This is a genomic window from Thalassospira sp., assembly GCF_040218635.1.
Classification (GTDB): domain Bacteria; phylum Pseudomonadota; class Alphaproteobacteria; order Rhodospirillales; family Thalassospiraceae; genus Thalassospira.
Map to the genome: position 1 here is coordinate 115,343 of NZ_JAVJRB010000011.1, position 230,686 is coordinate 346,028.

186 protein-coding genes and 1 tRNA gene (2 of these 187 cut by a window edge) are annotated in these 230,686 nt (G+C 53.1%); 94 read left to right on the top strand and 93 right to left on the bottom strand.

The window, feature by feature from the left end:
- The 10 genes from RIC05_RS11865 to RIC05_RS11910 all read left to right on the top strand — a co-directional run.
- Positions 1 to 827: the 3' portion of an XdhC family protein gene (locus RIC05_RS11865; RefSeq protein ID WP_350048684.1), read on the top strand. The gene continues 169 nt to the left of window position 1, outside the view; 827 of the gene's 996 nt are visible here — the last part of the coding sequence; the start codon falls outside the window, past its left edge; its stop codon occupies positions 825 to 827.
- A gap of 13 nt (positions 828 to 840) precedes the next feature.
- Entirely contained in the window at positions 841 to 1,449 is a 609-nt protein-coding gene (locus RIC05_RS11870) for a nucleotidyltransferase family protein (RefSeq protein ID WP_350048682.1), read from the top strand.
- 91 nt (positions 1,450 to 1,540) lie between these two features.
- Positions 1,541 to 2,221: a response regulator transcription factor gene (locus tag RIC05_RS11875; protein ID WP_350048680.1), complete on the top strand. Its 681-nt coding sequence runs from the start codon at positions 1,541 to 1,543 to the stop codon at positions 2,219 to 2,221.
- A gap of 2 nt (positions 2,222 to 2,223) precedes the next feature.
- A complete protein-coding gene (locus RIC05_RS11880) occupies positions 2,224 to 3,561 on the top strand; it encodes a sensor histidine kinase (RefSeq protein ID WP_350048678.1) in 1,338 nt (445 codons plus the stop codon).
- 71 nt (positions 3,562 to 3,632) lie between these two features.
- The gene (locus tag RIC05_RS11885) at positions 3,633 to 4,541 is read left to right on the top strand and encodes a LysR family transcriptional regulator (protein ID WP_350044137.1); all 909 of its coding nucleotides are present in this window, start codon (positions 3,633 to 3,635) and stop codon (positions 4,539 to 4,541) included.
- A 162-nt stretch (positions 4,542 to 4,703) separates the two neighbouring features.
- Complete coding sequence (locus RIC05_RS11890; protein WP_350048676.1) at positions 4,704 to 5,864, top strand: ABC transporter substrate-binding protein; 1,161 nt, start codon at positions 4,704 to 4,706, stop codon at positions 5,862 to 5,864.
- Positions 5,865 to 6,119: 255 nt separating this feature from the next.
- Positions 6,120 to 7,109, top strand: a complete 990-nt coding sequence (locus RIC05_RS11895) for an ABC transporter ATP-binding protein (RefSeq protein WP_350048674.1) — start codon at positions 6,120 to 6,122, stop codon at positions 7,107 to 7,109.
- The gene (locus tag RIC05_RS11900; protein ID WP_350044140.1) at positions 7,106 to 8,077 is read left to right on the top strand and encodes an ABC transporter permease; all 972 of its coding nucleotides are present in this window, start codon (positions 7,106 to 7,108) and stop codon (positions 8,075 to 8,077) included. The genes RIC05_RS11895 and RIC05_RS11900 overlap by 4 nt, the downstream gene beginning before the upstream one ends.
- Positions 8,067 to 8,882: an ABC transporter permease gene (locus tag RIC05_RS11905; RefSeq protein WP_350048672.1), complete on the top strand. Its 816-nt coding sequence runs from the start codon at positions 8,067 to 8,069 to the stop codon at positions 8,880 to 8,882. Before RIC05_RS11900 ends, RIC05_RS11905 begins: the two co-directional genes overlap by 11 nt.
- Positions 8,883 to 8,919: 37 nt before the next feature.
- Positions 8,920 to 10,347 (top strand): gamma-aminobutyraldehyde dehydrogenase, encoded by a 1,428-nt coding sequence (locus tag RIC05_RS11910; protein WP_350048670.1) that lies wholly within the window; start codon positions 8,920 to 8,922, stop codon positions 10,345 to 10,347.
- 84 nt (positions 10,348 to 10,431) lie between these two features.
- On the opposite strand, the gene RIC05_RS11915 is transcribed toward RIC05_RS11910, so the two are convergent.
- The 4 genes from RIC05_RS11915 to RIC05_RS11930 all read right to left on the bottom strand — a co-directional run bounded on the left by RIC05_RS11915 (position 10,432) and on the right by RIC05_RS11930 (position 16,376).
- The gene (locus RIC05_RS11915; RefSeq protein ID WP_350048668.1) at positions 10,432 to 11,652 is read right to left on the bottom strand and encodes an amidohydrolase family protein; all 1,221 of its coding nucleotides are present in this window, start codon (positions 11,650 to 11,652) and stop codon (positions 10,432 to 10,434) included.
- The gene (locus RIC05_RS11920; protein WP_350048666.1) at positions 11,645 to 14,200 is read right to left on the bottom strand and encodes a branched-chain amino acid ABC transporter ATP-binding protein/permease; all 2,556 of its coding nucleotides are present in this window, start codon (positions 14,198 to 14,200) and stop codon (positions 11,645 to 11,647) included. The genes RIC05_RS11915 and RIC05_RS11920 overlap by 8 nt, the downstream gene beginning before the upstream one ends.
- 8 nt (positions 14,201 to 14,208) lie before the next feature.
- Positions 14,209 to 15,084, bottom strand: a complete 876-nt coding sequence (locus RIC05_RS11925; protein WP_350044145.1) for a branched-chain amino acid ABC transporter permease — start codon at positions 15,082 to 15,084, stop codon at positions 14,209 to 14,211.
- 104 nt (positions 15,085 to 15,188) lie between these two features.
- Entirely contained in the window at positions 15,189 to 16,376 is a 1,188-nt protein-coding gene (locus tag RIC05_RS11930) for an ABC transporter substrate-binding protein (protein ID WP_350044146.1), read from the bottom strand.
- Positions 16,377 to 16,646: 270 nt separating this feature from the next.
- Here RIC05_RS11930 and RIC05_RS11935 point away from each other — a divergent pair, with 270 nt between their 5' ends.
- Positions 16,647 to 17,072 (top strand): nuclear transport factor 2 family protein, encoded by a 426-nt coding sequence (locus RIC05_RS11935; RefSeq protein WP_350044147.1) that lies wholly within the window; start codon positions 16,647 to 16,649, stop codon positions 17,070 to 17,072.
- A 113-nt stretch (positions 17,073 to 17,185) separates the two neighbouring features.
- On the opposite strand, the gene RIC05_RS11940 is transcribed toward RIC05_RS11935, so the two are convergent.
- Positions 17,186 to 17,899 (bottom strand): GntR family transcriptional regulator, encoded by a 714-nt coding sequence (locus tag RIC05_RS11940; RefSeq protein ID WP_350044148.1) that lies wholly within the window; start codon positions 17,897 to 17,899, stop codon positions 17,186 to 17,188.
- Positions 17,900 to 18,042: 143 nt separating this feature from the next.
- On the opposite strand from RIC05_RS11940, the gene RIC05_RS11945 reads away from it, so the two are divergent.
- Positions 18,043 to 19,635: a gamma-glutamyltransferase family protein gene (locus RIC05_RS11945; RefSeq protein ID WP_350048664.1), complete on the top strand. Its 1,593-nt coding sequence runs from the start codon at positions 18,043 to 18,045 to the stop codon at positions 19,633 to 19,635.
- 10 nt (positions 19,636 to 19,645) lie between these two features.
- Here the strand turns inward: RIC05_RS11945 and RIC05_RS11950 are convergent, their stop codons facing one another.
- From RIC05_RS11950 to hppD, 3 genes are all read right to left on the bottom strand, one after another.
- Positions 19,646 to 20,680, bottom strand: coding sequence for a fumarylacetoacetate hydrolase family protein (locus RIC05_RS11950; RefSeq protein ID WP_350048662.1), 1,035 nt, complete (start codon positions 20,678 to 20,680; stop codon positions 19,646 to 19,648).
- Between the two features lie 15 nt (positions 20,681 to 20,695).
- Positions 20,696 to 22,066 (bottom strand): homogentisate 1,2-dioxygenase, encoded by a 1,371-nt coding sequence (hmgA, locus tag RIC05_RS11955; RefSeq protein WP_350048660.1) that lies wholly within the window; start codon positions 22,064 to 22,066, stop codon positions 20,696 to 20,698.
- Between the two features lie 101 nt (positions 22,067 to 22,167).
- Complete coding sequence (hppD, locus tag RIC05_RS11960; RefSeq protein ID WP_350048658.1) at positions 22,168 to 23,280, bottom strand: 4-hydroxyphenylpyruvate dioxygenase; 1,113 nt, start codon at positions 23,278 to 23,280, stop codon at positions 22,168 to 22,170.
- A gap of 154 nt (positions 23,281 to 23,434) precedes the next feature.
- Between hppD and RIC05_RS11965 the strand changes: the two genes are divergently transcribed.
- The gene (locus RIC05_RS11965) at positions 23,435 to 23,902 is read left to right on the top strand and encodes an Lrp/AsnC family transcriptional regulator (RefSeq protein ID WP_350048656.1); all 468 of its coding nucleotides are present in this window, start codon (positions 23,435 to 23,437) and stop codon (positions 23,900 to 23,902) included.
- 132 nt (positions 23,903 to 24,034) lie between these two features.
- Here RIC05_RS11965 and RIC05_RS11970 read toward each other — a convergent pair whose 3' ends face one another.
- From RIC05_RS11970 to RIC05_RS11990, 5 genes are all read right to left on the bottom strand, one after another.
- A complete protein-coding gene (locus RIC05_RS11970; RefSeq protein ID WP_350041756.1) occupies positions 24,035 to 24,787 on the bottom strand; it encodes an ABC transporter ATP-binding protein in 753 nt (250 codons plus the stop codon).
- Positions 24,784 to 25,548 carry an ABC transporter ATP-binding protein gene (locus RIC05_RS11975; RefSeq protein WP_350041755.1) on the bottom strand — a complete coding sequence of 255 codons (765 nt, stop codon included), beginning with the start codon at positions 25,546 to 25,548 and terminating at the stop codon, positions 24,784 to 24,786. Before RIC05_RS11975 ends, RIC05_RS11970 begins: the two co-directional genes overlap by 4 nt.
- A gap of 3 nt (positions 25,549 to 25,551) precedes the next feature.
- Positions 25,552 to 26,721 carry a branched-chain amino acid ABC transporter permease gene (locus RIC05_RS11980; RefSeq protein ID WP_350041754.1) on the bottom strand — a complete coding sequence of 390 codons (1,170 nt, stop codon included), beginning with the start codon at positions 26,719 to 26,721 and terminating at the stop codon, positions 25,552 to 25,554.
- Position 26,722: 1 nt separating this feature from the next.
- Positions 26,723 to 27,739 (bottom strand): branched-chain amino acid ABC transporter permease, encoded by a 1,017-nt coding sequence (locus RIC05_RS11985; RefSeq protein ID WP_350041753.1) that lies wholly within the window; start codon positions 27,737 to 27,739, stop codon positions 26,723 to 26,725.
- Positions 27,740 to 27,857: 118 nt separating this feature from the next.
- A complete protein-coding gene (locus RIC05_RS11990) occupies positions 27,858 to 29,219 on the bottom strand; it encodes an ABC transporter substrate-binding protein (RefSeq protein ID WP_350041752.1) in 1,362 nt (453 codons plus the stop codon).
- Positions 29,220 to 29,421: 202 nt separating this feature from the next.
- Between RIC05_RS11990 and RIC05_RS11995 the strand changes: the two genes are divergently transcribed.
- From RIC05_RS11995 to RIC05_RS12010, 4 genes are all read left to right on the top strand, one after another.
- Entirely contained in the window at positions 29,422 to 30,999 is a 1,578-nt protein-coding gene (locus RIC05_RS11995; protein ID WP_350048654.1) for a helix-turn-helix domain-containing protein, read from the top strand.
- A 132-nt stretch (positions 31,000 to 31,131) separates the two neighbouring features.
- The gene (locus tag RIC05_RS12000) at positions 31,132 to 31,515 is read left to right on the top strand and encodes a response regulator transcription factor (protein WP_350048652.1); all 384 of its coding nucleotides are present in this window, start codon (positions 31,132 to 31,134) and stop codon (positions 31,513 to 31,515) included.
- Positions 31,516 to 31,548: 33 nt separating this feature from the next.
- Positions 31,549 to 31,773 carry a hypothetical protein gene (locus RIC05_RS12005; RefSeq protein WP_350041749.1) on the top strand — a complete coding sequence of 75 codons (225 nt, stop codon included), beginning with the start codon at positions 31,549 to 31,551 and terminating at the stop codon, positions 31,771 to 31,773.
- Positions 31,774 to 34,533 carry an ATP-binding protein gene (locus RIC05_RS12010; protein ID WP_350041748.1) on the top strand — a complete coding sequence of 920 codons (2,760 nt, stop codon included), beginning with the start codon at positions 31,774 to 31,776 and terminating at the stop codon, positions 34,531 to 34,533.
- 4 nt (positions 34,534 to 34,537) lie between these two features.
- On the opposite strand, the gene RIC05_RS12015 is transcribed toward RIC05_RS12010, so the two are convergent.
- The 3 genes from RIC05_RS12015 to RIC05_RS12025 form a co-directional block, all read right to left on the bottom strand.
- Positions 34,538 to 35,719: a CmpA/NrtA family ABC transporter substrate-binding protein gene (locus RIC05_RS12015; protein WP_350048650.1), complete on the bottom strand. Its 1,182-nt coding sequence runs from the start codon at positions 35,717 to 35,719 to the stop codon at positions 34,538 to 34,540.
- A gap of 3 nt (positions 35,720 to 35,722) precedes the next feature.
- A complete protein-coding gene (locus tag RIC05_RS12020) occupies positions 35,723 to 36,313 on the bottom strand; it encodes an ANTAR domain-containing response regulator (protein WP_350041746.1) in 591 nt (196 codons plus the stop codon).
- A 137-nt stretch (positions 36,314 to 36,450) separates the two neighbouring features.
- Positions 36,451 to 37,902 (bottom strand): NarK family nitrate/nitrite MFS transporter, encoded by a 1,452-nt coding sequence (locus RIC05_RS12025; protein WP_350048648.1) that lies wholly within the window; start codon positions 37,900 to 37,902, stop codon positions 36,451 to 36,453.
- 630 nt (positions 37,903 to 38,532) lie between these two features.
- Here RIC05_RS12025 and nirB point away from each other — a divergent pair.
- The 4 genes from nirB to RIC05_RS12045 are packed head-to-tail and all read left to right on the top strand — an operon-like array spanning position 38,533 to position 45,040.
- Complete coding sequence (nirB, locus tag RIC05_RS12030; RefSeq protein WP_350048646.1) at positions 38,533 to 41,004, top strand: nitrite reductase large subunit NirB; 2,472 nt, start codon at positions 38,533 to 38,535, stop codon at positions 41,002 to 41,004.
- Between the two features lie 5 nt (positions 41,005 to 41,009).
- Entirely contained in the window at positions 41,010 to 41,360 is a 351-nt protein-coding gene (gene nirD / locus RIC05_RS12035) for a nitrite reductase small subunit NirD (RefSeq protein WP_350048644.1), read from the top strand.
- Entirely contained in the window at positions 41,350 to 44,058 is a 2,709-nt protein-coding gene (locus RIC05_RS12040) for a molybdopterin-dependent oxidoreductase (RefSeq protein ID WP_350048642.1), read from the top strand. Before nirD ends, RIC05_RS12040 begins: the two co-directional genes overlap by 11 nt.
- Complete coding sequence (locus RIC05_RS12045) at positions 44,030 to 45,040, top strand: NAD(P)-dependent oxidoreductase (protein ID WP_350048640.1); 1,011 nt, start codon at positions 44,030 to 44,032, stop codon at positions 45,038 to 45,040. Before RIC05_RS12040 ends, RIC05_RS12045 begins: the two co-directional genes overlap by 29 nt.
- A gap of 106 nt (positions 45,041 to 45,146) precedes the next feature.
- Here the strand turns inward: RIC05_RS12045 and RIC05_RS12050 are convergent, their stop codons facing one another.
- Positions 45,147 to 46,646 (bottom strand): CoA-acylating methylmalonate-semialdehyde dehydrogenase, encoded by a 1,500-nt coding sequence (locus tag RIC05_RS12050; RefSeq protein WP_350048638.1) that lies wholly within the window; start codon positions 46,644 to 46,646, stop codon positions 45,147 to 45,149.
- Between the two features lie 153 nt (positions 46,647 to 46,799).
- Here RIC05_RS12050 and RIC05_RS12055 point away from each other — a divergent pair, with 153 nt between their 5' ends.
- Positions 46,800 to 47,687, top strand: a complete 888-nt coding sequence (locus tag RIC05_RS12055) for a LysR family transcriptional regulator (protein WP_350048636.1) — start codon at positions 46,800 to 46,802, stop codon at positions 47,685 to 47,687.
- A 170-nt stretch (positions 47,688 to 47,857) separates the two neighbouring features.
- Here RIC05_RS12055 and RIC05_RS12060 read toward each other — a convergent pair whose 3' ends face one another.
- A complete protein-coding gene (locus RIC05_RS12060) occupies positions 47,858 to 48,373 on the bottom strand; it encodes a DUF2218 domain-containing protein (RefSeq protein ID WP_350048634.1) in 516 nt (171 codons plus the stop codon).
- A gap of 224 nt (positions 48,374 to 48,597) precedes the next feature.
- Positions 48,598 to 49,440 carry a fumarylacetoacetate hydrolase family protein gene (locus tag RIC05_RS12065; RefSeq protein ID WP_350048843.1) on the bottom strand — a complete coding sequence of 281 codons (843 nt, stop codon included), beginning with the start codon at positions 49,438 to 49,440 and terminating at the stop codon, positions 48,598 to 48,600.
- A 308-nt stretch (positions 49,441 to 49,748) separates the two neighbouring features.
- Between RIC05_RS12065 and RIC05_RS12070 the strand changes: the two genes are divergently transcribed.
- The 3 genes from RIC05_RS12070 (at position 49,749) to RIC05_RS12080 (ending at position 71,838) form a co-directional block, all read left to right on the top strand.
- The gene (locus tag RIC05_RS12070; RefSeq protein WP_350048632.1) at positions 49,749 to 50,702 is read left to right on the top strand and encodes a D-2-hydroxyacid dehydrogenase family protein; all 954 of its coding nucleotides are present in this window, start codon (positions 49,749 to 49,751) and stop codon (positions 50,700 to 50,702) included.
- 278 nt (positions 50,703 to 50,980) lie between these two features.
- Positions 50,981 to 68,326, top strand: coding sequence for a non-ribosomal peptide synthetase/type I polyketide synthase (locus RIC05_RS12075; RefSeq protein WP_350048630.1), 17,346 nt, complete (start codon positions 50,981 to 50,983; stop codon positions 68,324 to 68,326).
- A complete protein-coding gene (locus RIC05_RS12080) occupies positions 68,326 to 71,838 on the top strand; it encodes an AMP-binding protein (protein ID WP_350048628.1) in 3,513 nt (1,170 codons plus the stop codon). Before RIC05_RS12075 ends, RIC05_RS12080 begins: the two co-directional genes overlap by 1 nt.
- Before the next feature lie 57 nt (positions 71,839 to 71,895).
- Here the strand turns inward: RIC05_RS12080 and RIC05_RS12085 are convergent, their stop codons facing one another.
- From RIC05_RS12085 to RIC05_RS12105, 5 genes are all read right to left on the bottom strand, one after another.
- Positions 71,896 to 72,636, bottom strand: coding sequence for a 4'-phosphopantetheinyl transferase family protein (locus RIC05_RS12085; protein ID WP_350048626.1), 741 nt, complete (start codon positions 72,634 to 72,636; stop codon positions 71,896 to 71,898).
- A 154-nt stretch (positions 72,637 to 72,790) separates the two neighbouring features.
- Positions 72,791 to 73,354 carry a YcjF family protein gene (locus RIC05_RS12090; protein ID WP_350048624.1) on the bottom strand — a complete coding sequence of 188 codons (564 nt, stop codon included), beginning with the start codon at positions 73,352 to 73,354 and terminating at the stop codon, positions 72,791 to 72,793.
- Positions 73,355 to 73,459: 105 nt separating this feature from the next.
- Positions 73,460 to 74,803 carry a prohibitin family protein gene (locus tag RIC05_RS12095; RefSeq protein ID WP_350048622.1) on the bottom strand — a complete coding sequence of 448 codons (1,344 nt, stop codon included), beginning with the start codon at positions 74,801 to 74,803 and terminating at the stop codon, positions 73,460 to 73,462.
- Positions 74,804 to 74,850: 47 nt separating this feature from the next.
- Positions 74,851 to 75,048, bottom strand: coding sequence for a hypothetical protein (locus tag RIC05_RS12100; RefSeq protein WP_350048620.1), 198 nt, complete (start codon positions 75,046 to 75,048; stop codon positions 74,851 to 74,853).
- Positions 75,049 to 75,089: 41 nt separating this feature from the next.
- Entirely contained in the window at positions 75,090 to 75,581 is a 492-nt protein-coding gene (locus RIC05_RS12105; RefSeq protein ID WP_350048618.1) for a YcjF family protein, read from the bottom strand.
- Positions 75,582 to 75,786: 205 nt separating this feature from the next.
- Between RIC05_RS12105 and RIC05_RS12110 the strand changes: the two genes are divergently transcribed.
- From RIC05_RS12110 to RIC05_RS12125, 4 genes are read left to right on the top strand one after another with little or no spacing between them, the layout of a single operon-like run.
- A complete protein-coding gene (locus RIC05_RS12110; protein WP_350048616.1) occupies positions 75,787 to 76,557 on the top strand; it encodes a hypothetical protein in 771 nt (256 codons plus the stop codon).
- A complete protein-coding gene (locus tag RIC05_RS12115) occupies positions 76,554 to 78,572 on the top strand; it encodes an MFS transporter (protein WP_350048614.1) in 2,019 nt (672 codons plus the stop codon). The genes RIC05_RS12110 and RIC05_RS12115 overlap by 4 nt, the downstream gene beginning before the upstream one ends.
- On the top strand, positions 78,569 to 79,588 hold the full coding sequence (locus tag RIC05_RS12120) for an ABC transporter substrate-binding protein (protein ID WP_350048612.1): 1,020 nt from the start codon (positions 78,569 to 78,571) through the stop codon (positions 79,586 to 79,588). The genes RIC05_RS12115 and RIC05_RS12120 overlap by 4 nt, the downstream gene beginning before the upstream one ends.
- On the top strand, positions 79,585 to 80,250 hold the full coding sequence (locus RIC05_RS12125; protein ID WP_350048610.1) for a hypothetical protein: 666 nt from the start codon (positions 79,585 to 79,587) through the stop codon (positions 80,248 to 80,250). The genes RIC05_RS12120 and RIC05_RS12125 overlap by 4 nt, the downstream gene beginning before the upstream one ends.
- Here the strand turns inward: RIC05_RS12125 and RIC05_RS12130 are convergent.
- Positions 80,238 to 81,512 (bottom strand): TAXI family TRAP transporter solute-binding subunit, encoded by a 1,275-nt coding sequence (locus RIC05_RS12130; RefSeq protein WP_350048608.1) that lies wholly within the window; start codon positions 81,510 to 81,512, stop codon positions 80,238 to 80,240. The two genes, RIC05_RS12125 and RIC05_RS12130, sit on opposite strands and share 13 nt — an antisense overlap.
- A gap of 234 nt (positions 81,513 to 81,746) precedes the next feature.
- Here RIC05_RS12130 and RIC05_RS12135 point away from each other — a divergent pair, with 234 nt between their 5' ends.
- The 3 genes from RIC05_RS12135 (at position 81,747) to RIC05_RS12145 (ending at position 86,215) form a co-directional block, all read left to right on the top strand.
- Positions 81,747 to 82,820 carry a pyridoxal-phosphate dependent enzyme gene (locus tag RIC05_RS12135; RefSeq protein WP_350044460.1) on the top strand — a complete coding sequence of 358 codons (1,074 nt, stop codon included), beginning with the start codon at positions 81,747 to 81,749 and terminating at the stop codon, positions 82,818 to 82,820.
- 103 nt (positions 82,821 to 82,923) lie between these two features.
- Positions 82,924 to 84,573 carry a cyclic peptide export ABC transporter gene (locus RIC05_RS12140; protein WP_350048606.1) on the top strand — a complete coding sequence of 550 codons (1,650 nt, stop codon included), beginning with the start codon at positions 82,924 to 82,926 and terminating at the stop codon, positions 84,571 to 84,573.
- A gap of 1 nt (position 84,574) precedes the next feature.
- Positions 84,575 to 86,215: a cyclic peptide export ABC transporter gene (locus RIC05_RS12145; protein ID WP_350048604.1), complete on the top strand. Its 1,641-nt coding sequence runs from the start codon at positions 84,575 to 84,577 to the stop codon at positions 86,213 to 86,215.
- Between the two features lie 3 nt (positions 86,216 to 86,218).
- On the opposite strand, the gene RIC05_RS12150 is transcribed toward RIC05_RS12145, so the two are convergent.
- The 6 genes from RIC05_RS12150 to RIC05_RS12175 form a co-directional block, all read right to left on the bottom strand.
- On the bottom strand, positions 86,219 to 86,965 hold the full coding sequence (locus RIC05_RS12150; protein ID WP_350048602.1) for a thioesterase II family protein: 747 nt from the start codon (positions 86,963 to 86,965) through the stop codon (positions 86,219 to 86,221).
- 145 nt (positions 86,966 to 87,110) lie between these two features.
- Positions 87,111 to 88,886 (bottom strand): allophanate hydrolase, encoded by a 1,776-nt coding sequence (gene atzF / locus RIC05_RS12155; RefSeq protein WP_350048600.1) that lies wholly within the window; start codon positions 88,884 to 88,886, stop codon positions 87,111 to 87,113.
- A 50-nt stretch (positions 88,887 to 88,936) separates the two neighbouring features.
- On the bottom strand, positions 88,937 to 90,565 hold the full coding sequence (locus RIC05_RS12160) for a dipeptide ABC transporter ATP-binding protein (protein ID WP_350048598.1): 1,629 nt from the start codon (positions 90,563 to 90,565) through the stop codon (positions 88,937 to 88,939).
- A gap of 2 nt (positions 90,566 to 90,567) precedes the next feature.
- Positions 90,568 to 91,497, bottom strand: a complete 930-nt coding sequence (locus tag RIC05_RS12165; RefSeq protein ID WP_350048596.1) for an ABC transporter permease — start codon at positions 91,495 to 91,497, stop codon at positions 90,568 to 90,570.
- Positions 91,494 to 92,519, bottom strand: coding sequence for an ABC transporter permease (locus tag RIC05_RS12170; RefSeq protein ID WP_350048594.1), 1,026 nt, complete (start codon positions 92,517 to 92,519; stop codon positions 91,494 to 91,496). Before RIC05_RS12170 ends, RIC05_RS12165 begins: the two co-directional genes overlap by 4 nt.
- A gap of 4 nt (positions 92,520 to 92,523) precedes the next feature.
- Positions 92,524 to 94,128: an ABC transporter substrate-binding protein gene (locus RIC05_RS12175; protein ID WP_350048592.1), complete on the bottom strand. Its 1,605-nt coding sequence runs from the start codon at positions 94,126 to 94,128 to the stop codon at positions 92,524 to 92,526.
- 130 nt (positions 94,129 to 94,258) lie between these two features.
- Here RIC05_RS12175 and RIC05_RS12180 point away from each other — a divergent pair, with 130 nt between their 5' ends.
- Together RIC05_RS12180 and yghX are read left to right on the top strand one after the other, a co-directional pair.
- Entirely contained in the window at positions 94,259 to 95,176 is a 918-nt protein-coding gene (locus RIC05_RS12180; protein WP_350048590.1) for a LysR family transcriptional regulator, read from the top strand.
- Positions 95,177 to 95,407: 231 nt separating this feature from the next.
- A complete protein-coding gene (gene yghX, locus RIC05_RS12185; RefSeq protein ID WP_350048588.1) occupies positions 95,408 to 96,295 on the top strand; it encodes a YghX family hydrolase in 888 nt (295 codons plus the stop codon).
- Between the two features lie 105 nt (positions 96,296 to 96,400).
- Here yghX and RIC05_RS12190 read toward each other — a convergent pair whose 3' ends face one another.
- The 16 genes from RIC05_RS12190 to RIC05_RS12265 all read right to left on the bottom strand — a co-directional run bounded on the left by RIC05_RS12190 (position 96,401) and on the right by RIC05_RS12265 (position 115,647).
- Positions 96,401 to 98,005: a GMC family oxidoreductase gene (locus tag RIC05_RS12190; RefSeq protein WP_350048586.1), complete on the bottom strand. Its 1,605-nt coding sequence runs from the start codon at positions 98,003 to 98,005 to the stop codon at positions 96,401 to 96,403.
- 129 nt (positions 98,006 to 98,134) lie between these two features.
- On the bottom strand, positions 98,135 to 99,655 hold the full coding sequence (locus RIC05_RS12195; RefSeq protein WP_350048584.1) for an FGGY-family carbohydrate kinase: 1,521 nt from the start codon (positions 99,653 to 99,655) through the stop codon (positions 98,135 to 98,137).
- 5 nt (positions 99,656 to 99,660) lie between these two features.
- A complete protein-coding gene (locus RIC05_RS12200; RefSeq protein WP_350048582.1) occupies positions 99,661 to 100,509 on the bottom strand; it encodes a class I fructose-bisphosphate aldolase in 849 nt (282 codons plus the stop codon).
- Positions 100,510 to 100,546: 37 nt separating this feature from the next.
- A complete protein-coding gene (locus RIC05_RS12205) occupies positions 100,547 to 102,241 on the bottom strand; it encodes a glycerol-3-phosphate dehydrogenase/oxidase (RefSeq protein ID WP_350048580.1) in 1,695 nt (564 codons plus the stop codon).
- 11 nt (positions 102,242 to 102,252) lie between these two features.
- Positions 102,253 to 103,248, bottom strand: coding sequence for an aldo/keto reductase (locus RIC05_RS12210; RefSeq protein WP_350048578.1), 996 nt, complete (start codon positions 103,246 to 103,248; stop codon positions 102,253 to 102,255).
- Entirely contained in the window at positions 103,248 to 104,210 is a 963-nt protein-coding gene (locus RIC05_RS12215) for a sugar-binding transcriptional regulator (protein WP_350048576.1), read from the bottom strand. Before RIC05_RS12215 ends, RIC05_RS12210 begins: the two co-directional genes overlap by 1 nt.
- Positions 104,211 to 104,225: 15 nt before the next feature.
- Positions 104,226 to 105,185: an ABC transporter permease gene (locus RIC05_RS12220; protein WP_350048574.1), complete on the bottom strand. Its 960-nt coding sequence runs from the start codon at positions 105,183 to 105,185 to the stop codon at positions 104,226 to 104,228.
- A 92-nt stretch (positions 105,186 to 105,277) separates the two neighbouring features.
- Positions 105,278 to 106,810: a sugar ABC transporter ATP-binding protein gene (locus RIC05_RS12225; RefSeq protein ID WP_350048572.1), complete on the bottom strand. Its 1,533-nt coding sequence runs from the start codon at positions 106,808 to 106,810 to the stop codon at positions 105,278 to 105,280.
- Between the two features lie 121 nt (positions 106,811 to 106,931).
- The gene (locus tag RIC05_RS12230) at positions 106,932 to 107,969 is read right to left on the bottom strand and encodes a substrate-binding domain-containing protein (RefSeq protein ID WP_350048570.1); all 1,038 of its coding nucleotides are present in this window, start codon (positions 107,967 to 107,969) and stop codon (positions 106,932 to 106,934) included.
- Between the two features lie 454 nt (positions 107,970 to 108,423).
- A complete protein-coding gene (locus RIC05_RS12235; RefSeq protein WP_350048568.1) occupies positions 108,424 to 110,046 on the bottom strand; it encodes a dihydroxyacetone kinase subunit DhaK in 1,623 nt (540 codons plus the stop codon).
- 11 nt (positions 110,047 to 110,057) lie between these two features.
- Entirely contained in the window at positions 110,058 to 111,053 is a 996-nt protein-coding gene (locus tag RIC05_RS12240; RefSeq protein WP_350048566.1) for an ABC transporter ATP-binding protein, read from the bottom strand.
- Complete coding sequence (locus RIC05_RS12245; protein ID WP_350048564.1) at positions 111,046 to 112,143, bottom strand: ABC transporter ATP-binding protein; 1,098 nt, start codon at positions 112,141 to 112,143, stop codon at positions 111,046 to 111,048. The genes RIC05_RS12240 and RIC05_RS12245 overlap by 8 nt, the downstream gene beginning before the upstream one ends.
- A 3-nt stretch (positions 112,144 to 112,146) precedes the next feature.
- Positions 112,147 to 112,335, bottom strand: coding sequence for a hypothetical protein (locus RIC05_RS12250; protein WP_350043558.1), 189 nt, complete (start codon positions 112,333 to 112,335; stop codon positions 112,147 to 112,149).
- A complete protein-coding gene (locus RIC05_RS12255; RefSeq protein WP_350048562.1) occupies positions 112,332 to 113,270 on the bottom strand; it encodes a carbohydrate ABC transporter permease in 939 nt (312 codons plus the stop codon). The genes RIC05_RS12250 and RIC05_RS12255 overlap by 4 nt, the downstream gene beginning before the upstream one ends.
- Entirely contained in the window at positions 113,267 to 114,214 is a 948-nt protein-coding gene (locus RIC05_RS12260) for a carbohydrate ABC transporter permease (RefSeq protein WP_350043556.1), read from the bottom strand. Before RIC05_RS12260 ends, RIC05_RS12255 begins: the two co-directional genes overlap by 4 nt.
- A 119-nt stretch (positions 114,215 to 114,333) precedes the next feature.
- Positions 114,334 to 115,647: an ABC transporter substrate-binding protein gene (locus RIC05_RS12265; RefSeq protein ID WP_350048560.1), complete on the bottom strand. Its 1,314-nt coding sequence runs from the start codon at positions 115,645 to 115,647 to the stop codon at positions 114,334 to 114,336.
- A 195-nt stretch (positions 115,648 to 115,842) separates the two neighbouring features.
- On the opposite strand from RIC05_RS12265, the gene RIC05_RS12270 reads away from it, so the two are divergent.
- Both RIC05_RS12270 and RIC05_RS12275 read left to right on the top strand, forming a co-directional pair.
- Positions 115,843 to 116,865: a LacI family DNA-binding transcriptional regulator gene (locus RIC05_RS12270; RefSeq protein WP_350048558.1), complete on the top strand. Its 1,023-nt coding sequence runs from the start codon at positions 115,843 to 115,845 to the stop codon at positions 116,863 to 116,865.
- 289 nt (positions 116,866 to 117,154) lie between these two features.
- Positions 117,155 to 117,997: an intradiol ring-cleavage dioxygenase gene (locus tag RIC05_RS12275; RefSeq protein WP_350048556.1), complete on the top strand. Its 843-nt coding sequence runs from the start codon at positions 117,155 to 117,157 to the stop codon at positions 117,995 to 117,997.
- Between the two features lie 403 nt (positions 117,998 to 118,400).
- On the opposite strand, the gene hutC is transcribed toward RIC05_RS12275, so the two are convergent.
- Both hutC and RIC05_RS12285 read right to left on the bottom strand, forming a co-directional pair.
- Entirely contained in the window at positions 118,401 to 119,102 is a 702-nt protein-coding gene (hutC, locus tag RIC05_RS12280; RefSeq protein ID WP_350043533.1) for a histidine utilization transcriptional repressor HutC, read from the bottom strand.
- Entirely contained in the window at positions 119,099 to 120,472 is a 1,374-nt protein-coding gene (locus RIC05_RS12285; RefSeq protein WP_350048554.1) for a formimidoylglutamate deiminase, read from the bottom strand. Before RIC05_RS12285 ends, hutC begins: the two co-directional genes overlap by 4 nt.
- 82 nt (positions 120,473 to 120,554) lie before the next feature.
- Here RIC05_RS12285 and hutI point away from each other — a divergent pair, with 82 nt between their 5' ends.
- The 7 genes from hutI (at position 120,555) to RIC05_RS12320 (ending at position 129,135) form a co-directional block, all read left to right on the top strand.
- Complete coding sequence (hutI, locus tag RIC05_RS12290) at positions 120,555 to 121,757, top strand: imidazolonepropionase (protein WP_350048552.1); 1,203 nt, start codon at positions 120,555 to 120,557, stop codon at positions 121,755 to 121,757.
- Between the two features lie 44 nt (positions 121,758 to 121,801).
- Positions 121,802 to 123,343 carry a histidine ammonia-lyase gene (hutH, locus tag RIC05_RS12295; RefSeq protein ID WP_350048550.1) on the top strand — a complete coding sequence of 514 codons (1,542 nt, stop codon included), beginning with the start codon at positions 121,802 to 121,804 and terminating at the stop codon, positions 123,341 to 123,343.
- A gap of 2 nt (positions 123,344 to 123,345) precedes the next feature.
- Positions 123,346 to 124,149 carry an N-formylglutamate deformylase gene (hutG, locus tag RIC05_RS12300; RefSeq protein WP_350048548.1) on the top strand — a complete coding sequence of 268 codons (804 nt, stop codon included), beginning with the start codon at positions 123,346 to 123,348 and terminating at the stop codon, positions 124,147 to 124,149.
- Positions 124,146 to 125,831 (top strand): urocanate hydratase, encoded by a 1,686-nt coding sequence (gene hutU / locus RIC05_RS12305; RefSeq protein WP_350048546.1) that lies wholly within the window; start codon positions 124,146 to 124,148, stop codon positions 125,829 to 125,831. The genes hutG and hutU overlap by 4 nt, the downstream gene beginning before the upstream one ends.
- 74 nt (positions 125,832 to 125,905) lie before the next feature.
- Complete coding sequence (locus RIC05_RS12310; protein WP_350048544.1) at positions 125,906 to 127,000, top strand: TRAP transporter substrate-binding protein; 1,095 nt, start codon at positions 125,906 to 125,908, stop codon at positions 126,998 to 127,000.
- A gap of 63 nt (positions 127,001 to 127,063) precedes the next feature.
- A complete protein-coding gene (locus RIC05_RS12315) occupies positions 127,064 to 127,585 on the top strand; it encodes a TRAP transporter small permease subunit (RefSeq protein WP_350043526.1) in 522 nt (173 codons plus the stop codon).
- Between the two features lie 2 nt (positions 127,586 to 127,587).
- Positions 127,588 to 129,135: a TRAP transporter large permease gene (locus RIC05_RS12320; RefSeq protein WP_350048841.1), complete on the top strand. Its 1,548-nt coding sequence runs from the start codon at positions 127,588 to 127,590 to the stop codon at positions 129,133 to 129,135.
- A 109-nt stretch (positions 129,136 to 129,244) separates the two neighbouring features.
- Here the strand turns inward: RIC05_RS12320 and RIC05_RS12325 are convergent, their stop codons facing one another.
- The 6 genes from RIC05_RS12325 to RIC05_RS12350 all read right to left on the bottom strand — a co-directional run bounded on the left by RIC05_RS12325 (position 129,245) and on the right by RIC05_RS12350 (position 135,903).
- A complete protein-coding gene (locus tag RIC05_RS12325) occupies positions 129,245 to 130,093 on the bottom strand; it encodes a fumarylacetoacetate hydrolase family protein (protein WP_350048542.1) in 849 nt (282 codons plus the stop codon).
- 38 nt (positions 130,094 to 130,131) lie between these two features.
- Positions 130,132 to 131,739 (bottom strand): GMC family oxidoreductase, encoded by a 1,608-nt coding sequence (locus RIC05_RS12330; RefSeq protein ID WP_350048540.1) that lies wholly within the window; start codon positions 131,737 to 131,739, stop codon positions 130,132 to 130,134.
- 23 nt (positions 131,740 to 131,762) lie between these two features.
- Positions 131,763 to 133,091, bottom strand: a complete 1,329-nt coding sequence (locus RIC05_RS12335; protein ID WP_350048538.1) for a TRAP transporter large permease — start codon at positions 133,089 to 133,091, stop codon at positions 131,763 to 131,765.
- The gene (locus tag RIC05_RS12340; RefSeq protein ID WP_350048536.1) at positions 133,084 to 133,683 is read right to left on the bottom strand and encodes a TRAP transporter small permease subunit; all 600 of its coding nucleotides are present in this window, start codon (positions 133,681 to 133,683) and stop codon (positions 133,084 to 133,086) included. The genes RIC05_RS12335 and RIC05_RS12340 overlap by 8 nt, the downstream gene beginning before the upstream one ends.
- A gap of 76 nt (positions 133,684 to 133,759) precedes the next feature.
- Positions 133,760 to 134,776 (bottom strand): TRAP transporter substrate-binding protein, encoded by a 1,017-nt coding sequence (locus RIC05_RS12345; protein ID WP_350048534.1) that lies wholly within the window; start codon positions 134,774 to 134,776, stop codon positions 133,760 to 133,762.
- 89 nt (positions 134,777 to 134,865) lie between these two features.
- Positions 134,866 to 135,903: a C-terminal binding protein gene (locus tag RIC05_RS12350; protein WP_350048532.1), complete on the bottom strand. Its 1,038-nt coding sequence runs from the start codon at positions 135,901 to 135,903 to the stop codon at positions 134,866 to 134,868.
- A gap of 177 nt (positions 135,904 to 136,080) precedes the next feature.
- Here RIC05_RS12350 and RIC05_RS12355 point away from each other — a divergent pair, with 177 nt between their 5' ends.
- From RIC05_RS12355 to RIC05_RS12410, 12 genes are all read left to right on the top strand, one after another.
- Entirely contained in the window at positions 136,081 to 136,776 is a 696-nt protein-coding gene (locus RIC05_RS12355) for a GntR family transcriptional regulator (RefSeq protein ID WP_350048530.1), read from the top strand.
- Between the two features lie 659 nt (positions 136,777 to 137,435).
- Entirely contained in the window at positions 137,436 to 139,151 is a 1,716-nt protein-coding gene (locus RIC05_RS12360; protein WP_350048528.1) for a sensor histidine kinase, read from the top strand.
- Positions 139,117 to 140,496 carry a sigma-54-dependent transcriptional regulator gene (locus RIC05_RS12365; RefSeq protein ID WP_350048526.1) on the top strand — a complete coding sequence of 460 codons (1,380 nt, stop codon included), beginning with the start codon at positions 139,117 to 139,119 and terminating at the stop codon, positions 140,494 to 140,496. Before RIC05_RS12360 ends, RIC05_RS12365 begins: the two co-directional genes overlap by 35 nt.
- A 242-nt stretch (positions 140,497 to 140,738) precedes the next feature.
- The gene (locus tag RIC05_RS12370) at positions 140,739 to 142,076 is read left to right on the top strand and encodes an ABC transporter substrate-binding protein (RefSeq protein ID WP_350048524.1); all 1,338 of its coding nucleotides are present in this window, start codon (positions 140,739 to 140,741) and stop codon (positions 142,074 to 142,076) included.
- 21 nt (positions 142,077 to 142,097) lie between these two features.
- The gene (locus tag RIC05_RS12375) at positions 142,098 to 143,411 is read left to right on the top strand and encodes an ABC transporter substrate-binding protein (RefSeq protein WP_350048522.1); all 1,314 of its coding nucleotides are present in this window, start codon (positions 142,098 to 142,100) and stop codon (positions 143,409 to 143,411) included.
- Between the two features lie 75 nt (positions 143,412 to 143,486).
- Positions 143,487 to 144,386, top strand: a complete 900-nt coding sequence (locus RIC05_RS12380; protein ID WP_350043541.1) for a branched-chain amino acid ABC transporter permease — start codon at positions 143,487 to 143,489, stop codon at positions 144,384 to 144,386.
- A 1-nt stretch (position 144,387) separates the two neighbouring features.
- The gene (locus tag RIC05_RS12385) at positions 144,388 to 145,335 is read left to right on the top strand and encodes a branched-chain amino acid ABC transporter permease (protein WP_350048520.1); all 948 of its coding nucleotides are present in this window, start codon (positions 144,388 to 144,390) and stop codon (positions 145,333 to 145,335) included.
- Positions 145,332 to 146,108: an ABC transporter ATP-binding protein gene (locus RIC05_RS12390; RefSeq protein WP_350043539.1), complete on the top strand. Its 777-nt coding sequence runs from the start codon at positions 145,332 to 145,334 to the stop codon at positions 146,106 to 146,108. The genes RIC05_RS12385 and RIC05_RS12390 overlap by 4 nt, the downstream gene beginning before the upstream one ends.
- Positions 146,105 to 146,767: an ATP-binding cassette domain-containing protein gene (locus RIC05_RS12395; RefSeq protein WP_350048518.1), complete on the top strand. Its 663-nt coding sequence runs from the start codon at positions 146,105 to 146,107 to the stop codon at positions 146,765 to 146,767. Before RIC05_RS12390 ends, RIC05_RS12395 begins: the two co-directional genes overlap by 4 nt.
- 27 nt (positions 146,768 to 146,794) lie before the next feature.
- The gene (locus RIC05_RS12400; protein WP_350048516.1) at positions 146,795 to 147,949 is read left to right on the top strand and encodes an iron-containing alcohol dehydrogenase; all 1,155 of its coding nucleotides are present in this window, start codon (positions 146,795 to 146,797) and stop codon (positions 147,947 to 147,949) included.
- A 15-nt stretch (positions 147,950 to 147,964) separates the two neighbouring features.
- The gene (locus RIC05_RS12405) at positions 147,965 to 149,437 is read left to right on the top strand and encodes an NAD-dependent succinate-semialdehyde dehydrogenase (protein ID WP_350048514.1); all 1,473 of its coding nucleotides are present in this window, start codon (positions 147,965 to 147,967) and stop codon (positions 149,435 to 149,437) included.
- Positions 149,438 to 149,459: 22 nt separating this feature from the next.
- Positions 149,460 to 150,614 carry an iron-containing alcohol dehydrogenase gene (locus tag RIC05_RS12410; RefSeq protein WP_350048512.1) on the top strand — a complete coding sequence of 385 codons (1,155 nt, stop codon included), beginning with the start codon at positions 149,460 to 149,462 and terminating at the stop codon, positions 150,612 to 150,614.
- Positions 150,615 to 151,068: 454 nt separating this feature from the next.
- Here RIC05_RS12410 and RIC05_RS12415 read toward each other — a convergent pair whose 3' ends face one another.
- A complete protein-coding gene (locus RIC05_RS12415; RefSeq protein ID WP_350048510.1) occupies positions 151,069 to 152,607 on the bottom strand; it encodes a Fic family protein in 1,539 nt (512 codons plus the stop codon).
- A gap of 1,310 nt (positions 152,608 to 153,917) precedes the next feature.
- Between RIC05_RS12415 and RIC05_RS12420 the strand changes: the two genes are divergently transcribed.
- Entirely contained in the window at positions 153,918 to 154,334 is a 417-nt protein-coding gene (locus RIC05_RS12420) for a hypothetical protein (RefSeq protein ID WP_350048508.1), read from the top strand.
- Entirely contained in the window at positions 154,331 to 155,674 is a 1,344-nt protein-coding gene (locus RIC05_RS12425) for a relaxase/mobilization nuclease domain-containing protein (protein ID WP_350048506.1), read from the top strand. Before RIC05_RS12420 ends, RIC05_RS12425 begins: the two co-directional genes overlap by 4 nt.
- 12 nt (positions 155,675 to 155,686) lie before the next feature.
- On the opposite strand, the gene RIC05_RS12430 is transcribed toward RIC05_RS12425, so the two are convergent.
- Together RIC05_RS12430 and RIC05_RS12435 are read right to left on the bottom strand one after the other, a co-directional pair.
- Entirely contained in the window at positions 155,687 to 156,157 is a 471-nt protein-coding gene (locus tag RIC05_RS12430) for a hypothetical protein (RefSeq protein ID WP_350048504.1), read from the bottom strand.
- A gap of 271 nt (positions 156,158 to 156,428) precedes the next feature.
- Entirely contained in the window at positions 156,429 to 156,818 is a 390-nt protein-coding gene (locus tag RIC05_RS12435; protein ID WP_350048502.1) for a hypothetical protein, read from the bottom strand.
- Between the two features lie 169 nt (positions 156,819 to 156,987).
- Between RIC05_RS12435 and RIC05_RS12440 the strand changes: the two genes are divergently transcribed.
- The 7 genes from RIC05_RS12440 to RIC05_RS12470 all read left to right on the top strand — a co-directional run bounded on the left by RIC05_RS12440 (position 156,988) and on the right by RIC05_RS12470 (position 167,099).
- Positions 156,988 to 157,605: a restriction endonuclease subunit S gene (locus RIC05_RS12440; RefSeq protein WP_350048500.1), complete on the top strand. Its 618-nt coding sequence runs from the start codon at positions 156,988 to 156,990 to the stop codon at positions 157,603 to 157,605.
- On the top strand, positions 157,595 to 159,109 hold the full coding sequence (locus RIC05_RS12445) for a type I restriction-modification system subunit M (RefSeq protein ID WP_350048498.1): 1,515 nt from the start codon (positions 157,595 to 157,597) through the stop codon (positions 159,107 to 159,109). Before RIC05_RS12440 ends, RIC05_RS12445 begins: the two co-directional genes overlap by 11 nt.
- Positions 159,099 to 160,325 carry a restriction endonuclease subunit S gene (locus RIC05_RS12450; RefSeq protein WP_350048496.1) on the top strand — a complete coding sequence of 409 codons (1,227 nt, stop codon included), beginning with the start codon at positions 159,099 to 159,101 and terminating at the stop codon, positions 160,323 to 160,325. The genes RIC05_RS12445 and RIC05_RS12450 overlap by 11 nt, the downstream gene beginning before the upstream one ends.
- Complete coding sequence (locus RIC05_RS12455; RefSeq protein ID WP_350048494.1) at positions 160,322 to 161,971, top strand: DUF6119 family protein; 1,650 nt, start codon at positions 160,322 to 160,324, stop codon at positions 161,969 to 161,971. Before RIC05_RS12450 ends, RIC05_RS12455 begins: the two co-directional genes overlap by 4 nt.
- 142 nt (positions 161,972 to 162,113) lie before the next feature.
- Positions 162,114 to 163,103, top strand: coding sequence for a DUF4917 family protein (locus RIC05_RS12460; protein ID WP_350048492.1), 990 nt, complete (start codon positions 162,114 to 162,116; stop codon positions 163,101 to 163,103).
- A complete protein-coding gene (locus RIC05_RS12465; RefSeq protein WP_350048490.1) occupies positions 163,096 to 166,374 on the top strand; it encodes a type I restriction endonuclease subunit R in 3,279 nt (1,092 codons plus the stop codon). Before RIC05_RS12460 ends, RIC05_RS12465 begins: the two co-directional genes overlap by 8 nt.
- Complete coding sequence (locus tag RIC05_RS12470; RefSeq protein ID WP_350048488.1) at positions 166,374 to 167,099, top strand: M48 family metallopeptidase; 726 nt, start codon at positions 166,374 to 166,376, stop codon at positions 167,097 to 167,099. Before RIC05_RS12465 ends, RIC05_RS12470 begins: the two co-directional genes overlap by 1 nt.
- Before the next feature lie 508 nt (positions 167,100 to 167,607).
- On the opposite strand, the gene RIC05_RS12475 is transcribed toward RIC05_RS12470, so the two are convergent.
- Complete coding sequence (locus RIC05_RS12475) at positions 167,608 to 167,823, bottom strand: hypothetical protein (RefSeq protein ID WP_350048486.1); 216 nt, start codon at positions 167,821 to 167,823, stop codon at positions 167,608 to 167,610.
- 525 nt (positions 167,824 to 168,348) lie between these two features.
- Positions 168,349 to 168,951, bottom strand: a complete 603-nt coding sequence (locus RIC05_RS12480) for a recombinase family protein (protein ID WP_350048485.1) — start codon at positions 168,949 to 168,951, stop codon at positions 168,349 to 168,351.
- Positions 168,952 to 169,286: 335 nt separating this feature from the next.
- Here RIC05_RS12480 and RIC05_RS12485 point away from each other — a divergent pair, with 335 nt between their 5' ends.
- A complete protein-coding gene (locus RIC05_RS12485; protein WP_350048483.1) occupies positions 169,287 to 169,814 on the top strand; it encodes a hypothetical protein in 528 nt (175 codons plus the stop codon).
- A gap of 3 nt (positions 169,815 to 169,817) precedes the next feature.
- Here RIC05_RS12485 and RIC05_RS12490 read toward each other — a convergent pair whose 3' ends face one another.
- Positions 169,818 to 170,849: a hypothetical protein gene (locus tag RIC05_RS12490; RefSeq protein WP_350048481.1), complete on the bottom strand. Its 1,032-nt coding sequence runs from the start codon at positions 170,847 to 170,849 to the stop codon at positions 169,818 to 169,820.
- 330 nt (positions 170,850 to 171,179) lie between these two features.
- On the opposite strand from RIC05_RS12490, the gene RIC05_RS12495 reads away from it, so the two are divergent.
- Positions 171,180 to 171,761 (top strand): hypothetical protein, encoded by a 582-nt coding sequence (locus tag RIC05_RS12495; RefSeq protein ID WP_350048479.1) that lies wholly within the window; start codon positions 171,180 to 171,182, stop codon positions 171,759 to 171,761.
- Between the two features lie 33 nt (positions 171,762 to 171,794).
- Here the strand turns inward: RIC05_RS12495 and RIC05_RS12500 are convergent, their stop codons facing one another.
- Positions 171,795 to 172,472, bottom strand: coding sequence for a hypothetical protein (locus RIC05_RS12500; protein WP_350048477.1), 678 nt, complete (start codon positions 172,470 to 172,472; stop codon positions 171,795 to 171,797).
- Positions 172,473 to 172,744: 272 nt separating this feature from the next.
- On the opposite strand from RIC05_RS12500, the gene RIC05_RS12505 reads away from it, so the two are divergent.
- The 7 genes from RIC05_RS12505 to RIC05_RS12535 all read left to right on the top strand — a co-directional run bounded on the left by RIC05_RS12505 (position 172,745) and on the right by RIC05_RS12535 (position 177,651).
- Positions 172,745 to 172,954: a hypothetical protein gene (locus RIC05_RS12505; RefSeq protein ID WP_350048475.1), complete on the top strand. Its 210-nt coding sequence runs from the start codon at positions 172,745 to 172,747 to the stop codon at positions 172,952 to 172,954.
- A 70-nt stretch (positions 172,955 to 173,024) separates the two neighbouring features.
- Positions 173,025 to 173,348: a hypothetical protein gene (locus RIC05_RS12510; protein ID WP_350048473.1), complete on the top strand. Its 324-nt coding sequence runs from the start codon at positions 173,025 to 173,027 to the stop codon at positions 173,346 to 173,348.
- A gap of 3 nt (positions 173,349 to 173,351) precedes the next feature.
- The gene (locus RIC05_RS12515; protein WP_350048471.1) at positions 173,352 to 174,959 is read left to right on the top strand and encodes a type IV secretory system conjugative DNA transfer family protein; all 1,608 of its coding nucleotides are present in this window, start codon (positions 173,352 to 173,354) and stop codon (positions 174,957 to 174,959) included.
- Positions 174,956 to 175,258, top strand: a complete 303-nt coding sequence (locus RIC05_RS12520) for a hypothetical protein (RefSeq protein ID WP_350048469.1) — start codon at positions 174,956 to 174,958, stop codon at positions 175,256 to 175,258. Before RIC05_RS12515 ends, RIC05_RS12520 begins: the two co-directional genes overlap by 4 nt.
- A 16-nt stretch (positions 175,259 to 175,274) precedes the next feature.
- Positions 175,275 to 175,586 carry a hypothetical protein gene (locus tag RIC05_RS12525; RefSeq protein WP_350048467.1) on the top strand — a complete coding sequence of 104 codons (312 nt, stop codon included), beginning with the start codon at positions 175,275 to 175,277 and terminating at the stop codon, positions 175,584 to 175,586.
- A gap of 129 nt (positions 175,587 to 175,715) precedes the next feature.
- Positions 175,716 to 176,096 carry a hypothetical protein gene (locus RIC05_RS12530; RefSeq protein ID WP_350048465.1) on the top strand — a complete coding sequence of 127 codons (381 nt, stop codon included), beginning with the start codon at positions 175,716 to 175,718 and terminating at the stop codon, positions 176,094 to 176,096.
- Positions 176,089 to 177,651, top strand: a complete 1,563-nt coding sequence (locus RIC05_RS12535; protein ID WP_350048463.1) for a recombinase family protein — start codon at positions 176,089 to 176,091, stop codon at positions 177,649 to 177,651. Before RIC05_RS12530 ends, RIC05_RS12535 begins: the two co-directional genes overlap by 8 nt.
- Here the strand turns inward: RIC05_RS12535 and RIC05_RS12540 are convergent.
- Positions 177,611 to 177,696 (bottom strand) — tRNA-Leu (locus RIC05_RS12540). The two genes, RIC05_RS12535 and RIC05_RS12540, sit on opposite strands and share 41 nt — an antisense overlap.
- Before the next feature lie 215 nt (positions 177,697 to 177,911).
- Here RIC05_RS12540 and RIC05_RS12545 point away from each other — a divergent pair.
- The 4 genes from RIC05_RS12545 (at position 177,912) to RIC05_RS12560 (ending at position 182,525) form a co-directional block, all read left to right on the top strand.
- On the top strand, positions 177,912 to 178,499 hold the full coding sequence (locus tag RIC05_RS12545) for a YqaA family protein (protein ID WP_350042881.1): 588 nt from the start codon (positions 177,912 to 177,914) through the stop codon (positions 178,497 to 178,499).
- A 43-nt stretch (positions 178,500 to 178,542) separates the two neighbouring features.
- Entirely contained in the window at positions 178,543 to 179,055 is a 513-nt protein-coding gene (locus RIC05_RS12550) for a disulfide bond formation protein B (RefSeq protein WP_350048461.1), read from the top strand.
- Positions 179,056 to 179,311: 256 nt separating this feature from the next.
- Positions 179,312 to 180,199, top strand: a complete 888-nt coding sequence (locus tag RIC05_RS12555) for a helix-turn-helix domain-containing protein (RefSeq protein ID WP_350048459.1) — start codon at positions 179,312 to 179,314, stop codon at positions 180,197 to 180,199.
- A gap of 148 nt (positions 180,200 to 180,347) precedes the next feature.
- On the top strand, positions 180,348 to 182,525 hold the full coding sequence (locus RIC05_RS12560) for a TonB-dependent siderophore receptor (RefSeq protein WP_350048457.1): 2,178 nt from the start codon (positions 180,348 to 180,350) through the stop codon (positions 182,523 to 182,525).
- 79 nt (positions 182,526 to 182,604) lie between these two features.
- Here the strand turns inward: RIC05_RS12560 and RIC05_RS12565 are convergent, their stop codons facing one another.
- Both RIC05_RS12565 and rpmB read right to left on the bottom strand, forming a co-directional pair.
- The gene (locus RIC05_RS12565; RefSeq protein ID WP_350048455.1) at positions 182,605 to 183,171 is read right to left on the bottom strand and encodes an HNH endonuclease; all 567 of its coding nucleotides are present in this window, start codon (positions 183,169 to 183,171) and stop codon (positions 182,605 to 182,607) included.
- A gap of 374 nt (positions 183,172 to 183,545) precedes the next feature.
- Positions 183,546 to 183,839, bottom strand: coding sequence for a 50S ribosomal protein L28 (gene rpmB / locus RIC05_RS12570; protein WP_350042876.1), 294 nt, complete (start codon positions 183,837 to 183,839; stop codon positions 183,546 to 183,548).
- A gap of 484 nt (positions 183,840 to 184,323) precedes the next feature.
- Between rpmB and RIC05_RS12575 the strand changes: the two genes are divergently transcribed.
- Positions 184,324 to 184,512 carry a hypothetical protein gene (locus RIC05_RS12575; protein WP_350042875.1) on the top strand — a complete coding sequence of 63 codons (189 nt, stop codon included), beginning with the start codon at positions 184,324 to 184,326 and terminating at the stop codon, positions 184,510 to 184,512.
- A gap of 122 nt (positions 184,513 to 184,634) precedes the next feature.
- Here the strand turns inward: RIC05_RS12575 and gstA are convergent, their stop codons facing one another.
- Positions 184,635 to 185,243 carry a glutathione transferase GstA gene (gene gstA / locus RIC05_RS12580; protein WP_350048453.1) on the bottom strand — a complete coding sequence of 203 codons (609 nt, stop codon included), beginning with the start codon at positions 185,241 to 185,243 and terminating at the stop codon, positions 184,635 to 184,637.
- Positions 185,244 to 185,280: 37 nt separating this feature from the next.
- Entirely contained in the window at positions 185,281 to 186,366 is a 1,086-nt protein-coding gene (locus tag RIC05_RS12585) for an NAD(P)H-dependent flavin oxidoreductase (RefSeq protein ID WP_350048451.1), read from the bottom strand.
- Between the two features lie 194 nt (positions 186,367 to 186,560).
- Here RIC05_RS12585 and RIC05_RS12590 point away from each other — a divergent pair, with 194 nt between their 5' ends.
- A complete protein-coding gene (locus RIC05_RS12590) occupies positions 186,561 to 186,887 on the top strand; it encodes a winged helix-turn-helix transcriptional regulator (RefSeq protein ID WP_350048449.1) in 327 nt (108 codons plus the stop codon).
- Between the two features lie 15 nt (positions 186,888 to 186,902).
- On the opposite strand, the gene RIC05_RS12595 is transcribed toward RIC05_RS12590, so the two are convergent.
- Both RIC05_RS12595 and RIC05_RS12600 read right to left on the bottom strand, forming a co-directional pair.
- Positions 186,903 to 188,993 (bottom strand): putative bifunctional diguanylate cyclase/phosphodiesterase, encoded by a 2,091-nt coding sequence (locus RIC05_RS12595; RefSeq protein ID WP_350048839.1) that lies wholly within the window; start codon positions 188,991 to 188,993, stop codon positions 186,903 to 186,905.
- A 30-nt stretch (positions 188,994 to 189,023) separates the two neighbouring features.
- Entirely contained in the window at positions 189,024 to 189,185 is a 162-nt protein-coding gene (locus RIC05_RS12600) for a hypothetical protein (RefSeq protein ID WP_350048447.1), read from the bottom strand.
- Positions 189,186 to 189,254: 69 nt separating this feature from the next.
- Between RIC05_RS12600 and RIC05_RS12605 the strand changes: the two genes are divergently transcribed.
- Positions 189,255 to 190,034 (top strand): substrate-binding periplasmic protein, encoded by a 780-nt coding sequence (locus RIC05_RS12605; protein ID WP_350048445.1) that lies wholly within the window; start codon positions 189,255 to 189,257, stop codon positions 190,032 to 190,034.
- A gap of 57 nt (positions 190,035 to 190,091) precedes the next feature.
- Here RIC05_RS12605 and RIC05_RS12610 read toward each other — a convergent pair whose 3' ends face one another.
- Positions 190,092 to 190,691, bottom strand: a complete 600-nt coding sequence (locus tag RIC05_RS12610; RefSeq protein ID WP_350048443.1) for a short chain dehydrogenase — start codon at positions 190,689 to 190,691, stop codon at positions 190,092 to 190,094.
- Positions 190,692 to 190,793: 102 nt separating this feature from the next.
- Between RIC05_RS12610 and RIC05_RS12615 the strand changes: the two genes are divergently transcribed.
- Entirely contained in the window at positions 190,794 to 191,729 is a 936-nt protein-coding gene (locus RIC05_RS12615; RefSeq protein WP_350048441.1) for a LysR family transcriptional regulator, read from the top strand.
- Here RIC05_RS12615 and gluQRS read toward each other — a convergent pair.
- From gluQRS to RIC05_RS12635, 4 genes are all read right to left on the bottom strand, one after another.
- Complete coding sequence (gluQRS, locus tag RIC05_RS12620; protein WP_350048439.1) at positions 191,726 to 192,565, bottom strand: tRNA glutamyl-Q(34) synthetase GluQRS; 840 nt, start codon at positions 192,563 to 192,565, stop codon at positions 191,726 to 191,728. The two genes, RIC05_RS12615 and gluQRS, sit on opposite strands and share 4 nt — an antisense overlap.
- An 18-nt stretch (positions 192,566 to 192,583) precedes the next feature.
- Positions 192,584 to 194,509, bottom strand: a complete 1,926-nt coding sequence (cobT, locus tag RIC05_RS12625; protein ID WP_502989551.1) for a cobaltochelatase subunit CobT — start codon at positions 194,507 to 194,509, stop codon at positions 192,584 to 192,586.
- A gap of 51 nt (positions 194,510 to 194,560) precedes the next feature.
- On the bottom strand, positions 194,561 to 195,568 hold the full coding sequence (gene cobS / locus RIC05_RS12630) for a cobaltochelatase subunit CobS (RefSeq protein WP_350048435.1): 1,008 nt from the start codon (positions 195,566 to 195,568) through the stop codon (positions 194,561 to 194,563).
- Positions 195,569 to 195,768: 200 nt separating this feature from the next.
- On the bottom strand, positions 195,769 to 196,419 hold the full coding sequence (locus tag RIC05_RS12635) for a J domain-containing protein (protein WP_350041427.1): 651 nt from the start codon (positions 196,417 to 196,419) through the stop codon (positions 195,769 to 195,771).
- 160 nt (positions 196,420 to 196,579) lie between these two features.
- On the opposite strand from RIC05_RS12635, the gene RIC05_RS12640 reads away from it, so the two are divergent.
- The 3 genes from RIC05_RS12640 (at position 196,580) to RIC05_RS12650 (ending at position 198,885) form a co-directional block, all read left to right on the top strand.
- Positions 196,580 to 196,867, top strand: a complete 288-nt coding sequence (locus tag RIC05_RS12640) for a BolA family protein (protein ID WP_350048433.1) — start codon at positions 196,580 to 196,582, stop codon at positions 196,865 to 196,867.
- A gap of 150 nt (positions 196,868 to 197,017) precedes the next feature.
- Positions 197,018 to 198,271 (top strand): PQQ-dependent sugar dehydrogenase, encoded by a 1,254-nt coding sequence (locus tag RIC05_RS12645; RefSeq protein WP_350048431.1) that lies wholly within the window; start codon positions 197,018 to 197,020, stop codon positions 198,269 to 198,271.
- The gene (locus RIC05_RS12650) at positions 198,271 to 198,885 is read left to right on the top strand and encodes a c-type cytochrome (RefSeq protein ID WP_350048429.1); all 615 of its coding nucleotides are present in this window, start codon (positions 198,271 to 198,273) and stop codon (positions 198,883 to 198,885) included. Before RIC05_RS12645 ends, RIC05_RS12650 begins: the two co-directional genes overlap by 1 nt.
- Before the next feature lie 14 nt (positions 198,886 to 198,899).
- Here the strand turns inward: RIC05_RS12650 and RIC05_RS12655 are convergent, their stop codons facing one another.
- The 6 genes from RIC05_RS12655 to RIC05_RS12680 all read right to left on the bottom strand — a co-directional run bounded on the left by RIC05_RS12655 (position 198,900) and on the right by RIC05_RS12680 (position 204,984).
- On the bottom strand, positions 198,900 to 200,201 hold the full coding sequence (locus tag RIC05_RS12655; RefSeq protein ID WP_350048427.1) for a transporter substrate-binding domain-containing protein: 1,302 nt from the start codon (positions 200,199 to 200,201) through the stop codon (positions 198,900 to 198,902).
- 185 nt (positions 200,202 to 200,386) lie between these two features.
- A complete protein-coding gene (locus RIC05_RS12660; protein ID WP_350048425.1) occupies positions 200,387 to 200,968 on the bottom strand; it encodes a DUF2889 domain-containing protein in 582 nt (193 codons plus the stop codon).
- A 176-nt stretch (positions 200,969 to 201,144) separates the two neighbouring features.
- Positions 201,145 to 201,594 carry a CBS domain-containing protein gene (locus RIC05_RS12665; RefSeq protein ID WP_350048423.1) on the bottom strand — a complete coding sequence of 150 codons (450 nt, stop codon included), beginning with the start codon at positions 201,592 to 201,594 and terminating at the stop codon, positions 201,145 to 201,147.
- 233 nt (positions 201,595 to 201,827) lie between these two features.
- Positions 201,828 to 203,102: an HlyC/CorC family transporter gene (locus RIC05_RS12670; protein WP_350041420.1), complete on the bottom strand. Its 1,275-nt coding sequence runs from the start codon at positions 203,100 to 203,102 to the stop codon at positions 201,828 to 201,830.
- A gap of 150 nt (positions 203,103 to 203,252) precedes the next feature.
- Complete coding sequence (gene aroB / locus RIC05_RS12675; RefSeq protein WP_350048421.1) at positions 203,253 to 204,368, bottom strand: 3-dehydroquinate synthase; 1,116 nt, start codon at positions 204,366 to 204,368, stop codon at positions 203,253 to 203,255.
- A gap of 4 nt (positions 204,369 to 204,372) precedes the next feature.
- Positions 204,373 to 204,984 carry a shikimate kinase gene (locus tag RIC05_RS12680; protein WP_350048419.1) on the bottom strand — a complete coding sequence of 204 codons (612 nt, stop codon included), beginning with the start codon at positions 204,982 to 204,984 and terminating at the stop codon, positions 204,373 to 204,375.
- A gap of 431 nt (positions 204,985 to 205,415) precedes the next feature.
- On the opposite strand from RIC05_RS12680, the gene RIC05_RS12685 reads away from it, so the two are divergent.
- From RIC05_RS12685 to RIC05_RS12705, 5 genes are all read left to right on the top strand, one after another.
- Positions 205,416 to 205,553: a hypothetical protein gene (locus RIC05_RS12685; protein ID WP_350041417.1), complete on the top strand. Its 138-nt coding sequence runs from the start codon at positions 205,416 to 205,418 to the stop codon at positions 205,551 to 205,553.
- Between the two features lies 1 nt (position 205,554).
- Positions 205,555 to 207,549: an antifreeze glycopeptide gene (locus RIC05_RS12690; RefSeq protein WP_350048417.1), complete on the top strand. Its 1,995-nt coding sequence runs from the start codon at positions 205,555 to 205,557 to the stop codon at positions 207,547 to 207,549.
- Between the two features lie 12 nt (positions 207,550 to 207,561).
- Positions 207,562 to 208,512: a site-specific tyrosine recombinase XerD gene (gene xerD, locus RIC05_RS12695; RefSeq protein ID WP_350048415.1), complete on the top strand. Its 951-nt coding sequence runs from the start codon at positions 207,562 to 207,564 to the stop codon at positions 208,510 to 208,512.
- Between the two features lie 213 nt (positions 208,513 to 208,725).
- Positions 208,726 to 210,564, top strand: coding sequence for a GGDEF domain-containing protein (locus RIC05_RS12700; protein ID WP_350048413.1), 1,839 nt, complete (start codon positions 208,726 to 208,728; stop codon positions 210,562 to 210,564).
- A 145-nt stretch (positions 210,565 to 210,709) separates the two neighbouring features.
- Positions 210,710 to 211,057: a hypothetical protein gene (locus RIC05_RS12705; RefSeq protein WP_350048411.1), complete on the top strand. Its 348-nt coding sequence runs from the start codon at positions 210,710 to 210,712 to the stop codon at positions 211,055 to 211,057.
- A 35-nt stretch (positions 211,058 to 211,092) separates the two neighbouring features.
- Here the strand turns inward: RIC05_RS12705 and RIC05_RS12710 are convergent, their stop codons facing one another.
- Genes RIC05_RS12710 through RIC05_RS12730 form a run of 5 tightly spaced genes read right to left on the bottom strand, consistent with a single transcriptional unit; the run spans position 211,093 to position 214,657 of the window.
- A complete protein-coding gene (locus RIC05_RS12710; RefSeq protein ID WP_350041412.1) occupies positions 211,093 to 211,737 on the bottom strand; it encodes a GDSL-type esterase/lipase family protein in 645 nt (214 codons plus the stop codon).
- Complete coding sequence (locus tag RIC05_RS12715) at positions 211,734 to 213,068, bottom strand: CCA tRNA nucleotidyltransferase (RefSeq protein WP_350048409.1); 1,335 nt, start codon at positions 213,066 to 213,068, stop codon at positions 211,734 to 211,736. Before RIC05_RS12715 ends, RIC05_RS12710 begins: the two co-directional genes overlap by 4 nt.
- 54 nt (positions 213,069 to 213,122) lie before the next feature.
- On the bottom strand, positions 213,123 to 213,410 hold the full coding sequence (locus RIC05_RS12720) for a hypothetical protein (protein WP_114097137.1): 288 nt from the start codon (positions 213,408 to 213,410) through the stop codon (positions 213,123 to 213,125).
- 24 nt (positions 213,411 to 213,434) lie between these two features.
- On the bottom strand, positions 213,435 to 214,079 hold the full coding sequence (locus RIC05_RS12725; RefSeq protein ID WP_350041410.1) for a CoA pyrophosphatase: 645 nt from the start codon (positions 214,077 to 214,079) through the stop codon (positions 213,435 to 213,437).
- Positions 214,076 to 214,657, bottom strand: coding sequence for a DUF1285 domain-containing protein (locus tag RIC05_RS12730; RefSeq protein WP_350048407.1), 582 nt, complete (start codon positions 214,655 to 214,657; stop codon positions 214,076 to 214,078). The genes RIC05_RS12725 and RIC05_RS12730 overlap by 4 nt, the downstream gene beginning before the upstream one ends.
- A gap of 114 nt (positions 214,658 to 214,771) precedes the next feature.
- Here RIC05_RS12730 and RIC05_RS12735 point away from each other — a divergent pair, with 114 nt between their 5' ends.
- Genes RIC05_RS12735 through RIC05_RS12750 form a run of 4 tightly spaced genes read left to right on the top strand, consistent with a single transcriptional unit; the run spans position 214,772 to position 221,549 of the window.
- Entirely contained in the window at positions 214,772 to 215,809 is a 1,038-nt protein-coding gene (locus RIC05_RS12735) for an AAA family ATPase (RefSeq protein ID WP_350048405.1), read from the top strand.
- A 9-nt stretch (positions 215,810 to 215,818) separates the two neighbouring features.
- Positions 215,819 to 216,766, top strand: coding sequence for a DUF58 domain-containing protein (locus RIC05_RS12740; protein ID WP_350048403.1), 948 nt, complete (start codon positions 215,819 to 215,821; stop codon positions 216,764 to 216,766).
- Positions 216,763 to 219,477, top strand: coding sequence for a DUF4159 domain-containing protein (locus tag RIC05_RS12745; protein WP_350048401.1), 2,715 nt, complete (start codon positions 216,763 to 216,765; stop codon positions 219,475 to 219,477). Before RIC05_RS12740 ends, RIC05_RS12745 begins: the two co-directional genes overlap by 4 nt.
- Complete coding sequence (locus RIC05_RS12750; RefSeq protein ID WP_350048399.1) at positions 219,474 to 221,549, top strand: hypothetical protein; 2,076 nt, start codon at positions 219,474 to 219,476, stop codon at positions 221,547 to 221,549. The genes RIC05_RS12745 and RIC05_RS12750 overlap by 4 nt, the downstream gene beginning before the upstream one ends.
- Before the next feature lie 22 nt (positions 221,550 to 221,571).
- Here the strand turns inward: RIC05_RS12750 and RIC05_RS12755 are convergent, their stop codons facing one another.
- On the bottom strand, positions 221,572 to 222,537 hold the full coding sequence (locus tag RIC05_RS12755; protein WP_350041404.1) for a LysR family transcriptional regulator: 966 nt from the start codon (positions 222,535 to 222,537) through the stop codon (positions 221,572 to 221,574).
- A 168-nt stretch (positions 222,538 to 222,705) separates the two neighbouring features.
- Between RIC05_RS12755 and RIC05_RS12760 the strand changes: the two genes are divergently transcribed.
- Positions 222,706 to 223,668, top strand: a complete 963-nt coding sequence (locus RIC05_RS12760; RefSeq protein WP_350048397.1) for a glutathione S-transferase family protein — start codon at positions 222,706 to 222,708, stop codon at positions 223,666 to 223,668.
- A gap of 107 nt (positions 223,669 to 223,775) precedes the next feature.
- Here the strand turns inward: RIC05_RS12760 and RIC05_RS12765 are convergent, their stop codons facing one another.
- The 7 genes from RIC05_RS12765 to smc all read right to left on the bottom strand — a co-directional run.
- A complete protein-coding gene (locus RIC05_RS12765) occupies positions 223,776 to 224,279 on the bottom strand; it encodes a F0F1 ATP synthase subunit B family protein (protein ID WP_350041402.1) in 504 nt (167 codons plus the stop codon).
- Between the two features lie 4 nt (positions 224,280 to 224,283).
- On the bottom strand, positions 224,284 to 224,769 hold the full coding sequence (locus tag RIC05_RS12770; protein WP_350041401.1) for a F0F1 ATP synthase subunit B family protein: 486 nt from the start codon (positions 224,767 to 224,769) through the stop codon (positions 224,284 to 224,286).
- A 74-nt stretch (positions 224,770 to 224,843) separates the two neighbouring features.
- Positions 224,844 to 225,068 carry an ATP synthase subunit C family protein gene (locus RIC05_RS12775; RefSeq protein ID WP_033068123.1) on the bottom strand — a complete coding sequence of 75 codons (225 nt, stop codon included), beginning with the start codon at positions 225,066 to 225,068 and terminating at the stop codon, positions 224,844 to 224,846.
- A gap of 60 nt (positions 225,069 to 225,128) precedes the next feature.
- The gene (locus RIC05_RS12780; RefSeq protein WP_350048395.1) at positions 225,129 to 225,851 is read right to left on the bottom strand and encodes a F0F1 ATP synthase subunit A; all 723 of its coding nucleotides are present in this window, start codon (positions 225,849 to 225,851) and stop codon (positions 225,129 to 225,131) included.
- Positions 225,852 to 225,872: 21 nt separating this feature from the next.
- On the bottom strand, positions 225,873 to 226,238 hold the full coding sequence (locus RIC05_RS12785; RefSeq protein ID WP_350048393.1) for an AtpZ/AtpI family protein: 366 nt from the start codon (positions 226,236 to 226,238) through the stop codon (positions 225,873 to 225,875).
- A gap of 436 nt (positions 226,239 to 226,674) precedes the next feature.
- On the bottom strand, positions 226,675 to 228,006 hold the full coding sequence (locus RIC05_RS12790) for a class I SAM-dependent methyltransferase (protein ID WP_350048391.1): 1,332 nt from the start codon (positions 228,004 to 228,006) through the stop codon (positions 226,675 to 226,677).
- 65 nt (positions 228,007 to 228,071) lie between these two features.
- Positions 228,072 to 230,686, bottom strand: partial view of a chromosome segregation protein SMC gene (gene smc, locus RIC05_RS12795; protein WP_350048389.1) — the 3' portion only. It continues 919 nt past the right edge of the window; the window shows 2,615 of its 3,534 coding nt (coding positions 920-3,534); its start codon lies beyond the right edge, outside the window — the gene reads right to left on this strand; the stop codon is at positions 228,072 to 228,074.

Below are 230,686 nucleotides of genomic sequence, written 5' to 3' on the forward strand. Positions count from 1 at the left end.
GTCTGGAAGCGGACATCATCCGCAATGCGCGTAAGGCCATGCATACCGGCAAAACCGTCATGCTGACCTATGACGGCAATGACGAAGATGATTTGTCCTTCAAGCTTGGTGTGGGCTGTGGCGGCACGGTTTACATCATGCTGCAGCCATTAAATGCGCAAAACGACCTTGGGCTGTCGGATCTGTATGCCGCTTTGCGCAAACGCCAAAGCGGGCTGTATTTCCAAAAGATCAATGCTGTCGAGGGTTATTTTGAACGGGGCGCCATCGACGGCCATCCGCCTGCCCATATCGAAAAGCGGAGCGATGGCGACTGGCTCGTTACCCCGATCCAGCCTGAACCGCATGTTCTGGTGGTTGGGGGCGGCATGGATGCCCGGCCGGTCATTGACATTGCCCACACCATGGGATGGATCACGACGCTTGTCGATCCGCGCCCGGCCAATGCCCGCAAGGAACATTTCGCGCGTGCCAACACCATCCTGCGCAAGATCGACCGCGAACTGGCGGCATATGTCAGTTATCACCGGGTGGATGCGGTCATCCTGATGGCCCATAGCATCCAGATCGATGCAAGTGCGCTTAAAAACCTGCGCAACGCGCCGATCAAACATCTTTCGGCTCTTGGTCCTCGACACCGTTTTAACGAGGTTCTCGATCAGGCGGGATTGTCTTACGGTGATCTGGCTTTTGATATTTCAAGCCCGGCCGGCCTTGATATCGGTGGTCAATTGCCCGAAAGCATCGCACTGTCCATGCTCTCAGGCATTCACACGGCCCTGTTTAAACAACGTGCGGCACCGGCAATGGCACAGGCTGCGGAATGAGTATCAAAACGCCATGAGCCCCGCTGTTCCAAGCCCTGAAAAACGATTGGCTGTCCTGATACTCGCCGCCGGTGAAAGTGCGCGGTTTGGCGGGCGCAAGCAATTGGCGTTGATCAATGGCAAAGCCATGATCCGCCATACGCTTGATACGGTGAACGCCATTTTAGGCCTGCAAAGCTTTGTCGTTTTGGGGGCCTTTTCCGATGACATCGCCCCGGTGATTGGATCATCTGCAAACGTCATTCATAACGAAGACTGGTCGCGTGGCATGGGAAGTTCCATTGCGTGTGGCATGGCGGCCATTGCCCATCACGGCCAGTTTGAGGGTGTTTTGATTGCCCTTTGCGATCAGGTGAAACTGACAAGTGCCGATTATACCAAACTGATCGCGGGATTTGATGGACACCACATTATCGCCACCCGTCATGCCGATGGCGATGGTGTTCCGGCGATTTTTCCAAGCCATATGTTTGAAACGCTTCAATCCCTGTCCGGGGCATCTGGTGCGCGGAAAATCCTGAATGGGGCAAACCATGACGTCATCGGGATTGATCTGCCAAATGCCGCCATTGATATCGATACAATTGATGATCTGAAAGCCCTGCAAAGCCAGATGGCTTAACAATGAACCCCGCAGCATTTTGAATGTTTCAAGCTGACCTTGGATTGAAATTGCGCCATGCTAAGATGTCGCAGATAAAGAGATAACGTGAATGAAATCCACCGCCAACATCATGGTCCTTCTGGTCGAGGACAATATGGACCTTGCCGCAACCGTCAGTGACTATCTGACGATTGAAGGGGTCGAGTGCGACCATGCCTATGATGGTGAAACCGCCTATCAAATGGCGCTGACCGGCGAATTTGACGTCATTTTGCTTGATATCATGTTGCCGTTCCGCGACGGCATCAGCATCTGTCGCGCATTGCGCGACGAGGGGGTCGATACCCCCATCCTGATGTTGACGGCGCGTGACACGCTTGAAGACAAGGTCGAAGGTTTCCACGCCGGTGCCGATGATTATCTGGTCAAACCGTTTGAGCTGGAAGAACTTCTGCTGCGTACCCGTGTCCTGTCACGCAGGCGCAGTGGCGAGGTAAAGCGTTTTGCCCTGCAAGACCTTATGATTGATTTTGAAAACAGATCCGTGGTGCGCAGTGGCGAGAAAATAAGTGTCTCCCCAACCGGATGGACGATTTTGGAAGTTCTTGCCCAAAACAGCCCACGCGTTGTCACCCGGTCGCGCCTGTCGATGGCGCTGTGGCAGGGCGACCCGCCCGATACCAATGCGCTGAAAACGCATCTTTACAAATTGCGCAATCGGATCGACAAACCGTTTGAGCAAAATCTGATTCACACCATTCCGGGCCAGGGCGTGGCCCTTCGCGAGTAGTCATGAACACCTGTTGTGCCCCAAAAACCAAATCCTTCTCACGCTTTGTACGTAATTACGTGCTGCTGGGTCTGGTGATCACGCTGGTTCTGTATACTGCTGTACTGAACTTCTACATGCTCTATGGCAAATGGATGGTCGCGGCCTTTCAGCTTCAGCTGATTGCCGAACAATATGACGATCAGCTTGCCCGCGACCCCAACGCCCCCTTGCCCAAGGGTTTCAATATTGAATCCTTTGAACGTTTTAACGAGTTGCCCGCAGAATTGCGTGCGCATGCACGCCCAAATGACCTCGAACTTGGCGAGCTTTTCTACATCAATACCGATCAATATACCGATCAGAAAGACCCGGAAAATCCGATCTTTCTGGTGTTTCCGCACCGCTTGGCCGATGGGCGTGAAATCCTGATTTTGCAGACCTATCATGTCGGTGACGGCGAAAGCGTGTTTTTTGAACGGCTGCATAATCTGGCGTGGTTGTCCGTTCCCTTTGCCCTGATCGTGATCGGGATATTCGCATGGTTCCTGTGGATCATCGGCAAACGCCTGACGCAACCATCCGAGCATCTACAAAGCTGGGCCAACAACTTAACGGCAGACCGTCTGAATGACCCCATTCCCGATTTCGGGTTTGAAGAATTGAACGACGTTGCCCATGAACTGCATCGATCCGTTGATGAGATTGACCGGTTTGTTGCCCGTGAACGTGAATTCCTGCGCCAGGCCAGCCATGAATTGCGCACCCCGGTCACCATTGTTTCGGGCAATATCGAACTTCTTGAAAAAAGCCCGCTCAACCAGACGCAGGCGCGCGTCATGGCCCGGATTAAACGTGCCAACCGCAACATGCAGCAATTGCTTGAAACCTTGTTGTGGCTGGGCCGTGACAACATGCCCGCCGGTGCCACCGAAACCCTTAATTTCCCGGCCTTCATCGAACAGGAAATCAGCGACCTTTCCTATCTGATGGAAGGAAAGCATGTCGCATGCACCTTCACACCGGATCACACCGACACGCTCATTACGGTGTCGCGCCCGGCCTTGATGATTGTGATATCCAACCTGATCCGCAACGCGTTCCAGCACACCCCGAAAGGCCAGGTCACCATCACGCTTACCGGCAGTGAAATCCGGGTGGAAAACACCATTTCGACCTGCAACGGTGAATGCACCACCCCGCAGGGCGAAGGCATCGGCCTGCAACTTGTCCGCCGGATTTGTCAGCGCCTTGATTGGACCTGCACCCCGACACATCTTGCCAATGGCGGCATGTCGGTCACCTTTGATCCCGGTGCAGACAAGCTGGTTCAATCTGTTGTGGAACTGGCTGGCGAATAATTCCGTGATCGCGGCTTTGGTATCGAAAAAACCGCGACAAGTATTCCGCCATCGCCTATCGTCATGGAATCATGGCATTTACAATTCGACAGCTTCAATATTTCGTTGCCGTCGCCGAACAGGGAACTGTTTCGGGGGCTGCTCATATTCTGTCAATTTCACAATCTGCCGTGACCGAGGCGATCAAAGAACTTGAAGCCGATCTTGGCGTTGCCCTGTTTGACCGCCATTCGCGCGGGCTTAACATCACCCATAACGGCCATCAGTTCCTGCGTCATGCCACGACCATTCTTGCCAATGTGTCCGATGCCAAACAGGCATTTGAAGACACCGCCAAGGCCGAACAGGGTGAGTTACATCTTGGCGTGACATCATTGGTTGCGGGGTATGTCCTTTCTGACATTCTTGCACGCTATCGCCGGGCTTATCCGCATGTCACGGTCAGCGCGATTGAAGATAATGGCGATTACCTTGAACATCTTCTCATCGGTGGTGAAATTGATGTCGCGGTAATGGTGATTTCCAATCTGCGCGACCGGTTGGCCTTGCAATCGGAAATTCTCGAAGTCTCCCCCTATCGCCTGTGGCTTCCGCTTGGACATCGCCTTGCAACGGCGCAAAGCATCTCGTTGGATGACGTCACTTCCGAACCGCTGATCATGTTAACGGTCGATGAGATCGAAGAAGCCACCAGCAAGCTGTTAGGCGCCCTTGGAACGCGTCCCCGCGTTGCGTTCCGAACCCGTTCGGTCGAAGCCGTGCGAAGCCTTGTTGCCACCGGGGCTGGCTTGTCGCTTTTGCCTGATCTGGTCTACCGCCCTTGGTCGCTTGAAGGGGATCGGATTGAAAGCCGCGATGTGTCGGGCACCTTGCCGATGGTTCAGGTCGGGGTAGTCTGGCGAAAAGGATCGCCATTGTCACAAGCCGCCCGCGATTTCATCGGTTTGGCACAGGCCCACCGCGCCACACGCCTGCGTTAAAGCGACCGCAAACTGTTTCCAACCTTACGTTACCGAAGGTATCGGAAAAACCGATAATGTATTTCTGTTAAATGAAATTGTGAATGCTCCAGATCGGCGTACCCTTGGCTGCGGGAAATAAAAGTCACGTGAACTGACGCCCTGCAACTGGGAGACATCACAATGAAATCGCTACTGAAATCGGGCACGTCCGTAATGGTCATGCTTGCCTTTGCGGCCAGTCACGCCGCTGCTGCTGATATGATGACTGAACTGGGAACACCCGAAGGCCAAGTTAATATCGTTGCCTGGCCGGGCTATATCGAACGTGGTGAAACCGATGCCAATTTTGACTGGGTTACCTCGTTTGAAAAAGAAACCGGATGTCAGGTAAATGTAAAAACCGCCAACACATCCGATGAAATGGTCGCCCTGATGAATGAAGGCGGCTTTGACCTTGTTACCGCATCGGGTGATGCGTCGCTGCGCATGATTGCCGGCAAACGTGTTCAACCGGTCAATACCGACCTGATCCCAAGCTGGAACACCGTTGATGACCGTCTGAAAAGCTCGCCTTGGCACACGGTCAATGGCGTGCATTACGGAACCCCTTATCAGTGGGGACCGAACGTTTTGCTCTACAACACCGAAGCCTTTAGCGAAGCCCCGAAAAGCTGGGACGTTGTTTTCAAGGAAATGACCCTTGCTGATGGCAAATCGAACAAAGGCCGTGTTCAGGCCTATGACGGACCGATCCATATTGCCGATGCTGCCCAATATCTGATGGCACATAATCCTGAGCTTGGCATCAAAAGCCCGTATGAGCTGAATGCCGATCAATATGCCGCGGCGCTTGATCTTTTGCGCGGACAACGTGAACTGGTTTCGCGGTATTGGCATGATGCCTTCATCCAGATGGATGATTTCAAAAACGAAGGCGTGATTGCATCAGGCTCCTGGCCGTTTCAGGTTAACCTTCTTAAGGGCGAAGGCCTTCCGGTTGCCTCAACCATTCCAGAAGAAGGTGTGACCGGCTGGGCTGATACCACAATGCTTCATGCCGAAGCTGAAAACCCGAACTGTGCCTATCTTTGGATGGAACATTCCCTGTCACCGAAAGTACAGGGCGACCTTGCCGCATGGTTTGGTTCCAACCCGGCAGTTCCGGCAGCATGTAAGGGCAATGCCCTTCTTGGTGATGAAGGCTGCGCAACCAATGGCTTTGATGATTTCGAACGGGTCAGCTTCTGGCAGACCCCGGTATCGAAATGCGAAAGTCAGGGTGAATGCGTTCCGTATTATCGCTGGGTTTCGGATTATATCGGCGTGATTGGTGGTCGTTAAGGCACGGCATCGGTCATCTTTGTCTGCACCCTGCGAAGACGATTGATTTTGGGCCTGCGCATTTGATGTTTCGTACACCCGGCAACACATGCGCAACCGCCGCGATGATGAGGAACGGTCTTATCCCGCACGGATAAAGACCGTCCTCATCACCGGCCACCTGTTTGCCGTTTGGCACCACAGTTACCCGTCACATTTCCTTGCATACCCGAAATCCGCCCTTTCGCGGGCGGGCTTCAAACAACTGGTTTTTCAATGACGACTGCAGTTTCCTTTTCCAAGGTATCCCGACATTTCGGCACCGTACGCGCCGTGGATGACGTGGACCTGTCGATTGCCGAGGGTGAATTTTTCGCCATGCTTGGCCCATCTGGTTCGGGCAAAACAACCTGCCTGCGCCTGATTGCCGGGTTTGAACAACCCACCGCCGGTCATATCGAGATTTTTGGCACCAAGGTCGAAAATGTGCCGCCCTATCGGCGTAACGTAAACACGGTATTTCAGGACTATGCCCTGTTTCCGCATATGAACATTATCGACAATGTCGCCTATGGTCTGATGATACAGGGTATGGGCAAAACTGAACGCCATGCTGCGGCGAACGAGGCGCTCGAACTTGTCGCCCTTCCGGGCTATGGCGACCGTCGTCCGGGGCAACTTTCCGGCGGACAACGCCAACGTGTTGCCCTTGCCCGCGCATTGGTCAACAAGCCCAAGGTTCTTTTGCTTGATGAGCCGCTTGGCGCACTTGATCTGAAACTGCGCGAACAGATGCAGGAAGAACTTAAAACCCTGCAACGCAAACTGGGCATCACTTTTGTGTTCGTCACCCACGATCAGGGCGAAGCATTATCCATGGCCGACCGGGTCGCAGTGTTTAATGACGGTAAAATTCAGCAAATCGGAAGCCCGCAGGATATCTATCAACGCCCGCAAAGCCGCTTTGTCGCCGATTTTGTCGGATCATCGAACGTGCTTGAACCGGGTTTTGTCAAACAGCTGACCGGCACAGAAAGCTATGCCAGCCTCCGCCCCGAAGCCATCCGCATCGGCCCGTCTGATGGCCATACTGCCACAGTAATTGGCAGCAGCTATCTGGGTGGCACCACCCGTGTTGGGCTCGCACTTGGCGATATGCGCATCAATGCCCTGATCCCGGCTGATCAAGATGTGCCCGAAAACGGCGCCACGGTTCAGATCAGTTGGCAGGCAGATGAGCTTCATTTGATGGGGGGCACATCATGACGGCCGCCTCCCCCGTCAGCGCAGCAAACCAAACCAGTGCCGTTCTGCCCGGTCAGGGCGGATGGGCGGGATCGTTGTCTGATAAATTCTGGCGCAATCCGAAGCTGCTTTTGATTCTGATGCTGACGCCGCCTGCACTTTGGCTGGGCATCATTTATCTCGGATCGCTGTTTGCCCTTCTGGCGCAAAGCTTCTTTGCCATCGATGAATTTTCGGGAATGGTTCAATACGAACTGACCCTGAAAACCTATGGCGAACTGTTCCGCCCGGCCAATCTTGACATCATCATTCGCACGGTTTCGATGGCCGCCATCGTCACCCTTGGTGCGGCCTGCGTGGCTTTTCCTATTGCCTATTTCGCTGCGCGATATGCGCGGGGAAAATGGAAGGCGCTGTTTTACATCGGCGTGATGCTCCCCCTTTGGTCAAGCTATCTGGTCAAGGTTTATGCCTGGAAACTGATCCTTGCCAAGGAAGGCATTCTGACGTGGATTTTTGCCAAGCTGCATCTGACATGGCTGCTTGAAGCATGGCTTTCGATCCCGATTATTGGCGGGTATTCGTTATCGGTCAGCTACACCGGAACGTTTCTTGTGTTTCTATATGTCTGGTTGCCTTTCATGGTCTTACCGGTTCAGGCTGCCCTTGAACGTGTGCCGGGAAGCTATCTTGAAGCATCGGGGGATTTGGGTGCGACACCATCGCAAACTTTCCGCCATGTGATTTTCCCGCTGGCTTTGCCGGGGATTGTTGCCGGGTCGATTTTCACCTTCTCCTTGACCCTTGGCGATTACATCATTCCGCAAATCATCGGATCATCGCGACTGTTTATCGGTCAGGCTGTCTATGCCCAACAGGGGACTGCTGGCAACATCCCGCTCGCTGCGGCCTTTACGGTCGTGCCAATTGTCATCATGGGATTCTATCTTTGGGGTGCTAAACGCATGGGGGCTTTCGATGCGATCTGATGGAAAAACCCGCGCACCCTTTACCTTAAAAGCCGCCGCCGGACTTGGCCTTGCTTTCATGCATTTGCCAATTGCGCTGATCTTTGTCTATGCCTTTACGACGGAAGACAAATCCTATCAATGGCCGCCCCCCGGATTTACCTTGAAATGGCTGGAAGTAACGTGGAACCGCCCGGATGTGTGGGACGCCCTGAAACTGTCCCTCCAAACCGCGACGATTTCGACCCTGATTGCCATGGTGCTTGGAACCCTGTGTGCGGCGGCGGTTTCGCGAACCAAGTTTTTTGGCCGTGAAACCATATCGCTGTTGGTGATCCTGCCGATAGCTTTGCCGGGCATCATTACCGGGATTGCGCTGCGATCCGCCTTTAGCATCGCGGACATTCCGTTCTCGATCTGGACGATCATCCTGGGGCACGCAACGTTCTGCGTTGTCGTTGTTTACAACAATGCGGTTGCACGGTTCAGGAGAACGTCGGGGCCACTGGTCGAAGCATCGATGGATTTGGGCGCGAACAGTTTCCAGACATTCCGCCATGTCATTTTGCCCAATATCGGCACTGCCCTTTTGGCAGGTGGCATGCTGGCCTTTGCCCTGTCCTTTGACGAGGTGATCGTCACAACCTTTACCGCCGGACAGCAATCGACATTGCCGATCTGGATGCTGGAAGAACTTGTCCGGCCGCGCCAACGACCGGTCACCAATGTGGTGGCAATGGTTGTGGTTCTGGTCACGATCCTGCCGATCCTTGCCGCCTATTACCTGACGCGGGATGGCGATCAGGTGGCCGGATCCGGGAAATAAAAGCAACGCTATAACGATACGAACGGGAGAGCATATTATGGATACCAAGATGCTGATCGGCAGCAGCCTTGAAATGGGTGTCGAAGCCGAAGAAAATGTCATCAATCCAAAAACCGGCGAAACCATCATGATGCTGCCCGAAGCATCGATGGAACAGATCGACCGGGCGGTAAATGCCGCCGAACAGGCGTTCAAATCATGGTCACGCACCACCCCGGCTGAACGATCCAAATACCTTTTGAAAATTGCCGATCGGATCGAAGCCGAGGCCGAAGAATTCGTCAAACTTGAATCGCTTAATTGCGGCAAACCGATCAATGCCGTGCGCGATGATGAAATTCCCGCCATTGTTGATTGCTATCGTTTCTTTGCCGGTGCCGTGCGCTGTATGCAGGGATCGCTTGCCGGTGAATATATGGAAGGCCACACATCCATGATCCGCCGTGATCCGATTGGCGTGGTCGGATCCATCGCACCTTGGAACTATCCCATGATGATGATGGCCTGGAAACTGGCCCCGGCGATTGCCGGTGGTAACACGGTTGTTTTCAAGCCATCCGAACAAACGCCGCTTACCGCCCTTAAACTGGCAACAATCTTTGCCGACATCCTGCCCGAAGGTGTTGTTAACGTCATTCTGGGACGCGGTGCAACCGTGGGGAATGCGCTGATCAATCATCCCAAGGTCGATATGATTTCGATCACGGGGGACGTCGCGACGGGTAAAAAGGTTCTTCAGGCTGCGGCCAAATCGGTTAAACGCACCCATCTTGAACTCGGTGGCAAAGCACCGGTTATTGTCTTTGATGATGCCGATCTTGATGCTGTCGTTAACGGACTTCGGGCGTTTAGCTATTACAATGCAGGGCAGGATTGCACCGCGGCGTGCCGCATTTATGCCGGTCCGAAAATCTATGACAAACTGGTCGCTGATTTATCATCCGCTGTTTCAAGCATTGCCTTTGCCCGTACCGATGATGCTGAAAACGAAATCGGCCCGCTGATTTCCGAACGTCAGCGCGATCGTGTGGCAAGTTTCGTTGCCCGCGCATCGGAACAAAAACATATGGAAATCACCACCGGCGGCAAACTGCACGATGGTCCGGGCTTTTTCTATCAGCCGACGGTGATTGCCGGTGCCTTGCAAAGTGATGAAATTGTCCGTCGCGAAGTCTTTGGCCCGGTCGCATCGATCACGCGTTTCACCGATGTCGACGAAGCCGTCACATGGGCCAATGATTCCGATTACGGCCTGGCATCATCAATCTGGACCAAGGATATCTCGCGCGCCATGCAAACAAGTGCGCGCCTGCGCTATGGCTGTACCTGGATCAATACCCACTTCATGCTGGTTAATGAAATGCCCCATGGCGGTCTGAAGCAATCAGGCTATGGCAAGGATATGTCGCATTACGCGCTGGAAGATTACACCGCCGCCCGACACATCATGATCGCGCACGGTTAATCCGCCTGAAAACCTGATCATCAGACTCTACCATCAGACTACAGGGGCAGCCTTTTGGCTGCCCCGTTTCTTTTGCATAAGGATTTAGGGTCGGTGCAGTCGGGCGGCGGGATGATCGAACGTCACCCGACCATCTTTCATGCCCCAAACCGGGCGACTGATTTCCGATACCACCTGGGCCCGGCTTTGCGCCGGCAGGACGATGAAGCTTGCGGCTTCGCCGACTGCGATTTTGCTGGATCGGCCCAGCAATTTGGCAGGCGCATCCGCGACCATGGCAAAGCAGTTTTCAAGTTCTGCTTCGGTCGAAAGCTGACTGACATTGGCATAAAGGTTCGCCATGCGTGACAGCGAACAATCGCCGTAAGGCGTAAACGGGTTGAGCACATTATTCGTCGCAATCGTGCAGCATACACCATGTGCGGCCAGTTTATGTGCCGGGGCCACGCCCCGCGGAACCGAATGATCGTGATCGCGCCCGGTCAGGAAAAGATCAGTTGCCGGTAAGACCGTCAGGCCAATGCCGGCATCGCGCATGATGGCAATCGTGTCTTCCAATTCCGGCTTTGGCAAAACCGACAGCTTGGTCACATGACCAATCATCACCCGGCCTTGCCAGCCAAAAGCGATTGATTGTTTGGCCACTTCATCAAGATGCCGCCAACTGCCATCCAGATCGAAATCAAGATGGAAATCCAGATCGACATCGTAGTCGCGCGCCATTTCGAACAAGCGCAAAATCTGCCCGTTCGGATCGGTATCCATATACGGACAGCCGCCGAGCAAATCCGCACCATTATCCAAGGCGTCGCGCAGCAATTCTTCGGTCCCGGGATAATTAAACAGCCCTTCCTGCGGGAAGACGCAAATTTCAATATCCATCGCCCATGCATAATCGGCCTTCAAACGCTTGATGGCGTTAAAGCCGGTCAACCCGATGCCCGGATCGATTTCAACATGGGTGCGCACAGCGTTAGTGCCTTCGGTGATTGCCTTTTCGATCACGCGCGCGCCACGGACGTAAATGTCATCTTCGGTAAAACCGCTTTTGGCATTGGCCACCGCACGGATCGCCCCGGCAAGGGTGCCGGTTTCATTTTTCGCCCGATCGAGAATACAGGCTTTGTCCAGATGCAGATGGCTTTCGACAAAGCCGCAATTGATCAACTGACCTTCGGCATCAAAGCTTGGGGCTTCACCGGCAATCGATTGGGCAATTTCGACAATTTTTCCGTCCCGTATGGCAAGATCGACAAGCGCGTTCTCACCAGGCAGGCAGGCGTTCCTCACCAGATAATCAAGCATTTTCACATGCCACCTTTTTTTGGTTCGTATCGTCCTTCTCGCTGCCGCCCAGATAGGCGGCAATCAAACGTTCATCCTTACGCAGGTCAGCGGCCTTGCCTTCGGCAACGACCTGTCCCTGTTCAAGGACATAGGCGTAATCAGCCACCGACAGCGCCATGGTCGCCATCTGATCAACCAGAAGGATCGTCACCCCGTCATCGCGAAGCTCGCCCAGAATGGCGTAAAGTTCTTCGACCATTGCCGGTGCCAAACCAAGGGAGGGTTCATCAAGCAGCAATGCTTTTGGCTTTGCCACCAGACCACGGGCAATCGCCATCATCTGCTGTTCGCCGCCCGACAACAGCCCAGCCGGGCTGTTGATCCGGTCGCGCAAACGCGGGAAACGGTTCAGAAGGGTTTCCAGTTCGTCGGAACTCACCGGTTTTGGTTGCTTATAGGCACCCAGTTCGATGTTTTCGCGCACGGTCAGTTCCGGGAAGACCTGACGTCCTTCGGGCACAAGGATCAATCCCTGCTGGACGATCTGATGCGGGGCAAGGGCATGGATATATTCGTTATTCAAAACGATGCTGCCCTTTACCGGGCGTAGCAATCCGGCAAGTGCGGTCAGGAAGGTTGATTTGCCCGCCCCATTCGCCCCAAGCAACGCCACCATTTCACCTTGGCGGACCCGGATATCGACCGATTGCAAGACCGGTGCGGCACCATATCCCGCGGTCAGGCGCAAGGTTTCAATTACCGGTGATGCCCCGGCTTCGAACGGCACCGGACGTGGTCGGGCTTTCATTTCGCCATCGCCAAGATAGGCGGCAATCACCCGCGCATCTTTTTGCACATCCTGCGGTGCGCCAAAGATAATCGGCGTTCCGGCATCGACAGCCAAAATCTGATCGGAAATTCCCATGACCATTTCCATGTCATGTTCGACCAGAACCACCGTAATCCCGGCATCGGCCAATTGACGCAGAAGTTTTGCCAGAGACACCTTATCGGCATGCATCAAACCGGCAGCCGGTTCGTCAAGCAACAACACGCCCGGTTTGGTCGCCAACGACCTTGCGATTTCAACCAATCGCCGATCCACATGCGGAAGGTCGCCCGCCCGGGCATCAATGTCACCGTGATAGCCGCAAAAAGCCAAAAGGCCTGCTGCATGATTACGGTTTGCACTTGAGGCAATCGCACTGAACGGTTTGCCAAAACGGCCGACCGGGAAACCGGCAATCACGTTATCGATCACGGACATGTTTTCAAACAGACGGGTCGCCTGATAGGTCCGCGAAATGCCATTCCGGGCGGCAAAGTCCGTCGGCTTACCGGCAATATCCTGTCCGTCAATCCGAACAGCACCGGCAGTTGGTTTGTAAAAACCACTGATGATGTTCAACAACGTGGTTTTGCCCGCACCGTTCGGGCCAATGATCGAGGTAACCTCGCCCGGTTTGGCGGTGAAGGATACGTTGTTGACGGCCTTCACCCCGCCAAAGGCAATCGAAATATCCTCGGCACTCAGGCCATCAGACTTGGCATAGGCTTTTAACCCGGCCTCGATCTCGTCAGCGGGAATTGCAATTACACCGCGTTTTTTAAGCGGGATGAACCGTTCAACCACACCGACAATTCCGCGCGGTGCAATCAACAAAACACCGATCAGAAGTGCGCCAAAGATCAACAGACGATATTCGGCAAAATCAGCCAGCATTTCGGGCAAAAGAACCGAAACAGACGCCCCGACAAGCGGGCCAAGCACAGTCCCGGCCCCACCCAGAATGACAGCAAACAGATAGAGGATCGATTGGCTGATCGGGAAGTTCGATGGCGCAATAAACATCATCAAGGGGGCATAGAGCGCACCGGCAAGTCCCGCCATGGCCGCGGCAATGGCAAAGCCACTGGCCTTGACCGCAAAGGCATTATAGCCAAGCGAACTGGCGGCAATTTCGGCATCGCGCATGCTGGTCATGGCCATGCCCCAGCCACTGGTCGCCAACCGGCGGAAGGCAAGCAGTGCCACCCCGCCCAGAATGACGCACAGCATCACCAGATCGCTTTCGCTAAACATATAGCCAAACAGATCCGGCATCGGGAAACCCATCAAGCCGTTCTGCCCGCCGGTCAAAGCCCGCCATTCAATGGCACCATGTTCGACGATAAAGGCAAAGGCAATCGTCACCATCGCCAAAAACGGTCCGGCCATGCGCACAGCAGACAATGCAAGAACACAGCCCGTGACCCCGGCGATCAGTGTTGCCGCGATCAGGGATAACCAGAAATTCACCCCGGCCAGTGTCAGGATGGCACTGGCATAAGCGCCGATGGCAAAGAAGCCAACCTGACCAAGTGAGACCAGCCCAGTCAAACCATACAGAACGTTCAGGCCGACACATAAAACAGTCGAGATCGCGACAAGACCGATAATGAACTGGGTATAACCGCCCGTGATCGGAACACCGATCAATCCGCCAAGCACGGCGAGTAGGATCACGCTATCAAGGGCGATGGATTTGTTCATTTCGGGAATGGGATTTTTAAATTCGAATTTCATTTTCATCATCAAACCTTTTTGATCGCCGTGCGCCCAAAAAGCCCACTTGGTTTGATGGTCAGAACCGCGATCACGAGCGCGAACACGACGATAAAGGTATAGGACGAGCCGAGATAGGTGGTCACACCGGCTTCCACCAGTCCATAGATGAACCCGGCTAACATCACGCTATAGGCCGATGTCATGCCGCCCAGAATGGCCACCGCAAAGGCCTTAAGGCCAAACAGCGTTCCCATATCCGAATGCACGGAAAACAAAGGTGCGATCAAAAGCCCGGCACAACCGGCCAGCATCGATGAGATTGCAAATGAACCGGTCACCATAACTGTGGTGTTGATCCCCATCAGCTTGGCCGCCTGAAGGTTTTGCACGACGGCCAAAAGTGCGCGTCCCTGACGGGTGCGGCGGAACAAGGCATGCAGGGTCAGTGCGACACCAATGGCGGCAATCGGGATCAGGATTTGTTGCGGATAGACACCGGTACCAAACACATTCCAGCTTTCCCCGACAAGGGCGGATGGCAAGGTGCGTGGTTCATTGCCAAAGGTGAACAAAACTGCGTTATCAAGCAAAATACCGCCCGCAACCGTTGCCATAAGCCAGGCTTCCGAATTGCGCACAGCAAATGGACGGACAAGGAAAAACTCGACCAGAATACCGGCAATACCACAGCACAAAATCGCCAATGGATATCCGACAATGACCGGGAAACCGTATCTTTCACAAAAGACAAAACCCAGTACGGCCCCCAGCATGACCATGGACCCTTGGGCGAAATTGACCTTTGAGGATACCGAATAGGTTATCTGAAATCCGAGCGCGATCAGCCCGTACATACTCCCCAGACCGATACCGGTAATCAGGGCCGCGATTAATAATGTCATTGCCAGTCGCCTGCTTATGGATTGCACAAAAGTGCATCATTCAAGAAATGGATAAAGCCCGTGTGGCGCGCGATGGGCCGCGCCACACGGGTTGAAAAGATGGCTTATTTGATCGGAATGATCTGGCCTTCGACGAAATGCGCGAAGGTGTAATCTTCCGGACCAAGCGCGTCCTGATCGTCCGGGGTGAACGGCGTGTCATAGGTTTTGATCATGCCTTTGACACCGCTGATTTCGTACATTGCTGCGCGAATGGCCGGGCCATCGGTTGAACCGGCCTTATCAATCGCCGCTGCAATCAGAAGGGTCGCATCATAGGCATTGGCAATACCGGTTGCCGGGGTGACGTCAGCCAGTGTTTTGATTTCAGGATATTTTTCCTGAAGTTTGGCAAACATCGGATCAGCCACATCGGTAAACAGATAGGTCTGGATGAAGTGGACCTTCTCACCTGATTTGCCGGCAAGTTCGGTGAAGCGACCACCGGACGGGCCCCAATGCGATGAAATCGGAACATCCCAACCCATACGATCAAGCGACTTGATCACCTGTGCGGTCGGGGCAACGTTGGCAACAACAAACAGGGAATCCGCGCCGTTTTCTTTAAGACGGGTCAGTTGCGGGACAACGTCAACGTCGTTGGATTCAAACTTTTCGATCCCGGCATGGGCCATGCCACGTTTATCAAGTGCCTTGAGCAAGCCTTTTTCGTTGGACTCACCCCACGGGTTGTTGATCAGGATCATGCCCGGTTTTTTGGCACCGTAATTTGCGATCAGATATTCGGTAATCGCTTCGTCGACATATTCATCAACGGCTGAAACACGGAAGACATAGTTTTCTTCAGCACCGTTTTTGGTGATCCCGGTTCCTGCAGCCCACGGGCCGATGAACGGGACTTTCTGCTGATTGACGAAAGGTACAATAGCAAAGGAAACCGGCGTATCAAGACCCCCGATGATCGCAGCAACACCTTCGCGCTGTACCAGTTCACGTGCAGCAACCAGACCTTTGCCCGGGTTGCTTTCATCATCACGCGAGACAAGTTCAAGCGACTTGCCAAGAACGCCGCCTTCGGCATTGATCTTGTCAATCGCAAGCATGATACCACGCGTAATCGCCTCACCCGATTTGGCCGACTGACCACTCAGCGCAGCAACAAGGCCGAGCTTTACGGTTTCATCAGCACGGGCGTTATGGGCAGGCAAGGTGGCAGCAAACATCATTGCAGCCGCAGCACCCAGAAGGGCGGCACGGCGCGTCAGTTTCGGGATAGGCGAAGAAATAGGCATGTGAGACTCCCTGATTATATGACTTTCGCATTCAGTCGTCGCAGTTTCACGGTGCGCGCCAAATAGCCATCGCACTGCAGCAAAGAGCGTGCCAAGAATCTAAATCCCCGAAAATCAAGGGCTTGGATGATTTTCCACCAAACCTCAAAAGCCATTTGCCTTATGTATACGCAAATTGCATGCAATTATTGCATAAAATTAGTGCATGCAAATTTTTTGCCCGCGTATTATGCTGGCGACAGATCAAATGCAGTAAATGAGGATTTCCAAATGACCGAGCAGACCGCGGTAAATGTGCTTGATACGCTGCCGCCAGAAGCCCAGACCGTGCGCAATTTTCTTGATGCGTCGATGAAGCCTGACCCGGAACTGGCCGCGACTTTCATGTCTGATGATGTCGTGATCACCTTTACCGATGGTCAGAAATACGACCACCCGTCGGGCACGACCGCCTTTAACGCGGCACGTTATAAATGGGTGAAAAAGAAGTTTGGTCAGTTTGACGTTGCCAATACCGATGGCCAGACCGTGGTTTACAGCACAGGATGGCTTTATGGCGAATGGCCGGATGGCACCCCGTTTGAGGGCAACCGCTATGTTGATCGGTTTGTGATCAAAAACGGCAAAATCGTCAAAATGGATGTCTGGAATGAAAGTGCCGAACGCATCTTGGTGCGCAAAGGTATCAAGGCATAATTCCGCCCGATATGAATGACGCTGCATCAAACCTTTTTGGTCATTTAATGCACCAGACACCAAATCGCCTGCTCTTGCGGACAGGCGGTTATGTGCGCGGCGGCACTGTTGCTTTATGCCCCGCCGTCGCGCACTTTTTTGGCATAGGGTTCAAGCGCGTCCAGATACAAAAGCGGCCCACCTTCGTCGGTGGTGAACAATGCCCTGTCGGCAACGGCGGTCAGATGATGGCGCATCAATTGGCGCGCCGTATCTTCATCCCCGGTCGCCAGTGCTTCGATAATCTGGCGATGTTCCTGAATACCGCAATCGGTCGAGTGTGGTCTGGCATAGAGCGACAGCGTCAAGCCACAGCGATAGCCGATTTCTTCGACATAGCGCAGCAAAACCGGGCTTCCGGCAAGCTTGGCCAGCAAAATATGGAATTCGGTCGCAAGCCGGATCGATTTTGGCTCGGAGGCATGTTCGGCTTCGACTTCCTTGGCAAGATGGCCTTCAAGTTCGGCCAGAACCGCCGGGTTCATGTTCTTGATCACCCGGCTGATCACAAGGTCTTCGATCTGGGTGCGCAATTCAAACAGATCGCGGGCTTCTTCCAGACTGGGCTTGGCAACCATCGCCCCCTTGTTGCGGCGAAGTTCGATCAGACCTTCGGCAGCAAGACGTTCAAGCGATTGACGAATAAGAGTCCGGCTCACCCCGAAACGTTCGCCAAGGGAATCTTCGGGCAATTTCATCCCGGGCATCAACACACGTTCGAGAATCGCCGACCGCAAGGCCGAACTGATCATGTCCGTGCGATGCTTAACCTTGTCAGATGCCTTCATGCCTATCCGTCACGTTTCATGCTGCATACAATTAACCGATTCAGTTTGTATAGTTGATTGCATACAATTGCGCCACACCCGATCACATCCATGCCCGATCAATCCGTCCAGCCAACCGCCCATCGCAGAAAGAAGAACCCGCAATGACCAATCGCACACCATCATCATTACCCCGCGCCATGGTCACCAGCCCGAGCACAGAAGCCAGCCAAGCCGGGGCGGATGTCCTGAAAAATGGCGGCACTGCGATTGAGGCGGTTGTCGCAACTGCGGCGATGTTAGCGGTAACATACCCGCATTTCTGCGGCATTGGCGGTGATGCGGTCTGGATGGTCTCGGACGCATCGGGCAAAGTACAATCGTTCATGGGCATCGGTCAGGCAGTCGAGAATGCGGGTGATAGCATCACGCCAAACAAACCGATCCCGGTGCGCGGGGTTGGCTCGACCCTGACCACGGCCTGCACGGTTGATTCATGGCAACATGCGCTTGATCATTCCGCGCGGAACTGGGGCGGGAAACAAAACCTGTCTGATCTGATTGCGCCTGCGATTGATCTTGCTGAGAACGGCTTTCCGATCAGTGCGTCGCAATGTTTCTGGCTTGATTTCCGCAAAGAGGAAATTGGCACTTGGCCGGGCTTCACCAATATCTTTGCCCCCAATGGCAAAATGCCGGTCGCGGGTCAGCATTTTTACCAACCGCAATTGGCCGATAGCCTGAAACGCATCGCGCAACATGGCGCGCGGGACTTTTACGAAGGCAGCCTGGCGGACCGGATTGTGGATGGCCTGTCCAAGCTCGGATCGCCGATTACCAAGGCCGACCTTGCCAAAACCCGCACAAGAACAGTGGATGCCGTGTCACTTGACTATGGCGACGTCACATTGTTTGCCCCGCCTGCCCCGACCCAAGGATTGGCAACCTTGATGACCATGGGGGTTTTGCGTGAACTCGGTACCAAAAACTGGGCCGAAGGCACCGCAGATCATTACCATCTGGTGGTCGAAGCAATTAAACGCGCCTTCTTAAAGCGCGATCAGATTGCCGATCCTGATTTTACCTTGGATGACTTCGCGGCAATGCTTGGCACTGAAAGCCTTTCTTCTGCCGCAGCCGACATATCCCAGGACAAAGCAATGGATTGGCCCCATCCATTCCGCCACGGCGATACCGTCTTTCTGGCGGCGAAGGACGCGCAAGGCAATTGCGCCAGTGTCCTGCAAAGTACGTATTTTGACTGGGGCAGCGGGGTTGTTGCCGGGGATACCGGCATTGTCTGGCAAAATCGTGGGGCAGCCTTTAGCACCAAGGAAAACCACCCCAATGCCATCAAACCCGGCAAGCGACCGTTCTATACATTGAACCCGGGCATCGCGCTTAAGAACGGTAAGCCGCATTTGCTGTATGGTACTCAAGGTGCCGATGGACAGCCACAAACCTTGGCGATGCTGCTGACCCGGTTGCTTGATTTTGGATTGTCACCGCGTGAGGCATTGGCCAAGCCACGCTTCTTGCTGGGCAAGACATTTTCCGATGCCAATGACAGCCTGAAACTTGAAGTCGATGCGGGTGATGATGTGTTTGATACACTGGCCGCGCGTGGGCATATCTTACGCGCCATCGAAGCCCAAAACGCCCTTGCCGGTCAGGCCGGGATCATTCGTATTGATGACGATGGGTTCGTTGACGGCGCACATGATCCGCGCAGTGACGGGATGGCGATTGGCGTTTGATCAACCAGCATTAATCGACATCGCTCGTTGGTGAATACGGGCGGACGGTCTGGTCAATCGCGCCAAAGATCGATGCGCCGTCTGCACCAAACATCTCGATCCTGACCTGATCGCCAAATTGCAGGAACGGTGTTTTTGCGGTGCCGTTTTCAATGGTTTCGATCATGCGGATTTCGGCAATACAGGAATACCCAGCACCACCTTTGGCAACCGGTTTTCCCGGTTTGCCATCTAGTTTGTTTGAAACTGTGCCTGACCCAATGATTGTTCCGGCGACAAGTGGACGAGTCCGCGCGGCATGGGCAATCAGTTGGGCAAAATCGAACGTCATATCAATCCCGGCATTGGCCCGGCCAAACGGTTTGCCATTCAGATCGACATGCAGGGGCAAATGAAGTTTGCCACCATCCCACGCAGGACCCAATTCATCCGGGGTCACGGCCACGGGGGAGAAGGCCGAAGATGGTTTGGACTGGAAAAAGCCAAATCCCTTGGCCAGCTCACCGGGGATCAAACCGCGCAGTGACACATCATTGACCAGCATGACCAACCGAATGGCACCGCGTGCCTGATCAAGGCTGGCGCCCATCGGCACATCATCGGTGATGACGGCAATCTCGCCTTCCATATCAATGCCCCAGGCGGGATCAGCCATAACGATATCATCACGCGGGCCCAGAAAGCTGTCAGACCCGCCCTGATACATCAGGGGATCGGTCCAGAAGCTTTGCGGCATTTCGGCCCCGCGGGCCTTGCGGACCAATTCGACGTGATTGACATAGGCCGATCCATCCGCCCACTGATAGGCACGCGGCAGGGGCGCATGAAGGTGTTGTGTATCAAGTTTGATCCGTTTGGCGATGGTTGATCCGGCATCAATCTCGTCGGCCAGTTCCTGCAATCGCGGGGCAAAGACCGCCCAGTTATCAAGGGCGGCTTGCAAGGTTGGCGCAATCGCGCTGGCATCGACATAAAATGCCAGATCACGGGTGACCAGAACCAGTTTCCCGTCGCGGGTGCCGTTTTTAAGCGTCGCCAGTTTCATCTTGTTCTTCCGCCTTTATTTACGGCCTTCCGGCGTGCCATCGAATTTGCGTTCCAACCCCGACCAACACTCAAGATAGTCGTCCTGAAGCGTTTCAAGTTCGGCAGCGAATTTGGTCAGTTGCTGCGGATATCGGGTTTCAAACATGAAGGCCATGGTTCCTTCAAGCTTCTGCGGACCCAGGTCGGCATTCGATGCCTTTTCAAAGCCAAATGCATCCGGACCATGGGCCAGCATCATGTTGTGCAAACTCATCCCGCCCGGAACAAATCCCTTTTCCTTGGCATCATAGTGCCCGCAAATCAGCCCCATGAATTCGGACATGATGTTGCGGTGATACCAAGGCGGGCGGAAGGTATGTTCGGCCACCATCCAGCGCGGCGGGAAAATCACGAAATCGACATTAGCGGTTCCGGCCTCGTCCGAGGGCGCGGTCAGAACGGTAAAGATCGACGGATCCGGGTGATCAAACGCAATGGCGCCGACGGGTGAAAAGGTCCGAAGGTCATATTTGAACGGCGTGTAATTGCCGTGCCAGGCCACCACGTCAAGCGGTGAATGGCCAATGTCGGTCACGTGGAACTGACCACACCATTTCACCAGAACCCGACAGGGGGTTTCTTTATCCTCATAGGCCGCCACAGGTGTTTTGAAATCACGCGGATTGGCAAGGCAGTTCGCGCCAATTGGTCCCCGGTCCGGCAAAGTAAATTTCGCACCATAGTTTTCGCAAACATAACCGCGTGCGCCGCCTTCCGGGCCAGCTTGAAGGATGCTGATCTTAAACATCATGCCACGCGGGATCAGGGCGATTTCAAGCGGGGCCACATCCATCATGCCAAGTTCGGTAAAGACACGAAGCGTGCCAGTTTCGGGCACGATCAGAAGTTCGCCGTCCGCATTGAAGAAATAGTCATCGACCATATCGGCATTACAGACATAGACATGGCTTGCCATCCCGGTCTGGGACAGCGCATCGCCTGCGGTCGTGATGGTGCGCATACCGGCAACGAAATCGACCGCGTCTTTTGGCATCGGCACCGGATCCCAGCGCAATTGGCCAAGGGCCAAGCTGTGATCATTCAAACAGGGTGCGGTTTTCCAGTGCGGTCGATCAAGGGCGGCAAACCGGCCGTTATGACGCACACTGGGGCGAATGCGATACAGCCAGGACCGTTCATTGGTGCCACGTGGTGCGGTAAAGGGCGACCCGGAAAGCTGTTCGGCATACAGGCCATAGGCGCATTTTTGCGGGCTGTTTTGCCCTTGCGGCAAGGCACAGGCAAGGCTTTCGGTTTCAAAATCATTGCCGAAACCAGACATATAGCGCAGATCCGTTTGATCAGATGCAGCCGTCGCCTGATCGCGGGTTGGTTTATCAAGCATGGCGGAATTTCCCAATGGCAGCCAAGTGCAAAAACAACAAACCGTCAGGACCCATTATATTGATCAAAACGGGTCCTGATTAGGATATGGGGGTGTTGATGCTATTCCGCAGCATCGACTTTCAAAACACCGCGGCGGATCTGGTCTTCTTCGATGCTTTCAAACAGGGCGCGGAAGTTGCCTTCGCCAAAACCTTCGTCGCCTTTGCGCTGAATGAACTCAAAGAAGATCGGCCCGATCACGGTTTTCGAGAAGATTTGCAGCAGGATTTTGGTCATGCCGCCATCAATCACCCCTTCGCCGTCAATCAGGATGCCATGTTTTTTCATCCGTTCAATCGGCTCGTCATGGCCATGGACGCGGTCATGGGATTTTTCGTAATAGGTTTCCGGCGGGCCGGGCATGAATTTCAAGTCATTCGCGGCAAGCTTGTCGGTGGCATCGTAAATACCATCTGATCCCACCGCGATATGCTGAATGCCTTCGCCTTTGTATTTGCGCAGATATTCTTCGATCTGGCTTTTATCATCGGTCGATTCATTGAGCGGGATTCGGATTTTCCCGCAAGGTGAGGTGATCGCGCGGCTGACCAAGCCGGTGATTTTACCGGCAATGTCAAAGAAGTGGATTTGCTTGAAGCCAAACAGATCGCGATAAAAGTCCCACCATTTATCCATATTGCCGCGATAAACGTTATGGGTCAGATGATCGAGATAATAGAACCCGACACCTTCGGGTTTCGGATCACGTTCCCCGATCCAGTCGAATTCTGCGTCATAGGCCGAACCGGTATCGCCATATGTATCGATGAAATACAAAAGCGACCCACCGATGCCGACAATGGCCGGAACATCCAATGTTTTATCATTGCCGGTATAGGGTTCCGCCCCCTTGGCAATCGCATGATCAAAGGCATGTTTGGCATCAACCACCCGCCATGCCATTGACGGCGCACACGGACCATGCATCCCGACAAATTTCATCGCATGACTGTCGGGTTCGGCATTGAGGATATAGTTGATGTCGCCCTGACGCCAAACCGTGATGTTTTTGGTTTTGTGTCTGGCAACCGGGGTGTAGCCCATGCGGGTAAACAGGGTTTCAAGTTTGTCGGCGTCTTCATGGGCAAATTCAACAAACTCGAAACCGTCGGTCCCGGCGGGGTTTTCATCAGAAATGGTGGCGCGAGGGGCGTCATGCGGGAACGGTCCCATCGGAAGTCTCCTATGATTGAAACATTCGAATTCTTCGAACTTTTGTTATGTTCCAATCGTGCGCCAAACCGCCTGCAACGTGCGTGCATTCATGGTTGATTTTTCCAATAAAATGCACACATCATGCATGATTACTCATAATGGCACGTGAAACATGCAACTTGATCGACTGGACCTTAAACTGCTTGCAGAACTGCAAAAGGACGGGCGTCTGACCAATAATGATTTGTCAGAACGCATTGGCCTTTCAGCATCGCAATGTTCACGCCGACGCGCGCGACTTGAAGAGGACAAGGTCATTCGCGGCTATCGTGCCGATATTGACCGTCAGAAAATGGGGTTGGGATTGCTGGTGGTGATTTCGGTGACCCTTGCCACCCATAACCGCGACAATGCCAAACGGTTTGCCCGTTTGCTGGCCGACTTGCCCGAAGTGCTCGAAGCCTTTTCCCTGACCGGGGAGATGGACTATCACCTTAAAGTCGCCACCAAGGATCTGGCGGCCCTGTCGCATTTCGTCAATGAGGTGCTTTTGCCGCATGATTCTGTGCAGCATGTCAAAACGTCAATTGTTCTGAACGTGTTGAAGGATTTTGAAGGTCTGGCGGTTAACCCGGATTGATCAAGGTCGCATCGATCAATCGATCAATTTTGGGCCATAAAACGGCAAAGACCGCGCCCAAAGGCACGGTCTTCCCTGTCCCGAAACTCCCCTTACCACGAAGCTTCGAAGACTCCCCCCACTACAGTGGACCTAGATAGCCAGGTATTGGTCGCGAAGCTCGGCATCATCAAGAACAGCTTGTGCTGTGCCGTCAAAGACGATTTCGCCGCTATCCATAATGATTGCCCGATCTGCAAGCTTGAGTGCCGCGATGGCATTCTGCTCGACGATGATCGTGGTGATGCCAAGTTTCTTGACGTTTTGAAGCGTCTTTTCGATTTCCTGAACAATCACCGGCGCCAAGCCTTCATACGGTTCATCAAGCAGCAAAAGCTTGATGTCACGTGCCAAGGCACGGCCGATTGCCAGCATCTGTTGTTCGCCACCTGAAAGGGTGGTGCCTTCTTGCTCTGCCCGTTCGCCAAGGCGCGGGAAAAGCTCGTAGATGCGTTCAACGGACCAGCCAACCGGTTCGGCAATCTGGGCAAGTTCAAGATTTTGCTGAACGGTCATGCCCGGAATGATGCGACGATCTTCTGGCACAAGCTGCACCCCGAGACGGGCAGCCTGCCAGGCTTTCATGGTGTGCAATGGCTGATGATCAAGCCAGATTTCACCATGTTTAAGTTCCGGGTTCGACATGCGGGCCAAAGCCCGCAACGTCGATGTTTTCCCTGCACCGTTACGGCCCAGCAACGCCAGAATTTCGCCTTCGCGAATGTCAAAGGAGACACCCTGAACGATATAGCTTTCGCCGTAATAGGCATGAATATCATGGACCGAGAAAAAGGCCGGATCACCGCCCTGATTGCGGACAGGTTCCTGTTTTGGCAGTGAGGTCATGCTACTGCTTCCCCTCCGAGATAGGCTTCTTTAACGCGTGGGTCATTGCGTACTTCTTCCGGGGTGCCTTCACAAATGATGGCCCCCTGAGCCAGAACACTGATGCGATCCGCCAGACTGAACACAACATGCATGTCATGTTCAATGATGACTTTGGTCATGCCGCGTTCCTTGATCCGCTGAAGCAGCTCAATCGTGCGGTTGGTGTCATGACGCGACATACCGGCTGTCGGCTCATCAAGAAGAAACAATTTAGGGTGTTGCCCCAAGCACATCGCAAGTTCCAAACGGCGTTTGTCACCGCGCGACATTGCACTGGCAATATTGTCCTTCTGCGCAATCAATCCAACATCTTCAAGAAGATGCTCGGCCTGTTCGATGATTTCTTTTTCGGCAAACAGGCTTTTGAGGAAGCTTAGCTTGAACTCGCCATCACGTTTGGCAAGTGCCGGAACCATCACGTTTTGCAAAAGCGAGAGTTCCGGAAAGATTTCCGGCGTCTGGAAAACACGCGCCACGCCAAGCTGATTAATTTCGTGGGGCTGCTTGCCCGTCAGAACTTCATCACCCAGCAATACCCGGCCACGGTTGGGCGCAAGACGCCCGACAATGACATTGAGCAACGTGGATTTACCGGCACCGTTCGGGCCGATAATCGCATGAACCGTGCCTTCCTTAACCCGAAGGTTAATGTCAGATAGCGCACGCAAGCCGCCAAAATTCTTATCCACATCAGTGACATCAAGAATGTATTCGGACATCGATCAGACCTCCCCCGCCGAGTGTTGTTCTTTTTCTTTGCCCTCAGCCGAAGAAGCTGAAGACGCGCGGTTGGACACGAGACGCCACAGGCGATTGATCCCTTCCATGATGCCACCTGGCAGGAAGATCACGATCAGCATGAAGACCAGACCAAGGGTCAGATGCCAGCCTTCGCCAACAAACAGACCAAGGATCGTTGCGACCCCATGTGCGAGCCAATCGGGAAGGAAGGAAAACGCATTGAGAAGAACCGTCTCGTTAAAGGCCGAGAAGATATTTTCAAAATACTTGATAACCCCGGCCCCAAGAAGCGGACCAATCAGGGTTCCGACACCGCCAAGAATGGTGATCAGAACGATCTCACCCGATGCTGTCCACTGCATGCGCTCAGCCCCTGCAAGCGGATCGGTCACCGCCAGAAGCGACCCGGCAAGACCGGCATACATGCCCGAGATGACAAAGGCCGTCATCAGATAGGGCCGTGTATTGTAGCCGGTATAGCCCATGCGGCTCTGGTTCGATTTAATCGCACGCAGCTTGAGCCCGAACGGGGAGCGGAAGATGCGCAGATAGATGAAGAACGAGACCAGCATAAGGGCCGCACAGATATAGAAGCCGGAATAGCCGATGCCTTCGATACCAAACAGGTTCGGTGTTGGAAGCGATGCGTCTGCTTCAATCCCGGACATGCGATCAAGAACACGCGGGTCCCCCTGCGTCAGCTGCAGACCGGTTTCACCATTGGTGATCGGGGTCAGAACCGAATAGGCAAGGTTATAGGACATCTGTGCAAAGGCCAGCGTCAGGATCGAGAAATAAATCCCCGAACGACGCAACGAGACATACCCGATGGCCAAGGCAAACAGACCGGAAAGAAGCGTTCCGAAAATCATCGCCGGGATGACATTCATCGAAAGTAACTTGAACGACCAGACCGCGGTGTAGGATCCCACACCCAGGAAGGCCGCGTGACCGAATGAAAGATAGCCGGTCAAACCAAACAGAATGTTATAGCCGATGGCAAAGATGCCAAAGATCATGAATTTCTGCATCAGGTCAGGATAGGCCGCCCCGAAAGGCTGGAGCCAGATCGGCATGGTCAGGACCACGACCGACAGAATGACCATGTAAAGGATATCCTGCTTTGGCGAGACGATTTTTGTGTTTGTCATTTTAGCTCTCCATCACGCCCCGACGACCCATCAGACCGCGCGGGCGGGTCAGCAGAATAACGACGGCAACAAGATAAATGATGATCTGGTCAATGCCCGGGATGATTTCTTTCACCTCGGTCATGGACGAGAAGGATTGCAGAATACCCAGCAGGAAGCCTGCCAGAACTGCACCGGGTAGAGAGCCCATACCCCCAACGACCACCACAACAAATGACAGCACAAGGAAGTCCATTCCCAAATGATAATCCGGGGGAAGTACCGGGGTGTACATCACGCCTGCAAGGCCCGCGACAACCGCGGCCATACCAAACACAATTGTAAAGCGACGTTCAATATTGATGCCAAGAAGCTCGACCGTTTCACGGTCTGCCATGCCTGCACGCACCACCATACCGTAGGTCGTGAAATGCAGGAACGAGAAGACAAGGCCAATAATTGTCAATGAGAACGCCAGATAAATCAGACGCCACCAAGGATAAACAACGGCTTCACCCAGGCCGAACACGGCACCGATTGCGGCAGAACCGGAAACGATATCGGGTGCACCTTGCGGAATCGGGTTGGCGCCAAAGGCAGCCTTGACCAATTCCTGAATAACAATCGCCAGACCAAAGGTCACAAGGATCTGTTCTGCATGGGAGCGTTTATAGAAATGCCGGATCAGGCTGCGTTCCATCACGATGCCGATTGCCAGCATCACGGGTATCGCAAGAATGATCGAGAGCGGCACGGACCAATCAATGATGGCTGTCCCGGTTTCGCCAAACCAGACTTCCAGATATGGCGTTTCCTTATAGGCATCAAAGAATGTCACGGATTCGTCCTTGACCTTAACGGACAAGGTCAGGAGCTTTTCCAAGCTCACCGCACAAAAGGCGCCGATCATGAAGATGGCGCCGTGGGCAAAGTTCACCACACCAAGTGTGCCGAACACCAAGGTCAGACCAAGAGCAATCAGCGCGTAAGCGCCGCCCTTGTCCAGACCGTTGAGAATTTGAAGAAATATAGAGTCCATCAGTTATCCGCCGCGTATTCGTAATGGGCTTAATGAAAAGACCGTTGGGACAAGAGTGCGGGGCAAATGGGCCGACCACTGGGAAATGGTCGGCCCTGCTTGCATCAATTTAGCCGTATCAGACTTTGTACGGGCCCAGTTCACCACCGAACATGTCGGCAGGGTACTCAACCTGTGCACGCGGCACTTCTTTAACAACTTCAAGAAGGTCAAAGTTGGAAGAAGGCTCTTGTTTACCGCGCACAACCAGAACGTCTTTGAAGCACTGGTGATCTTCTGCACGGTACAGGGTCGGGCCATTGCCGGCGCCATCGAACTCGAAACCTTCGAGCTGTTTGATGACTTCCCAAGGTGCAAACGTACCAGCCATTTCGCAGGCGTTTGCATAAAGCAGCGTCTGTACATAGCAAGTATGCGCAGCCTGGGACGGCGGGAAGCCGTATTCCTGACCAAAGGATTTAACAAAGGCCTGCGACCCTGCATCCTGCAGCGACCAGTGCCAGTTGGTGGTACCCAGGATGCCTTTTGCAGCATCGCCAGCACCCTGTGCCATCAAGCGGGAATACAGCGGAACAACGATTTCGAAGTTTTTGCCGTTAACCTGTTTGTCACGCAGACCAAACTGAACAGCCTGTGTCAGCGAGTTGACCATGTCCTTACCATAGTGGTTCAGGATCAGGACATCTGCGCCAGAGTTCAGAACCGGTGTGATATACTGCGAGAAGTCACCAGCACCAACCGGGGTACGGACGGTATTCACAGTTTCCCAACCGATATTCTCGGTTGCAGCTTTGATCGATTCTTCCTGGGTCCAGCCCCAGGTGTAATCAGCCGTCAGGTGATACGCGCGACGTTCCGCACCATATTCATCCAGAAGAACCGGCGCAATTGCCTGACCGGACATGTAAGCGTTGAAGAAATGGCGGAAACCATAACGCTTTTTGTCTTTACCCGTGGTGTCGTTGGAGTGGGTAAGACCGGCCATGAAGATCACGCCCATTTCCTGGCAAAGACCCTGCACAGCAACCGCAACACCCGATGACGAACCACCGGTGATCATTGCGACATTGTCTTTTTCGATCATGCGTTTTGCCGATGCACGTGCGGCATCGGATTTGGTCTGGGTATCACCGGTAACGAACTCGACCTTCTTGCCGAGGATCCCGTTGCCTTTAAGCTGAAGCGGCTTCATGGTGTTCATCATCCCGCCGTCGCCTTCACCATTCAGGTGTTTGACAGCAAGCTGATAGGCGCGCAGCTCATCGGCACCTTCATCGGCATAAGGGCCGGTCTGTGGTACGTTAAAGCCAAGCTTGATGCTGCCAGAGCTGCCCGGATCGCCCGGGAAAGTCTGAGCATGTGCGTTCTTGATGAAATGCATCGGAAAAGTGCCGCCAATAAGCGCAGCACCGGTCGTTGCCGCGGATCCTTTAAGGATCGTACGACGGGATACATCTTTAATAATCTTGGTCTCCGACATGGTTTTCCTCCCCAATGTCTTGGGATTTGTTTCAGAAAAATTCTGAGGCCTATTTTCTGGTTTGTTTTTTTCACGACCTGATCAAACAATGGGTGTCGTTTGAAAATGAATCAACACCTAGTTGATATAGAACAGTTTTTTTGTAAATATACAGACAGGCGACTTGAAAATTTGTAAATTTTGTCAAAAATGAGACTTTAGTATGAACCGACAGGCCCCCATCGGACACCGCATTCGCGGTCGCCGAAAAGATATCGGAATGACCCAGAATGCCCTGGCAAAGACCGCCGGCATTTCCCCGTCATATCTGAACCTTATCGAACATAACCGGCGTTCGATCGGGGGTGGTTTGCTGATGCGTATTGCCGAAGCACTCGACATCCAGCCCCATACTTTGTCAGGGTCTGAAGAAAGCCGCCTGCTCTCGGACTTGAACGAGGCCGCATCCGATCCGGTCTTTCGCAGCACCCCGATTGAAAGCCGGGAGTTCCCGGCCACAATCGCCGCTGCCCCCGGTTTGATTGGTGCTTTTCTTTCTCTTTACCGGGCCTATCGCAGCGGACTTGAGGAAATTGACTCATTGTCCGAACGGCTCAGCCATGACCCGTTTCTGACCGAAGCCAGCCATTCGATCCTGACACGGATTACCTCTATCCGGACGGTCGCGGAGATTTTTGATGATTATGACGACCTGTCCAAGGAACAGCGCACACGGTTTAACGCAACACTGGTTCGGGAATCCCAAAGACTGGCCGAATCCGCGACCGAGATTTTCAATTTTCTTGAACGTGGCGATGCCGGACGCCCGGCCGCCAGCCCGGCCGAGGAAGTCGATGATCTTTTATATGATAACGCCAACTACTTCCCGGCACTTGAAGACCATGCGACCGAAATGCGCCCGCGAATTGACCCAGAAGGCGGGTTATTCCTGACCGATTTGATCAATTATCTTGAAAACACCCATGACATTCGGGTTGAACGCCTGCCGTCCGAAGAATTCCCGACCAGTGGCCACAAATGGGATGCCGATCACCGGACCCTTAAGATTTCACGCGCCCTTCCGATTACGTCTGCGCGCTTTCAGGCTGCACGCATGATTTTCCGGCTTGAATCCCCGGAAACTGTGAATGAAATCCTTAACCGCACCCAGATCGACAGTGACGCCGGACGGGCCCGCGCAGCCGAGGCCCTGATTTCCTATGGCGCAGCCGCACTTTTGTTTCCCTATGACCTGTTTCTTGAAGATGCGCGACGGTTTCGTCACGATATCGAGCTTCTTCAACAACGATATGCCGCCAGCTGGGAACAGATTTGCCACCGCCTGACCACGCTGCGTCGACCGGGTGCTGAGGGCATACCCTTCCATCTGTTGCGAACAGATATTGCAGGCAATATTTCGAAACGATTTTCGGCATCCGGCCTTCAGTTACCGCGCTATAGCGGGGCCTGCCCACGCTGGGTCGTGCATGAAGCCTATATGGCACCAGACCGGGTGATCCCCCAATTCGTCCGCTTGCCAGACAACAGCGAATATCTTTTTGTTGCCCGCGCCTTGCGCACTGGCGCGGGGGGATATGGTGTGCCGCGGTCGGTCTATTCGGTAATGATCGGGTGCGATACGGCCTTTGCCCATGACGTGGTTTATGGTGATCGATTGTCACTGGATCGCCCGGATTCTGCGGTTCCGGTGGGCATTGGCTGTCGTCAATGCCCCCGCAATGATTGCGGCCAGCGGGCTTATGAAATGTCGGATACGGCAACCACGCAAATCGCTGTATAGCCATCAAAATCACGTCATTTTCGGCCCTAACTGAAAGCATGAAACATACCACCCCAAAGTAGCATTATAATTCGATGCATAACCCGCTAGGATTGGGGCATATAAGAATCCCATAAATCGGGGAGAACGTCCTTGAATAAGAGACCAAAGGTCCTGATTGCCGAAGATGAGGAAACCATTGTTGAGTCGCTGAGCTTTCTTATGGAAAAAGAAGGCTATGAAGTCAGTGTGGCCACCGATGGCCAAACCGCGATCAAAATGATTGCGCGCGACATTCCTGATATGGTTTTGCTTGATGTGATGATGCCCGGCTGTGACGGGTTTGAAGTGGTGCGCGCGGCACGCGCCGATCCAAGAACCAAACGCATTCCGATCATGATGTTGACGGCAAAAACACGCGAAGTCGACCGCCGCAAAGGACTTGAACTTGGCGTTGATGATTTTGTGACCAAACCATTTTCGACCCGCGATGTCGTTGCCCGGGTCAAGGCCCTGCTTGAACGAAGCGAATGCTGATACGCGTTTAACTGACAGGCAGGAGCCAGATCCATGACACCACCGCGCAAAATGACAGAACGGGCATTCGTCCTTGTCCTGGCCGCGTTTTTTGTCTGGATGCCACCCCTGGTCGGCGTGTTTTCCCTTGATGGAACATTCTTTGGCCTGCCGATCCTGTTTGTCTATTTCTTTGCAGGCTGGGCAACGCTGATTGCGCTTTGTGCGATTTTGACACGCGCCCTTCGCAAAGTAGGCCAGTCAGAGGGATCATCTTAAATGCTGTCCTCTGAACTGGTTATCACGGTTTCGCTCAGCTATGTCGGTTTGCTGTATGCCATTGCATGGTGGGGGGATAAACGTGCGCGTGATGGCCGATCATGGGTCAGGAACCCGACGGTTTATACCTTATCAATTGCGGTCTATTGCACATCATGGACGTTTTATGGTGCGGTCGGGACGGCAGCACGTAACGGGCTTGAATATCTGACCATTTATCTTGGGCCGACGGTCATTTTTTTGGGTTGGTGGTTCTTGCTGCGCAAGATGCTGCGCATTTCCAAAGCCCACCGCATCACATCGATTGCCGATTTTATTTCATCGCGGTATGGCAAAAGCACACAGCTTTCCGTGCTTGTGACCCTGATCGCGGTGATCGGAACGACCCCTTATATTGCGCTTCAGCTTAAGGCAATTGCCACCAGCTATACAGTTCTGACGGTTTGGGATCACGGCATTTTCCCGGCCACCCATGAAACCGTCAGCATGTTTTCAGACAGCGGATTCTGGGCGGCTGTCGGGCTTGCGCTGTTTGGTATTTTGTTTGGCACGCGCTTTATCGATGCCGATGAACATCACGAAGGCATGGTTGCCGCCATCGCCTTTGAAAGTCTGGTCAAAATGTTTGCGCTTTTGGCCGTTGGTATCTTTGTCTGCTTTGTCATGTATGGCGGAATTGGCGAACTGTTTGCCCAGGCTGCGCGCAATGCCGACACCGCCAAACTTTTGCAATTGCCCGAAGATGGTGCAGCGCGCTGGACAACATTGATGATGCTGTCCATGGCCGCCATCCTGTGTTTGCCACGCCAGTTTCAGGTCATCATTGTTGAAAATGTTGATGAACGGCATTTGCCGACAGCAAGCTGGGCCTTTCCGCTTTATCTATTGCTGATGAACCTGTTTGTCCTGCCCATAGCACTGGCGGGGCTTGGCACCCTGCCCGCATGGTCGGACCCGGATTTCTTTGTGATTTCAGTCCCGTTATTTGAAGGGCAATCCTTGCTGGCGCTATTGGCCTATGTTGGCGGGTTGTCGGCCAGTACCAGCATGGTCATTGTGGCAACCATCGCGCTTTCGACCATGGTGTGTAACGATCTGGTCGTTCCGGCATTGCTGCGTATCCGTCCCTTTCGCCTGACCGAACGCGATGATCTGACCGGGCTTTTGATCACTATCCGCCGGGCATCCATCGTTGCTGTCGTATTTTTGGGATTTGCCTATTATAGATCCGCCGGGGCGAGTGACGCCTTGGCCGAAATCGGCCTGATATCCTTTGCCGCAACGGCACAATTTATCCCGATTATGATCGGTGGCCTTTACTGGAAAGGCGGGACCAAAACCGGCGCACAGGTTGGTCTTGTCATCGGCTTTATCCTGTGGGGTTATACCCTGTTGCTGCCATCACTTGCCGATAGCGGCTGGATGGACCCGGCTTTGATCCTGAACGGGGCGTTTGGCCATCCGTGGTTGCGGCCTGAAAGCCTGTTTGGCCTGACAGACTTTGAACCCCTGACCCATGCTCTGATCTGGTCGATTTCGCTGAATACCGCGTCCTTTGTCCTGATCAGTCTGTTTACCCAACCAAGCGCACTTGAACGTATTCAGGCGACTTTGTTTGTCGATGCCTTTTCGCGCAAAGGGCAGGATACCGTGATTTGGCGATCATCGGCCTCGGTCGATGATTTATATGAACTGGTTGAACGGTTTCTCGGCCGCGAACGCGCCTTTCATTCGTTCCGCGATTTTGGCTGGGAAAAAGACACACCATGGCGCGGCAAGGGCGAAGCCAACGCCGATATGATTGCCTTTACCGAACGTCTTCTTGCCGGGTCCATCGGGGCGGCATCGGCACGTGTTATGGTGTCATCGGTGGCCAAGGGGGAAATGGTCAGCCTTGAAGAGGTTCTTGAGATCCTTGAAGAAACCTCGCACGTCATCGAATATTCCCAGCGTCTGGAACAGAAATCCCACGAACTTGAACAGGCTGCGGCAGAATTGCGCGCCGCCAATGACCGACTTAAGGAGCTTGATAAGCTTAAAGATGAGTTCCTGACCATGGTCAGTCATGAATTCAGAACGCCGCTGACCTCGATCCGGTCATTTTCGGAAATTCTGGTCGATACGCCAAATCTGGATCATGAGCGTGCTGAACATTTCCTCAGCATCATTGTGCGGGAAAGCGAACGGCTGACCCGACTTATTGACGATCACCTTGATCTGGCGCGCCTTGAAGCGGGTCATTCGGACTGGCGGGCTGTCGATGTCGATCCGCGCACGGTTCTTGATGAAAGTGTTGATGCGGTCAAAGGCCTGATGGACCGCAAGGGTGTTATTCTATCGACGGAATTTTCGCGCCAGACGGTGCGCCTGTTTGTTGACCGGGATCGCCTGACTCAGGTCTTTATCAACCTTTTGTCAAATGCCGCCAAGTTTTCCCATCCCGACCACCCCACCGTTCTGGTGCGCGGCGAGGCAATTGATGGCGGCTATCTTGTATCGATTACCGATAACGGCAGTGGCGTCCCGCAGAACGAACTTGAAATCATCTTTGATAAATTCTCGCGCGGCGGAAAATACGCCGATGACAAACCCAAACCATCGGGTTCCGGGCTTGGACTTGCCATCGCCAAGCATGTTGTCGAACATTGCCAAGGTAAAATATGGGTCGAAAGCCCTGCGGGTAAGGGTGCGACATTCCGCGTCTTCATACCCGGTCAGGTGTTGGAGGCCATTGATGCGGCCAAGCCCCCAACCCGTTAGAAACCTAACTCACCTTTTCAGGGTCAAAGATGGTGTTATCAAGAAACCGGTCTGGCCCGACAATCGGTCGATCTTCGGCATCATTGGCACCTTCGACACGCCAATCATGGGTTGGCACGGCCACATCAAGTCCCTTGACCGCTTTGCGATATAAATCAGGGCGATACACCTGACGCACGACATTATTGATATCGGCGTCTGCTGGCACCTGCCCCCAGCGTTTCATCTGCGTTCCAACCCAGCTTCCCTGTGACAGCCACGGGAAGGTCGCGGTATAGCGATAAAACACATGGCGATCAGGCATTTCGGTTGGTGCTTCGCCCGGACGCAAGACCGGACGCCCACAAAGGGATGCTTTGAGGATTTCATATGGCGCACCAACATTGGATTCCTCAGACAGCATTTGCGCAAGTTCAGAACGATTGTCGGCCTCATCGGCCCATTCAGCGGCACGCACCAGGGCGCGCACCAACGCCGATACCGTATCAGGGTTGGAATTGACCCAGTCTTCGCGCACCCCCAGAACCTTTTCCGGGCTTCGCGGCCAGATATCATCCTTAAGCGCAACAATCACGCCATCGCCATGGAAAACAGCACGCTGGTTCCACGGTTCCCCGACGCAATAGCCATCAACCCATCCGTTGCGCAGACTGTCAAACATGCGCTGCGGGGCAATCACCCCGATATTCACATCCTTGTCCGGATCAATTCCCGCTGCTGCCATCCAATAGCGCAACTCGTAATTATGGCTGGAGAACGGAAACACCGTTGCAAAGGACATGATCGGGCGCCCGGCAGCACGGTCTTCATCAATCACCTTTTTCAAGGCACGCGATGAAAGCCCGCGCGGCCCATGCATCGAAACCGGGTCTGTTTCAAGCATGCGCTGATAAAGACGGGTTGAAACCGTAATTGCATTGCCACCCCGACCCAGCGCCATGGGAACAACAATGTGTTGAACCGGAACCCCGCCAAGGCCAAGACGGGCGGCAATCGGGATCCCTGCCAAAAGATGGGCCGCGTCATATACGCCGTAAGAAAGCTTGTCGCGAATGGCCGCCCACGACATTTCGCGGACCAGTTCCAGATCAACACCTTCTTGCTCGGCAAATCCCATCGCACGGGCAACAACCGGGATCGCACAATCGACCAACGGCACAAAGCCAAGACGAACCTTGTTAGACATTCCTCAAAACTCCAACTGAAACGCCGTGATGACGCTTTGAGCGATCTCATAGATCTTGCGATTCTGTTTCATGGCGTTCTTGCGCAACAGCGCATAAGACTCTTCTTCTGACAGGCCTTTTTCTTTCATCAGAATTCCCTTGGCCCGTTCGATCAATTTACGTTCGCTGAGCTTGGCCTGTGCTTCATCCCGTTCGCGGCGCAGTTGGTCAAACACGGTAAACCGCGAAATCGCCATATCGACAATCGGACGAATGCGATCCTGACGCAACCCGTCCACGACATAGGCGCTGACACCGGCCAGAATGGCTTCCTGAATCATCGAAGCATCACTTTGATCGACAAACATTGCAATCGGGCGGGCAATCGCGCGTGACACCTGAAACATTTGTTCAAGCGTATCGCGATCGGGATTTTCCAGATCAATGATGATGATATCTGGCGCCAAGGCCTGAATGCGCTCGACCAGATTGTGGGATGTTCCGATACGGGCCACACGGGTATAGCCACTTTCAACAAGGCCGCGCTCGACAATTGCGGCGCGGTCAGGATTCTCGTCAATCACCAGAATGTTGTATTCTTCCAGCCTTACCAATCTAACCCCAACTCCCTGACAACCATCGACGATCAAGCCTCTCTATCTGGTTTATTATTTTCCGGTCTTTTTTAGATCCGGATTTGTATCGGGATGCGACCAGCGCCGCATCCCGAAAAAGCGATATAGCAGTATTCTTATTCAGCCGGTACCGGTTGTGCCGATCCCGACGTTCCAAGACGTTCTGCCTGTGCACTATCAAAGCGGGCTTTTTCTTCGGCCTGCGTTGCTGCGGAGAAACGAACAGCAAGGGCGGCAAACGAACAGACAACCACCGCACAGCCGAGATAAAGAAGGCCTTCCTGATAGGTAAGTGCTTCGGACTTAAACAGGAAGCCCGCCGCAACTGCACCGGCATTCCCGCCTGCACCAACGATACCCGCAACCGAGCCAAGGGCGCGACGGTTCACAAACGGCACAATCCCGAACGTTGCACCTTCAGACATCTGAACGAACAGCGAGAAGACAATCATTACCGAAACGGCAACAACCAGTGCTTCCATCTGCGAGAATGCAATCAGGGCAACACCTTCGATGAACAGGGCCATGAACAGGAATTTGACACGGCCCGAAAGACCGCCCTTGGCGGCAAATTTATCGGAAAACACACCACCCAGGGTCCGGGCGAAAATGTTCATCAGACCAAACAGACCGGCAATCATGCCTGCCGTTGCAAGCGAAAGCTCGAACTTGTCAAAGAAGTAGATCGCGGCAATGTTGTTGATCGTAAGCTCAACACCAAAACACGCCCCATACACCAGGAACAATGCCCAGACGCGATAGTCAGACATTGCAGCAAGCATGCCTTTGGTCGCACCGGCATGGTCATCTTCTGGTTTAAGTGCGCCGCTTTTGCGCATGTCGGCATAGTTGCCGTCCGGGCAATCGGTCGTGAAGACCCAATACAGAACAGCAACCACCAGCATGATCGCCCCCGGGAAGACCATCGCCAGACGCCAGCCCATGGTTTCCGCAATCCCGAAACCAAGAATCATGGCAAGGATTGCCGGCATCACCATCTGGGTCACACCACCGCCAAGGTTACCCCAACCCGCCGTGGTGGCGTTTGCAGTGCCAACGACGTTCGGCGCGAACATGGTCGAGGTGTGATACTGCGTGATAACAAAGGATGCGCCAATCGATCCGATGGCAAGACGCGCAAGCAAGAAGGTCTCGTAGCTATCCGCAAGACCGATCAGCATGACCGGCAAAGACCCGAGAACAAGCAAGCCTGTATAGGTCTTGCGGGGCCCGATCTTGTCGCAAAGCGGCCCGATCAGAAGCCGGACGAGAACTGTAATCGCAACCGAAGCAATGATGGTACTACCGATTTCACTTTTGCTTAAACCCAGGTCATCGCGGACCAGCGGCATTAACGGCGCGATCCCGAACCAACCAAAGAAGCACAGGAAAAAGGATAACCAGGTGAGGTGGAAAGTACGCATCTGAACAGTCTTGAGACTGAACAGGTTTATGCGTGTTGCCTTGTTTTTGATTTCCATAACAGTGAAGCCCTTCGTTTCGGTCGCACAGAGCTTGATGTTTTCTGCGGGCGACCAACGGTTTTCCCTATGGGCCTCATGCTTCATCTTGAAGATTCCGCAGGCGACCCGTCATTCGTATCGGAAAGACTGCGCGATCATCGCGCGGCTATTCCAAACGTCTGATCGTCCGCCGTTGGACGAAGAACTGTGAGCCACCCATCGTTGGGCTTACTTTCGTCAAAGCCGCTCACACGAAAACAGCAGTGCAAACACCGCGCCAGTTTTTCTGCGCTGCGGGATAAACACGGTAAACTTTTGAAAATATTACGTATTATTCAGCCGCACATGCTCAGACAAAAAAATGCACAGCTAAAATGATCATTTTTTGCACAAAATTAAATCACCCACGATTTGTGCTGTTTATTTTTTGATCAAATGATGTATTCTGCCAAAACACCGCCCCTTCAAAGAACCATAATTTTTGGCGTGAATCCAGTCGGTTATAAGATAATTCGTCATATCTACAATTCTGGCATGGCGCTTGAATATAGAAGGCCATGAGCGCGGACAGTGTCGTCTGCGGCTCCGGTGTAAAAGCCGATCCTATATATAAAGAATCCAAAGACGGGTTCCCCGGATAATGACGTCCGTTGCGAAATGCCTTTTTTAAGAGCAGGCCGCATCGGGCGTTTTTTTGTGCCAACTTCGCATCCCGCGACGAGGAGCCAGAGACAAATGAACCACGTCACTGCAAATATTAAATCTGCGAAAGCCCGCATCGTTGTCATTGGCAACGGCATGGCCGGCATGCGGACAGTCGAAGAAATTCTGTCGCGTGCCCCGGACAAATACGACATCACTGTTTTCGGCGCCGAACCGCGTGTGAACTATAACCGCATCATGCTGTCCCCGCTGCTTTCCGGCGAGAAAGACTTCGACGAAATCGTCATCAACACGGCGGAATGGTACGTTGAAAACAACATCCACCTGTATTCCGGCGACCCGGTGGTTGAGATCGACCGTGATCGTAAGGTCGTCATTTCCAAAAGCGGCACTGAAACCGAATATGATCAGCTGCTGCTGGCAACCGGTTCCGATCCGATTATTATCCCGATCCCCGGCCACAAGCTGGGTGGCGTTGTGACATTCCGTGATGTTGATGATGTCGACACCATGCTGGGTGCCGCCGCCAAAGGCGGCCCTGCCGTTGTGATTGGTGGTGGCCTTTTGGGTCTTGAAGCAGCGGTTGGCCTGCAATCGCGCGGCATGGATGTCACCGTGCTGCATCTTGCAGGCCATGTGATGGAACGCCAGCTTGATCCGTCTGCAGGCTACCTTCTGGCACAGGAGCTCGAGCGCCGCGGCATCACGGTTATTACCGAGGCCGATACAGCAGAAATCGTTGGCAGCGAAACCGTTACCGGTGTTCGTCTTAAAGACGGGCGCATGATCCCGGCTGATCTGGTGGTTATGGCTGTTGGCATTCGCCCGAACGGGCGACTGGCCGCAGACGCAGGCATCAACGTCGAACGCGGCATCGTTGTTGACGATGTCATGACCACCAGTGATCCGGACATTTTCGCCGTTGGCGAATGCGTACAGCATCGCGGCCAGTGTTATGGCCTTGTCGCTCCGCTGTTTGAAATGGCGAAATCCTGTGCCGATCATTTGGCCGAAATCGAAACACTTGGCTATGCCGGTTCGGTCACATCGACCAAACTTAAAGTCACCGGCGTTGATGTGTTTTCGGCTGGTGACTTTTCAGGTGGTGGCGAAACCGAAGAAATCGTCTTCCGTGATGCCGGGCGCGGCGTTTACAAACGCATCGTCCTTGAAGACGGCAAGATCAAGGGTGCGGTCCTGTATGGCGACACATCCGATGGCGGTTGGTATTTCCAACTGATGAAGGACGGCCAGGACGTCACAGAACTGCGTGATACGCTTGCCTTCGGTCAGGCATTCGCGGGAGGATCCGCTGGAAACCCGCTTGATGCCGTTGCAGCACTGCCAGATGATGCAGAAATCTGCGGCTGCAACGGCGTTTGCAAAGGTTCCATCGTATCGGCAATCTATGAAAAGGGCCTGACCACCCTTGATGAAGTCAAAGGCCATACCAAGGCATCGGCATCCTGCGGATCATGTTCGGGGTTGGTTGAAAACCTTTTGGCAGCAACCCTTGGTGGCGATTATCAGGCTGCAACGGTCAAGCCGATTTGCACCTGTACGGACCATGATCATGACAGCGTCCGCCGTCTGATCATTGCCAAAGGCATGAAATCCATGCCGCAGGTCATGCAGGAACTGGAATGGAAAACCGCAGACGGCTGCCATGTTTGCCGTCCGGCTTTGAACTATTACCTGCTGGCCGCCTGGCCGAATGAATATGTTGATCACGGCGCATCGCGCTTCATCAATGAACGTGTTCACGCCAACATTCAAAAAGACGGCACCTATTCGGTTATTCCGCGCATGTGGGGTGGATTGACCAACCCGCGCGAATTGCGTGCGATTGCCGATGTCGCTGACAAGTTTGCAATCCCGACCGTCAAGGTTACCGGCGGGCAGCGTATTGACCTTTTGGGCGTCAAAAAAGAAGACCTTCCGGGTGTCTGGGCCGATTTGAATGCGGCAGGGATGGTTTCCGGCCATGCTTATGGCAAGTCGCTTCGTACAGTCAAAAGCTGCGTCGGGCAGGAATGGTGTCGCTTTGGCACCCAGATGTCGCTGAGCATGGCGGTCGAGCTTGAAAAAATGACCTGGGGATCATGGATGCCCCATAAATTCAAGATGGCGGTATCAGGTTGCCCGCGTAACTGCGCCGAAGCCACGATCAAGGATTTTGGGGTTGTCGCAACCGATGGCGGCTGGGATCTTCATGTTGGCGGCAATGGTGGCATTCACGTCAAAGCGACCGAACTTCTGTGCAAGGTCACCACGGATGAAGAAGTCATGGAATATTGCGGTGCCTTTATCCAGATTTACCGCGAAGAAGCCCGCTATCTTGAACGAACCGCACCATGGATCGAACGCGTTGGCCTGAAACATGTTCAGGAACGCATGGTTGATGACGCAGCAAACCGCAAAGCATTGTTTGAACGCTTCATGATCAGTCAGCAGAACGCGCAAAAAGACCCATGGGCCGAACGCGCATCCGAGGGTGTTGATGCCCACGAATTCAAACCCCTTTCGATGGTCGCAGCGGAGTAAGAAAAATGACAGATATGCTCAACTGGATAAATATCGGTCCTGTTTCGACCATTCCGCAACAAGGGGCGCGCACCCTTCAGACCGAAACCGACCGGATTGCTATTTTCAGAACCCTTGATGATCAGGTTTACGCATTGCTTGATCGCTGCCCGCACAAACAGGGGCCGCTGGCGCAGGGCATTGTTCATGGTCATTTCGTGACCTGCCCGCTTCACAATATGGTTTTCTCGCTTGAAACCGGCGAAGCACAGGGCCCGGATGACGGCTGTGCCGCCAAAGTTGAATGTCAGGTGGTTGAGGGCACTGTTCGTGTCGGTCTGACCCAGCTCCAAGCCGGACTGCGCCATGCGGGATGAGGTCAAAACAACCTGCCCCTATTGCGGTGTTGGCTGTGGCCTGATCATTTCGCCAACCCGCGATGGATTTGCTGTGGGCGGTGATCCCGATCACCCGGCCAATCTTGGGCGGATTTGCTCCAAGGGGGCGGCTTTGATCGATACGATCACAGCCGAAACCAAACGCGATTTCCGATTGCTTGAACCTGAAGTCGATGGCCAACAGGTTAACTGGTCAACCGCAATTGCGGAAACCGCCAACCGGTTGCGTGACACCATCGCCAAGCACGGTCCGAAATCGGTGGCATTTTATGTGTCCGGTCAGCTCCTGACCGAAGATTACTATGTCGCCAACAAGCTGATCAAAGGCTTCATCGGGTCACCGCATATCGACACCAATTCGCGCCTGTGCATGGCATCGACCGTGGTTGGCCACAAACGCGCCTTTGGTGCGGATGTTGTGCCCGGATGTTACGAAGACCTTGAAATTGCCGATCTGGTCATTCTGACCGGATCAAATCTGGCATGGTGTCACCCCGTGCTGAACCAGCGCCTGCGCGCTGCCAAAGAAAAGCGGGGCACAAAGATCGTCGTGATTGACCCACGACGAACGGCAAGCTGCGATATCGCTGATTTGCATCTTGCCATCAAACCGGGCAGCGACGTTGCCCTGTTTAACGGTTTGCTGGCCTGGCTTGATCAGAATGGCAATACCGATCTTCGTTACGTAGCCCGCCATGTCAGTGGCTATGAACAAGCCGTGGCAGAGGCCCGTGCCGATTGCCCGGATATCGAGATAACCGCGCAAAAATGCGGACTCGATACCCAAGAAAGTGCTGATGAACTCGGCTCAGGTCTGGAAAAACTGGAAACGTTCTTTAGCTGGTTTGCCGCCTTTGATCGCACCGTCACGGTGTTTTCACAAGGGGTGAACCAGTCTTCTAGCGGATCGGACAAAGTCAATTCGATCCTGAATTGCCATCTGGCAACCGGCCGTGTCGGAAAACCGGGCTCCAGCCCGTTTTCCGTCACCGGCCAACCCAACGCCATGGGGGGCCGCGAAGTTGGCGGCCTTGCTAATCAGTTGGCCGCCCATATGAACCCCAATGATCCAGTTGATGTTGATCGGGTCAGACGGTTCTGGAAATCCGACGTTCTGGAACCGGGCGAAGGATACAAGGCCGTCGATATGTTCCGTGCAATTGAAAGCGGGGAAATCAAGGCCGTCTGGGTCATGGCGACCAATCCGGCCGTCAGCCTGCCGGATACGGGTCGCGTGCGTCTGGCCCTGTCGCGTTGTCCGCTTGTGATTGCATCGGATGTCGTCAATGACACCGATACCTTGCGCTATGCCCATATCAAGCTGCCCGCATCCGGCTGGGCGGAGAAATCAGGTACGGTGACCAATTCCGAACGCCGCATTTCCCGCCAACGCCCGTTCCGCGAAGCACAGGGCAATGCCAAACCCGACTGGTGGATCATGACCGAGGTCGCCAGATCTATGGGCTATGCCAAGGCCTTTAAATATAAAGGTCCCAGCGACATTTTTGCCGAACATGCCGCCCTGTCGGAATTTGAAAATGACGGCATGCGCGCCTTTGATATCGGTGTCTGGCACAAGCCAAAGAAGTCCGCCTATGACGCGATGGAACCGTTCCAATGGCCCGCATCGCGCAAGCACCAGCCCGCTAGCGGTTCTGAACGTCTATATGGCGATGGTGTTTTCACCACATCAAGTGGCCGGGCCAAAATGATCGGCGTTGAACATATCCCGCCGCAATCACAGCTTAGCAAAGAGTTCCCTCTGATTGCCAATAGCGGGCGTTACCGCGATCAATGGCACACCATGACCCGAACCGGAACCGCAGCCCGCCTCAGCGCGCACCGCCCGGAGCCGCTTCTTGAAGTAAATCCGAAGGATGCTGGTCATTACGGCCTTACGGATGGATCAATTGCGCGCATCAACAGTAAACATGGCACATCCTTGATGCGGGTTCTGGTCACGGATGCACAATTGCCCGGACAGGTGTTCGTTCCGATGCACTGGAACGATGTCTTTTCGGGCGCGGGTGGGATTGGTCGACTTATGCCCCCCAATGTCGACCCCCATTCCGGCCAACCCGAAAGCAAATATGTCCCGGTTTCCATCGAACCGTTTGTCACCAGGTGGCAGGGACTTTTGTTTTCCAACACCCCTGTTGATCTTTCCCATCTGCCATATTGGGTAAGCGCGACCGGACCGGGCAGCATGATTTATGAAATTGCCGGTGATGAAGCCTGCATGTTCAAATCGCTTCTGCCGATTGCCGCCAATGCCGATGATCAGCACATCATTGAATATAACGATACCAAAAAGGGCGTTCATCGCTATGCCCGCCTGAATGGTGGGCGGATCAGCGGGGCTTTGTTTATCAGCCCGGATCGCCCGGCCCTTGGCCGTGACTGGGTATCAAACCTGTTTACGACTGAAACCGTGGCAACACCGGAACGCAATGCGCTTCTTGCCGGGCGCATGCCCGATGCCGGAGCGATCAATGATCGTTTGATTTGTTCTTGTTTCTCGGTCGGGCTTGCCTCCATCAGCAAGGCCATTACCGAACAAAATGCTGTGTCTGCAACTGATATCGGCCGCTTGCTTCAGGCTGGCACAGGATGTGGTTCCTGCCTTCCGGAAATTAAGGAGATTCTCGATGACGCACTACCGCGCGCCGCAGAATAATCATGCTTTGGAAACGGGCGGCAGCACCTTGCCCGACCCGTCGGAAAACTTCGCCTATTTTCCGGCATTCATCCATGTCACCGGGAAAAAGGTACTGGTTCTTGGCGGTGGTGAAGTCGCAGCAGGCAAGCTGCGCATTCTGATCCGAAGCCAAGCCTTAATCACGGTCGTCGCTGCCGAAATCTGTGACGACATCGCCGTGATGGTCGACGAAGGGCGCATTGTTTGGGAAAGCACGCCCTTCGTTGACACTATGGTAAATGGCGCGGCGATGGTGTTTGACGCCACCGACGATCCCTATTTGACCGGACGGGTTCAGGCCGCGACCAAACGGCGCAATATCCTTTTGAATGTGGTGGATAAAACCCCGCTGTGTGATTTTATCGTGCCTGCCATCCTTGATCGATCCCCGGTCATGATCACGATTTCGACCGGGGCCTGCGCACCGGCCCTGGCCCGCATCATTCGCCAGCGGCTTGAAACCGTTCTTCCGGCCACCATGTCACAGCTGGCCCGGATCGCGCGTGATGCCCGGCAAAAAGTTGCCGATCATTTGCATGACAATGTGTCACGCCAACGCTTCTGGACGCATTTCTTTCAGCGCGGCTTACAATCGCGCAATGCAAAATCCCTTGGCCCGGAAGATATTGATCTGGCCCTGCGCCAGTTCGTTCCTGATGGCAGCAGTGCGACGGTTCCCGGTGGGCAGACCATGATGGCGGAGCTTCATGTTGATACCGCATTTGATCTGCCGCACGGCATAGCGCGCGCAATTGAAACCGCCGATATCGTTTTCCATGAAGATGATGTTGCTGATGAAATACTGACCCTTGCACGCCGCGATGCGACGGTGATTGCCATCGGCCATATCGATCAGGAAGCAGACCCGACCCAAAAACGCGAACATCTTGCGCAGCAGGCCAAAATCTTTGCCCGTCAGGGGTTCAATATTGTCACATTGACCCACCCGACGGCGCATTAAAGCATCAACCGTTCACCCCTGTGGACCGGACTCCCTGTCATCCACATAAACTAAAAGGCGCGCAAATCATTTGCGCGCCTTTCTTTGTCTGCGAGAACCGCAGATCTTATTTCATCGTCGGCATGACAAACTCGGCACCCTTGCGAATGCCGGTCGGCCAGCGCGAGGTGATGGTTTTCAGTTTGGTGTAGAAACGCACACCTTCCGGCCCATGCATGTGATGATCGCCGAACAGCGATGCTTTCCAGCCACCAAACGAATGGAAGGCCATCGGAACCGGGATCGGCACGTTAATACCAACCATGCCGGTCTGGGTACGGGCGGCAAATTCACGTGCGGTATCGCCATCACGGGTAAAGATCGCAGTCCCGTTACCATATTCGTGGCTATCGACAAGGTTGGCGGCGGTTTCGTAATCATCCGCACGGACGATTGAAAGAACCGGGCCAAAGATTTCTTCTTTATAGATGCTCATATCCGGGGTGACGTCATCAAACAGCGTCCCGCCGACGAAGTAACCTTCTTCATAACCCTGAAGATTAATCCCGCGACCATCGACAACCAGTTTGGCACCTTCTTCGACACCCTTGTCGATATAGCCAACAACCTTGTCACGATGTGCAGCCGTTACCAGCGGGCCCATTTCGGCTGCCGGATCGGTGCCCGGTGCAACGCGCAATTCATTGATGCGCGGAACCAGCTTTTCAACCAGCGTATCTGCGGTTGCTTTGCCGACCGGAACGGCGACCGAAATTGCCATGCAACGCTCGCCGGCCGAGCCGTAAGCAGCGCCCATCAAGGCATCAACCGCCTGATCCATATCGGCATCCGGCATAATGATCATGTGGTTTTTCGCACCACCAAGGGCCTGACACCGTTTGCCCTGTGCGGTCGCGGTTTCATAGATGTATTTGGCAATCGGGGTCGAACCGACAAAGCTGATTGCGGTGACGTCCGCATCAAACAAAAGCGCATCGACAGCTTCTTTATCGCCCTGAACAACGTTGAACACGCCATTCGGAAGGCCTGCTTCGGTCAGCCATTCTGCCAACAAAAGTGCAGCGGACGGATCGCGTTCTGATGGTTTGAGGATAAAGCAGTTACCGCATGCAAGCGCGACCGGGAACATCCACATCGGCACCATCGCCGGGAAGTTGAACGGCGTGATCCCGGCAACAATGCCAAGCGGCTGACGGATCGAATGACTATCAACTTTGGTGCCGACGTTTTCGGTGAACTCACCCTTAAGCAACTGAGGGGCGCCGGTTGCAAATTCAACGACTTCAATTCCGCGGGTGACTTCACCCAGCGCATCGGACAGAACCTTGCCATGTTCGGCGGTGATGGCTGCGGCCAGTTCTTCGGCGCGGTCTTCAAGAATGCCAAGGAATTTATTCAGGATACGCGAACGGCGCAGCGGGGTTGTGTTGGCCCATTCATCGCGCACAGCGACGGCGGATTCAACAGCAGCGCGGACTTCGGATTTCGAGGCAAGATCAACCGTCGCACTTTGCGCACCGGTTGCCGGATTGAAAACCGGTGCCGAACGACCGGACGTGCCGGCAACGCGCTTGCCGTTGATATAGTGGGTGAGCTGGCTGGACATTGGGTGTCTCCCGATAAACCTGATTTGGTGATTGCGTGATGATAGCATCCGCAAAGTGGCTTTATTATGCCTATGCACAGCGATGCACATCAATTATCATTTCTGCAAATTCGATGTGCAAAAATTAAAGTTACTTAAAGGCCGTTACCGATTATGGATTGGGATCGCTTTCGCATATTCCTTGCCGTCGCCAGACAGGGACAAATCCTTGGCGCAGCCCGACAGCTTGGCCTGAACCATGCAACCGTGGGCCGACAACTGACCACGCTTGAGCAGGAACTGGGCATTAAACTGATTGAACGGCGCACAACCGGGTCGGAGTTAACCGCCGCCGGGCGTGAGCTTATGCAGGCGGCAGAGGCGGCTGAATCTGCCTTCCTTCGGGCCGGAACGGCGGTTTCCAACCGCACTGAATCCATCAGCGGCACGGTGCGTGTTGGTGTCCCGGACGGACTTGGCAACTATTTCCTGGCAAGTGAACTGGCCGGTTTTGCGGCAGAACATCCCGATCTTGTGATCCAGTTGGTCCCGCTTCCGCGCACATTCTCGCTGTCACAGCGCGAAGCCGATATCGCCATCACCCTTGATCGTCCGAAACAAGGCCGTTTGGTGATCAAGAAACTCACCGACTATACGCTCAGCGTCTATGCCACCAACGCCTATATCGCGCGGTTTGGGGTGGTGGATACAGAAGCCGACTTATCTGATCGCTTGTTTGTCACCCATATCGAAGATTTGATTTACAGCCGCGCACTTGATTATGCCGCCCGCCTTGGCAAATTGATGCGCCGACGCTTTGAATGCGGTAGCGTGGTTGCCCAGATGGAAGCTGTCCGCAACGGGCACGGCATCGGCATCCTGCATGATTACGCCACCAAAGGCGTGCCTGATCTGATCCGTTTACTGCCCGAAATCCGCTTTACGCGCAATTACTGGATGCTCCAGCACCCCGACACCAAGGACACCAGAAGTGTCGCCGCCGTTGCAGAATACATTACCCGGGTGGTGCGTACAGAACGCGACCGGTTTGTGATGAGCTAAAGCAAACTGTTCAATCGCACCGCATTGCAAAAGAAACACAGGATCTAACCAAAGAACACCCAAATAAGAACAGGCCCAAAGACGTTTCGTCTTCGGGCCTGTTAATGGGCGTGCCATGCCCGGAAAATAGCAGCATGGCATCAAACAAATCTTATATTAGTGACCAATGGTCACTTTTTGCGCCAATCTACATCGATCACTTGTTGGTTGGACATTCTGCGCAGGTTTTCTTCGAAATAATCGCGGATCTGATCCAGCCCCTTGCCATCCGAGGCCGACATTGCGACCGTCAAAAATGACGAACTGGCAGAAATTTCACATACCCCGTCTTCAAAGGCCAAAAGGCCTCTGTTCGGGTCCCGCAGCTCCCCGCGAACGGGTTCCTGCGCTTCTCCAAGAAACTCCTGAAGGTAAACTGGGGCATTGCGTACATAGATATCAGCAAAACAATAGTTGGCGTCCATTTCCCGATCCAATCCAACATCAGGCAGGTCTGGCATCTCTGGTGAATGAGCCGTTGCTTCCTCACCTGTATCTTCCCCGATATCTTTCGCACTGATCATCCGGTCAGACATGCACAAACCCATTTTTCCAATGGTGCCAATCGTGCACCAAGCTAATCCCCTTACCCCTTTCGCATGCATAGCACAGAGCCATCGCACACGGCAATAGTGACCATTGGTCACTAAAATGTGAGGCGTTTGTGTAACCCCACATTCCTAAAGGGCAAAATGTCGCAAAATTCCAGAATCGCAAGTCTTGGACGCAACTTTTTTAAAGAAATTTGCTGCATCCGCACAAATTATTGATTTTCGGCAGCTTTTAAGACGCAAAAAAGCGGGCTCCCTAACCAAAAGTCGCCCGCTTTGTCATAAAATTTTAAAGATACTGGAACAGGTGCCGTTGCGTCCTAGCCCTGAACAACTTCTTGTCGCTGGCGGCCCAGACCTTCGATGCCGAGCTCCATCACATCGCCGGGTTTTAGGTAAACTTGCGGGTTTTGCCCCATTCCAACACCGGGTGGTGTCCCGGTTGAAATGATATCGCCGGGCTGCAAGCTCATGAAGCGTGACAGGTAGCTGACGACAAAGGCGACGCCATATACCATGGTCTTTGTGCTGCCATCCTGATAGCGCTTGTCATTGACATCCAACCACATCGACAGGTTCTGTGGATCAGCGATCTCATCACGGGTGACAAGCCAAGGGCCGGTGGGGCCAAAAGTATCGGCACTTTTTCCCTTTACCCATTGCCCGGAATGTTCAAGCTGAAAAGCACGCTCTGACACATCATTGGTCAGGCAATAGCCCGCAACATAATCAAGCGCATCTGCTTCATCGACATATTTGGCATACTTGCCAATCACGATGCCAAGTTCGACCTCCCAATCGGTTTTGGTCGCCCCACGTGGAATTTCCACCGTGTCATTCGGCCCGCAAACGGCCGAGGTCGCCTTAAAGAACACGATCGGTTCTGGTGGCAGTTCCATCCCGGCTTCTGCCGCGTGATCGGAATAATTCAGACCAATACAGATATACTTCCCCGGTTTACCAACACAGGCCCCTATACGCGGTGAGCCATCGACCACCGGCAGGCTTTCGGGATCAATCGCCGCGATCTTGGCAAAGGTCTCCGAAGAGATCGTTTCAGGATCAAGATCATTGATCAGACCGGAAAGGTCCCGAATGGTATCATTCGCATCCAGCAGCCCCGGCTTTTCCTTGCCCAATGGGCCATAGCGCAAAAGTTTCATCATCTACCTCCCGATATTATTTATTGTTGTTTGTTCTGCACCGTTCTGGCCGCGTTGGCCGTACCCCGGATACAGACATTTTCAATCCTCATACAATAGTGATGTCACAGCACGAAGCCAAAGCGCAAGTCAAATGGTTTTCAAAACCGTTTTCTTGAACCACACACCCTCCTCCACCGAACGGTGAAGACGTAAAAGCGTGTAAAACAACCCGAACTTGATGAAGTCGTTGCACTTCACAGCATTGCGTTTGATGATGATTGCGATACCGACCACCAGAACAAATTGACGAAGGAAGTGCCTCCCCCATGCGCATCGCCATTCTTGACGATTACCAGAACCTTGCCCTGCAATCCGCCGATTGGTCCGACGTTTTATCCCTTGGCGAGATCACGGTTTTTACTGACACGATCACCAAGCAAGACGCTTTGCGTTCCCGGTTAGAACCGTTTGATGTGATTTGCGTCATGCGCGAAAGAACCCCGCTTTCGGGTGAGCTTATCGGTGCACTTCCGAACCTGAAACTGATTGTCACGACGGGTAAACGCAACGCCGCAATTGATGTTGCTGCGGCAACCAAACGGGGGATCACGGTTTGCGGGACAGATTCCCCGTCGACAGCAACGCCCGAGCTTACCTTTGCCTTGATGTTGGGTTTGGCACGCAACATCGTTCCTGAAAACGCGTCAATGCGAAGCGGCGGCTGGCAAGTTGGTCTTGGACAAGACCTTGCCGGATCCACACTTGGCATCATTGGTCTGGGGCGACTGGGCGCAAATGTCGCCAAGATTGCACAGGCCTTTGGTATGCATGTCACGGCCTGGAGCACGAACCTGACCAAAGATCGTTGCGATGAAATCGGCGTTGAATTCAAAGACAGTAAAGAAAGCCTACTGCGCGATGCGGATTTTGTGACCATCCATCAACGGCTGTCTGATCGAACACGCGGCATGATCGGCGACGAAGAATTCAAACAAATGAAGTCGAGTGCCTATCTGATCAATACATCGCGTGGGCCGATTATCGATGATGTTGCATTGATTGATGCGATAAATTCCGGTGAAATTGCCGGTGCGGGCATTGATGTTTATGACATTGAACCCCTGCCATCATCGCACCCGTTGCGGCAGTGCGACGGGCTGTTGCTGACACCCCATCTTGGCTATGTCACACGCAATACCTGGGAAGTGTTTTACGGCCAAACCGCCAAGGCCGTTGCCGCATGGATTAATGGCACGCCGCATGGCGTCATCACATCCTGATTATTGGCAATACGCCCCTGCTAATGCCATCGGCAAAATCCATGATATTTCCCGCATGACTTTTGTCGAACAGGATCCAACTGAAAATTGCAAATGACCATTAAACTTTAACTTCTTTTTTTACACCTGCACTTGAAAACAAGGTAGGAACAACGTCATATTCGCTACTAAGGCTGACGGGGGAATCAATACAGATCAACGCAATAAAAAATGACCGACCACATTTATCGCGTTTGAGAAGTTTTGATTTTAGAGACAGCGTTTGAAGGGGCCAGACGTTGCAAAAAGAAGAAGTAAATCAGTTGGCGACGGGGACGGATACGAAACACTATCCTCTCACGTCACCTCAAGCTGCTATTTGGCTCGATCTGGCCAAAGGCCGTGATGCTGCACAATATAATATCTGCAATATTATCGAGTTTGACGGCGAACTCGACATTGCCCTGTTACATCAGGCCATTGCCCAAAGTGATCGCGAAAATGATGCTTTGCGGCTGCGCTTTTCAAATCACCAAGGCCAGATCACGCAATTCTTTGCCGATGAATGTCTGCCAACCGATTTTGATGTCATTGATCTGCGATCCTCTGATGATCCAAATGCCGCAGCGTTGGTCGAAGTCAGGGCCTTGCAAAGCAGAGAGCTTTCTTTTGAAACTGGCGAAAACTGTCGCCATCGGCTGTTACAGTTAAGCACAAAGCTTTTCTGGTGGGTCCGGGTTTATCATCACATTGTGATTGACGGTTATGCCGGTCATTTGATCGCCGAACGGGTTGCATCGATCTATAACGCACTTCAAACAAAGACAGCCATTCCCAACTGCCCGTTTCAGCCCTACCGTACTTTCGTTGACGCTGACGCCACCTATGCGAACAGCCCCGCATATCAACGTGATCTGACCTATTGGCGCAAACGCCTGACACCTGACAAGCAACCAACGCAATTTTCGGCCGGTCCGACCCCAAAGACGCAAAAAAATGCGCAATTTACGCGCATGTTGGACGGCGAAACAATGCAAGCACTGCAGAACGTATCGCGGGCATTTGGCATGTCATCGGCCGCATTGACGATGAGCATTTTTGCCATCTTGCTTGGACGGATTACACATCAAAATCATCCTGTCTGGAACATGCCAATCCTTAATCGGCTTGGAAAGGCAGAACGAAACACGCCGGGCACATTCACCTGTGTTGTGCCCTATGATGTTAATTTGGATAAACACAAACGCTTATCGGAATTAGGCAAAGCCATCCTTGCCAAAACCCGCGGTGATCTTCGCCATGCCCGGATAACCCCGGTACGTTTGCGCATGGCAAATCTTGGTGTAAAAAGCCTTTCAGCATCTGGTGCCTTGTTCAACAGTCTCGATGCGGCGAAACCGATTACGTTTGACGGTCTCTCAACCCGGTTCATTAACATTCAGGTCGGCCCAGCAAGCGACATCAACCTCGCATTCTTTAGCGAGACCAGCGTCCCAAACAACTCAAGAGCTGAATTGATCTGGCAATTCGATGCCAATTGCATTGATGAGCAGGCCGTCACCCAGATTGCCGATCAGTTTGAACTGATCCTTGCATCGGTATTGGCAAATCCCGATCAAGATATCAACACCATTGGCAGTGCTGTTGATATTGATCAGGAAAGCCTTGGTCTAACGGGCCAGACACTCGGCACGCCATCCATCCCGTCCCGCCCTGCAGTCAAGACAGAACTCGTTTCGCAGGATGAAAAGCAGCTTGCCGCTGATATCACCCGAATCTGGACCGGATTGATCCGGAATGACGATATTGGGCCAGACGATAATGTTATCGAAGCGGGGGCGCATTCACTGTTGCTGCCGCGTGCTCAATATGCGCTGTCGCAACGAATTGGCCGTGATATTTCGCTGGATGAAATTGTTGAAAACCCGACCATAAACGCCCTGACAAGGCATATCTGCGATACCTGTTCCGATATCAAGACCGTATTGGCCAATGCCGATCAAGATATAGACGCGGCAAACGGCCTAGCGCGCACAAACACTGTTGATATCACGCGCCACCGTATTGCTGAAATTACCTCGCATGATCGCCAACAGCTTGTCGCAGACCTTACCGGCATCTGGGCCGGATTGCTTGAATATGATGATATCGGGGCGGACGACAATCTGATCGAAGCAGGGGCCCATTCGATGCTTCTGCCCCGCGTGCAGTATGAAATTTCGCAACTTTTCGGGATTGAATTGTCCCTGCTTGAGATTGTCGAATGCGCAACAATTAACGCCCTCGCAGACCGTATCTGTGACACCTACCCCAATTTCAAGACCATCCGTGACAGTGCCATTTCTGCCGCCCCCGTGTCAGAAGACCCACATGCTTCCGATCCATTTTTGGCAAAAAAACTGCCCGTCATCTGGCCAAATGGCCTTCACATATTGCCGTTCAGCGCCACGACCCGCAATGAACTCGACAAAATCACAATACAGGCTTGTGCACAACTCAGTAACGATGGGGCAACTGACCGGCTCACCATTCTGGCGACGCAACTGGCAGCAGCCGCGGCCTATCCAGAACGTGTAGCGATCGTTGCGAACGATACGGCATCAGCCATCGACGCGCTTACGTCCAATCGCTCGACAAGGCGCATTGACGCGCGCCTTTCGGGTGATGCTGTCAAAACCTTTTTGCTGTTTCCCGGCCAAGGATCGCAACGTCCGGGAATGGCACGTGCGCTGTTTGACGCCGACCCGGATTGCGCAAAACTGATTAATCTCGCGTGTAAAAAAGTTGTCGGTTTTTCCGGCCCGGTTGACCTGCGTGATTTGCTTTTATCGCCAGATCAAACACCAGCCGAAACAGCAAAGCTTGCTGGCACCGACTATGCCCAGCCAGCTTTGTTTATCTTTGAATATGCGCTTGCAAGCTGGCTGATGCGGTTTGGCGTCACACCATCAGGTCTGGCTGGGCACAGTATTGGTGAATATGTTGCAGCCTGCATTGCGGGCGTCATGTCCTTTGAAGATGCACTGCGCCTTGTTGTGATACGCGGCAAGCTGATGAGTCAAACGGCACCCGGCGCGATGTATGCCCTTTCCATGCCCGAAGAGGAGGTCACAGGTCTTCTGGCACAATTTGGCCCGGGACTTTCTTTGGCCGCAAAAAACGGACCGCGCCAGCATGTGGTTTCTGGTGATATTGCATCGATTGATCGACTTGAAAACCATCTGAAAGCTGTCGGAAAAACTGGCAAACGCCTGATTGTTTCGCGTGCTTTCCATTCTGATCTGATGGACCCGATCCTTGCGGCATTTCGTGACGAAGTTGCATCTATCACCCTGCATCCCCCGCAAATCCCGATCCAGTCGAACCTGACGGGGGCATGGCTGACGGAAGAAGATGCGACAAATCCCGACTATTGGGTGCGTCATTTGCGTCATGGCGTCCGGTTTGCAGATAACATTGACGGCCTTTTGTCATCCTCGCCCGACGCCTTGTTTATCGAATGCGGTCCGGGCAGTACGGCGACCCGTCTGGCGGCTGTAAACGGCGTCAAGGTAGAACACTGCATTGCCCTGCAACCTGCCTCAAACCCCGAAAGCATGGAGCAGAAAACATTTGTGGGGCAGGATGCGCTGGCCCGTGGTCTTGCTGCGATCTGGGCAAAGGGTGCTGCGTTTGCGGCATCTCCCGAAAATGCGATCCCCACGTCAAAAGCCCCCCCACTTCGGCATGTCAGCACGCAAAAGCGGGAAGTTGCCCCCTCAGGTACCACGGATGGTGCAAAGCCCGGTCCCATCATTGCGACTTTTCCGGCTCATCCCGCAGTCGAAGGGCAATGGTTGGCCCGTCGCGATAAGCCCGCAGACAACAGCCATCACATTATTGTCAGCTTCCGCTTGCCGCAAAATACCAGCTTTGAGGATGCAAAACGCGCCCTTGAGCAGGTCATAGACCGCAATGACGCCCTGCGTTCCACATTTGACGAACACCAAGGCCAGCTCCTGCACCGCGTTCACGCCACAATGCCGGTCCAGATCGGTCGACTAAATCGCATTGAAGATATCCGAATTGGGCTGTTTGATCTGCGCACCGGCCCCTTAGCCCGATTTGGCTATGTTGAACAAAACAATTCACATCCGCCGCTTCTCGCACTTGCCATTGACCACATGTGCTTTGACGGCCAATCCGCCCCGATCCTGGAACGCGCATTTCTCGAGGCGTTAAAGGGTATTGAGAAACCTCGTCCTGAAACGGCACAATCCATTGCAGAACGCGGACATAAAGATTTGGCTGGTAGCCGCGGGCAATCTGGAAAGAATTTCTGGAAAGAACGCAGTGAATTGCTGCTGGCATCCCCATTGCCCGGCGGATCGGATGCGACACATCCCGGTCATTCCACCCGCCTGTTTAAAAAGCTGAGTGACGCACAGATTGACGCCTTTAAGACGCTTTCGGCCTGCATCAAAAGCGCCACGCCAACGGCGATCTGGAACGCGCTTATCATGGCCGTGATTGCACGGCACAAGGAACATAATATCGCGGTTCTCGGGCAGCCGTTTTCCGGGCGGCATGGACGAGATAGCCAACAGATCATTGGTTGCTTTGCCAACGTTTTGCCAATTGCGGTCAAGCTCGACATGCAAGCAGGCTTTGATGTCTTGGCCGGTAACGTTGGCCGCGAAACACTGTCGATGCTTGATGTGCAGGATTATCCGTTATCGCGCTTAATCAAAGACTTGTCACAGAAGGCACAGGCGCCGGTCGACCTGCCGTTTGATGCGGTCAGCACCATCGAAATCAACGAAGATATTGACGACATAAGCGATATTGATTTTGGCGCGGGGAAGTTCCCGTTGATGGTAACACTTCTTAAATGTGGTGCCGGATCATTTATCGTCATTGAACATCAAACGTCGCTATATGGCCCCCAATGGGCGGAACGATTTGCCGAACGACTGGTCTCGTTCCTGGGCAAATTGGCCAAAGAACCGGAAAAACCACTAGGCGAAATTGATATTCTGCCCGATGAAGAACGGCAGATTTTGATCGAAGACCTCAACGCGACATATGCCCAATATCCGCGTGATACGGGACTTGGCGAATTGCTGGCACGGCGCATTCAAGACCCGACATGTGTCAACCGCATCGCGATTGACGATGGTGAGAGCAAAATCAGTTACCCCGAACTCGGAAGTCTTCTTTCCAGATTGGCGCGCAAGCTTGATGAAATCGGTGTCCAACCCGGTCAAACTGTTGCTCTTGCAACAGAACGCAATATGGATGCGGTTATCGCCCTGCTAGCGCTGGTCTGGCATGGCAATGTCTATCTTCCCATCGACAAATCCCTGCCGGCAAAGGCGATTGCCGATCTGATGGAAGAATGCGGCGCCAAAACGCTTCTGTGCAGCCCGCATGAACAAGACCGATTGGCGGAACTTTCGACAGGTTTCACCATTGCCCCGCTACCGACCGCAGACATGGATGCGGACACAGACGCAACAACAGCCAAATTCACCCCCCCTGCGAAACGGTCGGGGGATGACCTTGCCTATGTAATGTTTACATCCGGATCGACGGGCAAACCAAAAGGCGTCCTAGTGCCCAACCGGGCCGTTGCCCGCCTTGTTGTGAACAACCCCGCTTTGCCATTTGATGAAAACGACGTCGTAGCACAAGCCGCGTCCCTTGGCTTTGATGCGGCAACGCTTGAAATCTGGGCACCGCTTCTGAATGGCGGGCGCTTGTATGTGATCGACAACGATGTGCTATTTAACCTGTCATCACTGGGGACAACACTTGCCAATGCCGGTGTCACCACAATGTGGATGACAGCCAGTCTGTTTAATCTCATTGCCGATGAGGCACCCTCGACATTTAAATCCCTCAAACGGCTGATGAGCGGCGGCGAAGCGCTTAGCCCCACCCATCTGCGCAAGGTCAGGGCGGACTGCCCGGACGTGATGCTGATCAACGGTTATGGCCCAACGGAAAATACGACATTTACCTGTACACATTTGATCACTGAAAATAACATTGAAAGCGGTCACATTCCGATCGGCAAACCAATTGGCAACACCCGCATCTATGTTGTTGACGGGGACGGAAAACTGGCCCCGGTTGACGTTTGGGGTGAGCTTTATACCGCCGGGGACGGCCTTGCACTTGGCTATACCGGTGCGGCCCAACGCACCGACGCATCCTTCGTAAAGATCGACGGCATCAACGAAGATCGTCTTTACAAAACCGGCGACCGGGTGCGCTGGCGGCAGGATGGCACAATTGAGTTTGGCGGACGTCGCGACGGGCAGGTTAAAATACGTGGCCACCGCATTGAACTGGCCGCGATTGAACAAAAACTTTCTGACTTTGCGGGTATTCGCAATGTCTGCGTGCTGCCGGTGGGTGCCGGTGCAGATGCGTTTCTGGGGGCCGCCATTGTCGCAGATCATGATGAAAGCACGGCTTGGGCGTCAGCCCTTTCGCGTGACTTCCCGGATTACATGGTGCCCGAACGCTTTGTCGTTCTCTCGCACCTGCCGGTGAATGCCAATGGCAAGGTTGATCGCAAAAAGCTGCAAGCCGTGATTGATGATGCCGAGCAAACCCGCCTACCGGCAACAACCGATAGCAACAAGACGGAACAATGGGTCATTGCCCAATTCGAAACATTGTTCCCCGGCAAGGTCATATCAGCGTCTTCTGATTTCTTTGCCCTAGGCGGGCACAGCCTGCTTGCCATGCGACTTGCGGGCCTGATCGAAGCGCAATCAGGCTATCGGCCCAACCTTCCAGAAATCTTTAGCGCCCGTACGGTCGCGAATATCGCCGTGTTGGTCGGCGATGCGCCAGATGCTTCCGCCCAAGACATTCTGCCACACCAGCCGCATACAACCGCTGACCGGTTTAGCCTTTCAAGTGGACAGGCGCGCTTGTGGGTCTTGCAACGCATGCAGCCCGACCTAGCGGTCTATTCAGTCCCGGCAACGTTGGAAGTATCCGGCCTGCTTGATGTCGATGCGCTCCAACGCGCATTGCATAGACTTGAAGATCGACAGCATGCGCTCCGCCTGCGGTTCAAGTCTGATCCGGATCATCATGACGGGGTTCATCAGTATCTGGCACCTACAGGCTCATGGTCCCTGGGTCATCATCATATGGACGAGGCAACGGCAAACCGATTTATCACCTCAGAAATCAGGCGCCCGTTTGACCTTAATGATGCGCCGATGGCGCGTGCCGATCTTGTCACCCTGGGTCCCAAGCGCCACTGGCTGATCATTTCACTGCATCACGCAATTTGCGATGGCTGGTCGATGCCGATCTTGCTGCGCGAACTGGCTGCGTTCTATAGCGCAGAAATCAATCACACAGCACCACAACTGCCAAAACTGGAACGCCATTACGAAGATTTCGTCACCTGGCAGCGTGGCTATCTTAAGGGTGATGAGGGAAAAGCGGCACTTACACGCTGGAAAGAACGGATTGTCCCGGTTGCCGAACCGCTTAATTTGCCGACAGACTATCCGCGCCCGGCCGAACGTCGCTTTGCCGGTGACTTCCTTGAATTCGAACTTGGTGATGCGACAACGCGCCTGATTGATGACACAGCACAGCAGCACGGTGTCACCGCCTTTAATATTCTGACTGCCTTGTTGCAGGTCCTTTTGTATCGCCATTGCGGACAAACTGACATTCCACTGGGCATGTTGGTTGCCGGACGCGAACATTCAGCACTTGATGATGTCATTGGATTTTTCGTCAACACAGTGCTGGTTCGCCAGAAAGTCGATCCGGATGCCTGCTTTGATACTCATCTTGCCGCGACCCAAAAAACTGTCATGGATGCGCTTGCCGATCAGGCAGTGCCATTCGAAGACGTTGTAAATGCGATAAATGCGCCACGTGACCTTTCACGCAACCCGCTATTCGATGTGATGGTTGCCTGGCAGGACAATCTGCCCGAAAACGCGCAGTTGGGGGACGCCAGTGTTTCACTGCGCAGGACAGAGTTTCCATTCGCCAAATTTGATCTTGGTTTTTACTTCTGGCGCAGTGATGACAAGCTATGCGGCACGATTGAATTCGACACCGGTCTTTTTGACCGCCAAACAATTTCCGCCTTCGCAGAACGACTGGAAGCACTGAGCCAAGCAGCTCTTTCCGACATGGTTGACCAACCGGTTTCCAAGCTTTCTATTATGTCCGAGCGTGAATATGCACGGATTGAACAACTTAATGCGACTGACTGTTCTTTGCCGATTGAAAGGCCAATTTCTGAGCCCTTCCTTGATCAGGTAGCATCCACCCCCGATGATATTGCGGTTGTGGATGACAATGAAGAACTGAGCTATGCGCAGTTTGCCCGCCGTGCTTCTGGCATTGCCGCACTGCTGCATGCGCGCGCCATCCGTCCCGGTGATGTCGTTGCCGTTGCCATTCGTCGATCCGTCAATATGCTTGCAGCCATTCACGGTATTCTTCTTGCCGGTGCCGCTTACAGCCCGCTTGACCCCGATCATCCAGAGCAACGCCGCAAGGATATGCTTGAAGATCTTGGCGACGGTTTTGTCATCACCACACCAGATTTGGCAAACCTGTTTGATCCCGCAAAAACCATCCTGCTTGATGGCCATGAAGATGCGGACATTCCCGCCCTTTCACATGGGCCGGATGATCTGGCCTATGTTCTGTTTACATCCGGATCAACCGGTCGACCAAAAGGGGTCGAGATTGCCCATCGCGGGGTCCTTAACCGCATTCTTTGGATGCAGGATGCCTTCCCGCTTGGCCCCGACGATGTGATCTTGCAAAAAACACCGATCACTTTTGATGTGTCGGTCTGGGAATTATTCTGGTGGTCATGGACCGGCGCAAAGGTTGTCTTGCCTGCGCCCGGTGCCGAACGTGACCCACGACAAATCGCAGATGCAATCTTCGACAATCGCGTCACGACCATGCATTTTGTGCCCTCGATGCTGGCGACATTCCTGTTTGCCATTGAAAGCGGCATGGTTGAAATCGGCAAACTGGCGACCTTAAAACGCGTTTTCGCCAGTGGCGAAGCTCTTGATGCTGCAGTTGTTCAGCGATTCAACACATTACTGTTCAATGAATTTGGCACGGAACTTCACAATCTTTATGGCCCGACAGAAGCAACCGTTGATGTCACCTGGCAAGCATGTTCGCCGCATATAACAGGCAATGTTGTCCCGATTGGAAAGCCGATTGCCAATACAACGGTGCAAGTTCTTGCCCCTGATTTTTCACCTGTCCCCATCGGGGTTAGCGGTGAAATCACATTGGGTGGGCCGCAAATCGCACTGGGATATCGTAACCGCATCGAACTAAGTGCCGAAAAATTCCCGCCTGATCCGGCATCGCCAAAACAGCGTCTTTACCGCACCGGCGACCTTGGTCGTTGGCGCCATGATGGCACGATTGAATATCTTGGCCGCATCGATCATCAGGTTAAAATTCGTGGCTACCGGATCGAATGTGGTGAAATCGAAGTGGCCCTTGAAAGCCACCCGGCAATCGAACGTGCGCCGGTCAAGCCTGTCAAGATTGCGGGCCTTTATGAATTGCATGCCTTTGTTCTTGGTGCAGACGATCTGACAAGCACTGCGCTGCGCGAACATCTGCGAACACGCCTGCCGGAATACATGATCCCCGCACGGTTCTTCAAGATCGACCATCTGCCACTGACCAGCAGTGGCAAGGTCGACCGCAAGGCTCTTGCCGGTGTCCAAATCCCGACCAGCAAAAGTAAAACCGCACCATCGAACAAGACCGCGGCAAAACCTGTGGCACGATCGACGGAAGCAAAAAGTGATCTTGAAGCACAGATTACGGTGCTTTGGTCCGAGGTTCTTCCCGATGTTCGTCCGGCACGTGATGACGGGTTCTTTGACATTGGTGGAAACTCGTTGTTGTTGCTGCGTTTGTTTGAAAAAATTGATGCCCGCTGGCCCGGGAAAATCAGTATTGCAGACTTGTTTGCCAACCCGTCAATTTCCCGGCAGGCGCTGCTTCTTGGCGCGGAAGACGAGATCCCAGCCGACACACGCATTCAGAGTTCCGAAAGTGCCATTCTTGCCGATGATGAACCGATTGCTGTCATCGGCATGGCACTGCAAGTTGCAGGTGCGAACACAGTTGAAACATTCTGGAAAGATGTCGCATCGGGTCGTGATCTTGTCCGTCCGGTGCCATCCGATCGAGAAGCCGATGCCCGCGAAATCTTGACCGCACTTGGCAAACCCGTTCCACCACGTTTCCGCGAAATCGCCTATCTCGAAACGCTTTATGAATTTGATGCGGCACGTTTCCGCCTTGCCCCGATTGATGCCGGGCTGCTTGATCCGGAACAACGGCTGTTCATGGAAACCGCCTTGATGGCGATGGAGGATGCCGGATATGGCGGCAACGCCCTGAATGGTCAGAAGGTCGGCGTATTTGCCGGTGGTGGCAGCAACCCGGCTTGGCGCATGGCGATGGAACATATTCCGCCCGCCAAGGCCGAGCAGGCCTTTGCGTTAAATGTGCCATCCAACATCGTGACCCGCCTGTCCTTCCTCAAAGACTGGCACGGTCCGGCCACTGTTATTGATACCGCGTGTTCGTCGTCACTGGTTGCCGTCCACCATGCGTGTCAAAACCTGCGCAACGGGAGCTGCAAAGTCGCCATCGCCGGCGGGGCAAAGATTTTGCCGTGCCCGCCCGGTGCCGATAGCACCTTTACCATCGATTCTTCGACCGCGCGGACCCGGGCCTTCGATAAAGATGCCGATGGCACCGGCATGGGCGAAGGCAGTGTGATATTCGTCCTCAAACCCCTTAGCAATGCGATGCAAGACGGTGATCACATCCATGCTGTCATTCGCGGCAGTGCTGTCAATCAGGACGGCACATCAAGTGGTGCTGCGGCCCCAAATCCGCTGATGCAGGCGGAAGTCATTCGGGACGCCGCACGCTCGGCCGATATCGATCTTTCAAGCGTTTCTTACTTTGAGGCGCATGGCACCGGCACATCACTTGGCGACCCGATTGAGATTGATGGATTGACCCGTGCTTTCGCAGGCATCACCAATCAAAAGACCACCGCCTTTATCGGATCAGGCAAAGGCAATTATGGCCATCTTGACGGAACCGCCGGGGCACTTGGCCTTGCCCGTGCAATCATGGCTCTTCGTCATGATCAGGCACCGCCGCAGCCCCATTTTGTAATGCCCAACCCCAAAATCAATTTCAATCGCGCGCCGGTAAAGGTCGCGCAGAAACTTGAAAAACTCCCTGATCTTGGCACCGCACGGCGCGCTGGTATCAGTTCGTTCGGTCTGAGCGGGATCAACGCCCATATTCTGATCGAAACCGCACCACAGCCAAGTTACCGTTCAGAAAATACAGATGGCATAGACCCGACCTTTATTGTCGCATTTTCGGCCGGAAATGCTGATGCATTGCGCCAATATGCGGCCAACCTGCTGCGCCGTATTCAGGCAGATACGTCATTGGACCTGCGCGATATTGCTTTTACCTTGGCATCCGGACGTGACCATCTGAAACACCGTTTTGCGTTTGCAGCCAAAAACAGATCAGAGCTTCTTGACCAGTTGCTTGATATCGCAACCGGCATTGAAACCGGAACAGACGCAAACCACCCGATAACAGAAAAATCCTGTCAGGTTGTGCTTGAAAACCCGGCTGACGCATCCTTGCATGTTGCGCATTATCTTAACGGTGCGCAGCTTATCTGGCCCCTGACGCAGAAGGCCCGACGTGTTGCTTTACCAGCATCGCCATTCGTCCGCAAAACCTGCAAACCTGTCTTTGAGGTTCGTCCACAGGCCCAAGCACAGGCACAAGCACCCGACATGCTGCGCGGACCAGTCGAAACCCCAACGGCACGCGTATTTAGCATTCTGATTACCGGTCCCGATTTCTGGCCGCTTAGCGAACATAAACTCAATGGCCGCCCGACTGTTGTTGGTATGGCAATACCGGCTTTGATCGCAAAAGCCGCCGCCCGGCTGGCCCCGACGGATCAAGTCATACAATTAAAAAATCTGGTCTGGCATAGCCCGCTCATAGAAGACGCCTTGGCGGATGGCAATATCAGCCTGTCGTTTACCGAAGATGGACATGTTGAAGTAGGTGCGCGTCTTAAGAATGGAAAATGGCGGGTTTTTGCTACTGCATTCTGGCAAAGCGGTGTTGTTTCTCCAGATCCCGGAACAATCACGCTTGATGACATGCGCCATCGCGCAACTGTAACTGCACCCAATTCACCCTTTAGTGCGCAGTTCGGCCCTGTCTCGGTCAGTGATCGCTGGGATTGTCAGCAATCCGTCCATTATGATCCTGAAGAAACTCTGCTTCTAAAGCACCTGCGCCTGAAAGATGACTATCAACGCGATATGATGGAATGGCCATTCCATCCGGCAATCGCCGATATCGCCGTTAGCATGCCACTTGCAAAAATGGGGACGGGGTACGTCCCTGTCGGGATTGATCAGATCACGGTGCATGGTGGTTCATGCGGTGACATATATGCAGGTTGCGAGATCCGCGAAAACGGTTTGGGAACGGTTGTATTATATGATGCGAAAACCGACAGACCGGTTTTATCGGCAACGGGGCTTAAATTTGCCAAATCCGGTGAAACCTTACAACAATCACAGCCGGAGCTTCTTGCCACCGTCTGGCAAAAGGCCCCCCTTGCCGGGGCAGCCACACCTGATGATTGTCTGTTTATCTGTGATTCTGACACTTGGCCCATTCCGGACAATTGGGAAACGGTCCATCCCGATGCGTTTTCAAAAGATCACCTAACCAACAGAAAACATGTTGTATTGGCGTTGTCAGAAGAAGATGATGACGTCGCACACAGCACAGCGAGCCTCCTTCAGAAAACCTTAGTGGGGATGAATGGTCCCTTGCGGTTTGTCATTGTTGGACATGGTGCCTTCACGCTTGAAAATGATCTTGTCACGCCAAATCCAGATCACGCATCCGCCGCCGGCATCGTTTTGGCCTTATCCAAGGAAGAGCCGCTGCTTGATATCCGTTATCTCGATATCATACCGGCCGAGTTTCCTGATTACCTTGGCCCTGAATTAACGGCGACGGCAACCAACGACCCGATCGCAGTATACCGGGATGGTGTTCGCTATAAGCGTGATCTGCGCCCTGCGGCCTATGATCAGTCCAGTAGCTCCGTGAACTGGCCAGATCATGGCGTTTGCGTGGTAACCGGCGGCACTGGTGGCTTTGCCCTTGCCCTTGCAGAAGAATTCTCGGCCAATGGGGCAGTTCAGCTTGCCCTGATCGGGCGAAGATCAGAAGATGCGCTTGCGCAGGACACCAAAGATCAGCTCGACGATTTGCGCAAGAAGGGCGTCAAACTAACGGTCCTGTCCTGTGACATTTCCGACCTTGGTTCTCTTGACGCAACGCTCACCGACATTCGAAGCCAGATGGGGCCGATCACTGCTGTTGTACATGCTGCAGGCATTGCCGATGGTGGGTTCCTTGCCCGCCGTGACTTGGCAAACTTTGACGACGTCCTGCGCCCGAAGATTACTGGTGGTCGGAATCTTGACGCCCTCACCCGCAATGATCCACTTCAAGCATTTGTCATGTTCGGAAGCCTGACAGCCATTGCTGGTGCACCGGGGCAAACGGCATATTGTGCGGCCAATGCATTCCTTGACGGCCTTGCCTACCTTCGTGCTTTCAATGGTCGCCCTGCCCTGTCTATTGACTGGTGTGCGCTGAGTGAACAAGGCATGGCTGCGCGGAACGATGTCCGTCTTCAAGATGGCGCGTGGATTTCGCCCAAAGCCGCGCGTGCGTTGTGGAAAGACGCTATCCGTCATTCTGATGCACAGCTGGTTGTTCTTGCCCGTGACCGGCTGAATGCAACACAGGCGATTACACCATCTGTCCCCCACAATGCGCATGAGAAAACTGTTACGCGTGACCTTCCCGCAAAGACAGAACCGGCTGCGGATATTCATCAGACGATTGCCGGAATTTGGGCAGAAACACTTGGGTATGATGCGATCCGTCAGGACGACGATTTCTTTGGTCTGGGCGGTGATTCAATCACTGGCGTCCAAATCGTTGATCGCATGAATGCCGAGCTTGGTCTTTTTCTAACCATATCGGATTTGTTTTCTGCGCCAACCGTCGCATCGCTGGCACAGATTGCAAACATCCAGCCAGCAGCAGAATTAAGATCAACAACGCCTGCAACTAGACCCGCTCATGAACAGACTGTAAGGGTGTCGCCAAATATCACCGAGACGACACCTTCTGCTTTGAACGCAATCTGCAGCATATGGGCAGAAACACTTGGATATGATGACGTCGATCCAAAAGATGATTTCTATGCACTGGGTGGGGATTCGATTACCGGCATGCAAATCGTTGATCGACTGATCCATGACCTTGGCTATCGCGTCAGCCTGACCGACCTGTTTGAAAACGCAACCATCGAACAACTTCACGCGAAGATCGTGTCTGTCGAAGACACCCCAAAGATGGAATTGTCAGAAGCCCCGGCAGCGTTCACTCCGGCGCCTGTTTCCGGTGTTCTTGATGCTTCTGGCGTTTCAGATGATCCGCGCCGCGCCCCGCCGCAAGATTTCTATCCGCTTGCGCTTGAACAGATTTCGGTCCTGAATGCTGCCCAAAAAGGCAATATGGGCACGGCCTTTAACCTGCCCAATGCGTTTCGTTTGGGGGACAGCATTGATGTTGACCGTTTGGTGACAGCCATCCGCAGTTTGACCGAACGTCACGAAATACTGCGCACCCGCATCATCAGCAATGATGCCAATGAAAGCTGGCAGATGGAAATTCTGCCCGCAGATCAGGCAATGCCTGATCTTGCGGTTCAAACAGTTTCAGGCACAGTTGAAAATGCCTGCAGTGCACTGATCAAGCCGTTCGATCTGCAACATGAGCTTCCTGTTCGCTGGAATATCCTGCGTGATGATTTTGGAGGAACACTCGTGTTCTTTGATATTCATCACGTCATGGCGGATGGCTTCACGACCGAGGTTATTCTTGGTGAACTGTTTGGTCTTTATTCCGGAGCGACGCTGGCCCCTCTAAAATACCAATTGCATGACTACGCATGGTGGAGCCATACCGACGAAAATCAAACTCGGCTAAGTGCTGCCAAGGAATATTGGCAGAAAATATATGCGGACCGCATACCGAAACTTGATCTGCCATCAGATCGCCCGCGTCCGGCCTATCACACATTTGATGGGGCAATCACCAGCTTCGAAGTCGATATTGACTTGCTGCGTGATGCCCGCAAATTCGCATCCAGTCAGCGTGTCACCATGTTCACGCTCGTCATGGCGACTTGGTTTACCATTCTTGGACGCATCGCCAGGACCGATGATCTGGTCATTAGTGTCCCGGTGGATTCACGTGATGCAACGGGTTTCCGGAACATCCCCGGAATGATGGTCTCCTTACTACCTTTGCGCATGAAGCTGGATGCAGATGAGACAATTGCAAACCTGCTAACCCGCATGCAAGAATCCCATGTTGGTGCCATGCGTCACCGTGCCTATTTCCTTGATCAACTTTTGGCCGACCTTGCCCCCCCGGCCGCACCTGACCGGACCTTGCTTTCGGAAGTTTCCGTGTCCTATATGAACTATGAAGCAAGCAAGATGGCACCGGAACATACCGGCTCATCGCCACAGTATGTTCAGATTGATCGCCATCATTGCAAAAATGACATTTCAATCTTTGTCCGCGACCTGCCTGACAGAATGATGATCGCATTCGACTACTATGCGGAGATGTTCGACAGCACCTCGATCGAGGCGTTGGGTGAGGTTTTTGTCGGCACCTTGCAACGATTGATCCAGTCGGGCCAAAAAACCCTTGATCACATTTCCTTACCGGCCCACCGGGCGATTGATGCACTTCAATTCTGGGATAGCAGCGCAGCAAATATAACGCCGGTGGCTTCAACCCCCGGCCCTATGGAATTGACGGGATCAGACGATGCTTTGCAAACTCAAACCATCGTTGCCCAAGTTTTCAGCGAGGTGTTCAAAACCGATATTACCGATCCAGCCACCAGCTTTGTTGCGCTTGGTGGACACAGTCTTATGGCGATCCGTATCGTCAACCGACTGACAGATCGAACAGGCAAACGTATCAGCATGGTTGATTTCTTTGCCAACCCCACGATTGCGGAATTGGCCAACCTGATTGCGCGGGATATGGCGCCTGCCTCAACTACAGAACACAACACTATTCCAGCCGCTCCTGCCATGGCGGTTTATCCTGCCAGTCATGCTCAGAAGCGGCTCTATCTTTTATCAAAGATGGATCAGAATAGCGGTGCATATGGCATGCTGTTTGTTCTGCGGTGCGATGGTTCGTTGCAACAAGACAAACTTGCAACCGCACTACGTGGCCTGATTGAGCGCCACGAAACTTTGCGAACCGAGTTTATCGAACAAGATGGCGTCATAAGCCAGCGCATCCATCCGACATCAACGCCGGACGTCAAATTCAGCGACATTTCAAAGCATCAAACCATTGCCCGTGAAGCACTTCGCCTGACCCGTCAAGAGGCCGCAACCCCCATCTTGCTCGAACAACCGCCATTGATCCGCGCACATATCATCAAGGTTTCCAATGATGAGGAACTGCTGGTCATTGCAACCCATCACATTGTCGGGGATGGCTGGTCATCGCGCATTCTTGTAAATGAACTCGGCGCATTCTATCAGGCTGCAATGACGAAACAGGCACCTGATCTCGCCCCTCTTCCAATCAGTTACAAGGATTTTGCCAACTGGCAATCCTTACAAGACTGGACAGAAGCAGAAAGCTACTGGCGCGACAAACTCCAAGGCGCACCAGACACCATTGCATTGCCGACGGATCACCAACACCCTGCCATACAATCATATCGCGGCGCACATGCGCACATGATGATCAAAGATGACGTGTTGCATGGCCTGCACACATTGGCACGAACGCATAACACCACTCTTTCCGCTGTCGGCATGGCACTGTTTTCTGCAATGCTGTATCGTCTTACCCGTCAGGAAGATATGGTCATTGGAATGGGCGTCGCCGGGCGGGAAAGAACCGAGACAGAAGGATTAATCGGGTTCTTTGTTAATGTTCTGCCGATCCGCGTTCAGATGAATTCGGAAACAGAACTATCATCATTGATCGACAGTGTTCATTCAAATATCACAGCGGCACTTGATCGGCAGGATTATCCGTTTGATGAGTTGGTCCGCGCCATCGCGCCCAAGCGTCATGGAAACCGCCAACCGCTTATGAATGTTGTTTTTGAGTATCAGCGGTTTGGCGCACTAACTGATGAAGGCAGCAAAAAGGGACTTCCCGTGACGAGGCCGGGCCATCAAGGTCTCCTGCCTGACAATATGGATGAGTTTGTCGACAATACTGCGGCCAAGCATGACATCATCCTGTTCCTGACAGAAGAAGCCAATCAGGCACGCTTCACACTGGAATACGACACTGATCTGTTTAACGCGGAAACAATGCAGCGCTGGTTGGCATTCTTGTCCAGATTTGCCGAAGCCGCTGCTCAAAACGCAACGAGTAAAACACCCAAAGGGACCGATTGATGAAGATTGCCGACTTTGACTTTGACAGTTTGGAAACGGCCCTGATTGAACCGGACTCTTCAAAGGGTGCAGACCTTGGCAGCATCATTGATGCATTTGTCTCGGTTGCGTCGTCCAGTCCCAATAACATTGCCGTTGCGGATGAAACCGGCAGTTTTTCGTATGACAATCTGGATCGTCTGAGCACACAGATTGCCAATTTCATCACCACCCTGAACCTGTCAGGTGAGGCTTTGATTGGCGTGATGACGGGACGTAATCGTCATTACATCGCCGCGATCCTTGGTGTTCTGAAATCCGGCCATGCGTTTGTTCCGCTTGATCCAACTGTTCCTTTGGCGCGCCGTATTTCAATCGCACGCAATGGCGAAATCCCGCTTGTTCTGGCTGACAAAGCCAATGTCGGTGATTTGCATCAGATGCAATGGCGCTGTGCATGTATTGATCATATTCTGTGTGTTGATCACGATGCGATTGACAGCATTACCGAATTGCCCGGCTCCCTGATGTCGATCGAATTATGGGATCACCTTGCCGGGGATGATGCCGACAATGTTCTTGCGGGCGGGTGGAAAAGCGCGTTCACAGGACAGCCGATTGATCAGTCTGCGATGGATGCCTTTGGCGCCAATGCGCGAGACAAGGTGTCCAATCTGGTTTCAGACAATGCAAAGGTTCTTGAAATCGGTTGTGCTTCGGGCTTTACGATGAAGCATGTTGCCCCGGTTGTCGGGCGCTATGTCGCAACAGATCTATCGCGGCGCAATGTCGAACGCACCGAAGAACTTGCGATCAAATCCGGTATGTCTCATGTGATGGGCCGCCAGTTGGCTGCGCATGATATTGACGTGTTTGAAGAAGGTTCTTTTGACCTGATCATCCTGAACAGCGTCATCGAAAACTTCCCGGGATTTGGCTATCTTCGGCAGGTACTGGCAAAAGCGGCCAAGCTTCTTGCCCCCAATGGTGCCATTTACCTTGGCAATGTCTGGGATGCTGATCGTCGTGACGATTATCTCGGCGATCTTGCACAATTTGCCACTGACAATGCCGGTAAGGGATATGAAACCCGTCTTGATTTCCTTGAAGACTTGTTTGTTTCCGAAGCCTTCATCAAGGACTGGGCGGCCGAACATGGTGGATTTGCGACACAGCGATCGGTCATAAACGCGCCGGGTTTTGATCCCGCCCCATATACCTTTGATCTTGTCCTTACCCCGGACAGAAGCATCACACCTAAGACCGGATCAAAACAGCGATATGATGCATCCAACCTGACGCGTTTTGATGATGCGCAATTTCCCCGCGTTCCCTGCGTGTCTGCCCCTTCTGACCTTGCCTATGTCCTGTTTACCAGTGGGACAACCGGCACCCCAAAAGGGGTAATGATCGAGCATGGATCAGTGGTCAACCTTGCCCGTTCCGTCCGCGAGACGCAGCTTGATCTTATCGCAACGGACAGTCCCGACATCAGCCTGAACCTTACATGTGTTGCGCCATTTGCTTTTGATGGATCAATTGTTCAGATTTTCTCAGCCATTTTGAACGGTCATAGCCTGCATATTCCCGGTTTTGACACCCGTACTGATCCTGAATCTTTGCATAATTTCGTGGTCCGTCAGAAAATAGATCAGCTTGATGCGACACCAAGCATGTTCTTCCTGTTGCTGAGATACTGGCAACAATCGGGGCAAACCTGCCAAGCAAAGATGGTCGTTTTGGGCGGAGAGCCGGTATCGACCGACCTTGTCGAGCAATTCTTTACCCACCCCGAACATAGCAACTGCAAACTGATAAATGCTTATGGGCCGACAGAATGCTGCGTCTCAGCCGCGCAATATGTCATGACGGCCAACAATTTCCGACAGATCCTGCCACCGCCGATCGGAAGTGCTATCAAAGGTGTACGCGTTGATATCTGTGATTCGAAAAACCGTCCCCTTCCCAACGGTGTCCCTGGTGAAATACTGATTGGGGGAGCAGGCGTTGCCCGCGGATATCTAAATGATCGCCATCAGAGTGAACTGAAATTCATTACCCGTCCGGATGGAAGCCGCTGGTATCGCAGTGGTGACATTGGCCGCAGACGCAACGACGGCGAAATCGTCTTTATCGGCCGTGAAGACAGCCAGATCAAAATACGCGGCAACCGGGTCGAGCTGGGCGAAATTGAATCCGCACTCACCAAGCACCCGCTGGTCAACCGTGCAACCGTCATCCTGCACAAAGCAGATCATCAAGGCACAGAAGCCATTGTTGCTTACGTCACAACTGACGATGGCTTTGACGTTACGAACTGCCGCACCCAGCTTGAACAGACCCTGCCATCCTACATGGTTCCCGGCTACATCATTTGCCTTGATCAGATGCCTTTAACGTCAAACGGCAAAGTTGACCAATCAAAACTCCCCGAGCCGGCAGGAAGCCGAACCGCTGTATCAACACGCCCTGTTGTTCCCCTTCAGTCCGACCTTGAACATCAAATTGCAAAACTGATGGGAGCTGTTCTTGATTGTGCAATCAGCGATGCACATGCTGATTTCTTTGAACTTGGCGGCCATAGCGTGTTGGCAGTTCAGTTTCTGTCCAAGCTCCAGCAAGCGGTCGATGTCAAAATCCCGCTCAGCGACCTGTTCAGTTGTTCATCTGTTGCCAAACTTGCCGCACGCATCGAAACACGCAGGCAAGATGAAAAGGCCAAAAGCCCGGTTGTTTCGGTTAATCCGGACGGTAAAGATATCCCGATGATATGTTTCCACCCGGTGGGCGGCAACATTCTGTGTTACCAGAAACTCGCCCAAACGTTGGGACCGGAACAGCCGATATACATGGTTGAGGCACGCGGCCTGGACGGCGGCCAGTCTTTAAATCCGACCGTTGAAGAAATGGTCGCTTACTATCTTCCAGCAATCCAGGAAGCTGTTCCCGAGGGACCGGTACGTGTGACCGGCTGGAGCTTTGGCGGGTTACTTGCATTCGAGGCCGGCCATCGACTGTCTCAGATGGGGATTGATGTTCGCAGCATTACATTGCTTGATGCGATTGCAATTCCTGATTCCGTGCGAGAGATGCTGCGCAAGGACGAGGCTGAATATCTTGCTGACGTCTTTGGCGAACTCGGCATCGTTAAATCTGAAGAACTCCGCCCTCTGACCCCGGAAGAACGTATTGACTATCTTTTGGACCAAGGCAAAAAATCTGATCTTTTGCCCCAAGGGGCAGACCGCAATACAATGCGTCGATTGCTTGCAGTATTTCAGAACAATGCGCTCGCCGCTGTGCATTATGTTCCACCGAAAATCGATGATATCGACGTATTGCTGATCCGTCCTGAAACTGTCGTTCGGGGTGCGCCCTATATGGCAAAAGATGACTTTAACGGCTGGCTTGGTTTTGTTGAAAACAACATCTCACTCGCCATGGTGCCGGGAACTCATGGGACGATGATCACTGGCCCCGATGTCCGTCCGGTGGCGAATGCTATTCGGGAACAAATGATCCGCACGAACTAGATGGGATTGCTTTGAAAGTTCGTTCAATTTTGCATTCTTGCCATCGATGTTGCGCAGTTATTCCCAGTCCGGATCGGCAGTTTTCATGTCGGTCCGGGCTGGCATTGTCAGGGCAAGCCACCCCTTCTTCCCCGGCCAGACATGTGTTTTGTATTGCGCAAAATTCTCATAATGCAGAACAAAACAATTTCCCTGTCGCGTGATATTTGATGAACAATAAAGTGCGAGCGGTGTCATCATTCCAGTCGTAAGCGCCTTTGCCAGACTTTCCCGGGCAGTCCAGATCAGACTGGCGCAAGCGACATCCGACAGACCAAGGTCCGCAAACCGACCTTGCGTCTTCTCGTCAAGGCCGGACAAGACAGGGGCAATATCCTGCTGTGTTGGTAAATCGATATCGACCCCCATTGGATGGGCCCGATGAAAAATCAATGCCACGGCGTAGCTGGCTGAATGCGAGATTGAAATTCCTACTTGCGCAACATCACTCGCCGAGCTATCCGCCAGCAGAATTGGCTGATCAAAAACACCCTTTTCGACCGAGATTTTCTGCATGTCTGCGGATGGGCAATGGTGTTTAAGTGCCAACTTTGCCGCCAAACGCCCAGCCGTATAGCTGTCCTTGCGGCGCATATGTTCGAACCTGTCGCGACGATCCATTTCGCGAGGATGAAAATATGAACGGATCAAGGCGGCATCATTGGCAGGGCTATTCACCGTATCAAGGTCGATCACAGCCAATGTTGCCCGCAAAAGATCAGGCGCGTCAAAGCTGTCTGAAGCAATCGGTCGATCCATCAGCAAGGTCTGAATTTTAACGGCGTTAGGCACAAGCAATTTAAGACCTCATTTGGCGAAACAGAATATTCATTGCCCCATAAACAAAAAGAAATGCCCAAAGCATGCTTTGGGCATTTCCGAATAATATCAGTGTTCCGGTTTAGGAAAACCGTTACGCTTTGGCAGTAGCTGCCCCGCCGGTCGACTTGGCAGTTGTCGTTTTGCCACCCTTAACAAATTCCGATGCCTTACGTTTGCCTTCTGCAAACTCATCCTGGAATTTCTCAGATGCTTCATCTGCGTCAAAGTTGGCAACCGTGCCACCCTTCGCAAAATGCCATGCAAACACACGACCAAGCGCATAGGTGCATGCAGCCGCAAAAGTTGGCATTGCAACAACACCAAAGATCGTCCCGACAACCGGCACCCGACGGATCAGGCTCGCCGTGGCATAACCGACACCGGTAACCGGCAGAACAGTTGCCACCAAGGTCGAGATGGAACTCTTGATTGCATTTTCCGAGAAGGGAATACCGTAAGCATCACAAAGCTTCGCAACCATACGAAGCTGGATCGTGCTACTTGTCGCCATTTCAAGGAAAGGAATTGGCACAAGCCCGCCAACTGCTGCGTAAGCAGCGTGACGATGAATGCACCCGCGCACCAAAGCGCGGAGTTCGGCTGCTTCTTCTACCGCAACTTCTTCAGTCTCTTCAACGTTCTCTGCTTCGCTCATAATCGCCTCTTTGCAAGTATCTGTTGGCCGACAGGTAAGCTATTAAAAACATATACTGTCAGCAGTTTAACCCAACTTATAGTTTATCGCAATCGACAGAAACCATTACTGTTTAATGTCTGCCTTCATCTCAGGTTGCGCTGCGGGTTCGCGGCCGGCGGGGGCTCCTGCAGCGGAACTCGACGCATCATAGATCGGCGCAATGGACTGCATGACTTTTTGCATTGTGCCCGGTGCGGCTGGTTGTTCCGGCGCTGAACCGGAAGGAGCCATCTGCGATGCCGAAGCAGGCTGCGATGCGTTTGGTTTCATCGCCGGTTCCGGGATTGCAGCAGACGATCCACGGCCTGAACCCGGTTCGCGCAATCCGGGTGAGATCGCATTCTGTGGTGAAATCTCCCCGCCACGGGCATTGAAATCACTTGCCGATGGCAATGTATTTTCCTGATCACCGGTCAATTCAGCGCCTGATTCTTCGGACTCCCGCGATGATCCGGGCGCATCCGCAGTATTCAAGATAACCGGCAGACCATCCCGACCACCAATGATAATCGTTTTGCTGTTTTTGGATGTTGCCAGCGACATGGTGGCTTCAATACCGCGCAAACGCAGATATTCTTCGGTGATCGTTTTGGCGACGATATCCTGAAACTCACGTATACCTTCGGCTTCAATTTTTTTACGCTGCTTTTCTTTTTCTTCGCGTGCCAGTCGGAAATCATATTCCAGCATGGCCTGATACTGTTCGGCTTTGCGCTCGATCGCATCGGCGACACGCTCTGGCAGTTTTACCGACCGGATCAAGACATCCTCAACCGTGACCAACCGTCCCTGAAAACTTTGATTGACCAGTGACGAGCCAAGTTGATTGACCATCCGTTCAAGAATTTCCGCCTGAATAAAAGCACGGGTTTCGGTGTAAAGCTGTTCAGGGGTATAGCGTGAAATCAACTCACGCGCATGCGATCCGATTTCCGGATAAACAAGAACTTCCGGGTAATTCGGCCCGACAAGTTTATGGAGCATACCGGCCGCTTCGCGGTTGATGCGATACCGTACAGCAATATCAACTTCCATCGAAAGACCGTTCGATGAAATCGTGTCATAGACACGTGCCTGATTTTGCAAACGGGCGTCATAGATGAACATTTCATCCCACGGGAAGATTAACTGAACCCCTTCACCATAGGTATGTTCAACAACAGTCCCGCCAAAGAATCGATACCACATAACCCCGACATGCCCCGACGGGATGGTGATAAAGATTTGTGGTGCTAACGCGATCATACCAATCAGCACAAAAAAGATCGTGATCAGCAAACCGGTCTGAAAACGTTGAAGAACGTCGTGCAGCCAATTGACGACCCGCCTGACGATCCCGGCAGGGCGCGCATTTTCATCACCGCCATTTCCAACGCCGCCAGCAGAGGCTGTGGTGCCATCAACCATTCGTTATCTCGTTCTCAAATGCGTCTTTGTGAAAAGTCGATTGCACGTCAATATTCATCCAAATCCTTGATTTTCTCGCGCACGTCCCGTGATGGCCGGGCAACGATCTGCACCAGAAAATCACCAATCGGCGTGATAACAATCGCCAGAATGAAATGCCCCAAGAAGCCAAAGGACGTCTTGCGCCCCAAAAGACCGCAAACGACCGCAGCAAGGAGATAAAGTATAATAATCATCAAATGCATAGCTTAAATTCCGCAGCCTTGAGTTTGCCCTGTCTGATCAATCAGGCCGCCTTGGCACCCTGCGCGACCTTGAAACCTTCTTTGAACTTTTCTTTAAAGTACGGCTCTGCCTTTTCCGGATCAAAGTCCTGCAAAGTCCCGCCGATCGCATAATGCTTCAGAAATACCCGGCCCAGCGCATAGGTAAATGCGGCATTGAAACCGGGCATGGTCAGAATACTCAACGTTGAACCAACCACAGGAATAACTTTGGCAAGCCCCGAAAAAATCCCCGTCGCCAAAAACGATTTTCCCAGAACACTCCCGGAAAGACTGGTCATCATCGTCGCAATGACGGCCTGCCCGCTGTTTTTCTGGAAATCGACTTGATACAGGCTGCTCAACTCGGCCAGCATCTTTAGCTGTACCGCGACGATGGCTGCCGAATCGAGAACGGGGATCGGAATCAAGCCAGTACCAGCTGCCCACATTGTATTACGTCTTACAATGCCGCGTCCCAGCCGATTCTGCTTGTTGCGTTTCAGACGCTCCAAACGTGAATTACCCATATCGCTCCCCGGTTTTATTAGGCCTGCAAAGCATAAACGCTAAATTTTCACACTGCAAATCGATTCAGGGGGTTATGCGCACTTGACCCTTGATCTCTCGCAACCGACGATAGACAAGAAGGGGTCATTTGATCCACCAAATATCCATGATTTTTGGTCGTCATTCTAATCGATCGCTGGAGCAACGAATTTGAGTCTGACAGTAAAGATCGGTGTAGCGTTGTTTCTGGTGCTTGCAGCAGCACTCAGCATGACCACCATGCTTAATTATCTGCGGTTTGAGCAGACATTGCGTACGCTGCTGACCCAACGGATCAATGTCATCAGCAACGAAACCACGCAGGATCTTCTTGCCGGGATTGATCTTGGTCTTCGTTTGGAAAACATGGAAAACCTTGATGCGATCCTTGACCGTCGCCTTGGCATGTCATCGGAAATCACCCGAATCACGGTTGCCAACTGTCAGGGCGCATCAATTGCCCAAGCTTCCAAAACACCGGAAGAAAATGCATCTCCCGCAGCCGCCCTTGAAAATCACACGGGATCAAGCTGGACCAATTTCGGCAAACAGGGTGTCATCACCGGGACAACATTGCGCGATAGCCTTGGGCAATGTGCGGGTATTCTGACGGTTACTGCTGACAGCACCGACTATTTCCGAAAATTGGACGGGGCATATGCCGAAATGTGGAAATCGGCCGCGATCGGGATGCTTGCCATTATTCCTGTGTTGGGACTTCTTTTCATCTTGATGCGCCGCCGCCACCGCGTTTTTTCCGAACTTCACGAAGATATAGAGCGCGCCCTTTCTGGCCAAAAAGGCACAGGAACCCGTCATGACAAAGATGCTTTGACAGAAAGCGAGATGGAATTGATTGCGCTTTACCGTGAACTTCGTGATCAGCTGCCACACAACGCCCCACTGACAAACGGTGATGCTTCTTCGGAGAAATCCAAATGACCGAACCATCACCGTCAACGTCCCCAAACGGCAATCCCATCAAACCCGCAGCCCGTCGGATCCTGCCCAAAGGGGCAATATGGATTTTGCTGCTGTTTAGCACCTTTGCCTTATGCGCAGCACTGATCGGTATTTCCTGGCGCGCAGCCGATCTTGCACGTGCGGACTTGCAATCGGAAATCCGCCAAAAGGCCGAAATCGAAGCAAGAACTTTGGCCGAAAAGGTTGAATATGCCCTGCGGCTGGGCATTCCACTGGACGGGATTGTCGGATTTTCGACCGTCGTTGACCAATTACAGGATGGTGATCCTGATTTACGCTTTGCCGCCATTGTTCATGGTCAAAACGTTTTGTATGGCGGCGGACTTACAACTGACGCCATTGGTCAGGCACTTGATCGTGCGACGCAGGAGGATACACCACCTGATATCATCACCCGCATTCCTGTTGTTCATGATAATGACGATATCAACATCGTCGATGACTTGGCGATTGTCGTTGGACATGACCGTGCTGCTTTGATGCGTCCGGTCACGGATAATCTGTTTGATATCGCAATCATTTTCATCATCACACTCGCCCTGTCTTTCGAACTGGTTCTTCTGGTGCTGACCGTCAATGTGGCATTGCCAATCCGGGTCGCAACACGGGTTTTAACCAATGTCCGAGAACGGAAATTCACAATCCTGCATGGCCAATCAACGCGTGATGAAATCGGCAGCTTCATGGAACATATCAACACCGTGATCAGCCGAACGGCGCACAAGGCCGGGATCAAGCCCCACCGTGAACGCGAAGTCAAACTGATCGGTGTGCGTTTGCTTGCGTTCATGTTTGTTCTGGCCGAAGAACTGGCCCGCCCCGTCATGCCGACTTTCTTTAGTCAAATCACAGCATCAAGCGTTGATGGTCAACTTGGCGCAGGCATTGTCATGGCCGTCCATTTGCTGATGGTCGCGATCGCAATGCCACTTTGCAGCCTGTTTCAGGAACGTGTTGGATCCTTGCGCATGTACCTTGTCGGTGCGCTGCTTGCGACCATCGGGCTGTTTGGGACTGCCTTTGCCACGGGTCTTTGGGATTTGATGCTGTGGCGCGCGCTTTCGGGGATCGGCTATGCCACAACCTTTGTTGCCTGTCAGTCCTATGTTCTTGATGCAACCACCGACAAAAATCGCACTCAGGGCACAGCGATGATGGTCAGCGGCATCATGCTCGCTGATATTTGCGGGCCGGCCGTTGGCGGTATTTTTGCCGGGCATTTTGGCGAGAACATTACGTTCCTTACGGGTGCCACCGTTGCCTGTCTTGCCGTCGCACTTGCCTTCTTCTTAATGGACAACATGGTGCGCGGGAAAACGCCCCCACCGATCCCGACCCGCAAAGCTTTCAAGGCAATGGTGGCCAATCGCCAATTACAGGTTCTGGTCCTGTTTGCCGCCGTTCCGGCCAAAATGATCTTAAGCGGGTTCCTGTATTACCTGACACCACTGATATTGTTCCAATCGGGTGCGACAATGGCCGAAACCGGTCGTGTCATTATGCTTTATGGCCTTGTTGCGCTTTTGACCGGATGGGGAGCTGCGCGATGGACAGACCGCAAACAAAATGAAACACGGGCGGTCGGGATTGGCGGTGCTTTAACCGCAATTGGTTTGTTGCTGGCAGGCTTCATGCCGCAATACGCCATCTTTGCCTGTGCGGTTGCCATGCTTGGCCTTGCGCAGGCGACCTCTATTCCAGCGCAAGTGTCCGCCAGTTTAAAAATCAGCTCCGAATTCACGCGCGACCATGGAACAGGTCCGGTGTTGGCTGTTCTACGGTTGGCTGAACGGCTTGGTGGTGCATTGGGGCCGTTGCTTGCCGCGGGGCTAAGCCTTTGGATCGGGAACAGCAACGCGATTTTATGCTTTGGGGTTTTTGCGGCTATTTCGGTGATTTTCTTTGAAATTTTTATCGGGCATGTCACCCCCAATCCCGATAAAGAACCAGCCGTTCAGAAGGATGTATCATGAACTATCTGTTCAAAGCATTTTACATCCTTGTGATCGCACTGGTGATCACGCCCCTGACCATGCAATTTGGTTGGGCACAGGAAACCAAGGCCGCCGAACCACTGAACATTGCAATGATCCTGTGGCGTGGTGAAACCCGTGTTGAAGAAGGCTTTCGCGCCTATTTCAAGGAAGGTGATATTGATGTAAATCTGCAGATCTACGACACAGAACGTGACCTTGGCCGCATCCCCGGTATTCTGGACTCCATCCGCAAAAACCCGCCGGATCTGGTCTATACGTGGGGAACAGGCATTACCGCGACCGTTGCCGGTAAACATGACCAAGTCGATCCCGACAAGAACATTACCGAACTTCCTGTGGTTTTTGTCATGGTTTCATCGCCGTGGAAAACCGGCATAGCCGCACCATCGGGACAATCACGCCCCAACGTTACGGGTGCGACCCATATCGCACCACTGGCCGCACAAATACAGGCCATCCGTGCCTATCGCCCGATGACGAAACTGGGTGTTGTCTATAACAGTTCAGAAGACAACTCGGCCTCCAATATCGAGGATTTAACCGCTCTTGGGACTGAGATGGGGTTTGACGTTCTGACTGCCCCGCTTGGCCAGAACAATGAAGTGCCATCTGCTGATGATATCGCCCCGGCTGTTTCTGACCTTGCCAAACGCGGGGCGGATATTCTTTATATCGGTCCAGACAACTTCATTGGCACCCATCGTGACGCCCTGACAGATGCCGGCTTTGCCAACGGGCTTGCCGCCTTCACCGCCACCGAGCTTGAAGTCCGCGACGGTCATGCGATGCTTGGCCTTGTCAGCCGCTATGAGCTGGTTGGTCGACTTGCTGCAAACAAGGTCGAAGACATCCTGATCAATGGCGTATCACCGGCCAACATTCCCATTGAGACACTTGATCGGTTTTCCTATCTGATCAGACTTTCATCGGCGCGCAAACTGGCACTTTATCCACCGCTTTCACTTCTTGATTATGCTGAAATCATCGAATGACGAAGATCATCCGTCTTGGCGAAATCCATCTTCCTGCGGTAATTGCGTTGCATCATGACGTAATTGCCGACATCGATCCGGCACTTGTCGCGGCCGAGACGGATGCCTTTTTCCAAAATCATATGTCTGATTGCGGCCAGATATTTGGCATTTTTGACCAAGATACCCTTGTTGCCTATGGCGTCTTGGGCCTTCCCCGACCAGACGATCCAAATTTTGGAACCGACCACAAATTGCCATCCGATTTATTGCCAGACGTCGCCCATATCGATGGCGTTGCCATTCGCAAAGATTGTCGCGGACATCACTGGCAACAAAAACTGACACTTCATCGCCTGCAACAGGCCCGGGCATCCGGCCGCCAGATCGCACTCACCACCGTTGCGCCAGGAAATTTTGCAAGCCTGATCAATATCCTGTCTGTCGGGATGACCATTCGCGGCCTGAAAGATAAATACGGGGCCAAACGGTTTTTGATGCGTCTCGATCTCGACAAGGCATTAACAACCATTACCCACGACAAGATTACAGACTGGTGCCCGGCAACAGATTTCACCCGGTGTCATGATTTTTTGAATTCTGGATATATTGGCGTGACGTTCCGAAAGACCGCGTCGCAAAGCGTGCCTGAAATCGGCTGGATACTGCGTCACTGCATATAGGTGTAGTCTGGTTTCCCCGCCTGCGAAACGCTGTCACGCTGATCATAGTATTGCTGCCAGTCACAGGCATGCAGATCGGTTTCCCAATAACAGGCTGCCCCCTTGTGGAAGGGCAAAAAGTTGCCTTTGTCTTGCAGATCATCTGCAACAACGCTGCTGAATGTCGGGAACTCGGTTTTCAAATTTTCGATATTTTCATGGATGATACGTGTGATCCAGTAGACGACATACGGATCGGCTGGTTCATAGGCCAGAAGGGACGCCTTGAAGCCATATGAACTGATGGCTTCGTTTTGTCCACTATATGTCCGTGCTGGCAAAACCTGATTAAAGAAATACTGGTTGGCGTCAACCAGCTTCTGGGTCAAAGGCCCGCCCATGCCGATAACCCGCGCGTCACAGGTAATACTTTCTTCGATAATGGATGCCGGGTGCCCGATCCACAAACCGAACGCATCAATGTAATCTTCGCAAATACCAAGTCGGTTATAGTCCTGTGCAACCGTGTAAACCGTTTCCAGGTCTTCAAGCTTGATGCCGTATTGCCCCAGAATTTCCAGCCACAATTCACGCGAAGCGGATCCTTCTGGTCCGATATTGATCCGTTTGCCCCGCAAATCTGCAATGCTGTTGATGTCTGAATCCTGACGTACGACCAAAAGCCCCATCTCGTCATGCAGCGACATGACCGACCGTGCGCCGGGGATTGGATTGATACCCGCCTGCGCTTCCCAGTTATTGTTCGACTGAACAATCGTCAACTGAACCCGGCCTTCTTTCATCAGTTGAATATTGCTTCCCACCCCTTGTGATCGCAAGGGGACACAATGAACATGGTGACGGGCATAAGACTTGCGCATCATATCGCAGATTTTTGCTGCAACCTGAAAATAAACACCGTTCGTACTGCCACTGTAAATGGCGGCATAGAACGATCTTTCATGCTTTCCATCCCCCATGATCTCGGTGGTATTGGAAAGCGCAATGAGACTGTCAGGGTCACGAAATTTTCGACGATACTGCGACAACGGAACGGCGTCGGGCTTATAGATCAACCCATCATATAAATCGGGATTGGGCTTCGGCGGTGTAATGTCATCGGTATTGTACTGGTCGACGTCAAAAGTTTGCACGTCCGGCGACGGAACAGCAACTTGTGCAGCGGCACCAAAACTTACCCCGCATCCAAGACACAGGGATGCAATCAACCACTTCGTTTTCTGTGCAAAATCAGAAGACAGGAACCACAAGGTCAATTTCACCACGAACAATTTGCGCAACGATCTTCAGTCTACTGGATTCCACCACCAACCGTCGAGCATCAATATAGCGCACCCCCGACAAATAACGAGGTGCATGTTCCAAGTTTCTCAGACATTTACCCCGCACTTTCGCACAAATTATATTTGACGATTCATGATAGGCTTATCATAACCAAGAGTATGATCAAACTTGCCTATACTTCGCCATAGGGTCCAAACACCTAGGAACATTCTGTGACACCCTTGAATGCCTTTGCACCAGAACGTGACGAGATATATCAGGCAGTCGAAATCATCTCCTCATGGTCAGATTATTGTCAAAGTCCCTTGCTCCCATGCCCGGGGCTTGCGGCAGAACTTGGTGTTGGCGCCGTCTGGATCAAAGATGAAAGCAAACGGTTTGGCCTTGGCGGTGTCAAGGCGCTTGGCGCGCCATATGGCTTGAAACAACAGCTTCTTAAACTTGGGATTGAACCCGGCAGTCTTGAATGCCGAAACTATGTCGCCATCGCCGCGACCGATGGCAATCATGGTCTTGCGACTGCTTGGGCCGCGGCAAAGTTCAATTGCCGGGCAAGGATATTTGTCGGCGGCGACGTTGATCCGGCCCGGATGCGGCGCATTCAAGACAATGGTGCTGAACTGGTTTATGTCGACGGCACCTATGATGATGCGGTGATTGCGGCCAGTAATGCCGCAACCGCCCCGGATGCCTTGTTGATTACCGACACAGATTACAAAGGTGATCAGGACGTCACCCGTGACATCATGGCCGGATACGCTGTTCTTGGCGTTGAATGCGCCCGTCAACTTCACGAACAAAATGCTGAAATTGACAGCATGTTTTTACAATGTGGCGTTGGCGGCATGGCAGCAGGCTGTGCGATCGGTATGTGGCATGAAACGCGAATGAAACCAAAAGTTTATACGGTCGAACCCGAAAGTGCCGCCTGCGTCAAATCGAGCATTGATCGCAATACATTGACCCGTGTGCCGGGAAAATTGCTGACCCGCATGGTTGGACTGTCTTGTGGTTGCCCCAGTCTGTCTGCATTTGAAATTCTTCGGGAAGTCTCAGTGGGCAATATCGTCATTGACGATGCAATTGCAAAGCGCGTGCAAGACAGACTGACATTGGGCGTTGGCGCAGACCCGGCACTTGATACCTGGGATACCGGGATATCTGGCATTGCCGGTCTATGGTATGTCGCTGAAAACCCGGCATTACGGCAAAAATTCGGGATCACCCCGACCAGTCGCCTGCTGGTCATCAATAGCGAAGGCGCAATCCCGGACGAATATCTTTGATGGATAACGTATCATTATTGCGCCCCCTGCTGGACAGTTCATCTCGCCATGATACAGTTGTGCGCAACAATGTCGGGGTGGTTTTTTGGGGACCGGTAAATCAATGAAGTTGCTGGAATTGTTATCCTTAGATGATAACAAGCTTGTCGCGAAACTTGTCGTTGCCGGTATCCTTTCCGGTGTCGGGAGCGCAGCACTTCTTGGCATCGTGAACATGGCCGCCGAGGAAATCACCGACAATGGCGTTGATAAGGTCAACTGGCTGTTGGCATCTGGCTTTATCTTGATTGCCGTTGTCTATTTTCTCGCCGAGGTATTTTTGATCGGCCGCATCGCCCGTCAGATCGAAGCCGGCATTGATCGGGTCCGCAAGAAACTGCTTTCACAAATCGCTGATGCCGATTTTGCCCAACTTGAAGTTTTCGGCCAGACACGGCTTTTTGACAGCATTACTCAAAGCTCTCAAAGCATCTCGCAACATTCCCACATGATCGGGATGGCGTTTAGAAGCCTGTTGTTGCTGGTTGCGGTTATGGCCTATGTCTTCTGGCTCTCGATGTTGGCCTTTTTTATTATTGTGATCGTCGTCGGGACCGGCATTGCCATTTATTTGCGGATGAATAAAACCCTGACCGAGTGGTTTGGTAAACTCCATCAGGTTGAAACAACCCTGTTTGGCAAAATTTCCGATCTGTTCGCCGGCATCAAAGAAGTCCGTATGTGGTCAAAACGCAGCGATACTTTCGCAATTGCGTTTGACAAGGCATCCGCAAACAAGGCCGAAATCGGCAAATCCGCCCAAGCCATGATATCTCGCCAAATGATCATGGGTATTTCTGCCTTTTACATCCTTCTGGCAATTATCGTTTTTATTGTCCCGGTTTATTCCGACAGCATTGATACGGATGTCGCAAAAATCAGCACCGCGGTACTTTTCATGATTGGGCCAATCAGCATTATTGTCCAATCAATGTCCGTTCTGGGGATGGCCGAACAATCGGCAGGGCGCATGATCCAGCTTTCAAATGACCTTGAAGCTATCCGTGAACCCATTGCCGAAGATGGCATGACGCTGAGCGAGAATTTTGATCAGGTCAGCTTTGATGATGTTTCCTTTACCTACCCTAACCGCGACGCACGCCATGGATTTGCCCTTGGTCCGATTGACCTCACAGTCAAACGCGGAGACCTTTTATTCATCACGGGCGGGAATGGCGCTGGAAAATCGACCCTGATCAAGTTGCTCACCGGGCTTTACCGCCCGACTTCCGGCAAGATCAGGATCAATGGAACTCAGCTTGGCCCGCAAAGCCTTTTTGCCTATCGCAACCTGATCGCGACCGTGTTTTCGGACTCTCATTTATTTGAAGACCTCTCCGGTGCGGCTGAAATCTTGGACAAAGATGCGCAATACTGGATCGAACGGTTTGAACTATCCCATGTGACAGGCATTCGCGACGGGCAGTTTGTCACCATTGACCTGTCTGCAGGTCAACGCAAACGCCTTGCTCTGATTACTGCGATCCTCGAAAAACGGCCGATCATTGTTCTTGATGAATGGGCTGCTGATCAGGACCCTTATTTCCGCAAGAAGTTCTACCGTGAAATTCTGCCGGAACTGAAACAGCGCGGGATAACAATCATCGCCGTTACCCATGACGACCATTATTTTGATATCGCGGATCGCCGGATGCATCTTGAAACAGGCAAGCTGACCGAGCTTGACCTTAATGATCCACGCGGGAGGATTTAACATGTTGTTATTTAAAATCCTTCGCACCCGGGCCAAGATCAGTATGCGGACTGTTATTGCCCTTCTGACCATGTCAGCCGTGTCTACGACCATGGTTCTGGTCATTGTAAATATGGCATCAGATCAGGCCGAAGAAGGCGCTATCAGCCTCCGCTTGTTGGCTTTGATGTGTTTGTCGCTGATCGGGTTCATCTGGTCTCAGCACAAGGCAGATACCCTTGTTTCCGCAGAAGTCGAAAACATCCTGCACCAATTCCGCCTGTCGCTGTTTGACAAGGTCCGCACATCCTCGCCCGAGACACTTGAAACCGTCGGCCAAGGACCCATCCAAAGTGCTATGACCCAGGAAATGCAGACGATTTCAAACACATTGCCGATGCTGATGAATGGCGTCCAGCAGTTGGTTTTGATCTTGTTTGTCAGTCTCTATCTTGCGTGGCTATCACTGTTTGCCCTTGCCTTGATTGCAGTGCTTGCTGCCTTGGCCATCGGTATTCATCTTTATCGTATTAAACGGGTCAATGTTGCCATTCGCGACGCCGCCGAGGATGAAGGAAAACTGTTTGGTGGATTAAGTGATCTGTTGAATGGCTTCAAGGAAGTGAAGATGAACAATCTTCGCCGCGATACCTTGATCTCGCGACTTCATGAACGATCCTTGCGGACCCGCGACACCAAGGCCGAAATCAAACAGCAATGGAGCCGCGAAACATCCGCCGTGCAGCTTGCCTTTTACGTGATGATGGCTGCGATGGTCTTCATCGTACCTATTTTCACATCCGACTATCATGACGTCGCAGTACAGGTCACAACAGCAACCCTGTTCCTGTTTGGTCCGATCGGATCAACCATCATGACCCTGCCAAGTTTTAATGAAACGGAAGCAGCGCTGGCAAAGGTTATCAGCCTGCAAGAAGAACTTGGAGAAGCGCTTGGCAAGCAACAGGACCAAGAAGCAAAAGCCCGCACCGTAAACGAGACCAAAACCCCGCTTGGTGCCATTACCGAGATTGTCCTTAAAGATGTGCGTTTCACCTATCCCGGGCCGACGGGTGGGTTTTCTGTTGGTCCCTTGAATGCCAGCTTCAAACGTGGCGAGATCGTCTTCATCACCGGCGGCAACGGGGCAGGAAAATCGACGATGATTTCGCTTTTGACCGGCCTCCGTGCCATTGATGAGGGTGAAATTCTGGTCAATGGCACTTCATTGCGCGTCGATCAGCTTCAGGAATATCGCGATCAGTTTGCCTCGGTCCTGTCGGGATATCATTTGTTTGACGAGCTTTACGGGATTGATCCGGTTGATGCGGATAAGGTCGCGGAACTGCTTACACAGATGGAAATTGCCGATAAGGTTACCCTTGATGGCAACACATTTTCGACCATCTCCCTGTCACAGGGACAGCGCAAACGATTAGCCCTGATTACCGCCCTGCTTGAAGAAAAGCCGGTTCTTGTTCTTGATGAATGGGCAGCGGATCAGGACCCGCATTTCCGGTCGGTTTTTTACGAAAAATTGCTGCCATCCTTGCGCAAACAAGGCAAGATTCTGATCTGTGTCACCCATGATGACAGATGGTTCCATCTTGCTGATCGTATCTATCATGTTCAAGATGGCGTGTTTGATGCAGCCCGCGAATAAGGCTTAGGCTTCAAGCGCGAGTGCGAGTGAGATCACACTTGTTACCGCATCCCCGTGATCGGTGATGAAGAAATGGCCGCCAGAATAAACATGCTTTGCAAAATGGCCGGTGGTCGCATCGCGCCAACCATCAAGCTGTTCTGGCACCGGGCTTCTATCATCCACCCCGCCAAAAACCGTAATCGGGCAGGACAGTTTCGGCAAATCGTCCGACACGGCCGTTTCTGAAAGTTTGAAGTCCGAACGAAGCGGCCCTTCAAACAGATCGCGATATTCTGCGTTCTCAAGGATTTCGGTTGGCGTACCGCCATATTTGGCAACTTCCTGCCAAAACGCCGCCGACGATAAATTGTGCAAAGGCTCGCGCGTCATTGCACAATCCGGGCTGCGCCGTGCCGCGAGGAAAAGGTGTTCAGGCCCCTGCGCCCCGTCTAAAACCATCTGACAGGCCAAATGGTGGGAAATGATCGCCCCCATGGAATAGCCAAAAAACGCATAGGGCTTATCGGTCAAGGGCAGGGTCGCATTGCTGATTTCAGCAACCATCACATCGATTGTATCAATCAATGTTTCGCCGAACCGTTGCTCCCGGCCCGGCAAACACACCAATACCAATTCAACATCATCAGGCAGTGAAGCACGCCAGGATCGGTAAAATGATGCACCGCCACCGGCAAATGGAAAACAGAACAATCGCATCCGTGCTGGCACCTGACCCGATACAGTCACGAACCACTTGCTACTCTCCATTGATGCCTCGTTCCTGTCCTGTGCAAACCTGCCTTACTTGTTACCATCCTGTCGCAATGAATGAAGAAATATTTCGACCAATTGGCGCTACATACCGTTTTGATGCTCAGCAAATGCGTCTTGGATCGAGCTGAATAACAGCGGGCTACTTGGCGATATAGGCCCGCCAGCTGCCAAGTTTTGTAATCTCGGTCGCGCCCACCAAGCCTGCCCCTTCGCACAGGAAGCCCTTTTCCATCGTACCGTCTTCAAGCTCGACCGAGCCAAGACAAAGCGGCGATGGAATACCGGCAAGGAACCCGCCGACTTCCGATTTTGGCAAGGCCCAGACCTCAACGTCAATCGCCCCGCCACCTTTGGCCACGGCAACCATCCCCGGTCGTTTTGGCGGGCCGCCTGCCAAGGCATAGAAATTGTATTTTTCTGCGGTTTTGGTTTTGCGCACTAAGCGGGCTCCCCGACCCGTCAGTTCACCGTTTAGCGGCAAGCCGGACATATGCGCACCACAGACAACCATGCCGATTTCATCTTCGCCAATGGTCGGGTCGGGCAGATCTGGTTTGATGCGTTCCCAACCGGTCGCGCCCACATCACCGCTTTCCATTGCCATTGCCAATGAAGCAACCATGGCATCCTCGCCCATGCGCGCCAGAATGGTCAGACTGCCCGGACGGCCATCTTGGCGCGGACCAGTCGGCACTGCGATACCGCACATATCAAGCAAATTGACGAAATTGGTATAGGTTCCCAACCGTGAATTCGGCCCGATTGGATCGGCTGTAATGTCATCAACCGAAACAAAATGCGGGATGGTCGGCACACAGATAGCGTCAATGCCAACAAGGGCTTCTTCGCATTCGCGTGCAAGTTCTTTCAGACGATAAATGCCGTTAAACGCATCCACCGCCGACAATTTCAAACCCGGCTCCAGAATGGCGCGTGTCGTCGGGTGCAGGGTTTCGGGCTTTGCGGTCAACCATTCACCAACGGCCGCGACCCGTTCAGCCACCCAGGCACCTTCATAAAGCATCTTGGCGACATTATAGAACGGCGTGAAATCGATCTCGGTGACTTCGCATCCCAGCAAAGACAGCTTTTTCACATCTTGATGGAAGTGGTCGCGCTGAACCTTGTCATCAAATGTTTCAAGCGTTTTGGCATCGGGAACGGCAATGCGCATTGGCTGGACCGCGCCAAGACCGCCCGATTTGGGGAACTTGCGCGCATAGGCATCCGCCCCATCATATTGGGCGGCAACTTCAAATACTTCCCACGCATCAGATACGCCCAGTGCAAAGATCGAAATCGTATCAAGGGTACGACATGCCGGTACCACACCGCTTGCCGACAATGCGCCCAAGGTCGGTTTCAGGCCGACAAGACTGTTGAGTGCCGCAGGTACACGCCCCGATCCAGCTGTATCAGTACCAAGTGAAAATGTCGCAATACCATGCGCCACAGCAACAGCGGAGCCCGACGATGACCCGCCCGGTACAATTGCCCGATCAATGGCGTTTTTGGGAACCGGATACGGGCTTCGCACCCCGACAAGACCGGTTGCGAACTGATCCAGATTGGCTTTGCCCAAACAAATCGCGCCCGCCGCACGAAGCTTGCCGATCACAAAAGCATCGGATTTTGCGTCATAGGCAAAATCAGGACAGGCCGCCGTTGTCGGCATGTCCAGCACATCAATATTGTCCTTGGCAACAAATGGCACCCCCCACAGTGGCCTGCCATCATAGGCACCAAGTTCCTTGGCGGCGGCAATCGCGGTTTCACGCGCCACATGGATAAAAATGCCCGGATCGTTGATGGCATCAAGCCTGCGAAATGCTTCTTCGATGACCTGAACTGGACTCACACCAGATGCGTATGCCTGCCGCAAGGCGGCAAGTGTGAAAGGAAGATCAGCAATCATTTTCGGTGTTCCGTCTGTGGCGTTGTTGCAATTTTCAAGGCAGATAAAAATCAGGCAATTTCACGTTCGGGGGCCTGCGGGGCCGCCGAAAGCAATTCACGGGTATAAGGGTGTTGCGGGTTTTCCATCACCGTCGCGACCGGACCGGATTCAACGATGCTGCCATTTTGCATGACGATCACGTGATCACAGAGCAACCGCACAACATTCAGATCGTGACTGACAAACAGATAACTCATGCCAAGCCGCACCCGAAGATCAGCCAAAAGGTTCAGAACAAGGGCCTGTATCGATACATCAAGGGCGGCCGTCGGTTCATCAAGGATGAGGAAATCAGGTTCCGTCGCAAGCGCACGGGCAATGCCAACGCGGGCCTTTTGCCCACCGGACAACTGATGGGGAAACCGGTCGAGAAGATGTGCCGGAAACCCCGTCATTTCGGCAAGTTCTTCGGTGCGTGTGGTCACCGCATCACCGCGCATCCCCATCAGGCGATGCAAAGGATCAGCAATTGCTTGGCGGGCCGTAAAGCGCGGGTTCAGGCTGTCTGTCGCGTCCTGAAACACCATCTGGATTTTGGGTCGCAATGGATGCTTGGCAAAGTCTGCGGCAGGCAATGTCGCAATATCTTCGCCGCGATAAAAGATGCTTCCCGATGTTGAATCAAGCAACCGCACCAACATTGATGAGGTTGTTGATTTTCCACATCCGGACTCCCCGACCAGCCCGACACTTTCACCTTCGTGAATGGTAAAACTGATTTTCTTGACCGCATGGACCGGCCCGCTTTTACCCTGATAGGTCTTGGTAAGATTGATTACGTCAATCAGCGGCTTTTCACTGATGATGTGCGGTTCAAGGTCCGGCCGCTCGCCATCCGGCAAAAGGGATCTGATGGTGCCGGTTCTGCGCGGGGTCGCATGGACTAGTTTGCGGGTATAGGCGTGTTGCGGGTTGGTAAACAGCTCAACCGGATCACCGGCCTCGACAATCAGACCATCTTTCATCACCACGATCCGGTCGCAATATTGCGATGCCAGACCAAGATCATGGGTGATCAGGATCGATGACATCCCGCGTGCACGCACCAGATCATCAACCAGATCCATAACCGCCTTTTGGGTGGTGATATCAAGTCCTGTGGTCGGCTCATCGGCAATGATCAGTTTCGGATCACATGCAAGGGCCAGCGCAATAACAATACGTTGACACATGCCCCCCGACAGTTCGAACGGATAGGCTTCATAGCGCGCGGCTGCATCACGGATTTTAACCGCTTCAAGGGCCTCTATCGCCTTGGATTTGGCGTTATGACGTGTGGCCCGACTGTGGCGGCGCAAAACATCTTCGATTTGATGACCAACTTTGCGGATCGGGTTCAGGGCCGCGCGCGGGTTTTGAAAAATCATGCTGATTTCCCGACCGCGAATGTCGCGCATATCGCGCTCGGACGCACGGCGCAGATCAATCCCGCCATAGACCGCTTCGCCGGATTTTATCGTGCCGCCAGCATCAAGAATACGCATCAGGGCATAGGACGTGACCGATTTGCCCGATCCGCTTTCCCCGACAATGCCAAGACGCTCGCCCTTGGCCAGTTCGAAATCGATCCCCTTGACCGCATTGACTTCGCCGTGACGGGTGCGGAAGGCAACACTCAATCCTTTGATGGATAGCATTTTTATGTCCTCCGACGCGGATCGACGATATCGCGCAACCCATCGCCCATCAGATTGAATGTCAAAACCGCAATCATCAAAGACAGCCCTGGAAACAGTGCCATCCACCATTCACCAGACACGATGAAGTTCGCACCTTCGGCCACCATGATCCCCCATTCCGGGGTCGGTGGGCGCACACCAAGACCGATAAAGCTCAGCCCCGCAGCATTCAGGATCGCCCATCCAAGGTTCAACGACACCTGAACCATCATTGGCGGCAAGGCATTCGGGAAAATGTGCAAAGCCAGAATGCGTGCATCGCTATTCCCCGATAACTTTGCGGCAAGGGTAAAGCCGGCGTTGCGGCGAATATTGACCTCTGCCCGGACAAGGCGGGCATAAAACGGGATGTTAATAATCGCCGTTGCGTAAATGATATTGGCAACGGAATTGCCAAGGGCGGCAACAACCCCCATCGCCAGCACAAACAGCGGAAACGCCATGATGGTATCAAGAACGCGGTTCAGCGTGATATCCGTCCAACCCCCGCGATACCCTGCAACGGCGCCCAGAAACGATCCGATGACAAATGAAAGTGCGACCGCAGCAACCGAAATCACCAGATCTAGACGGGTGGCGACCACCACGCGGCTAAAGACATCGCGCCCCAGATTGTCCGTTCCAAACCAGTGGGTCAGAGATGGCGGCTGCAAGACGCTTGTCGCATCCGTTGCCAACGGGTCATAGGGCACGATTGACGGGCCAAAAACAGCAGCGAAAATCAAAACCCCGAACATCGCAAATGCAAGGGCAGTAACCGGATTTTCGCGCAGCACATAAACCAGATGGGCAAAGCCACCAGATTTGGCTTTAACCGGTGTTGCGACCGGATTTCCGGTTGCCGTTTCCAAGGCGGGTGTTTCGGATGCAGAAGGCAAAATCTTGTTCATTTCCCGGATGTCCCGAAACGCGGATCAATCAGCGAATAGGCCAGATCAATCATCAAATTGAGGAAGACGAAAAGAAACGCCATCGCCAGAACGAACCCCTGAACTGCGGCATAATCCGACACAATCAGGGCTTCGACCGCATAGGACCCAATCCCAGGCCATGCAAAGACCTTTTCGACCAGAACATTCGCGCCCAGCACAAAGGAAAACACCATGCCAAGCGTGGTTACGACCGGCAGAAGCGCATTGCGAAACGCATAACCGTACAAAATACGCCCTGATCCCAATCCGGCAGCACGGGCAGTCCGGATATAATCGGATGACAGGGCTGAAAGCATTGCCGCACGTGTCATCCGCGCAATCGGTGCAAGGGTGAAAAGTGCCAGTGTCACGGCAGGAAGAATAAGCTGCTTGAGTGCGCCGAACCAGGTTTCCCAATCCCCATCAACAGCAGCATCAATCAGGAAGAACCCCGTCACATGCGGCGGATCAAGATAGACAAAATCAAGCCGTCCCAACGGGGATGGCGAAATACCCAGCAGATAATAGAAAATGTAAATCAGCATCACGCCGGTAAAGAAGGTCGGAAGCGACACCCCCATCGTGACGAGCAAACGACAGCATTGATCAATCCAGCTTCCCGGTCGTGTTGCCGCCAAAACGCCAAGCGGAACAGCAATCAGACAAGACAGGATCAAGGCACTTAACGTCAATTCAAGCGATGCCGGAAGACGACTGGCCAGTTCGGTTAGAACCGGTCGTCCGGTCGAGACCGATTGACCAAGGTCGCCTTTGAACAATTGCCCGAGATAGACCATAAACTGTTCGGGAAGCGGCTTATCCAGACCAAGCTTGATCCGTGTTTCTTCGATGGTTTCGGGTGTTGCCATAATACCGGCAAATTGGACAGCCGGGTCACCAGGCAAGGCACGCGTCAGGACAAAGCTGATAACGATGACCCCGAACAGGACCGGAATGGCCTGCGCGATGCGTGTCAGAACGCTGGTTCCCCGGACTGCCATGTTTTTAGCTTTCCACCGATGTCAGACCACGAATGTCAAGTTGACGGTGGAACCAGAATTCATAACCTCCCGCCCCGTTCAAGGCGACATTCAGGGCCGGCTGCCACAGTGGAATACGCGGCAGGTCTTCAAAGACGATATCGATCATGCGCATGATCTTTGGCGCATATTCCGGATCGTCCATGGCCATATGCAGGGTTTCATTGGTCAGTTGTTCAACCTCCGCATTGGCATAGTTCGACGAGTTGAACAGATGTCCTTCCTGATAGGCCCAGAAGAAATAATAATCCGGCGTATTCAACCAACCGCCGAAGTTTTCCAGGTGGAAATCAAGGCGCTTTTCAACCAGTGCCGCCGTGCGCCAATTGGCCCCCGGAATTTTTTCGATCTCGACCTTGATGCCAAGCTTGCCAACTGCTTCCTGAATAAGAAGTGCAGCAGGTTCCATCCATGAAGAAAGATCGGTCGAGATTGAAAGCTTGGTTTCAAATCCATCGGCAAAGCCCGACTTGGCCAAATGTTCCTTGGCCTTGTCCAGATTGGTGTCATAGGGCGACTTGCGCGGCCATGCGATGTCGGTTGCTTTTGGCCCACCACCCCAAAGCGGCGCCCCACGGCCATAGGCCGCAGCATTAAAAATCGCGTCATATGGCACGGCATAGGCAATCGCCTTGCGCACATCAGGGTCCTGGAACGGTTCAAACTTGGTGTTCAGGCACAATGAATGAATGCAGTTTTCAATCGGGGTTGAATGCACCGTGACTTTATCGGCAAGTTCAGCCGCATCTTTATCGGGAATATCAAAGGCAACCTGAACGTCACCACGTTCAATCAGCGCACGACTGGTTGCTGCTGACGGTACTTCACGCATGATCACACGACGGATTGGCGGGGTCGGTCCACCAACCCATTTGTCGTTACGTTCAAACACAACCTGTTGGCCGGCATCCCAGCGGGTTACGGAATAGGCCCCGGAACCGATCGTGTTCAGATGCAGATATTCCATCGCCCATGGATCATCGGTGGTCGCATTTTCCATCGCGACCTTGGAATTGATGATGAAGGGAACCGGCACGGCCAGATCAGGCAAAGACAGCTTGGAAGGCTGATCCAGTGTGATGACAAAGGTTTCGTCATCAATCGCTTCGAACTGATCTGCGCGCGAGAAACCGCCTGCCTTCATCTGAACGGTCGGGAAGCCCCCGACGCTGACCGCGCGATCAAATGACCATTTGACGTCTGCTGCGGTAACTTTGCTGCCATCATTGAAAACGGCATCGGATTTCAGCTTGAAGGTGATCTTCATACCGTCTTCAGAGAAGGTCCAGCTATCAGCAAGTTCAGGAACGATGGTCGAGTAGTCATAGGAAAGACCACCACCTTCTGCCGGCTTGGTGCCAAACGACACCAGACGATCATAACAATTCACAGCAATCTGATAGCTCGCACGGTTGGTTCCGGTGCGGTGCAAATCAAGACTGTTTACCGTTTGCCCCGATACGGCAACCAAGGTGTCACTGCCTGCGGCAAGTGCGGAGAACGTCCGGGCGAACGGCAAGGTACCTGCAAGTACGGCACCGGCTTTTAGGAAATTGCGTCTCGTAGGCATCGTCAAAACCCCCATGAACAGCTTACTTGAATCACTGCCAGCCAGTTTGCAGTTTTTTGCGTTCGCGAAAACTGCTATGAATTCACCAATGCGGTGCAAAAAATGCACCATCATGGAAAAGGTGCGTTTGATGAGATACTTGCAAACCTTCCGCCTGATCGAAGCCGTTGCCCGTGCTGGCTCCATGCGCAAAGCAGCCGAGGACATGAACCTAACGGCTTCGGCCTTGAACCGGCGCATCAACGGGTTTGAGGATGAGTTTGGCGCAGAACTTTTTGAACGCTTGCCAAGCGGGGTGCGCTTGAACCCGGCCGGGGAACTTTTACTGCATCATTACCGCGCAATGGCATCGGACCTTGAACGGGTGCAGGGCCAGGTTGCCGATTTGACCGGTGAGCGGCGTGGTCATGTTTCCATCGCCTGTTCGCAGGCATTGCTGCCCTATTTCCTTCCCGAACAGATCGCAATATACCGTTCCCTTCATCCCGGCGTGACATTTAGCGTCAATATCCGCGACCGCGCACAGGCCGAACAGGAACTCGCCAGTTATTCCAGCGACCTCGCCCTTGTGTTTGAGCCGATTTATCTGGTGGATTTTGAAGTCATCCACGCCATTCCCCAAACCGTCGATGTGGTGATGCGGTCAGACCATCCGCTGGCATCGCGCGGGGAAATCCGACTGCGCGATTGCCTTGATGTACCGCATGTCGCCCCCACTGTTCGGTTTGGTGTTCGCCACTTACTTGATTTTGCCGCACGGCGCAGTTCACGGCATGTCTCACCCGTGGTCGAAACGGAAAGTTTCGAGCTCATCCGGCATTACATTTTGCATGAAAACGCTGTTGGCTTCCAAATCCCGATCGGGCTTAGAATCCCGGGTGACGGGTCACTGGTTTCCAAACCTATTTCTGAACGCGATGTTCCGCCCGGCAACCTTATTCTGGGTCAAATGCGGGGACGCACATTACCGGTTGCATCTGCGCGATTTGCCATGCAACTGGCCACTGCGCTTAAGGACTATCAAACATCGCACGAGTTAACGATCTAATCAGCCCACCCGCACGTATCAACCATGTCATTATAGTTAAACGTAATGGCCGGTAGCGCGTTTGTGACTTGTGCATCTGTGCAAATGGATGAAAATCACAATCACATGCGAGACTGCCCGGGAATTTAAACAGGATTCCGGTTTGGCAAGAATTTGAATTAATCCGTTTTGCTGCAAATACCGTCACCACAAAGCCCCGGATCGCCGCCCCTTTCAGCCAAGGAGCCTATGATGGAACGTTTGACTGCCAAGGATTTTTCGCCAGAACTTCTCGAACTTTATGACTTCTATGCCCATGGCATCATCAACCGTCGCGAGTTTTTAGACCGCGCAGGAAAATATGCCATCGGCGGCATGACCGCACTTGCGGTCTTGAATGCCATGAGCCCGAATTACGCAATGGCAACCCAGATCGAATTCACCGATCCCGACATTGTTGCCGAATATATCATGTATCCATCGCCCAACGGCCACGGCGAGGTACGCGGATATCTGGTCAAACCTGCCAATGTGACGGGCAAGGTTCCCGGCGTGGTCGTTGTTCACGAAAACCGTGGCCTGAACCCCTATATCGAAGATGTCGCACGCCGTGTTGCCAAGGCGGGCTTTATTGCCCTTGCCCCGGATGGGCTGACATCCGTCGGGGGCTATCCTGGCAATGATGACAAAGGCCGCGAATTACAGCGCACAGTCGATCCGACCAAATTGATGAACGATTTCTTTGCCGCGATTGAATTCCTGACCGCCCATGAAGCAACCACCGAGAAAACCGGCATTACCGGGTTCTGCTATGGCGGGGGTGTCGCCAATGCAGCCGCTGTTGCCTATCCCGATTTGGGGGCTGCTGTTCCGTTTTATGGCCGTCAGGCCGCCGTCGAAGACGTGCCGCGTATCCAAGCACCGATCTTGCTGCAATATGGTGAACTTGACGAACGGATCAACGAGGGCTGGCCTGCCTATGAAGCGGCCCTTAAAGCCAACAATAAGACATATGAAGCCCACATCTATCCCGGTGCAAACCACGGATTCCATAACGATTCCACACCACGTTATGATGAAGAGGCCGCAGAACTTGCATGGCAACGCACCATCGACTGGTTCAAAAAGTATCTAAGCTGATATCAGAAAAACCTGTGTGAAACTGATCGGTGTTGCCCTTAACGGCGACACCGATCATTTACAAAAACGCGTATAACTATTTGGCCATTCGCACTGCATGACAATCTAAACCCCAAGGATCATTTCGCTTGCCTTTTCGGCAATCATGACGACGGGCGCGTGCGTATTGCCCGAGACGATGGATGGCATGACCGCGGCATCGACCACCCGCAGATTAGCCAATCCACGCACGCGAAGCTGCGGATCGACGACCGCCATGCGGTCATTATCTGCCCCCATTTTGGCCGTCCCGACCGGATGAAAGATCGTGGTTGCGACCTTTCCCGCCGCCTCGGCAAGGGCTTCGTCAGATGTGATGTCGGGTCCCGGTGCGAATTCTACGGGATGGAATTTTTCCATCTGTTGCGCCGCCATTAATTTGCGGGCATGGCGGATTGATTGCACAGAAACGTGGCGGTCCTGATCTGTACTAAGATAATTCGGTGCAATATGCGGCGCAGCATTGGGATCGTTCGACGTCAATGTCACCCGCCCCGTACTTGTCGGGCGCAGGTTACAGACCGACACCGTAATCGCCGGAAAATCGTGCAAAGGATCGCCGAACTTATCAAGCGATAGCGGCTGAACATGATATTCGATATTTGGCGTCACATGGGTCTGATCAGACCGGGTAAAAATGCCAAGCTGACTGGGTGCCATCGCCATGGGGCCGCGCCTGCGCAGGGCGTAATCAAGTGCGATCTTTGCCTTGCCCAATAGGGTCGACTGCATTTCATTTAACGTTCTGGCCCCGCGAATGCGAAAGGCCGTGCGGATTTGCAAATGATCCTGAAGGTTCTCACCAACTCCGGGCAGATCATGTTTGACGGCAATACCGTGATCGCGCAGTTCCTGTGCCGGACCAATGCCCGACAGTTTTAATATCTGAGGCGATCCGATCGCCCCGGCAGATAAAATGACTTCGCCGTTTGCCCGGACAGTTCCGGTTTGTCCGTCCCGCTGATAATTCACCCCCCGAACTGTCGCACCATCGATTTCAAGTCCGATGACGGTTGCCTTGGTCATCACAAACAGGTTGGGGCGTTTGAGTGCCGGTTTTAAAAAGGCACGTGCGGCACTCCAGCGCACCCCGCGCTTTTGCGTAACGTCGAAATAGCCCGACCCTTCGTTGGTCCCGGTATTGAAATCATCTGTTTTCGGAATGCCGATTTCTTCGGCCCCGTCACGCACCGCATCCAGTACATCCCAACGCAATCGTTGCTTTTCCACACGCAACTCGCCGTGGGAACCATGGCCGTTAGACGGGGTGTGATAATTTTCCGACTTCATGAAATAGGGCAGAACATCCGACCAGCCCCAGCCCGTCGCCCCTTGTGCGTCCCAGCGATCATAGTCAGCGGCCTGCCCGCGCATATAGATCATGCCATTGATCGATGAACAGCCGCCCAGAACCTTGCCACGCGGATAGGCAATTGACCGCCCGCCAAGTCCTTTTTCCGCAGCTGTTTTATACAGCCAATCGGTTTTCGGATTGCCAATGCAAAACAGATATCCCACCGGAATATGGATCCACGGGTACGTATCCTTGCCCCCCGCCTCGATCAGCAATACCCGGTTTTTCGGATCCTTGCTTAAACGGTTGGCCAGAACGCATCCCGCCGATCCGGCACCAATGATGATGTAATCAAAGGATGATTGGTCAAACGACATCTGTTTCCTCCGGAATGCCAAAACGGCACAACAATCTGATCTGCCCAAACAGCAGGGCAGTTTTTTCGATTGAAAATTGGACAATTCCCCCTGTCTGACGCCTGCCCGACAGGGGGTTAATGGCGGGACTTACGAACTTGACGCAGCAAACCGTGTCCAGAACGGCGCCATCGCCGTTTCAAGGTCATGCCACAAGGCAAACCGTTTGCGATAAATCTCACTGGCTAGCGCATTCGGGCTGTAATGGCGGTCCGTTTGAACCATCTTGTCGGCTGCCTGTTCGTAGTCGTGATACATTTCAACACCAACAGCTGCCGCCATTGCCGCACCAAGCGCACCGGTCTCCTGACATTTCGCCACCGTTAAGGGCAGTTCGAGAATATCGGAAATGATTTGCGGCCAGATGGCACTGCGCGCCCCACCACCCGACAGGATAATCCGGTCAAATGTCGCACCGGTCGCCCGCAGCCTGTTCATATGTTGAAGATGGGCGAATGTGACCCCTTCGTAGATCGCGCGCACCATGTCGCCCCGACCATGCCAGCCGCCAACCCCAAAGAACCCGGCACGTGCTGCGCCATTGCCCGGTGCCCCGTATAGATACGGATGGTAATAAGGCCCATCCGGACCAAATACACTGTCACTGACCAGTTGATTGGCAAGTTCGAACGGCGATTTGCCATTGGCAACTTCGCCGTCATGCTCAAGATATTCCCGAACCAGCCATTCCAGATTAACCGCCGAGGTGGCTGAACTTTCAATCGACATGAAACGGCCATCCGCATAGCCCGACGACATGAAAATTTCATTCTCGTTTTCGAAATCAAGCGCTTCGACAACGATCTGGTTAATGCTCCATGTGCCGACGATCATGGATGCCTGCCCCGGACGGGCGACGCCTGAACCCAACGCACTTGCAATCACATCAAAGAAACCCGCAACAACGGGGGTTCCTTCGCAAAGCCCGGTCTTGCGTGCGACATCGGATGTGACATGGCCGACAATGTCGCTGGGATGGGCCAGACGCGGCAGTTTGTCGCGGGCATCGGCAATACCAAATGCATCAAGCAATGCATCGTCATAGATGTTTTCAGGCATGCGCAACATGCCACAACCGCCCATATCGGAAATATCGCTTACCCGTTCGCCAGTAAGCGCATGGGTCACCAGATCCTTACACAGCAAGACCGTGCGGGTCGCCTCATAGACATCTGGCCGTTCGCGTTTGATCCATGCCAACAATGTCGGCGTTTGCGACACCCAGGGCCGCTGACCCGAAATGGGATAAACGACATCCCCCACCCCATCTGAATGGAGCTGATCAACAAGGGCGTTTGCCCGCGTATCAAGTGACTGAATGCCCAGAAGTGCTGCGCCGTCATTCCCAAGAAGATACAGGCCATTGCCATGACCAGCGCTGCCGATTGCGGCAATATCAGCGGTATCAACACCGGATTTTTTAACCACTTCGGCAACCACCGCCATAAGATCATCGCGCATCTGGTCAATGTCGCGTTCGACAAAACCCGGGCATGGGCAATGTGAAACAGCTTCGCGGCTGGCATGGGCAATTTCGCCGCCCGATGCATCAAACAGCACGGTCTTGACCACCGTATTGCCCGCATCAATTCCAAGAAAATAACGTGCCATCAGCCTTAACCTTCAAACCCGCTATAGATATCCCAAGCGCGCGCACCATCAGCACCATCATGGATCATCGCCATCAGGGCGGCTACAACCGCCTTGGGGTTGTCATGTTGATAAATGTTGCGGCCATAGACCATGCCATGGGCACCTTGCGCCATCAGGGCGGCGGAATTATCAAACACCGTGCGCAGATCGGCCTTACCCCCACCGCGCACCAGCACCGGACAACGGGCTGCTTGCACGACATGATGGAAATCATCGGGATTATCGGTCGGGTCGGCCTTGATGATATCGGCCCCCATTTCACGCGCCAGACGCACCAGTGTCGTGACTTTCTCGGTATCGCCATCCACCAAGTAGCCACCACGCGCACTATTGGGCTGCATGACCAATGGTTCGATCATTAATGGCATGCCGTATTTTTCGCAGTCATTGCCAAGTTTCGAGATGTTCTGAACGCATTGGCGGAACAGGTCCGGCTCATCTGGCAACATAAACAGGTTCACCACAATGCAGGCTGCATCCATGCGCAAAGCCGGCAGGATCGGGTCGGTTTCATTTTGCATCACCGCCCACATCGCCCGATGGCGTTCCTTGTTATATGGATTGCCCATATCAACGCGCATCACCAGTGCCGGGCGATTTTCACCCGGAAGGGTTTGTAACAGATCGGATTGCCCGTAATTCATCTGAATGGCATCAGGGCGCGCATCGACAAGGGTGTTGACCACGGATTGAACATCTTCAAGACCGACCATGAAGCTTGGTTCGTTGCAGACCCCGTGATCAATCGCAACATCAAGGCAGCGACCGTTTTTCATCAAGCGGTTCAGACGTACTTTTTTAGATAAGAACATGTTTCCTCCTCTGACCGGGGTGTGCCCGGTACCTCATTCAGACAATGCTGTGTTTTTTGCCCATTTCGTCGATTAGCAATGATTTGTGACGGTCAAGTTCGGCCCCGGTCCATCCAAGGATTCCAGACATCAGGTCACCGATTTCTTCGATCAAATTCGGGGAAATTCCGCCTTCAAGACCAATCGCGGTCCGGCGCAATAGAATGTCAGACAGGCTTCGAACATTTTCCGTTCGGATCAGGAATTCGATTTCGCGCTGACTGTATGTTTGTGCCGCATCTAGCGGCGCATCGCTTGCAGACTGGCAGAACTGTGCAATCTCAATCGCCCGGCTGCCATACCGTTCGACAAGCCGTTCAAAAACCGCCCGGTCCACTGTCAGTTCCGCAAGTGCAGTATCGATCCAGTTTTGGCGATCTTTACCCAAACTTGGAAAATCGCGCCCCCCGCCGATGCAAAGATCAGTAGTTCGGCAACGGCGTTTGCGCCCCAGACGTTCCAAGACAACATCGGCGATTTCTTCGCCAAACACCCGGAAGGTGGTCCATTTCCCGCCAATCAGGCTGATGACCGGGAAGTTGCGCGTGTCATTGGCTTCCTGTTCCCGGTGGGAATGATCCCGGCTGATCCGGCCGGTCGCATCCGCATCACTGACCGGCAAGGGCCGGACACCGGTAAAGACATGGACGATCTCATCTTCCCCAACTTTGATGTCGGGGAAAACAAAGCGCAGCGCATCAAGCATATAGTCTTTTTCAGTGGCCTCGCAGCGTGCCAGTTCGGGATCATCGATCAGGATATCGGTCGATCCAACCAGCGACACACCAAGATAGTTGAACGCGATGCAAATCCGGCCATCGGCATTTTCGTAATAGACCATCTGATCGCCAAGTGCCGATGCCAACTGCTTGTTGCGGATCATCAGATGCGATCCCTTGGTCCCTCGCACAAAACGCGGTGTGTCGTTTTCCTGCCCGCCTGCCAGTGCCAGATTTGTGAAATCAACCCAGGCCCCGGTGGCGTTCACCACCAGATCAGGTGTGATGACGCCAGTTTCGCCGGTTAACCGATCCCGCCAATGCAGATCAGCCCCGTCAACCTTTTCAACACTGACATAGGAATGAGCCGATGCGTACTGACAGCTTTCCTGCGTATCAAGGATCATTTCAACACCAAGGCGTTCGGGATATTTGACCCATGCGTCGTAATAGATCGCCCCGAATTTCGCATCAGGGGTGATGGACGGCGCCATCGCACGCAATTTCCGTCCAGATACAAATTTGTGCCCGGGCATAGAGCGGCTTTTGCGCGACAACCAGTCATAAAGCATCAAACCGATTTTGATCATGACGGCCGACCGACGCGAAGGACCATTGCCCAATCCGATGAAGCGTTTCAGGGATGAAAATGATCCCTGAACCACATCAAAAATCGGCACCAAAGTTGGCAACGGAAAGACGTAATGCGCCGCATTTCGCAACAGGAAATCACGTTCCTGCAAGGACTGGCGGACCAGACGAAATTCGCCATTTTCAAGGTAGCGTAAGCCACCATGCACCATGCGCGACAGGGCGGCACTGGCACCGGAACAGAAATCACCCTGTTCAAGCAGCACAACATCGACCCCTTGTAGCGCAAGGTCACGGAACACACTGATCCCGTTGATCCCACCGCCCACGACCACGACCGTGGCACGTTTGGGTATGGCTTTAGTCTCTGGACGAACTGTCATCACATCTGCAATCAGGCAGCACGCGCAACAGGGCCAAGATGGGCCGTGATTGCCTGATCAATAATGGCGATTTCTTCCGCCATTAATGCGATTTCGCCCGCACGGGCATTTTCAATCGCCTGTTGCGCATTGCGCGCCCCGCACAAAGAAAACGTGATCCCTTTCTGGGCAATCGTCCATGCGATAACGATCTGGCCCGGCTCAACATTGTGCGATTGGGCAATCGGCAGCAGAACCTTCATGAAGTCGGCAACACGTTGACGGTTCTCAACCGAGAATTTCGGATTTTCACGGCGCAGATCATCGCCTTCAAACACACGGTCCGGTCCGATCTTGCCTGATAAAAGACCAAGTGCCATGGACGAATAACTTAGCACCGCAACATCGTTTTCAACGCAAAGAGGAACAAGTTCGTCCTCAATCTGGCGGTCAAGCATGTTGTAGCATTCCTGAATGCTATCAAGCTGCCCGCTTGCAAGATATTGCTTCATCTCGCTGGCATTGACGTTACTGATCCCGATCGAACGGATTTTACCTTCGCGCTTAAGGTCTTCGAGTGCGCCCATGGTTTCGGCAATCGGCGTTGTCGGATCTTGCCAATGCGTAATGTAAAGATCGACATAGTCGGTCCGCAGACGTTTCAGGCTGGTTTCAAGTTCGGCCCGAACAGACTCAGCCCCCAGATAACGATGGATCTTTTTGTCATGTTCATCGACAAAATAGTTCCCCTTATCCGTATCCCAGACCATGCCACATTTGGTGGCGATAACGACCTGATCGCGGCGTCCTTCAATGGCTTTGCCCACCAGTTCTTCTGCACGGCCAAGGCCATAGGCGGGTGCGGTATCAATCAGGGTGACACCGGCATCAATCGATGCCTGAATGGCTTTGATTGAATTGGCGTCATCATGACCGCCCCACATCCAGCCGCCCATGGCCCATGTTCCAAGCCCGATTGCAGATGCCGAAACACCGGATTTTCCAATTTCACGAATAAGCTGTGCCATTAGGCATCTCCTTTTAGTATGTCGTTCACCGCATAGGCGGTTTGCTCGTCTATCGCCAAAGTCGTCAGGAAATCACCGCGCAGGATTGCCGCAATCGGCTCGGCCTTGTGTTGCCCGCTGGCAATGGCAAAGCGGTGCGGGATCTGGCGCAGTTCATCGAGAGAAAGCGCAACCACACGGTCATTCCCCGAATAGTCGCAAGGCTTGCCGTCCTTATTGATCAGATGCGCCAGCAATTCACCGCAGGCCCCGGCATTTAGGACATCTTCGCGGTTGATATCGTCATCCAGCGACAGATAGGTCGAAGTGCGTTCGCGGACAGAACCGATACCCATGATGGCGATGTCGGCCTTGCGCGCCGTATCGAAAACATCGCGGATGGAGCGCACATCAAGCAGCGTATCGCGGGCTTCACGCGATCCGGCAATGATCGGCGCATGCAGTTGAAGCGCACGCCCGCCAAGTTTCTCGGCCATTGCCATCGAGACCTGATTAACGTCGGTATAATACTTGCCCTGAACGCCACCGGTTCCGGGAACCACTGTTACGTCGTAACTGCGTTTGGGCTTCATCGCCTCGACAATGGCACTGACACCCACACCGCCGGAAATCGCAATGGTCATGCCGTCTTTAAGTGTCTCAAACAATGCAGCCGCCGCAGCATCGGCCGTTGATTTGATTGTGATGTTCGGATCCGTCGAGACTTCCGGAACCACAATCGCATTTTCGACCTTGCCAAGTTCCGAAATCAGCGCCCCAAGATCGGTCATATTGCCGAACGGTGATTTGACGGTGATTTCAACCAGCCCGCGTTCCTGACCTTCCTTGACCAGACGGTTGACCGTTGTGTGTGACAGGCCTGTCATTTCGGCAATCTTGGCTTGGGAAATGTTCTGTTCATAGAACATCACCAGAACCTTATGCAGGCGACGCAGGCGTTCTAATTCTGTACTGTTGGTCATATCTTCCCCGCCGCCTTACGAGTTGGCCGATGTGGTGCGTTTGCGCCGGTTAAGTAAATGATCCGCCGATACCGCCACCAAAAGGATCAGGCCGCGAATGATATCCTGCCAATAAACCGGAACATCCAGAAGGATCAGCGAACTGGTCACGAGTGACAGAAGAGCAGCCCCCAGTACGGCCCCAAAGATGGTCCCGGAACCGCCATTCAAACTGGCCCCACCGATCACGGCTGCTGCAATGACGCTGAGCTCCATACCTATGCCAAATTGCGGCGTCGCAGCCCCAAACCGCGCCATATAGACAACCCCGGCAACACCGGACAGCAGACCACACAAGGTCGAACAGAAAATCTTGATATGTTTGGTTTTGATGCCGGAAAACAGGGCGGCTTTTTCGTTACTGCCCGTGTAATAGACCTTCCGGAAGATCGTTGAATGGCGCAGCAGAAGATCGAAAAACACGACCAGCGCAAAGAACAGGATGATGACAAAGGGCATCCCCGCTATTTCCCCCTGCCCGATGAATTTGAAACTTGGTGGCAGGGAAAACAGCGATTGCGGGGTGCCTTTGGTGATCAGCAAGGACAGGCCGCGCGCAATCACCATGAAGGCAAGCGAGACGATAAAGAAATGTAACCCGATTCGGGTCACGCATTGCCCCATCAAAAAGCCGATCAGACCACAGGCAAGAACGGCAATCATGCTCGCCGACCATGGATCCATCCCCAGAAGGAAAAGCTTGCCGCCGATCACCATTGAAAGACAGACCACCGATCCGACCGAAAGGTCGATCCCGCCGACAATCAGCAAAATGGTCATGCCAACCACGACGATCCCCTCGATCGAGAAGGACAGCAGCATGGCGCGGAAATTCTGCCAGGTTAGAAAATAGGGCGAGGCAAAACTCATCGCGATGCAGATGATCAGGATAATTGCCACAAGCCCGGCTTCACGGGCCTTGAATATTCCCAACATCTTGTTGTGTTCCCGCTTTTCCAATTGGGTTGTCTCCGCTTTAGTCGTTTCGTCCGTGGGTTTGGATTCCGTTTTCAGGGCCTTGACCGATGTCATGACGCCATCTCCCTTCTCGTCATGGCCGCGCTTTCGCAGGCCAGGCCCGAAGCCAGTTTCATGATTTCTTCTTCGGTCATGTTTTCATCTTCAACCTGACCGGCAATTCTGCCCTCGTGCAGGACAAGGATGCGGTCACACAAACCGATCAGTTCAGGCATTTCCGATGAAATCACCAGAACCCCGACCCCCTCAGCCGCCAGATTTCGCAAGATCGTGTAAATTTCACTTTTGGCCCCGACATCAACACCGCGTGTCGGTTCGTCAAAAATGATGATGTCGGGCTGTACTGACAGCATTTTGGCAATCGCCACTTTCTGCTGGTTCCCACCGCTAAGCGACGATACCGGCTGACTGACATTGGCACAGCGCAGCGACAGTAAACGCCCAAGATCCTCTGCCCGTTTGTCTTCGACCCGCTGGCGGACAATGCCGCGCGAACTGACAGGGCCAAGATCAAGTGCGGATATGTTGGCCGCAATCGATAGGTCGAGAAAAACGCCCGATCCCTTGCGGTCTTCGGACAGATAGACCAGTCCGTTCTTGATGCTGTCGGAATAGTTATCCACCATCAGCGGCTTGTCATGCATGGTAATCGTGCCGCCAGTTTTGGTGCTTAGACCACAAATGGCGTGGGCCAGTTCACTGCGTCCCGCACCAATCAACCCGCCCAGTCCAAGAACCTCGCCTTTGCGAAGATCAAAACTGATATCGCGCAACAGACCTTTGTCAGAAAGGTCCCTGACCGACATCAAGGACGGTGTGGCATCGTCCAGATCCCGGTTCTTGGCGGGAAACTGATTAAGAATTTCGCGCCCGACCATCTTGGTTGCCACCGCATCAGGTGTTGTCTCGGCCGTGATCAATGTGTCGATGAAGGTGCCATCGCGAAACACGGTGATCCGATCAGAAATGGCGAAAATTTCCGCCATGCGATGGCTGATATAGATGATGCCGATATTGCGTGATTTCAGATCGGCAATGATGCGAAACAGGGCTTCGGCCTCTGTATCGGTAAGGGCTGCGGTCGGTTCGTCAAAAATCAGAACGTCACAATCAAGGGTCAGAGCCTTGGCAATCTCGACAATTTGCTGGCTGGCAATCGGAAGATCGCCAACTTTTTCATCGACCGGGATCGCAATGAGGTCGGCCAGAACCTTTTTCGCACGTTCGCGCACTTCACGGTCATTCATCAGAAATGATGTCCGCGCATTTGTCGCCGCCATCAGAATGTTTTCTGCCACCGATATGTCGGGGCAAAGGGCGATTTCCTGATGGACCAGACCGATACCGTGGGCTTGGGCCGTTGCCGGATCCGGCAAAACGATATCGCGCCCTTTAAAATGTATCCGTCCCTGATCGGGCGGGAAAACACCGCTCAGGATGTTCATCAATGTCGATTTTCCCGCGCCGTTTTCGCCCATAAGGGCATGCACTTCGCCGGGCATCAGTGAAAGATTCACCCCGCGCAGGGCCTTTACCGGGCCGAAAGATTTATGGATATCGTGAACTTCTAGTATGGGCTGCATAGAACCAGATGCCTTGCGATGGAAAGAAGGGCATCCCTTCCTTTCGACCAGGAAAAAGTGGGAGGACCGAAAGGAAGGGTATTCCGGTCGCCATGGGCATAGCGACCAGATTGCGATGTCCTTATTCTTCGATCCCCTTGGTGCCGCGACGTTTGAGATAAGCTTCCCAATAGAAGTCATCGGCGTTTTCTGCGGTAACAACGGCATAGCCGTTATCAATATAGGGAACCATCATCGGGTTGGTGCCCGAACGCTTGTAATCGTTCATCGGGTCGATCAGTTCCGGGTGTGCCGCCAGGAACAGGGAGATAAAGCCCATGTAACCCTGGATACCCTGATTTGGGTTGATCGAACCGAACACTTCGCCCGCCTTGATCATATCGAGGATCTTGGCATTCACATCCGCCGTCATAACCTTGATGTCGGCCTTGGTTTCAATCGCAGCCTGTGCAGCACCAAGGGCGCTGTTGGCTTCTGGCATGAAGACCGCACCAAGTCCCGGGTGAGCCTGATGCATGGTCAGAACCGCGTTATAGGCCTTGGTCGGGTCCTGATTCGATGCTGCACGGGCAACCAGTTTCATATCCGGATATTTTTCTTCCATCCGGCTAATGAAGGCTGATACGCGGCGGTCATGGTTATCCTGACCCGGGTTTTCCAGAACGGCATATTCGCCCTTTCCACCCATTGCATCGGCAATCGCGTCTGCTGCTGCGGCACCTTCACGGTCATTGTTTGACGTGATGTAGGCTGATCGTTTGGAATTGGGTGAGTCAGCTGCAAAAGTCACAACTGCAATACCCTGTTCAACCGCACGGTTGATCGGTGCGATGAACGGATCGGAGTTCATCGGATGCACCATAATGCCAGCCGGCTGACGGGCAAGCACCTGTTCAAATGTCGCGATCTGTTTGTTCACATCATATTCCGGCGTGCCGGTATAGACAGTGTCGCAGCCCATCTGCTGAGCAGCTTGTTTGAACATCTCATAGACCGGGAACCAGTATTCAACGCCACTGACCATGACGTTCATCGCGTAAAGCTCGCCGGGTTCGCATTGGAATGCACTTTTCTTCATATCCTGGGCCATCGCCGAAGACGCAGTGAGAGTCAGAAACGCAGCAGCTGCTGTTCCCAGCAGCATTGATTTAATTTTCATGTTATCCTCCCTAATGCGTAACCACTTCCGGGCTTTCCACGACGCGGCATGGTTCGCATGATGTTATTTATGGTAGATATTTCATTGATCGAAATATCTACCACCCATTTGGGTTAATCCTAATTTGGGAGTCAATATGAAATATATTTCAACCCATCAGTTCATCGTATGAGCGTTGAAGTTCAACGCATTCAGCCCGGAAAGAAAAATTTCGCCGGGTTGTTTGCGTCGTGATTTTGGAATTGTTTTCGGCCTCGTCTCGGGCGGCTCGGGAGTCACAATTTCCCATCCTGACACCCTCAAAGCCGAAAAAACAAAACCCGACCCTTCATGCATTTCGCATAAAAGACCGGGTTTGAAGGTGCCGCAAAATACACCGATCTTCGTCAGGCAAAACCTTCGAAGACATATGATCGAAACAGGACATCACCAAACCGATGATGTCCTGATTTTGTTAGTTGCCGAGTTGTTCGAACAAGCGCGCCACGGCTTCCGCACCCGGATCAATATGACCTTCAAGTTGCTCGGCATTGATATAGGACGCGCGTCCGGCCTTGGCCTTGACGATTGTTGATGTATGGATCGCCCCTTTGCGCGCGGCTTTGGCGGCTTCGGAAAGGCCTTTTTCCTCAAGCATATCAAGTGCGGGCTTAAGCGCATCCACCATCGTCCGGTCGCCAAGTTGGGCCCCACCGATCTGCTGCATCCGTTCCAACCCGTCTTTGAGTGCGGCGACCATGGAACGGCCACTTGACGCAGCATCCCCGGCAGCCGTAAAGAAAATGGCCAGCAACACGCCAGATGACCCACCCATGGTTTGGCTAAGCTCCTGCCCGATGGCGCGTAGAAGCTGGGTATGATCGGCCAGTGGTAGGCGATCAAGTGCGCCCATCAGCGCACGTGCAGCCCCGGCCAGTGTTGATCCGGTATCACCATCGCCGGACTTTGCATCAAGTGCATTCAGATCACTTTCGGCATCAATCAGGATATGACAACATTGCGTTAGGAACGCCGCAGTTTGGCGATGTTCCGACGGAATTGGCTGGATCGGTGTTAACCCGTCGGGAAGTTCAATCACACTCACTGCTTTGATCGGATTGCAGCCCGGCCATGCTGACGGAGCACACGGTGCCGAAAGCCACGCATGATCTTCGGCACTCAGCGGATAGACCGAAACCGAAAAGCCCTGCATATCAAGCGAGGTCATCATTGCCGCCGGACCAACAATGAATTTCAGGTTCTTGGCAATCGATGAATTGATCAGATCATTGGCCAGAATCGACATCTCAAGAACGGACGTCCCGCCAAGGTTATTGAGCAAAACCACATGCGGTTTATTGTCCATCACGGCTGCAAGTTTGGCGGTAACCGCTGCCATCGCCTGTTCTGCATTATGATAGTCAACCTGCTGAACCCCGGCTTCACCGTGGATACCCAGACCCAGTTCGGCCTTGCCTTCGCCAATGCGTTTTTCCTTGGGCGATCCCGGTACGGTACAGGTATCAAGCGACATGCCAATCGATTTCGTCCCGGCAATCACCCGTTCAGCAGCAATCGTTACGTCTTCAAGCGATGCACCGCTTTCGGCCATCGCACCGGCAATTTTATGCACGAACAAGGTTCCCGCAACCCCGCGTGGCTGGGGAAGATCGGGCAAGGCGATATCATCATCGACAATGACGATATTGACCTTTCGCCCAAAGGCGCGCGCCCGCTCCGCCGCCAGACCGAAATTCAAACGGTCCCCTGTATAGTTTTTCACAATCAACAGACAGCCCGCAGGACCGGTGACGGCCAGAATTCCGGCCAGAACCGCATCAACAGATGGTGACGCAAACACATCACCGCAGACCGCAGCGGTGAGCATACCCGCCCCGACAAATCCGGCATGCGCAGGTTCGTGGCCGGAACCACCGCCAGAAACCAGTGCGACCTTTGACTTGTCCCAGTCATTGCGCACTACAACACGGATATGCGGATAGCCGTCAAGTCTGGCCAGTCTGCCGCCTGAAGCCTTGATCACGCCGTCGATGGCCTCGGTTACGGTTGCGTCTTTTTTGTTTATGAATTGGGCCATGATAATCTCCTTCAGGCCACCCGAGCGCCATCGGCGCCGAAGTAGAATGGTTTGCGCGGGCGAATCTTTACGATGTCCCCGGTTTTAAGGTCGGTATGTGCTTCGGTCACCGTGATCAAATCATGCGACTTGAAAGTCAGATGAAGCCGCGTCTGATCGCCAAGATGCTCGACCCTTTGCACGAAACTGTCTTCGCCTTCGCCTTGAATAATCTGCTCAGGCCGCAGTCCGATTTTCTCAGCCCCGCTTGGCGCACCCGCAAAAACATCCGCCGGCAGGACATTGATCCGGGGTTGGCCAAGACGGCTTGCAGCATAGATGCTGACCGGGTCTTCATAGATTTCGCGCGGCGACCCAAACTGAACCAACCGCCCCGCATCAAGTACCCCGACATGGGTTGCCATGGTCATGGCTTCGATCTGATCGTGGGTGACATACAGCAATGTCGCACCTGAATCTGCCTGAATGGATTTCAATTCAACCCGAAGATCCGCACGCAATTTCGCATCCAAGGAACTCAGTGGTTCGTCCATCAGATAGACAGACGGTCTACGCACCAATGCCCGTCCAATCGACACGCGCTGCATTTCGCCGCCCGACAATTCGGTCGCCTTGTTGTCAAGCTTGTGACTGATCTGAAGAACTTCGGCGATCTCGTTGACCTTGTTTCTGATCTGATCTGCCGGTGTTTTCAAGATCGGCGATTTCAACGGAAATTCCAGATTTTCGCGCACCGTCATATGCGGATAAAGCGAGTATTGCTGAAACACCATCGCAACGTTGCGCTGCGCCGGGGTTAACCCGGCCATATCGCGACCACCAATCATGATTTGCCCCGCATCAGGCTTATCAAGCCCCGATACCATGCGAAGCGTTGTCGTTTTGCCCGCACCGGTCGGCCCAAGAAGCACAACAAACGAGCCATCGGGAATTGTCATTGTCACATCATCAAGTGCCGCATCCGCCCCGAAGCGCTTGGTAACACCTGTCAAACTTACTTCAGCCATGACCGAGCACTCCTTCATTCCCTTCCGAGCGTAACGCACTGCCCTTTTTCCCATCAAACAAGGTGACGGTGCGCGCATCAAACCGCAGACCAATCAACTGACCATTATTGACGGTTTCATGACTTGCGACGCGCGCCTTAAGCAACCCGTTGGGCGTTTCAAAGGTCACAATCTGGGTTGTGCCCAGATATTCGGTGGCAATCACCCGACCGCGATAAGGGGCGTCGTCATCGAACTTTACGTGCTCGGGACGCACACCAAAGGTCAGCTTACCATTGGCCCCTTCACGACTTTTGGGAACCTGCAAGGAAACATCGCCCAGCTTAACCTCTGTCCCGCCGGTTCCAATCATCCCGTCGAAATCAAGGAAGTTCATCGGCGGAGATCCGATAAATTGCGCAACAAACCGTGTTGCTGGCCAATCATAGATGTCTTGCGGAACACCGAATTGTTCGACAACGCCATGGTTCATCACAACGATCTTGTCGCCCATTTGCATCGCTTCAAGCTGGTCATGGGTGACATAAACCGTGGTCGCCCCCATCCGGTCGTGCAAGGCGCGAAGCTCTTCGGACATATGTTCGCGAAATTCCGCATCAAGTGCGCCAAGTGGCTCATCCATAAAGAAGGCCTTTGGATCACGGACAATTGCGCGGCCCAGTGCCACGCGCTGACGATCGCCGCCTGACAACCCGCCAACCGGGCGATCCAGAATGTCATTGATGCCAAGAATCTCGGCAACTTCGCCGACCTTCTTTTTCACGTCTGCGGACTTCATCCCCTGACTTTTCAAAGGATAGCTGATATTGCCGCGCACATTCATATGCGGGTAAAGCGCAAACATCTGGAAAACAAAGGCGATATCGCGCTGGCTGGCGGGCTTTTGCCCCACTTCCTGGCCATCGATATAGATTTGCCCGCTTGTCGGCAGCTCAAGCCCGGCCATCATGCGAAGCGTGGTCGTTTTGCCACAGCCCGACGGCCCCAGAAGCATGAAGAATTCGCCATCCTCGATGGTGAAACTTGACGACTGAACAGCCGTAAACGCCCCGAAATCCTTGCGCACGTTTTCAATTCGTATCTGTGCCATGAGTCACTCCGGGAAGTGGCTGACGATGATGAACATTACTGTTCCCGTCAGCGTGGTAATGAAGGAATAGGTGTAAAGTGTGATTGCAACCGGTTGCATCAACATCAAAACGCCAAGCGCGATAAGCACAGAAGCCACCATCTCCCACGGGCCACGGCGCAACCGGAACAATTTATGGATGAAATCATTCATTTGCGTACGGCTCCAAACGTGATCCCGCGCAGCAGATGCTTACGCAACAGGATGGTGAACACCATGACCGGAACAAGGAAGATCGTCGCCCCGGCCGCAACAGCGGGCCAGTCTTTGCCGCCAACACCAATGATTGTCGGAATAAACGGTGGCGCGGTTTGAGCCGTCCCGGACGTCAGCAAAACCGCAAACGCATATTCGTTCCAGGCAAAGATCAGACAGAAGATCGCTGTCGATGCGATACCGGTCGCCGCTTGCGGCAGGACCACTTTGTAAAAGGCCTGAAACCGGGTGTAGCCATCAATCAATGCGGCTTCTTCATACTCGATCGGAATCTCGTCGATGAACCCCTTAAGCAACCAGACCGACAGCGACAGGTTCACCCCGGTATAAAGCAGGATCATACCCAGATGCGTGTCGTTCAGACCAAGGTTCCGGAACATCAAAAAGATCGGAATGGCGACCGCAATTGGCGGCATCATGCGGGTTGAAAGGATGAAGAACAAAAGATCATCCTTCATCGGCACTTTGAACCGGCTAAAGGCGTAAGCTGCCGCCGTTCCAAGGACCATGCAAAGCGCTGTTGAGCCAAACCCGATAATCACGGAATTCAAAAACCGCTCGCCATAGCGCGACGGGCCACTGATGACCGTTCCCTGTTCACGGGCGATTTCTTCGTACCAGTTTTGCGGTTCACCTTCGGCTTCAAGCATGTCGGGCGTCGCCCGGGTCCGTTCGGTAAAGAGATTCACATATCCTTCAAGCGATGGGTCAAAAACCACCTTTGGCGGATAGGCAATTGAATCAGCCGGGGATTTGAAACCGGTTGCGATGATCCACAGCAAAGGCGCAATCGTGATCAAGGCATAGCCGACAACAAGGATCCCTGCGAACCATTTGGTTCCATTGTTTGGTTCTGTAACAGAAAAGCTCATCTTTCTTTTACCTTGTTCAGCGCTTTGACATAGATCGACGCAAGGCCAAAGACCGTCACGAACAGGATAACGGCATAGGCCGATGAATATCCGGTCCGCCATTTTTCAAAGGCTTCGCGTTTCAGATCGATAGACGTCAATGTCGTCGTATTTCCCGGTCCACCACCCGTAAGCTGAACCACAAGGTCGAACATTTTGAAGTTTTCAATTCCCCGGAACAGTACGGCCAACATCAGGAACGGCAACACCATCGGAATGGTAATCGTCCAGAATTGCCGCCACTTTGACGCACGGTCACATTCGGCTGCTTCGTAAATGCTGCCCGGGATAGATCGCAGACCTGCCAGACAGATCAGCATCACAAACGGCGTCCACATCCATGTATCGGCAATGACAATCGCCCAAGGTGCCAGATGCACATCGCCAATCATTGAAAAGCTTGCCGGATCAGCCCCGGTAAAGAAGGCGACAACATAATTGAACAGGCCGATTTGCGGCTGATACAGGAAGGTCCAGAAATTGCCGACCACGGCGGGTGACAACATCATCGGAAAGACGATGATCGTGGTCCAAAGGTCATTCCCTTTGAATTTCTTGTTGATCAGGAAGGCCAGAAAGAAACCGATCAGAACCTGTAGAACAATGGTCCAGATCAGAAAATGGGCCGTTGCCTGCATCGTGTTCCAGACGTCGGGATCTGTGAGGATGCGTTCATAATTGCGCAAGCCCACCCATTCGACATCCCGGTTGGGACGATTTACGCGGCTGTCGGTAAAGCTGAGCCAAACGGTCCAGATCAATGGAAAAATGTTGATCGCCAAAAGCAGGAATATCGTCGGCGCGACAAATATCCACGCGATGGTTCGGTCTGACAGACCACGAATATGCTGCGCCATGCTGTCTGGCGTCGCTTTGGCGATCTTTTCGATCGGAATATTCTTCATTATGATGCCCTTAGCTGTATGGCACTGCCACACAGTTTCTACTTGGTCGGAGGATTGGTCCCGGCATTTTCAAAACACACCGGGACCGGTCCAGAGCCAGTCATCTCAGGTAAGAAGACTTAGAGCTTGCCTTCGTCCTCAAAGACTTCGGTCCAATCCCTGACCAAATCATCAAGTGCTTCTTTTGCGGTGCCGTCACCCGCCACAACATAATTGTGGATGCGTTCCTGCATCGACAAAAGCAGATCGGCATAAGCCGGCTCAGCCCAGAAATCCTTCACGATGGCCATGCTATCAAGGAAGGTCTGCGCATAAGGCTGGCTGCTGGCAAAACCGGGATCCTCGACCACGGCACGAAGTGCTGAATAACCGCCAAGTTCCCACCAGCGGGCCTGAATATCTGGTTGGGCAAACCATTTGATATATTCAAGCGCGGCTTCCTGTTTCTCGGAATAGGCCACAACCGAAATTCCCTGTCCGCCAAGCTGGGCAAACTGCCCGGTTGGACCGGCCGGGTTCGGGAAGTATCCCGACTTACCACCACCGACATTCGGATCGGCTTCAACACCCGGCCAGATGAAGGCAAAGTTCATCTGAAGGGCAACCTGACCGGATTTATAGGCATCGATATTTTCGCCCATATACCAGTTCGATGATCCCGGAGGGGTCGCGGTATCATAAAGGTCTTTGTAATATTCAAGTCCGGCGACAGCGCCGTCCGAATTTACAAACCCTTCGATATCATAAGGCTTGTCAGGGTTTTCGTACTGGAAACCATAGTTATAAAGGGCGTTGGTCACCCCCATGGTGATCCCTTCCGAGCCGCGCTCGGTATAGATCGCAGCACCATAGACGGTGGTGCCGTCAATGTCGCGTCCCTGGAAGAACTGCGCGATATCTTTGAGTTCTTCAAGCGAGGCCGGAACATCAAGCTTGCGGCCATATTTTTCCTGAAATTCTTTCTGAATTTCCGGGCGCTCGAACCAGTCTTTACGATAGGTCCAGCCGACCACATCGCCAAATGCCGGAAGAGCATAATAGTTCGGGGTATTCTTTGGCCATTCGGCATATCCGGTCACAGTTGCCGGAATAAAATCGGCCATGTCGATGCTGTTGGCATCAAAGAAATCATTCAGTTTTACATAGTGACCGTTTTCCGCACCGCCCCCGATCCACTGGCTATCCCCGATCATAAGATCACATAGTTTGCCACCGGAATTGAGCTCGTTAAGCATCCGGTCAGCGAACGAAGTCCAAGGTACGAATTCGAAATTCATGGTGTTGCCGCTTTTGGCTTCAAAGTCCTTGGACAACTCCACCAGCGCATTGGCAGGGTCCCAAGCCGCCCAGCACAGGGTCAGATCTTCGGCGGCAGCCGCCGTTGGCAGCGAACCTGCGACGATTGCCGACGCGACGATCGTCTTTAAATACATTGATTTCATCTTGTTTTTCCTCCCGTTGGAACGTCGCAGCTTTGCAGCGACAGCGACACTTCTACCACAAGTTTTTGAGGTACGCACCTCAAAATGAGTGTTTTTTGAGTTACGCACCTCAAATTTCTTGCAGAGACGTGCACGATGGTTGAGGATAAGATAAGAAAAACAAAGCGATTTGGGCCGAAAAAACCAATGAGACCAACCACAAAAGATCTCGCCAAGGCGGCTGGTGTAAGCCTTGCCACGATTGATCGCGTGCTCAACGGACGCAGTGGCGTTCGGCAAAAAACCGTCGATGCCGTCAATGAGGCGATTGTGCGCATCGGGTTTGAACGCAATCAGGTCGCGGCAACACTGGCCCGCCAGAAGGGCTATCGCTTCGGGTTTGTGGTTCCACGCTCCGGTGACGAGTTTCTCGACGTCATCGTCAAACATATTTCCGAATTCGATCAGGCCAGCCGCGCTGAAATGATCCAGACCAAAATCGTGCGCATTGATGAACACGACCCGCATCGCGCGGCAAAAACCCTTTCGCGCCTGTCTTCTGATGAATATGACGGCATTGCGATTATGGCCCCTGAAACGCCGCAAATCCGCGACGCCCTTCATCGCATGCGTGAACGCGGCATTCAGACAGTTGCCTTCATCTCCAACCAGCAGGAAGAAGACAGCCAATCATTTGTCGGCATTGACAACATTGCCGCCGGGGCAACGGCCGGGCGCTTGATGGCCCGCTTTTTGGGCCAGACTTCGGGATCCATTCTGGTCCTTGCCGAAACCATGCAATCGCGCGACAGTCTGGAACGCCGCCTTGGTTTTGATCAGGTCATCAGCCCGGATTACCAGCAGTTTCACGCCCTTCCCACCCTTGAAACACACGGCTATCCGGACCGCACAAACCTTGTCCTGAAAAACGCCTTTGCTGCCCATAAAGACATTGTCGGGCTTTACATCATGGGGTCCGAAGCACGTGTTGCGATTGAATTCGCCCGCAAGCTGCATGGCGATGGAAAGCTCATCACAGTCGCCCATGAACGCACCCCATCGACCGAACAGGCTTTGCGCGAAAACACCCTCGATGCCCTGATCAATCAGGACCCCGGACATATCGTCCGCAGTGCCGTTCGAACGCTCCGCGCCAAATGTGAAAACCGCGAAACACTGGCATCCCAGGAACGCATCCGCATTGAAATTCTGATTGCAGAGAATCTTTGATCCCTCAGCGCATCAACGTGCTGCATTTGACCGCGACAACACCCACAGCAATTAGCCATCCAATCATCTTGGGGCGAGTGAAACCCTTTATGCCAAGGATGCCAACGGACCTTCTTCCGAACTTGCCCTTTCGGGGCTTTGCGTCTTTACTACAAGCTTACCAAAAGTGACTGCAACACCAGAAGACCTTGGCGCGCGTGAAGACACATTGCCCCATCGAACCTTTTGCAATTCGGGCGTTGTTGCAAAATGCCGTTAACGGTGTTCGCCCAACAACGGGAGTCACATCATGACCGGCTTTTTCACCGAAAAGAATTCATCCCAAACCGTAAATGCGCGGATGCAAGATGATATCAACCCACGCTTGAAGACAGTCATGGCTGCAATGGTCAAACATCTTCATGCCTTCGTCAAGGAAGTCGACCTGACCGAAGAAGAGTGGCGCACCGCAATCACATTCCTGACCAATACCGGACAAATCTGTAGCAATGAACGACAGGAATACATTCTTCTAAGCGACGTTCTTGGCGTATCGATGCTTGTCGATGCCATCAACAACAGACGTCCTTCAGGTGCGACCGAAAACACTGTTCTGGGGCCCTTCCATGTCAAAGAAGCACCGCTTCGGGAAATGGGCGACAACATCTCGCTTGATGGCAAAGGGGAAAGCTGCCTGTTCACGGGGCGGGTGCTTGATCTGAACGGTGCCCCGATAAAGGGGGCTACGATTGATGTCTGGTCGGACAATGCTGATGGTTGTTACGACGTTCAGCAACCAGACAACCAGCCCAAATGGAACAATCGCGGCATCTTCATCACCGGTGCTGATGGCACTTACAGCTTCGTTGGTATCAAACCGGTGAGCTATCCCATTCCCGATGACGGAACGGTTGGAAAGATGCTTGCGGCACTTGGGCGACATCCATATCGCCCTGCCCATACCCATTTCATGATCACGGCACCGGGATTCCAAAAACTGGTCACACATACCTTTGTCGGAGATGATCCTTACTTGACCTCCGATACTGTCTTTGGTGTTAAGGAAACCCTTGTCGCACCTTTCGAGCGAAGTAAAGACGGCACCACACAATGGCGATCATGGTTCGATTTTGTTTTGGCCGACGAAGCCTGATCGTCGTCAGGCAATCTTGCAAAGGCACGCAGACCAACGAGACAACCATCAGGGCGGCACCCGAGATCACAGCGATGCCGCTGATCAATCAGGACCCCGGACATATTGTCCGCAGTGCCGTGCGCACACGTCGTGCCAAATGCGAAATCCGGGAAACACTGGCATCCCAAGAGCGCATCCGCATCGAGATACTGATAGCATAAAATCTGTGAGAAAAAGGGGACTGAGAAAAAGGGGACAGTCCCCTTTTTACAGGTCGCCGGGCAGGATGCATCCGGCCAGCCTTACTGGTCAAAAAACCGATTGGGATGTCAGCCCGCTTCCGCGTGTCACCCACGAAGGGGTTGAGGTTATCGGCCCGAAATTGCCAGAAAATCCGTGATTCCGGCCTTGGCCAAAATGTCTAGATCGCAGAGTGTTTGCGATATCCGGGCGCGAACAGCAGTCGTGCCGACGTGATCCCGGTGGTGTCTTCCCAGGTGGTACGTTCCATCAGGAACAGCGACGCACCCGGATCGGTGCGGAGCACCTTGGCCTCAATCTCGGTAGCATTGGCCGCGGAAAAATAGATATCGCCGCGCGTATAGGGCGCATGCAAAACAAGCCATTCATTGGCGCTGATCTTTTCAAGATCCGCTTTCAGGATCGCCGGGGTTGCTGCGACCGACACCCAACGATCTTCAAACATGAACGGCTTGCCATCGGCCAGATGAAGGGATGTGATATGCAGCATGTCGCTGTCTGCGGTAACGCCAAGATTGGCACAAATTTCCGGTGGCGGTGTGCGCCGTTCGCTAAACAACAGGCCATAGGCATATTTCTGCCCGCGCCCTTCGATCTCAAGACGAATGACCGGAATATCAAGTTTGGCACGTCGCACCGGGTGGGCCGCAACCCTTGTGCCGGCCTTGCGTCTGCGATCCAGGAACCCTTCGGATGCCAGTTCGCGCAGCGCACGGTTCACAGTTGCCCGCGCACAGCCCAGTTCCTCGGCAAGTTCGACTTCCTTGGGGATCTGATCGCCGGGTTTCCATTCACGGGTATGAATGCGGCGCAGTACCTCGTCATGGACCGACTGCCAGTTTTTTTGTTGCTGGCTGTTCACACCGCTTCCTTGAGTTGTTCCATCACTTTACGATACCGGTTCGTGATCGCGTCATGGGCAATGTGGCGGCCCTCGGTCACAACGTGGCGACCGGCCGACCAGACATCACGCACCATGCGATCATCTCCGGCGAAGATATATGTATCGAGGATCGTATCGCCTGTCCGGCCGATCAGGTCAACTGCCGAACCATCCAGCGCCATCAAATCGGCCAGCGCGCCGACCTCGATCCGGCCAGAATCACGTCCCGCTGCCTGCGCACCGCCTTTGGCAGCAGCTTCATAGATGCGCCGCGCGGTCGATTTTTCCGCACTCGCCAATGCGGCACGTGAATTGTCGCGCAGGCGCTGACTGTATTCCAGCGTGCGCAGTTCTTCGGAAACTGAAATGCGGATGTTTGAATCCGATCCAACCCCGATCACACCCCCCGCATTCAGATACCGCACCCCGTCAAAAATGCCATCGCCCAGACTGCTTTCCGTTAACGGGCACAGCCCCGCCACAGCGCCGGTTTTGGCAAGTCCAAGGGTTTCGTGTTCTTCCATCTGGGTGCAGTGGATCAGGCACCAGTTTTCATTCACATCGGCATTTTCAAGCAACCACTCTGTCGGTCGTTTGCCCCAACTATCAAGCACTTCATCGACCTCGGCCAACTGTTCGGCCAGATGCATGTGGATCGGTCCGTCTTTGGAAAGCTTGGTCGTCGCAATCAGATCCTCGCGCCCGACAGCCCGCAAGGAATGCGGCGCGACACCAAGAACGGTGTCACTTGGCAGGTTTTTGATCGCGCGCGCGGATTCCTCATACAATTTCGCAAACTGGTCCGGATCGTTACCAAAACGGATCTGGCCGGGGCCAAGCGGACGCTTGTCACAGCCGCCATATTGATAATGAACGGGCAAAAGCGTCAGGCCAATGCCGGTGATTTCGGTCGCCGCGGCAATGCGTTCGGCCATCTCGGCGATATTGTCATACAAATGCCCGCCGGGGCGGTGATGCAGATAATGGAACTCGGTATTGTTGGCGTAACCGGCTTCCAGCATTTCCATCTGAACAAAGGCAGCAATCGCTTCGACATGATCCGGGGTAAGTTGATCAAGGAAGCGGAACATCAATTGCCGCCAGGTCCAGAACGTATCACGCGGATCTGGTCCACGCTTTTCCGTCAGGCCCGCCATGGACCGCTGAAATGCATGGCTGTGCAGGTTTGAAATCGCTGGCAGAAGGATGCCGGTCCTGGTCACACCATCTAAAGGCAGCGTCGAATCGGCCTGAATCGCTGCAATTCTGCCGCTTTCATCAATCTCGATGCGGACATTCTGTTTCCAGCCTGCTGTCGTAAGTGCCTGTTTTGCCCAAAGAACCGTCATTGCTTCTACCCGTCTTGACAGAAATAATATGTACGTACATATTAACTTTAATAACGAACTTATCAAGGGGTGATGCTTCGTCATGTTGTTGACAAATGCACAAATCGTCACGGTCGATGATCAGGATGGCTACGGACTGATTGCGCGCGGTGCGCTGGCAATCAAGGACGGCCTGATTGACTGGGTTGGTGTGCAGGATGCGATCCCCACCAAATATCTTGATGGCCCGAGCCGCGACCTTGAAGGTCGTTTGATCACCCCAGCTTTGATTGATTGCCACACCCATGTGGTACATGGCGGTGATCGTGCAGTTGAATTTGAAATGCGCCTTAAAGGGGCGAGCTACGAAGAAGTAGCGCGCGCTGGTGGCGGCATCGTTTCGACGGTCAAGGCTACCCGCGCAGCCACCATCGAAGAACTTCTAGAAACCGCCTTGCCGCGTGTCGATGCGCTGCTGGCCGAAGGCGTTTCGGTGATTGAAGTCAAATCAGGGTATGGTCTGAACGAAGAGACCGAACTTAATATGCTGCGTGCGGCCCGCATGATTGCCGATCACCGCGCGGTGCGGATCAAAACCACCTTCCTTGGCGCCCATGCCGTACCGACTGAATATAAAGACAACCCTGATCGCTATATTGATGATGTGTGCATCCCGACCTTGAAAAAGGCACATGCCGAAGGGCTGGTCGATGCGGTTGACGGCTTCTGCGAAGGCATCGCCTTTAATACTGATCAGATCAAACGTGTATTTGATGCCGCGCGCGACCTTGGTCTTCCGGTCAAACTGCATGCAGAGCAACTGTCAAATATCGGCGGCACCAAGCTGGCCGCAAAATATGGCGCGCATTCGGTTGATCATGTCGAATATGCCAACGAGGAAGACGCGATTGCGATGGCCAAATCCGGCTCGGTCGCGGTTTTGCTGCCCGGTGCGTTTTATACCCTGCATGAAACGCAACTGCCGCCAATTGGTGCATTCCGAAAGCATGGCGTGCCGATGGCTGTTGCCTCCGATTGTAATCCGGGTTCATCACCACTGGCATCGATCCTTTTGACCATGAACATGTCTTGCACCCTGTTTCGCCTGACGCCGGAAGAGGCATTGGTCGGCGCAACCGCCCATGCGGCACGCGCACTAGGTTTGTCCGATACCGGGCGGATCAAGCCGGGACTTCGGGCCGACCTTGCCATCTGGAATGCCAAGCATCCAGCAGAGCTATCGTATCGCATCGGTTTCAACACGCTGTTCGAACGTATTTTCGCAGGCGAAAGTACTGCCGCATAACAAATACCGCGCCACCACATCAACACGTGCCCTGAGGATAGAACATGACTGTCACCCTTATCCCCGCATCGGTCAAACTGGCAGAACTTGAACATATCTGGCGCGACCAGGTTGCGGTCAAACTCGACCCCGCCGCACGTGCCGGTGTTGAAGCCGCAAGCGATATGGTCCGCAAGGCGGCCGAGGGTAAAGAAGCGGTCTATGGCGTGAATACCGGATTTGGCAAACTGGCTTCCGTCAAGATTGCCTCCGAAGACACCGAAACCCTGCAACGCAACCTGATCCTTAGCCATTGCTGTGGCGTTGGCGAGCCGCTTGATGTCGCGACCACGCGCTTGATGATGGCGCTTAAACTGCTGTCGCTAGGCCGTGGCGCATCTGGTGTGCGCTGGGATGTTATTGATCTGATCGAAGGCATGCTGGCCAAGGGTGTTACCCCCGTTGTGCCGTCACAGGGATCGGTCGGGGCATCTGGTGACCTTGCCCCGCTTGCGCATATGGCTGCGGTTATGATTGGCGCAGGCGAAGCCGAATTCCAAGGCGCACGCCTTGCCGGTGGTAAAGCCCTTTCCAAAGCGGGCTTGACCCCGGTTGTTCTGGGCCCGAAAGAAGGTCTGGCGCTGATTAACGGTACACAGTTTTCGACTGCCTGCGCGTTGGTCGGGCTGTTTTCGGCCTGGCGCAATGCGGCCAGTTCAATTGTCACCGCATCAATGTCGACCGATGCTATCATGGGGTCAACCGCGCCGCTGGTGGATGAAATCCATACGCTTCGCGGGCATCCGGGCCAGATCAATGTGGCGCGGGCCATGCGTGATCTGATGGAAGGATCGGAAATCCGCGAAAGCCACCGCGAAGGCGATACCCGCGTTCAGGACCCCTATTGCATCCGCTGCCAGCCACAGGTGACCGGGGCGGCAATGGATTTGCTGCGCTTTGCCGGACAGACCTTGGAAATCGAAGCAAATGCGGTGACCGATAATCCGCTGGTGCTGAAAGAAGATGGCCGCATCGTTTCGGGCGGGAATTTCCACGCCGAACCGGTGGCCTTTGCCGCCGATCAAATCGCACTTGCGGTTGCCGAGATCGGGGCAATCGCCCAGCGCCGGGTGGCCTTGATGGTGGATCCGACATTGTCGCATGACTTGCCACCGTTCTTAACACCGGACCCTGGTTTGAATTCTGGTCTGATGATTGCAGAAGTCACCACCGCAGCGCTGATGAGCGAGAACAAGCATCTGGCCAACCCATGTTCGACTGACAGCACACCAACCAGTGCCAATCAGGAAGACCATGTATCGATGGCCGCCCACGGGGCGCGCCGCCTTGCACGGATGAATACCAATCTTTCTTACATTCTGGGTGTCGAGCTGATCTGTGCGGCCCAGGGTGTTGAATTCAGGGCCCCGCTTAAAACCAGTGCCGGTTTACAGAATGTGCTGAAAACCGTGCGCAAGGACATCGCAACGATTGAGCAGGACCGTTACATGGCACCCGATCTTGCCAAGGCAGGTGAACTTGTCACCGAGGGTGTTCTGGTTGCAGCCGCCAAGCTTTCAGGCTTTGTCGTCGGGGAGGCAGCATAACCATGACCGCGCCCGTAGAAATCCAACGCGGTGATGGCCCGATTGTTTTGGGTCTGCCCCATACCGGAACCTATGTGCCAGAAGACATTCGCGCCAATCTGAATGACCGTGGCCGGGAACTGGCCGATACGGATTGGCACATCCATACCCTTTATGACGGATTGTTAGACGGTGCGACCACGGTGCGTGCGACGTTTCATCGTTACGTGATCGATGCCAACCGTGATCCGGCGGGTGTCAGCCTTTATCCCGGTCAAAACACCACAACCTTGGTGCCATTGACCGACTTTGATGGTGAAAATATCTGGGACGTTGCCCCGACCGAAGACGATATTGCGGATCGTGCCAAACAGTTTCACGCGCCGTATCACGCGGCCCTTTGGGCGGAGCTTGAACGGGTACGGGCCAAGCATGGTGTGGCGATCTTGTATGATTGCCATTCAATCCGCTCACATATCCCGTTTTTGTTCGATGGCACCCTTCCCGATTTCAATATCGGGACCAATATTGGCACGACATGCGACCATACGATTGAAACCCTGACTGCCGATATCTGTTCGCAAGCCGAAGGATATACAGCCGCATTGAACGGCCGTTTTAAAGGCGGCTGGACGACGCGCCATTATGGCCGTCCCGATATCAATCAGCACGCCATCCAGATGGAAATCGCGCAATCGGCCTATCTTTCGGCCGAAGCTGCACCTTGGACTTATGACGAGACGCGCGCGGCAAAGCTGCGCACACATCTTTCGGAAATCTTGAAGACTTTGGCCGCATTGGCCCCAGCACTAAGAGGCAAATCATGACCAATCAGAGCAATAACCCGCGTCACAATCAGCGCGACGTTTACCCGGCAACGGGAACGGAAATCACCGCAAAAAGCTGGCTGACCGAAGCTCCGATGCGCATGCTGATGAATAACCTGCATCCGGACGTTGCCGAAAACCCGCATGAACTTGTGGTCTATGGCGGTATTGGCCGTGCAGCGCGCACCTGGAAAGATTTCGATCAGATCGTTGCCAGCCTGAAAGAACTCGAAGATGACCAGACGCTTCTGGTGCAGTCGGGTAAGCCGGTGGGCGTGTTTCAGACCCATAAGGATGCGCCGCGCGTTTTGATCGCGAACTCCAATCTGGTGCCGCACTGGGCCAACTGGGATCATTTTAACGAGCTCGATAAAAAAGGCCTGGCGATGTATGGCCAGATGACGGCCGGGTCGTGGATCTATATCGGATCGCAGGGCATCGTTCAGGGCACCTATGAAACCTTTGTCGAAGCTGGCCGTCAGCATTATGGCGGCAGCCTTAAAGGTAAATGGATCCTGACCGGTGGTCTAGGCGGCATGGGTGGCGCACAGCCATTGGCAGCGGTCATGGCCGGGGCGTGTTGCCTTGCGGTCGAATGTGACGAAACCCGTGCCGATTTCCGCCTGCGCACCCGCTACGTCGATGCAAAAACCCATTCGCTGGATGAAGCGTTGGAGATGATCGAACGCTGGACCAAGGCGGGCGAGGCAAAATCGGTTGCCCTGATCGGCAATGCGGCGGACGTCTTCCCGGAATTGGTTAAGCGCGGTGTCCGTCCGGACATTGTCACGGATCAGACATCCGCCCATGATCCGGTGCATGGTTACCTGCCGCAGGGTTGGACAGTTGCCGAATGGCGCGCAAAACAGGAATCCGATCCCAAGGCCGTCGAAAAGGCCGCCCGTGCGTCCATGCGCGTTCAGGTCGAAGCAATGGTTGCCTTCCATGATGCCGGTGTCCCCACCGTTGATTATGGCAACAACATCCGTCAGATCGCGCTTGAAGAAGGCTTCGAGAACGCATTCGCCTTCCCGGGTTTTGTGCCGGCCTATATCCGTCCGCTGTTTTGCAAGGGTATTGGCCCGTTCCGCTGGGCGGCCCTGTCGGGTGATCCTGAGGACATCTATAAAACCGACCAGAAGGTCAAAGAACTTATCCCCGATGATCCGCACCTGCATAACTGGCTGGACATGGCGCGCGAGCGCATTTCCTTCCAGGGGCTTCCGGCGCGTATTTGCTGGGTCGGTCTGGGTCAACGCCACCGTCTGGGCATGGCGTTTAACGAAATGGTCAAGAATGGTGAACTGAAAGCCCCGGTGGTGATCGGTCGTGACCATCTTGATAGTGGTTCGGTTGCAAGCCCGAACCGCGAGACTGAGTCCATGAAAGATGGCTCGGATGCGGTCAGTGACTGGCCGCTGCTTAATGCGCTGCTTAATACTGCATCGGGGGCCACCTGGGTCTCGCTGCATCATGGCGGCGGTGTCGGAATGGGCTTCTCGCAGCATTCCGGCATGGTGATTTGTTGTGACGGTACAGAAGATGCCGCACGCAGGGTCGAACGCGTCCTTTGGAACGATCCGGCAACCGGTGTGATGCGTCACGCTGATGCCGGTTATGACATCGCACTGGATTGCGCACGGGAAAACGGGCTGAATCTGCCCGGTATTCTTGGCAAATAACTTCGATACGTAAAAGCGGGGGCTTTTTGCCCCTTCTCAACCTGATCAGGGTTTAATCAAGGAGGCTTCTTAACATGAAGAGACGTGATTTTCTGACAGCCGGTGTGGCTGGTGTTGGTGCAGCGGCCGCTGCGACCTTTGCCACCCCTGCCATCGCACAGGACAAACGCCAGTGGAACATGGTTACCGCATGGCCAAAAAACCTGCCTGGACCGGGTGTTGCTGCCCAGAAACTGGCTGATCGTATTACAACGCTTTCGGGCGGCCGCATTGAAGTCAAACTTCATGCTGCTGGTGAACTGGTTCCGGGACCGGGTGTTTTTGATGCCGTTGCCGAAGGCACCGCCGAGCTGTATCACGCAGTTCCGGCCTATTGGGGTTCAAAATCCAAGGGCATTCTTCTGTTCGGTTCGCAGCCGTTTGGCCTGCGTGCGGATGAACAGGTTGGCTGGCTTGCCCATGGTGGCGGTCAGGAACTGTATGATGAAATGTATGGCCAGTTCGGCCTGAAACCGTTCCTTTGCGGGAACTCCGGCCCGCAGTGGGCAGGTTGGTTCCGTGATGAAATCAAATCGGCAGAAGACCTTAAAGGTCTTAAATTCCGGACCACCGGTCTGGCTTCTGAAATGTGTTCGAAACTCGGTATGGCGGTTCAAGCCATGGGTGGTCGCGACATGTTCCAGGCCCTGCAGTCCGGTGCACTGGATGCCGGTGAATTCATCGGTCCGTGGAGTGACAGTGCACTTGGTTTCTATCAGGTTGCCAAAAACTACTACTGGCCGGGTGTTGGCGAACCGTCATCGGCAGAAGAATGTGCGGTTAATGCCAAGGCATATGCCGATCTTCCCGATGATCTGAAAGCCGTGGTCAAATTTGCCTGTGACAGCCTTTATAACGAAGTCTGGACCGAGTATGAGACCAAACACGCGATGGCATTGCAGAAACTGGTTGCAGAACAGGATGTTAAAGTCCGCATGCTGCCAGAAGACGTGATTGATGCCATGGGCAAAGCCGGTGCGGAAGTCATTGCAGAATTGCGCGAAAGCGACCATGCCCTGACCCGCAAGGTTGCCGAAAGCTTTGTGTCCTATCGCGACCTGATCGGTGGTTACATGACCTATGCCGATAACGGTCAGATGAATGCACGCGCCAAAGTGCTTGGCTTCTGATAAAAATGATATCCGGCGCAGGGACATTCCCTGCGCCGGTTGTTTTTCGCCTTGGGGAAAATCATGGAACGCCTTGCTGATCGGCTTGATCTGGTCAATCACTGGACCGGCATGACGGTGCGCTGGTTTGCACTGATCATGGTTCTTTTGCAGTTTACCGTGGTGTTGCTGCGCTATGTTTTCGGTTTCAGTTCAATCGCGCTAAATGAAAGTGTTCTGTACCTGCATTCCGGGCTTTTCATGCTTGGTGCGGGTTATACGCTTTTGGTTGATCGGCATGTCCGGGTGGACATTTTTTATGCGGCGGCCACCGACAAGACCAAGGCGCGGATCGATACATTCGGCTATCTGGTTCTGGCGATCCCTTCGATGCTGGCACTGCTTTATTGGACCTGGCCATCCGTGATTAATTCTGTCTCGATGATGGAAGGGGCGATTTCGGTTGGCGGTATTCCCGCGGTCTGGCTTTTGAAATCCCTGATCCCCGCCTTTTGCATTCTTTTGATTATTCAGTCCCTTGCCTGCTTGCTCAGACAAATCATTACCTTGCGCAGTGGCGTTGAAAACCGGGGTGCGCAAAGCTGATGTTGGAGTATCTTGATTTTTTGATGTTTGCCGCCCTGATGGGCTGCATCCTTTTGGGTTTTCCGGTGTCGTTTTCAATTGCCGGGATTGCGGTGATTTTCGGCTATATCGGCTGGGCCACCGATACGATGAATATCGGCCTGATGGGGGCATTCGGACAGCGCGTATTTGGCACACTGACCAATAACGTCCTGATTGCCATTCCATTGTTTGTCATCATGGGTGTGATCCTGGAACGATCGCGCATTGCCGAAGATTTGCTTCATACCATGGGGCGACTGTTCGGACAGTTGCGCGGCGGTTTGGGTATTTCGGTCGTGCTGGTCGGCGCGTTACTGGCCGCCTCTACCGGGATTGTCGGGGCGACGGTGATTGCCATGGGGATGATTGCCCTGCCGACCATGTTGCGCACGGGGTATAACCCGAAACTGGCATCCGGGCTTGTTTGCACTGCGGGTACGTTGGGACAGATTATTCCGCCCTCGACGCTTCTGATCATTCTTTCGGATGTGATGTCGTCGGCTTATCAGCAGGCCCAGTATGAACAGGGCAAGTTCACGATTGAAACCATTTCGGTCGGTCAGATTTTTGCCGGTGCACTGATCCCGGGGCTGACGCTGGTTGCGATTTATATCCTTTATATCCTGCTGCGCGGGGTGTTCCTTCCCGATGATATGCCGCCAGTCAAAAGCGATGATGGCCGCCCAAGCATCGGCGAGGTTGCCCGGGCAGTTTTGCCACCGGTTCTTTTGATCTTTGCCGTTCTGGGCGCCATTCTGGGCGGGGTCGCCACCCCGACCGAGGCCGCATCCGTCGGCGCAATCGGCGCCATGCTGATGGCTGGTGTCCGTCAGGGGGCCAACCGCAATCTGGTTTTGATCGGAACCATCGCCCTTTTGATTTTGGCCGTGATGGCCGGTGTCGCACCTGTGCGGTTCCAGCGCAATGATCTGACCGGTTTGGATTATGTGCTCGGTGCGGGCTATGTTGTGCTTGCGGTGATCGGGATCATTACGATCCTTGCCTGTCTGCGTCAGGCATGGAAGACCGATATTCTGAAATCTGCCCTGACCTCGACCATGACGGTCAGTTCGATGATTTTTGCCACCATCCTGACAGCCAGCATGTTCTCGCTGGTTTTTGTCGGACTGGGCGGTGAAGACCATGTGGCCGAAATTCTGGAATCCATGCCCGGCGGCCCGACCGGTGCGCTGGTCTTTTGCATGGCGCTGATTTTTGTTCTGGGCTTCTTCCTTGATTTCGTTGAAATCACCGTGATCCTGCTGCCGCTGATTGCTCCGGGCCTGATCATGATGGGACACGATCCGGTATGGCTGGCAATCCTGATTGCGATCAACCTGCAGACATCGTTCCTGACCCCGCCATTTGGCTTCTCACTGTTTTACCTGCGCAGTGCCGCACCACCGGAAATCACCACCGGCCAGATCTATCAGGGTGTTGTCCCGTTCATCATCCTTCAGCTGTTTGGCATATTCGTCATCTGGCTGTGGCCATCCCTGGCCAACTGGTTACCCAGCGTGGTGTTCTAGGAACGAAATACAAAAGACCAAAAACAAAAAAACGCCCCGGAAATCCGTGGGCGTTTTTTGTTTCAGGCATCAAGCGATCGGCGTTAGCCGCAGCTATCAAAACAGATCGTTATTGTTCGTTTGCCACAACCGTCTGGCGCTGTGAGCCAAGCCCCTCGACCGATAGCTCGACAACATCACCAGCGCTTAAAAAGCGCGGCGGTGTGAGGCCAAGACCGACACCTTCTGGCGTTCCGGTTGCAATAATGTCGCCCGGCATAAGACGCATGAAGCCCGACATATAAGATATGATTTCCGCGACAGAGAAAATCATGTCGGCGGTCGAGCTGTTCTGCACCGTCTCGCCATTGACCGAAAGGCTTAAGGACAGGTTTTGGGGATCACCGGCCTCATCAGGCGTAACAATCCACGGGCCAATCGGGCCGAAATTCGGTGCTGATTTTCCTTTGATCCATTGCCCGCCGCGCTCGATCTGATAGGCGCGCTCGCTGACATCGTTGATCGTGCAAAAACCGGCGACGTAACCCAGTGCTTCGTCTTTGCTGACATAGCTGCATGGGCGGCCGATAATGATGCCAAGCTCGACCTCCCAGTCGGTTTTAACAGAGCCGCGCGGCAAAATGATCGGATCGTTTGGCCCGCAAATGCTTGATGTTGATTTGGAAAAAAGAACCGGTTCTTTCGGTTCCGGATTGTTGGTTTCCCGTGCATGGCGGGCATAGTTCAAACCCACCGCATAGAAGTTTCGCGCCGCACCAACGCACGGGCCGATACGTGTCGCCGGATCAATGATGGGCAAGGCTGATAGATCATGATCGGCCAATGCCGTCAGTTGTTCGCAGGTCACCGTTTCGGGTGTGAAATCGGCAATCAACGCGGAAAGATCGCGGATGTTTCCATCAGCATCAAGGCTGCCCGGTTTTTCGTGCCCAACAGGTCCATGGCGGAGAAACTTCATAATTCAATCCTTTCAATAATGTTCTTTCAGTTGCGCTATCAGGCGGAGCGCAGAATCATGTCGGCGGCTTTTTCCGCGATCATAACCACCGGTGTCGCAGTGTTTCCCGATACGATGCGCGGCATGATGGAAGCATCAACGACGCGCAGACCGGTCACACCGCGCACCCGCAATTGCGGGTCAACCACCGCGGCGTCATCAACGCCCATGCGGCAGGTTCCAACGGGATGGAAAATGGTTGTGCCGATATCTCCGGCGGCACGCGCCAGACTGGCATCATCTATTTTATCCGCCCCGGGCAGGCTTTCGTAAGGGGCGTATTTTTTCAATGCCGGCATACTCATCAAGTGCCGTGCTTGCCGCAATGCGCGAAGGGCGACATCTTTGTCGCTTCTTGCGCTGAGATAACGCGGTGAAATGTCGGGATGTGCCGACGGCCCGCCCCGCGATATGTGGGTGGAACCACGGCTGTCCGGGCGCAGATTACACACCGATACCGTAACGGCCGGATACGGGTGGAGCGGTTCTCCCAGCTTGTCGGTTGAAAGCGGCTGAATATGATATTCAAGGTCCGGCGTTGCCATTTCGGAACTGCTTTTGGTGAAGATTCCGAACTGACTAGGCGCCATCGACAAGGGTCCGGATCGGTTCCACAAATAGCTTGCGGCCATGCCGATTTTCCCCGGCCAGGAATTGGCGATCTGATTAAGGGTTCGGGCATTTTCAACCCGGAAAATCATCCGAAGTTGCAAGTGATCCTGCAGGTTTTCACCGACATCGGGCATATCGCGATAGACATCAATGCCCGCATCTTTCAGGCGTTCGCCCTGACCAATACCCGATGCTTCAAGCAATGCCGGGGAATGGATGGCACCGGCGGCAAGAATGATCTCAGCTTTTGCCGTGGCATCAAAAACCGCACCCTTATGCGCAATTCTCACAGCTTTGGCACGGCCATCCTCAAACGTGATCTTTTGAACATGGGCATGTGTTAAAACGCGCAAATTGCGACGTTTAAGTGCAGGCTTGAGAAAGGCGCGTGCTGCACTCCAGCGGCGCCCGCCATTCTGGTTGACCTCGAAGTAACCGGCCCCTTCATTGTCGCCACCGTTGAAATCATCGGTTGCCGGAACACCCATTTCTTCGGCTGCGCGCTGAAAATCATCGAGCAAATCCCATTTAAGACGCTGGCGGGCGACTTTCCATTCCCCACCCCTGCCGTGGATTTTGCCATCGCCATGGGGACGGTCTTGCGAGCGGATAAAATAGGGAAGCACATCATCCCAACCCCAGCCGGTATTTCCCATCTGCGCCCAGCCGTCATAATCAGCCGCCTGACCGCGCATATAGATCATACCGTTGATTGAGCTGCACCCCCCCAGAACCTTACCGCGCGGATAGGCAAGCGCGCGCCCGTTCAGGCCCGCCTCGTTGGTGGTTTTCATCATCCAGTCGGTGCGCGGATTGCCCATGCAGTAAAGATAACCAACCGGAATGTGGATCCACGGATAGTTGTCTTTTCCACCCGCCTCGATCAGGAGAACGCGGTTGGCCGGGTTTTCGCTTAGCCGGTTGGCCAGCACGCATCCGGCCGTGCCCGCACCAATGATAATATAATCGTACTCGCCGTCTAAAGTGCGTGTCATGTCGGTACCTGGAAAAGATTTGCTTAGTAAATTGCGATTGCCGGAAAGAGGATCAGCAGGCCGACGGCCAGTACCTGAAGGCAAATGAACGGCGTGAGGGATTTGAAAATCTCGCCCAAAGAGATGTCGGGCGGGGTCACGCTTTTGAGATAAAACGCGGCGGGCCCGAAAGGCGGTGTCAGGAAAGAGACCTGCATGTTCATGGCAAACAGGACGCCAAACCAGACCGGATCATAGCCAAGCTCAAGAATGATCGGCACGAAAATCGGCATGGTCAAAAGTGCGATGCCGACCCAATCAAGAAACATGCCGAGGATGAAAAGGATCAGCATCATGAACAGGATGATCACCATCGGCTCGTCTGAAATGCCGGAAATCAACTGCGAGATAAAACGGATGCCGCCCATCAGATTGTAAACGCCGACCAGTGCGCTTGCGCCGATGCCGATCCACATGATCATGCCGACAGTTGCCAATGTGTGCAGCGCTGCATCAAGCAACATGCGGAACGAGAATTCCCGGCGCAAAATGGTCGAGACGATGACGCCTGCAACGCCGATGGCTGACGCCTCTGTGACCGAGGCGATACCGCCATAAATCGATCCAAGAACCGTAAAAACAACCAGAAATGGTAGAACGAGACCGCGCAGCAGTGGCAAGTTATCGCGGAACGAGACACGCTCGACAGGCGGCGGCGGTGCGGCGTTCGGATCAAGATAGGAGCGCAGAAGAACATAGGCGATATAAAGCCCCGCCAGCATGAAGCCCGGCAGGAAGGCCGCGGTGAAAAGGTCACCGACCGAAATATTGGCCGTCAGGCCGTAAATGATCAGAACGATCGATGGTGGGACCATTGTACCGAGCGAGCCACCGGCACAGACAACGCCGATTGCCAAGCGCTTATTATAGCCAAGGCGCAGCATCTGCGGCAAAGCGACAAGGCCAAGCAGCACAATTTCACCGCCGATAATGCCGCTCATCGCGGCAAGAATGACGGCCACGAAAATCGTCTGGACCGCGACGCCGCCTCGAAGACGTCCGCCGACGAGTTTCATCGCGTCAAACAGGTCACGCGCAATGCCGGAACGGTCAAGGATTGCCGCCATCAGGACAAACATCGGCACCGAGACAAAGACAAAGGAGGACACGAAACTGTAAACGCGGCTGGTGATCAACGGTACCGAGCTTGGCCCGAACCAGCCCACCGCAAAGATCAGCGCGACAAGCAAGGTCACCATTGCAAGCGGCGTTCCGGTCAATAACAGCGCGACCAGAAGGGCGAACATCAGCAATGTTCCCCAGCCGATCCCCAGCGCCTTGAGGTTCAGTCCAAGATCAAGAAGGTCAAACATCGTCATGCCCTTTTGGCGCTTTGGTGCCGCGTGCGTAATTGAAAGTCAGGATGAGAAACTGAACACTCATGGTAACCAGCACGCATAGCAGGAATATTTTCAAAACTGCGGGCGCAGGGGAGTTCCAGGCACTTCCGCTGGTTTCCAGTGCGAAGCTGCCATCCGGGCGAAACATCGCCTTTTTCGCCATAAGCCAGGAAGCCCATGCGAAAAACAGGCTGGCACCCAGACAGGCGATTGAAATGATCACGTCAAGCACATGGCGCACAGGTGATCTGACAACATCGTAAACCAGGACAACGCGGATATGCGTGTTGCGTGCAACACAGTAAAGTCCGCCAAAGATAAAGGTGAGCGCACTTAAGAATATGGTTGTCTCATGCGCCCAAATCGTTGGCCGGTTAAACACATAGCGCAGGAAAACCTCGGTCACGAGGATCGCCATGGCCGCAAGGATACAGATCGCAAAGGCACGTGCGGCGACTGTTATCGCCCGTCCAAGCCAGCCGGCCTGCGACAGGGCTTCAAGATGAGGCGTGCCGGTTTGCGGCACATCAGATGCGATAGGAGTGTGGTCAAGGCGCGCGGACATGGCTGGCCAATCGTTTCAAGCAAAGTGATGATCGGATAAGGATCCGGGCGCGATCAATGCGCCCGGATATGTGGTGTCAGTCCAACAGACCTTGCGATTCCAGATACTTGGTCAGCAAATCGTAGACCTTCTGCGCATTTTCAGAGCTCGCAGCGACTTTTGACCACTGGGCCATTGCGATGGTACGGAATTTTGCGCGTTCTTCAGCCGACCAGTTATGAACGGTGATGGACGGATCTGCTTTTGCTTCAGCCACCGCAATCAGATCATTCATCGACAACCGGGCAACGGCGTCCTGTGCAAAGTCACGCACGGAAACAGTCATGATTTCCTGCAGGTCTTCAGGCATCGCATTCCATTTCTCAAGGTTCATAGAAACCTCGACCAGCGGCATGGAATGGAAACCCGGATAGACAGGGTGTTTGCCAACCTTATGCAGGCCCTGCTGATGGTTGGTTGAAAACACCGTAGAGTCAGCAGCATCAATCACGCCCTTGTCGAGCGAGGTGTAGACTTCTGAATAAGGCAGGTTCACCGGCACTGCACCCGCAGCAGCAAAGACTTCCTGAATGAGACCTTCCGGTGCGCGCACTTTCAAGCCTTTAAGATCGGCAACTCCGTCAAGCGGACGGTCAGAAACAAAGCCCTCAAGACCGGTTGTCGTTGCGCCGACAAAATGCAGGCCGTATGGCTCTTCAAGTTCATTCATCAACTCATAGCCACCGCCGTAATTGATGAAACGGAACATTTCATCAGGCGAAGCCCATGCGCCGATCGGGTTGGCAACAAGGCCGAAAGCCGGGTCTTTGCCTGAGAAATAGCTTACATCGGTGATGTGGCCGTCCAGAATACCGGAGCCGACAGCTTCCTGTGTCTCGCTATAATTGACAACCGCGCCGACGGGCAGAAGTTCGATCGCAATGCGACCGCCCGACATTTTATTAACACGCTCGGTCCACTCTTTTTGAATGGCGAAGTTCGGGTTTCCGGCCGGATCAACCGACTGGAATGTAAGATCAAATTCCTGCGCGGCGGCAGAAGTGCCGCTCAGCAGAAGTGCTGCAAAAGCTAGGCTTATATGTGTTCTTTTCATATTTATTTCCTCCCTGATTAAAGCATGTTTTAGCGATCCCATGCCTTTTGGACCATATCGTAAGTCAAATTGCGTACCCTGCGCCCAAATCAGGCAGCGCCGCTTAAACGGGTTTGCGCTGGCGCGTTAACCAGATTACGCAACGTGCCGTCGCGCAGATATTGCATCGCGGTTTCAACCGAAAGGCGGCGCGCATCGGCCACACTTTCAGGGCTCGACCATGCCGCATGGGGGGTCAAGAACAGCCGCTCGCCAACAATCGGATCCTTGCCATTGGCATAGGCCAGCGCAATTGCGTCTTCGGGTGCTGGCGGCTCTACTGGCAGTACATCAATACCCGCACCGGCAATCGTACCGTTTCTCAAGGCATCCAGCAGGGCCTCAATGTCGATAATCGCGCCGCGCGCGGTGTTGATCAGTATCGCATGGGGCTGCATCATGGCCAGCCTTTCAGCGTTGATCATTTTGTGGCTTTCTGCTGTAAGCGGGCAGTGCAGGCTGACAACATCACTTTGCCCGAGAAGGTCTTCAAGGCGGTCACAGCGATCAACACCGGCGGCAATTTCAGTGCCGCGCGATACCAGCGGATCATAGGCCAGAACGCGCATGCCGAATGCTTTTGCCCGAAGGGCTGCGGCAATGCCAATGCGGCCAAGGCCAACAACCCCGAATGTTTTGCCACGAAGCCGTCCCAGCAACGGGGCACGGGCATGGTCAAAGCCATCCCGCGGTGAGTCCATCAGGTTTCTGTGGTAGGAGCCGATACCGCGGCGCATGGTCAGCATCAGTGCGATGGCATGGTCGGCAACCTCGCTTGTGCCGTAGTCCGGCGTATTGCACACAGGAATACCGGCTTCGGCAGCCGCATCCAGATCGATATGATCAAAGCCGACACCGGCGCGAACAATGATGCGGCAACAGTCGAGCTTTGCGATCACCTCGCGGGTGACCTTCATTTCATGCCACACAACCATCGCATCGCATTTGCCCAGCACATCTGCCGGAATGTTATCAGGCGACCGTTCCCGGAAAATATTCCAGTCGACCTGATCGCCGGACGTACGACGCTCGATCGTCGCGTCGTCTGGATATTGGGCATCGGGCGTAAGTAGGCGAAAGCGTGACATAAGAACCTCTTTGGCGTTCGTCGGCATCAGGTTTGATCAGATTGTCATTCTAGAATTCTAGAATTTTAATATCTTGTCAACATTGTTTTTTTGGTGTTTGATAGCTGAGCAAAATCAGGGGATTGATGGCAATTGGTGCCACCACGGAACTGATCTGCAAAGACGAAGGAGAGTGCCGTGTCGCTCACTCAAGAGGCTTGTGAACGGCTTCGCGATGCGATTGTGTCGGGCAAGTTTGAATTTGGCGAACGGCTGTCCGAAGAACAGATTGCCCGTGCACTTGGCATGAGCAAAGCGCCCGTGCGCGCGGCGTTCACAGATCTACGCGATATGGGACTGGTCAGCATTGTGCCGCAGGCAGGCACTTATGTTTTCACGCCCACCCCGCAAGAAGTCAAAGAGATGAGCCATTTTCGCGCGATGCTGGAACGCGAGGCGCTCGGCAGTGCGCTGGCACGTGATCCGGACGGCCTTGTGCAGGGGCTTTCAGCGGCAATCGTGCAAATGCAGCACGCGATTGATGTTCAGGAATTCACGCTTTATAGCCGTGCTGACAGTGCCTATCACCGTGAGATCCTGCGCCATGCCGGCAACCGCTATCTGGAAAAAGCGTACGATCTGACCGCCACCGCGCTGGAAGCTCTGCGTGCCCATTTGCAATCGGGCGAAGGCGATTTCTGGCAGCGCTCCTTTGCCGAACATACGCAAATGCGCGATTTGATGGCGAAACGCCAGTTTGATGACGCGCAGGCCTTGCTCGAAGAGCATATTCTGGTGATCAACCGGTCGATTTCACTGCCCTCTGCAAACATCAACCAGCGCACCAAAAGCCGCCGACGCTCTGATGAAGAATATACAATATTGCTTTCGTAATCACTTTTATCGCGGTCTTAGGAGATCGGGATAGAAGTGATTGCAACAAAGCGTATTCGTGCGGCTATTTGATTTCTGCAATCTTTCCAATGGACTTCGCTGGCATAGGAAGCCGTACTGCTCCTGCCCTCATAAGGCCTGATCACTTTTCGCCCTGTTGCGGGCTTCGTCGGCCCAAGCCCGAAGGTCGGCTTTTACGACTAAGCCCCAAAACGCGGTTGCGCCCAGCATTCCGAAACACGTTTACGGAATGGGCCGCTTTGACAATCCGGAATGAGATTTTTGGCTCGATTATTAAATCGCTGAAAGCAAGGAAAGAAGCGATAGTGCCCCCGGGGAGAATCGAAATCCCGCTCTCAACGGAAGACAGATTTTGAGGTTACATAAATCCAATGAAATCAGTTGGTGTTGCGGATAAATCTTCGATTTTTCCCCATATCTATCAGCACTCTTGGTTGTTTCTTGGAATGCGTATTTTGTCTTACGCAGTCGATAACTACAAACCTAGTGACCCCGAATTCCTCCACACCTTTATCTTGCTGATTTCGCGGAAATGCTGCAGTACTTGGGCAACAATCAACATGATCCTTGCGTAGTTCCGCATACAGGGGGCGACCATTTCCGCGTTTCATTGGTCCCGTGATCAACGTCTAAGCCTTGTGGCCCGATATACGCTTTTGTCGGTTGGCGTTGTTGTGTGCGCGCTGATTGCCTTAAGCTTTTTCTATCAGCGTTTTTCCAATGAACTGATCGACCGCCTTACGGGAGAGCGCCTGAGTGCGCAAGTCGCGGCTACATCGAACAAGCTTTCAGCGTTTCTGGATGCCCGCATCTATCAGCTGGTGACCCTTTCAAATCATCCCGCACTCCCTGCTTTTATTGACGCGCCAAACACCCCGCAAGCGGACGAGGCGCTGACACTTTTGCGGGTTGAGGCAGACTCACCTGATTTGTATGGCGTGCTGTTCTTTGACTGGCAGGATAACCTTGACCGTCTGGTCGCCGGGCAGGCTGCATCCGGCCCGCCTTACTGGTCAAAAACCGATTGGGATATTAGCCAGCTTCCACGTGTCACCCACGAAGGGGTCGAGTTCATTGGCCCGAAATTGCCAGAAAACGGCAATTCGGGCTGGATATTGATGCGCCAGCAAATCCGTGATTCCGGCCTTGGTCAAAATGTCTCGGTTGCCCTTCATGTAAGGCTTTCATCGCTGACTGAGCTTCTGGCAAGTGCCGGTGTTGCCGGCGTGATCGAGCCGTTATTGCGAACGCCCGGTGGCGCAGTTCTTGATCCGACCGGACGCCCGGCTAAGGTCACCGGTGAACTGGTTGAGGGACCAAGCATCCTTCCGGGATGGAACATTGTCATGAGCGTTCATCCCGGCACCATCTTGCAGCCAATCGATGAGACCCGCCTGTGGCTTTATGCCACCGCCATTCTGATTATTACGGTGATTCTGGCCATTTTCTTTGCCCTGTCGCGCAGTCTGCGCCGCCGCGTTGATACGCTTGTCCAAGGGGCCAACAGCCTTGCATCGGGCGACCTTTATTACCGCCTGCCCGAAGGCCGAAAACGCGATGAGATCAGCACGGTTGCCAAAGCATTCAACACCATGGCCTGGCAGTTAAAGGACCTGATTGATCGCACAGTCCGCGCCGAAAAGCTGGCCGTTCTGGGCCAGTTTGCCACCGGGGTTGCCCACGAAGTCCGCAATCCGCTTGCCACCATGAAAACAACCGTTCAGGCCCTGACCCGCCGCGAACAGGATGAAGAACGCAAAACGCTTCTGGATGATATGGGCAATCAGATTGACCGGCTGTCGCGCGTGGTCAATGATTTGCTGTCCTATGGACGTCCGGGTGAAGCTGCACCACAGTCAACCGCGATCCGCGAGTTATTTCGACAAACATCATTGTTACTTGAACCTGTCGCGACAGAGGCCCATGTCGGTTTCTTCACCAGTGGTGATTCCCGTCTTAACGTCTTTGTCGATCCCGAACAGATATTGCAAATCTTGCTTAATCTCGGGATTAATGCAGTACAGGCCTGTGATGCGGGCGGCACCGTCAACCTGCGCGCAGAAGACCATGGTGAAACGGTTGAAATCCGGGTCACGGATGACGGGTGCGGCATTCCGCGAGAGCATTTACTTGACGTAACCCAGCCATTTTTTACCATGAAAAGCAAGGGTACCGGATTGGGTCTGACAATCAGCCAGCAATTGGTTGACGCCAATCACGGTACAATCAATATCGAAAGCGCCCCAAAAGAGGGCACAACGATAATATTGACGTTCCCGGCCACACGTCCGGGAAACAGTCGGGAGGAAATACCAAAAAATGTCCAAGAGGATCAGAATTCTGATCGTCGATGACGAAGAGTCGTTTGTTCGGTCATTAAGTTTTGCACTCCGCACAGAAGGAATGGACGTCACCGGCGTTCATTCGGGCGAAGATGCGTTTCTTGCTGTGCGCAAGGAACAGTTTGATATCATTTTGCTCGACCTGCGCCTGCCCGGTGCGGATGGCATGGAAGTGCTGAGCAGCATTCAGAAACTTGATATCAGCATTCCCGTCATCATGATTTCGGCACATGGCGACACCCGGGCTGCCGTGCAGGCCGTCAAGAGTGGTGCGGCAGATTATCTCAGCAAGCCGTTCGAGCTTGATGAACTGATCCACACCATCAGAACCACGCTTGACCAAAATCAGGTCGCGCTGGAACTAGATTATCATCGCCGTCGTGATGCCATACCGACCAACGGACTGATTGGTGAATGTGAGGCCATGAGCGCGCTTCGCACCACAATTGACCGGGTCGCGCAAAGCAGTGCCAGCCGTATTTTACTTCTTGGTGAATCCGGCACCGGCAAAGCATTGGTCGCACGTGCCATTCACAGCCAAAGCCCGCGCAAGGATCGTGCCTTTGTCGAAGTCAATTGCGCGGCATTGCCCGAACAATTGATTGAATCAGAATTGTTCGGGGCGGAAAAAGGGTCTTATACCGGCGCCCACCAAAAACGAACCGGGTTGGTCCGGCTTGCCGATAGCGGCACCTTGTTCTTGGATGAAATTGGCGAGCTTCCCCTCGCCCTTCAGGCCAAGTTTTTACACTTTCTGGAAAACGGTGATTACCGCCCGGTCGGCGCAGAACGATCTGCGTCCGCAGATGTCCGCGTCATCGCCGCAACCAACCGTGATCTTGCCGAACAGGTGCGCCTTGGTCATTTTCGCGAAGACCTGTTCTATCGTCTGAATGTCATCACCATCGACATTCCCGCCCTACGGGAACGGGGCGAAGATATCTTAAGCCTTGTTTGCTATTTCGCCGACCGGCAGGCACAGGCAGAAGGATGTCATCCGATCCAGTTTGATGGTGAAACGCAAGCTATATTGCGGGCCCACCCGTGGCGCGGCAATGTGCGCGAACTTAAAAACCTGATTGAACGCCTGACGATCCTTTATCCGGGCAAAACAATCGGTGCCGATCTACTGCCCAGTGAATTTCACAGCCAAACTGGGCTGCATGACGCCAGTGGACAGAACAGTTCCCCAAACGCCGCCCATCCACAATTGCAAGACCGCTTGGATGTGACAGAACGTCATCTTGTCCAAGACGCCCTTGACCAAGCAGACGGGCACAAAGGCCGCGCGGCCGAGATCCTTGGCATTTCACGCCACGCGTTAAAGCGCCGTTTGCAACGGCTTGGCTTGCAATAACCATCCCCTTTTGTCGTATGAACAGCCCCTCTTGAGCGGAAACCGCTCCTGAGGGGTTTTTATTTGGAGCGTCAACCGCTCAAACTGGCGCTCATTCCCATGGCCGCATATTCCCCAAAATCCTCCAAAACCGCGCTCTGACTACCTTCCAGCCAAATCGTCGAAACTGGCACAGCCTTTGCGAAATAGGCCGACAAAGGTACAAACACGGATGGAACAACCATTCGTAGGGAGGATACGTCATGGAGATGCTCAAACGCCCGGTTTCCGGGTGCATCACCATCATTGCAGCAACGTTGGTTCTGTTGGCAGGTAACCCTGCACAGGCCGAACGTTTTGAACTCGGCGCGGCCCCGTCAGAGGCGGACGCGGTCGTAGGCTGTTTGTACCCGATGACCGGACGATCAGCGACCTATGGTCGCGACAGCATTGCCGGTATCCAGATTGCACTTGATGATCTTGCCGCCGAAGCGGCAAGCGGGCTTCCCGCCCCGAAACTGCGCGTAATTGCCGACGATCCAAGATCAAAGGCATCCTATGCCGTAAGACTGGCACAGGATTTCATCGCCAATGACAAGGCGCGTTTCTTTTGCGGCATCGTGTCATCGGGTGTCGCCCATGCGGTCAGTGACCTTGCACTGCGCGAAAAGATCATCATGGTCGGCACCGATCACGCGTCATCGCGCCTCAGCATCGAAGCCGGCCATAAATATTATTTCCGCGTGACCAATGACAGCTGGACTTCAATGGCCGCCGGTGCCCGGTATTTGCGCGACCTGCAAAAGGAAACCGGCTGGAAAAAACTGGCCTTTATCGGTCCGGATTATGATTACGGACATGTGTCCTGGACCGACCTTCAACTCGCACTCGATGAACTCGATGTTGAATATGAAACGGTCAGCGACCTTTGGCCAAAGCTCTATGAACCGGACTATTCGATTTACATCAATGCACTTCAGTCAGCCAAACCAGACATCGTTGTCACCGCCCTTTGGGGTGGCGATTTCATTGCCTTTATCAAGCAGGCATCGACCACACGGTTTTTTGAAACCACGCGGTTGGCCAACTTTGATACCGGGGCGAATTACGATGTGATGATGGCGCTGGGCGATCAGCCTTATCCGGGGCTTATCCTATCAGCTCGTCACCATAACAATTGGCCGGAAACCGGACGCAACAAACGGTTTGTCACCCAGTTCCACGAAATGACCGGTCGCTATCCGACCTATGCCGCCGAAGGTGCCTATACCGGGATCATGGCGATTGCGCGGGCGATTGAAAAAGCCGGTACTGCGGATGACGATGCGGCCCTGATCAAGGCTCTTGAAGGTCTGCAGCTGGCCCTGCCCGAAGATCCACCCGGCTTTGCATCCTATATCGATCCAGACACCCACCAGATTGTCCAGGCGCAAGCCGTGGGCACGGTCGTCCATAACGAAGATTTTCCACCGTCAAAACTGATGGTGGGGAATTGGGCGATCTACGACGCCGAAGACCTCAAACCGTCACAAGAGATGGTCAAACGCCGCCGCGATGCCGTGGCTGGCGGGTCGGAGGCAGTTCCACCGCCAACACCATAGAACTTTCCTAGGGAGGAAAACGTGAAGAATAATAAAGCAACTTTCAGCAAATACCTTGTTTCGGGCGTCGCAGCCCTCGCCCTGACTGCTGGCATGGCATCCAGTGCATCTGCGGCCGAAAACGGTAAATTCCGCGTTGGTATCGTGACGTTCTTGTCAGGTGCCGCTGCTGGTCCGTTTGGTGTTCCGTCTGCCAATGCTGCCAAGGTACTTGTTGAAGGCCTGAACAAGGGTGAACTTCCGGCCCCTTACGACAAAATGGGCATCAACGGCGTCGAAATCGAAGCCGTGATCATTGACGAAGCCGGTGGCGCGACCAAACAGGTCGAAGAATACCGTAACCTTGTACAGCGTCAGAAAGTCGACGCGGTTATCGGGTATGTTTCATCAGGTGATTGCCTTGCCGTCGCACCTGTCGCCGAAGAACTGAAAACCTTCACCATCGCATATGATTGCGGTACTCCCCGCCTGTTTGCCGACAATGCCAATGCCCAGTATATGTTCCGTACTGGCCTTGATGCATCCGTCGATAACATCGGTGCTGCCCGTTATCTGGTCGCAACCCGTCCGGACGTCACCCGTCTTTCCGGCATCCAGCAGAACTATTCCTGGGGCCAGGACAGCTGGGCAGACTTCACCGCAGCGGCTGCGAAACTTCTTCCTGAATCCGAAATCGTCGAAGAACAGTTCCCGAAAATCTATCAGGGCCAGTACGGCGCAGAAATCTCTGCCCTGTCGGTTAAACGCCCGGAAATCGTCCACAGTTCTTTCTGGGGCGGTGACATGGAAGCACTTGTCTTGCAGGCAAATGCCCGTGGCCTTCTTGAAGATGCAACCGGTCTGCTGACCTGTGGTGAAGCAAGCTTTGCCACCTATAAGGATCAGGCACCGAATGGCATGATCATCGGTGCACGCGGCCCGTTTGGTGCCTTTGCACCGGACAATGCGCTCAACACCTGGTTCAAGGGTGCTTACAACGCGGCCTATGATCTTGATCCGGTTTACCCGGCCACCAAAATGGCACAGGCGATCCTTGGTCTGAAATTTGCGGCTGAAAATGCCGGCGTTGCAGACAAAGAAATCCCGACGGCAGAACAGCTTGCATCCGGCATCAAGGGTGCAACCTTTGAATCGGTTTCGGGTACCGTCCAGATGGCCCGTGCCAATGGTCATCAGGCGATGCAGGGCATCACCTATGGCGAATACCATTACGAAGATGACAAAGCATCCATCGTGAATGCTGTTTCGTTCTCTGGCGAATGCGTTACCCCGCCAGAAGGCGTTTCCGCTGCTGAATGGATTGCCGAGGGTTTCCCAGGCGCTCAGTGTAACTAAACGCATTCTCCCTGTGACTGCGGACATCCCCATTGCGGGATGTCCGCCCCTTTTCCTGCACATTGGATATTTGTGATGACAAGTCTTCTTGCCGTCCTGATTGATGGCTCGATCTATGCATCGTGGCTGTTTCTTGTTGCTGCCGGCCTGACCGTTATTTACGGCGTGATGCGCATTCTGAACATGGCGCATGGCAGTTTTTACGCCATTGGTGCCTATTCTGCCGCGTCATTGGTTGGCTGGTATTTCAACAATGGTATTGGTCCCGCATGGATCAGTTATCTTTTACTGGTTGGTGCCGCGCTGCTTGCTGGCCTGATTGTCGGTGTGATCGTTGAACGTGGATTGCTGCGCCTGATGTATGGCCGCGATGAAATCCTGATGGTGATCATTACCTATGCACTTCTCCTCATCCTTGAAGACACGATGAAAATCGTCTGGGGGGTCAGCCCGTATTTCGCCTATCAGCCCTATACTGAACTTGGGCGAACGGCGTTCGGATTGCTGAAGGTCTCAAATTACGATCTGGCACTTGTCGGTGTCTCCTGCCTGCTTGGTCTTGGTCTTTGGGCCTGGCTTGAACGCACCAATCAAGGCAAGGTCCTGCGTGCAGTGATCCATGACCGCGAAATCGCCGTTGCCATGGGCGTTAATGTCCGCCTGATGTTCACCATTACTTTTGTTTTGGGAACAACCCTTGGCGCACTTGCCGGTGCGTTAACAGCCCCCGCCATTTCAGTTGTACCGGGCATCGGGATCGAAGTGATCGTTCTCGCCTTTGCCGTGGTTGTCATCGGCGGTCTTGGCAGCATCGGCGGTGCCGCAGTTGGCGCCCTTCTTGTCGGGCTAAGCCGCGCTGCGGCCGTTCACTATGCGCCGGAATTCGAACTGTTCGTCATTTACGGCGTGATGTCGCTGGTCTTGGCGTTCCGCCCCGAGGGCCTGTTTGGCCGCACCATGGCGAGGAAAATCTGACATGCATTTTGATAAAACTGAAATCTCGCTTGCGTTGATCGCAATCGCCTGTGTCCTGTTTGGTTTTGTATCACCCGGCTGGCTGATCTTCCTTTTGACCATTGCACTGTCCAAGGCACTTGTTGTGCAGGGGGTGGTCATGCAGATGCGGTCGGGCCTGGTGTCATTTGGTCAGGGCCTGTTTTACTGCATTGGCGGTTATACCGTCGGCATGGGCGGGCAATTCTTTGGCATTCATGATGCGATTGCCGCCCTTGCACTGGGCATGGCGGTTGCCATTGTTGTTGCCATGATCCTTGGCCTGCTGTTGACGCGCTATCGCGACATCTTCTTTGCGATGCTGTCATTGGCATTTTCCATGATCCTGTTTGGGATTCTGGTCAAAAGTCAGGAACTGGGCAGCACGGATGGCTTTAACGTTCATAACTGGACAGTGTTTGGCTGGGCCCCGGAAACAGGTGCTGATAGTCAGCAAACCGTCTTTACCATGACCATTCTTGCCGGTTTGGTGATCGCAGTCATGATCCACCGTTATACCAAGGCCGGTATCGGGGTGATTTGCGAAGCCGTGCGCGAAAACGAAGTCCGGGTTGAATATCTTGGCCTCTCCCCGCGTTGGCTTTTGTATGGCAACTATGTTGCTGCGGCGTCTGTATCCGCACTTGGTGGTGGCTTAACCGCCCTTGCCACCGGTCACGTTGATCCGGAAATGGCCTATTGGACCACGTCAGGTGAGTTCATTTTCATTGCGCTTCTTGGCGGTCTTGGCCATGTCGCAGCACCGTTCATTGCCGCGATCGTCTTCTCGGTCGTTCGGACCTATTCAATCGAATTTGTCCCCAACACTTGGCAAATGATCCTTGGTTTCACCCTGCTTGGCGTCATCGTGTTCCTGCCCAAGGGTCTCTGGAGCCTGGTCTCACGTGAAAAGTCAGGAGAGCGCACATGACCACCATTCTTGAAACCCGTTCCCTGAACAAAGAATTCGGCGCCGTCATTGCGGCAAAGGATCTGGACGTTAAGGTCGCCAAGGGCGAAGTCGTAGGTGTTATCGGCTCCAACGGGGCTGGTAAAACGACCTTCATCAATATGGTCACCGGCTATTTGAAGCCAACGCGTGGGGAAATCCTGTTCAACGGGAAATCAATCCTTGGACATTCACCGCGTGCGATTACCCGCGCAGGAATGGCCCGATCATTTCAAGTAGCACAATTGTTTCCTGACATGTCGGTGATTGATAACCTTATCGTCGCCCTTGCCGCCGCCGAAAGCCCGCGCCCCAGTTTCCTAAGCCCGCTTCGTAGCGATGCCCGCATCGCACGGGCCGAAGAAATCTTGGTCGAGTTCGGCATTGAAAACTACCGCCATTCCAAGGTCACAGCTGTCCCGCAAGGGGCTCGGAAACTGGTTGATATCGCCATGGCCCTGATCGGCAATCCGCAGATGCTTCTGCTTGATGAGCCGACCAGTGGTGTCAGCATGGATGAGAAAACCGGGCTGATGGATACGGTGATGAATGCGGTTCGCCAACATGGCGTAACAGTCCTGTTCGTTGAACACGATATGGATGTTGTCGAACGCTATGTCTCGCGCGTACTGGCCTTCTACAGTGGCGAAATCATTGCTGATGGCAAACCGGCTGCTGTTCTTGCCGATGAACGGGTCCGTGATCTTGTAACCGGCCATCGGCCTACTCATAAAAAAGGGAATGGCGCATCATGACCTTGGAAATCAAGAAACTGAATGTTTCGATCGGCAATATTCCGATCCTGCGCGATGTCTCTCTGTCGGTCCCGTCGGGTCAGATGTTTGGTCTTATTGGCCATAATGGTGCAGGTAAAACCACATTGATGCGCGCCATCATGGGCTTGCTTGAGATTGATGGCGGTGCCGTCAGTTTTGATGGCAAAGACCTTCGCAAGATGGCCGATCATGCGCGAGCAAAAAACGGCATCAGTTATATGCCCGAAGACCGTCGTTTAATCCCGTCCCTGACGGTTGAAGAAAACATCCTCATGCCAGCATGGACCAATGGCATTACCGATGCCAAGGAACGGCTTGAATGGGTTTATGACCTGCTGCCTGAAATTGCACAGTTCCGTCAACGCCGCGCACTGCAACTGTCTGGCGGGCAACAAAAACTGGTGTCGCTTGGCCGTGCTTTGATGCCCGGCCGGAACCTATTGTTGCTTGATGAACCGTTCGAAGGTGTCGCGCCTGTTTTGTCGCGCCGCCTGTCCGAAGTCATCGCTAATCTCGGCAGCAGCGGTCTTTGTGTCCTGATTTCTGAATCAGATGACAGCCATTCCGCCGATCTGGTCACAGGCAGCTACCGCATTGAACGCGGCACAGTTCACGCCGCCGACATGCAGTCCGCATAAACCGACCCGCCAAAGACGAGGTTTTCCATGTCTGACTTTACGTTTGAAACAACACCACGCGTGATTTGCGAATTCGATGGCGCGCTTAAGCTTGGCACATTATGCGCCGAGCTTGGCGCAAAACGCGCAGTTCTGATTACCGATCCCGGCCTGGAAAAGGTGGGGCTGATTGATGCCCCGTTCGAAGCACTCAAACAGGCCGGTATCGAAACTCTTCTTTGGACCCGGGTTGAAGCCGATCCGCCCGAAAGCACCATTCTTGATGCGGTCAACGGGGCTTCTGATTTCAAGGCCGATATTATCATCGGGCTTGGCGGCGGGTCATCAATGGATACCGCAAAACTGGTCGCCCTTTTGTGCGGTCATGATCAGAAGCTTTCAGATATCTATGGCATCGGATTGGCCAAAGGTCCGCGTTTGCCGTTGATACAGGTACCAACGACTGCTGGAACCGGATCGGAAGTCACTCCGATTTCAATCGTTACGACGCCGTCACAGGAAAAGAAGGGTGTTGTATCACCGCTGCTTTATCCTGATATCGCGCTTCTTGATGCCAAACTGACCATGGGCCTTCCGGCGTCAATAACGGCCATGACCGGCATTGATGCGATGGTTCACGCGATCGAGGCCTATACAACCAAGCACAAGAAAAATGCCCTGTCTGACGGCTTGGCCATTCGCGGCCTGCAACTTATGATCAGCAATATCGATGATGCGGTTTCAACAAATCCAAGTCAGGCCGCACGCGAAGCCATGTTGCAAGGATCAATGATGGCCGGAATGGCCTTTGCCAATGCCCCGGTTGCGGCAGTCCACGCACTGGCCTATCCGCTTGGCGGGCATTTCCATGTCCCGCATGGTCATAGCAACGCGCTGGTTCTGATTGAAATCCTGAAATTCAATCGTGACGCCGCGCGCGGTCAATATGCCGAACTTGCCCGTGCAGTACTGCCCGATGAACGTTTTTCCGATGACACAATGGCTTGTGATCGCTTCATCGCCTTCATGACCGACATGGTTGCACGCATGCCATTTGCTAAAACCCTGCGTGAAGTCGGTGTTTCAGAAAGCGATCTGGATATGCTCGCGATCGATGCGATGAAGGTCGAACGCCTTTTGATCAACAATCCACGTGAAATGACCTTTGATGCTGCCCGCAAAATTTACGCCACCGTACTTTAACGACGGAGCCCCAGAATGCTTATCCTGAATGATCCCGGCCTTTGGCAAACCAAGGGCCACATCAATGGCGCATGGACAGACGCGACATCTGGTAAAACCTTTGCCGTTCTTGATCCCGCCACCGGCGAACATCTTGCAAATGTGCCGGACATGGGTGCGACTGAAACCCGTCAGGCCATCGAAAGTGCCAATGAAGCGCTTCCTGCATGGCGGGCGCGCACGGCCAAGGACCGCGCAGCCGTTTTACGCAAATGGTTTGACCTTTGCATGGCGGCCAAGGATGACCTTGCCCTTCTGATGACCCGCGAACAGGGCAAACCACTTGCCGAGGCCGCAGGCGAAGTCGCATATGGCGCGTCTTTCATTGAATGGTTCGCCGAAGAAGGCAAACGCATTTACGGCGATGTCATCCCCTCGCACGGGGCTGACAAACGGATCATCACCATCAAACAGCCAATCGGCGTTGTTGCCGCGATCACTCCTTGGAATTTCCCAATGGCAATGATCACGCGCAAATGCGCCCCGGCACTGGCTGCGGGCTGCACGGTTGTGATCAAACCGGCTGAAGACACGCCGCTAACTGCCTTGGCCTTGGCCGAATTGGCGAAACGTGCCGGGTTCCCCGATGGCGTGATCAATGTTGTCACAGCATCGCACGGGGTTGAAATCGGCAATGAGCTGACAGGCAATCCGATTGTGCGCAAACTGTCCTTCACCGGATCGACACAGGTTGGCAAACTTTTGATGCGCCAATGCTCTGACACCGTCAAGAAAGTCAGTCTGGAGCTTGGCGGCAATGCACCGTTTATTGTCTTTGACGATGCTGATCTTGACGAAGCCGTCGCCGGTGCCATCGCCTCAAAATACCGCAATGCCGGTCAGACTTGTGTTTGTGCCAATCGCATTCTGGTGCAAGACGGGGTTTATGATGAATTTGCCAAAAAACTTGCCAAGGCGGTTGCAAAACTGCGCGTTGGCAACGGCATGGAAGAAGGCATCACCCAAGGTCCACTGATCAATAGCAAGGCCATTGAAAAAGTCGAAACACTGGTATCCGATGCCCTTTCCAAGGGGGCGACAGCCATACTTGGTGGCGCACGCCATCAAGCCGACAGCAATTTCTTTACCCCGACCATTCTGACCGGGGTGACGGCGGACATGCGCATGTTCTCCGAGGAAATCTTTGGCCCGGTCGCACCGCTGTTTAGGTTCAGCAGTGAGGATGAAGCCATCCGTATGGCCAATGATACGCCGTTTGGATTGGCTGCTTATTTCTATGCCCGTGACATTGGCCGCATCTGGCGCGTTGGCGAGGCCTTGGAATACGGCATTGTCGGCATCAATGAAGGGATCATTTCAACTGAATCCGCCCCGTTTGGCGGTGTCAAAGAATCCGGTATCGGTCGTGAAGGATCGAAATACGGCGTCGATGACTTTGTTGAAATCAAATATATGTGCCTCGGCGGTCTTGCCGGGAAAGCCAACTGATCACCGATCAAGGAGCCCCACCATGAGTTTCATGTTCCGAAGTGTCCCGCGCATCGTTTGCGAAGCAGGCGGGATCGCCAAGACTGGACCGCTGATGAAGGAACTTGGTGCAAGCCGCGTCACCATCATTTGCGATCCGGGCATCGTCGCCCTTGGTTTTGCCGATCAGGCGCAAAAATCGCTTGAAGCTGCTGGCATCGCTGTACAGATGTTTTCCGACGTTGCCGCCGATCCGCCCCAGCATATCGTGCAACAGGCAATTGACGGCGCCAAAGACTGGAAGGCCGATGGTGTCATTGGTCTTGGCGGCGGCAGTTCGCTTGATAGTGCCAAGCTCGTGGCCCTTTTGGCCAACAGCGATCAGACCATCGAAGACATTTACGGCATCGACAAAGCAACCGGAAATCGCCTGCCCCTGATCCAGATCCCGACCACCGCCGGAACCGGATCAGAAGTCACCTGGGTATCGGTAATTACCGACCCGGATAACCTCAAACAGGTTGTCTATACGCCGCAACTGATGCCCGATATTGCCCTTCTTGATGCGGAATTGACCTATGGCCTCCCGCAAAAGGTTACTGCCGCAACCGGCCTTGATGCGATGGTCCATGCGATTGAGGGCTATACCAGCCGCACACGCAAAAACCCGATTGCCGATGGTATGGCGGTCACCGCCCTTTCGCTTCTGGGCAAGAACCTGATGAAGGTGATTGAAAATCCGGGCGATAAAGATGCCCGTTCAGCCATGCTGCAAGGGTCCCTGATTGCCGGGATGGCGTTCGCCAATGCATCGGTTGCCGCTATTCATGGTTTGGCTTACCCACTCGGTGCGCGTTTCCATATCCCGCATGGCCATGCCAATGCCTTGGTAATGGCACAGGTTCTGCGTTTTAACCTGACAGCTGCCAAGACACATTACGCAGAATTGGCAAGCTGCCTTCTTGAAGGGGTTGAATTCGAAAACGAAGACGCCGCAGCCGAGGCCTTCGTTAAACGAATTGAGGAGATGGTCCCAGCCAGCGGACTTGAAACCCGTCTGCGCGATCTTGGCGTCACCGAAGAATCTCTGCCTGAAATGGCTGACGAAGTCTTCACCAAGATCCATCGCCTGATCGATAGCAATCCGCGTGACATGACCGTCAAAGACATCGAAGCGATCTATCGCGAAGTTTTCTAGGTTCAGGGGTTACCAGCCTTACACTGATAGCCCATGCACAAATCGACGGCCTGCTTGGTCACTTGACCGCCGGTTTTGATTTTTGAGGTAATGCAACAAGACCCGCCATCGTCCCAAGAAGATGGATGACAAAACTTGGAATAATGTAAAAGCGATGGTGCCCCCGGGGAGAATCGAACTCCCACTCACTAGGTGAAACAGATTTTGAGGCGGAGTATAATTGAATAAAATCAATTCATTATCCAAGGCCAACCTCTCATGACCCACTGATCTGCGTAGATACTTCCAATGAATTGGGTCAATTTACGGAAAGGAAAATGGCAGTGCCCCACGAAGCATTCTGGCCGAATATTTTCATGTCAATGCTTCATTATTGCACGTCAGTCTAATTTCAGATGTGTTGCGTTGACCGCGCCTAATTCGTTCTCCAATTAAACATATGACATCAACGCTTTCACGTCGCCTTCTCCATCGACCATTGCACCCGCTCTGCCAGGAACGTGGCAAACGGCCTGACATCCATGTCGACACTCGCCGTCTCAAGCCCTGCGAGATAGGCGTTGCGATCCTCCACTCTCACGACCGTCCATGGATAACCGCCCGCCGCCAGCATGGCATTCATCAGAAACCGCGCCATGCGCCCGTTGCCGTCAGGATAAGGATGGACGTAGCCCACAAGCCAGTGCCCCAGCACGGCGCGCACGGCGGGTTCGGTTTCCTTTTCCAGCAGATCGAAGAGCCCCTGCATGCCTTCGGGCACGGCCTCGGAACGCGGCGGCACGTGAGACGAGCCGCGCAGATAGACGGGGTGATTGCGATACCCGGCAAGGGCGCTGGGCTTCAAGATGCCCGCCACGACAGACGGGCCGAACAATTCACGATACCAGTCCAGGTGCTGGTCGAGCACTTGCGCGCCGGGCTGTGCGCCGTCTAGAATGGCGGCGACCGAATCCTTCACTTTCTGAAAGGCCTGCCAATAACCGCGCGCGGCAAGAGCGTCGCGGCTCTGCCTGTCCTTTTCATCGATTTGAGGATTCCATCCGCCCTGCCGTACTCGGTCGATCAGTTCGGGCGTCACGCTATAGCCTTCGATGGACAGGGAGTGGTAGGCATCGCTCTCATAGATGTCCTCGACAAACTTCATGTAGCGGCCCTTATCAGCCGGTATGCCCGGTGCTTTGGGGAATATCTCCATGACCGGCCCGCGCTGGCTTTCCCAGATGGCATTGAGCCGGGCGACAATGGGAGCCACGCCTGCAACGACCGCCGGAACATGGGTTTGCGTGGCAAAGGGATCGCTCTCCCGCACATCGTAGCTGGCGCTTTTCATGGTCTTGACGATTTCATCGGCGAAACCATCGCGGCCCACGCGACGGAAAGCCCCGGCAAGGCGTCCCGCCACCGCGGAATGGCCGCCATCGAGCAACCGTCTCAGGATGCCGGACACATTTCGTACGGCACTCAGCACCACCTGCGCCTCGATGGGCGCGCGCTGAAAGAAGGACTCGGTGACCTTCACAAGGGCGGCGTCAGGCGCGTAGAGACGCACGCCGTTTCTCTCAACCAAATCTTCTCCTGACGGTATCTTTTTGACCTTAAGGTCATAGAGCGAGGTGCCGAACAGAAGCTCCAGATTGTTGTTTGCGCCTTTGGCACTGTTGATGATCACCTGCCGGGGAATCGCGGTCACTTCGGCATGAAGCAACAGCGACTGCTCAGGGGACAAGAACCAGTCATTCTCGAACCGGGCGCGGCAATAGCGGGCGCAGAATTCCCAGAAGGAGGCGTACCACGGGGTGGTATCACCGGGCTGCGCCTGCGGCCCGGTCGACATGAGCCAGCCCTTGATGACATCACGCAGGAACCCATGCTGCAGGAGCCGCTCACGATGAACGCGGCTCAGGTCGCTGGATTTGAATATACGCCGCCCCCCGCTTTGCAGCTCTTGCAAGGCGCTTAGGGAGTCGGCGAGCTTTTCGTTTGGTGTAGCCATGGGATCACATCAAGTTTTTTATGTCGTGTCATTACAAGTATATGGTGTCGTTCCATGACAAGTCCATCATGTTGTTGAATTGCACGTTTTTATGTTGTGCGATTTCACGTAATTAATGTCATCCCATCGAAAATACACGGATTTTTACCAACAGACAGAACTAAAGCGGCCCTATCATGGGCGTCAAACTTTGACCCCGGGAGGCATCGTCACCCGTCCTACCGTTCCCGCTCAAAATCCATATCATCATGGTTGAATGAACCTCAGACGGGTCAAGTTAATTCAACAACACTTATGATTGAAAGAGACTAACATTCATCTACTTGAGAATCAGGTGTTGTGATGCTCCTTTGCAATCTGATGGTTCATAGAAGCCCCCGCAATGGCACTTTTAACTCTGACACGTGACCAATTGGAAAAAGCGACTGCGGTATACTACGGCTACGATTGTAATGACTGGGCCCCCCATAAGTAGACTTAAGGCTTCGTCCCTCTGGCGAGCGTATTCGTCACAACGCGGACCCTGATATGGGTCTGAAGAGTTCATTCTCACGTGCTGAGCAAATTTTTCAACGCAACATTTTGGAAAAAATTGAAAGGCAACACTAAGTGGATAGGCTGGTTGCACTTTGACAGTGAAAAAGTGAGCCTATGGCTTACACTTCTTCACTGTCAAAGCGCCCAAAATGAATAGCAACAGATCCCGAAATGGCACTATTCATGTCGTGCGCACAGAATGGCAGAACACGTGCGAAGAAGCGAAACTATCCGAAGTCGATCGAAACCTGTTCTGGGAGAGGATATTCCTGAACCCGTCCATCTTCGAAGGTGAGTACGAATTTTCCTGACAGCTATATTTCTCAGGAAATCTGAGAAATATAGCTCCTAAACAGGCACTTGGAATCGTGTTGAGACGACCTGAAATTCTTCCATTTTTGGAGTTTTGATGGTGAGCAGACTTCACTTACGCCATTAATTTATGGCCAAGTTCTGCCGAAAAGGGAACGACCTGGTCTCGCCCCAGGAGAAACGCCGTTAGTCAGCCTATGATCGAAAAACTGTCATCGGAATAGTCGCTTAAAAAGCATCAAATCGAAGCCGCAAAACGCAGTTGCGGACAGCATTCCGAAACACGTTTACGGAATGAGATTTTTTGGCGCGATTATTAAATCGCTGAAAGCGAGGATTGAAGCGATGGTGCTGCCTGAGGGAGAATCGTTGAACTCCCTCTTTCAAGAACTAGCAGACTGGGAACACCAACTAAAGGCGCTGGAAAGAGATATCCCCATTGAATGGGAGGAGCCGTCGCCATGAGCTCTTCCATTAAGCGAAGTTTTGACCATTCTTCGGGCGCGGTGAAGCCTAAGCGCCCTGCGCCATTCTCCATTCGCCTGAGTGGGGATGAACGAGCTGTTCTTAAGCGTAGGGCGGGAAATAAGCCGCTTGGGGCTTATGTTCGCGCAAAACTGCTCGGTGATGAAGAAACCCGCCGCAAGCCGTCTCGCGCACCCTCCATCGACTATGCCCTGCTGGGGCAGGTGCTCGGCATGTTGGGAAAATCGGAACAGGTGCGTTGCCTGTTCTTATTGGCTGTGGCGGCGAAAGCTGATCGCCTTGAATTGAAGGATGAGGATCTTACCGCGCTCAATGAAGCCTGCGAAGATATTCACGATATGCGGGGAATGCTGGTGAAAGCGCTCGGACTGAAGGCGGGGAACGTCAAATGATCCTTGTCGGCAATCAGCGTGGCGGCGCACGCGATCTCGCTAGCCATTTGATGAAACACGAAAACGAGCGCGTCGAAGTGGCGGAACTGCGGGGCTTCGTTGCTGATGATCTTGATGGCGCGTTTCAGGAAAGCTACGCGATCAGCCGAGGAACCAAGTGTAAGCAGTTCCTTTTTTCGCTAAGCCTCAACCCGCCTAAAGGCACAGATGTCTCCGATGATCAGTTCATCAGCGCGGTTGATCGTGCGGAATCCAGGCTCGGCCTAAGCGGCCAGCCCCGCGCTGTCGTTTTTCATGAAAAGCACGGTGATGACGGTGAATTGCGCCGCCACGCCCATGCGGTGTGGAGCCGGATTGATGTCGAGGAAATGAAGGCAATCCCGCTGCCCCATTCCAAACGCAAGATGCAGGATATATCGCGCGATTTGTATCTTGAACATGGTTGGAAAATGCCGCGCGGTCTGGCCGTGAGTGGTGAACGCGATCCGCGCAATTTCACACTTGCCGAATGGCAACAAGCCAAACGCATCGGGCAAGACCCGCGCGGCATCAAGGCGGCGTTTCAGGATGCTTGGGCGATTTCAGATTCTAAGGCGGCTTTCACACATGCCCTGCAAGAGCGCGGATATTGGCTCGCGCGCGGCGATAAACGTGGCTATGTGGCGGTGGATCATCACGGGGAAGTTCACAACATTGCCAAGCGCGTCGGCATCAAGACAAGAGAGGTGCGCGAACGCCTAGGCGATATGGACGCGCTGCCGTCCGTGGCGGATACCAAAATCAATATCGCCCGTGCCATGCATACCAAGATGGAGGAATTCCAACGCGAAGTCGCGGAGAAGGAAGAGCGTGAATGCAAGGATGCTGAGGCCAAGCGGGAAGCAATCAAGGCCAGACAGAAAGCGCAGCGGGACGCTCAGAAAGAGGCCGCGCGCCTTCGTCAGCAATCGGAGGAGCAAGACCGCCAGAAGCGCATCCGGCGTGGCCTCTTGGGCTTGCTGGATCGTCTGACGGGGGAACGCAAGCGCACGCTTGAGCGCAATGCCCAAGAAGCCGAGACCGCGCAGACAAAAGACCGGAAAGAGCGCGATCACCTGACCGCCGCACAACTGGCGCAGCGCCGCACGGTCGTTAATGAGCGGATACAGCAACGCGAAGAAAACAAGACGGTCACCCGCAGCCTGACCGAAGACGCAAAAGTCTTTCACAACATGGAAGCGGATGCTGAGGCGGAACGCGCCGCCCGCCGTGAAGCGTTCAAGGAACACCGCCGCACACAATCGGAAGACCGACCTCGCCGCCGCACTCGATCACGTGATGTCCCAAGTCTTGATCGCTAAAGGGGGATATCTTTAGAACAGGGAAAACTGCTCGGCGTTTGAAGGGGCAAAAATCTGCGGTTTCCCGATGAGCACATAGAGTTTTCCACCATGCTCGACCTTTATCCCATGATAAAACCCCAAGGGGCTGCGTCTGGCCGCGTCTCCATCAGCGACGATTTCCGCATAGCGGCGTGCCTCCCCCTCGAACAGGTCAAGGGGGATGAGTTGATAGGCCTCTATCCGCTGCTCATGGTTGCGGTACCATCTGCCTGAATTCACCCAAAATGCGGCTTTCCAGCGAAACGGTTGCCGGATGGGTTCGCCGATACCGATGCGGTCTGAGCTGTAGGACGCCGATATGTCACCTTCGCCAATATGTCGCTGGGCGCGTTCGCACCATTTCCCGAATTGGAACCTATCGGGATCGGCAAGGTTAATCTCGTGCTCAGAGGGAGCGCCTCTTTCATCGCCGCACTCCTTGAATGAATAATTATAGTACATTTCCTTCTTCTCCTTTGGGCTAGGGGTTGCGTAATAGCAACCCTTGGCCTTCGCCGAGAACGGGGTGTGCAAACGGAGGGAACAATCGACGGCGGGCGCAGCAAAGCGAGCCTCGGGAGACCGTCTATTTTTATCGGAGTGCGCTGAGGGCGCGTGCCCTAAGCCTTGCGCGAGGGATTGAAGCCGGAATGGCCGAGACGCCTGTTTGGCGGCTCGGTTCACGAGAGCCCGGCCCGAAGGGCGCGCCAATCTTGGTCGGGCTACTTTTCCTTTAATGATCTCTTAAAGTATCGATTTTTTGCCACTTACCGTGGCCGGGGAATTTGCATTCCCAGAACCGCCAGCCGTTTACGTTGTTTCCGGTAATGAGGCGGGCGGCATCCGACGGACTTGCCGAAACCACATCATTGACGCTCAAGCCGTCCCGCTGGACTTGGCCATAATGCATTTCGCCTTTGTAACGAACCCGGAACTCGGTTCCGACAGGGAATGCGACCCCCTTGGAGAGCCACGTTTCAGATGCTCTCTCTGCTTTATCCTTGCCATCCATTGTTCCAAGTCCAAGCAGCGCGCGAACCACGTCATTATATGTCGTTGCCTCTGTCTCTCGCCTCAGGGTCAATTCTTTAAAAACCTCAAAATCGATTTCGATTGTTTGCATGTCTTTGCCTTTCTATTACCTTTATTGGACTATAGTACTATAGTACTATAGCGCTATATTTGAGTCAAACAGACTCTTGATGTAAAATTATGCAAAATATTTTTGCATCATAGACATTGATGCAAAAATTATATTGACGCGGTGATTTTATTTGGCTATATTTTGCATCATGAACATTGATGCAGTAAATTTCGTTAAGATTTCCGAGCTCGCCAACGTGACGGCTGGCTTCCCTTTTCGCGAAGCGATTCGTGATGAGCCGAACGGGGATACGCCTGTCGTGCAAATGCGCAACACCACTGCGGCGAGTGGAGTCGATTGGCCGTCGGCCGTTCGGGTCAAGCTACCACCAAAGAAGCCGCCTCGCTGGCTTGAAGATGGCGACGTATTGTTCGCCGCGCGGGGAGCTAATAACTACGCCTTACACGTTGAGCGACCGCCCGAGCGCGCCGTGTGCTCACCGCATTTTTTCGTCTTGTCAGCCATCAACCGCGCGCACGCCTTGCCAGCCTTCGTTGCATGGCAGATCAACCAAGCTCCCGCTCAAAAGCAATTGGACGCAGTGGCAACGGGTTCGCACATCAGAAATATCCGCAGACAGGCGCTGCAAAGCCTGTGCATCGCGCTTCCCTCAATCGATCATCAATCGGCGATCATCGCCTTTGCAAATGCAGCCCATGGTGAGCGCGCGCTTTTCGAGCGCCTCGCCTTAAACCGTCAACAACAACTGGATGCCCTTGCTCTTGGGCTCTTTATGAAGAGAGGAGTTCAAGACAATGAACGCTGAAATTAAACAGGACGAAATCAACAAGGCGGTGTGGAACGCCTGCGACACGTTCCGGGGAACGGTCTCGCCGGACATCTACAAGGATTTTGTCCTGACGATGCTGTTCCTGAAATACATCAGCGACGTTTGGCAGGATCACTATGACACCTACAAGGAAAAACACGGCGACCACCCGGAGCTGATAATCGAACTGATGAAGAGCGAGCGGTTCGTCCTCCCCGAGGGCGCAAGCTTTTACGCTCTCCACGGGCGGCGGCACGAGGCTGGCAACGGGGAGCGCATCGACAAGGCGCTTCATGCCATTGAGGAAGCGAATATCGCGAAGCTGCGGGACGTGTTCCAGGATATTAGCTTCAATTCAAACCGCCTTGGCGAAGAGCAGCAGAAAAATGACTTGCTGCGCCACCTGCTGGAAGATTTCGCAAAGCCCGCACTGAATCTGCGGCCAAGCCGTATCGGCAAGCTCGACATCATCGGCAATGCATATGAGTACCTCATCAAGAATTTTGCTGCCGATGCCGGGCGCAAGGCCGGAGAATTCTACACCCCGCCTGAAGTATCCGAATTGATGGCAGAACTGATGGCACCGCAGGAAGGCGATGAAATCTGCGATCCGACCTGCGGTTCAGGCTCGTTGCTGATGAAATGCGGTCGGCAGGTCGTCAGAAACTTCAACGGATCGAAGAAATACGCACTCTACGGGCAGGAAGCCATTGGCAGCACCTGGGCGCTCGCCAAAATGAACATGTTTTTGCATGGCGAAGACAATCACCGGATTGAATGGGGCGACACGATTGGTAACCCGAAACTGTTGAACAAGGACGGTGGCCTGAAACACTTCGAGGTCGTCGTCGCCAACCCCCCCTTTAGTCTCGATAAATGGGGACACGGCAAGGCGGAAGACGATAAGTACAAGCGCTTCCAGCGCGGCGTACCGCCCAAGACCAAGGGTGATTACGCCTTCGTCCTCCATATGGTCGAAACCATGAAACCCAAAACCGGACGCATGGCGGTCGTTGCCCCCCATGGCGTGTTGTTTCGGGGCGCGGCGGAAGGAAAAATCCGCACCAAGCTGATTGACGAAAACCTGCTCGATGCCGTCATAGGCCTGCCGGAAAAGCTCTTTTACGGCACCGGTATTCCGGCCTGCATTCTGGTTCTCAGGAAAAACAAATCAGACAAAAAAGTGCTGTTCATCGACGCCAGCCGTGAATTCGTTTCCGGCAAGAACCAGAACCTACTTTCCACCGAGAACGTTGCCAAGATCGTCACAGCCTATCAGGCGCGGAACGCCATCGACAAATATGCCTATCTGGCGAGCCTGAAAGAGATCAAGGAAAACGACTACAACCTCAACATTCCCCGTTACGTGGACACGTTCGAGGAAGAGCCGGAAATCGATCTTGTCGCCGTTCGCAAGGAACGCGCAACCCTAAAGGCCGAACTGGCAGACCTAGAAGCCAAGATGGACGGGTATTTAAAGGAGCTGGGCTATGGTTCCTGAAGGCTTCTCAAAAGTTCCGATTGGAGAATTGGTAGAGCGGGTCGCTCGCCCCGTGCATGTCGAGCCCGATGAACATTATTTTCAAATTGGTATTCGTTCACATGGCAAAGGGCTGTTTGATAAGGAACCAGTTTCAGGTACGGCGCTGGGAAATAAGCGCGTTTTCTGGGTAGAACCCGATTGCTTTGTCGTCAATATCGTATTCGCTTGGGAACAAGCCGTCGGAAAAACGACCGCCAATGATATTGGGAAAATTGCTTCGCACCGGTTTCCCATGTATCGCCCAAAGCCTGGACACTGTGATCTCGATTTTCTGACTTATTTATTCAGAACAAAATACGGAAAACATGTTCTTACACTAGCTTCACCCGGCGGCGCCGGACGAAACAAAACCTTGGGGCAAGCCGAATTCGTAAGATCGGAGATAGTTGTCCCACCCTGCGAAGAGCAAAAGAAAATCGCCGAAATTCTCATGACATGGGATCGGGCGATCGAGACTGTCGAAAATCTGATAGCTAATAGCCAAGCGCAAAAAACGGCGCTGATCCAAGAGCTATTAATTAAAAGCCCGACAGATTCTCTTAAATTGAACTCCGATCCTAAAGTCACGAGTTTGGGTGACGTTGCTAATATCATCATCTCCAATGTCGACAAAAAATCTGTCGATAGTGAACCTCAAATTCGTCTGTGCAACTACACCGACGTATATGCTCATGACACGATTATAAGTTCATTGCCCTTTATGAAATCGACAGCTACGTCGGATCAAGTAAAAAAATTTAGCCTAAAAATTGGCGACGTACTGATAACCAAAGATTCCGAGAGACCGGATGATATAGCCGTTCCTACCTACGTGGCAGAGACCGCACCTGATCTTGTTTGCGGGTATCATTTGGCCATCATTCGCCCAGATGCGAATACATGCGGACGATATCTTAAATTTTATTTTGAGAACCAGCATACTCGGAATTATTTCGCTTCGAGAGCGAATGGAGCGACAAGATTCGGCCTAACTACCGGGTCAATCGCCAATGCGCCAATTGCGCTTCCTACGAAACCCGAGCAAGAGAAAATAGCGGATGTCATTCATACGACTGAACTACAAACGGAGAATTTTCAAAACACACTCGTAGCGCTCAAGACGGAAAAAGCTGCACTCATGCAGCAACTCCTGACCGGCAAGCGACGGGTCAAATTAAGGGAGAAAACAGCATGAGCAAGGCGCGGTCATTTTCGATCTATCTGCTTAAGGACGGTTTAAACGCGACGAATGCCCTGAAGGACGATCACGGAATGGAAGTGGGCGCTGACGCGACAGGGCTCCCGGAAGGTGCAACGCTATTCGTGCTCGACAATGCGCCGCGCGAGCCTTGGTGGACAGGTTATTTCGGTGTCCGTAAGCCGCTACGCCAGGTCACCAAGGGCGCGCTGGTTTTCCTTCCGGTAGGGGAGCGATGTTTCGCTCTATCGTTCGGGCATGTGTTTCACTATCTGAAAGATGCGGGCTACGAGTACGATTTCGGTCTGAGGGTCACGCTGAACAGCCTCGACCCTAATAAATTGAAGAGCACCGATGTTCTCGAGCCCGGCGCGGCGCGGCGGCAACGCACACAAATGCCGGTGGATTCGAATCTCACCTACTTTGATTTCGACCGTGACAGCACGATCCTCAAAAGCCTCACCGGCAAGGTGAAGGACGAACACAAGGAACTTTTCAAACATGCGACCGGCGCGGCAAATCTCCGCATCAGTACGGCGGTTGCTGCCGACGAATTGATCGGATTGTGCGAGACGCTCTTGGAACTGTACGCAAGCGACGCCTACCGAACCACGTTTCCGGATATTCAGAACATTGAACCCGTTCGGGACCCCGTGGTGGTCGATGAGCTTAATGCAAGCTTGCTTACAGCCTTTCGGGAGAAGGATGAGAACCTCTATTTGGCTGTGCCGGATATCGTCGATTATCGCGACAACGTGTGTGCGACGTTTGCCGGTGCCGGACGCGGGCTCGTCTACGACGATGTCTTCATGGGACGGTATTATGATTACCTGGAGCGCCGGGAAGTTGTGCTTAACGATGTCGATATCGACGTTCTCAAACGTCATGCCCTGATCCTGACCGACGAGGACGGCAATGCACGCGACCGGCACAGCATTCTAAAATGCATGATCTACGACACAACGCTCGCCGGTGGTTCCGATGTCTATCACGTGAATGAGGGCAACTGGTATAAAGTCGAAACGAAATATGTCGACAAGCTCTCCGCCTATCTCGACCCGTTATGCGCGGATTTGGCGCTGCCCGATTACAATCACAAGGGTGAAGGCGCTTACAATAAAGCGGTCGCGGCTGCCGACGCCTCCTATGTTTGCCTGGACATTACCAGTATCGGCCCGCCCGGTCAGACGGCGGTTGAGCCGTGCGATCTGTATAGCGTCGATGGCGACCTAGCCGTATTCCACCACGTCAAAGTCTCGACGTTTTCGTCGCAATTGAGTCATTTATTTAATCAGGGCACCAATGCGATTGAACTTCTCAAGCTGGAACCTGAATCTGACAAAAAGCTTCGGGCGTTAATCAAGGGTAAGGTTTCAGCCGCCGATTTCGACGGCTTTACGGCGCCGCTGGACGATCAGAAATTTCGCGTCGTTTTCGCCATCGTAACGCACAAGGACAAGACCGCCTTGTCGGCGAACCTACCGCTGTTCTCCCGTATCAGCCTGATGCGGAGCATGAAGGCACTCAAGGTTATGAGCGTCGACGGACAATATGGATTCGTCAAAGACGTGTCGCCGAAATCGGCTGGAAAGAAGAAAGCGACGAAAAAAGGGAAGAAGAAAGCCCGTGGGGACGGATCATGACCCGCAACAACCAAACTGACAAAGAATATTATTTGAAAATGCTGGTGTGTGCGAGGGAGCTAACCTCGATTTGGCGTGAGCGTTGTCTTCTAAGAATAGGATTTATCAACGCAGTTTCAGCAAACGTGTGGGGAGTATAGCGATGCCTGATACAATCAATTTTTCAGAGGCAATCGAACTCACCGCGGAGAGCCCGCGCGCAGTATTGCTTGGAAACGGGTTCTCTATCGCGCAAGCGGGGGGGAACTTCGATTATGCGAACCTATTGGAGTATTCAGGCCTTGAGCCAGGCAGTCCAATCCGAAATGTCTTTCGCGAATTGAATACGATTGATTTTGAAGAGGTCATGCACGCCCTGGAACAAACTTCAATAATTGAGACTGCTTACGACGAAGAGGATAGGTCTGTATTATTTCAAAATGATGCGAACCATCTTCGCGAAGCCTTGATTCATGCAGTTAAAGAAGTCCATCCAGCGATTCAGTTTGACGTGCCAGACGAACAGCATCAGGCATGCGCCGCATTTTTAAAACAATTCGCAAACGTGTTCACGCTTAATTACGACCTTTTGCTGTATTGGGTAATACTCAATGCAGAGGAACGACTTCATAGTGATGGATTCGGCCTTGGCGATCAGGTCGGAGGGTTTCGTACTTTCCAAGAAGATGCTTACTGCTCGACATATTATCTGCATGGAGCATTGCATCTATTTTTGAACAGGCAGCTTGAAACGCAAAAACGCATAGTCACAACTGCAACAATTATCGACGATATTGCTGCATCCATTCGGCATCGACAACAATTGCCTTTGTATGTCGCTGAAGGTTCTTCCATTCAAAAGAAGTCAAAAATTTACTCAATACCTTATCTGCGTCATTGTTATGAAGAATTGACTAGTTTGTCAGGCAGCTTGTTTGTTTTTGGGCACTCTGTAGCTGACAACGATGAACACATCTATGACGCTATTTTTGAGAGCAAAATAGAAAAATTTGTGTTTTGTGTGCACCGACCGGAAGACGGTTGGGATGGTATCCGTGAGAGCCTCGCGCGATATGCAGAACGACGAGATGATATCGAATTTCTGTATGTAGACGCATCCAGCGCTAATGTTTGGGGGGAGCCTGATGACTGAATCACCCCAAACCAACGAAGAGTATGCGGCGAAGATTCCAGCGCTACAGACGTTGATATCCTTGGGATGGGCGTATCTTCCGCCCGCGCGGTGCGTGGAGATGCGGGAAGGCAATCAGGATGTGCTCTTGCGGGGCGTTCTGGTGGAGGAGCTGAAAAAGAGGCGGTTCGACTATCGAGGAAAAAGTTATCCCTTGTCGCTGAATGCCATCGAACAGATCATCCGCGAAATATCCACACCGACCCTGCATGAAGGGCTGCTGGCGGCTAATGAGAAACTCTATCATGCCCTGACACTCGGCGTGACGGTGACGGAGTTTATCGACGGTAAAAGGCATTCACCGACAATTCCAATCATCAATTGGGATGAGCCGGAGACCAATAGTTTTTTCATCACCGAAGAATTGGACGTGCTTACGTCCGATGGCACGCGGACGCGCCGCCCCGATCTGGTGGGGTATGTAAACGGTGTTCCGCTGGTGGTGATTGAGGCTAAGCGGCCTGAGTCCGGCAACCCCAACAAGTCAATGGTGGAAGAAGGAATAAGCCAGAGCATCCGCAACCAAAAACCGGATGAAATACCCTCGCTGTTCGCTTACTCGCAGCTTCTGCTTTCTATCAGCAACACCGATGGCCGCTATGCGACGACGGGAACGCCCAAGAAGTTTTGGGCATTGTGGCGGGATGAGGAAATTTCCGATGAACGGTTTGTAGCAATCAAGAACCGTGAACTTTCCGAAGCGGAGCGGGATTTAATTTTCGCGGACCGCCCCGCGCATGTCCGCCGCTACTTTGAAGTCCTCTGGTCAGCCGAACAATTGCCGACGGATCAGGACAGGTTGCTGATCGGTCTGCTGTCGAAGGATCGGTTGGCGGAGTTCGTTCGTTTCTTCATTCTGTTCGATAAGAAAGTCGGGAAAGTCGCCGCGCGTTATCAGCAGGCATTCGGCATCAAGGAGCTGATCGAGCGGATCAATAAGAGAAAGGTGGGCGGCGGGCGCGAAGGCGGCGTCATCTGGCACACAACCGGCTCCGGTAAATCTTTCACCATGGTCTTCCTCTGCAAGGCTTTGTTGCTTCATGACAGCCTAAAGGAATGCCGGGTTATCGTGGTGACGGATCGGGTCGATTTGGAAAAGCAGCTTGCTCGCACCTTCATCAGCGGCGGTGCATTTGGCTCGGAGGTCGCGAACAAGAAGGAAGGCAGCAAGGCGAAAGTCACCTCGGGACGGGATTTGGCAAAGCGGATAGGAAAAGGCACAGAACGCATCATTTTCGCGATCATCAACAAGTTCAATACGGCCTCGAAACAGCGCGAATGCCACAATGAAAGCGATGACCTGATTGTTTTGGTCGATGAGGGTCATCGCTCCCAAGGCGGTGAAAATCATGAGCGCATGAAAAAGGCATTGCCCAATGCCTCCTTCGTCGCGTTTACCGGAACGCCGCTTTTGAAAAATGAAAAAACCGCCAACAAATTCGGTCCGATCATTCATGCCTATACGATGCAGCGTGCGGTCGAAGACGGCGCTGTTACGCCTTTACTCTACGAAGAACGCAAACCGATCCTCGATATCAATGAGAAAGCTATAGACAACTGGTTTGAGAAGATCACGGCAGGGCTTTCCGACAAGCAGAAAAGCGATCTAAAGGAAAAATATGGGAAGAAAGGGCCGGTTTATGGGTCGGCCAACCGGATTGATCTTATCGCCTGGGATATAGCGGTGCACTTTAGTGAGAATTTCAAGGCGCTCGGAAAGGGCTTGAAAGGACAACTCGCAACCGACAGCAAGCTCTCAGCCATCCGATACAAGAAGGCGCTCGATTCAACAGGGCTGGTTTCAAGTGCGGTCGTGATTTCCCCGCCCGACACCCGCGAAGGTCATGAAGAGATCGACGAATCCGAATTGCCGGAAATTCAACAATGGTGGAAGGACACCGTGAAAGGCGATGTCGAGGACTATGAGCGCGATATCATCGACGATTTCTCGACAGAGGGGAAACCTGACATCCTGATCGTCGTGGATAAACTTCTTACCGGGTTCGATGAGCCGCGAAATGCCGTTCTCTACATCGACAAGCCCTTAAAGCAGCACAATCTGATTCAAGCCATCGCCCGCGTGAACCGGCTGCACGAGGCGAAAAAGTATGGCCTGCTTATCGATTACAGGGGCATTTTGAAAGAGCTGGATACAGCGCTCAAGGAATACCAGGACTTGGCGAGCAGATCGCAAGCTGGGTACGACATGGACGATCTCGACGGCCTCTACCGCCAGGTCGGGACGGAATACAAGAAGCTCCCTGACCTCCATGATCGATTGTGGGGCATCTTCAAGGGTGTGAAGAACGCGAAGGATTTTGAGCAGTATCGCCAACGTCTCATCCCCCAGTATGAAGAGGGCGAAAACGGCGAAATCCACGATAAAAAGCAAAAGGTTCGGGAGGATTTTTATGAGGCGCTCACGAATTTCGGTTTGTGCCTCAAGGTGGCGCTATCTTCCCGGTCTTTCTTCGAGGATTCGTCCGTAAGCGAGAAACAGATAGCGACATATAAACGCGATTTGAAGTTCTTCACTGAGCTTCGGGCTACAGCTCGGAGGGATGCTCAGGAAACAGTCGATTACAGCGCTTATGAGGATCAAATCCGTAAGCTCGTGGATCGGCAGGTTATCGGACAGGAAGTCAGAGAGGCTGATGGCGCGTTTTTGATAAACGAACTGGGCATCGATGATGACCCAGAGAAGTGGAGCGACGAGAAGACGCGGAATGAAACCGACTTAATCCGCAGCCGACTTAAAAAAACGATTGAGCAAGAATTAAACGATGACCCCTATGCGCAAATCTATTTTTCCGACCTTTTGAGGCAAGCCATAGCCGAAGCGGAGGCGCTCTTTGAACATCCTTTCAAACAGTATGCGCTGTTCAAAGATATCGAAGAGAAGGTTGATGAGAGGGAGGTGGACGGCATTCCTGAACAACTCGTCGGCAACAGACATGCCCGCGCCTATTTTGGGATTATCAAACTGAGCATCGGCGGCGATAAGGCAATGAATGGAAAGGTCTCAGATTATGCTGAAACCGCGATCAAGATTGAGAAGGTTGTAAGAAGCGCCGTAGCGGAACACTCACTCAACCCGCAAAACATCGAAGCGGAAATCAGAAAGGCATTGCTGCCGGAACTGTTCGACCTGATGGGATTGGACAAGGCTAAGGAGGTCATTGAACAAGTTATCGCGGTGACCCGCATTGGGCTCTCCCGAGGGCAATATTGATGGGTATCGAGCGGCTATCATACGGAGATGAAGTTTTTGAGTATGAGGTTATTGTTCGTCGCGATCTCACGAACAAGGTTCAAATCCATGTTCATCCCAACGGGCTCATACAGGTTGATAAACCCGACGGAGCGAACGAAAGCGACGTGAAAAAAGCTATCCGCAAACGGGCGCGATGGATTAAGACACAGGTCGATATTGTCCGGGATATGCGAGCCCATGCCTTGCCGCGAGAGTATGTAAGCGGAGAAACACACTTCTATCTTGGTCGCCGATATCGATTAAAGATTGAACAATCTTCTTCACCGCTGTCGTCCACGAAGCTTCTCGCAGGGCGAATAGTGGTTGAAGTTCCAAACCCGAATGTAGATCGGGTTCGCGGTGTGTTGCGGCGTTGGTACAAGGAGCGCGCCGCTGACTATTTGGGGCGTCGGTTGGAAATCGTGGCATCAGATATGAGGTGGGTTGATGAAACTCCCCATTTGCGCCTCACGACGATGAAGCGCCAATGGGGTAACTGCTCCCCGAACGGCGAAATTACACTCAATCCGGCGCTCGTAAAGGCACCGCGTGATTGTATTGACTACGTCTTAACCCATGAGCTTTGTCATCTAAGGGAGCATCATCACGGTTTGGAGTTTTACCAACTCCTGGCTTCGCGATTGCCAAATTGGAAGGCAGTTAAGAGCAAGCTTGATAGCATGGCAGAGCTTTTGCTCGTGTGATGCAACGTATTCGTCATTGTTGATGAAAAATCGCTCTGCGCTAAACGTGGTACGTATTTTTGGCGTTTTACGCCAACAGGCAGGGGGTTGGACAGGGGGGGGGGGGCACGCACCCTTCCCGAAGGTCGCGGAGCGGCCTGAGCCAAGGCGCGGTATTACCGCGCACATCTTGCGCATGCGCTGATTTAATAAAGTTCTCGATCAATATCTTTTGCTGTAACTCAAATATAGGTTGGTATTGATAATGGCTTCTTTGAAAATGTCGGCTAATGTCGGCTAATGTCGGCTAATGTCGGATTTAGATTGCAGTGAGAATCAGGATTTTGATTGTGCATAATAGTGCACTTTGCCTACGCCTCGTCCTAACCGAAAAAAAATACTTAAAAAATAACTATTATGATGCGAGCAGACAGATTGGGATACGCACCAACGAAAAGCTTTATTATCTCACCCAAAAATATACCTCAAAGTGACTGGCACCTTAAAGTTCGGCTATCTGCCAAAAACTCTATCGACACGGGTCGCCAAACACTTGAGGTAATAAAGGCTCCATCTCTACTGGGAGCGAGAGAATCTGTTCACTTAGATTGCCATTGGTTTGTTCTGCTTTTTGTTGGCTGCAGTACAAATTACGGTATTGATCGTTCACTGCTGCGCTTGTCACTGCACCAGTCAGCAAAGTGGCCCAAAAGAAATGAATTGCTAGCTTAGAATGTTCTTTCATAAATATTCACCTTTAATGCGATTGATAATCATTATTATCAATGTAAGCATTTCAGTGAAAATGTAAACAACTTTAAATCACGAAGCTCTTATAATATAAAGGGCCAATACACACATGTTGTATCCAATAAAACTCCCGCCAGATACTGAAAGACACTTAATGAGCATTGCCATCTCACTGCTGTCATCTTTTGACTGGGACAAGATGAGGTGCCGTGACGTCGGGACTATTGCTAGAATAATAAATGCCAAAAAAGCGATGCCTGTAGAAAAATAAACAACAGTGAAAAATATCCCGCTCGAGACGATAGAGTCAGAAAATCTTGGGAGAAATATCTTTGCAAGAAAAAAGAGAACACCTAAGGACGCCCCTTGCGATAGCGCTTTCATAATTTTTCCTTCCGATGACAACTCAATGACGGCTTGAATATTAGGATAAACACCGACAATGGTGCGGTCAATTGGCTTATCGTAAACGTTCAATTCAAATGAAACCGCTCCGGATCACTGTTTCGCCTTGGTTCCATCAAGCCGCCTTTAACCCCTCCCGCTCAAACGCTCGCTCTACCGTTTTCGGGTGGATGTCGAACAGGTTGGCGATTTGTTCCATGTCTTTATGTCCCTGCATGATCTGGCGATGCGCCTCGGCGACATCGTCTGGTGTGAGTGCCCTTGGCCGCCCCAAAGTCACACCGCGCTGCCTTGCGGCATCAATTCCGGCACAGGTATTCTCGACGATGATTTCGCGTTGGAATTCGGCCATGGCGCTGAAAATGTGGAACACCAGTTTGCCGCCCGGCGTGGTCGTGTTGATCCCTTCGGAAAGGGAGACGAAATGCACGCCTTCGTGCTCAAATCGTACCAGTAAATCAGCCAAATGCAGTACAGAGCGTCCCAGCCGATCCAGCTTGAATACCACGACACTATCGCCGGAGGAGAGCCCCTCCAGCATTGCATCAAGGCCGGGGCGTGAGCCCTTTGCGCCAGAAACGCCGTGATCCTCGAATATTGCGTCACACCCTGCAGTCTCTAACGCATCGCGCTGCATGCGTAGCTTTTGGTCTTTGGTGCTGACGCGGGCATAGCCGATTTTACGGCCAGGACAGTTTATCAGAGACCAAGCACTCATATCTCACCTCGCTTAAGCGGGACAAAAACGATCCTTTTTGTCTCGCGCCCGAAATATCGCTGTGAGAGCCAACTTGGCAAAAGGCCGAACGCTAGGATCGGCGATAATCTGCTATTTTTCAAGTTGTAATTATATAATCCCATACCAATATCTATTTTAAACAATAATCATCAATTATGTCTATGAAATTAAACAACACAGAATCAATATATAATTTCAATACAAGAGTCTATTATTTACGCAATGTTTCAAAAAACTGGACAAATCTGTCTAAATGGCGTATAAAATACGCATATTTAATACATTTGAGAGTCGGTTATTTAATCGAAAAGACGATGAAGGTTCTAAAAAACATATTTGGAAAAGAAAGCCAGCCGGATAACGGGATGTCCCGCCGCAATGTTTTACGCAGCATGATGGCCGGAGTTGCCGGTATTGCTCTGGCTTCTTTACCGCTTGACCAAGGCGCCGAGGCAGGTGAGGCCAAGGCCGCAACGTCAGAGACGATCACCGATGAACAGGCGCGCGCTATCACGCATAAGCGCCATGAAATGCAGGATTACTCCGAAGACCCGAATTCACGTGGTATAGGCATTTTTATTAATTTGCAGGCCGATACAACAATTGAACAAGGACAGGATTTAGGTGACTGGCTGAAAGGCGCTTTTGCCAGTCGTGACATTCCGGTTGAATACCGCGTTAATCAGTCACGCGGCACCGCGACCGACCTGACCTTCTATGTGAAGGGATATGATTTCACAGTCAATGTGGGGAACCTTAAAACAGAACTTTCGCAGGTGCTCGCGCATCATAGTGATGTATGGTCAACGGAAACACTTGCCCTGAATACGCAACCGCAATAGTCATCAACCCAAATTATTAACAGGCGTCACCGCGCTTAAATCCTGTTCGGTAGAAAGCTCTACCTTGGCATCGGGTTTAACAATGTCTGTTTGTGCGGAGGCAGTTTCAAATTCCTGCCGCATGGGCGGGGCGTTACTACGTAAAGGGTTATCCTCACCCAGCCCGTGGGCTGTAGAGAGAGAACCAGACGGCGCCCCAAACGCATCATCAAAACTCAGCCCTGATAAACCAAAATTACTTGCGTTGTCGTTTTGCTGCGCGGCATTTCCACCAAAATCACTGTTACCACTTGCCGTATCAGCAATTTGTTGCTCTAGCTCATCAAGATTTCGAGACACTGCTGCCACCGCTGCCGCGCCGTCATTTTCAACCACGTCAACGGCAATATTTTCGGCAACCTCACGTGTTTGCCCCTTCATTTCAGTCAATCGTTCTTGCGCGCGCTCACGCTCCGCACTGATCGCATCACGTTCGCTTTGCCTGTCTTTAATTTCATCATCGATGGCATCAATGGCGCTGCCGTCATCAATCTCATTCTGTGTAATCGGTGTTCTGTCGCGTAAAGCGGCATGATCCGGGTTGTTCGGGTCGAATTCACCCGAAGCGATAATATCCCGCAACGTCTCCAGTTCAGAGATTTCTTTGTCCAGAAGTTCAATCTGTGAATCCCACTCTGCGATTTGCGTCTGTAGCAGTGCCATGTAATGCGCATCGGCACGCGCTTTCGCGCTGTCTTGGCGTGTCTGCCTCAAGCGGTCGTCTAAATGCGCAAAATAACCGGACATTATGCGGGCGGGTAGTAGCCCCGCCGCAGCGGCCAGCATCTCATCGTTATCCTCAATCTTTCCAAGCTTGAGCGCGAAATCGCGGAGTTCCTGCGGGCTCAGATCGGCACGAGCGTTATTCTCATCCGCTTCGGCAAATATGATATCACTGTGCAGTACGCTTTCGGACGCTGCGCCAATATACATACTGGCGGGCTCCGCCGAATACGTTTCTCCTGCATGATGCTTGAATTCTTCCGATATACTCATTTGCCCTGTTCAAAGAGCCGATTGCCTGTAACACATATAAGAACTGTTCGTTTAGACTTCGGCCTTTACCCCTTATATTTATTTACATAATACATCAACAACATTAACTTTGTGTAAAATGATTCTGCTTGTTTCTCTGTATGCTTTTATTTTCACACCAACAAATAATACAATAAATGATATAAAACATCGTGAACTTTACGTATCATTTAAGACAAATTCGAAATACTTACAGATGGTTACAGTTTTCTATTAATGTTATTGGATAGTATTCGCCATTTATTAAGGTTTTTACTTCATTATTAAATAATTGAGCTTATGGGGGCACATATGGATAATGTCGTAGATATTCAAAATGGAAGAATTATAAAAAGCAGTGGCGCGGGGAATGTTGAATCGCCCATGCGTTTCTGGAAAGGTAGCGCGAGCACCGCAACAAAGCAGAAGCCGGATCAAGATGGTTCATCAAACGTTTCGCTTGGTACCGAAGCCTTGGAGAATTACGGCGGTTTCCAATCTCTTTTAAAGGTCGCGTTGAAACAAAAACCATCGGAACGGGCGAAAAACCTCCGTTTTTTAGCGCGAATATTTATATATTATCCCCTTCGGGATTTCATATTCAAAAAAATCGGAAATGCACAAGTAAAGCGCCTTGTGAGCCTTTCCCTGAAACTCAATCGCCCGGATTTTCGAATAGATATTACGCAAAGCCACGACCACCGCATATCGGTGTGCTTGGATTCATTGGAGTTTTCAAAGGGCGGCGCGACCTCTATGGAGATACTTTCCGGGATATTGCCCGGTCATGATCCCTATCTCGCGCTCACGCCGTTCGATATGAGAGATACGATGAAGCGCTTGATTCATCTATCCAAACTGACCGATATCGGCGTGCTCGGCCCGGCGGAATAGCGACCACCGTTCATGGTGGTTTTCTTACCCTCCTTATTCCAAAAACGTCAAATCCTCAAAGGGCGCAAGCGCCGGATTTAGCTCCGGCATGCGGCGTGTGAGTGGCTGTTGCTCAAGGCTGCGGATGATTTGAGCATGGAGCATTCGCACAGTGCGCGGGCTTTCGTCCGTAAAATCCGGCGTGTCGTCTCGAAGTCGGCGCGTGGCCTCGCAGGCTTCGCCGACCACTTGCGTATGGGCGAGGCGCAGGCGGAACAGTGTGAGTTTCCCGACATTCCGTTCGCCCCCGATCCCCAGCACAGCATAGAGCCCGTGAATTAGGTCGATGTGGTAAAGCAGGATATCGTCATAATCCGCGCCCATGCCCAGTGTGCGAACGGGGCAAGACTTGCACTGGCGCGCTTGACGGCGACCCTGCTGATAGTTCGTGTAGCAAGAACGATTAAAATAGCACCGCGCCAAACAGCCATAGACCGTGGCCTGTACAATCATTTCCAATTTCGGATCGAGCGAGGTGCGCAGGAAACGCGCTTCACGCCAATGGTCAAATCGCTCTTCGAAAAGACGGAACCGCAACGCTAAAATGATAGATCGACAAGTCTTCGCGCTAACGCCCGTAGCGTGTGCGATATCGGCAATCGGCTCAGCGCAGCAAAAACCCTGCATGATGCGCCCTAGCGTCTCGTCATCGATCTTGGCAAAGGGGATCAACCTTAACGTCACCGGATTCCACCTGTTTTGCTCTGCATTTAGCCATTTGCCGCTTTCACATATAATTCAACGGATTACCGTCTTCGCGCAATCGCTTTTCTTCCAATTCCGCGTAGTTTAGCCCGAAACCTATTGCAGGCCGTTGACCGATGGGGCATCTCATTAAGACCCCCTTCAAGAAAACCTCCTTTCAAAAAACCGATAGTGATTTTGCGCGGGAATCCGTCTCGTGCTGATCGCTGAAGAGCAACGGCTATCGAAAGGAGAACATTATGCATATCGGTACAAACTCCAAGAATACGAAGCTCACGCGCCCGGTGGCGATGTGGAAGCGTTTGCTTGCAGGCTTTGTAGGTATTATTGCGCTACTCGTCGCGCTGGGCGCACTTATGGACGGTGAGGGCTGGGTGACGCTCATACCGCTTGCTTTTGGCATCGGCAGTCTCATCTTCGCTTCGAATAAGTACGAGACCATCGGCTAGTGAGCTGTTTCCTTCGCCCTCGGCGCTTCTGCGTCGGGGGCGTTTCTGCCTCTATATAAGGGAGATATCTATGATGACCCCCAATCACTTTAATCCCACGAACGCTCATGCTGGAGGCGATGGCCGTCCGCCGGGGCAGAACTTGCTGTGCATTTGCCTCGCGCTGCTCGCAGCCGTTCTTGGAACGCCATATGTGTTTCACTATGTTGGTCCGTTCATTGAGCGGCTGGTCTATGAGGCCTATGGCTGGCGGGAATTGGCGAGCTTCATGTATGCCGCCAGTTTCTTACTGACAAGTCTCGTGATTTTCGCAATTAGCCGCATGACACTTTGGTATGCAATCACGGCTATTGTCACCTTTGGCGCACTGCGCTTCGCCAGTCTTGCGGTGTAAGTTATGAGTGCATCGTTCGGGCATCATTCAGATCAGCCCTTCGGCTCTGCTCGGTGGGCTGAGCCGAAGGAGATCGCGCGGGCAGGTTTGTTTGACCGTCAGCCGCATTCGCTGCTGGTCGGGTTTTTCCAAGGCCGCGCGCTTTGGTATTCCGACATGGGCGGCGCAGCCTGTTTCGCAGGGCCTAGAAGCGGCAAAGGAGCCGGACTAATAATCCAGAATTGCTGCTGGGGTATCCATAGCCCTTCCATGCTGGTTTTGGATGTGAAGGGCGAGATTGCCGCCGTGACGCGCGATCAAACGCCCGACCGTAAATTCTGTCTTTATTGGAACCCGCAAGGACTGCACGGCATTCCGGGCGATACGATAAATCCGCTCGATCATATTCGCAAAGACAGCCCGACGTTGATTTCCGACACCAAAGTGTTCGTTGAGAACGCACTGCCGGAAAGTGGCAGCCCACAGGGGCGGTTCTTTGAGGGGCGAGGCAAGGAGATTATCGAAGCGCTTTCGATAACGCTCACCCTTCGCGATGGTGTCCTGACCTATCCGGCTCTCTACCGCGCAATCAATCAGTTGGTGATCGGCGGCGATGTATGGCTCGATATTGCATTTGAAATGCAGGAAACCGGAATTGAGTTCGTCCAACGTGTCGAAGAGGAAATAGCCTCGGCGCGCGATGATAGTTCCGGCGGTTTCAAAGGTATCATCGGAGAGATTACTCGCGCCTTTTCCTGCCTGTCCGACCCTGATTTGATGACTTCTGTCTCACCGCCCTTTACAGCCTCCATGGCGCAGATGTGCGAGAGTGATCAGACCTATCAATTTTACCTCATGCCGCCCGGCGGCATGGTTGAAGCGTGGGCGCCTGTCCTCAAATCCTTCTTCGTTAATGCGCGCACCTACAAGGCGCGCGCGCCCGCCGCGCCGCGTCAGACATGGGTGCTGGATGAAATTGGGAATTTGGGCTCGTTTCCCTTGGCGCTGAAACTGTTTACCCGCGATGCAGGACTTGGTATTCGGCCTTGGGGGTTCTGGCAAAGCACCGAACAAATGAAGGCGCTTGCGCCCGGTGCTGAAAAGATCATTCCTGCCTCGGCAGCGCTGCAAAATTGGTTCGGCATCCGCGATGATGACACCGCTATCGCCCTGTCGCGGCGTATGGGGAACGAAACCCTGCGCTATGTCGACGAACAGCGCCGTGAGACCGCTCGCCATGCCAAGCGTAAGGCCGTGCAATCTATGTTTGCGGGGCAAGACCCGTTCAAAGCCGCCTTTGATGCGCAGCATCAGACACGGATTAGCAACATTCCTGCTCTCAAACAGCGCGCTTTGATGACGCAGGACGAGGTTCTCGGCCTTCCGCCCGGCAAGCAGATTATTTTTGCCGATCAGCTTGCCCATCCCATTTTGGCGGATCGCTTTCCCTATTATGAATTGCCATTTATGGCCGGGCGCTATCACCCGAACCCTTTCTTTCCGCCGGATACTCATGTGCAAATCATGACCCCGCGCGGCGCAGCGTGGCGACCTGTGATCACAGAGCCCGTGCCACGCTCTTTCGCGCACTACCCGCAATATCGAGCCGGAACATGGAGCCGCATCGGATGACCAACTTTGCCAAGTCGATATCAACCACGCCAATCGAGGCAACTTCGCCGCGCCAAAGTTTCAACGAGGTGAAGCGCGCGGACGCCGAGGTGATAGAGCCGCGCAACTCGGAGATGATTGCAAAGGAGCAACCAAAACCGACCTTGCATCCATCGCCCGCTCTCTCCTTCGGCTCTGATGGCGTGGTCTTCAATGCCGCGTGGGAGCGCGAACAACGACGCGCTGCCTTCATCCGCGAACGTACCGACCCCGAAAGCGGCGGGCGCGTCCGCGTTCTAAATCGGGATTTTAACCGCTGAGAAAAGGAGCGAAATCATGACGCAAGAAAAAAACAATTCGAAACGTCCCGCCGATGTGCTGCCTGACGGCAACCTTAAGGCATCTATCTGGCGCAACGAGGGTGATAAGGGGGCATACTATGCCACTGAACTTGCCCGCACCTATAAGGATGCTGACGGCAATCTTCACGATACCCACAGTTTCGTGGGGGCGGATTTACTCAGGGTTTCGGAGCTTGCCCGCAAGGCATACGACCGCACATCGGAACTTCGTCGTGAAGAATTTCGTCAACAGCGCGCTGCCCGCAAGGATGGGCACAACCGCGACCGTGATCGCAAAGATCGATAACAAAATTAACAACCCCCTCTTGCATTAAAATTGCGATTCCCGTATAAGTTGTTCACTGTTTGTTCTTGTGCAGTTCACGGAAAGGGGGCGCGGAACGAAGATTAACATTCGAAGAGAAGGAGGTGCCCCATGGCTCCGCAAAAGCACAAGATCGAGTTCAACGCCAAGACTAGCGGTACTGAGCCGCTTGTCCCTAAACGCAATTCGGTAGAATTCGATGCGTTGGAGTTCATGCACTTCCTTGAAGAAACGGATTGGACGGACGAGGAAAAGGCCGAATACATCGCACTGGTTTGGAACATCATCTGCGAGTTCGTTGCGCTGGGGTTTGGTGTTCATCCCATCCAGCAAGCGCAAGAAGACTGTGGAAAACGTACCCCTTCCAGCACGCAACCGCCTTTGGCAGCGGCGGCTGTGGTAAACTCTTCTCATGGCAATTTGATTGAAAAATTTGTGCGTCTGAACGGAGTAGAATCCCTCTCGGACGGGGAAGGAGTCAGTGATGGATAAGTCGCAAAAAGCCCTGATTTATTGCCGTGTATCGGGCAAAAAGCAAACCAAGGACGGTTCCGGCCTCGACAGTCAGGAATACCGCTGTCGCCAATATGCCGAGGCCAAGGGATACACGGTCGAAGCCGTGTTCCCTGACGACGTCTCAGGCGGCGGTGATTTCATAAAGCGCCCCGGCATGGTGGCGCTGCTCGCCTATATGGATGCGCGTTCCAGTGATCGTTTCGTGGTGATATTCGACGACCTTAAACGCTATGCGCGGGACGTGGAGTTCCACCTCAAGCTCCGCCGTATCATGAGTGAGCGCGGCGCAGTGCGTGAATGTCTCAACTTCAATTTCGAGGATACGCCGGAAGGAAAATTCAACGAGATCATCTCTGCCGCCGCCGGAGAGCTTGAGCGCGAACAAATGGGACGCCAGAACAAGCAAAAGGCCATGGCGAGACTTGAACAGGGTTACGCCATACGCTCGGTGCCGCCTGTCGGCCTCAAATACGTTTCCGCGAAAGGGGGCGGTAAAGTTCTGGTGCACGATGAACCTGTTGCTTCCATCGTCCGTGAAGCCCTCGAAGGTTTCGCATCAGGACGTTTTGCCTCTCAGGCGGAAATCATTCGCTATCTTGAATCCGAACCTCATTTTCCAAAAGATTTACCCTATGGCCGTATTCGCCAGATGACGGTCAAGCGAATGCTCACGCAAATCCTCTACGGTGGCTATGTCGCCATGCCCAGCTGGGGTATCTCCATGCGAGAGGCCAAACATGAGGGCATTGTCAGCAAGGAAACCTTCTGGCGTATTCAAGGCCGCCTCAAGGGACGGCCTGTGATGCCTGCACGCAAGAATATGAGTGAGGATTTTCCATTGCGCGGTGGCGCGATTTCCTGCGCGTGCTGCGGCTATGCTCTGACGGGCGGATGGAGCACAGGCAAATACAAGAAATATCCTTATTATTTCTGTCATCACCTAGGTTGTTCCGAGCGCGGAAAAACGATCCCTGTGGCGAAACTGCATGGGCGGTTCGAAGAACTGCTCAAATCTCTCCAACCAACGCGCCAATTTTTGGGCATGGCAAAGGTAATGTTTACCAAGGCATGGGAAGCTCAGGCTGCGGGGTTGTCGGAGGCAGCTAAAACTTACAGCAATAAAGCGCACGAATTGGAAGTCGAAATCGGTAAGGTGGTTGACCGAATGATGGAGGTTTCTAATTCTCGTGCCTTGAAAGCCTTTGAGGATCGCATAGAAATCTTGGAGCGCGAGAAGCTGATAGTGCTGGGAAAAGCGGCAAAAAAGCCCGAACCAACACGCCCGTTCGGCGAGATGTTTGAACTCTCAATGCGATTTCTCGCAAACCCTTATGATTGTTGGAAAATAGGGGAGTCTGCCGCACGACATTTAGTCGTCCGACTGGCCTTCGACCAGCGACTTTCCTATACCCGTGAAACGGGCTGTTTGAACTCTAAAAAATCCAATGTTTTCAGGGTTTTAGAGGGTATATCAATGTCGGGAAAGTCGATGGTGCCCCCGGGGAGAATCGAACTCCCACTCACTAAGTGAAACAGATTTTGAGTCTGCCGCGTCTACCAATTCCGCCACAGGGGCAGGCAATTTGGGTGCATTGCGCACCCTCCATCGACGGGCGGGATAATAGCTGTAAATTTCGCGGGGTCAATGGGGGTTTATACAAAAATGTGATCAATCTTAAGATTGCCAACTGCATCATTGCGATTAGCCCTGAAATGCGCTTTGATCTGCCCAGTTTTAAGGCCTTGCGCCAATGATCAATTCACTTACCAACAATACAGGGCGCAATTGCCGTGATCCGCAGTCTTTATGATTGGACCATGAACCTGGCCGGGCATCGTCATGCCGGCTGGGCACTGTTTTTCATTGCAGCAATTGAAAGCTCGGTCTTTCCGATTCCACCCGATATCCTTTTGATCCCCATGATCATTGCCGCCCCGACCAAGGCATGGCGCTATGCGCTGATATGTCTGGTGGGTTCTGTTCTGGGCGGCCTGATTGGATATGGCATCGGGTATTTCCTGTTTGAAACAATCGGGCAACCTGTTCTTCAGCTTTATGGTTATGGGGCGAAGTTTGATCAGTTCCGTGACTATTACAACGAATGGGGCGCATGGGCGGTGTTTATCGCCGGTGTCACGCCGTTCCCATACAAAGTCATCACGATCCTTTCGGGCGTTACCGCCCTTGATCCAACGGTCTTTACACTCGCCTCCATCCTTGCCCGTGGTTTGCGGTTCTTTATCATTGCGGCCCTGATCTGGAAATTTGGGCCGGTCATCCGTGATTTTATCGAAAAACGCCTAGGCCTCGTTTTCACCATATTTATTGTGGTTCTTGTCGGTGGGTTTGCAGCGATCAAACTGATCCCGCATGGTTGACCCGATGCATATATTTAATGGAAGACGACATACGGACCTTGTGATGCTCAAACTGCTGCGCCCCCGTTTCGCCCCTGCCTTGGCACCGATCATTCTGTTGTTGGTTTCAACCGGCAGCATAGGCTTTGCCCTATATGCCCAACATGTCCAAAAACTGCTGCCGTGCATTTTGTGTCTGTATCAACGCACGCCATTTTACAGTGTCGCGGGCTTGTCCGTTCTTGCACTGCTCCTGATCCGCTTCCCGGCGGCTGTGCGCGCGATTGTTTATCTTTGCGCTGTCGTTTTCGCCGTCGGAACGGGCATTGCGATCTATCATGTTGGCGTACAGGAACTTTGGTGGCAGGGACCGGCCATGTGTGGCGGTGTGCAAAGTGGCGCAGGATCGCTGGCCGAGCTTAAAGCGCAACTCCTCGCCCAACCGATTATTCGCTGCGATAAAATCGACTGGAAACTGTTTGGCATCACAATGCCAACGGTCAATGTCTTCTTCTCTGCGGCCTTAACCGTATTCTGCCTGATCGCACCATCGCGCTGGATCAAGAAACAAGCCTGATCCCCGCGCGATAAGAATTCCGAAAAGTGGTTGTAGGAATCCCCTCAGCAAACCCGTCTGACACGTCAGACGGGTTTCTTTGTGTCTGACATCTCTTTTTACGCGAATATATCTTCAGTAAATGCACAATTATTCACATGATAATGAGAATTGTTATTGTTTGCAAAATAATCCCGGTTATATTTGGCCACGGATTCTCCGCCGATACACCAGCCCACACCACCCGCGACAAAGGACATGATCAGGATTGACCGACATGACGTTCCATCCCCAGATGACCAGCAGAATCGAAGGCATTTCCCTTCTTGATGATCTGCGTTTCCGTCGTTGGGACGCAGCCATTACCGATCTTTGGCATGTCGAGTGTGAAGAACAAGCTGGCGGCACATATGTATCGCGCGCGCCGCTTCTGGTATCGATCCTGGAATGCATAGGCAATACAGAAGCACAAGTCCGCACAACGCGTCACAACATCGGCACGCGTTATCAAAAGCAAGGCTGCCTTTACTATATTCCTGCCGGAATGGAGATCTCTTCGGAATTTATCGGCAAATGTCGCTTACGCCATCTAGATCTTCATCTTGATGTAAATGCCCTTGAGAACAGCTTGGGCAGCACAATCGACCGAACCATACTGCAAACACCGCGTATCGGGTTTTGCGACCCGCGTATTATGACGATCACCCGGTTGCTGGCCGAGAACCTTAAAAGTGACTTCCCCGATCCTCAACAATACGGCGAAGGGCTTATCACGGCCCTAACATCGGCATTGTTCCAACCAAACCAAATTGACGAGCCCCAACGCAAGCGCGGCAAACTGGCCCCGCACCATTTGCGTAAATCTGTCGATTACATTGAACAGAATTGCGGTCGAACCATCCGGCTTGATGAGCTGGCCCAACTGACCGGGCTGTCACAGTCCTATTTCTGCTCGGCCTTTCGTGAATCAACAGGTATGCCACCGCAAAAATGGCAAATGAAGGCACGGGTAGAACGCGCAAAAGACATGCTTAAAGACAACAGCGCACCGTTGGCATCTGTTGCCCTTCGAACCGGTTTTGCTGATCAGGCCCATTTGACCCGTGTCTTCCGGCGCATCGTTGGCACGACACCTGGCGCATGGCGCAAAGAACAACTGGCCTGAAATTAAACCAAAATCCGTTCAATACGGACAAATCCGGTTCAATATTCCCGCCTCCCGAACGTGGTATCGAATGCCCATCATGAAAGATGGCCAGCCGGTTCCCGCCAAGCAGGTCGTCATCACAGACAACCGACACAGGGAATCCCAAATGCGTTTTACAGGACAGACACTGTCTTCACGACTTTTGCGTGGCACTGCGGTCGCATTGATTTTTGCTGCCCCTAATTTTGCGTTGGCGCAATCACATGATGATGCGACAGCGACCGAAGCAGAAAACACCGAAGCGACCGAAACACCGGCCATCATGATCGAGGCGGATCAGCAATTCGAAACCGCCACCTCACCGGTTCAAGGCTTTGTTGCGACCCAAAGCGGCACCGCGACAAAAACCGATACCCCGATTGTCGAAACACCGCGTTCGATGTCTGTGGTTGGCAAGGACGAAATCGAACTTCGTCAGGCTCAGACCGTTATGGACGCGCTTAAATACTCAGCAGGCATTCAGCCCGATCAGTTTGGCTATGACACACGGTATGACTGGTTCAAGGTCCGTGGCTTTGCCCAACAGGATGTCGGCCTTTACCGGGATGGCTTACAGCTTCGTTCTTCAGGATATGCATCTTTCCGTCAGGAAGCATATGGTGCGGAACGTGTCGAACTGCTGCGCGGCCCAACGTCCGTCATGTATGGGCAGAATGCCCCGGGTGGTTTGGTCAATGTTGTGACGAAACGCCCACATGAAGACATGGTCAATGAAGTTGCGCTTCAGGCCGGAAACTTCGATCACAAACAGGGCGCTTTTGATGTTGGCGGTAAACTGATCGAAGATGGCAGCGTTCTATATCGCCTGACCGGTCTGGTGCAGGATTCGGGCACTCAAACCAACATGGTTGATGATGACCGGGTTTACATTGCACCATCTGTCAAATGGCAGAACGATGATACGTCACTGACCATCCTGACCCATTACCAGCATGACAAAACCGGCTCTGGCAATAACTGGTTGCCAACGGTTGGCTCGATCTATGACGCACCGAATGGTGCAATTCCGGTAGATGTATTTACCGGCGAGCCCTCGTTTGAAGGCTATGAACGCGTTCAGACATCCGTTGGCTATGAATTCAGCCATGACATCAATAACGATCTCACATTCCGTCAGAACGCGCGATATGCGTTCGTCGATGTTGATTACAAAACCGTTTATGGAAACGGTTGGTCCGACGTAAATGCAGGCACTTTGAAACGCAACACGCTGCGCACAGATCAGAATGCCCACACGATCACGATCGACAACCAGCTTGAAACCCGGTTTGACACCGCAAGCATCGGCCACACATTGCTGACCGGTGTTGACTATCAGCATAACATTTACGACCGCTATGCCGCCTATGGCACGGCGTCCGACTTGAATGTCTATAACCCGTCTTATGGTGGAACCATTAACGCTCTGACGACCTGGTATGATGACGATATTACCCTGCGTCAGCTTGGCCTTTATGCTCAGGACCAGATTGATTTCGATGATCATTGGACACTGACCCTTGGCGGGCGTCAGGACTGGTCGGATGAAAAGAAATACAACAATGCCAGCAATGGTGCCGAAAGCAGCACCAACGATCATGCATTCTCGGGGCAGGCTGGTGTCGTCTATAAAACCGAATTTGGTCTTGTACCTTATCTCAGTTATTCGGAATCCTTTACCCCGGTGGCAAGCCAAAGCGGCCAGAACTTTGAACCGGAAACCGGGCAACAGTACGAAATCGGTGCAAAATATGAACCGCTTGGCTTCAATGGCCTGTTCACAGCGGCCCTATATGACTTGCGCCGTCAGAATGTCACCACCACCGATCCCGATGACAGCGCACGCAAAGTTCAAACCGGAGAAGTCCGCTCCCGCGGCATCGAACTCGAAGCAACCGTCGAGCCAATTGCAGGTCTTACCAGTAAAGTCGCATACAGCTTTAACGATGCTGAGGTAACCAAGGACAATGACGGCTATAAGGGGAACGCACCGGTTGGCGTCCCGGAACATACCGCATCGCTTTGGGCTGATTACACCCTTCAAACCGGCACCATGAAGGGCTTTGGCTTTAATGGTGGTGTTCGTTATCTGGGTAAGCAGTATGGCGATCAGTCAAACAGCTTCCAAGTTCCATCAGCGACGCTGTTTGATGCTGGCATTCACTATGAAATTGACAGCTATCTGCTGGCACTGAATGCCACCAACCTTGCCGATGAACGTTGGGTCGCGACATGCTCGGGCTCAAACGCTTGTTACTACGGCCAAGGCCGCACCATCCTTGCCACGGTCAAATACCGCTGGTAATTGGCTTAGCGCGTTTGAGAGCTTCACAGAAAAAGCACTGCCCTTTTGCGGCAGTGCTTTTTTTCTACAAACACCAATCTTAGAAATCGTAATCCAGTTCCGTATCCCAGTACAAAAAATCCCGCCAACTTTCGTGAAGATAGTTTGGCGGGAAACGGCGTCCTGATGTCTGGAGTTCGTGCATCGTGGGCTGTCCCGGCGTCCTGCGCAGTCGCAGGCCCGCCTCGCGGACCGATCGGCAGCCTTTGAACAGGTTGCACTCAGAACAGGCCGTAACGATGTTTTCCCAATTGGTCCGTCCACCACGTGCGCGTGGAACGACATGATCAAAGGTCAGCTCGTTGGTCGGCAACCGGTCGCCGCAATACTGACAGGAAAACTGATCGCGCAAAAAGACGTTAAAACGTGTGAAGGCCGGGCTGCTTTTGAGCGGAACATATTCCTTAAGCGATATGACGCTGGGCAGCTTCATCGTAAAGGATGGTGAATGGACTTCGCGGTCATATTCCGAAAGAACGTTGACGCGATCCAAGAAGACCGCCTTGAGCGTATCCTGCCAGCACCATAGGGACAGCGGGAAGTAGCTCAACGGCCGGAAGTCGGCGTTAAGAACAAGTGCAGGACACACATTTGGCGATAAATGCATACCATCCGCTCCACCGTGTTTACCGAGTCGCTTGCCTTATTTAGCAGGTCCGTGAATCGCGTGTGATGAACATATCATGACGTTTCACCAAACCAGGCGCCCCGGCGACTAAACCACTGATAGAGAAAAGTATAGACCAATTTCGCAAAAGCGCAAAGCCCGTGTTCCGGCGAGTCGCGTTTTGCCGACCCTTGGTCACTGTAACCCATAGGGCGCCTGGACATAGCGCATGTCGCAAAGCACAAAAAAAGCCGCCCATCTAGGATGGTGCAGCTATTTCCGCGGTTTGATGCCAAACCAAATATCGCCAGAAAAACGAAGGGCCCGCCAGAAGCGAGCCCTCGTAAAATCTGTCTGTAAAGCAGAAGCCTGAATTAGGCAGCTTTTGCTTCAACAGCTTTGGCAACCTGGCGTTTGATTTTCACCAAATCAGCCGGAAGCTTTGCATTTGTCGTGCTGAGCAAAAACGCATCCAGACCACCACGTTTTTCGATGGTGCGGACAGCATTGGTGGTCAGACGCAGACGCACCGAACGACCGAGCGACTCGCTAAGCAGCGAAGTCGGCTGCAGGTTCGGGAGGAAACGACGTTTGGTACGATTGTGGGCGTGGCTCACATTCATGCCGACCAAAACGCCTTTGCCGGATACCGGGCAGCGACGTGCCATGACCTGATCTCCTGGTCTATAAATTCGCAAAAGGACGCTTGGCCTGAACATGCAGGCCCGCGCTTGGAAGCGGGTTATTACCGCCTCTCACCAATGTCGTCAAGCCTTCATCAACCGAAATCTGCGACAAAAGCGCTTATCAGAGGTGTTTTCGCATTAATCCGCGGTATCGATCGTATTTTACCCAACTCAACCGCACGAAATCCACGACTTTTCAAACCTGCGCGACAATATCAAAGGCCGGTTTCATACCTGAATTTCCCGTTGGCCAACCGAAAAGCCGGTCGATTCTCCGCCCCTTTTGGCCAAACCCGGCCAAATAAATTCAGGTTTCCCAAGCGATTCTATCTGTTCGGGCGATATTTCCCCATCGCATAGGCCTTATATCGCGCCCCTGATTGATACGGATCAAAACATCGGCCCACATATATAGGTATCTTTAACAGCATGAGTTAACAAATCCGGATCAGGAGCATGACGGGCCATGAAATCAGATAGCACTGTATCTTTGCCACTTTTGGGCATTCTGCTGGTCGCAGTGGTCGGCCTTGCGCTTTATGTTATCGGCTTTGTTCTGGCCCATTTTGGCGTGTCCGTCGCGTCTTTCTGGCTTTATGTGGCACTGGCCCTTGTTCCGGTAAGCTTCCTTGTCCTGTTTGATTTCAGCCGCTAAGTCCGGCACCACAACCCAATTGCCAAAACGGCCTGCCACGAATGTGTGCAGGCCGTTTTTCGTGATGTTCAAACGCCCAAGCTATCGTTGGGGTAAAAGTCTGCCCGGCAGGAAGACAGAGCTTAGATCAAGCCTTCCGCCTTAAGGGCCTGTTGCGTTGCCGGGCGGGCCAGAACGCGGTCACGATGCTTGGCAATATTGGGATGCCCCGCAAGATCAATCTCGCAATGTGCTGACCAGTTCACCAGAACGAACATATAGATATCGGCAACAGTGAAGCGGTCCTTTAGCAACCAGTCACCGTTGGCCGTTAACACCGTTTCAAGATAGTCATATCGCGCCAGAACGTTTTTACGCGCCTGTGCCCGCTCAGTATCCGAACTATTTGGGTTAAACAACGGCCCAAAGGATTTGTGCAGCTCAGCCGAGAGATAATTCAGGTGCCCTTGCAAAATGCCGCGTGCAACTGTTCCAGCCTTGGGCACAAGTGCCGCATCCGGCGCCTGATCGGCCAAATACTGAATGATCGCGACACCCTCGGTCAGGACCGTTGCATCGTTAAGCATAAGGGCGGGCACATATCCTTTGGGATTGATCGCAACAAAATCTTCCCCGTGTTCCGTTTTCTTGGTCGCCAGATCAACCTTTTCAAGGTCAAAACTGCTGCCAAGTTCGTTAAGAACAATATGGGGAGAAAGCGAACAAGCACCCGTTGCGTAATAAAGCTTCATTGTCTTCTATCCTTAAATATCTTTGAGGTTTCGACCATCAGGCCGCTAATTTAAATCCACGCGCATCAAGCCCGGACGAAAGCGCATCCATCAGGCTTGAAACACTGCCATGTTTCAGATTGGCACTGGCTTGACCGGCATAGATCGAGGTGAATTCAGTTCGGTTCTGCGCGATGCAGGCTGCCTTGATCTTTGAAACGAAAAAGGCCTGGACCGGGAACGGTGGAAGTTCCGCAATGCGCGCTTCCATTTCGTCGATCAGCTTGTTGCGTACGCCACGCGCCAAACGCCCGGTATAGGTCCGGGTCAAAACCGTATCGTGGATTTCGCCTGACAGCAGTAATTGACGATGCTGATCGTTGGTGCCGGATTCGGAACAGGCAAGGAATGCCGATCCAAGCTGTGCAGCGCCGGCCCCCAAATGCAACGCCGCCATTACCCCTCGCGCATCGGAAATCCCGCCTGCTGCAATCACCGGCACACTGACACGATCGGCAATCAAAGGCACAAGGGCCAAAGTCCCGATCAGGCTGTCTTCTGCCCGTTTCAGGAAAGACACCCGGTGCCCACCGGCTTCAAATCCGGTGGCGACAATCAAATCCACACCCGCAGCATCAAGTGCCTCGCCCTCGGCAACGTTCGTCGCTGTGCCGATGGTAATGATGTTCTGCTGTTTGCATTTGGCGATCACGGCTTTTGACGGCACACCAAACACAAAGCTAAAGACAGGCGGCTTTGCTTCTATCAAGGCCTCGACCTGATCTTCGAACCGTTCGTGATAGCGATCTGGCATTGTTGGCAGATCAACACCAAGTTCGTGATAGTAAGGTGCAAAGATCCCGGAAACGCGTTCGAATTCTTCCGCACCAATAACCTCGCCTCCCGGGTCATGATCCGACACCCACAAGTTAAGGGCAAAAGCCCCGTCTGTTAGGCTTCGCAGATTATTGGTCAGTTCGGCCATTTTATCCGGGGCCACGATATGCGCCCCGAATGATCCCATCCCGCCACGGTTCGATACCGCGCTCACCAGTTCGGGGGTGGAAATGCCACCGCCAAACGGCCCCTGAATGATGGGTAGATCAATTCCAAGTATGCCCGTGACATTTGATGTCATATGCATTGTTGTCTCCTTCGTTAGGAACGATTGAGGAGACTTAAACGCATAAAATTACCTTTGAATAGGTAGTAACTTTAGGTAACCTGTACTTTGAGATTACCAAACAGTAACCATGTGAGCGAACGGTGCCCTTAAAAGTTCGGAAAAATAAATCCAACCAGCCCCCCGACAACTGCCCGCTTGCAGAGTGCCTGCCATTGATTGAAGGGGCATGGACACCGGGGGTAATCTGGTATCTGAGTGGCGGGGCACGCCGCTTTAACGAGCTTAAACTCGATCTTCCGGGAATATCGGCCAAGATGCTCAGCACACGTTTGCGCGATCTTGAACAAAAGGGCGTCGTCGTGCGGACCGTCATGCCAACATCGCCACCATCGGTGGAATATGCCTTGAGTGATCTGGGGCGTGAGCTGATCCCGATCCTTGAAGCAATCATTGATGTCAGTAAACGGCTCAAACGGCGCAAGGCCGAAAGCCCGGTTGCCTCCGCCTTATCTCATGATATGACCGCGCACCCCGTTTGACTGTTCGCTTAAGGCTTACGCATCAGACACCGCTTTGATCTGCCAATGGCAGTCCTGACACGGGATGCTACCGGGACGGGCAAAGAAATAACCCTGATGGGCATCAACCCCCATGGCTTCAAGAACGTCGCGCTGATGCGCGGTTTCGACACCTTCGGCGACGACTTTCAATCCAAAACGATGCGCGATCAAAATGGCACCTTCGATCACCACACGTGTGTTTTCATCCATCTTCAAGACGAACGATTTATCGATTTTGACCGCATCAATCCTGATCTGATGAAGACGCGATAGCGATGAATATCCTGTACCAAAATCATCGATGTGAATCTCAATCCCCATGTCATGAAGTTGATCAAGCACATTGGCAATCTGAACCGTCTGACGCTTTTCAAAGATCGATTCGGTAACTTCAAGCACCAGCCGATTGGCCGAAAGCCCGGTATCGGCAAGAATGGTTTCAACCATTTTGGCAAAGCGTGGAACGATGATTTGCCGGACAGATATATTGACGGCAACCTTGGTTTCCACGGCAATATCGGTACATGACTGGATAGTTTTGCAGGCCTCCCGCAGGACCCACTCGCCGATATCAACAATCAAAGCACTTTCTTCGGCAATCGGAATGAAATCATCGGGTGGAATGACGCCAAGCTCGGCACTGTGCCAGCGTAACAGCGCCTCATATGAAACAATGGCACCATCTTTTGCATTGATAACCGGTTGGTATTCAATATGGAATTCTTCGGCACTTAGTGCGCGGCGTAAGGCTTGGTTAATCGAAAGCCTGCGTTCCTGTTCAATCAGAAGCAAGCTGTCATAATCATATACCGATCCCCGCCCGGCGCGTTTGACTTCCGCTGCAGCCAAATCGGCCCAATGGATCAGCTCGGAAATGCCCGGATTGTCTTTGGGTGCAAAGGCAACGCCGGTACTAAATCCAACCTGAAGCGTATGCCCGACAATTGTAATCGGCTGACTGACCGCGTTCTGGGCCTGTTTGATTGTCGTTTCGACCAAGCCATGAAGTTCGTCTTTGGGTGCAGCAAGCACCATCAGGAACTCATCCCCGCCCCAGCGCCCGACAGCATGCTGATCATCGGTATGCTGGCGCAGTCGGTCACCGACCACCCGCAAAACTTCATCGCCGATCGCGTGACTAAGCCCGTCATTGATCTGCTTGAAGTGATCGAGATCAATAAACAAGACCGCGAAATCAAGGGCATCCCCCAGTTCGGACTTACTTTCAAACCATTCATGGATACCATCCCGGTTCAAAAGTCCGGTTAAGGTATCGCGGACAACAAGATTTCGGAGTTCTTCGGTCCGCTTTTCAACGCGAGATTCAAGCGTCGCGTTCCAGTTTTCGGAAATGCGGTTTTTTTGTCTAAGATCTTCAACCAGATCATCATGTTGATGCTTGAGAACCAGTGATCTGAACAAAATTGCGTGGTTATTGCGGTGGGTCACCAACATCACGATCAGGAATATCATCCCCAAAAAGGCAAGGATGTAGTTTGGGTCAGTCATAAAGGTCAGGATCACAGTCGGTGGCACCAACAACGCAACCAAATAGATACGCCCGACCAGAAACACCGGCGCAAGAATACCTGTTGCACCGCCAGCAAGCCCGGCAAAGATGATCATGGTTAGAAACTGGCTTTCGCCGCGCACCGTCGGAATTTCAAGAATTCCAATGGCTGACCAGAGAAAGGCCCCTGCCAGAACGCCCGTCACATAACGAAAATGCCAGCGAAGAAAATCATCGGTCCGAAGTTCACTAATCCCCATGCGTGCACGACGATAAAGATAACTGCCCCAAAGACGAACAACGCATAGAATGACCACCACCGCGAACCAGACCGCAGTACTCGCAGAAAGATCTTCTTGCGCCCAGAACATCAAAATCAGGCCAGCACTGGCGGCTAGGTTAACCAGTATATTTGCCCAGTTATTGCGATATGCCAGATCAAGCAGGTCGCGTTGCACTTTTCCGATCAAATCTTCACCGGTCATCAACGCTATTTTTGGATCAATAAATCGGCTGCCGATTTTCCTGACCAAACTGGCGTAACTTTCCATCTGGTCTTTTGCCTCTGAATCCATCACTCACACAAACCATCCTATACATACGTACTAATTTGCGCCAATGAGAATATAAGCAGGAAACCAAGCAGCATGGAAAATCCAGCGGGTAAAAGAACCGTCGACACGGCCATTTGACAGAATAGCAAAGAAGTATTCCTGACAGACATCCACACCCATTCCCGGTAAAATGCGATATAATTGAACAGGCATCAAACAACCCTGCATTGAAAACCTCAAAAGCATGTCCACATATCGAAAAGCACCTATAGGAGCATGTCGATGATGATGCAGTTCAAATGGCAACCTCGCGCACAGGTCGTCGTTCTTTTGATGATTGTGCTATCGGCGGCGTTTACGAAAATCACTGAACTGAAAGCCCAGACACTCAGTTTTTTCTCCGAATCAGTGCCGTCACGCAGCTTCATAGATCCAAAATCGGGCGAGGTAACCGGCTGGGCCAGTGAGGCTGTTCTGAAAATGGCGGAAATGGCCGACATTTCGGCCAAAACCGTCATTGCACCATGGGCACGATCCTATCAGGCCGTGCGTACTGACCCGAACAGCTGCATCTATCTGATTACCCGGACATCGGAACGCGAAGAATCATTCCACTGGGTCGGCCCCCTGATGACGACCGACTGGACATTCTTTGCCAAATCATCGTCAAACATCATCGCCCACAGCATGGCTGATATCGAACACCTGTCCATCGGTGTTTACCGCAATGATGTTCGACACTCATATCTTGAGAAAGAAGGATACAAAAACCTGCTTGTCATGCCCGAACGCAAACTTGGTCCGAACCTTTTGTTCTCCGGACGTATCGATCTCTGGTTTGACAGTTATTACGGCATAGATTCACTGGTCGCCAAAAAACGCAAGCACCAGATAACACCGGTCTTGACCGTGCAACGCCCCTCTCTTTGGCTTGGATGCAACCGCCAGATAGATCAAAAAGTTGCAATCCGTCTGAGCAAGGCCGCGACCAAGCTCCATAAGGATGGATACATTGCCCGTTTACGCGATGAGTTTGAAAACAATGCCCCCTTAACGCAATGATATCGCTCGGACCGGGATAAAATGATCCCCCCGGTCCGAGCGGATCTCCCATCCAGATTAGAAAATCTCAAACACCTGGCCTGTCTGAAGTCCTTCAACAGACTTCGCATACCCAAGGGCCGCACGGGCAGCAGGAACCGGGTCATGGCCCCGGAAATAGGGCGCGTAGCCTTCCATCGCCTCAAGAATAACACCCGGGCTAACGGCATTGATGCGCATACCCGGTTTGATTTCAAATGCTGCGGATTTGACAAAGGATTCAATCGCGCCATTCACCATCGAAGCCGAACTTCCATAGCGTATCGGGTCTTTTGAAAGAATACCGGTGGTCAGGGTAAAGGATGCATTTTCGGCAACATAGTCACGACCAATCAACACCAGGTTGACCTGCCCAAACAGCTTATCATCGATACCGACACGGTATTTTTCTTCGTCCATTTCCTCAAAGTCACCGAAATGCACCTTGCCGGTTGTCGACACAACCGCATCAACCGCCCCGACCTTTTCAAACATCGCACGGATAGATGCGCGGTCTTTAAGGTCAACATTCACATCACCACTGTTGCGTGACGCGCGGATAATTTCGTGGCGCGGCGATAATTCTGCATCGACACCTTTTCCAATGATGCCTGATGCGCCGATCAAAAGAACTTTCATTTCAGTCTCCATATGTGGAAATTCCAATGACCGAATGATTTCACAAAACAGTACTGGCGATAATCTGGTTATTTCCGAACCAATCGTTTAGTATTTTAAACAATGAAAGATTATCTCAGCGAAATGCGCAGCTTTGCTGCGGTGATTAAACAGGGCAGTTTTACCAACGCCGCCCAAGCGACCGGCGTGTCCAAAGGATTGATCAGCCAGCATATCAAACGTCTTGAAGATGTTCTGGGTGCGCAGCTGCTTTTCCGGTCCACCCGCAAACTTGAACTAACCGAAATTGGCAGCACGTTTTTGGTTTATTGCCAAAACATCACGCAAAGTGCCGATGCCGCCTTTGAGGCTGTTGAAACATTGCGCGGCGAGCCGATTGGCACCGTGCGCATGACTGTGCCCGTATCCTTCGGCGAGATGTTTCTCCATGACATCATTGTTGCGTTTCAACAAAATCACCCGCGCATCCAGATTGAAATGGAACTGGAAAACACGTTCCGCGACCTTCAGGCATCCCATATTGATCTGGCGATCCGCGCCGGATTAACCGATGACCCGGATCAGGTTGCCATTCCACTGGGACAACTTTCTGAACTGATCTGCGCCAGTCCGGATTATTGGCAAAACCATTCAAAACCCCAAACGCCTGATGATCTGGTCGATCACAATTGTCTGGTCAATTTCCAGTATTACAAGGATCGCAAATGGGTGTTCTTTTCCAAAGATGGCCCGCAATCGATCACCGCGAACGGTAATCTGCGTTTAAACCACTACCCGTTGATCCGAAATGCAACGCTTCAGGGATTGGGTGTTGCCCGCCTGCCCCGCTATGTCGCCATGTCTGAAGTCCGTGCCGGGCGGCTTGAAACGGCGCTGGATGACTATCGATCCCCATTACGACCGATCTACTTGGTCTATCCCTATCAGGGGAACCTGCCGATCAAAAACCGGCTCATGATCGATTTCATCAGAAACTGGTTTAGCACCCATCCCGACCTTCTCGAAACCCATACGCTGGGCAGCCGAGACAGCGATTAAGTCAATTGAGTAAGTTCACTCACTTGATGTGGTGTCATGCCGTCTTCGCGCATTGACCGCAGGGTTTTCGATTTATCGCGCTTGGCAAACCGCTTGCCATCTGCCCCGGTCAAAAGACCATGGTGATGATATTCCGGCACGTCATAGCCCAGTAATTCCTGCAGCAAGCGATGCAGGTGACTGGCAAAGAACAAATCCTGCCCGCGGGTAACAAGGGTAACGCCCTGAAGATGATCATCATGGGTCACCGAAAGATGGTAACTGGTCGGGGTATCTTTACGCGCCAACACCACATCACCAAAGATTTGCGGGGTGGCGATCTGTTTGCCTGCCGCCCGATCAAACCAGACAAGTTCCGGGCCAGCCTGTTTGATTGCGCCGTCCATATCCAGACGCAGCGCATAGCTTTCGCCTGCCTCAACCCATTCCGCCCGTTCGGTTGCGGAACAATGCCGACACGTACCGGGATACAGCGCACCATCGGGACCATGCGGCGCATTTCCGATACGCGCGACTTCGGCCTGAATATCCTTGCGCGTGCAAAAACACGGATAAAGCAATCCCATTTCGGTCAAGCGATCCAGCACGTTTTGATAGTCAGCAAAATGATCCGACTGTATGCGAACCGGATCCTCCCAACGCAATCCCAGCCACGCAAGGTCTTCATAGATCGCCGTCAGGAATTCAGGACGACAACGGGTTTGGTCAATATCTTCGATCCGCAATAAAAAACGGCCATCCAACCCCGCCTGTTTTGCGCAAAACAGGGCCGAGGCTGCATGGCCGAGATGAAGATATCCGGTTGGGCTGGGGGCAAAACGGGTAATGGCGGTCATATCAGCACGCCCCCATTTTTACCAACGGTCGCGGTCGCCTGCGGCGCGGTCGCGCGGCTGTGCATTATCTGCCGGAACATGACGCAATGGACGCTTTGGCCGGCGGGCACCCTGTTCATCAAACAGATCAGAAAGTTCGCGCAGCATCGCACCGCCCAGTTCTTCCGGATCGTTGATCGTCACGGCACGACGATAATAGCGCGTCACATCATGACCGATACCGATGGCCATCAGTTCGACCGGTGATCGGGTTTCGATCATGTCGATCACTTCGCGCAAATGCCGTTCCAGATAATTTCCCGAATTGACCGACAATGTTGAATCATCAACCGGCGCGCCATCGGAAATCACCATCATGATGCGGCGTTGTTCTGATCGGCTTAACAAACGCTCATGCGCCCACAGAAGTGCTTCGCCATCGATGTTTTCTTTAAGCAGCCCTTCGCGCAGCATCAAACCAAGGTTTTTGCGCGCACGCCGCCACGGCGTATCGGCTGCTTTATAAATGATGTGACGCAGATCATTCAAACGGCCGGGTTTCGGTGGCTTGCCACTTTCGACCCAGCGTTCGCGCGATTGTCCGCCTTTCCATTGACGGGTGGTAAAGCCAAGAATTTCGACCTTCACCCCGCACCGCTCCAACGTACGGGCAAGAATATCTGCCGACAGTGCCGCAATCGTGATCGGACGCCCGCGCATGGACCCGGAATTATCAATCAGAAGGGTCACGACCGTATCGCGGAAATCAGTGTCCTGTTCCTGCTTGAACGAGAGAGACGTCGACGGGGTCGAAACGATCCGCGCAAGTTTGGCCGCATCAAGGATGCCTTCTTCAAGGTCAAAGTCCCAGCCACGGTTTTGCTGCGCCATCAAGCGGCGCTGTAACCGGTTGGCCAGACGTGACACCACGTTCTGAAGATTGGCAAGCTGCTTATCAAGCATCGCACGCAGGCGCGACAGTTCAAGATTTTCACAAAGCTCATCGGCTGTGACGACTTCGTCAAACTCTCGGGAAAACGGCTCATAGCCACGTTCGATCGGCTCATTGCGACCATCAAATTCTGGCTGTTCACCCGGCCCGGCAGGTTGTTCTTCCTGCGACATGGCTTCAAGCTGCTGATCGTCAATATCGCCTTCGCCTGCTTCGGCGTCTTCGGTGCCGGCATCTTGTTGCTGATCACTGCCATCAGGTTCTGAATCGTCATTCTGGCCTTGTTGGCCGCCCTGACTTTCCATGTCTTCCTGTTCAGGATCGGTTTCGCCTTCCTTGCTTTCGTCATCCTCGCCTTCCTGTTCAGGCGGGACGTCATCAAGATCATCTTCAAGCGAAAGATGATCAAGCAAGCGGCGCATACCACGCGCAAACGCATCCTGATCATCCAAAACATCAACAAGGTCGGACAAGTCCGAACCCGCATTTTCTTCGATATGGGTACGCCACAAATCAATCAACGGACGGGCTGATTCCGGGGCAGGTTCGCCGGTAAAGATTTCACGCGCCAGCATCCCGATTGCATCGGAAAACGGGGCATCATCACGGGTTTTCAGACGATGATAGTTTTTGGCGTGGCAATCTTGTTCGGCATGTTCGCGCAAATTTTTGCGCACACCGGGGAAATACCGCGATCCCACGGCTTCGCAGCGCGCGGTTTCAAGCGCATCGTAAACAGCCTGCGCTTCGGCTGTTTCGGGCATACGTTTGGCGTGAAGGGCCACGTCATGGTGGCGCATCTTAAGCGCCCAGCCATCAGCAATACCGCGAAGATCCGCGACTTCATCCTTGGGCATTGCCTGTTTGGGCATTGGCAAACGCACATGTTCGCCATACCCCCCCGGACGCCCGCCTTTGACAAAGCCGACTTCCAGATCATTGCGCCCGGCAAGCGCACGAAACGTCGCTGCCGTACCGCGCAAGAACCCGGAAAGAGCCTCATCATTCTTCATCACACTACTCGCTTCTGGGACCAACTCGCCAATCTGCTTCAATGACACGCCTTAGCGCACCATCACATTAATGGCTTCCTCAGGCAGGTCTTCACCAAAGCAACGCTGATAATATTCCGCCAGGATCGGTCGTTCGACTTCATCGCAACGGTTTAGGAACGTCACGCGGAAGGCATAGGAAATGTCATCAAAAATCTTGGCGTTTTCAGCCAGCGTAATCACGGTACGCGGGCTCATCACGGTCGAGATATCACCGGCAACAAAACCCTGACGGGTCAGGTTGGCCAATGCGACCATTGCTTCGATCTTCTGACGGCCTTCGGCATCATCAAATGCCGGTACCTTGGCAGCAACGATGTTGGTTTCATCAGCAACCGACAGATAGTTCAGGGTTGCAACAATCGACCAACGGTCCATCTGTGCCTGGTTAATTTGCTGCGTACCATGATACAGCCCGGTGGTATCACCAAGACCAACCGTGTTTGACGTCGCAAACAGGCGGAAATGCGAATGCGGGTGGATCACTTTGTTCTGATCAAGAAGCGTGAGCTTACCATCAACTTCCAGAACACGCTGGATCACGAACATCACATCCGGACGACCGGCATCATATTCGTCAAACACCATCGCAACAGGACGTTTCAGCGCCCAAGGCAAAATGCCTTCGCGGAATTCCGTGATCTGTTTGCCATCACGCAAAACAATCGCGTCTTTACCGATCAGATCGATACGGCTGATATGGCTATCAAGGTTCACACGCACACACGGCCAGTTCAGGCGCGATGCCACCTGTTCGATATGGGTCGATTTACCCGTGCCATGATACCCCTGGATCATTACGCGGCGATTGTGGGCAAAGCCCGCCAGAATCGCCATTGTGGTATCACGGTCAAAACGATAGGTCGGATCAGCGACCGGCACGTGTTCACTGCCCTGACTGAATGCCGGGACGTCCATATCTGCATCAATTCCAAACGTATCACGTACGGAAATGGTGGTATCGGGTGCATCAAGCGGATGTTCCGCTGCAACACCTGTCGCTTCGTAACCTTGGCTCATAAGTACTCGCGCATTTTCTGACCGACGCGGGTGGCGCGGTCGTTTCATTAAACTTGCTCATTAATAACGGCTAAGTCGCGTCACACAAAGGGAAGATACGTAAAAAATCTCTATTACCGCAAAAGGTTCTGTCAATAAGACATCCCCGGTACGTAATCTGTAAACAGATCGACCAAATTTTGCCGAGATTTAAGACACGATTACAGCGGAACCCGTGCTTCAAGATCACGAATATAGCCCATCAAAGACGCATAAGCCGCACTGATCACTTTAAACCGTTCTTCTGCGGCTTTATCCCCGCCATTGGCATCGGGGTGATATCTTTTGGAAAGGGCTTTGTATTTGGCTTTTAGCTCATCGCGGGTAAACGGCCAGCCAAGGTCAAGTGTCGCCATGGCCTGTTGCTGTTCACTTGGCATGCCAAGTGCCCCTGCACGGCGCTGGGCTTCTTCGCTTTTGCGTTTACGTTCAGCACGCGCATCGGCCTCTGCTCCCGGGCCATGATGGCTTTGATCACCGTCTTCGTTAAAGAAGCCGAACCCGTCCTTGAACTTGAAGTTGAAGGGTTTTTTCGATCCACGAATATGGCCGAACTGCCAGGTCGGGCGTTGCCAATGGGTGTCGCGGCGGACATCGTTTTCAATGTCTTCGGCCTTCATCCCTTCATAATAATTCCAAGATTTATTGTATTCGCGGACATGATCCAGGCAGAACTGATAATAGTCGCGCAGCTTCCGGTCCTTGGGCGCACGAAATTCCCCATGCCCCTCGCATCCCGGCCAATCACAATCGGGCAGGATGGGATTCTCATGGTAAAGTGTCTTGCGCTTGTTACGGTGTCCGCGGTTCATTTGCGTCTATATGTTCTAAAAAGTCGAAGCTCGCAATATCATACGGGGCGTTTTAATGCGATAAAAGGCTTGAAAAACTGCCATCGCATGCCAGAACGGGGCATAGAGTTTCATTTTTGCAGTGATCTGCAAACATCCCAAGAGAATAGAGGCCCTTATCATGCAGGTTGCCAATCAGATCCGCGACATTCTGACTGCCGAGTTCGCACCATCAGAACTCAAAATCATCGACGATTCGTCAAAACATGCCGGTCATTCCGGTGCTGACCCGCGTGGCGAGTCCCATTTTTCCGTGCTGGTGGTGTCCGACAAGTTTGACGGGGAAAACCGTGTGAACCGCCAACGGCTGGTTTATGGCGCGCTTAATGAACTGCTTAAAGAACGCGTTCATGCCCTTGCACTTAAAACCATGACCCCGGCAGAGTTCAAAGCCGCACAGGAAAATTGAACCAATTAAATACAATTCCACATCGTGAAATCAACCTAGACGATCCTTCCGATTAAGCGCAATGCTGGTGGCACAAGCTGCAATTACAACTTTTGCATTGCAGCGCGAATGCCGGTGAATGGCATTCGTTACAATCGGGAGGACTACGTAATGACTAAACGCCTATTATTGGCGAGCATTGCCCTCGCCATCTCCGGAACCGCCTATGCGCAAGCACCAGCACCGGACAATCTTGAAAAACTTTCAAATTTCCAATCCACCGGGACGACTGAATTCACCCGCATTGAACAGGGTGGCGACTATGCCGAGGGGATCAAAAAGACTCTTGATCGCATCAAGCTTCCTGACGGGTTCAAGATCGGGCTTTATGCCATCGTCCCGGATGCCCGCCATATTGCCGTCGGCCCGCAAGGAGTCGTGGTGTTTGTCGGCACCCGCAAAGATAAAGTCTGGTCGGTTACCGACCGCAACAAGGACCGGGTTGCTGACGAGGTAAAAGACTTCGCCCCGTCGCTGCGCTTTGCCATTCCCAATGGTCCGTGCTTCTCGCCGGACGGGATGCTGTATATCGCCGAACAAAACCGCGTCCTGACCTTCCCGGCCGCCGAGTTTTTCTATGAAAGCCCGGATGTTGCGGCATTTAACGTTGTCAAGCAGGGCGAACTGGTCCCGCCATCCGAAGAAAGCTACAACCACACCGCACGCGTTTGTAAAGTCGGCCCTGATGGGAAGCTTTACATCTCGCTTGGGCAGCCGTTTAACGTTGCCCCGGAAGACAAGCTTGACCTGTACCGCGAATTCGGGATTGGCGGGATTATCCGCATCAAGACCGATGGTTCCGAGCGCGAAGTTTATACCTATGGGGTGCGTAATTCCGTCGGTCATGACTTCCATCCGGAAACCGGCGAACTGTGGTGGACGGACAATCAGGTGGATGGCATGGGCGATGACATCCCGCCGGGTGAAATCAACCACCAGACCGCCGCCGGACAACATTTCGGCCATCCGTGGTATGGCGGCGGTGACGTTCGCACCAACGAATATGCCGGGCAGGAAGTCCCATATGATGTTGTCATGCCCGCCGTTGAAACAGTTGCCCATGCCGCTGACCTTGGCATGAGCTTCTATACCGGCAAGATGTTCCCGGCCAAATACAAGAATGCAATCTTCTCGGCGCAGCATGGGTCATGGAACCGCACGACACCGGTTGGTGCGCGCGTGATGGTGACCTTCATCGATGCCGAAGGGAATGCCAGCATCGAACCATTTGCAGAAGGCTGGATTGACGAAAACGACGAATATCTTGGTCGTCCGGTTGATGTTGCCCAATTACGCGATGGTTCGATCATTGTGTCCGATGATCTTGCCGGTGCTTTGTATCGCATTTGGTATGAGGGTAATTGATGCGTATTTTGCTGATCGCACTCCTCGGCGGGCTTTTGCCCGCCGGGGCTCTTTTCGCCCAGGACACAACTGCCCCGACACCAACAAATGACGCCACGACGTTAAAAGACGGGCGTAAAGTGGCTGGCATGTGCCGCACCTGTCATGGACTTGATGGCAAGGCTCGCATTCCCATTGCACCGCATATTGGCGGTGAACCTGTTGATTATCTGATTACCCAATTACAGGCGTTCAAAACCGGCGACCGCGAACATGAAATGATGACTGTTGTGGCACGCGGCCTGTCAGAAGATCAAATCAACAATGTCGCCCATTGGTTCAACCATTTCGACGTGACGGCAACACTTCCCATGGGGAAAACCGAAGATGACGCACCGGAACTTTGCGTCGGGTGTCATGGTGTGAACGGGATTTCTGAACTGGACGATGCCCCGAACTTGGCCGGAGAGACCAATATCTATATCGAGACGCAGCTTAAGGCATTTGCCAACGGCAAACGACCTCATGACATCATGACGCCAATTGCCGAAGACCTGAGTGTCACGGAAATGCAGGAAGCCGCCGACTGGTATAGCAACATCGCGATCAAGATCACGGATCCAGGCGGCAATTAATCGACAAATATTGCTTAACTTTCCGGGCGTAATGCTGCCGACACATCCAGCCCAACCGTCAAGGCCGCAAGGATTCGTCCGTTCTCCGGATCGATGATCGGGACGGTGATTTGTGACAGGAAAGAACGGGTAGATGCATCAAACCGGATGTCGGCGATCAAGGCATGATCGCGATTAATATATTCGGCCATCTGATATTGCGGTTCATCAGATTGGTCGAAATCCGATGTCAGGCGGCTCATACCAACGGTTTGCCCATAAATATCAAACACAAAGGCTTCTGCCACCTGTCCCGCACTAGAAGCCTGGAACCCACGCAGATATTCCGACAGAACGTTATCAAGCACTTCACGCGCCCGGGCACTTGCCTGCCCCAAACGTCCCATCGCTATCCATTCTTCATCGATAAGTTGTTTATGGTCCGCCGATAACCGGCCATCGCCAAGAACAGCCCTTACATTCCCGATCAGATCCGCAGACTTGGCAAGCTGGCGCACCATCGGCAACTGGACCCGTTCAATCGCGTCACGTTCCCATGGTTCCAGATGCATCGGCTTGGTTTCACAAAATTCCAGCACACCGTTCAAATCGCTGAGCAGGTTGGGGAACTGTGCCACGTAACGTTTGGAGAAATACACCACCAACGGCGCATAACGTTCAAACTGAACGCGAAACTTCTCCGCGCCAAGATCCAGCTCATTGCGGGCAATCTCAAAACTGTGCTTGTCGACCAATGCAAAATCGACACGCCCCATTGCGACCTGCCCCACCAAGGAGGCGATGGATGGAACACGCACAACATCGCCGTAGCCCTGTTCGGCTAACCATTCTGCTTCGTTCGATCCAAGTATCGCACCAATTGTCGAATATTCATTGGGTTTTGGTGCCTGTTTGGCTTGTGTACTGCTGGTTAGCGTAGAGGGTGAAACCCATACCCATTTTTCCAGGGCCAGTGGCTTTGACGCCACCGCATATTCATCCATGAACTCGCTGATGCGTGCTAAAAAGAACCCGTCCGAACGTCCGCTTTGAACCATTTCACGGTTCCGTTGACGCGGTGCCACGGCCAAACCGTACCCAACCCCGATACGTTCAAATGCACAATTCAGAACCGCGATGGAATACCCACCCAGCGTTCCATTTTGCAATTCTTGATAAGGCGGATGCAGATTGGTTTGCAGGATCAAGAAACTGTCCTGATTATCAACCGGCGCCTGCCCTTGCTCCGTCAGCAAAGGGAATGTTTCATCTGCGCGTACGGGTGAAGCCGCGCCACCTAGCAAAACACCAGACAAACCAATAGCCAGCGCGAACATTGAGATGTTCCGCGCCAGAACATTTCGACCCTTCTTATTCTTTTTGGTTCTTCCAACACGGCGTAATAAGGTCATGTCCAGCCTGACAAATACACGCGACGGATAGATTTTGATATTGGGCCTTTAAACGCCACTTGCAAGGTAAACTTATCGGTCTGCCCTTTGATCAGATAATCTCCAAGAACCTATTTCTCACCTGTATAGAAATCTGGGGCAACGCGCCGGACCGCAGGCCCGTCACTGCGCCAACCATGACAGGTATTGATCAATGGCATGCGCCGTTTTGGCGTTTTGTCATCTGAAGGATGCCCTTCTTGTTGCCCTTCAAGCGATTCACGGGCAAGGATCGGAAATACCGTCTGAAAAGCCGTGGTTGCAACCGGCCCCATCAACTCATTCAGATGCGTGCATCCATGAATACCGCCGACCCGATCGCGGATTTGTTTGCGCAGGCCCGGGCCAAGCTTTAACCCCACCAGTTTTTCATAATCGGGCGCAATCGCCTCACATCCGGTGAAGGGCGCATAGTCCGTGACCGCCTCGACCGCCTGTATGACAAGATCATCACCGATGGTGACCCGTATCCACATTTCATGGACAGGTTCACCTGGCGGGATTTCCCCGCGGTCATGATTGGCAAATCCGTATGTCTTGATATCGGTGATGTGGCCTTCGACATCCCACAACCCGTCCTGACGGCGAAACCCCTGACAGGTCACGGTGCGGGTATGAATATGTTCACGCGCGGCGGGGCTGGACAATGGCATCGGGAATTCTCTCCTTTACGTAAACGTAAAGATATTCACTTGCACGTTGTCACGCAACAAAGCATTTTTCAAAGAATGCCCACACCTATCCCCCCGCGCCCAAACAGGCCGGGAAAACGAACTTGGATTGAAGGCAAAAGCTGGATTACAGCCATCCTTGCGCCGGAAAATTCCCGCTAGGCGACGCCGTAATCCGATCCGAAGATGAATTTTTCACGTTCGCGAACATCTTCTTCAAGTTGCGCCTTGACCGCGTTGAACAGGTCACGGATCGACACCATGCCAATCACTTTATCCCCGTCGACAACAGGTAAGTGGCGGTAGCGCCGGGCACTCATCAAATTAAGCGCACTCATTGCTGTATCATTGGGACCAAGTGTATCGGGATCGCTGGTCATAACCTGTGACAATGGCACAGTCGCAGCATCAAGTCCCTTTGCCACAACACGGTTCACAAGATCACGTTCGGTAAAAATACCTGCAAGCTTTGCATTATCATCAACAATGATCACGGCACCGATTTTGCGTTCGGACATCAGGTTAACGGCATCCATTACGGAATCGGCGGGATTAAGTGTCGCTATGGATTGCTCCTTAACCACACCTGGTACGATTTTCGTATCCATTTTTCTCTCTCTGCAGATTGCTGTTGCCACACGCCCAAACCCGATCAGATCATTTGGTGCTGCGCTGCAAAACACTTGCGAAACACAGGGGCCCTTATTTGCAAGTGGCCCTGCAATCCTTTGGGTCAAGACCTTCTGACAAGATTTTAACCCATAAGTGGAGAAACTTAAAACGGTTTACGCCGAACCGGTTCATATCAGGAAAACGCAATCAACCATTCGTCGCGTCTGGCTTATTCCTGATCTGCCGCGATAATATCGGAAACTTCACGCATCCGCACACGCGTTACCTGATTACGAATACGGCGAAGGACTTCGAATTCAAACCCGTGGAAGCGGAAATGTTGCCCGACATCGGGAATACGTCGGGTTTCATACAGCAAAAGGCCGGCAACCGTTGCGGCCTCTTCATCGGGCAGACGCCAGCCAAATCGACGATTCAAATCACGAATGGTGACGTCACCGCGCACGATCACCGATCCGTCGGTTTGCGGTTGAACACCGACAACTTCGACGTCGGTTTCATCGGCAATGTCGCCAACGATTTCTTCAAGAATGTCTTCAAGCGATACCACGCCTTCGAACGCACCATATTCGTCAACCACGATGGCGAAATGTTCGTGCCGTTCCTTGAATGCCTTTAACTGATCGGCAAGGGTCGTGGAATCCGGGATAAACCATGCTTCTGCGCATAATTCACGCACATCGGCTGCCGATGTCGGTTTTGCCCCGCGCACAATCGCCTTGAGCACTTCACGCGCATGCAAAACGCCAACGATGTTATCGGGGTCTTTTTCATAGACCGGAATACGGGTGTGCGGACTGGCCAGCACCGTATCAATAATCTCTTCCATCGAACGGGTGATATCAATCATCTGCACCTTGCGACGGTGCACCATGATTTCCCATACCCCGACATCCTCAAGATCAAGCACCCCATGCAACATGGTGCGTTCGGCGTGATGATTGCCGACAACAACATCATCGGCGTGCAATTCAATTGCACCACGCAATTCGCGTTCGCTGTCCAGACCGGGGCCTTCGCCGCTGCCAAACAGCCGCAAAGTTGCCTGCACGACAACCTGAATGGTTTGCGTCACCGGGGCAAAAAGCACCACAAGAATGCTCATTGGTCGGGCGACCCGCAGTGCCATGGTATCGGCATGCTGCAGGGCATAGGTTTTTGGCAGAATTTCGGAGAACACCAGAACAAGTGCTGTCATGGCAATGGTTGCATAGACAACACCGTTCTCGCCAAACAGCTCGATCATTACCGATGTCGCAAGGGCTGAGGCCAGAATATTGACCATGTTATTGCCCAGCAAGATCGCGCCCAGCAGGCGTTCCTGATACTGGCGCAGCCTGTTAACGATCCCGGCGCGCAGATCCCCATCCTGCTCTTTGTGATGCATGACCGGACGCGACGCTGCTGTCAGCGCAGTTTCCGAGCCAGAAAAGAATGCCGACAACATCAGCAGGAAAAAAATCACGATGATCGTGATTGTCATTCAGGGAAGTCTCCAAAGGGTGATCGCAACAAAACTACTTTGTCCTGTCTTCACCTATAAGGTCAATTGCCGTTAAACAAGTTAACAACATCACTAAACAGATTAGCCGATCAGACAAGCCATATCTGGTCTCGACACAAAGACGATCAATCAGCCACGGCACGACCGGGTAATTGCCGCCCGCATCTTTTCAACATCCATGGCCTTGGATGTGAATGCCTTGCCAATACCGCGTGTCATGACAAAGGTGATTTCACCGTCGCGGACCTTTTTATCGCGTGACATATGACCAATCACTTTGTCGATATCCCAATGCATCCCGGCAACTTCCGATGCGCTGACCGGAAGACCAACCGATTTCAAATGATCCGTAATGCGATCTTTCTCCCCGGCAGGCGCCATGCCCATCGCGCCACAAACGTCATGGGCGATTACCATGCCCATCGCCACAGCTTCACCATGCAAAAGCTTTTCGCCGTAACCGGTTTCTGCTTCAAACGCATGACCGAAGGTGTGACCAAGGTTAAGCAAGGCACGCTTGCCGCCTTCGCGTTCATCTTCGGATACGATGCGGGCCTTTGCCGCACAGCTTTTGATCACGGCCTGACGGCGTTCCGCGCCATCTGTATCAAGAACCGCCTGACCGTTTTCTTCCAGCCAGGCAAAGAATTCCAGATCATCAATCAGGCCGTATTTAACAACTTCGGCATAGCCCGAACGCAATTCACGGGCCGGAAGCGTATCAAGAACAGCCGTATCGGCCAGAACCAGACGCGGCTGATGAAACGCCCCGACAAGGTTCTTGCCCGATTTGGAATTGATACCGGTTTTCCCACCGACAGAACTATCGACCTGCGAAAGAAGTGTGGTCGGGATTTGCACGAAATCAAGACCGCGCAAAAGAGATGCCGCGACATAGCCCGCCAGATCACCAACAACCCCGCCGCCCAATGCAATGATCAACGTGGAACGTTCAATGCCCATTGCCAAAATCTGTTCGACGACATCTTCGAAGACGGCAAAGCATTTGGATTTCTCGCCCGAAGGTACGACAACTTCCCGATGCGCGATATCTGCACCATCAAGGGATTCCAGAACCGTTGGAAGATGATGCTTGGCCACGACCGCATCACTGATCACGATAACCCCGGCCTTCCTGACAAAGGGTGCAATATATTTGGCGGTATCGGCCAAAAGATTGCTGCCAACAAGGATGTCATAGCTGCGTGCGCCAAGTTCGACGCGAAGGGTATCGTGATTGCTCACTTCGTCAGGTTCCTATCTTGATCAATTGACCGTCATCATCAAAAGAATTCGCCATCAGTTCTAAAACTGCATCGCGGGTTTCTTCTTTTGACGATTCATCACAGTCGAAAATAATGTCCGCCCCGGCATAGATCGGGTGACGCGTTTCGATAAGCCCTGCCAGAATTTGGCGCGGATCGCCGCTATTAAGCAACGGACGATGGGTTCGGCCACTCGTACGGTGCAACAGCAGATCAATATCCGCACGCAGCCAAACAGATATGGATTTATCGAGAATCAATTGGCGGGTGCGTTCGCGAATAAACGCACCTCCGCCTGTGGCCAACACGATCTGTTCGCCATCCAGTAAACGGGCAATTACACGTTCCTCGCCATCACGAAATGCCTCTTCGCCATACAGCTTGAAGATATCGGCAACCGAGCAGCCAGCGGCTTCTTCGATTTCGCGGTCGGCATCGACAAATTCCAGGTTCAGTTCCTTGGCGACCATTCGGCCGATGCAGCTTTTTCCTGCACCCATCAGTCCAATAAAAACCAAAGTCCGGCCTTTAAGGCCTTCCCGAATTTTGGCGATTACGTCTTCGTGCAAACCCGACTCGGCAATGTTGCTGTCCATGTTCGGTTTGCAGTCCTGTAGTTCATCCGGTTGATATACAAATTACCCAATTCTTTAGGCCAGCTCGGCGTCGAACGCAAGCAAACCACGTATAATTTGCAACAAAAAACCTGCGCAAATTTGCCGATGCAGGTCACAAGGCACGTGCCCAAAGGCGCATTTGGCGAACCTTGTTGCGTTGATGCTTATTAACCCTCTGTCAGGATCAAGCAGCCTATACTGCCTTGAAGTTGCCGAAATGAAATGTCACCCAGCCTGCTTGATCATCCTTTGGCGTGGTATTGTAGGACGGAACATACAAACATGCCGGAAATGTCGTTGATCATTTGATTGAATAATCAACGCGATGTTTCCGTTTCTTGCATCTTTGATTATCGTCAGCATACTGGTCGCTGTGCCATTCGCTTAAACGCTTCGAAGTCTGGATTAAAATGAAGATCTTATCGCGCCTCATCTTGTTGCTGGTCATCGCCGTGATTGCCGGTGGTGCTACGTTCCTTGTCACGTGGGATATCCCGGCACCGACCACTCAAATCGAAGAAACCATTCCGAATTCGAGGTTCAATTAAGATGAATTTGCGTTCCCGCCTGCTGATACAGACCTGTTTACTGGCAATGATGACGGGAACGGGAATTGTATCCGCGCCTGCATATGCGCAGACCTCGGCACCTGTACCACTGTTTTTAAAACAGGAAGCAGAACGGGACGCAGAACTTCGATCTGATGAAACACCGTCCAGCCAAAACAGCCCATCCAATGCGGTTTCTTCTGGTAGCTTTGGTGCCGGCACAACATCGACCCCCGAAACCAACAGTTTTCCGTCCGATCCAAACGCGGTTCAATCTCTGACCCTTGGTGCCGTTGACGTCGAAGCCGTTGGCACGATTGACCGGTCCCGTGGCGGGCTGGGTATCGATATGTGGAATGGAACGACACGGAAATCTGCGGCACAGCTGATTTCCGATCTTCCCGCAACACCGGCCACCCATACGGCACGCGATCTGCAAATTCGTCTTTTGCTGTCTGCCGCAGCCTTGCCGCAGGACTCAAAAGAAATCAGCCTGCTTGAAGCCCGTGTTGCCAAACTGATCAATATGGGTGCACTGGATGAGGCCATTGAGCTGGTCCGTGCAGCCCCACAAGGATCACGCGGCTCGATGCTGGCCCAGGCCGAGGTCAATGCACTTTTGATCGGCGCCAAGATCGACGAGGCCTGCAGTGCGATTGAAAGTTACGGGGCAAGCTACGACGAGATGTTCTGGCTAAAAGCTGCCGTCATGTGCGCGTTTTATGTCAATGACCCTGCATCAGCGGCCTTTTCGGTTGATCTTGTCCGTGAAATGGACGGCGAAAGTGATGCCACCTTCTTTGGGCTGGTGGGCGCCATTCGCAGCGGCAGTGCCGTTTCACCAGACTTGTTACAAGAACTCCGCCCGATTGATATCGCGCTTTTGGCCATCGCCAAGCAATCCATCCCCAACAGCCAGCTTGATTCTGGCAATGCCGCAGCAATCATTGGCATGATCAATGCCGATGCCACCGCAACCGACATTCGTCTTGAAGCTGCCCGCAAAGCCGAAAAACTTGGCCTGATCAGTGCCGATCAGTTGGCCGGGATTTATGGTGCAGTGAATTTCGATGCAAGTGCTTTGGATAGTGCGCTTGATGATGCCCCCGAAGGCATTCAGGCCCGCCAATATGCCAAACTTTACCAAGCAGCCATCCAAAGCGATGTGCCCGCCGCCCGCGCAGAAATTCTGGCCGCACTGTTTGAGAATGCCGAAATCGAAGGTGACTTCCTTCAGGCCGCACGCCTTACCGCCCCGGTTCTGACTGAAATCCCGATAAATGGTGATTTTTCATGGTTTGCGGTTGTCGCACTTAAGGCATCCATCGCATCCAACGCGCTTGAACGTGCTGAAAACTGGCTTCAGGTCGCCAAGAATGCGGCAAATCCAAGCAATGATATCGCATGGCGGATCAGCCTGCTGTATCCGGTCCTCGCCATTTCCGGGCTTGAGGAAACCGGTGCTGTCAAACCTGTGGAAAATACGATGGCACAGATGGATGTTCAGAGCACGCCACAGCCAAGCTTTGGTCTGGGCGGTGCGGTTACCGTAAACGCGCCAGAACCACAACAAGTCGAAACCCAAGATCCACAGGCGCTTGCCCGCCACCGTGCCCGCATGGCCGAATGGCAGGAAATGCAGGCAGCCCGTGGCGATCAGGCCGCTGCAAAACGCTATGGTGAACTGATTTTCAATCTGTATGAAGGGTTCGGCATCGAAGTCCCCGCAGGACTTTGGGATGGGCTTTTAACCGCACCCTATGCAGAAGACCGCCTGACAATCAGCAGTGCAGTATCCCATCACCTGAATGCTTCCGCTGCGGCACGCCAAAAGGCAAAAACAGTTGCCATGGCCATTCAGGCACAGCAAATCTCGGCCGAGGAAAATGCCGACCCGAAAGCACTGGCTGACACAGTCGCCGCCCTTGAACTGGTTGGGCTGCCAAGCGATGCGCGCCACCTTGCGACAGAATTGCTTTTGTCCTTTGACCAGTGATGGAATCAGGCAATGGCCAAGGCACTGACCAGTTCCCTTATTGCCGCCTTTCTTGAAATGATGGCGGCTGAACGTGGGACAAGTCCGCATACGCTTGATGCCTATCGCCGCGATCTTGAAGATTATGCATCGTCGCTAACTGCCGGTAAGTCTGATCCGGTTACAGCGGTCGATACCGACTTGCGGCGTTATATGGCGGAATTGGGGGCTGCTGGGTTGGCACCGCGCACACAGGCAAGGCGTCTGTCGGCTTTGCGCCAGTTTCACAAGTTTCTCTATGCTGATGGGTATCGCAATGATGATCCGTCTTCGAACATCGACAGTCCGCAACAAGGCCAGACCTTACCGAAATTCTTGTCGATTGATGAGATTGATCGTCTGATTACGGCCGCTATCGATCATCCGGGGATCAAGGGCAAGCGCCTCGTTGCGATGGTCGAATTGATGTATGCCACCGGCATGCGCGTTTCCGAACTGGTTGAATTGCCCTATGCTGCGGCTGCGCGCGATCCACAGATGCTGATCGTGCGCGGCAAAGGCAACAAAGAACGACTTGTACCCTTGTCTGATCCGGCACGGGATGCGCTTCGGGATTATCTTGATGTCCGCGATGCATTCATATCATCAGACAAATCAAACGGGCATGCTGATCGGGCCGGTCAATCCTCATACTTATTCCCGTCACGCGGTAAAACCGGCCATTTGACCCGGCAGATGTTTTTGAAAATGATCAAGGATCTGGCAATAGATGCCGGGGTTCCACCGTCAAAAGTATCGCCGCACGTGTTGCGCCATTCCTTTGCCAGCCACCTGTTGGCCAATGGTGCGGATTTGCGCAGTTTGCAAAAGATGCTGGGCCATGCCGATATTTCCACGACACAGATTTACACCCATGTTCTCGAGTCACGGCTACGTGGACTGGTACAGGAACATCACCCGCTTGCACATCTCGGTGCGAAGTAGAAACGGGTATCGATTTGTGAAATTCATCTAACCCCTTTGTATAGGAACAAGACAGTATTCTGACACAAAAACGGACGTTTTCTGCGGATGTCACTTATTCGTAACTTTACTGTCATCAAGTTGTTGTCAATTCTGCGATACCAGAAATACCGGAACAGTCCTTAAATCCTTATTCCGGGAACTCAGACCATTTTTGAAGATCGGGGAACTGCATTGGCGTTTGGTGCAGACGATGAATTGATGTCCGACCGGCCAATGACCAAACCAGTCATGTTGCGCAATTGGCAACAGGTCGTCGAAAAGGTCGATTTTGCCTTTCAACCGATTGTAAGCCCGCATACAGGCCATGTTTTTGGCTACGAAGCCTTGTTGCGCTGCTCGGATGCTGCGGGCTTTCCATCCATTCAATCATTGTTTGATACCGCTTGGGATACCGGCAACCTGCATAGCGTCGATATGATGCTGCGCGCCAAGGCGATTGAAAAATTCGCCCGGATGCCCGCTGCCAACCGCTTAAAACTGTTTTACAATTTCGACAATCGCGTTGTGAAGACCGAGGATTACCAACCCGGCCAAACAGCGGCCTTATTGGCCGAAGCAGGTTTGGAACGCGACACCATCTTCCTTGAGATTTCCGAACGCCACGACATCAGCAATGCCGGTTATCTTAAAGACATTCTGGTGCGATATCGCAGTCAGGGCTTCAAGATCGCCATTGACGATTACGGCAGTGGCTTTGCCCAACTGCGTGCGCTTTATGAATGTGAACCCGACATCATCAAGATTGACCGGTTCTTTATTGATGGCATTGACCGCGACCGGCGCAAAGAATTGTTCGTCACCCAAATCACCGCCTTTGCCCATATGATCGCGGCACAGGTCGTCGCCGAAGGTGTCGAAACCCGTGAAGAATTTTTATGCTGTCGGCGTTTGGGCTGCGACTTGGTACAGGGTTTCTTCATTGCCCGCCCTTCGGTTGATCTTCCTGAACGCACCGACATTGTCCCGGTTGCCGCCGATATTGCCGCAGACACCCGCCGACAAACAGATCGTGATGACGACGTTGTGCGGTCTTATCTTCTAGACACCCCGGCCATCCCGAGTGACATCAACCCGGTGGATATCCTGACCTATTTTCAGCAGAACCCCGATATCTCACTGGTCCCGGTTGTCAATCAACATGGGGAACCGATGGGGGTGGTCAGGGATGCCGAATTCAAGGCCTTTATCTATACCCCGTTTGGCCGTGAATTGCTGCAAAACCCGGCCAACCGCGCCAATATCAAACGGTTTTTGCGCCGGTGCCCGGTGGCAGATATCCGCACCAGCCTTTCCGAACTGCTTGAAACCTTTGTTGCGACCGATGCACTTGATGGCGTGATCCTGACGGAAAATGGTCACTATCTTGGCGTACTTGATCAAAGTGCATTGCTGCGTGCCGTAAACGAACGCAACACGCTTAATGCCCGGGATGAAAACCCGTTAACCCGGCTTCCGGGCAATAGTGCGATTTACCGATATGCCGCACGTGCGCTTGCCGATCCGCGCCGACGTCGCTTTGCCGTCTATTTTGACTTTGATAATTTCAAACCGTTCAATGACCGATACGGTTTCCGCCAAGGGGATCGCGCGATCCTTTTATTCAAAGACATCCTTGGCAAAGTGCTCAGCCAGAATGACTGGTTTGTCGGTCATATTGGCGGCGATGACTTCTTTGCCTATGTCCAGTCTATTGATTTTGAAGATGCGGTCGAAGCCGTCCAACGCGCACAGGCCATGTTCGACGAGCAAATCAAAAGTTTCTATGACCCGGAAACCCGTGATCGCGGATATCTGATCGGCAAAGGGCGCGATAACAACATGGCGCGATTTGATCTTATGAGTGTTAGTGCTGCCCTGATCCGCATCCCGTCCGAACGCACAGACATCACACTTGATCATGTGTCGGTCGAAGCTGCCAAGCTTAAGGCCATCGCCAAGAATAGCGCAAACAGGTTCGCAAGCGGGCTTTATGATGCACCATGCGCACCCGCCCCAATGACCGGGAAATAGGGTCTGACCCAAGGCCTGAACAAAAAGATCAGGTGAACTGCAACGGGTTGAAATTAGTGCTTCAATTTCGCGTCAGCTTGATTAAAATCCGAAAAATGCTAGGTGAGTCGCGCCTTGCTTTATCAGATTGAGTTACTGACACAAGATGGTTAGCGTTAATTCTTCAAACGAGCTGCTGCAAACGATCCCGGTGCGCCCTGCGCGTCCGGTGGCATCGCGCAATGCACAGCAAGAAGATCAACAAAACCAGATTGTCGAACAGGCGACCCGTCAGCAAAATGTCATTCAAGACGAAGATATCAATCGTGCTCTTCTTGCCTATGAACAACGAAACCAGCAGCAAAAATCGGACAGTTCCACTCTTGAGCGCGACGCGCTTGAAAATAATGCCGAATATGATGCGGCGACTGGCTATGATCCTTCGGGCTATGCCAGCGGTGCCAGCGCAAGTTCATACGCAGAACGCGGCACCTATATCGACTTCTACGCCTGATCAGAATACCAGTTCAGCTTGAACCCTACGCTTTGTTAAAGCCCGAGTGCATTCTGCCAGCCATCCCATTGCCAAATCAGCTCTGCCATACGGTCATAACCAACTTTGTCCGGGTGATATCCATCCCCACGGCGCAATGCCCGTTGCCATGCTTCATCATGAAGGGTCGTGTTCAGCACATCGAGATAAGGCACATCAAATCCACGGGCCGTCTCAAGATAAATCTGGTTTAACCCTTCAAGACGTTCGTTGATTTCCTGACTGGATTTGCTGCCATTAATTACGGCCTGCGGACCAATCCATAGGGTCGGTGCGAGCTTGGCGGCCTCGCCAATAATCTCTGCTGCATTTCCTGCCGATGTCGCCGGGGATACCCGCATGGTGGTTTCTTCACCGCGGTCTTCGGCATGGTTGGCATCATTGACGCCAAAACTGAACATCAGGACAGTCGGAAAATCAGGCACCATGCGCAACTCGGCCTCAAATTTCCACCGGGCTTTAAGTCCTTCGGTGGTTTCTGCGCGAATGCCAAGGTTATAGATCGTTGTTTCGCGTTTGGCATCGTCAAGAAGCCTGCGCCCCAACCGCATTGGCCAGCCGCCTTTATCCGCATCGCGAACACCGTTGACCAAGCTATCCCCAAAACAGCAAATGCGATGTCCGATTTTGCCTTCGCTCATTCCGTCTCCTGTTCGCCTGCCAAGGATTGGCTGGCAAGATATGCAATCAAATCTTTTTTGTCTGGCGCGAACCCGTGATCAAGCCAGTATTCTTCGGCCTGCTTTAACATCACACCGATTTTCGGTCCAGCCGGTGCTAAACCAGCACTCAGAATATCGCGCCCCTGTATTGGCAATGTGACGGGCTGCCAATCTGCCGCAATCGCCAACAGGCTTTTCCATTGTTCATTTTCGGTACGCGAACAGCGTGGTGGCACAGACGCCCGTATACTCCATGCCAACAAAACGGCGTCACGAAATGCATCCGCCCCTATGCGGTACAAATCACGATGGATCGTCTCAATCGGTAATTCGGGATCAATCAGCGGCGCATTGGAAATCATCGCGACAAAGCGATCTGTTTCGTCGTTCGAAAGACGCAGTCCACGGGCAAGTTGTTCCGCCGAGGCAGGCTTTCCATCCTGATTTTCAGCATCATCGTTCAACTCGCCAACCGCAAACAAAGCCGCAAGACGGCGCAAAGGATCCGGTCGGATGGCGGGATCAGCCAAGGCCGTGCTATCAAGCCATTGCATGATGCGCAGACAATCGGTCTGGACAAGCTGCGGCAGGATTGCAGGCAAAACGCCAAACCCGATCATGTTGCCAATCGTACTGGCGGGGCTTTGGGATCTGAGTAATTTGAACATTTCATCGCGGATGCGTTCAGCCGAAATATCCACAAGGCTTTTTGCCGCCTTGCGGCAGGCCTCTGCCCCGATCGGGTCGATTGGCGGGCGCCCGAACCATGCCTGAAAGCGGAAAAACCGTAAAATCCGCAGGTAATCTTCGGCAATCCGGTTTTCCGCCACCCCGATGAAGCGCACCCGGCCTTCGCGAAGGTCGGTCTCCCCATCGAACGGGTCATAGACCGCCCCATCCAGATCACAGTAAATGGCGTTAAAGGTGAAATCGCGCCGTTTGGCATCTTCAAGCCAACTGTCGGTAAAGGCGACTTCGGCATGGCGGCCATCGCTTAGGACATCAACCCGAAGGGTGGTGATTTCATATGCACCGGCATCCGTGACGGCAGTGATTGTTCCGTGCTTAATCCCGGTCGGAATAACGCGAATACCGACCTTTTCAAGAGCTTTCGCCGTTTCCTCAGGGGCAAGATCACAAGCGATATCGACATCAAACAAGTCGCGTTTAAGCAATGCATCGCGCACCATCCCACCGACAAAACGTGCCTGCCCGCCATGTTGCGCAATAGCGTCAAACACGCGGGCCGTATCATCGGCAACCATAATCCCGTATGGCCGCAATCTTCCGGTTACTTCCAGTGCTGTCATCTGAGGCCTTGGCACCCGCTCAATGATGTTTCGTAATCACGCTTGCGGGCTTTGTTACTTTTTCGGTTCGAAATAGCCCGGTTCAACCACGCCATCGCGCAATACAGGCGCATGATAAATGGAATCAGGCGGCGCACCAGTCCCCAATGCGGTAAAAATCAGGATCGCAGCGGTTAAAGCAACACCGGCGCCAAACAGCAATAACCACGGCCCCTTGTTCCAGGGCGGGATGACGTCATGACCTTCGCGGATGGCCTTGACCCGTGCCCATTTCAGCCACAACCCGTAAAGCACAAAGGGCAGTATCAAAGGAAGGCCGATCTGGATAATTTGTCGCAACATAAGGCAATATCCCAAACACTTGGTTTAAGGTTGAAGGGTTGGTGCGTTGACACGAATGACTTCGCTGAAATTCACAAGCATCCCGGCGGTCGCACCCCAGATGTAATATTCCCGATAGGGAATTGCGAAATAACGTCTGCGTGTGCCTTCAAATGTCACCGATTGCAGTTTTTGATTATTCGGATCAAGGATGAAGGTCAAAGGCACCTCAAACACCTCGGCCACTTCATGATCATCTGGTACCAGATCAAAGGGCGGTGTGATCAATCCAATGATCGGCGTCACTTGATAGCCGGTTACGGTGTAGTAATCGTCAATTCGACCGATCAGATTGATATGACGGCGCGACAGCCCGATTTCTTCTTCGGTTTCACGCAGTGCGGTTTCTTCAAGCGTTGCGTCTTCTTCTTCCTGACGGCCACCGGGAAAACTGATCTGCCCGGCATGATCACTCAGATGGTCGGTTCTGCGCGTTAGAATCACATGCAGCCCATCGTCGCGCTTGACCAGCGGCACCAAAACCGCAGCAGGGCGCGAGACAAGTTCACCTTCGGCAAAGGCCCGTGCACGCGATTTCGAACCGGGATAATCCACTGCATGGTCGCCCCGGCGCTGCAAGATACCACCCTGTGGTGCTTTTAACGCCGCAATGATGTCATCGGGCTTCATTCAGGGTTCTCCATCCGGCCAATCTCAAAGAATTGTCCATGACTATACACACCGATACGTAACATACTGCTTTCAGGGTCACTTATTTCATCCGCCAATTCAACAAGCTGGTAAAAAACCGCCCTGTTCAATCGCGCTTCGAGCCCGCGTTCAAGCCCGACATAAGGGGACGGCTCATCTGTTTCAGGATCCTGTTCGACACGCAGCGAATGGTCTTTGTCCAGGTCAACCCATTGGTCGATATTGGTTCGAAACCGGATGATCTGGTCCTTGCCATGCCCTTCATTTATCAACTCGACCGCAATGAAAGCGACGTCTTCGACTTCAATTCTGGCCATCTCGGCGGGGGTGACAAGCCAGTGGCCTCCTTCTTCGTCACGCTGCAGTACGGAAGAAAAAAGTTTCACCAACTCAATTCGGCCGATCGGACCACCTTGATAGAACCATGTTCCATCCCGACCTATAGACATAGGAATGTCGCCGCAGATTTGCGGATGCCGCCCATTCCCGGGCATTTTACCCCGTAGGCGGGTCCATAAATTTTCGGCAAGATCGATGGTTTTTTGGTTATCAGTCATGCTGTACAGTTGATCCCGAACCAGACGTTTTCTCGTATTGCTTTATCTGAGACCATCTGCGTTCTACAATCGACCAGCATCCGCGCCCCAACAAAGGAAGCAAAGTCTAGCATCATGACAAACGCGCCACGTTTCCCCGAAGAAATGGGTTTTTCCCAAGACAGCAGTCTGGAACGCGACGCAGCTCGTTTAGACGAATGCGTCAACCGGCTGGCCGAAGCCCGCAAAATGGTTTCATCCATTATATTTGGGCAGAATGATGCCGTAGAGCAAACACTTATCGGAATTTTATCCGGCGGTCATGTCTTGATGGTCGGTGCACCCGGTCTTGGTAAATCATTACTGGCCCACACATTGGGCAAAGTCCTTGGTCTTTTGGACAAACGCGTACAGTTCACCCCGGACCTGATGCCTGCTGATATTCTGGGTTCTGAAGTTCTCGAAGACGGTGCGGATGGCAAACGGGCATTCCGGTTCATCAAGGGCCCGGTATTCTGTCAGTTGCTTCTGGCCGATGAGATCAACCGCGCAAGCCCGCGTACACAGTCCGCATTGTTGCAGGCCATGCAGGAACGTGAAGTATCTGTTGCGGGTTACAGCCACAAGCTTCCTGAACCGTTCCATGTGCTTGCCACCCAAAACCCGTTGGAACAGGAAGGCACCTATCCCCTTCCCGAGGCACAGCTTGATCGTTTCTTGCTTGAAGTCCGCCTTGGGTATCCCAATGCCGACGAAGAACGCAGGATCGTAACCGAAACAACGGGCCGTTACCCCAACCGCCCGCGTCAGGTTCTTCAGGCAGATGATCTGGTCGAAGCACAAGATTTCGTGCGCCGTCTGCCGATGCCGGATCGTGTGCTTGATACCATCATCGCGCTGTGTCGCGAATGCCGCCCGGAAAGCACATCCATGACCGATATCCGCGAAAATGTTGCGTGGGGCCCCGGCACACGTGCGGCACAGGCATTGTCATTGGCATGCCGGGCACGGGCAATGTTGTTTGGTCGCTTTGCTCCGTCGATTGAAGACATCGAAGAACTGGCTGTTCCGGTCCTGCGTCACCGCTTTGGCCTGACTTATGGTGCACGGGCAGAAGGTTATACCGCCAAAGGCCTGATTACAGATGCGCTTGCCCACCTTCAGGAGAGCTAGGAGTTGGCAGTGACCGCCGTTCATGATCATGTCGCTGCCGCCCGCGCCCTTGCGGCACGACTGCCCCAATTGATCGACGAATCCCGCAGAACGGCAATCAGTTTGCGGAGCGGTCTTCATGGCAACCGCAAGGTTGGCCCGGGCAGCGATTTCTGGCAGTTCCGCCCCTATGTCCCCGGTGATCCCACCAATCAGATTGACTGGCGGCGCTCAGGCCGTTCGGACCATACTTTCATTCGTCAGACCGAATGGCAGGCCAGTCACAATTACTGGATATGGCCGGTTTTATCGCCGTCGATGTATTGGTCATCCGCCGACACTATTTCATCAAAGGCCGAACGGACCCTGATCATTGCCATCGCCCTTGCCGATCTTTTGATCCGTAATGGTGAAACGGTCGGCACGTTTGATGGCGAGCGCACCCGGATTACATCGGCAGAACATCTTGAAAAACTTGCCCATGCGATGTTGGCCAGTCCACAAAGCATCGCCCAGCAAGGCATGGGAATTCATCCCGGTCGCAAACATTCGGTTTTGATTTTGGGGGATTTTCTTGAATTTGCCGATCACGGCGAAAAAACCGCAAATGCCATCCGTCAGCTTGGCCAATATCAAAACGATGGTTCACTGGTTCAAATTCTTGACCCGGCCGAGATTTCCCCGCCATTTCGCGGACGCGTCAACCTGTATGATACCCAAGATCAAATGGTCTTCAAAAGTGAACGGTTTGAAGACATTGCCGACGGGTTCAAGCAACGTGCACAAAAATGGCGTGCCGTTGTTCGAGATGCCGCGCGTCAAAACGATTGGCTGTATGATCGACATGTCACATCTGACAGTGCCAGCCCGACCTTGTTGGCGCTTTATCAACATCTCAGCGAACGCCAGAATCAAAGTGGTTCAAACGGGCGCGGACGCCCGACCCTGCATAGCCAGAACCAGCAGGAGATGTCATGAGCCTGTCAGCCATTACATTTCTGTATCCCGCCATGCTGGCAGGTCTGATGATCTTGCCGGTGGTATGGTTATTGATCCGGTCTGCGCCACGTTCGCCGAAGAATGTCATTTTTCCCGCCGCCCGCCTTTTGCGCGGCCTTAAAAGCCAACGCCGTGATATTCAGCGCGCCCCGATCTGGCAAACCATACTGCGCTGTATCATCCTGACCCTGTTGATTATCGCCGCCGCCCGGCCGGTCATGAACCGCAATGATTTTGCCCAGAACAATGGCGCGGTTCTGATCATTGCCGACAATGGTTGGCAAAGTGCGGCCAACTGGGCGCAATACAAAACCGCCCTGCAACAGATTGCCAATCAGGCCCGGTTCGATCTTCAAACGGTCTATATTGCCCAAACAGCGCCCGAAGCATCCGGTGCATCCACATGGAAACTGCCAGACATCGTGGGGCCGATTTCGTCCCATGATGCCGACAGCCTGATTGATCGGTTACAACCGCGCCCGTGGAATTCGGATTATACCGCCCTGTCCGATCTGATTTCCGAAAACCCGCAAATGAACAACACGATTGGCAGTATTTTGTGGCTGACGGACAATATGGACAGTCCGGGCAAAGCAACGATTGCCTCAGACCTTCAGGACATTGCACCGATCACGATCATTTCGCCAACACGGTCTGACCGGATTGCCATTCGTTCTTTGATGCGTTCGCGCACAGGGCTGGTGGCAACCATCGCGCATAATCGCAGCGAAACCCCACGCGAAATCAATCTTTTGGCCCGCGGTGACCGGGGAAGCGTTCTTTTGCGTCACAGTGGCGAACTTGCTGCCAATACCGATCAGACAGAAGTCGCAATCTTTTTGCCCAGTGATATCGCCAATGCCATTCAGGCCGTCGGAATTGAGGGCATTGAAGATGCCGCCACCGTGTTTCAGACCGGCGCACGTTGGCAACAGCGCAGCGTTGGGGTGATTGTAAGTTCCGGGGATAGTCCGGGTGTTCTGTCTGATCAGTATTTCTTCCTTGATCGCGCACTTTCCCCTTATGCCGAAATATCTTACGAACCATTGGGCAGGCTTCTGGAGAAGAAAGTCGATATTCTGGTTGCCGCCGGTCCGGTTTCCGGCCTTGGCAGCCAGTATGAGGCGCTTGAACGTTGGGTAAATGAAGGCGGCATGCTGGTCCGCTTTGCCGGGGATAGCTCGACCGAAATTGGCAATGAATTCCTGCCGGTGACCTTGCGGCTGGGGAACCGTGATTTTGGTGGCTCGATGTCATGGGAAAAACCTAAACGCTTGCTTGATTTTCCTGACAGCAGCCCGTTTTACGGGATCGAAGTCCCGCAAGACATCACGGTAACTCGTCAATTGCTGGCCGAACCGGACCCAGATATCCTGAGTAAAACCTGGGCCCGCCTGACCGATGGCACCCCCCTGATCACAAGTGCCCCCCGCAATTCCGGGCGGGTGGTTCTGTTCCATGTCACGCCATGGGCCGATTGGTCAAACCTTCCGATGTCTGGCCTGTTTGTCGAGCTGTGGCAAAAAATCCTGCCGCTTGCCAGCCCCAGCAACCGCAACGATGCGGAACTGAGCTCAAGCCTGCCGCCCCAAACGGTTTTGGACGGGTTTGGTCAAACCCATCAACCTGATGCCTTGATCCTTCCGGTTCGTGCCCCGCTTCCAACGCCTAATCCCCGTCATCCTCCGGGAATATATGGTGAAAACGGTCAGGCTGTTTCGCTTAATCTTGGACCGTCTCTGGACAATATTGCCAACGATATGGTTTGGCCATCCGGTATCAGTACGCGCAAAATTACCGATCAAAGTCAGATTGATTTGGCGGCACTCTGTCTGCTGGGTGCACTTGCCTTATTGCTATGTGATGCGCTGATCCTTTTGGCCATTCATCACGTCACCCTGCGACGCAACCGGCACAGCAATGCATTTACCTCCATCCTGATTGCCTTTGGTATCACCGGTTTGGCAGGCATGATGTTACTTGGGTCCAATACGGTTTCACATGCCGCATCCATTCAGGAAGCCGCCCTGGCACCACGTCTGGCCTATTTGAAAACCGGTGTTGCGCCAGTAGACCGGCTTAGTCAGGCAGGCATGACCGGCCTGACCGAATTTCTGCGCCGTCGCAGTGCTGCGGATTTAAATACAGTTGATGGGATAAATCCCGAAACGGACGAGCTTAGTTTTTATCCATTGATCTACTGGCCACTGGTTGATGGGCAGGAGCCGTTTTCCGAACGTGCGCGCGAACGGCTCAATCGCTATTTGAATAATGGCGGCATGATTTTGATCGATAGCCGCGACCGCGAAGTCCAGCCGGCCCGTTTGCGCCGCCTGCTTGCCGGTCTTGAAGTTCCGCTTTTAGACCGTGCGCCGGGCGACCATATCCTGTTTCGCAGCTTCTATTTGCTTGATCACGCCTATGGACGGTTTTCCGCACCCTTATGGCTTGATGCCCGCCCCGATCAGCGTCTTGACGGTGTGGCATCGGTCCTGTTTGGCGGTAATGACTGGGCATCGGCATGGATACTTCCCGAAGGACGGGATGAGCTGCTGGCCGAAGACATCGCCCCGCGCCAACGCGAAATGGCTGTACGGTTTGGCATCAATCTTGTGATGTATGCCTTAACCGGAAGTTATAAGGGCGATCAGGTTCACCTTCCCGCCATTCTTGAAAGGTTGGGTCGATGAATCAGGGCTGGCAAAATCTTCAGATATCGCCCCTTCTGGATATCACCATTCTGCAAGGGTTGGCATTTGTCTGCCTGGCGGCGATCGTTCTGTTTACCATTTTCCGTCTGCGCGGCACGGTCTGGCGCGCGGTAGTGATGGTGCTTGTCCTTCTTGCGCTTTTGGCGCCGCAATTCACCGACCGCGAAAGCGAAAAGCTTAGCGATATCGTTCTGGTACTGGTGGATCGATCTGCCAGCCAACGCATCGCCGGGCGCATGGATCAGACGGATGCCGCGATTACAGAGATCAAGGATCGCTTTGCAAACGATCCATCGATCGAAGTGCGGATTGAAGAAGTTTCCGGTGAATCCGACACACGCATGTTTGCTGTCCTTGACCGTCTGTTGGGCGGTATTCCCCGCGAACGGCTTGGCGGGGTAATGATGATCACGGACGGGCAAGTCCATGACATTCCCGGTCGCCTTGATCTTGGCGCACCGTTGCATGTTCTGATCAGCGGGGCGGAAGATGATCGCGACCGTCGCCTTGTGGTCCGCCAAAGTGCCGATTACGGCATTGTCGGCAAGGATGCCGAATTCATGATTGAGGCCGTTGATCAGGATCTTGCACCGGGAACGCCTGTGCCGGTGCGGATGTTGCTTGAAGACGGCACGGAAAAGGAAATCTTCCTCCCCGCGAACGAACAACAACGGGTCAGCATTCCTGTTCCACATGCCGGATCGGTTTTGGCAGAATTACGGATGCAAGATGCCCCGGAAGAAACTGATCGCACCAACAACCGGCTTATTCTGGAGACAACCGGGGTACGTGATCGCCTGCGGGTATTGTTGTTATCAGGCGAACCCCATCCGGGTGAACGGGCATGGCGTAATTTGCTGCGCGCCGATCCCGGTGTTGACCTGGTGCATTTCACCATTTTAAGACCACCGGAAAAAGGCGATGACACACCGATCAATGAATTGGCCCTTATCCCGTTTCCGATCCGGGATTTGTTTGAAGTGCGCCTGCGTCAATTCGACCTGATCATTTTTGATCGCTATCAAATGCGCGGGGTCTTGCCGCCGCATTATCTGGAAAAGGTTGTCGATTACGTCCGCTGGGGTGGGGCTGCACTTGTTGTCGCCGGTCCGGAATATATCGGACCGGAGGGACTATCTAGCACAGCCCTTGATGATCTGATGCCGGCAAAGACGACCGGGCGTATTGTGGAACAACCCTTTGTGCCGCGGGTAAATCCTGCCGGGCGTTTACATCCGGTCACGGCAGTCATTGCAGGATCTCCAAGCACACCACCAAAATGGGGGCGCTGGTATCGTCAAATCGAAACCAGGGTTTCCGATCCGGATGCCATGACCCTGTTGACCGGGGTGGATGATATGCCGATTTTGACATTACAACGCGTTGAAGAAGGACGGGTTGCAATGTTGAGTTCCGATCAGATGTGGCTGTGGCAACGCGGTCATGATGGCGGCGGGCCGGTTGCCGAACTGTTGCGGCGTCTGTCACACTGGCTGATGAAGGAACCCGCCCTTGATGAAAACACGGTCAACACCGCACGGAGCCCTGATGGACAAAGCTTGATCCTGAACTGGCGAAAAATCGGCGCCCCGCCGAAATCTGCAAGCGCGATCAATCCGGAAACCGGCGCACAAATCAACGCGCCCTTTGAACAATTACCCGATCAGTCGTGGCAGGCGGTGGTGCCAATCGCCGAACAGGGTCTGATCCGGGTCAGTGTCCGTGATCAAGATGATCGCCAACAAACGGCCCTTCATGTGGATCGCGATGTGCTGACCGCTGAAACACAGAACACCAATTCAACCCCGGAACTACTTGCCGGATTGGTGTCGGAAAATGGCGGCTATATCGGCCGCATAGAAAATGGATTGCCTGATTTCCGTCATGTGCCCGATAGCCGGGTTTGGCACGGCAGCAACTGGGCCGGTTTCATCCAGACCGACAGCTACAAAACCATCATTGGCGGCATCACGAATTTGCTGCCGCTGCCGTTCATCGCCCTTTTGATCGGGGCGATCTGTTTGCTGGGCTGGCGGGTCGAAAGCAAATAGCTGATGTTGTGATTGGCGTGAACTATGGTGCCGGGCGCTGACGACCGCGACCTTCTTTGTATTCCTTACACGCTTCCGCATGGAAGGAACACAAACCACCCCGGAACTTTTCAACCAGAAAATCGATGAATACCCGCACCTTGCTGGGCAAATGGCGGCGTTCGGGATAGACCGCGTAAATCCCGCCATTATTAAGGGGGTCGTAATCTTTGAGGATACGTACCAGACGCCCTTCGCTTAGGGCCTCGGCCACGATGAATTCCGGTTCGCGGGCAATGCCAAGCCCACGGATTGCCGCGATAGAGGTGAATTCACCGTTATTACACGACATCACCGGATTAACCCGCACCGTTACCGGGCCTTCTGGTCCTTCAAAATCCCAGATATTGGGACTTGAGATATTGGTGTAGGCCAGCGTCTTGTGCTGGGCAAGTTCCTGTGGCGTTTTCGGCTCCCCATATTCAGCAAGATAGGACGGTGCGGCAACCACATGCCCGGTAAAATCGGCAAGCTTGCGCGCAATCAGGCTGGAATCCTTAAGCCGGGTAATACGGATTGCCATATCAATACCGTCAGCCACCAGATCAACCATATGATCTGCCAGATGAATATCGACATGGAGGCCCGGATACATCTCCATGAATTCAGTGACCAATTGTGGCAAATACATTTGCCCAAAGGTAAGCGGTGCTGAAATGCGAAGCGTACCGCGTGGTGTACCGCGCAAATCGGTCAGGGCATGTTCGGCGGTTTCAATTTCTTCAACCACACGCGCACAATGCTGATAGAAAGTTGACCCCGCATCGGTCAGGCTAAGACGTCGGGTGGTGCGGTTCAAAAGCCGAATGCCAAGATTGTCTTCAAGCTTGGTAACATGTTTGCTGACAGCGGATTTCGACATGCCAAGTTTACGGGCGGCCCCGGAAAAACTGTGCTCTTCTACAACGCGGGCGAAAACGGTCATGCCGTCCAGATTGCCGATCAACATCATGCTACTCCTGATCGCGTCGCAACTTTACTGTTGCGCCAATGGAAACAAATAAATGTCATAAGACCGAATTGTCTTCAATGCGGAAATGACGACAATGGACAGAACATTGAAATTTCGCGGTTTACGTAATCAACGCGATACAGAACGACAAGGCGGAGGACCAAGATGGGACAATTGGTAAACGGCGCATGGCAAACCGAAGCCCTGCTTGCCAAAAATAGCAACGGCAAATTCAAGCGTCAGGATTCTGCATTTCGCGATTGGTTGTCGTCTGATCCCGCTGCCAAGTTCCCGGCAGAAGCCGGGCGGTATCATCTTTATGTGTCCTATGCCTGCCCATGGGCGCACCGCACATTGATCTTTCGCGCCCTTAAGGGGCTTGAAGACATGATCACGGTGTCAGTCGTGCACTGGCATATGGAAGATCACGGTTGGAAATTTTCCAAGGAAGATGGCCTGTTTGATCATCTTCATGGTCACGATTTCATGCATCAGGTCTATTCGGCCGCGAAACCCGATTATTCCGGGCGGGTGACTGTGCCGGTCCTTTGGGACAAAAAGACCAATCAGATCGTAAGTAACGAATCCGCTGAAATCATTCGGATGCTCAATAACGCATTTGACGGACTTGGTGCCAAGGCTGGCGATTACTATCCCGAACATCTGCGTGCCGAGATCGATGCGATTAACAGCCGCGTTTATAACGACATAAATAACGGTGTTTACAAATCAGGCTTCGCCACCAGCCAATCTGCCTATGAAGAGGCCGTTACAGCCCTTTTTGACACGCTGGACTGGCTTGAGGACCGACTGGACAAGCAACCCTACCTTGTGGGCGACACGCTTACAGAAGCGGACTGGCGGCTGTTCCCGACATTGCTTCGGTTTGACCCGGTCTATCATGGGCATTTCAAATGCAATCGCCAGATGATCCATGAATATCCGAACCTTTGGAATTACACCAAGGCGCTTTATCAGCATCCGGGTGTCAAACAGACCGTCCATCTTGATCACATCAAAAAACACTATTACCAAAGCCACCCATCCGTGAACCCGTCTGGCGTCGTGCCACTTGGTCCGGTGATTGATTTTGATGCGCCCCATGACCGGGATCGTTTTTCGCGCTGAGGGTTGACCAAGATAAGGTCCCCTAATTCCCAAGCTTCACCGAGCATCAGAAAACAAAAAACCCCGCAGCGATACTGCGGGGTTTTTAATCCGGAAACCGGAAAATCTTAGTTCAGGCGACCTTTGATTTCCGCAATCGCGCCGTTCACCAACTCGTCAGCCTTGGCACCAGCAACCTTTTCGGTCACAAGCGCCATGGTAGCTTTTGCAGCGATTTCGGCAACATGTGCACGAACTTCGGCAATCGCCTGGCTTTCCAGATTGGAGATACGTTCCAGAGCCTGCTGTTCACGGCGTTTAAGTGCCGCTTTGAGCTCAGCCTGGGCGCTTTCAAGCATACGTTCGGCTTCTGCCTTGGCATGCGCGCGGATCTCATCAGCTTCCTTCAAGGCTTCGCGTTGTTTGGCCTGATAGTTGGCCAGAAGCTCCTGAGCTTCTTCGCGAAGACGCTGTGCTTCGTCCAGATCGTCGGAAATCTTCTGAGCACGCTTATCAAGCGCAGCAGAGATACCCTTGACGGCTTTAAAACCGCCAACGCCAACGACCAATAGGAAGGACAGCGTGGTCCAGGTGTATGGATCGGTAAGGAAAGTAACCTCTTGGGTTGCCATATTCTTACTCTCCTACAATCGCCGAAACAGCCTTGTCGGCAGTTTTGGCCTGAACCTTGACACCGATAAGTTTTTCGGTTGCTTCGCGGGCAATTTCTGATGCTGCATCTGCAACACCGGTCATCGCATCCGTTTTGGCATCCGCAATAGCCTTCTCGGCATCAGATGTCTTTTTAGACAATTTCTTGACCATTGCTTCGGTTTTTTTAGCCTGCTCTGCAGCAGCCTTTTCCGAAGCTTCGCGAATATCTGCCTGCGCAGCATTACGAGCTTCTGCCAAAGCAGCCTCGTATTTCGCGATGGCGGCATCGGTTTCGTCTTTCAACGCCCGAGCCTTGCCAAGGTTGTCTTCGATGGTTTTCTGTCGCCGTTCCAAAACCTCACCGACTTTCGGCAACGCCAATTTCGACATCAAGAAGTACAAGACGGCGAAAACAGCGAACAGCCAGAAAATCTGCTCGGAGAACAACGATAAGTCAAACTGCGGCATAGCCTACTCCCGAATTCAGCGACCCCGGCGAGGGCGTACCTCGCCGGGCCGAGTATTCGCTCAAAAGGCGCCGATTAAACGAAGAGAACGATCAGCGCAACGACGAGTGCGAACAGTGCAATAGCTTCGGTAACGGCAAAGCCGATCCAGCCATACAGTTCAACGTCGCCTTTGGCAGCCGGGTTACGGCCAACAGTCGCAATCAGGCTCGACCAGATGTTACCCACACCAATACCGGCACCAATCATGCCAATAGCAGCCAGGCCAGCACCAATCATCTTAGCAGCATCGAGTTCCATAACTTCACCCTTTCGAATTTCTTAAAGGCAATAACTAGAGATCACACCAGACCACACACATCAGTGCATGTGGATTGCATCATGGAGATAAATGCAGGTGAGAATTGTGAAGACGTAAGCCTGAAGTGCAGCAATGCCGAACTCCAGAACTGTAATCCCTGTCAGCAAGGCAAACGGAAGTACGCCCAGAATGCCGATCAGGCCGACAAATCCGCCAACAACCTTAAGCATAATGTGTCCAACAGTCATGTTGGCAAACAAACGCATAGCAAGGCTGAACGGACGAGAGAAGTAAGAAATGATTTCAATCGGGATCAGAATAAGTGCCGTCGCGATCGGCGCACCTTCCGGGAAGAACATCCGGAAATAATGCGTCCCGTGGCGAACGAAACCGATAATGGTCACACCGATGAAAATCACCAGCGCCAACGCGAAGTTGACAGCAAAATGACTTGTAAACGTAAAGCTGTGCGGGATCATACCCAGAAGGTTACCGAACAGCACAAACATGAACAGGGTAAAGATGAACGGGAAATATTTGCGCCCTTCGCTTCCGACATTGTCCTTAAGCATGTTGGCGACGAATTCATACATCACCTCAGCAGAACCCTGCCAGCGTCCCGGAACCAATGACCCACGACGCATCGAAAGCGTCATGAAACCGGTTACGAAAACAGCGGCGATCACCATCCACAATGCGGAGTTGGTGAAGGAGATATCCACACCAGCTACCGAAAGATCGACCAACGGTTCGATTTTAAACTGCTCTAGCGGTCCAGCCACCGTAATCCTCGCTCAATCTTGTTAAGGTTCAGGGTTATCCCTGTCCCCTTGATTACGCTTCCCCATCGCACGCCCCAGACCAACAGCACTGTCGTATCCTTTGGCAACGCGATAAGCGTTTAGACCACCTGCACCCGTTCCCAAAACAACGAACAGGACAAGTAGCCATGGCGTCGTATCCAACACCCGATCAAGCGCCCAACCAATTATCAGACCAACAAGAAGTGCAGCGACCATTTCCGCCGAAATTCTCATGCCTAACGCCATCCCTTGGGACGGTTTGCGGGCTGCCCGGTTCGGGCTGTGCTTTTCTTCGCGCTTGTGTGCGACTGCCGTCAGCTTAGTTTCAAGCTCTTCTAATGAAGCGCGATCTTTATCATCGCTCATTGTCGTGAACCCCGCTTTGGCAGCCCTGCAAACGTCGCAAGGAAATGCGCGGGCAACATACTTAGCACCCCATGGGCTGTCAAGCTGTAAAACCCCAGCTAACAGGGAAGGCCGAAATAACAATATTCATAATTATTACAATAACTTAACCGATAAAATGTGATGGAAAACACTTTTGTTCTTAGGCAATAGTAGCAGTCGTTTATGCTGGTAAATTCAGCCCCCACCTACCCAGAACCGGCAGTTTCCCTTAGTTCTCATGTGTTTGCCGCCAAATACCGCGCCAGATCACAAAGCGGTCTATATTCAATAAGATCAGTCAATTTCGGCAAATTAGATCGCAGATTTAGTCAATTAGTGCGACGGAACACCAACAACGACGCATAAGCCTTGGTCGATTCACCCGCACGTGAATTCAAGGCGGGGAATCACAACCCTAAACTTTGCGCACTGTTAAAACTCTTTGGGTATCGGTTTTTTGCCATCCGTCAGAACGTGCGGCCAACATCCAGTCGAATTTATGGAACAGGGCCCAAACCGCACCAAGCGTATTGATCGCGATTGAATTCATATCAATTGGCTGTTTATCAAGAATCTCATCGCGCAAAATTCTGACCAAATCAGCAACCGTGTTTTTACCATCAAAGATCGCTAACAAGCGTGCCAGATCAGGTCCACCGGTAAGATCAACCGCATTGCCACTGCCATCTTCAATCAGGACCGGCTGTCCGGCCAAAGCAATCAGATCATCAAAGAACGTTTCGTTGGGCGGCACAAAGAAATACGGCGCAAGTTCCCCGTCAGGAAGCATTTCCGATGTCTGCCCGGTATCGTTGCGGGTCAGATAGAACGCATGAAGCGGCATCGCCCCGCTAAAGCGTTCACAAAACGCCTGCTGATCGCGGAGCGGCATGGCGGACACTTCACGCACCAGTCCGGCATCACGCACCATGTTTTCGATATTGTAATGCGCCTTGCCTGTGCCACCGAACCCGAAGAACCCGGTAAAGGCTGCGACATGAAGTCCCGCCGATGCGGCAAAGTCATACACCCCGTGCACATCATAGGCGCACTCCACAGGGTGCAGCAGCAAATCAACAATTTCAGGATCGTTTTCCAAAAGGCCTTTGATAAAGCCCGGACCGCCGCCCATCTTCAACAGCATGTTGTCTTCCGGCAGGTTGGTCAGCAACTTTCGGGTCATTGCCAGTTGTTCGACCAGATCTTTGCCCACCAGAAGCGGTTCAATCATTTTGCGCCATTCGGTCACCGCAAGACGACCATGTTCGCCGTACACCATCACCCCCATCGCGCCATCGGGCTTCAGAACCGATGCCAGATCACGCAGACCTTCTTCCGGGTTTTCCAGATGATGCAAAACACCTGCGCAATTGATGTAATCAAATCCATCCGGGCTGGATTTGGCAAATGCATCAATGGTGGCATTCACATAGGTGATGTTTGTCAGACCGCGTGCCTCTGCACGGGCACGGGCAACCTTGGTGCTGGCAGCGGATGGTTCAAGATAGGTCACCTGCCCGCCAACTTCGCGCAGCTGTTCTGCCAACCAAATCAGGGAATCACCGGTACCACCGCCGGCAACAAGGGCGCGGAAATCAGCCGTAATGTCGCGGCTGGCACCAAAGCAATAATGATTAACCCGAGACAATGTATCGAGTGGCGGCATCAATAAACGGTCTTTTTCCTGCTGCGGATCGCGCAACGGATAAGGAAACTGTTCATATAGCTCACGCACTTTCTGGGACATAGAGACCTTCACCATCATTAAGTTTCAACGAGGTGTAACATCTAGCGCCCTGCCCGTACATTAACCTAACCGGTAAAATCGAGTTCAGTTTGTTCTTTCTTGGAATATACCTCTGCCTGATGCAGGTCGACCGACACCAGCGACGAAACACCGCGTTCGGCCATCGTCACACCAAACAGGCGGTTCATCCGCGCCATGGTCATACGATGGTGGGTAATGACAAGGAAGCGGGTATTGGCATGACGGCCAATGGCTTCCAGTAGCTTACAGAATCGGTCTACGTTCGCATCGTCAAGCGGTGCGTCGACTTCATCGAGCACGCAAATCGGTGCCGGATTGGTCAGGAAGACTGCAAACAGCAATGCAACCGCGGTCAATGCCTGCTCACCACCTGATAAAAGCGACAGATGTTGAAGCTTTTTGCCCGGTGGGGATGCCAGGATTTCAAGCCCGGCTTCAAGCGGATCATCGGCATCGGTCAACATCAGATGCGCGCCGCCACCGCCAAACAGGCGGACAAACAATTGCTGGAAATGTTTATCAACTTCGTCAAAGGCCGTTTTCAAACGGGCACGTGCTTCGCGGTTGAGCTGATTGATGCCATTGCGCAGTTTTTCAATGGCAGCAATCAAATCATCACGCTCAGACACCATCGTGTCTTTTTGTTCCTGCATTTCGGCCAATTCGACTTCAGCACGCAAGTTGACCGCACCAAGATTTTCGCGTTCGCGTGACTGGCGTTGCAGACGGGCATCAATGTCGCCTTCGCTTGGCAATTCCTTGGTCAGATCAATCTGGCCAAGTTCAACCAACTTGTCTGGCGTTGAATTAACGCGTTCGCGAATGCGTTCTATCAAATCACGACGATGCTGTTCTGCCTGTTCAAGCAATGCTTCGCAGCGCACGCGCCCTTCGCGGGCTTCGGCCAGTTTTTGTTCCGCTTCTTTCAGGTTCATATCCGCTTCGCGCTGGGCATTTTCGGCCCGTTGCAATTCGTCTGCGACTTCTTTGCGGGTCTGATCGGAAAGTTCAATCCGGTCTGATAAAATCGCCCGGCGTTCTTCGATCTCTTCGGGCTTGAGTTCAAGCTCCTCGATCTCCATCCGGGCTTCTTCCTGACGTTCGCGCAATTCGGAAACACGTTCACCGGCCCCGGACGCACGGTCGTTCCAGGTGGCGATTTCGTTTTCAACGAATTCAAGGCGCTTGCGACGGCCAGACATATCGCGCTGCATACGTTCAAGCTGACTACGTGCTTCCATCTGATCGGCACGCGCATCGGCAAGGGTCGCACGTTGTTCGATCATCTCGGCCTTGACTTCCATCAGGCCTTCACTGCTTTCTTCGGGCAGGGCCGAAAGTTCTTCCTGCTCGGCAATCAGTTCGTCCAGATCCTGCTTGGCGCGTTTTTCAGCTTCTTCGGCGTTTTGCAGACGGCTTTCGATGGCACTTGCATCGCGCTTGATATTGGCGACTTCTTCGCGGGCGCGTGACAAGGTGTTTTCAGCTTCGCGCACAGAACGGTGGGCTTCTTGTTCAGCCGTTCTTGCTTCCTCGATTTTCTCATCAAGCTGTTCGACATTTTCGCTGGCGATTTCGGCGCGCTCGGCGGCAGCTTCGACCACTGCGTCGGTTTCTTCGATTTCGCCGCGCAGTTCTTCAAGCCGGTTGCGTTGACGCAATCGAACGGCTGCGGGCAATTCTGCACCGGCCAGAATGCGATAACCATCCCAGCGCCAAAGCGATCCTTCGCGCGACACCAACCGTTGCCCGGCTTTCAGGTTTTTCGAAAGCCAGTTGCCGGTTGCTTCGTCATCAACAATGCCGATCTGCCACAGGCGACGGTTTAACAAAGCCGGTGCTTCGACAAATTTGGCAAGTGCGGTGACACCATCTGGCAATGCCGGGTCATCGGATGCCGGATCAATTGCCGACCAATGCATCGGGGCATCTGTCGCATCTGGTGCATCAAGGTCTTCGCCAAGGGCGGCTGCCATCGCAAGCTCAAGACCGCTTTGCACCGAAATATTTTCAATCACGGCGGTGTATTTGTCGTCGTCACCGCCCTTAAGCAGACTTTCAAGCGCCTCGACTTCCGCCATCAGGCGGGCCTTGCGGCTTTCAACATCGCGCAGGGCATCGCGGGCATCGCTTTCTGCGGTTTTCAGGCCGTCTTCACGATCGCGCATTTCGGCAAGACGCATTTCAGCATCTTCAACCGCCATTTTGCGCTGTTCGCAAAGTTCTTCGCATTCTTCAAGATGCATGCTTGCTTCTTCAAGCACTTCGGAGAAATCAGCTTCGATCCGGATGTCATCTAGCTTTGCGACCGCTTCGTCATGACGTTCAGTCAAACGGTTGCGGCGGGTGTTTAATTCGCTCAGGCGCTGTTGAACGGATTTAAGGCGGGCTTCTTCTTCGGCGACCTTGTTGGTCAGAAGATCGACCGCAGCCTCAAGTTCTTCAACCCGGATGGCTTTTTCCGCAGCCGTTTCACGGGCTTGGTCAAGTTCATCATCCTCACCCCCCTGCGCGTCGCTGAGTTCTTCGCGTTCGTTTTTCAGCTTTTCGAGCGCACCCTGTGCATCGCTTGCCAGTTCGGCCTCACGCGCAAGGTCGGCATCAATCTGTTGAATGCGTCCGCGCAGCTGGCCCATCTGGGTTTCGATCTGGGCCTTGT

Excerpts from the sequence above, each read along its gene's own strand:
- RIC05_RS11970 (WP_350041756.1), bottom strand. The coding sequence starts at position 24,787 with ATGACCTCACTGCCAAAACAGGAACCTGTCCGCAATCAGGGCGGTGAT.
- RIC05_RS12120 (WP_350048612.1), top strand. The coding sequence starts at position 78,569 with ATGAACTATCTGTTCAAAGCATTTTACATCCTTGTGATCGCACTGGTG.
- RIC05_RS12510 (WP_350048473.1), top strand. The coding sequence starts at position 173,025 with ATGATGACCCCCAATCACTTTAATCCCACGAACGCTCATGCTGGAGGC.
- RIC05_RS11940 (WP_350044148.1), bottom strand. The coding sequence starts at position 17,899 with ATGAAGGCATCTGACAAGGTTAAGCATCGCACGGACATGATCAGTTCG.
- RIC05_RS12065 (WP_350048843.1), bottom strand. The coding sequence starts at position 49,440 with ATGAAACTTTTGCGCTATGGCCCATTGGGCAAGGAAAAGCCGGGGCTG.
- RIC05_RS12015 (WP_350048650.1), bottom strand. The coding sequence starts at position 35,719 with ATGTCTAACAAGGTTCGTCTTGGCTTTGTGCCGTTGGTCGATTGTGCG.
- RIC05_RS11975 (WP_350041755.1), bottom strand. The coding sequence starts at position 25,548 with ATGTCCGAATACATTCTTGATGTCACTGATGTGGATAAGAATTTTGGC.
- xerD (WP_350048415.1), top strand. The coding sequence starts at position 207,562 with ATGGCCAAGGCACTGACCAGTTCCCTTATTGCCGCCTTTCTTGAAATG.
- RIC05_RS12285 (WP_350048554.1), bottom strand. The coding sequence starts at position 120,472 with ATGACGGTTCTTTGGGCAAAACAGGCACTTACGACAGCAGGCTGGAAA.
- RIC05_RS12325 (WP_350048542.1), bottom strand. The coding sequence starts at position 130,093 with ATGAAGTTTCTCCGCCATGGACCTGTTGGGCACGAAAAACCGGGCAGC.
- gstA (WP_350048453.1), bottom strand. The coding sequence starts at position 185,243 with ATGAAGCTTTATTACGCAACGGGTGCTTGTTCGCTTTCTCCCCATATT.
- RIC05_RS12260 (WP_350043556.1), bottom strand. The coding sequence starts at position 114,214 with ATGAAGAATATTCCGATCGAAAAGATCGCCAAAGCGACGCCAGACAGC.
- RIC05_RS12640 (WP_350048433.1), top strand. The coding sequence starts at position 196,580 with ATGCAGGTTGCCAATCAGATCCGCGACATTCTGACTGCCGAGTTCGCA.
- RIC05_RS12425 (WP_350048506.1), top strand. The coding sequence starts at position 154,331 with ATGATCCTTGTCGGCAATCAGCGTGGCGGCGCACGCGATCTCGCTAGC.
- RIC05_RS12050 (WP_350048638.1), bottom strand. The coding sequence starts at position 46,646 with ATGTCCAGCCAGCTCACCCACTATATCAACGGCAAGCGCGTTGCCGGC.
- RIC05_RS12220 (WP_350048574.1), bottom strand. The coding sequence starts at position 105,185 with ATGTTGGGAATATTCAAGGCCCGTGAAGCCGGGCTTGTGGCAATTATC.
- RIC05_RS12210 (WP_350048578.1), bottom strand. The coding sequence starts at position 103,248 with ATGGCACAGCTTATTCGTGAAATTGGAAAATCCGGTGTTTCGGCATCT.
- RIC05_RS12240 (WP_350048566.1), bottom strand. The coding sequence starts at position 111,053 with ATGGCTGAAGTAAGTTTGACAGGTGTTACCAAGCGCTTCGGGGCGGAT.
- RIC05_RS12610 (WP_350048443.1), bottom strand. The coding sequence starts at position 190,691 with ATGAAAGTTCTTTTGATCGGCGCATCAGGCATCATTGGAAAAGGTGTC.
- hppD (WP_350048658.1), bottom strand. The coding sequence starts at position 23,280 with ATGGGACCGTTCCCGCATGACGCCCCTCGCGCCACCATTTCTGATGAA.
- RIC05_RS12710 (WP_350041412.1), bottom strand. The coding sequence starts at position 211,737 with ATGAGCGAAGGCAAAATCGGACATCGCATTTGCTGTTTTGGGGATAGC.
- RIC05_RS12575 (WP_350042875.1), top strand. The coding sequence starts at position 184,324 with ATGAAATCAGATAGCACTGTATCTTTGCCACTTTTGGGCATTCTGCTG.
- RIC05_RS12560 (WP_350048457.1), top strand. The coding sequence starts at position 180,348 with ATGCGTTTTACAGGACAGACACTGTCTTCACGACTTTTGCGTGGCACT.
- RIC05_RS12495 (WP_350048479.1), top strand. The coding sequence starts at position 171,180 with ATGGATAATGTCGTAGATATTCAAAATGGAAGAATTATAAAAAGCAGT.
- RIC05_RS12045 (WP_350048640.1), top strand. The coding sequence starts at position 44,030 with ATGACGCACTACCGCGCGCCGCAGAATAATCATGCTTTGGAAACGGGC.
- RIC05_RS12595 (WP_350048839.1), bottom strand. The coding sequence starts at position 188,993 with ATGGATTCAGAGGCAAAAGACCAGATGGAAAGTTACGCCAGTTTGGTC.
- RIC05_RS12150 (WP_350048602.1), bottom strand. The coding sequence starts at position 86,965 with ATGGAGAGTAGCAAGTGGTTCGTGACTGTATCGGGTCAGGTGCCAGCA.
- RIC05_RS12650 (WP_350048429.1), top strand. The coding sequence starts at position 198,271 with ATGCGTATTTTGCTGATCGCACTCCTCGGCGGGCTTTTGCCCGCCGGG.
- RIC05_RS12335 (WP_350048538.1), bottom strand. The coding sequence starts at position 133,091 with ATGTTTGACCTTCTTGATCTTGGACTGAACCTCAAGGCGCTGGGGATC.
- RIC05_RS12395 (WP_350048518.1), top strand. The coding sequence starts at position 146,105 with ATGACCTTGGAAATCAAGAAACTGAATGTTTCGATCGGCAATATTCCG.
- RIC05_RS12415 (WP_350048510.1), bottom strand. The coding sequence starts at position 152,607 with ATGGCTACACCAAACGAAAAGCTCGCCGACTCCCTAAGCGCCTTGCAA.
- RIC05_RS12125 (WP_350048610.1), top strand. The coding sequence starts at position 79,585 with ATGACGAAGATCATCCGTCTTGGCGAAATCCATCTTCCTGCGGTAATT.
- RIC05_RS11910 (WP_350048670.1), top strand. The coding sequence starts at position 8,920 with ATGGATACCAAGATGCTGATCGGCAGCAGCCTTGAAATGGGTGTCGAA.
- RIC05_RS12715 (WP_350048409.1), bottom strand. The coding sequence starts at position 213,068 with ATGACAGCACTGGAAGTAACCGGAAGATTGCGGCCATACGGGATTATG.
- RIC05_RS12265 (WP_350048560.1), bottom strand. The coding sequence starts at position 115,647 with ATGTATTTAAAGACGATCGTCGCGTCGGCAATCGTCGCAGGTTCGCTG.
- RIC05_RS12680 (WP_350048419.1), bottom strand. The coding sequence starts at position 204,984 with ATGGACAGCAACATTGCCGAGTCGGGTTTGCACGAAGACGTAATCGCC.
- RIC05_RS12600 (WP_350048447.1), bottom strand. The coding sequence starts at position 189,185 with ATGCCTGTTCAATTATATCGCATTTTACCGGGAATGGGTGTGGATGTC.
- RIC05_RS12670 (WP_350041420.1), bottom strand. The coding sequence starts at position 203,102 with ATGACAATCACGATCATCGTGATTTTTTTCCTGCTGATGTTGTCGGCA.
- RIC05_RS12235 (WP_350048568.1), bottom strand. The coding sequence starts at position 110,046 with ATGGCCCAATTCATAAACAAAAAAGACGCAACCGTAACCGAGGCCATC.
- RIC05_RS12310 (WP_350048544.1), top strand. The coding sequence starts at position 125,906 with ATGAAGAGACGTGATTTTCTGACAGCCGGTGTGGCTGGTGTTGGTGCA.
- RIC05_RS12365 (WP_350048526.1), top strand. The coding sequence starts at position 139,117 with ATGTCCAAGAGGATCAGAATTCTGATCGTCGATGACGAAGAGTCGTTT.
- RIC05_RS12090 (WP_350048624.1), bottom strand. The coding sequence starts at position 73,354 with ATGAGCGAAGCAGAGAACGTTGAAGAGACTGAAGAAGTTGCGGTAGAA.
- RIC05_RS12225 (WP_350048572.1), bottom strand. The coding sequence starts at position 106,810 with ATGCAGCCCATACTAGAAGTTCACGATATCCATAAATCTTTCGGCCCG.
- rpmB (WP_350042876.1), bottom strand. The coding sequence starts at position 183,839 with ATGGCACGTCGCTGCCCGGTATCCGGCAAAGGCGTTTTGGTCGGCATG.
- RIC05_RS12480 (WP_350048485.1), bottom strand. The coding sequence starts at position 168,951 with ATGAGTGCTTGGTCTCTGATAAACTGTCCTGGCCGTAAAATCGGCTAT.
- yghX (WP_350048588.1), top strand. The coding sequence starts at position 95,408 with ATGGAACGTTTGACTGCCAAGGATTTTTCGCCAGAACTTCTCGAACTT.
- RIC05_RS11945 (WP_350048664.1), top strand. The coding sequence starts at position 18,043 with ATGACCAATCGCACACCATCATCATTACCCCGCGCCATGGTCACCAGC.
- RIC05_RS11880 (WP_350048678.1), top strand. The coding sequence starts at position 2,224 with ATGAACACCTGTTGTGCCCCAAAAACCAAATCCTTCTCACGCTTTGTA.
- RIC05_RS11885 (WP_350044137.1), top strand. The coding sequence starts at position 3,633 with ATGGCATTTACAATTCGACAGCTTCAATATTTCGTTGCCGTCGCCGAA.
- RIC05_RS12170 (WP_350048594.1), bottom strand. The coding sequence starts at position 92,519 with ATGGCAGTCCGGGGAACCAGCGTTCTGACACGCATCGCGCAGGCCATT.
- RIC05_RS12745 (WP_350048401.1), top strand. The coding sequence starts at position 216,763 with ATGAGCCTGTCAGCCATTACATTTCTGTATCCCGCCATGCTGGCAGGT.
- RIC05_RS12460 (WP_350048492.1), top strand. The coding sequence starts at position 162,114 with ATGCCTGATACAATCAATTTTTCAGAGGCAATCGAACTCACCGCGGAG.
- RIC05_RS12070 (WP_350048632.1), top strand. The coding sequence starts at position 49,749 with ATGCGCATCGCCATTCTTGACGATTACCAGAACCTTGCCCTGCAATCC.
- RIC05_RS12615 (WP_350048441.1), top strand. The coding sequence starts at position 190,794 with ATGAAAGATTATCTCAGCGAAATGCGCAGCTTTGCTGCGGTGATTAAA.
- RIC05_RS12770 (WP_350041401.1), bottom strand. The coding sequence starts at position 224,769 with ATGCCGCAGTTTGACTTATCGTTGTTCTCCGAGCAGATTTTCTGGCTG.
- RIC05_RS12645 (WP_350048431.1), top strand. The coding sequence starts at position 197,018 with ATGACTAAACGCCTATTATTGGCGAGCATTGCCCTCGCCATCTCCGGA.
- RIC05_RS11890 (WP_350048676.1), top strand. The coding sequence starts at position 4,704 with ATGAAATCGCTACTGAAATCGGGCACGTCCGTAATGGTCATGCTTGCC.
- RIC05_RS12085 (WP_350048626.1), bottom strand. The coding sequence starts at position 72,636 with ATGGATCGACCGATTGCTTCAGACAGCTTTGACGCGCCTGATCTTTTG.
- hutU (WP_350048546.1), top strand. The coding sequence starts at position 124,146 with ATGACCAATCAGAGCAATAACCCGCGTCACAATCAGCGCGACGTTTAC.
- RIC05_RS12655 (WP_350048427.1), bottom strand. The coding sequence starts at position 200,201 with ATGTTCGCGCTGGCTATTGGTTTGTCTGGTGTTTTGCTAGGTGGCGCG.
- RIC05_RS12515 (WP_350048471.1), top strand. The coding sequence starts at position 173,352 with ATGAGTGCATCGTTCGGGCATCATTCAGATCAGCCCTTCGGCTCTGCT.
- RIC05_RS12270 (WP_350048558.1), top strand. The coding sequence starts at position 115,843 with ATGAGACCAACCACAAAAGATCTCGCCAAGGCGGCTGGTGTAAGCCTT.
- RIC05_RS12330 (WP_350048540.1), bottom strand. The coding sequence starts at position 131,739 with ATGACACGCACTTTAGACGGCGAGTACGATTATATTATCATTGGTGCG.
- RIC05_RS12750 (WP_350048399.1), top strand. The coding sequence starts at position 219,474 with ATGAATCAGGGCTGGCAAAATCTTCAGATATCGCCCCTTCTGGATATC.
- RIC05_RS12140 (WP_350048606.1), top strand. The coding sequence starts at position 82,924 with ATGAAGTTGCTGGAATTGTTATCCTTAGATGATAACAAGCTTGTCGCG.
- RIC05_RS12420 (WP_350048508.1), top strand. The coding sequence starts at position 153,918 with ATGAGCTCTTCCATTAAGCGAAGTTTTGACCATTCTTCGGGCGCGGTG.
- hutI (WP_350048552.1), top strand. The coding sequence starts at position 120,555 with ATGTTGTTGACAAATGCACAAATCGTCACGGTCGATGATCAGGATGGC.
- RIC05_RS12160 (WP_350048598.1), bottom strand. The coding sequence starts at position 90,565 with ATGCTATCCATCAAAGGATTGAGTGTTGCCTTCCGCACCCGTCACGGC.
- hutH (WP_350048550.1), top strand. The coding sequence starts at position 121,802 with ATGACTGTCACCCTTATCCCCGCATCGGTCAAACTGGCAGAACTTGAA.
- RIC05_RS12765 (WP_350041402.1), bottom strand. The coding sequence starts at position 224,279 with ATGGCAACCCAAGAGGTTACTTTCCTTACCGATCCATACACCTGGACC.
- RIC05_RS12755 (WP_350041404.1), bottom strand. The coding sequence starts at position 222,537 with ATGTTGATCGGCAATCTGGACGGCATGACCGTTTTCGCCCGCGTTGTA.
- RIC05_RS12475 (WP_350048486.1), bottom strand. The coding sequence starts at position 167,823 with ATGAAAGAACATTCTAAGCTAGCAATTCATTTCTTTTGGGCCACTTTG.
- RIC05_RS11875 (WP_350048680.1), top strand. The coding sequence starts at position 1,541 with ATGAAATCCACCGCCAACATCATGGTCCTTCTGGTCGAGGACAATATG.
- RIC05_RS12025 (WP_350048648.1), bottom strand. The coding sequence starts at position 37,902 with ATGAAGCATGAGGCCCATAGGGAAAACCGTTGGTCGCCCGCAGAAAAC.
- RIC05_RS12440 (WP_350048500.1), top strand. The coding sequence starts at position 156,988 with ATGAACATTGATGCAGTAAATTTCGTTAAGATTTCCGAGCTCGCCAAC.
- RIC05_RS12080 (WP_350048628.1), top strand. The coding sequence starts at position 68,326 with ATGAAGATTGCCGACTTTGACTTTGACAGTTTGGAAACGGCCCTGATT.
- RIC05_RS12785 (WP_350048393.1), bottom strand. The coding sequence starts at position 226,238 with ATGAGCGATGATAAAGATCGCGCTTCATTAGAAGAGCTTGAAACTAAG.
- RIC05_RS12455 (WP_350048494.1), top strand. The coding sequence starts at position 160,322 with ATGAGCAAGGCGCGGTCATTTTCGATCTATCTGCTTAAGGACGGTTTA.
- gluQRS (WP_350048439.1), bottom strand. The coding sequence starts at position 192,565 with ATGACCGCCATTACCCGTTTTGCCCCCAGCCCAACCGGATATCTTCAT.
- RIC05_RS12685 (WP_350041417.1), top strand. The coding sequence starts at position 205,416 with ATGAAGATCTTATCGCGCCTCATCTTGTTGCTGGTCATCGCCGTGATT.
- RIC05_RS12370 (WP_350048524.1), top strand. The coding sequence starts at position 140,739 with ATGGAGATGCTCAAACGCCCGGTTTCCGGGTGCATCACCATCATTGCA.
- RIC05_RS12205 (WP_350048580.1), bottom strand. The coding sequence starts at position 102,241 with ATGACAGTTCGTCCAGAGACTAAAGCCATACCCAAACGTGCCACGGTC.
- RIC05_RS11980 (WP_350041754.1), bottom strand. The coding sequence starts at position 26,721 with ATGACAAACACAAAAATCGTCTCGCCAAAGCAGGATATCCTTTACATG.
- RIC05_RS12730 (WP_350048407.1), bottom strand. The coding sequence starts at position 214,657 with ATGACTGATAACCAAAAAACCATCGATCTTGCCGAAAATTTATGGACC.
- RIC05_RS11920 (WP_350048666.1), bottom strand. The coding sequence starts at position 14,200 with ATGAAATTCGAATTTAAAAATCCCATTCCCGAAATGAACAAATCCATC.
- RIC05_RS11915 (WP_350048668.1), bottom strand. The coding sequence starts at position 11,652 with ATGCTTGATTATCTGGTGAGGAACGCCTGCCTGCCTGGTGAGAACGCG.
- RIC05_RS12635 (WP_350041427.1), bottom strand. The coding sequence starts at position 196,419 with ATGAACCGCGGACACCGTAACAAGCGCAAGACACTTTACCATGAGAAT.
- RIC05_RS12175 (WP_350048592.1), bottom strand. The coding sequence starts at position 94,128 with ATGCCTACGAGACGCAATTTCCTAAAAGCCGGTGCCGTACTTGCAGGT.
- RIC05_RS12410 (WP_350048512.1), top strand. The coding sequence starts at position 149,460 with ATGAGTTTCATGTTCCGAAGTGTCCCGCGCATCGTTTGCGAAGCAGGC.
- RIC05_RS12445 (WP_350048498.1), top strand. The coding sequence starts at position 157,595 with ATGAACGCTGAAATTAAACAGGACGAAATCAACAAGGCGGTGTGGAAC.
- RIC05_RS12705 (WP_350048411.1), top strand. The coding sequence starts at position 210,710 with ATGGTTAGCGTTAATTCTTCAAACGAGCTGCTGCAAACGATCCCGGTG.
- RIC05_RS11930 (WP_350044146.1), bottom strand. The coding sequence starts at position 16,376 with ATGCCTATTTCTTCGCCTATCCCGAAACTGACGCGCCGTGCCGCCCTT.
- RIC05_RS12555 (WP_350048459.1), top strand. The coding sequence starts at position 179,312 with ATGACGTTCCATCCCCAGATGACCAGCAGAATCGAAGGCATTTCCCTT.
- RIC05_RS11965 (WP_350048656.1), top strand. The coding sequence starts at position 23,435 with ATGCAACTTGATCGACTGGACCTTAAACTGCTTGCAGAACTGCAAAAG.
- RIC05_RS11925 (WP_350044145.1), bottom strand. The coding sequence starts at position 15,084 with ATGACATTATTAATCGCGGCCCTGATTACCGGTATCGGTCTGGGGAGT.
- RIC05_RS12095 (WP_350048622.1), bottom strand. The coding sequence starts at position 74,803 with ATGGTTGATGGCACCACAGCCTCTGCTGGCGGCGTTGGAAATGGCGGT.
- RIC05_RS12585 (WP_350048451.1), bottom strand. The coding sequence starts at position 186,366 with ATGCATATGACATCAAATGTCACGGGCATACTTGGAATTGATCTACCC.
- RIC05_RS12100 (WP_350048620.1), bottom strand. The coding sequence starts at position 75,048 with ATGCATTTGATGATTATTATACTTTATCTCCTTGCTGCGGTCGTTTGC.
- RIC05_RS12735 (WP_350048405.1), top strand. The coding sequence starts at position 214,772 with ATGACAAACGCGCCACGTTTCCCCGAAGAAATGGGTTTTTCCCAAGAC.
- RIC05_RS11990 (WP_350041752.1), bottom strand. The coding sequence starts at position 29,219 with ATGTCGGAGACCAAGATTATTAAAGATGTATCCCGTCGTACGATCCTT.
- RIC05_RS12200 (WP_350048582.1), bottom strand. The coding sequence starts at position 100,509 with ATGTTCTTATCTAAAAAAGTACGTCTGAACCGCTTGATGAAAAACGGT.
- RIC05_RS12605 (WP_350048445.1), top strand. The coding sequence starts at position 189,255 with ATGATGATGCAGTTCAAATGGCAACCTCGCGCACAGGTCGTCGTTCTT.
- RIC05_RS12490 (WP_350048481.1), bottom strand. The coding sequence starts at position 170,849 with ATGAGTATATCGGAAGAATTCAAGCATCATGCAGGAGAAACGTATTCG.
- RIC05_RS12005 (WP_350041749.1), top strand. The coding sequence starts at position 31,549 with ATGACACCACCGCGCAAAATGACAGAACGGGCATTCGTCCTTGTCCTG.
- RIC05_RS12315 (WP_350043526.1), top strand. The coding sequence starts at position 127,064 with ATGGAACGCCTTGCTGATCGGCTTGATCTGGTCAATCACTGGACCGGC.
- RIC05_RS12485 (WP_350048483.1), top strand. The coding sequence starts at position 169,287 with ATGAAGGTTCTAAAAAACATATTTGGAAAAGAAAGCCAGCCGGATAAC.
- RIC05_RS12405 (WP_350048514.1), top strand. The coding sequence starts at position 147,965 with ATGCTTATCCTGAATGATCCCGGCCTTTGGCAAACCAAGGGCCACATC.
- RIC05_RS12525 (WP_350048467.1), top strand. The coding sequence starts at position 175,275 with ATGACGCAAGAAAAAAACAATTCGAAACGTCCCGCCGATGTGCTGCCT.
- RIC05_RS12275 (WP_350048556.1), top strand. The coding sequence starts at position 117,155 with ATGACCGGCTTTTTCACCGAAAAGAATTCATCCCAAACCGTAAATGCG.
- RIC05_RS12535 (WP_350048463.1), top strand. The coding sequence starts at position 176,089 with ATGGATAAGTCGCAAAAAGCCCTGATTTATTGCCGTGTATCGGGCAAA.
- atzF (WP_350048600.1), bottom strand. The coding sequence starts at position 88,886 with ATGATTGCTGATCTTCCTTTCACACTTGCCGCCTTGCGGCAGGCATAC.
- RIC05_RS12435 (WP_350048502.1), bottom strand. The coding sequence starts at position 156,818 with ATGCAAACAATCGAAATCGATTTTGAGGTTTTTAAAGAATTGACCCTG.
- RIC05_RS12400 (WP_350048516.1), top strand. The coding sequence starts at position 146,795 with ATGTCTGACTTTACGTTTGAAACAACACCACGCGTGATTTGCGAATTC.
- RIC05_RS12340 (WP_350048536.1), bottom strand. The coding sequence starts at position 133,683 with ATGTCCGCGCGCCTTGACCACACTCCTATCGCATCTGATGTGCCGCAA.
- RIC05_RS12345 (WP_350048534.1), bottom strand. The coding sequence starts at position 134,776 with ATGAAAAGAACACATATAAGCCTAGCTTTTGCAGCACTTCTGCTGAGC.
- RIC05_RS12230 (WP_350048570.1), bottom strand. The coding sequence starts at position 107,969 with ATGAAAATTAAATCAATGCTGCTGGGAACAGCAGCTGCTGCGTTTCTG.
- RIC05_RS12390 (WP_350043539.1), top strand. The coding sequence starts at position 145,332 with ATGACCACCATTCTTGAAACCCGTTCCCTGAACAAAGAATTCGGCGCC.
- RIC05_RS12505 (WP_350048475.1), top strand. The coding sequence starts at position 172,745 with ATGCATATCGGTACAAACTCCAAGAATACGAAGCTCACGCGCCCGGTG.
- RIC05_RS12725 (WP_350041410.1), bottom strand. The coding sequence starts at position 214,079 with ATGAAGCCCGATGACATCATTGCGGCGTTAAAAGCACCACAGGGTGGT.
- RIC05_RS12760 (WP_350048397.1), top strand. The coding sequence starts at position 222,706 with ATGGGACAATTGGTAAACGGCGCATGGCAAACCGAAGCCCTGCTTGCC.
- RIC05_RS12775 (WP_033068123.1), bottom strand. The coding sequence starts at position 225,068 with ATGGAACTCGATGCTGCTAAGATGATTGGTGCTGGCCTGGCTGCTATT.
- RIC05_RS11870 (WP_350048682.1), top strand. The coding sequence starts at position 841 with ATGAGCCCCGCTGTTCCAAGCCCTGAAAAACGATTGGCTGTCCTGATA.
- RIC05_RS12115 (WP_350048614.1), top strand. The coding sequence starts at position 76,554 with ATGACCGAACCATCACCGTCAACGTCCCCAAACGGCAATCCCATCAAA.
- hmgA (WP_350048660.1), bottom strand. The coding sequence starts at position 22,066 with ATGCTTGATAAACCAACCCGCGATCAGGCGACGGCTGCATCTGATCAA.
- RIC05_RS12245 (WP_350048564.1), bottom strand. The coding sequence starts at position 112,143 with ATGGCACAGATACGAATTGAAAACGTGCGCAAGGATTTCGGGGCGTTT.
- RIC05_RS12450 (WP_350048496.1), top strand. The coding sequence starts at position 159,099 with ATGGTTCCTGAAGGCTTCTCAAAAGTTCCGATTGGAGAATTGGTAGAG.
- RIC05_RS12250 (WP_350043558.1), bottom strand. The coding sequence starts at position 112,335 with ATGAATGATTTCATCCATAAATTGTTCCGGTTGCGCCGTGGCCCGTGG.
- RIC05_RS11950 (WP_350048662.1), bottom strand. The coding sequence starts at position 20,680 with ATGAAACTGGCGACGCTTAAAAACGGCACCCGCGACGGGAAACTGGTT.
- RIC05_RS12385 (WP_350048520.1), top strand. The coding sequence starts at position 144,388 with ATGCATTTTGATAAAACTGAAATCTCGCTTGCGTTGATCGCAATCGCC.
- RIC05_RS11895 (WP_350048674.1), top strand. The coding sequence starts at position 6,120 with ATGACGACTGCAGTTTCCTTTTCCAAGGTATCCCGACATTTCGGCACC.
- RIC05_RS11905 (WP_350048672.1), top strand. The coding sequence starts at position 8,067 with ATGCGATCTGATGGAAAAACCCGCGCACCCTTTACCTTAAAAGCCGCC.
- RIC05_RS12350 (WP_350048532.1), bottom strand. The coding sequence starts at position 135,903 with ATGTCACGCTTTCGCCTACTTACGCCCGATGCCCAATATCCAGACGAC.
- RIC05_RS12550 (WP_350048461.1), top strand. The coding sequence starts at position 178,543 with ATGCTCAAACTGCTGCGCCCCCGTTTCGCCCCTGCCTTGGCACCGATC.
- cobT (WP_502989551.1), bottom strand. The coding sequence starts at position 194,509 with ATGAAGAATGATGAGGCTCTTTCCGGGTTCTTGCGCGGTACGGCAGCG.
- RIC05_RS12055 (WP_350048636.1), top strand. The coding sequence starts at position 46,800 with ATGGATTGGGATCGCTTTCGCATATTCCTTGCCGTCGCCAGACAGGGA.
- RIC05_RS12530 (WP_350048465.1), top strand. The coding sequence starts at position 175,716 with ATGGCTCCGCAAAAGCACAAGATCGAGTTCAACGCCAAGACTAGCGGT.
- RIC05_RS12790 (WP_350048391.1), bottom strand. The coding sequence starts at position 228,006 with ATGTCCCAGAAAGTGCGTGAGCTATATGAACAGTTTCCTTATCCGTTG.
- RIC05_RS12430 (WP_350048504.1), bottom strand. The coding sequence starts at position 156,157 with ATGTACTATAATTATTCATTCAAGGAGTGCGGCGATGAAAGAGGCGCT.
- RIC05_RS11900 (WP_350044140.1), top strand. The coding sequence starts at position 7,106 with ATGACGGCCGCCTCCCCCGTCAGCGCAGCAAACCAAACCAGTGCCGTT.
- RIC05_RS12720 (WP_114097137.1), bottom strand. The coding sequence starts at position 213,410 with ATGTTGCGACAAATTATCCAGATCGGCCTTCCTTTGATACTGCCCTTT.
- RIC05_RS12380 (WP_350043541.1), top strand. The coding sequence starts at position 143,487 with ATGACAAGTCTTCTTGCCGTCCTGATTGATGGCTCGATCTATGCATCG.
- RIC05_RS12040 (WP_350048642.1), top strand. The coding sequence starts at position 41,350 with ATGCGGGATGAGGTCAAAACAACCTGCCCCTATTGCGGTGTTGGCTGT.
- RIC05_RS12180 (WP_350048590.1), top strand. The coding sequence starts at position 94,259 with ATGAGATACTTGCAAACCTTCCGCCTGATCGAAGCCGTTGCCCGTGCT.
- RIC05_RS12470 (WP_350048488.1), top strand. The coding sequence starts at position 166,374 with ATGGGTATCGAGCGGCTATCATACGGAGATGAAGTTTTTGAGTATGAG.
- RIC05_RS11985 (WP_350041753.1), bottom strand. The coding sequence starts at position 27,739 with ATGGACTCTATATTTCTTCAAATTCTCAACGGTCTGGACAAGGGCGGC.
- RIC05_RS12255 (WP_350048562.1), bottom strand. The coding sequence starts at position 113,270 with ATGAGCTTTTCTGTTACAGAACCAAACAATGGAACCAAATGGTTCGCA.
- nirD (WP_350048644.1), top strand. The coding sequence starts at position 41,010 with ATGACAGATATGCTCAACTGGATAAATATCGGTCCTGTTTCGACCATT.
- cobS (WP_350048435.1), bottom strand. The coding sequence starts at position 195,568 with ATGAGCCAAGGTTACGAAGCGACAGGTGTTGCAGCGGAACATCCGCTT.
- RIC05_RS12215 (WP_350048576.1), bottom strand. The coding sequence starts at position 104,210 with ATGACCAACAGTACAGAATTAGAACGCCTGCGTCGCCTGCATAAGGTT.
- RIC05_RS12690 (WP_350048417.1), top strand. The coding sequence starts at position 205,555 with ATGAATTTGCGTTCCCGCCTGCTGATACAGACCTGTTTACTGGCAATG.
- RIC05_RS12145 (WP_350048604.1), top strand. The coding sequence starts at position 84,575 with ATGTTGTTATTTAAAATCCTTCGCACCCGGGCCAAGATCAGTATGCGG.
- RIC05_RS12520 (WP_350048469.1), top strand. The coding sequence starts at position 174,956 with ATGACCAACTTTGCCAAGTCGATATCAACCACGCCAATCGAGGCAACT.
- RIC05_RS11935 (WP_350044147.1), top strand. The coding sequence starts at position 16,647 with ATGACCGAGCAGACCGCGGTAAATGTGCTTGATACGCTGCCGCCAGAA.
- RIC05_RS12465 (WP_350048490.1), top strand. The coding sequence starts at position 163,096 with ATGACTGAATCACCCCAAACCAACGAAGAGTATGCGGCGAAGATTCCA.
- hutG (WP_350048548.1), top strand. The coding sequence starts at position 123,346 with ATGACCGCGCCCGTAGAAATCCAACGCGGTGATGGCCCGATTGTTTTG.
- nirB (WP_350048646.1), top strand. The coding sequence starts at position 38,533 with ATGAACCACGTCACTGCAAATATTAAATCTGCGAAAGCCCGCATCGTT.
- RIC05_RS12195 (WP_350048584.1), bottom strand. The coding sequence starts at position 99,655 with ATGGCACGTTATTTTCTTGGAATTGATGCGGGCAATACGGTGGTCAAG.
- RIC05_RS12010 (WP_350041748.1), top strand. The coding sequence starts at position 31,774 with ATGCTGTCCTCTGAACTGGTTATCACGGTTTCGCTCAGCTATGTCGGT.
- RIC05_RS12565 (WP_350048455.1), bottom strand. The coding sequence starts at position 183,171 with ATGCATTTATCGCCAAATGTGTGTCCTGCACTTGTTCTTAACGCCGAC.
- RIC05_RS12660 (WP_350048425.1), bottom strand. The coding sequence starts at position 200,968 with ATGCCATTGTCCAGCCCCGCCGCGCGTGAACATATTCATACCCGCACC.
- RIC05_RS12190 (WP_350048586.1), bottom strand. The coding sequence starts at position 98,005 with ATGTCGTTTGACCAATCATCCTTTGATTACATCATCATTGGTGCCGGA.
- RIC05_RS11995 (WP_350048654.1), top strand. The coding sequence starts at position 29,422 with ATGAACCGACAGGCCCCCATCGGACACCGCATTCGCGGTCGCCGAAAA.
- RIC05_RS12165 (WP_350048596.1), bottom strand. The coding sequence starts at position 91,497 with ATGAACAAGATTTTGCCTTCTGCATCCGAAACACCCGCCTTGGAAACG.
- RIC05_RS12665 (WP_350048423.1), bottom strand. The coding sequence starts at position 201,594 with ATGGATACGAAAATCGTACCAGGTGTGGTTAAGGAGCAATCCATAGCG.